The 230,686-nt window shown below is 41.0% G+C and carries 223 protein-coding genes, 3 tRNA genes, 2 pseudogenes and 1 riboswitch (2 of these 229 cut by a window edge); of the genes and pseudogenes, 34 read left to right on the forward strand and 194 right to left on the reverse strand.

Annotation, left to right across the window (positions count from 1 at the left end):
• From ilvD to NQ560_RS08940, 9 genes are all read right to left on the reverse strand, one after another.
• Nucleotides 1-329, reverse strand: the beginning of a protein-coding gene (gene ilvD / locus NQ560_RS08900) for a dihydroxy-acid dehydratase (RefSeq protein ID WP_005331144.1). Its footprint begins 1,345 nt before the window's first position; 329 of the gene's 1,674 nt are visible here — the first part of the coding sequence; it begins with the start codon at nt 327-329; its stop codon lies beyond the left edge, outside the window.
• A 46-nt stretch (nt 330-375) separates the two neighbouring features.
• The gene (gene leuB, locus NQ560_RS08905; protein WP_005331145.1) at nt 376-1,458 is read right to left on the reverse strand and encodes a 3-isopropylmalate dehydrogenase; all 1,083 of its coding nucleotides are present in this window, start codon (nt 1,456-1,458) and stop codon (nt 376-378) included.
• A 147-nt stretch (nt 1,459-1,605) separates the two neighbouring features.
• Complete coding sequence (gene deoD, locus NQ560_RS08910) at nt 1,606-2,304, reverse strand: purine-nucleoside phosphorylase (RefSeq protein WP_005331146.1); 699 nt, start codon at nt 2,302-2,304, stop codon at nt 1,606-1,608.
• Nucleotides 2,305-2,308: 4 nt separating this feature from the next.
• Entirely contained in the window at nt 2,309-3,085 is a 777-nt protein-coding gene (udp, locus tag NQ560_RS08915) for a uridine phosphorylase (RefSeq protein ID WP_040015298.1), read from the reverse strand.
• Between the two features lie 22 nt (nt 3,086-3,107).
• A complete protein-coding gene (locus NQ560_RS08920; RefSeq protein ID WP_005331148.1) occupies nt 3,108-4,928 on the reverse strand; it encodes a DUF6320 domain-containing protein in 1,821 nt (606 codons plus the stop codon).
• A 2-nt stretch (nt 4,929-4,930) separates the two neighbouring features.
• Nucleotides 4,931-5,851, reverse strand: coding sequence for an alpha/beta hydrolase (locus NQ560_RS08925; protein ID WP_005331149.1), 921 nt, complete (start codon nt 5,849-5,851; stop codon nt 4,931-4,933).
• A gap of 51 nt (nt 5,852-5,902) precedes the next feature.
• Nucleotides 5,903-6,208 carry a preprotein translocase subunit YajC gene (gene yajC, locus NQ560_RS08930; protein WP_005331150.1) on the reverse strand — a complete coding sequence of 102 codons (306 nt, stop codon included), beginning with the start codon at nt 6,206-6,208 and terminating at the stop codon, nt 5,903-5,905.
• Nucleotides 6,209-6,393: 185 nt separating this feature from the next.
• On the reverse strand, nt 6,394-7,524 hold the full coding sequence (tgt, locus tag NQ560_RS08935) for a tRNA guanosine(34) transglycosylase Tgt (protein ID WP_005331151.1): 1,131 nt from the start codon (nt 7,522-7,524) through the stop codon (nt 6,394-6,396).
• A gap of 25 nt (nt 7,525-7,549) precedes the next feature.
• Nucleotides 7,550-9,091, reverse strand: coding sequence for a L,D-transpeptidase family protein (locus NQ560_RS08940; RefSeq protein ID WP_040015299.1), 1,542 nt, complete (start codon nt 9,089-9,091; stop codon nt 7,550-7,552).
• A 167-nt stretch (nt 9,092-9,258) separates the two neighbouring features.
• Between NQ560_RS08940 and aroC the strand changes: the two genes are divergently transcribed.
• A complete protein-coding gene (aroC, locus tag NQ560_RS08945; RefSeq protein ID WP_005331165.1) occupies nt 9,259-10,362 on the forward strand; it encodes a chorismate synthase in 1,104 nt (367 codons plus the stop codon).
• Between the two features lie 77 nt (nt 10,363-10,439).
• Here the strand turns inward: aroC and NQ560_RS08950 are convergent, their stop codons facing one another.
• The 5 genes from NQ560_RS08950 to NQ560_RS08970 all read right to left on the reverse strand — a co-directional run bounded on the left by NQ560_RS08950 (nt 10,440) and on the right by NQ560_RS08970 (nt 17,960).
• Nucleotides 10,440-12,746: a xanthine dehydrogenase family protein molybdopterin-binding subunit gene (locus tag NQ560_RS08950; protein WP_005331167.1), complete on the reverse strand. Its 2,307-nt coding sequence runs from the start codon at nt 12,744-12,746 to the stop codon at nt 10,440-10,442.
• Nucleotides 12,734-13,219 (reverse strand): (2Fe-2S)-binding protein, encoded by a 486-nt coding sequence (locus NQ560_RS08955; RefSeq protein WP_005331169.1) that lies wholly within the window; start codon nt 13,217-13,219, stop codon nt 12,734-12,736. Before NQ560_RS08955 ends, NQ560_RS08950 begins: the two co-directional genes overlap by 13 nt.
• Nucleotides 13,209-14,021 carry an FAD binding domain-containing protein gene (locus NQ560_RS08960; RefSeq protein WP_005331170.1) on the reverse strand — a complete coding sequence of 271 codons (813 nt, stop codon included), beginning with the start codon at nt 14,019-14,021 and terminating at the stop codon, nt 13,209-13,211. The genes NQ560_RS08955 and NQ560_RS08960 overlap by 11 nt, the downstream gene beginning before the upstream one ends.
• 115 nt (nt 14,022-14,136) lie before the next feature.
• On the reverse strand, nt 14,137-17,124 hold the full coding sequence (locus tag NQ560_RS08965; RefSeq protein WP_005331171.1) for a response regulator: 2,988 nt from the start codon (nt 17,122-17,124) through the stop codon (nt 14,137-14,139).
• A complete protein-coding gene (locus NQ560_RS08970) occupies nt 17,121-17,960 on the reverse strand; it encodes a substrate-binding periplasmic protein (protein WP_233420455.1) in 840 nt (279 codons plus the stop codon). The genes NQ560_RS08965 and NQ560_RS08970 overlap by 4 nt, the downstream gene beginning before the upstream one ends.
• A gap of 431 nt (nt 17,961-18,391) precedes the next feature.
• On the opposite strand from NQ560_RS08970, the gene NQ560_RS08975 reads away from it, so the two are divergent.
• The 4 genes from NQ560_RS08975 (at nt 18,392) to NQ560_RS08990 (ending at nt 22,804) form a co-directional block, all read left to right on the forward strand.
• Nucleotides 18,392-18,931, forward strand: a complete 540-nt coding sequence (locus NQ560_RS08975) for a helix-turn-helix domain-containing protein (protein ID WP_005331176.1) — start codon at nt 18,392-18,394, stop codon at nt 18,929-18,931.
• 87 nt (nt 18,932-19,018) lie between these two features.
• The gene (locus NQ560_RS08980) at nt 19,019-20,092 is read left to right on the forward strand and encodes an ABC transporter ATP-binding protein (RefSeq protein WP_040015300.1); all 1,074 of its coding nucleotides are present in this window, start codon (nt 19,019-19,021) and stop codon (nt 20,090-20,092) included.
• Nucleotides 20,064-20,909, forward strand: a complete 846-nt coding sequence (locus tag NQ560_RS08985) for an ABC transporter permease (RefSeq protein WP_052302905.1) — start codon at nt 20,064-20,066, stop codon at nt 20,907-20,909. The genes NQ560_RS08980 and NQ560_RS08985 overlap by 29 nt, the downstream gene beginning before the upstream one ends.
• On the forward strand, nt 20,906-22,804 hold the full coding sequence (locus tag NQ560_RS08990) for an extracellular solute-binding protein (RefSeq protein ID WP_040015301.1): 1,899 nt from the start codon (nt 20,906-20,908) through the stop codon (nt 22,802-22,804). Before NQ560_RS08985 ends, NQ560_RS08990 begins: the two co-directional genes overlap by 4 nt.
• Nucleotides 22,805-22,901: 97 nt before the next feature.
• On the opposite strand, the gene NQ560_RS08995 is transcribed toward NQ560_RS08990, so the two are convergent.
• The 8 genes from NQ560_RS08995 to NQ560_RS09030 form a co-directional block, all read right to left on the reverse strand.
• Complete coding sequence (locus NQ560_RS08995) at nt 22,902-24,572, reverse strand: nucleoside kinase (RefSeq protein ID WP_005331186.1); 1,671 nt, start codon at nt 24,570-24,572, stop codon at nt 22,902-22,904.
• A 44-nt stretch (nt 24,573-24,616) separates the two neighbouring features.
• Nucleotides 24,617-25,429: a Nif3-like dinuclear metal center hexameric protein gene (locus tag NQ560_RS09000; RefSeq protein WP_005331188.1), complete on the reverse strand. Its 813-nt coding sequence runs from the start codon at nt 25,427-25,429 to the stop codon at nt 24,617-24,619.
• A gap of 61 nt (nt 25,430-25,490) precedes the next feature.
• On the reverse strand, nt 25,491-26,219 hold the full coding sequence (locus tag NQ560_RS09005; RefSeq protein WP_005331190.1) for a tRNA (adenine(22)-N(1))-methyltransferase: 729 nt from the start codon (nt 26,217-26,219) through the stop codon (nt 25,491-25,493).
• A gap of 13 nt (nt 26,220-26,232) precedes the next feature.
• The gene (gene rpoD, locus NQ560_RS09010) at nt 26,233-27,363 is read right to left on the reverse strand and encodes an RNA polymerase sigma factor RpoD (RefSeq protein ID WP_005336805.1); all 1,131 of its coding nucleotides are present in this window, start codon (nt 27,361-27,363) and stop codon (nt 26,233-26,235) included.
• 38 nt (nt 27,364-27,401) lie between these two features.
• Nucleotides 27,402-29,177, reverse strand: coding sequence for a DNA primase (dnaG, locus tag NQ560_RS09015; protein ID WP_005331194.1), 1,776 nt, complete (start codon nt 29,175-29,177; stop codon nt 27,402-27,404).
• Nucleotides 29,178-29,270: 93 nt separating this feature from the next.
• Nucleotides 29,271-30,275, reverse strand: coding sequence for a deoxyguanosinetriphosphate triphosphohydrolase (locus NQ560_RS09020; RefSeq protein WP_040015302.1), 1,005 nt, complete (start codon nt 30,273-30,275; stop codon nt 29,271-29,273).
• Between the two features lie 125 nt (nt 30,276-30,400).
• Entirely contained in the window at nt 30,401-31,732 is a 1,332-nt protein-coding gene (locus NQ560_RS09025; protein WP_005331209.1) for an MATE family efflux transporter, read from the reverse strand.
• A 96-nt stretch (nt 31,733-31,828) separates the two neighbouring features.
• A complete protein-coding gene (locus NQ560_RS09030) occupies nt 31,829-32,296 on the reverse strand; it encodes a MarR family winged helix-turn-helix transcriptional regulator (RefSeq protein WP_005331210.1) in 468 nt (155 codons plus the stop codon).
• Nucleotides 32,297-32,523: 227 nt separating this feature from the next.
• Between NQ560_RS09030 and NQ560_RS09035 the strand changes: the two genes are divergently transcribed.
• The 3 genes from NQ560_RS09035 to NQ560_RS09045 all read left to right on the forward strand — a co-directional run bounded on the left by NQ560_RS09035 (nt 32,524) and on the right by NQ560_RS09045 (nt 32,880).
• Nucleotides 32,524-32,608: transfer RNA gene (locus NQ560_RS09035), tRNA-Leu, on the forward strand.
• A 49-nt stretch (nt 32,609-32,657) separates the two neighbouring features.
• A tRNA-Leu gene (locus NQ560_RS09040) sits at nt 32,658-32,742 on the forward strand.
• A gap of 53 nt (nt 32,743-32,795) precedes the next feature.
• Nucleotides 32,796-32,880 (forward strand) — tRNA-Leu (locus NQ560_RS09045).
• 103 nt (nt 32,881-32,983) lie between these two features.
• On the opposite strand, the gene NQ560_RS09050 is transcribed toward NQ560_RS09045, so the two are convergent.
• The 5 genes from NQ560_RS09050 to NQ560_RS09070 are packed head-to-tail and all read right to left on the reverse strand — an operon-like array spanning nt 32,984 to nt 38,277.
• Entirely contained in the window at nt 32,984-33,400 is a 417-nt protein-coding gene (locus NQ560_RS09050) for a YolD-like family protein (RefSeq protein WP_040015303.1), read from the reverse strand.
• Nucleotides 33,401-33,434: 34 nt separating this feature from the next.
• Nucleotides 33,435-34,961 (reverse strand): Y-family DNA polymerase, encoded by a 1,527-nt coding sequence (locus tag NQ560_RS09055; protein WP_005331213.1) that lies wholly within the window; start codon nt 34,959-34,961, stop codon nt 33,435-33,437.
• A 32-nt stretch (nt 34,962-34,993) separates the two neighbouring features.
• Nucleotides 34,994-35,536: a DUF5662 family protein gene (locus NQ560_RS09060; RefSeq protein WP_005331219.1), complete on the reverse strand. Its 543-nt coding sequence runs from the start codon at nt 35,534-35,536 to the stop codon at nt 34,994-34,996.
• Nucleotides 35,533-37,248, reverse strand: coding sequence for an alpha-amylase family glycosyl hydrolase (locus NQ560_RS09065; protein ID WP_005331221.1), 1,716 nt, complete (start codon nt 37,246-37,248; stop codon nt 35,533-35,535). The genes NQ560_RS09060 and NQ560_RS09065 overlap by 4 nt, the downstream gene beginning before the upstream one ends.
• A gap of 18 nt (nt 37,249-37,266) precedes the next feature.
• Nucleotides 37,267-38,277 (reverse strand): sugar ABC transporter substrate-binding protein, encoded by a 1,011-nt coding sequence (locus NQ560_RS09070; protein ID WP_040015304.1) that lies wholly within the window; start codon nt 38,275-38,277, stop codon nt 37,267-37,269.
• A gap of 181 nt (nt 38,278-38,458) precedes the next feature.
• Between NQ560_RS09070 and NQ560_RS09075 the strand changes: the two genes are divergently transcribed.
• A complete protein-coding gene (locus NQ560_RS09075; protein ID WP_005331225.1) occupies nt 38,459-38,755 on the forward strand; it encodes a DUF1292 domain-containing protein in 297 nt (98 codons plus the stop codon).
• Here NQ560_RS09075 and NQ560_RS09080 read toward each other — a convergent pair.
• The 24 genes from NQ560_RS09080 to NQ560_RS09195 all read right to left on the reverse strand — a co-directional run bounded on the left by NQ560_RS09080 (nt 38,738) and on the right by NQ560_RS09195 (nt 68,551).
• Nucleotides 38,738-40,582: an ATP-dependent helicase gene (locus tag NQ560_RS09080; RefSeq protein WP_005331226.1), complete on the reverse strand. Its 1,845-nt coding sequence runs from the start codon at nt 40,580-40,582 to the stop codon at nt 38,738-38,740. The genes NQ560_RS09075 and NQ560_RS09080 overlap by 18 nt on opposite strands.
• A gap of 9 nt (nt 40,583-40,591) precedes the next feature.
• Nucleotides 40,592-42,049, reverse strand: coding sequence for a glutamate--tRNA ligase (gene gltX, locus NQ560_RS09085; protein WP_005331227.1), 1,458 nt, complete (start codon nt 42,047-42,049; stop codon nt 40,592-40,594).
• A 4-nt stretch (nt 42,050-42,053) separates the two neighbouring features.
• Nucleotides 42,054-42,797, reverse strand: a complete 744-nt coding sequence (locus NQ560_RS09090; RefSeq protein ID WP_005331228.1) for an SIR2 family NAD-dependent protein deacylase — start codon at nt 42,795-42,797, stop codon at nt 42,054-42,056.
• Nucleotides 42,798-42,835: 38 nt separating this feature from the next.
• A complete protein-coding gene (locus NQ560_RS09095; protein ID WP_005331229.1) occupies nt 42,836-43,318 on the reverse strand; it encodes a threonine/serine exporter family protein in 483 nt (160 codons plus the stop codon).
• A complete protein-coding gene (locus NQ560_RS09100; RefSeq protein WP_005331230.1) occupies nt 43,315-44,547 on the reverse strand; it encodes a GNAT family N-acetyltransferase in 1,233 nt (410 codons plus the stop codon). The genes NQ560_RS09095 and NQ560_RS09100 overlap by 4 nt, the downstream gene beginning before the upstream one ends.
• A 254-nt stretch (nt 44,548-44,801) precedes the next feature.
• On the reverse strand, nt 44,802-45,644 hold the full coding sequence (locus NQ560_RS09105; protein WP_005331231.1) for a hypothetical protein: 843 nt from the start codon (nt 45,642-45,644) through the stop codon (nt 44,802-44,804).
• A gap of 183 nt (nt 45,645-45,827) precedes the next feature.
• Entirely contained in the window at nt 45,828-46,979 is a 1,152-nt protein-coding gene (gene grdD / locus NQ560_RS09110; RefSeq protein ID WP_005331233.1) for a glycine/sarcosine/betaine reductase complex component C subunit alpha, read from the reverse strand.
• A 12-nt stretch (nt 46,980-46,991) separates the two neighbouring features.
• Nucleotides 46,992-48,530: a glycine/sarcosine/betaine reductase complex component C subunit beta gene (gene grdC / locus NQ560_RS09115; RefSeq protein ID WP_005331235.1), complete on the reverse strand. Its 1,539-nt coding sequence runs from the start codon at nt 48,528-48,530 to the stop codon at nt 46,992-46,994.
• 113 nt (nt 48,531-48,643) lie between these two features.
• Complete coding sequence (gene grdA / locus NQ560_RS09120) at nt 48,644-49,117, reverse strand: glycine/sarcosine/betaine reductase complex selenoprotein A (RefSeq protein WP_081445653.1); 474 nt, start codon at nt 49,115-49,117, stop codon at nt 48,644-48,646.
• A 74-nt stretch (nt 49,118-49,191) separates the two neighbouring features.
• Nucleotides 49,192-49,509 carry a thioredoxin TrxA gene (gene trxA / locus NQ560_RS09125; protein ID WP_005331244.1) on the reverse strand — a complete coding sequence of 106 codons (318 nt, stop codon included), beginning with the start codon at nt 49,507-49,509 and terminating at the stop codon, nt 49,192-49,194.
• Nucleotides 49,510-49,557: 48 nt separating this feature from the next.
• A complete protein-coding gene (gene trxB / locus NQ560_RS09130; protein WP_005331246.1) occupies nt 49,558-50,496 on the reverse strand; it encodes a thioredoxin-disulfide reductase in 939 nt (312 codons plus the stop codon).
• Between the two features lie 101 nt (nt 50,497-50,597).
• The gene (gene grdB / locus NQ560_RS09135; protein WP_081445654.1) at nt 50,598-51,908 is read right to left on the reverse strand and encodes a glycine reductase complex selenoprotein B; all 1,311 of its coding nucleotides are present in this window, start codon (nt 51,906-51,908) and stop codon (nt 50,598-50,600) included.
• A gap of 19 nt (nt 51,909-51,927) precedes the next feature.
• Nucleotides 51,928-53,196 carry a glycine/sarcosine/betaine reductase component B subunit gene (locus NQ560_RS09140; RefSeq protein WP_005331252.1) on the reverse strand — a complete coding sequence of 423 codons (1,269 nt, stop codon included), beginning with the start codon at nt 53,194-53,196 and terminating at the stop codon, nt 51,928-51,930.
• Nucleotides 53,197-53,285: 89 nt separating this feature from the next.
• On the reverse strand, nt 53,286-53,678 hold the full coding sequence (locus NQ560_RS09145; RefSeq protein WP_005331254.1) for a GrdX family protein: 393 nt from the start codon (nt 53,676-53,678) through the stop codon (nt 53,286-53,288).
• A gap of 189 nt (nt 53,679-53,867) precedes the next feature.
• A riboswitch (glycine riboswitch) is annotated at nt 53,868-53,982 on the reverse strand.
• Between the two features lie 367 nt (nt 53,983-54,349).
• Complete coding sequence (locus NQ560_RS09150) at nt 54,350-55,720, reverse strand: alanine/glycine:cation symporter family protein (protein ID WP_040015305.1); 1,371 nt, start codon at nt 55,718-55,720, stop codon at nt 54,350-54,352.
• A 312-nt stretch (nt 55,721-56,032) separates the two neighbouring features.
• Nucleotides 56,033-57,397, reverse strand: a complete 1,365-nt coding sequence (locus tag NQ560_RS09155) for an alanine/glycine:cation symporter family protein (RefSeq protein WP_005331256.1) — start codon at nt 57,395-57,397, stop codon at nt 56,033-56,035.
• Nucleotides 57,398-57,618: 221 nt separating this feature from the next.
• The gene (purB, locus tag NQ560_RS09160; RefSeq protein ID WP_005331257.1) at nt 57,619-59,052 is read right to left on the reverse strand and encodes an adenylosuccinate lyase; all 1,434 of its coding nucleotides are present in this window, start codon (nt 59,050-59,052) and stop codon (nt 57,619-57,621) included.
• 121 nt (nt 59,053-59,173) lie between these two features.
• Nucleotides 59,174-60,601, reverse strand: coding sequence for an amidophosphoribosyltransferase (gene purF, locus NQ560_RS09165; RefSeq protein ID WP_005331258.1), 1,428 nt, complete (start codon nt 60,599-60,601; stop codon nt 59,174-59,176).
• A gap of 156 nt (nt 60,602-60,757) precedes the next feature.
• The gene (locus tag NQ560_RS09170) at nt 60,758-61,444 is read right to left on the reverse strand and encodes an amino acid ABC transporter ATP-binding protein (RefSeq protein WP_005331259.1); all 687 of its coding nucleotides are present in this window, start codon (nt 61,442-61,444) and stop codon (nt 60,758-60,760) included.
• Nucleotides 61,445-61,455: 11 nt separating this feature from the next.
• Nucleotides 61,456-62,106, reverse strand: coding sequence for an amino acid ABC transporter permease (locus tag NQ560_RS09175; protein ID WP_005331261.1), 651 nt, complete (start codon nt 62,104-62,106; stop codon nt 61,456-61,458).
• A gap of 97 nt (nt 62,107-62,203) precedes the next feature.
• Nucleotides 62,204-63,031: an amino acid ABC transporter substrate-binding protein gene (locus tag NQ560_RS09180; RefSeq protein WP_005331262.1), complete on the reverse strand. Its 828-nt coding sequence runs from the start codon at nt 63,029-63,031 to the stop codon at nt 62,204-62,206.
• 173 nt (nt 63,032-63,204) lie between these two features.
• Nucleotides 63,205-63,978 carry a hypothetical protein gene (locus NQ560_RS09185; protein WP_040015306.1) on the reverse strand — a complete coding sequence of 258 codons (774 nt, stop codon included), beginning with the start codon at nt 63,976-63,978 and terminating at the stop codon, nt 63,205-63,207.
• A complete protein-coding gene (locus NQ560_RS09190; RefSeq protein WP_040015307.1) occupies nt 63,953-65,230 on the reverse strand; it encodes a DUF5716 family protein in 1,278 nt (425 codons plus the stop codon). Before NQ560_RS09190 ends, NQ560_RS09185 begins: the two co-directional genes overlap by 26 nt.
• Nucleotides 65,231-65,260: 30 nt before the next feature.
• Nucleotides 65,261-68,551 (reverse strand): DUF5717 family protein, encoded by a 3,291-nt coding sequence (locus NQ560_RS09195; RefSeq protein ID WP_005331265.1) that lies wholly within the window; start codon nt 68,549-68,551, stop codon nt 65,261-65,263.
• 109 nt (nt 68,552-68,660) lie between these two features.
• Here NQ560_RS09195 and NQ560_RS09200 point away from each other — a divergent pair, with 109 nt between their 5' ends.
• On the forward strand, nt 68,661-69,767 hold the full coding sequence (locus NQ560_RS09200) for a pyridoxal phosphate-dependent aminotransferase (RefSeq protein WP_040015308.1): 1,107 nt from the start codon (nt 68,661-68,663) through the stop codon (nt 69,765-69,767).
• Nucleotides 69,768-69,954: 187 nt separating this feature from the next.
• On the opposite strand, the gene NQ560_RS09205 is transcribed toward NQ560_RS09200, so the two are convergent.
• From NQ560_RS09205 to NQ560_RS09245, 9 genes are all read right to left on the reverse strand, one after another.
• Nucleotides 69,955-71,286, reverse strand: coding sequence for an IS4 family transposase (locus NQ560_RS09205; RefSeq protein WP_005331271.1), 1,332 nt, complete (start codon nt 71,284-71,286; stop codon nt 69,955-69,957).
• Nucleotides 71,287-71,495: 209 nt separating this feature from the next.
• Complete coding sequence (locus NQ560_RS09210) at nt 71,496-73,490, reverse strand: ABC transporter permease (protein ID WP_005331273.1); 1,995 nt, start codon at nt 73,488-73,490, stop codon at nt 71,496-71,498.
• A complete protein-coding gene (locus NQ560_RS09215; protein WP_005331274.1) occupies nt 73,483-74,250 on the reverse strand; it encodes an ABC transporter ATP-binding protein in 768 nt (255 codons plus the stop codon). The genes NQ560_RS09210 and NQ560_RS09215 overlap by 8 nt, the downstream gene beginning before the upstream one ends.
• Before the next feature lie 173 nt (nt 74,251-74,423).
• A complete protein-coding gene (locus NQ560_RS09220; protein WP_227968878.1) occupies nt 74,424-75,410 on the reverse strand; it encodes a sensor histidine kinase in 987 nt (328 codons plus the stop codon).
• Between the two features lie 20 nt (nt 75,411-75,430).
• A complete protein-coding gene (locus tag NQ560_RS09225) occupies nt 75,431-76,102 on the reverse strand; it encodes a response regulator transcription factor (protein ID WP_005331276.1) in 672 nt (223 codons plus the stop codon).
• A gap of 141 nt (nt 76,103-76,243) precedes the next feature.
• A complete protein-coding gene (aroE, locus tag NQ560_RS09230; protein WP_005331277.1) occupies nt 76,244-77,119 on the reverse strand; it encodes a shikimate dehydrogenase in 876 nt (291 codons plus the stop codon).
• A 458-nt stretch (nt 77,120-77,577) separates the two neighbouring features.
• Entirely contained in the window at nt 77,578-80,811 is a 3,234-nt protein-coding gene (carB, locus tag NQ560_RS09235) for a carbamoyl-phosphate synthase large subunit (RefSeq protein WP_005331285.1), read from the reverse strand.
• A gap of 1 nt (nt 80,812) precedes the next feature.
• Nucleotides 80,813-81,883 (reverse strand): carbamoyl phosphate synthase small subunit, encoded by a 1,071-nt coding sequence (locus NQ560_RS09240; RefSeq protein WP_040015309.1) that lies wholly within the window; start codon nt 81,881-81,883, stop codon nt 80,813-80,815.
• 295 nt (nt 81,884-82,178) lie between these two features.
• Nucleotides 82,179-83,426, reverse strand: a complete 1,248-nt coding sequence (locus NQ560_RS09245; RefSeq protein WP_005331287.1) for a transglutaminase domain-containing protein — start codon at nt 83,424-83,426, stop codon at nt 82,179-82,181.
• A gap of 85 nt (nt 83,427-83,511) precedes the next feature.
• Here NQ560_RS09245 and NQ560_RS09250 point away from each other — a divergent pair, with 85 nt between their 5' ends.
• Nucleotides 83,512-84,771 carry a peptidoglycan-binding domain-containing protein gene (locus NQ560_RS09250; RefSeq protein WP_005331288.1) on the forward strand — a complete coding sequence of 420 codons (1,260 nt, stop codon included), beginning with the start codon at nt 83,512-83,514 and terminating at the stop codon, nt 84,769-84,771.
• Between the two features lie 203 nt (nt 84,772-84,974).
• Here NQ560_RS09250 and NQ560_RS09255 read toward each other — a convergent pair whose 3' ends face one another.
• From NQ560_RS09255 to NQ560_RS09320, 14 genes are all read right to left on the reverse strand, one after another.
• Nucleotides 84,975-86,147: a PP-loop family protein gene (locus NQ560_RS09255; RefSeq protein ID WP_005331290.1), complete on the reverse strand. Its 1,173-nt coding sequence runs from the start codon at nt 86,145-86,147 to the stop codon at nt 84,975-84,977.
• Between the two features lie 16 nt (nt 86,148-86,163).
• Nucleotides 86,164-86,625: a GNAT family N-acetyltransferase gene (locus NQ560_RS09260; RefSeq protein ID WP_005331292.1), complete on the reverse strand. Its 462-nt coding sequence runs from the start codon at nt 86,623-86,625 to the stop codon at nt 86,164-86,166.
• Between the two features lie 91 nt (nt 86,626-86,716).
• Complete coding sequence (gene rseP / locus NQ560_RS09265) at nt 86,717-87,748, reverse strand: RIP metalloprotease RseP (RefSeq protein WP_005331294.1); 1,032 nt, start codon at nt 87,746-87,748, stop codon at nt 86,717-86,719.
• A 9-nt stretch (nt 87,749-87,757) separates the two neighbouring features.
• Entirely contained in the window at nt 87,758-88,900 is a 1,143-nt protein-coding gene (locus NQ560_RS09270) for a 1-deoxy-D-xylulose-5-phosphate reductoisomerase (RefSeq protein WP_005331296.1), read from the reverse strand.
• 34 nt (nt 88,901-88,934) lie between these two features.
• The gene (locus NQ560_RS09275; RefSeq protein ID WP_005331297.1) at nt 88,935-89,741 is read right to left on the reverse strand and encodes a phosphatidate cytidylyltransferase; all 807 of its coding nucleotides are present in this window, start codon (nt 89,739-89,741) and stop codon (nt 88,935-88,937) included.
• Nucleotide 89,742: 1 nt separating this feature from the next.
• On the reverse strand, nt 89,743-90,453 hold the full coding sequence (locus NQ560_RS09280; protein WP_330371150.1) for an isoprenyl transferase: 711 nt from the start codon (nt 90,451-90,453) through the stop codon (nt 89,743-89,745).
• A gap of 190 nt (nt 90,454-90,643) precedes the next feature.
• Nucleotides 90,644-91,195 carry a ribosome recycling factor gene (gene frr / locus NQ560_RS09285; protein WP_005331304.1) on the reverse strand — a complete coding sequence of 184 codons (552 nt, stop codon included), beginning with the start codon at nt 91,193-91,195 and terminating at the stop codon, nt 90,644-90,646.
• Between the two features lie 18 nt (nt 91,196-91,213).
• On the reverse strand, nt 91,214-91,909 hold the full coding sequence (gene pyrH, locus NQ560_RS09290) for a UMP kinase (protein ID WP_005331308.1): 696 nt from the start codon (nt 91,907-91,909) through the stop codon (nt 91,214-91,216).
• Between the two features lie 157 nt (nt 91,910-92,066).
• A complete protein-coding gene (gene yihA, locus NQ560_RS09295; RefSeq protein ID WP_005331324.1) occupies nt 92,067-92,657 on the reverse strand; it encodes a ribosome biogenesis GTP-binding protein YihA/YsxC in 591 nt (196 codons plus the stop codon).
• A 3-nt stretch (nt 92,658-92,660) separates the two neighbouring features.
• On the reverse strand, nt 92,661-95,006 hold the full coding sequence (gene lon, locus NQ560_RS09300) for an endopeptidase La (protein ID WP_005331325.1): 2,346 nt from the start codon (nt 95,004-95,006) through the stop codon (nt 92,661-92,663).
• A gap of 63 nt (nt 95,007-95,069) precedes the next feature.
• Nucleotides 95,070-96,341 (reverse strand): ATP-dependent Clp protease ATP-binding subunit ClpX, encoded by a 1,272-nt coding sequence (gene clpX, locus NQ560_RS09305; protein WP_005331326.1) that lies wholly within the window; start codon nt 96,339-96,341, stop codon nt 95,070-95,072.
• A gap of 26 nt (nt 96,342-96,367) precedes the next feature.
• Nucleotides 96,368-96,949, reverse strand: a complete 582-nt coding sequence (gene clpP, locus NQ560_RS09310) for an ATP-dependent Clp endopeptidase proteolytic subunit ClpP (RefSeq protein WP_005331327.1) — start codon at nt 96,947-96,949, stop codon at nt 96,368-96,370.
• A 33-nt stretch (nt 96,950-96,982) separates the two neighbouring features.
• Nucleotides 96,983-98,269, reverse strand: a complete 1,287-nt coding sequence (tig, locus tag NQ560_RS09315; protein WP_005331329.1) for a trigger factor — start codon at nt 98,267-98,269, stop codon at nt 96,983-96,985.
• 152 nt (nt 98,270-98,421) lie between these two features.
• Nucleotides 98,422-98,985 (reverse strand): DJ-1 family glyoxalase III, encoded by a 564-nt coding sequence (locus NQ560_RS09320; RefSeq protein WP_005331330.1) that lies wholly within the window; start codon nt 98,983-98,985, stop codon nt 98,422-98,424.
• Between the two features lie 106 nt (nt 98,986-99,091).
• Here NQ560_RS09320 and NQ560_RS09325 point away from each other — a divergent pair, with 106 nt between their 5' ends.
• Complete coding sequence (locus tag NQ560_RS09325; RefSeq protein WP_005339758.1) at nt 99,092-99,535, forward strand: CYTH domain-containing protein; 444 nt, start codon at nt 99,092-99,094, stop codon at nt 99,533-99,535.
• Nucleotides 99,536-99,676: 141 nt separating this feature from the next.
• Complete coding sequence (locus NQ560_RS09330) at nt 99,677-100,084, forward strand: helix-turn-helix domain-containing protein (protein WP_040015310.1); 408 nt, start codon at nt 99,677-99,679, stop codon at nt 100,082-100,084.
• Nucleotides 100,085-100,108: 24 nt separating this feature from the next.
• Here NQ560_RS09330 and NQ560_RS09335 read toward each other — a convergent pair whose 3' ends face one another.
• From NQ560_RS09335 to NQ560_RS09380, 10 genes are all read right to left on the reverse strand, one after another.
• Nucleotides 100,109-101,317, reverse strand: a complete 1,209-nt coding sequence (locus tag NQ560_RS09335; protein WP_005331335.1) for an aspartate kinase — start codon at nt 101,315-101,317, stop codon at nt 100,109-100,111.
• 15 nt (nt 101,318-101,332) lie between these two features.
• Nucleotides 101,333-102,553: a homoserine dehydrogenase gene (locus NQ560_RS09340; RefSeq protein ID WP_005331336.1), complete on the reverse strand. Its 1,221-nt coding sequence runs from the start codon at nt 102,551-102,553 to the stop codon at nt 101,333-101,335.
• Nucleotides 102,550-103,675, reverse strand: a protein-coding gene (gene prfB, locus NQ560_RS09345) for a peptide chain release factor 2 (RefSeq protein ID WP_118359504.1) whose coding sequence is annotated in 2 segments (ribosomal slippage) — nt 102,550-103,599 and nt 103,601-103,675 — 1,125 coding nt in all. Because the reading frame shifts where the segments join, the coding sequence is not laid out codon by codon here. Before prfB ends, NQ560_RS09340 begins: the two co-directional genes overlap by 4 nt.
• A gap of 103 nt (nt 103,676-103,778) precedes the next feature.
• Nucleotides 103,779-106,346, reverse strand: a complete 2,568-nt coding sequence (gene secA, locus NQ560_RS09350; protein WP_005331339.1) for a preprotein translocase subunit SecA — start codon at nt 106,344-106,346, stop codon at nt 103,779-103,781.
• A 174-nt stretch (nt 106,347-106,520) separates the two neighbouring features.
• The gene (gene hisA / locus NQ560_RS09355) at nt 106,521-107,288 is read right to left on the reverse strand and encodes a phosphoribosylformimino-5-aminoimidazole carboxamide ribotide isomerase (protein WP_040015311.1); all 768 of its coding nucleotides are present in this window, start codon (nt 107,286-107,288) and stop codon (nt 106,521-106,523) included.
• A 106-nt stretch (nt 107,289-107,394) separates the two neighbouring features.
• Nucleotides 107,395-107,721 carry a hypothetical protein gene (locus NQ560_RS09360; protein ID WP_040015312.1) on the reverse strand — a complete coding sequence of 109 codons (327 nt, stop codon included), beginning with the start codon at nt 107,719-107,721 and terminating at the stop codon, nt 107,395-107,397.
• Nucleotides 107,722-107,830: 109 nt separating this feature from the next.
• Complete coding sequence (locus NQ560_RS09365; protein WP_005331344.1) at nt 107,831-109,783, reverse strand: fructose-bisphosphatase class III; 1,953 nt, start codon at nt 109,781-109,783, stop codon at nt 107,831-107,833.
• Nucleotides 109,784-109,885: 102 nt separating this feature from the next.
• Nucleotides 109,886-110,644: a 4-hydroxy-tetrahydrodipicolinate reductase gene (gene dapB, locus NQ560_RS09370; RefSeq protein ID WP_005331345.1), complete on the reverse strand. Its 759-nt coding sequence runs from the start codon at nt 110,642-110,644 to the stop codon at nt 109,886-109,888.
• Between the two features lie 100 nt (nt 110,645-110,744).
• Nucleotides 110,745-111,641 carry a 4-hydroxy-tetrahydrodipicolinate synthase gene (gene dapA, locus NQ560_RS09375; RefSeq protein WP_005331346.1) on the reverse strand — a complete coding sequence of 299 codons (897 nt, stop codon included), beginning with the start codon at nt 111,639-111,641 and terminating at the stop codon, nt 110,745-110,747.
• A 141-nt stretch (nt 111,642-111,782) separates the two neighbouring features.
• A complete protein-coding gene (locus NQ560_RS09380; protein ID WP_005331347.1) occupies nt 111,783-112,412 on the reverse strand; it encodes a single-stranded DNA-binding protein in 630 nt (209 codons plus the stop codon).
• 188 nt (nt 112,413-112,600) lie between these two features.
• Between NQ560_RS09380 and typA the strand changes: the two genes are divergently transcribed.
• From typA to hpf, 3 genes are all read left to right on the forward strand, one after another.
• The gene (gene typA / locus NQ560_RS09385; protein WP_005331348.1) at nt 112,601-114,427 is read left to right on the forward strand and encodes a translational GTPase TypA; all 1,827 of its coding nucleotides are present in this window, start codon (nt 112,601-112,603) and stop codon (nt 114,425-114,427) included.
• A gap of 198 nt (nt 114,428-114,625) precedes the next feature.
• The gene (locus NQ560_RS09390) at nt 114,626-115,237 is read left to right on the forward strand and encodes a hypothetical protein (RefSeq protein WP_005331349.1); all 612 of its coding nucleotides are present in this window, start codon (nt 114,626-114,628) and stop codon (nt 115,235-115,237) included.
• 102 nt (nt 115,238-115,339) lie between these two features.
• Nucleotides 115,340-115,873, forward strand: a complete 534-nt coding sequence (hpf, locus tag NQ560_RS09395; protein ID WP_005331351.1) for a ribosome hibernation-promoting factor, HPF/YfiA family — start codon at nt 115,340-115,342, stop codon at nt 115,871-115,873.
• A 192-nt stretch (nt 115,874-116,065) separates the two neighbouring features.
• Here the strand turns inward: hpf and NQ560_RS09400 are convergent, their stop codons facing one another.
• The gene (locus tag NQ560_RS09400) at nt 116,066-116,719 is read right to left on the reverse strand and encodes a YigZ family protein (RefSeq protein WP_040015313.1); all 654 of its coding nucleotides are present in this window, start codon (nt 116,717-116,719) and stop codon (nt 116,066-116,068) included.
• Nucleotides 116,720-116,905: 186 nt separating this feature from the next.
• Between NQ560_RS09400 and NQ560_RS09405 the strand changes: the two genes are divergently transcribed.
• The gene (locus NQ560_RS09405; protein WP_005331354.1) at nt 116,906-119,485 is read left to right on the forward strand and encodes a transglycosylase domain-containing protein; all 2,580 of its coding nucleotides are present in this window, start codon (nt 116,906-116,908) and stop codon (nt 119,483-119,485) included.
• Nucleotides 119,486-119,586: 101 nt separating this feature from the next.
• Here the strand turns inward: NQ560_RS09405 and NQ560_RS09410 are convergent, their stop codons facing one another.
• From NQ560_RS09410 to ftsH, 4 genes are all read right to left on the reverse strand, one after another.
• Entirely contained in the window at nt 119,587-120,537 is a 951-nt protein-coding gene (locus NQ560_RS09410) for an ROK family glucokinase (protein WP_005331356.1), read from the reverse strand.
• Between the two features lie 26 nt (nt 120,538-120,563).
• Complete coding sequence (gene hprK, locus NQ560_RS09415; protein ID WP_005331358.1) at nt 120,564-121,496, reverse strand: HPr(Ser) kinase/phosphatase; 933 nt, start codon at nt 121,494-121,496, stop codon at nt 120,564-120,566.
• Between the two features lie 51 nt (nt 121,497-121,547).
• Nucleotides 121,548-123,386: an excinuclease ABC subunit UvrC gene (gene uvrC / locus NQ560_RS09420; RefSeq protein WP_005331360.1), complete on the reverse strand. Its 1,839-nt coding sequence runs from the start codon at nt 123,384-123,386 to the stop codon at nt 121,548-121,550.
• 105 nt (nt 123,387-123,491) lie between these two features.
• Nucleotides 123,492-125,342, reverse strand: a complete 1,851-nt coding sequence (gene ftsH / locus NQ560_RS09425; protein WP_005331362.1) for an ATP-dependent zinc metalloprotease FtsH — start codon at nt 125,340-125,342, stop codon at nt 123,492-123,494.
• Nucleotides 125,343-125,555: 213 nt separating this feature from the next.
• On the opposite strand from ftsH, the gene NQ560_RS09430 reads away from it, so the two are divergent.
• Nucleotides 125,556-127,025, forward strand: coding sequence for a DUF1846 domain-containing protein (locus NQ560_RS09430; protein ID WP_005339724.1), 1,470 nt, complete (start codon nt 125,556-125,558; stop codon nt 127,023-127,025).
• A 108-nt stretch (nt 127,026-127,133) separates the two neighbouring features.
• Complete coding sequence (locus NQ560_RS09435) at nt 127,134-128,747, forward strand: CTP synthase (RefSeq protein WP_005331366.1); 1,614 nt, start codon at nt 127,134-127,136, stop codon at nt 128,745-128,747.
• Nucleotides 128,748-128,861: 114 nt separating this feature from the next.
• Here the strand turns inward: NQ560_RS09435 and NQ560_RS09440 are convergent, their stop codons facing one another.
• Together NQ560_RS09440 and NQ560_RS09445 are read right to left on the reverse strand one after the other, a co-directional pair.
• Complete coding sequence (locus NQ560_RS09440; protein WP_005331377.1) at nt 128,862-130,505, reverse strand: class I adenylate-forming enzyme family protein; 1,644 nt, start codon at nt 130,503-130,505, stop codon at nt 128,862-128,864.
• 211 nt (nt 130,506-130,716) lie between these two features.
• The gene (locus NQ560_RS09445; RefSeq protein WP_005342384.1) at nt 130,717-131,607 is read right to left on the reverse strand and encodes an NAD(P)-dependent oxidoreductase; all 891 of its coding nucleotides are present in this window, start codon (nt 131,605-131,607) and stop codon (nt 130,717-130,719) included.
• Nucleotides 131,608-131,899: 292 nt separating this feature from the next.
• Between NQ560_RS09445 and NQ560_RS09450 the strand changes: the two genes are divergently transcribed.
• Complete coding sequence (locus NQ560_RS09450) at nt 131,900-132,166, forward strand: ABC transporter substrate-binding protein (RefSeq protein WP_005331380.1); 267 nt, start codon at nt 131,900-131,902, stop codon at nt 132,164-132,166.
• 22 nt (nt 132,167-132,188) lie between these two features.
• Here the strand turns inward: NQ560_RS09450 and NQ560_RS09455 are convergent, their stop codons facing one another.
• From NQ560_RS09455 to NQ560_RS09730, 56 genes are all read right to left on the reverse strand, one after another.
• Nucleotides 132,189-132,986 (reverse strand): endolysin-like domain-containing protein, encoded by a 798-nt coding sequence (locus NQ560_RS09455; protein WP_005331381.1) that lies wholly within the window; start codon nt 132,984-132,986, stop codon nt 132,189-132,191.
• 39 nt (nt 132,987-133,025) lie between these two features.
• Nucleotides 133,026-133,289, reverse strand: a complete 264-nt coding sequence (locus tag NQ560_RS09460; RefSeq protein ID WP_005331382.1) for a phage holin family protein — start codon at nt 133,287-133,289, stop codon at nt 133,026-133,028.
• A 5-nt stretch (nt 133,290-133,294) separates the two neighbouring features.
• Entirely contained in the window at nt 133,295-133,573 is a 279-nt protein-coding gene (locus NQ560_RS09465) for a hypothetical protein (RefSeq protein WP_040015314.1), read from the reverse strand.
• A 77-nt stretch (nt 133,574-133,650) separates the two neighbouring features.
• Nucleotides 133,651-133,809 (reverse strand): hypothetical protein, encoded by a 159-nt coding sequence (locus tag NQ560_RS09470; protein ID WP_005331384.1) that lies wholly within the window; start codon nt 133,807-133,809, stop codon nt 133,651-133,653.
• The gene (locus NQ560_RS09475) at nt 133,809-134,075 is read right to left on the reverse strand and encodes a hypothetical protein (RefSeq protein WP_005342159.1); all 267 of its coding nucleotides are present in this window, start codon (nt 134,073-134,075) and stop codon (nt 133,809-133,811) included. Before NQ560_RS09475 ends, NQ560_RS09470 begins: the two co-directional genes overlap by 1 nt.
• The gene (locus NQ560_RS09480; RefSeq protein WP_005331386.1) at nt 134,068-134,394 is read right to left on the reverse strand and encodes a PF13754 domain-containing protein; all 327 of its coding nucleotides are present in this window, start codon (nt 134,392-134,394) and stop codon (nt 134,068-134,070) included. Before NQ560_RS09480 ends, NQ560_RS09475 begins: the two co-directional genes overlap by 8 nt.
• Before the next feature lie 11 nt (nt 134,395-134,405).
• The gene (locus NQ560_RS09485; protein ID WP_005331388.1) at nt 134,406-135,296 is read right to left on the reverse strand and encodes an Ig-like domain-containing protein; all 891 of its coding nucleotides are present in this window, start codon (nt 135,294-135,296) and stop codon (nt 134,406-134,408) included.
• 13 nt (nt 135,297-135,309) lie between these two features.
• Nucleotides 135,310-135,450: a CD1375 family protein gene (locus NQ560_RS09490; RefSeq protein WP_233420457.1), complete on the reverse strand. Its 141-nt coding sequence runs from the start codon at nt 135,448-135,450 to the stop codon at nt 135,310-135,312.
• Between the two features lie 56 nt (nt 135,451-135,506).
• Nucleotides 135,507-135,878, reverse strand: a complete 372-nt coding sequence (locus NQ560_RS09495) for a hypothetical protein (protein ID WP_005331391.1) — start codon at nt 135,876-135,878, stop codon at nt 135,507-135,509.
• 399 nt (nt 135,879-136,277) lie between these two features.
• A complete protein-coding gene (locus NQ560_RS09500; RefSeq protein WP_005332047.1) occupies nt 136,278-136,550 on the reverse strand; it encodes a hypothetical protein in 273 nt (90 codons plus the stop codon).
• Nucleotides 136,551-136,755: 205 nt separating this feature from the next.
• Nucleotides 136,756-137,745, reverse strand: a complete 990-nt coding sequence (locus NQ560_RS09505; RefSeq protein ID WP_005331394.1) for a tyrosine-type recombinase/integrase — start codon at nt 137,743-137,745, stop codon at nt 136,756-136,758.
• Nucleotides 137,746-138,133: 388 nt separating this feature from the next.
• Entirely contained in the window at nt 138,134-138,940 is an 807-nt protein-coding gene (locus NQ560_RS09510) for a hypothetical protein (RefSeq protein ID WP_207635663.1), read from the reverse strand.
• Complete coding sequence (locus NQ560_RS09515; protein ID WP_005331398.1) at nt 138,927-139,928, reverse strand: Gp37-like protein; 1,002 nt, start codon at nt 139,926-139,928, stop codon at nt 138,927-138,929. Before NQ560_RS09515 ends, NQ560_RS09510 begins: the two co-directional genes overlap by 14 nt.
• Nucleotides 139,922-140,707 carry a hypothetical protein gene (locus NQ560_RS09520; RefSeq protein ID WP_005331400.1) on the reverse strand — a complete coding sequence of 262 codons (786 nt, stop codon included), beginning with the start codon at nt 140,705-140,707 and terminating at the stop codon, nt 139,922-139,924. Before NQ560_RS09520 ends, NQ560_RS09515 begins: the two co-directional genes overlap by 7 nt.
• Nucleotides 140,701-143,208, reverse strand: coding sequence for a phage tail protein (locus NQ560_RS09525; RefSeq protein WP_005331402.1), 2,508 nt, complete (start codon nt 143,206-143,208; stop codon nt 140,701-140,703). The genes NQ560_RS09520 and NQ560_RS09525 overlap by 7 nt, the downstream gene beginning before the upstream one ends.
• A 46-nt stretch (nt 143,209-143,254) precedes the next feature.
• Entirely contained in the window at nt 143,255-143,407 is a 153-nt protein-coding gene (locus tag NQ560_RS09530) for a hypothetical protein (RefSeq protein WP_005339844.1), read from the reverse strand.
• On the reverse strand, nt 143,407-143,970 hold the full coding sequence (locus tag NQ560_RS09535; protein WP_005331404.1) for a bacteriophage Gp15 family protein: 564 nt from the start codon (nt 143,968-143,970) through the stop codon (nt 143,407-143,409). Before NQ560_RS09535 ends, NQ560_RS09530 begins: the two co-directional genes overlap by 1 nt.
• 6 nt (nt 143,971-143,976) lie before the next feature.
• Nucleotides 143,977-144,402 carry a DUF6673 family protein gene (locus tag NQ560_RS09540; protein ID WP_005331405.1) on the reverse strand — a complete coding sequence of 142 codons (426 nt, stop codon included), beginning with the start codon at nt 144,400-144,402 and terminating at the stop codon, nt 143,977-143,979.
• Between the two features lie 23 nt (nt 144,403-144,425).
• Nucleotides 144,426-144,935 (reverse strand): hypothetical protein, encoded by a 510-nt coding sequence (locus tag NQ560_RS09545; RefSeq protein WP_005331406.1) that lies wholly within the window; start codon nt 144,933-144,935, stop codon nt 144,426-144,428.
• A 10-nt stretch (nt 144,936-144,945) separates the two neighbouring features.
• The gene (locus NQ560_RS09550; protein WP_005331407.1) at nt 144,946-145,365 is read right to left on the reverse strand and encodes a hypothetical protein; all 420 of its coding nucleotides are present in this window, start codon (nt 145,363-145,365) and stop codon (nt 144,946-144,948) included.
• On the reverse strand, nt 145,352-145,735 hold the full coding sequence (locus NQ560_RS09555) for a minor capsid protein (protein WP_005331408.1): 384 nt from the start codon (nt 145,733-145,735) through the stop codon (nt 145,352-145,354). Before NQ560_RS09555 ends, NQ560_RS09550 begins: the two co-directional genes overlap by 14 nt.
• Before the next feature lie 3 nt (nt 145,736-145,738).
• A complete protein-coding gene (locus tag NQ560_RS09560; protein WP_005331410.1) occupies nt 145,739-146,143 on the reverse strand; it encodes a DUF6751 family protein in 405 nt (134 codons plus the stop codon).
• Complete coding sequence (locus tag NQ560_RS09565; RefSeq protein ID WP_005331411.1) at nt 146,112-146,516, reverse strand: head-tail connector protein; 405 nt, start codon at nt 146,514-146,516, stop codon at nt 146,112-146,114. The genes NQ560_RS09560 and NQ560_RS09565 overlap by 32 nt, the downstream gene beginning before the upstream one ends.
• Nucleotides 146,517-146,522: 6 nt before the next feature.
• On the reverse strand, nt 146,523-147,503 hold the full coding sequence (locus tag NQ560_RS09570) for a phage major capsid protein (protein WP_005331412.1): 981 nt from the start codon (nt 147,501-147,503) through the stop codon (nt 146,523-146,525).
• Nucleotides 147,504-147,515: 12 nt separating this feature from the next.
• A complete protein-coding gene (locus NQ560_RS09575; protein WP_005331414.1) occupies nt 147,516-148,124 on the reverse strand; it encodes a hypothetical protein in 609 nt (202 codons plus the stop codon).
• A gap of 90 nt (nt 148,125-148,214) precedes the next feature.
• Complete coding sequence (locus NQ560_RS09580) at nt 148,215-148,502, reverse strand: ribosomal-processing cysteine protease Prp (RefSeq protein ID WP_005331419.1); 288 nt, start codon at nt 148,500-148,502, stop codon at nt 148,215-148,217.
• A gap of 55 nt (nt 148,503-148,557) precedes the next feature.
• Nucleotides 148,558-148,830, reverse strand: coding sequence for a hypothetical protein (locus tag NQ560_RS09585; protein ID WP_005331420.1), 273 nt, complete (start codon nt 148,828-148,830; stop codon nt 148,558-148,560).
• Nucleotides 148,817-150,493, reverse strand: coding sequence for a phage minor capsid protein (locus tag NQ560_RS09590; protein ID WP_005331421.1), 1,677 nt, complete (start codon nt 150,491-150,493; stop codon nt 148,817-148,819). Before NQ560_RS09590 ends, NQ560_RS09585 begins: the two co-directional genes overlap by 14 nt.
• A gap of 1 nt (nt 150,494) precedes the next feature.
• Complete coding sequence (locus NQ560_RS09595) at nt 150,495-151,904, reverse strand: phage portal protein (protein ID WP_005331422.1); 1,410 nt, start codon at nt 151,902-151,904, stop codon at nt 150,495-150,497.
• Entirely contained in the window at nt 151,891-153,294 is a 1,404-nt protein-coding gene (locus NQ560_RS09600; protein ID WP_233420458.1) for a PBSX family phage terminase large subunit, read from the reverse strand. Before NQ560_RS09600 ends, NQ560_RS09595 begins: the two co-directional genes overlap by 14 nt.
• Nucleotides 153,212-153,973, reverse strand: a complete 762-nt coding sequence (terS, locus tag NQ560_RS09605; protein WP_005331424.1) for a phage terminase small subunit — start codon at nt 153,971-153,973, stop codon at nt 153,212-153,214. Before terS ends, NQ560_RS09600 begins: the two co-directional genes overlap by 83 nt.
• A gap of 85 nt (nt 153,974-154,058) precedes the next feature.
• Nucleotides 154,059-154,616 (reverse strand): hypothetical protein, encoded by a 558-nt coding sequence (locus tag NQ560_RS09610; protein WP_005331426.1) that lies wholly within the window; start codon nt 154,614-154,616, stop codon nt 154,059-154,061.
• Nucleotides 154,617-154,799: 183 nt separating this feature from the next.
• Nucleotides 154,800-155,255: a sigma-70 family RNA polymerase sigma factor gene (locus NQ560_RS09615; protein WP_005331429.1), complete on the reverse strand. Its 456-nt coding sequence runs from the start codon at nt 155,253-155,255 to the stop codon at nt 154,800-154,802.
• Complete coding sequence (locus NQ560_RS09620) at nt 155,197-155,421, reverse strand: hypothetical protein (protein WP_005331431.1); 225 nt, start codon at nt 155,419-155,421, stop codon at nt 155,197-155,199. Before NQ560_RS09620 ends, NQ560_RS09615 begins: the two co-directional genes overlap by 59 nt.
• Nucleotides 155,411-155,641 (reverse strand): hypothetical protein, encoded by a 231-nt coding sequence (locus NQ560_RS09625; RefSeq protein WP_040015316.1) that lies wholly within the window; start codon nt 155,639-155,641, stop codon nt 155,411-155,413. The genes NQ560_RS09620 and NQ560_RS09625 overlap by 11 nt, the downstream gene beginning before the upstream one ends.
• A 57-nt stretch (nt 155,642-155,698) precedes the next feature.
• A complete protein-coding gene (locus NQ560_RS09630; RefSeq protein WP_233420464.1) occupies nt 155,699-156,166 on the reverse strand; it encodes an XF1762 family protein in 468 nt (155 codons plus the stop codon).
• A gap of 24 nt (nt 156,167-156,190) precedes the next feature.
• Nucleotides 156,191-156,370 carry a hypothetical protein gene (locus NQ560_RS09635; protein ID WP_005332011.1) on the reverse strand — a complete coding sequence of 60 codons (180 nt, stop codon included), beginning with the start codon at nt 156,368-156,370 and terminating at the stop codon, nt 156,191-156,193.
• Between the two features lie 36 nt (nt 156,371-156,406).
• Nucleotides 156,407-156,541: a hypothetical protein gene (locus tag NQ560_RS09640; RefSeq protein WP_259816021.1), complete on the reverse strand. Its 135-nt coding sequence runs from the start codon at nt 156,539-156,541 to the stop codon at nt 156,407-156,409.
• The gene (locus tag NQ560_RS09645) at nt 156,534-156,932 is read right to left on the reverse strand and encodes a DUF551 domain-containing protein (protein ID WP_005330114.1); all 399 of its coding nucleotides are present in this window, start codon (nt 156,930-156,932) and stop codon (nt 156,534-156,536) included. Before NQ560_RS09645 ends, NQ560_RS09640 begins: the two co-directional genes overlap by 8 nt.
• A gap of 15 nt (nt 156,933-156,947) precedes the next feature.
• Nucleotides 156,948-157,571 carry a sigma-70 family RNA polymerase sigma factor gene (locus tag NQ560_RS09650; RefSeq protein WP_005330116.1) on the reverse strand — a complete coding sequence of 208 codons (624 nt, stop codon included), beginning with the start codon at nt 157,569-157,571 and terminating at the stop codon, nt 156,948-156,950.
• Nucleotides 157,572-157,754: a hypothetical protein gene (locus NQ560_RS09655; protein WP_005330117.1), complete on the reverse strand. Its 183-nt coding sequence runs from the start codon at nt 157,752-157,754 to the stop codon at nt 157,572-157,574.
• The gene (locus tag NQ560_RS09660) at nt 157,738-158,607 is read right to left on the reverse strand and encodes a DUF4373 domain-containing protein (protein WP_005330119.1); all 870 of its coding nucleotides are present in this window, start codon (nt 158,605-158,607) and stop codon (nt 157,738-157,740) included. The genes NQ560_RS09655 and NQ560_RS09660 overlap by 17 nt, the downstream gene beginning before the upstream one ends.
• Nucleotides 158,608-158,621: 14 nt before the next feature.
• Complete coding sequence (locus NQ560_RS09665) at nt 158,622-159,056, reverse strand: RusA family crossover junction endodeoxyribonuclease (RefSeq protein ID WP_040015194.1); 435 nt, start codon at nt 159,054-159,056, stop codon at nt 158,622-158,624.
• 116 nt (nt 159,057-159,172) lie between these two features.
• Nucleotides 159,173-159,913 (reverse strand): hypothetical protein, encoded by a 741-nt coding sequence (locus tag NQ560_RS09670; protein ID WP_005330123.1) that lies wholly within the window; start codon nt 159,911-159,913, stop codon nt 159,173-159,175.
• A gap of 12 nt (nt 159,914-159,925) precedes the next feature.
• Nucleotides 159,926-160,369 (reverse strand): hypothetical protein, encoded by a 444-nt coding sequence (locus NQ560_RS09675; RefSeq protein WP_005330124.1) that lies wholly within the window; start codon nt 160,367-160,369, stop codon nt 159,926-159,928.
• Between the two features lie 16 nt (nt 160,370-160,385).
• On the reverse strand, nt 160,386-161,945 hold the full coding sequence (locus NQ560_RS09680; protein ID WP_005330125.1) for an ATP-binding protein: 1,560 nt from the start codon (nt 161,943-161,945) through the stop codon (nt 160,386-160,388).
• Nucleotides 161,942-162,685 carry a PD-(D/E)XK nuclease-like domain-containing protein gene (locus NQ560_RS09685; RefSeq protein ID WP_005330126.1) on the reverse strand — a complete coding sequence of 248 codons (744 nt, stop codon included), beginning with the start codon at nt 162,683-162,685 and terminating at the stop codon, nt 161,942-161,944. The genes NQ560_RS09680 and NQ560_RS09685 overlap by 4 nt, the downstream gene beginning before the upstream one ends.
• Nucleotides 162,666-163,541 carry a hypothetical protein gene (locus NQ560_RS09690; protein ID WP_005330127.1) on the reverse strand — a complete coding sequence of 292 codons (876 nt, stop codon included), beginning with the start codon at nt 163,539-163,541 and terminating at the stop codon, nt 162,666-162,668. The genes NQ560_RS09685 and NQ560_RS09690 overlap by 20 nt, the downstream gene beginning before the upstream one ends.
• On the reverse strand, nt 163,542-163,727 hold the full coding sequence (locus NQ560_RS09695; protein ID WP_040015202.1) for a hypothetical protein: 186 nt from the start codon (nt 163,725-163,727) through the stop codon (nt 163,542-163,544).
• An 84-nt stretch (nt 163,728-163,811) separates the two neighbouring features.
• Nucleotides 163,812-164,021 (reverse strand): hypothetical protein, encoded by a 210-nt coding sequence (locus tag NQ560_RS09700; RefSeq protein WP_154104200.1) that lies wholly within the window; start codon nt 164,019-164,021, stop codon nt 163,812-163,814.
• A gap of 88 nt (nt 164,022-164,109) precedes the next feature.
• Nucleotides 164,110-164,313: a hypothetical protein gene (locus NQ560_RS09705; RefSeq protein WP_005330130.1), complete on the reverse strand. Its 204-nt coding sequence runs from the start codon at nt 164,311-164,313 to the stop codon at nt 164,110-164,112.
• A 15-nt stretch (nt 164,314-164,328) separates the two neighbouring features.
• On the reverse strand, nt 164,329-164,526 hold the full coding sequence (locus tag NQ560_RS09710; protein ID WP_040015195.1) for a hypothetical protein: 198 nt from the start codon (nt 164,524-164,526) through the stop codon (nt 164,329-164,331).
• Nucleotides 164,505-164,660, reverse strand: coding sequence for a hypothetical protein (locus NQ560_RS09715; RefSeq protein WP_154104201.1), 156 nt, complete (start codon nt 164,658-164,660; stop codon nt 164,505-164,507). The genes NQ560_RS09710 and NQ560_RS09715 overlap by 22 nt, the downstream gene beginning before the upstream one ends.
• A gap of 253 nt (nt 164,661-164,913) precedes the next feature.
• Nucleotides 164,914-165,126 carry a hypothetical protein gene (locus tag NQ560_RS09720; protein WP_005330134.1) on the reverse strand — a complete coding sequence of 71 codons (213 nt, stop codon included), beginning with the start codon at nt 165,124-165,126 and terminating at the stop codon, nt 164,914-164,916.
• A gap of 16 nt (nt 165,127-165,142) precedes the next feature.
• Nucleotides 165,143-165,313, reverse strand: coding sequence for a hypothetical protein (locus NQ560_RS09725; RefSeq protein ID WP_167532489.1), 171 nt, complete (start codon nt 165,311-165,313; stop codon nt 165,143-165,145).
• Nucleotides 165,314-165,318: 5 nt separating this feature from the next.
• Complete coding sequence (locus tag NQ560_RS09730; RefSeq protein WP_040015196.1) at nt 165,319-165,645, reverse strand: hypothetical protein; 327 nt, start codon at nt 165,643-165,645, stop codon at nt 165,319-165,321.
• A gap of 100 nt (nt 165,646-165,745) precedes the next feature.
• On the opposite strand from NQ560_RS09730, the gene NQ560_RS09735 reads away from it, so the two are divergent.
• Complete coding sequence (locus NQ560_RS09735; RefSeq protein WP_005330141.1) at nt 165,746-166,411, forward strand: hypothetical protein; 666 nt, start codon at nt 165,746-165,748, stop codon at nt 166,409-166,411.
• A 108-nt stretch (nt 166,412-166,519) separates the two neighbouring features.
• Here NQ560_RS09735 and NQ560_RS09740 read toward each other — a convergent pair whose 3' ends face one another.
• Complete coding sequence (locus tag NQ560_RS09740) at nt 166,520-166,735, reverse strand: helix-turn-helix domain-containing protein (RefSeq protein WP_005330143.1); 216 nt, start codon at nt 166,733-166,735, stop codon at nt 166,520-166,522.
• Between the two features lie 386 nt (nt 166,736-167,121).
• Here NQ560_RS09740 and NQ560_RS09745 point away from each other — a divergent pair, with 386 nt between their 5' ends.
• From NQ560_RS09745 to NQ560_RS09780, 8 genes and pseudogenes are all read left to right on the forward strand, one after another.
• Nucleotides 167,122-167,601, forward strand: coding sequence for a helix-turn-helix domain-containing protein (locus tag NQ560_RS09745; RefSeq protein WP_005330148.1), 480 nt, complete (start codon nt 167,122-167,124; stop codon nt 167,599-167,601).
• A 12-nt stretch (nt 167,602-167,613) separates the two neighbouring features.
• Nucleotides 167,614-168,072 (forward strand): ImmA/IrrE family metallo-endopeptidase, encoded by a 459-nt coding sequence (locus NQ560_RS09750; protein ID WP_005330151.1) that lies wholly within the window; start codon nt 167,614-167,616, stop codon nt 168,070-168,072.
• Nucleotides 168,073-168,151: 79 nt separating this feature from the next.
• Nucleotides 168,152-168,628 carry a hypothetical protein gene (locus NQ560_RS09755; protein ID WP_005330154.1) on the forward strand — a complete coding sequence of 159 codons (477 nt, stop codon included), beginning with the start codon at nt 168,152-168,154 and terminating at the stop codon, nt 168,626-168,628.
• A gap of 168 nt (nt 168,629-168,796) precedes the next feature.
• Nucleotides 168,797-169,342 (forward strand): Uma2 family endonuclease, encoded by a 546-nt coding sequence (locus NQ560_RS09760; RefSeq protein ID WP_005330157.1) that lies wholly within the window; start codon nt 168,797-168,799, stop codon nt 169,340-169,342.
• A gap of 229 nt (nt 169,343-169,571) precedes the next feature.
• The gene (dinD, locus tag NQ560_RS09765) at nt 169,572-170,459 is read left to right on the forward strand and encodes a DNA damage-inducible protein D (protein ID WP_005330159.1); all 888 of its coding nucleotides are present in this window, start codon (nt 169,572-169,574) and stop codon (nt 170,457-170,459) included.
• Nucleotides 170,460-170,635: 176 nt separating this feature from the next.
• Nucleotides 170,636-172,021, forward strand: a complete 1,386-nt coding sequence (locus tag NQ560_RS09770; protein WP_040015197.1) for a recombinase family protein — start codon at nt 170,636-170,638, stop codon at nt 172,019-172,021.
• Between the two features lie 28 nt (nt 172,022-172,049).
• Nucleotides 172,050-172,844, forward strand: a pseudogene (locus tag NQ560_RS09775) (ABC transporter substrate-binding protein); the annotation flags it as partial.
• Between the two features lie 221 nt (nt 172,845-173,065).
• Nucleotides 173,066-173,749, forward strand: coding sequence for a TetR/AcrR family transcriptional regulator (locus tag NQ560_RS09780; protein WP_005330167.1), 684 nt, complete (start codon nt 173,066-173,068; stop codon nt 173,747-173,749).
• Between the two features lie 173 nt (nt 173,750-173,922).
• Here NQ560_RS09780 and NQ560_RS09785 read toward each other — a convergent pair whose 3' ends face one another.
• The 13 genes from NQ560_RS09785 to trxB (NQ560_RS09845) form a co-directional block, all read right to left on the reverse strand.
• On the reverse strand, nt 173,923-175,419 hold the full coding sequence (locus tag NQ560_RS09785; RefSeq protein ID WP_005330169.1) for a BCCT family transporter: 1,497 nt from the start codon (nt 175,417-175,419) through the stop codon (nt 173,923-173,925).
• Between the two features lie 90 nt (nt 175,420-175,509).
• The gene (gene grdH, locus NQ560_RS09790) at nt 175,510-176,859 is read right to left on the reverse strand and encodes a betaine reductase selenoprotein B (protein ID WP_479690804.1); all 1,350 of its coding nucleotides are present in this window, start codon (nt 176,857-176,859) and stop codon (nt 175,510-175,512) included.
• On the reverse strand, nt 176,829-178,154 hold the full coding sequence (locus tag NQ560_RS09795; RefSeq protein WP_005342390.1) for a glycine/sarcosine/betaine reductase component B subunit: 1,326 nt from the start codon (nt 178,152-178,154) through the stop codon (nt 176,829-176,831). The genes grdH and NQ560_RS09795 overlap by 31 nt, the downstream gene beginning before the upstream one ends.
• A 284-nt stretch (nt 178,155-178,438) precedes the next feature.
• A complete protein-coding gene (locus NQ560_RS09800) occupies nt 178,439-179,584 on the reverse strand; it encodes a YkvI family membrane protein (RefSeq protein WP_040015199.1) in 1,146 nt (381 codons plus the stop codon).
• Between the two features lie 90 nt (nt 179,585-179,674).
• A complete protein-coding gene (grdF, locus tag NQ560_RS09805) occupies nt 179,675-180,994 on the reverse strand; it encodes a sarcosine reductase complex component B subunit beta (RefSeq protein WP_081445636.1) in 1,320 nt (439 codons plus the stop codon).
• 18 nt (nt 180,995-181,012) lie between these two features.
• Nucleotides 181,013-182,299, reverse strand: a complete 1,287-nt coding sequence (grdG, locus tag NQ560_RS09810) for a sarcosine reductase complex component B subunit alpha (RefSeq protein WP_005330184.1) — start codon at nt 182,297-182,299, stop codon at nt 181,013-181,015.
• Nucleotides 182,300-182,621: 322 nt separating this feature from the next.
• Entirely contained in the window at nt 182,622-183,350 is a 729-nt protein-coding gene (locus NQ560_RS09815) for a TetR/AcrR family transcriptional regulator (RefSeq protein WP_005330190.1), read from the reverse strand.
• A 36-nt stretch (nt 183,351-183,386) separates the two neighbouring features.
• Nucleotides 183,387-183,776: a GrdX family protein gene (locus tag NQ560_RS09820; RefSeq protein ID WP_005342399.1), complete on the reverse strand. Its 390-nt coding sequence runs from the start codon at nt 183,774-183,776 to the stop codon at nt 183,387-183,389.
• A 226-nt stretch (nt 183,777-184,002) separates the two neighbouring features.
• Nucleotides 184,003-185,154, reverse strand: coding sequence for a glycine/sarcosine/betaine reductase complex component C subunit alpha (gene grdD / locus NQ560_RS09825; protein ID WP_259816028.1), 1,152 nt, complete (start codon nt 185,152-185,154; stop codon nt 184,003-184,005).
• A 12-nt stretch (nt 185,155-185,166) separates the two neighbouring features.
• Complete coding sequence (gene grdC / locus NQ560_RS09830; RefSeq protein WP_005331235.1) at nt 185,167-186,705, reverse strand: glycine/sarcosine/betaine reductase complex component C subunit beta; 1,539 nt, start codon at nt 186,703-186,705, stop codon at nt 185,167-185,169.
• A 128-nt stretch (nt 186,706-186,833) separates the two neighbouring features.
• Nucleotides 186,834-187,307 carry a glycine/sarcosine/betaine reductase complex selenoprotein A gene (gene grdA / locus NQ560_RS09835; protein WP_081445653.1) on the reverse strand — a complete coding sequence of 158 codons (474 nt, stop codon included), beginning with the start codon at nt 187,305-187,307 and terminating at the stop codon, nt 186,834-186,836.
• Nucleotides 187,308-187,377: 70 nt separating this feature from the next.
• Nucleotides 187,378-187,695: a thioredoxin TrxA gene (gene trxA, locus NQ560_RS09840; protein ID WP_005343166.1), complete on the reverse strand. Its 318-nt coding sequence runs from the start codon at nt 187,693-187,695 to the stop codon at nt 187,378-187,380.
• 102 nt (nt 187,696-187,797) lie between these two features.
• Nucleotides 187,798-188,736 (reverse strand): thioredoxin-disulfide reductase, encoded by a 939-nt coding sequence (trxB, locus tag NQ560_RS09845; protein ID WP_005333855.1) that lies wholly within the window; start codon nt 188,734-188,736, stop codon nt 187,798-187,800.
• 257 nt (nt 188,737-188,993) lie between these two features.
• Between trxB (NQ560_RS09845) and NQ560_RS09850 the strand changes: the two genes are divergently transcribed.
• Entirely contained in the window at nt 188,994-189,644 is a 651-nt protein-coding gene (locus NQ560_RS09850; RefSeq protein WP_040015548.1) for a TetR/AcrR family transcriptional regulator, read from the forward strand.
• 130 nt (nt 189,645-189,774) lie between these two features.
• On the opposite strand, the gene NQ560_RS09855 is transcribed toward NQ560_RS09850, so the two are convergent.
• The 8 genes from NQ560_RS09855 to ptsP (NQ560_RS09890) form a co-directional block, all read right to left on the reverse strand.
• Nucleotides 189,775-190,506 carry a DUF975 family protein gene (locus NQ560_RS09855; protein ID WP_040015549.1) on the reverse strand — a complete coding sequence of 244 codons (732 nt, stop codon included), beginning with the start codon at nt 190,504-190,506 and terminating at the stop codon, nt 189,775-189,777.
• A gap of 13 nt (nt 190,507-190,519) precedes the next feature.
• Nucleotides 190,520-192,376 (reverse strand): ABC-F family ATP-binding cassette domain-containing protein, encoded by a 1,857-nt coding sequence (locus NQ560_RS09860; RefSeq protein WP_005333858.1) that lies wholly within the window; start codon nt 192,374-192,376, stop codon nt 190,520-190,522.
• A gap of 172 nt (nt 192,377-192,548) precedes the next feature.
• On the reverse strand, nt 192,549-194,171 hold the full coding sequence (gene ptsP / locus NQ560_RS09865) for a phosphoenolpyruvate--protein phosphotransferase (RefSeq protein ID WP_040015664.1): 1,623 nt from the start codon (nt 194,169-194,171) through the stop codon (nt 192,549-192,551).
• Nucleotides 194,172-194,245: 74 nt separating this feature from the next.
• Nucleotides 194,246-194,503 carry an HPr family phosphocarrier protein gene (locus tag NQ560_RS09870; protein ID WP_005333860.1) on the reverse strand — a complete coding sequence of 86 codons (258 nt, stop codon included), beginning with the start codon at nt 194,501-194,503 and terminating at the stop codon, nt 194,246-194,248.
• Nucleotides 194,504-194,572: 69 nt separating this feature from the next.
• A complete protein-coding gene (locus NQ560_RS09875; RefSeq protein ID WP_005333861.1) occupies nt 194,573-196,537 on the reverse strand; it encodes a PTS fructose transporter subunit IIABC in 1,965 nt (654 codons plus the stop codon).
• A gap of 11 nt (nt 196,538-196,548) precedes the next feature.
• Complete coding sequence (gene pfkB, locus NQ560_RS09880) at nt 196,549-197,469, reverse strand: 1-phosphofructokinase (RefSeq protein WP_005333862.1); 921 nt, start codon at nt 197,467-197,469, stop codon at nt 196,549-196,551.
• Nucleotides 197,470-198,216 carry a DeoR/GlpR family DNA-binding transcription regulator gene (locus NQ560_RS09885; RefSeq protein WP_005333863.1) on the reverse strand — a complete coding sequence of 249 codons (747 nt, stop codon included), beginning with the start codon at nt 198,214-198,216 and terminating at the stop codon, nt 197,470-197,472.
• Nucleotides 198,217-198,585: 369 nt separating this feature from the next.
• Nucleotides 198,586-200,211, reverse strand: a complete 1,626-nt coding sequence (gene ptsP / locus NQ560_RS09890; protein ID WP_005333866.1) for a phosphoenolpyruvate--protein phosphotransferase — start codon at nt 200,209-200,211, stop codon at nt 198,586-198,588.
• 245 nt (nt 200,212-200,456) lie between these two features.
• Between ptsP (NQ560_RS09890) and NQ560_RS09895 the strand changes: the two genes are divergently transcribed.
• A complete protein-coding gene (locus NQ560_RS09895; protein WP_005333869.1) occupies nt 200,457-200,654 on the forward strand; it encodes a cold-shock protein in 198 nt (65 codons plus the stop codon).
• Between the two features lie 206 nt (nt 200,655-200,860).
• Here NQ560_RS09895 and NQ560_RS09900 read toward each other — a convergent pair whose 3' ends face one another.
• The 12 genes from NQ560_RS09900 to NQ560_RS09955 form a co-directional block, all read right to left on the reverse strand.
• Nucleotides 200,861-201,778: an AEC family transporter gene (locus tag NQ560_RS09900; RefSeq protein ID WP_005333873.1), complete on the reverse strand. Its 918-nt coding sequence runs from the start codon at nt 201,776-201,778 to the stop codon at nt 200,861-200,863.
• A gap of 167 nt (nt 201,779-201,945) precedes the next feature.
• Nucleotides 201,946-202,389, reverse strand: coding sequence for an ACT domain protein (locus NQ560_RS09905; protein ID WP_022279028.1), 444 nt, complete (start codon nt 202,387-202,389; stop codon nt 201,946-201,948).
• A 16-nt stretch (nt 202,390-202,405) separates the two neighbouring features.
• Entirely contained in the window at nt 202,406-203,737 is a 1,332-nt protein-coding gene (locus NQ560_RS09910; RefSeq protein ID WP_005333877.1) for a phenylacetate--CoA ligase family protein, read from the reverse strand.
• 32 nt (nt 203,738-203,769) lie between these two features.
• Nucleotides 203,770-204,339, reverse strand: coding sequence for an indolepyruvate oxidoreductase subunit beta (locus NQ560_RS09915; protein ID WP_005333879.1), 570 nt, complete (start codon nt 204,337-204,339; stop codon nt 203,770-203,772).
• Nucleotides 204,339-206,093, reverse strand: a complete 1,755-nt coding sequence (iorA, locus tag NQ560_RS09920) for an indolepyruvate ferredoxin oxidoreductase subunit alpha (RefSeq protein ID WP_005333881.1) — start codon at nt 206,091-206,093, stop codon at nt 204,339-204,341. Before iorA ends, NQ560_RS09915 begins: the two co-directional genes overlap by 1 nt.
• Before the next feature lie 116 nt (nt 206,094-206,209).
• On the reverse strand, nt 206,210-207,457 hold the full coding sequence (locus NQ560_RS09925) for a DNA polymerase Y family protein (RefSeq protein WP_005333883.1): 1,248 nt from the start codon (nt 207,455-207,457) through the stop codon (nt 206,210-206,212).
• Nucleotides 207,458-207,460: 3 nt separating this feature from the next.
• Nucleotides 207,461-210,046 (reverse strand): ATP-dependent chaperone ClpB, encoded by a 2,586-nt coding sequence (clpB, locus tag NQ560_RS09930; RefSeq protein ID WP_005333884.1) that lies wholly within the window; start codon nt 210,044-210,046, stop codon nt 207,461-207,463.
• A 437-nt stretch (nt 210,047-210,483) separates the two neighbouring features.
• Nucleotides 210,484-210,708, reverse strand: coding sequence for a site-specific integrase (locus tag NQ560_RS09935; protein WP_005333887.1), 225 nt, complete (start codon nt 210,706-210,708; stop codon nt 210,484-210,486).
• Nucleotides 210,709-210,841: 133 nt separating this feature from the next.
• Nucleotides 210,842-210,976 (reverse strand): hypothetical protein, encoded by a 135-nt coding sequence (locus NQ560_RS09940; RefSeq protein WP_255642446.1) that lies wholly within the window; start codon nt 210,974-210,976, stop codon nt 210,842-210,844.
• A gap of 242 nt (nt 210,977-211,218) precedes the next feature.
• Nucleotides 211,219-211,545, reverse strand: coding sequence for a type II toxin-antitoxin system RelE/ParE family toxin (locus tag NQ560_RS09945; RefSeq protein ID WP_005333891.1), 327 nt, complete (start codon nt 211,543-211,545; stop codon nt 211,219-211,221).
• A complete protein-coding gene (locus tag NQ560_RS09950; RefSeq protein ID WP_028087852.1) occupies nt 211,542-211,850 on the reverse strand; it encodes a type II toxin-antitoxin system RelB/DinJ family antitoxin in 309 nt (102 codons plus the stop codon). The genes NQ560_RS09945 and NQ560_RS09950 overlap by 4 nt, the downstream gene beginning before the upstream one ends.
• A 336-nt stretch (nt 211,851-212,186) precedes the next feature.
• A complete protein-coding gene (locus NQ560_RS09955) occupies nt 212,187-213,845 on the reverse strand; it encodes a glycoside hydrolase family 13 protein (RefSeq protein WP_005333902.1) in 1,659 nt (552 codons plus the stop codon).
• A gap of 114 nt (nt 213,846-213,959) precedes the next feature.
• On the opposite strand from NQ560_RS09955, the pseudogene NQ560_RS09960 reads away from it, so the two are divergent.
• From NQ560_RS09960 to NQ560_RS15775, 3 genes and pseudogenes are all read left to right on the forward strand, one after another.
• Nucleotides 213,960-214,580, forward strand: a pseudogene (locus tag NQ560_RS09960) (IS91 family transposase); the annotation flags it as partial.
• Between the two features lie 59 nt (nt 214,581-214,639).
• Nucleotides 214,640-214,819, forward strand: coding sequence for a hypothetical protein (locus NQ560_RS09965; RefSeq protein WP_005333905.1), 180 nt, complete (start codon nt 214,640-214,642; stop codon nt 214,817-214,819).
• Nucleotides 214,779-215,048, forward strand: coding sequence for a GHKL domain-containing protein (locus NQ560_RS15775; RefSeq protein ID WP_227087245.1), 270 nt, complete (start codon nt 214,779-214,781; stop codon nt 215,046-215,048). The genes NQ560_RS09965 and NQ560_RS15775 overlap by 41 nt, the downstream gene beginning before the upstream one ends.
• Here the strand turns inward: NQ560_RS15775 and NQ560_RS09975 are convergent, their stop codons facing one another.
• The 13 genes from NQ560_RS09975 to NQ560_RS10035 form a co-directional block, all read right to left on the reverse strand.
• Nucleotides 215,049-216,017, reverse strand: coding sequence for a carbohydrate kinase family protein (locus tag NQ560_RS09975; protein ID WP_040015550.1), 969 nt, complete (start codon nt 216,015-216,017; stop codon nt 215,049-215,051). It abuts the gene before it with no gap.
• A gap of 321 nt (nt 216,018-216,338) precedes the next feature.
• The gene (locus tag NQ560_RS09980; RefSeq protein WP_005333911.1) at nt 216,339-218,078 is read right to left on the reverse strand and encodes an ABC transporter ATP-binding protein; all 1,740 of its coding nucleotides are present in this window, start codon (nt 218,076-218,078) and stop codon (nt 216,339-216,341) included.
• A 1-nt stretch (nt 218,079) separates the two neighbouring features.
• Nucleotides 218,080-219,834 (reverse strand): ABC transporter ATP-binding protein, encoded by a 1,755-nt coding sequence (locus tag NQ560_RS09985; RefSeq protein WP_005333912.1) that lies wholly within the window; start codon nt 219,832-219,834, stop codon nt 218,080-218,082.
• 192 nt (nt 219,835-220,026) lie between these two features.
• The gene (locus NQ560_RS09990; RefSeq protein WP_005333914.1) at nt 220,027-220,656 is read right to left on the reverse strand and encodes a TetR/AcrR family transcriptional regulator; all 630 of its coding nucleotides are present in this window, start codon (nt 220,654-220,656) and stop codon (nt 220,027-220,029) included.
• 98 nt (nt 220,657-220,754) lie between these two features.
• A complete protein-coding gene (locus tag NQ560_RS09995) occupies nt 220,755-221,702 on the reverse strand; it encodes an acyl-CoA thioester hydrolase/BAAT C-terminal domain-containing protein (RefSeq protein ID WP_040015551.1) in 948 nt (315 codons plus the stop codon).
• 26 nt (nt 221,703-221,728) lie between these two features.
• The gene (locus tag NQ560_RS10000; protein ID WP_005333917.1) at nt 221,729-222,529 is read right to left on the reverse strand and encodes a class I SAM-dependent methyltransferase; all 801 of its coding nucleotides are present in this window, start codon (nt 222,527-222,529) and stop codon (nt 221,729-221,731) included.
• Nucleotides 222,529-223,308: an alpha/beta fold hydrolase gene (locus tag NQ560_RS10005; protein WP_005333919.1), complete on the reverse strand. Its 780-nt coding sequence runs from the start codon at nt 223,306-223,308 to the stop codon at nt 222,529-222,531. The genes NQ560_RS10000 and NQ560_RS10005 overlap by 1 nt, the downstream gene beginning before the upstream one ends.
• Entirely contained in the window at nt 223,295-224,197 is a 903-nt protein-coding gene (locus NQ560_RS10010; protein ID WP_005333921.1) for a ketopantoate reductase family protein, read from the reverse strand. Before NQ560_RS10010 ends, NQ560_RS10005 begins: the two co-directional genes overlap by 14 nt.
• A 181-nt stretch (nt 224,198-224,378) precedes the next feature.
• A complete protein-coding gene (locus NQ560_RS10015; protein WP_005333922.1) occupies nt 224,379-224,963 on the reverse strand; it encodes a cytidylate kinase-like family protein in 585 nt (194 codons plus the stop codon).
• A 16-nt stretch (nt 224,964-224,979) separates the two neighbouring features.
• Nucleotides 224,980-226,347 (reverse strand): MATE family efflux transporter, encoded by a 1,368-nt coding sequence (locus tag NQ560_RS10020; protein WP_005333924.1) that lies wholly within the window; start codon nt 226,345-226,347, stop codon nt 224,980-224,982.
• A gap of 452 nt (nt 226,348-226,799) precedes the next feature.
• Nucleotides 226,800-227,627, reverse strand: coding sequence for an AAA family ATPase (locus tag NQ560_RS10025; RefSeq protein WP_005333925.1), 828 nt, complete (start codon nt 227,625-227,627; stop codon nt 226,800-226,802).
• Between the two features lie 287 nt (nt 227,628-227,914).
• Nucleotides 227,915-229,675: a class I adenylate-forming enzyme family protein gene (locus NQ560_RS10030; protein ID WP_040015552.1), complete on the reverse strand. Its 1,761-nt coding sequence runs from the start codon at nt 229,673-229,675 to the stop codon at nt 227,915-227,917.
• 20 nt (nt 229,676-229,695) lie between these two features.
• Nucleotides 229,696-230,686, reverse strand: the 3' portion of a protein-coding gene (locus NQ560_RS10035; protein WP_005333931.1) for a 1-acyl-sn-glycerol-3-phosphate acyltransferase. Its footprint extends 149 nt past the window's final position; only the last 991 of its 1,140 coding nucleotides appear in the window; its start codon lies off the right edge, out of view; its stop codon occupies nt 229,696-229,698.

The raw sequence follows: 230,686 nt of genomic DNA on the forward strand, positions 1-230,686 counted from the left end.
AACTGATGCGCCATTGCCATAGCCTCTGTAGAGTCTGCGATCAGATCTCTTGTTACAAGAGAATACTTCATTCCAATATGTCCCATCGCAATTCCATCACAGACTGCGATTGCCGGAAATACAACTGGTGTTCCACCAGCCATTGCAACACCCTGTTTTACTGCATTTACGATCTTATCCAAATTCATATGTCCTGGAACGATTTCATTATAAGAGCTTACGATACCAACTAATGGTCTGTCCATCTCTTCCTGTGTCATTCCCAGTGCATTAAAAAGGGAACGATGTGGTGCCTGCTGTTTTCCTTTTGTTACTGTATCACTTCTCATGTTTTTGTTCTCCTTTTTGTATTATTCTTTCTTACCACACTTTATTCTATATATTTGCTGCGATTTCATCACCCATCCGGGCTGTTCCGATCTGAGTCTTTCCTTCAGACATGATATCAATGGTACGATATCCGTCTTTTAATACTTTTGCCACAGATGCCTCAATTGCGTCTGCTTCTTTGTCAAGGTCAAAACTAAATCTTAACATCATTGCTGCGGAAAGAATTGTTGCAATTGGGTTTGCGATTCCCTGTCCTGCAATATCCGGTGCAGATCCGCCGCTTGGCTCATAAAGGCCAAATTTTGTCTCGTTCAGGCTTGCGCTTGCAAGCATTCCGATGGATCCTGTAATCATACTTGCCTCGTCAGAAAGAATATCTCCGAACATGTTCTCTGTCAGGATAACATCGAACTGTTTCGGGTCTTTTACCAACTGCATTGCACTGTTATCTACAAGCATGTGCTCCAAAGTTACTTCCGGGTAATCCTTTGCAACTTCTTCCACTACTTTTCTCCAGAGTCTGGAAGAATCCAGAACATTTGCTTTATCTACACTTGTAACTTTCTTTCTGCGCTTCATTGCAATGTCAAATGCTCTCTTTGCAATTCTGCGGATTTCATTCTCGTTATATGTAAGACTGTCAAATGCAGTCATCACTCCGTCGACTTCTTCTGTCTTTCTCTCTCCAAAGTAAAGTCCACCGGTAAGCTCTCTCATGATCATCAGATCAAATCCGCCTTCTGTGATCTCTTCTTTTAACGGACATGCTCCTTTCAATTCATCGTAAAGAATTGCCGGTCTTAAGTTTGCAAAAAGATTCAACTCTTTACGGATACGGAGAAGTCCCGCCTCCGGTCTTTTAGATGGCTCTAATTTGTACCATGGTGATGTACTTGTGTTTCCACCGATAGATCCCATCAGAACTGCATCGCAGGATTTTGCCTCTGCTACTGTCTCATCGGTAAGAGGAACACCATGCACATCGATGGAAGCTCCACCCATCAGTAACTGTCTGTACTCTATATTATGACCGTAACGCTTGGCTACTTTATCTAATACTTTCATCGCCTCTGTTACGATTTCCGGGCCAATTCCGTCCCCTTTGATCACGCCAATTTTTAAATTCATATGTATCTTCCTTCCTAGACTAGTGCTGCAAAAAAATCTATGTTTTTTATATTAGCCTATTTTTTAACAGATTTCAATACTTTAATACGCTAAACCTATCAAAAAACTGCTCCGGCACCTGGAAAATAAGCAAATACTCCATCAAAATCACATATCTAATGCAATTTGTATCATATTATCAAATCCCAGTTGTCGCTCCCTGGCAGATAATTTTTCATCTTTGTATAAATGATCGGAAATTGTAAGCATGCAGAGTGCCTTTTTCCCTGCTCTTGCTGCATTCATATAAAGTGCTGCTGCTTCCATTTCCACTGCAAGTACTCCCATCTTGCGCCAACGGTCATTGACTGTCGGATCATCATTATAAAATACATCGGAAGTAAGTACATTTCCGGCACGGACTGTCAGCCCTTTCTCTCTTACCGTGTTTACGGCACTTTCCAGTAATTCATAATCCGCAATCGGTGCAAATGTTCCCGGAAGATTATACTGTGCGGCATAATTCGAATCTGTACAGGCACCTACAGCAATGACCACATCCCGAAGATCCACATCATCCTGAAGGGCTCCTGCCGAGCCGATGCGGATAATTTCTTCCACTTCATATTCATGGTACAGTTCATAAGTATAGATTCCGACCGACGGGACTCCCATACCGCCTCCCATAACAGAAATCTTCTCTCCTTTATAAGTTCCCGTGTATCCGAGCATATTTCTCACAGTATTAAAACATACTGCATCTTCCAAAAAATGTTCCGCAATATATTTTGCACGAAGCGGATCTCCCGGCATCAGAACTCGTTTTGCAATCTCTCCTTTTTCTGCTTCATTGTGTGGTGTTCCCATAGCATTATCTCCTCTCTTTTCTGATCAGTATACGAAGTGCTTCTACTGCTGTACGAATCGGTGCCTCTGTATCATGCACGACTGGATTATCCAGTCCTTTCTTTGCCCGCTCCTGGTTCGCCATTGTAAGAAGAACCGTTCCAATCCGTACTTTCCTGTAACTTGCCACAACGAATAGTGCTGCTGATTCCATCTCTGAGGCCAGGCAGCCACACTGAACCCATGCATTCCATTTATTTAATAGTTCATATCCAACAGGCTTCGTCTGTGGTGCATGCTGCCCATAAAAAGAATCTTTACATTCCACCACACCCACATGATAAGGAAATTTCAGATTTTCTGCTGCCTCTACAAGCGCATTCGTGATATGAAAATCCGACACTGCCGGAAACTCAACTGGCGCATATTCTTTGCTTGTTCCTTCCATGCGGACTGCTCCTGTAGCAATGACAAGATCACCACTTTTTACCTCTAACTGCATACCTCCACTTGTTCCCACCCGGATAAATGTATCGGCTCCTACATTTGCCAGTTCTTCCAGTGCGATTGCCGCAGACGGACCTCCAATCCCGGTCGACGTTACACTGACTTTCTCTCCTTCCAGATAGCCGGTATAAGTTGTAAATTCACGACTGTCTGCTACAGGCAGAGCATCTTCAAAATGTTCTGCAATCTTCTGACAGCGCTTTGGATCTCCGGTCAGGATCACATATCTCCCAACATCCCCTTCTTCCAGTTGTACGTGATACTGTCTGTCTTTGTCTTCTGAATAATTAATCATATGACATACCTCCTTCGCATCATTACACATGAAACTTTTTATACATTTCTTCTTTAAATTCTTTTTTTCTAAATAGAAGTAGTCTTATAAAGAATAAAAAGCTTAAGCCCACACAGATAACTGCAAATGCACGGTACAAAATCACACCTGTCGCCATTAGAATCAGAGGCAGTACCATGCTGTAGACCGATGCCATTACATAATAAATCATATATTCTTTTGGCGGATGTGACTGGATCCTTGCAATCAACTCCATCAATATCTCCACGATCAGGCAGACTAGCGGCAATACCAGATCTACCGACCACCTGTGCCACCCTGTAAAAATATCCCACAAAATACTTCCTATGCTCACAATAAGCAACTGCCACATCGCATTCTTAAGTAAATTATAACGTTTCAGGTATCCAGTTGCAAATGCAAGCCACATACTAAATCCTCCTGCTACCGCAAATATCCACCAGTGTAAATCTGGTGTCAGGATCAGATTTAACATGATACACAGAACAACTGCTGCAATACAGCAGAAATTAAAAATCTGAAATACTTTCTTTCCTTCATAATTGGGTTTAGCCTCTTTCGGGTAATCTGCTTCCACTTTTTTTACGAAGATTCCCTGTTCCTTCAATATGCGATAAAAATTACGCTGAATATTCGTGCTGTCATATCTGGAAGTAAACGCAAATGACAATGTATCTCCAAAAGAGCATACACAAAGCTCTGTACGCATGGTGCTTGTGTAAACTCCGAAACGTTCAATATATTTTGCATATTCCGGCGGCATCTTCACCACACTCATATTGGACAATACTGCTGTCACTTCCCGCTCTGCAAGCTTCGCTCCCATCTTGATACAACGGTTCTTCAGTTCCAGCGGCGCCCATTTTAAAATTTTATGTTTCTCATAGGCAATTAGATTGTTCATACGTTCCGCAATTTTTTCTTTTGACAGATTTTCTTCAAAATACTGCTTTGTTGCTTCCAGCACATCATCAAAAGAATCTTTGCCTTCCCCGAAACGATATCCCGGTTCAATATAACTAAAAAAATTCAGCATAGAATCAGATGGAAAAATTTTTCTCAAATTCACTGGAACCATTAAAATTACAGGCTTCTTTTCCTGAATCTTACTTTGTTCTTCATGAATCGCACAGATCATCGCTGCCGTCAAAAATACAGACATGGATACGCCATGTTTTCTTGATACTTCCAGAAGTTCTTTTACTGAGGCAGTCGTCTCGCCAATCTGAAGTTCTTCATATTCCTTACTCTCCCGGCGAATCTGATAAGCATGATTCTTTTTCTTTCTCGTACCACGCTCATCTGGATTGTAGTAACGGCCAAAACCATCCTCCTCCTGATCTTTTACTGTCAGATCTTGCTCCGTAAGGATCACATTTTCCAGACCATCCTTTTCATGCATCAGATAAAGATAGTTCTTCACAAGCTCTCGCAAAAATTCAGTTGCTCCCGTCCCATCTGTCAGTGCATGAAACACTTCAAAATTAATCCGGTTCTTATAATAGGTGACTTCAAATAATAATTCTTTTTTATCTCTTATATAAAGATGGCTGCACGGTTCCTTGTACTCTTCCCTTACGACCGGCCGCAGATCACTTTTCTCAAGATAATGCCAGAAAAGTCCTTTTCGCATGACTGACAGAAAGACCGGATACTTCTGGATTGTCTGATCCAATGCCATCTTAAGAACACTTCCGTCAATCTTTTCTTTTAATACGCAATAAAAGCGAAATACCCTTGTATCCTTCGGGCTGCTGGCAGCGGAAAACATTTTTGCCGCATTGTCCAGATTCCGCCAATATGCTCTTCTTTGCTGGAACACTTTTATTCCCTCCTACCTAAGAACTGATTGATCAGTTCAAAACTTTCCTGCACATGGAAATACCGGATCCCAAGCGCAAAATATCCGTGAAGCGCATCTTTGATTCGATGAACCTCCACGTAATTACCGGCTTCCTTTAGCCGCTTTCCATATTCTTCCCCTTCATCTCGAAGTGGATCGAACTCTGCTGTCAGAATTAATGTATCCGGTTGATTTCTGTAATCCGTCTCCATCAGTGGTGCAAAATATTTATTCTTCTTATCTTCTTCTCTGGACGCATAAAAATCAATATAATCACGCATCTTTCCCGCTGTCAGAAGATAATCACTTCCACAGTCTTTTACTGACTGGAACCTGGATGTTTCACTGTAGTCATTATTCACTGCCGGATAGATCAAAATCTGTCTTTGAGGCTTAAAAATCCCATCATCTCTTGCTTTCAGTGAAACTGCTGCCGCAAGATTTCCGCCAGCACTGTCACCGATCAATGTAATGCGTTGAGGATTCACATTTAAAATAAACCGATTTGTATAAATGGCTTTGGCCACTGCATAACAGTCCATAAAACCTGTTGGAAATGGATGTTCCGGCGCCAGTCTGTATTCTACCGACACCACAATATGTTCTGTCGCGGATGCCAGTCTTGCACAGATTCTTTCATAATTATCAATACAATCCGTTACCCAGCCGCCACCGTGGAAAAACAAAAAGACCGGAAGATCTTCCGTCACCTTTTCTCTCGGCAGATAAATACGCACCGGCACTTCATAATCTCCGTTATATATCTTGTAATCGATTGTTTTGTGAAAGATTTTCATTGGGTCTATCGCTTTGAGGCTGGCAAGATGTCTGGCTGCCTCCACCTCAATCCCGTCAAACGACAGTGCCTTTAAAATCTTCTTCATAGAATGATTGATCGCCATATAGAAAAAGAAGAACCCCGGTCCCGGGATTCTTCTTCACTCCTCATCTTCCTATTCAGCAGATGCTTTCTCAACCTGTGCGATTGCTGCTTTCTGCATCGGGATTCTACAGTTCTTATTATTACCAAACTCTACGATAAGATCATCATCTGTAATGTCGATGATTACTCCGTAGAAACCGCTTGTTGTAAGTACGGTATCACCGACTTCCATCTCTGCGATCATCTCCTGGATTCTCTTCTGCTCTTTTTTCTGTGGGCGCATGAATAACATATAAAATCCACCGAATATTACTACATATACTAAAATCAGTACTACCCAGTTTGTTCCTGCGCTCTGTGCTGCCAATGCGTACATAATATTTCCTCCTAAATTTCATTAAACACTGTTTCTACTATACAGGAATTTGACATTTTCATCAAGATATTTTCATCATTTCTACGCGATTTTATAAATATTTTCTATTTTTACAATTCTCACCTGAAAATTCTGCCCGTTCCCGTACCAAATATCATCTGCGATTTTTCTGATCTGCCTGTGATCTACTCGCCCTCTGCCATTCTGCGAAGCTTCTCTTCTTTATATTCTTTGTATCTTCCTGCCTCAATTGCCTCGCGGATCTCTTCCATCATCTTATTATAGAAATATAGATTATGAAGTACACAAAATCTCATACCAAGCATCTCCTTTGCTTTCAGAAGATGTCTCACATAAGCTCTGGAATACGTTCTGCATACCGGGCAGTTACAACCTTCCTCAATTGGTCTTGTATCTAACTCATACTTGGCATTGAACAGATTCATCTTTCCATGATTCGTATACACATGTCCATGGCGTCCGTTTCTGCTTGGATATACACAGTCAAAGAAGTCAACACCACGTTCTACAGCTTCCAGAATATTCGCCGGTGTTCCGACTCCCATCAGATACGTCGGTTTATTCTGTGGCAAATACGGCACAACTGCATCCAGAATCCGGTACATCTCCTCATGACTCTCTCCAACTGCAAGTCCGCCAACTGCATAGCCATCCAGATCCAGTTCTGAAATCTCCTGTGCATGGCGCACACGGATATCCTCATACACGCCGCCCTGATTGATGCCGAATAACATCTGATGCTTGTTAATTGTATCTGGAAGACTGTTCAGTCTGTCCATCTCTGCTTTACATCTCTTAAGCCATCTGGTCGTACGGTTCACAGAATTTTCCATATAATCCCGGTCTGCAACACTGGACGGACACTCGTCAAATGCCATCGCAATGGTGGAGGCCAGATTGGACTGGATCTGCATACTCTGCTCCGGTCCCATAAAAATCTTTCTTCCATCGATATGAGAGTTAAAGTATACTCCCTCTTCTTTTATTCTTCTGAGCCCTGCCAGCGAAAACACCTGAAATCCACCGGAATCAGTAAGAATCGGCTTGTCCCACACCATAAACTTATGAAGACCGCCAAGTTTCTTTACGACCTCATCTCCCGGTCTTACATGAAGATGATATGTGTTGGATAATTCAACCTGTGTCCCAATCTCCTGCAGATCTGTTGTTGACACCGCGCCCTTGATTGCCGCAATAGTTCCTACATTCATAAATACAGGGGTCTCAATGACCCCATGTACTGTATGTAATCTTCCTCTTTTGGCAAGACCATCTGTCTTTAATAATTCATACATGATCTTTCCCTCTCTTTTTCTTTTTTTAATAATGACATACTACCGGGCATCCATCCGGAATCAGGTCATAAAGTGCCGCCGCTTTATCTTTCGGCATATTAACACAGCCATGTGAACCGTGACTTAAATATCTGTTGCCTCCAAATGAAGACTGCCATGTTGCATCGTGGAATCCGATACCTCCATTAAATGGCATCCAGTAAGCAACCGGTGTCTCGTACTCGTAAGTTCCATCTGGTTTCTTTGTTCCGCGAAGTGTCTTATTTTTTGACTTGTATGCCAAAGAATAGGTTCCCTGCGGTGTCGCATTTCCCTTGTTCGGATTACCTGTTACAATATCGGTCTCCAGCGCAATCTGTCCGTCTTTAATAAACCACATATGCTGCGTGGTAAGATCGACTTCTGCATATGTATTTCCCATATCCATTGCAGTATGGTTGGCTGCACGACTGGAATATTCCGGCTCTCTTGTTACAGTCTCAGCATTCTGGATATTGGCGATCAATGCATCATACTCTGCATCCTGATTGATTTTCCAGCCATAACCGCCACCTTCAACTGTGACAGTATTGCCTGTTGCAGTTGTAAACTGACGCGGTTTTCCTTTCGTATTATATTTTGTTGCAAGAGCAGCAATATACTCTTTTACTGCTTCCTGATTAAATGTAACGTTCATATCTGCATCCACAATCACCCACTGTGAAATGACAGATGCATCTACCACTTCTGTATTCGGATTAAAGTCATATGTAACATTCGCTCCAAGATAGCTGTTCATGGTATCCTTTGCTGCCACTACTTCCTGGGAATCTGATAAAAATCTCGGTTTGATATAGCAGTTCGTATCTGTCAGATTCAAGGTATCCTGGAATCCTTCTATCGACTCTCTGATATCTTTATTAAATGTCTCTGTATCAATCTGCGTACCAATGACCTCTGGCACGACCACAAACTCTGTATTCTGGAATTCTGGATGCGCATCTACAGAAGCCACCTGATTCTCTTCTTTCAGGCAATTCAAACTCTCAATACGCCTTGCAAGTGCATTCTCATCATACTTCACTCCAATCTTTGCCTCAATCACCGGCTTCTCCCACAGAGATGTAATCCAAAGAAACTTGTTCTGCTTCTTTGCCAACTCTTTAACTTCATCTCCCGGCACATATTCCAAAGAAATCTCGCTTCCTGTAATCTGTTCACTGTCGCCGTCAGATTCCTGAAGTGTCAAAGTATAATCCGCAACCTGTTGTTCCATATATTTTTCCACCTGTGCAACACTCTTCAATGCAAAATTATTACCATTGATCGTTGTGTTGAACATAAAATGACTGTCAAAGTAAAACGCCATGCCAACATAAGCAACTACCAGAACTGCTAAGATCACACCAAACGTGATACCTACCTTCTTGCCAATGCCGCCTCTCTTTGGTTTCTCATCTTCATCTTCGTCCAGAGATACAAAGTCTGTCTCGAAATCTTCATCGTCATTATAATCTACGTCAAACTCGTCTCTGCCTTCTTCTACTACTTCTTCTTCGTACTCGTTTTTCTTCTTTTTTCCAAACATGTTCGTCAAACTCCCCTTTTCTAGTTCACACGCTATCATTATAATATGCACTCTTCTAAAAGTACAGAGCTAATTCACGAAAAATTCTTGAAGAATTTATTAAGATTGTTTTATAATAAAAAGAAATCTATAACAAAACCTATGACATCAAAGGAGAAATTGACATTATGGCTGGATCAACTTATGGAACATTGTTCCGTATCACCACATGGGGAGAATCTCACGGACCTGCAATCGGTGTTGTGATCGACGGGTGTCCTTCAGGACTTTCCTTAAGTGAAGAAGATATACAAAAACAGCTCGACCGAAGAAAACCTGGACAGAGTAAATTTACAACGAAGAGAAATGAAAGCGACACTGTCCAGATTCTCTCCGGTGTTTTCGAGGGTAAGACAACCGGCACACCAATCTCTGTCATTGTCTACAATCAGGACCAGCGTTCCAGAGATTACGGTAAAATTAAAGACTGTTACCGTCCCGGACATGCTGATTATACATTTGATGCAAAATATGGCATCCGCGATTACCGCGGTGGCGGACGTTCTTCTGCCCGTGAAACAATTGGCCGGGTCGCAGCCGGTGCAATTGCAAAAAAAATCCTGGAACAATTAGGAATCGACCTGATTGCCTTTACCCGTTCTATTGGAGATATCTGTATTCCTGAAACGGAATATCGTTATGAAGATATTGCCGAAAATATGTTATATATGCCAAATAATGCTTATGCAAAAAAAGCTTCCGATTATCTGGAATCCTGCATGAAAAATCAGGATTCTTCCGGTGGAATTGTGGAATGCCGCGTAAAAGGCATGCCGGCCGGAATCGGTGAGACAGTCTTTGATAAACTTGACGCTTCTCTCGCAAAAGCTGTCGTTTCCATTGGCGCTGTCAAAGGTGTGGAAATCGGTGACGGATTTGAAGCTTCAAAAAGCCACGGCAGCAGCAACAATGATGCATTTACATGTCAGAATGGTGCCGTTATAAAAAAGACGAACCACGCCGGCGGAATCCTCGGAGGTATGAGTGATGGTTCTGAGCTGATTTTGCGGGCTGCATTTAAACCGACTCCTTCCATCAGCAAGGAACAGCAGACCATCAATACGGCTTTCGAAGATACGACGATTGCCATTACCGGACGTCACGATCCGGTTGTTGTACCAAGGGCTGTTGTTGTTGTAGAATCTATGGCCGCAATCACAATTTTAGACCAGATGATGATAAATATGTCCGCAAAGATGGATGCCTTAGAAGCATTTTACTGTAAAAAATAATAACGTCAAAAAAAGAGAAGTCCTAAGCTTTTACCCTTACGACTTCTCTTTTCAACTCATTTATCTGTACTATAACCCTACTTTTTCCACATCGGATTTTCTTCACACATAGCAATCTGTTCCGGCATGATTGGGAGTTCCCTGAATCGGTGTCCGGTTGCATTATAAATTGCATGAGCAATTGCCGAAAGTGGTGTATTGATCACGACCTCACCGATAGATTTTGCGCCAAATGGACCAGACTTCTCATAGCTGCTCTCAAACTCTACATGAATATGACCGATATCTTCTCTTGTCGGAATCTTATATTGCATGAGAGAATTTTCATAAAGTCTTCCCTTTGCATCATAAGTGATATTCTCCGTCAGTGCCATTCCGATTCCCTGAAGGATTCCGCCCTCAGCCTGAACTCTTGCCAGGTTTGGGTTCACCGGAGTCCCACAGTCAACAGCAGTATAATAATCTATCACTTTTGCCTGTCCGGTCAGAAGATCCACTTCCACATCTGCCACGCCTGCCATAAATGGCGGTGGTGAAGTCGGCTGGCTCATGGTCACAGTCTCTTCCAGAGCAATACTGTTGCCCGCCATAGACGCTGTTGCAATATCAAACAGGGAAACTTCTGTTTTTTTCAGAGTCTTTTCGCCTCTATAGATGACTTTATCACCGTCAAATTCTACTTCTTTCTCATCACATCCAAGCATCTTAGCTCCGACAAGACAAATCTTATCTCTAAGCTTTCTCGCACACAGCTCAGTTGCCTTTCCGGTTACATAAGTCGTACTGGATGCATAAGATCCTGAATCATATGGTGATGCATCCGTATCTGCTCCAAATACAATTACTTTATCAAGCGGACACTCCAATACTTCTGCTGCAATCTGTGCAAGAATCGTATCACAACCTGTTCCCATGTCTGCTGCTGCAATTCGCATAATGTAGAAACCTTCATCATTCAGTTTCAGCGCTGCACTGCCTACATCTAATCCACTGATACAAGATCCCTGCATGGCAAGTCCCATACCAAGAGCACGGACTTTTCCATGTCCTAGTTCGCGAACCGGATAATTCTCATCCCAGTGACTCATCTCTTTCACCTTTGCAATACAACGGTCCAAGGCACAGCTTGTATTTGTCTCACCGTAAAATGCAGGCATGACCTGTCCTTCTTTTACTATGTTCATCTCACGAAGTTTCATCGGATCCATATGGAGTTTTTCTGCCAGTTCATTAACTGCTGTCTCAATGGCAAAAAGTCCCTGTGTTGCACCATATCCACGATAAGCTCCAGAAGACATAACATTCGTATAAACCACGTCGTAAACAAAGCGGAATGCCTCTGCTTTTCCGTAAAGCGGAATAGATTTGTGCCCGGACAGTCCGACTGTTGTCGGTCCATGTTCCCCATAGGCACCTGTGTTAGAAATGGTGTACAGATCAATTCCACGGATAGTTCCATCTTTCATAGCTCCAAGTTTCACATGCATTTCCATCTCATGTCGCGGAGAAGAAGCTGTCATACATTCCTCACGGGTGAAAATAATCTTACTCGGCTTCTTTGTCATCCAGGTCACATATGCCGGATAGACCTCACAGACCGCTGTCTGTTTTGTTCCAAAACCTCCTCCGATACGCGGCTTGCTGACACGTACCTGTGATTTTGGAATATGAAGTGCATTTGCAATGATCCTTCTGCAGTGAAACACAATCTGGGTAGAGCTAAATACATTCAGACGTCCATATGTATCAATGGAACAATATGTACGCATTGTTTCCATCATCGTCTGCTGGCAGGCTTTTGTATGATATACCTGGTCGATGATAATGTCACAGTCTGACAGTACTTGATCAATATCTCCATGTTCACTCGCCTCATGTGCGCACAGATTTCTTTTATTATCTGCTCCTACCGGACAAAGCGCCTCCCAGTTATCTTCCGGGTGCACCAGAATTGGATTATCCAAAGCTTTATGATAATCAAGGATCGGTTCCAACACCTCGTACTGTACCTTGATCATGGAAATGGCTCTGTCCACCGCTTTTTCTGTCTCTCCTGCCACAATCGCAACCGGATCTCCTACAAATCTGACATGACGATCCAGAATCAGACGGTCATATGGACTGGGTTCTGGATAAGTCTGTCCTGCACATGTAAATCTTCGTCCGTTCTGGTCGATATCCTTCCATGTATAGATGGCCTCAATTCCAGGAACTTTCATTGCCTTATCTGTCTGAATCTCCTGCACCACCGCATTTGCATGAGGGGATCTGAGCAGTTTCACGATCAGACAATCTTCCGGGATCATATCATCCATATATACTGGCTGACCGGTCACAAGCTGCATGGCATCTTTTTTTCTGACTGGCTGATTTACAATTTGCATGATACTTCCTCCCCTCTTTTTTCTTTCTTCCAGACAAGGAAATTCTGGATTCCACGAAGCTGTCCCTCATACCCGGAACAACGGCACAGATTCCCTGCCAGATACTCTTTTATCTCTTCCTCATTCGGAAATTCATTTTCACGGAATAATGCCAGTGCATTCATAATCATGCCCGGATTACAGAAACCACACTGCTCTGCTCCCTGGTCTGCAATGAATGCGCCAAACTCTTCCGCTTCTTCCTTAAGCCCTTCAAGCGTTGTGACTTTATGTCCATCTACTCTGGCTGCCAGAATAGAACAGGATAGTACCGGCTTGTCATCTAAAAATACTGTGCAAAGTCCACAACCTGAAGTCTCACATCCACGTTTTACACTTTTACATCCATGCTTTCTTACAAAATCTATAAGAAGCAGGTCCGGTTCGATCTCTTCCTGAATTTTCTTTCCATTAAGTACGATACTAATCTGCATTTCTGTCACCTCCCAGTATACGAAGTGCACGAACGGTCATAACCTCTGCCAGATGGCTTCGATACTCAGCAGTTCCTCGCATATTACTTCCAGTCGGAAGCTTTTCTTTTATCTCTTTGGCAAATGTGTGCATCACTTCTTCTGTAACACTTCCATCTGTCAGCCCCTTCAACAATCCAGCCGCGTCTTCGAACAACATAGCTTTTCCCGGTCTGGCACCGATACTAATACGCATCTTATCAGCAAAGATTGCTGCTGTCAGGTTAAGTGTCGGGAAATCTGTCACTGTATTTCTCACAGACTGATAACAAATATGAACTGGCGTCTTCTTTATTATAATGTGAACCAGAATATCATTGTCTCTTTTAAGTTTCGCAAACTCCTGAATGGACATGATTCCTCCTTTGTAAAGCTCCACATCACAATCTAATGCAAGCAGAAGTGTCAACACATCTGAAAATCCAAATCTGCCGAACAGACTTCCTCCGACTGTTGCAAGATTACGGAACTGTACTCCTACAATATGTCGAAACGCGTCTTTCACTGCGCCTTCTGTATAATGAGACAATCCTTCATGCAATTCCATCTGACGAAGCGTGACCATGCAGCCGATCCTGAACTCCTCTTCTGTCTCTTCAATCTGATCCAACCCAAGTCCAGACAGGTCGATTGCAGTCTGCACATTAGCATCACTCATCTTTACCCAGAGCATACCTCCAATAATCCGGTTCGTGCGCTTCTGGTTCAGCTCCCAGGCTTCTTCCAGGTTTTCTACCTTTTTATAATTCTTGATCTTAATCATAATCTCTCTTCATTCTCCCTGATTTTTCAGAAATTTTAAAATCCATTTTGCATAAATAACCAATTATATTTTACGGAAATATAGGTGATTTGTCAAAACCTGTTTTTTTTCTTCTTTATCCTTCAAAAATCTGATCCAGATTTTCCAGAATTACATCTGCACTGATTGGTTTGGCAATGTGACCATTCATACCAGCCTTGACCGCCTTTTTACGGTCTTCCTCAAAAGCATTTGCAGTCATCGCAATGATTGGGATATTCGCACATTTGTGATTGTTCAGCGTACGTATCTCCCGGGTTGCAGTATAGCCATCCATCTTCGGCATCTGAATATCCATAAAAATCAGATCATATTTCCTGCCTTCTGCTGATGACATGATATTCACAGCATCTGTGCCATCCTCTGCTGTATCCACTTCCAGACCAATTTCTTTCATGATTGCTGTTGCAATCTCGCGATTCAACTCATTATCCTCTACAAGAAGGACTTTTTTACCTGCATAACTCTTTCGGTTTTCCGCCTGAGCCTTCTGTTTTTCATTCTTAAGGAGTTCTCTTTGCGCCTGACTCATCAGAACTTCCCGCAGCTCTGAAAGAAACAACGGTTTCGACACAAATGCAGTTACTCCCGCCTCTCTTGCCTCCTGTTCAACATCTGACCAGTCATAGGCAGTCAGGATAATAATCGGATACTCCTCTCCAACCACCATACGAATCCTGCGTACTGTCTCGATTCCGTTCATATCCGGCATCAGCCAGTCAATGATATACACTTTAAATTCCTGATTCTGTTCATACGCTTCTTTTGCCCGAAGTACCGCTTCTTTTCCCGAAGTTGTCCAGTCTGCCGTCATTTCAATCTCACGCAGCATTCTGCTCACACTCATACAAGTTTGTGCATCATCATCCACCACAAGCGCTCTGGCACCTTTTAGCTCTGGAACAGGTTCCCGTTTCACTGTCTCTCCTGATGTTTCGCATTCAAGCATAATTGTAAATTCTGTTCCTTTTCCGGTTTCACTTTCAACCTGAATTGTACCACCCATCATGTCCACAATGTTTTTGGTGATCGCCATTCCAAGACCGGTTCCTCCAATCCCATTCTCCGTAACAGTATGCTCTCTTGAAAAAGAATCAAACACATGCTTTCGGAACTCCCTAGACATTCCGATTCCATTATCCTTCACACTGAAAACGACCGTTATGTATCCATCTCTTCTGCATGGCTTCTCCGAAACACGAATGTTAATCATACCGCCGACCGGTGTGAATTTTACAGCATTACTGCAAATATTGAGAAGGACCTGTGTCAGACGCAGCTTGTCGGTAATGATATCTTCATGAATTACATCCTGTGTATCAATATAAAGATCCTGCTGTTTGGAATGTACAGATCCCTGAATGATCGTTCTTAAATCATGCAAAATATCCGGCAGGTGTACCGTTGTATATTCAATTCGAACAGAACCGCTCTCGATTCTGCTCATATCCAACACATCATTGATCAGGCTAAGCAAATGCTGACTGGATGTATGAATTTTTTTCAGATAATCCAGAACAAGTTCTGTGTTGCCAATATGCGTTGTCGCAAGTGCTGTAAATCCAATAATCGCATTCATCGGCGTACGGATATCATGGGACATATTATTCAGGAACGCTGTTTTCGCCCTGTTTGCATGTTCCGCAGCTGCGAGTGCATTTCTCAGATTCTTATCCCGCTCTATCTCTCGTTCTTTTTCCTCTGTTACATCACGGTTCGCAACCAAAACTGTACTTAGTTTCCCAGTTTTATCATATCCCTGCGGCACAATGATTATTGTCAGCCACCTTCCTTCTACTGTCTGAGCTGTAAAGCTCAACGTCTCACGTTCTTCCAGACGCTGTGTCACCGTACTCATATTGATAAATTCACGATATTTCTCCTGAAATGGCTCTGTAATAACCTGCTGTATCAGTTCTTCCAGGTGCACTTTGGAAAGAATATCCCCTTTCTGATCCGGCTTCATATTCCTTGAAGATTTTACAATTTCGATTTTCTCTGTTTTTATATTCACAAGAGAAATTGAAGAATATGCATGGCCAAGTGCATTGATCACACGAAGTCTCTTCTGATCTTGAAGGATACTTCTCTTTTCTGTTCTGTTCCTGCTCACCCAATAAAGAGAGAAAAGAAGTAAGGCAAGTAACACATACATCACACATACGATATTTCGTGTGATGTAAACCTGGCTTTCCGGGAAAAAGATATATGCATCATAGTCTTTAATCTTCTCCTTGCGTCCATACCAGTTTCCGTCCTTTGAATGAAGACAGACAATTCCATTCCCCCCTGCCTTAAATTCATTTTTATACAATGACTTTGATTCTTCTACAGAACTCGAAAGAAGCTCCTGTTTATTGGTACTGACAACCTTGTCATCATCACAGATCACTATGCTTCCATTCATTTCAAAAGGGAAATCCGCAAATAACGATTTCATCGTCAGGTCTCCGTTTAACTCACTTACTTCCTCTTTCTGCATATATGTGATCACTATCCCTGCTGCATCCTGTCTTGCCACTGCCGCAAAATCATAGAGCTTTCCTTCATTTCTCAGACGGGTCGTATAAGTCTTTTGGGGGTACTTGGCAATATCACACACATAATCACTTTCAATCAGCTTTTGCCACAATAGCATAGCATCTCCATCTTTTGCAGTCTGTTCTGTCACTTTCTGGTTCTGATCCAACACAAGGATTCCTGTCAGACGCTGTTCGTTTGCATATTCATCCAGCATCTCCTCACTGAGATTGTCTTCCTGTGCTATGACCCGGCTTAATTCTGTTGTTTTGTCCATCAGGCGCACCAGACTCTTCACCTGGTCATTCGTATTATAGTTCTCATACCTTTCAATCCTGGTTTTTGCAAAGTCAAATGTCTCATTCAACGTACTATTCAGTTTTTTATTATCACTCGCTGTCAACAGAAGAAAAATCAGGATTCCGGAAAAAATCAGAACAAACACCAATAAGCATGCATTTTTGTCAAAGTTCTTTCCTTTGCTTTTACTCCTCTTATCTTTTTTCTGCGTCTGCGGCATCTGCGTTCTTACCTGTCTGCTCATTTGCTTTTTCCTCCCGGCAGGATTTCATCCGCATCCAATCCGTACTTTTTGACTATTTCTTCTGTAATGCCCTCATTTCGCATCTCTTCGAGAGTTTCTGTAAGCTCTTGTGCTACTTCTTTGTGGGTTCCTTTTTTAAAAGCAATTCCAAGTTCTGAAGTATAGATACTCTCGTCCAGCATACGGTATGCATCCTCTCCATCTCTCACCAGGCTGCCCAGCATTGCCTCATGACCTGCAATCGCATCTACATAATCTTTTCTAAGTGCAGCATAAAGTTCATTCGTCGTAGAAAAGCAGTTTACCGACTCCATTTGTGGAAGATCTGACGCAATCTTATGAAGGAAAAGATCCTCTGCCTTTGTGGTCGCCTGAACCGCAATCCTCTTTCCTTCCAGATCCTGAATAGTATTGATTTCACTCTCTTTTCTTACAGCCACCATCTGACGACTGTACAGATACGGACCTGCCCACTGATATTTATCTTCTCTTCCATTCATGGAATAACAGCTCCACAGACGGTCGATTGTTCCTTCTGCCAGAAGTTCATCTTTATCTTCCCAGACTATATTCTCGAACTTAGGCTGGTATCCCAGCCTCTGAAATGCTTCCTTGGCAAGTTCCACATCAATACCTTTATATTCACCATTACTCACCTGATAACTGTAAGGTTCAAAATAATCCATTCCAATGACAATCTCCGGCAGTTCGTTGTCTGCCGCTTTCTCTTTCTTTACTCCACACCCTCCCAGCATAAGACTGCCAGCCAGAAGAACTGCCATAATACAAATTCTTTTCCTATAGGTATGGGAATTATTCTTTCGATTTTTTCTCATATCCAGTTCCTTTTCATTCTTATCTTTATGTCCATAAATAATTCAGGAATGCCTCGGCATTCTTGCTGCGAGGTGCGCGTCATGCAATTGCATGACATACCGCTCATCTGACATATTGTCAAACTAAGTTATTATAGCATTCATGATTTATCATGTCCATAAAAAACTGCCTTCATCTGCATTTTTCATCTGCATTTTTGCTCATTTTTTTGCTCATTTTTACATTCTGAAATTTTACATTCATTTTTCAATTATTTTCATTTAAACTGTTGATTTTTAGTATTTTTCCTGTATAATGATTTTCAGGTCGTTTGTTAACAAATACTAAACTTTGAGTTTAATTTTATTTTTGTTGGTGACGGCTTTTATCATGTTTACTTTAAATCAACACAAGGAATCCATAATGATTCTTTCAGAAAGGTGGATTTTTGATGGATATCGGCAAAAAGATTAAGGAACTCCGCGTCGCCAAGGGGCTCACCCAGGAAGAGCTGGCAGACCGCAGTGAACTGTCCAAGGGATTTATTTCCCAGCTGGAACGGGATCTCACCTCCCCGTCCATTGCGACATTGATGGACATTTTGCAGTGCCTGGGCACAACCGTCTCAGAATTTTTTCAGGAAGAGCCGGAAGATCAGATTGTATTTCAAAATGAAGACTATTTTGAGAAAATTGATTCTGAACTTGGCAGCAAGACCGAATGGATCATACCGAACGCTCAGAAAAATATGATGGAACCGATCCGTCTGACTCTAAAGCCTGGCGGATTAACTTACCGGGATCTCCCACACGAAGGTGAAGAATTTGGTTATGTATTAAAAGGAAGTATCAAGATTCATATCGGACATAAAAGTTACACTGCGAAAAAAGGAGAATCTTTTTATTTCACACCTCACTCTGAACATTATATAGAAGCTTTTGGCACATCCGGTGCCGTTATTTTATGGGTCAGCACCCCGCCGAACTTTTAGGCTGAGCAGACTTCTTATCTATCAGGACTTCCTTGATAGCCGGCCTTAAGTTCTAAATTATAATTACATTTTGGGAGGACAATGAACATGTCTAATAAATTAATCGATATTGTAAATATATCCAAAGCATTTGATGAAAATGTCGTACTAGACGAACTGAATCTTTATATCCGGGAAAATGAATTTTTAACTCTTCTGGGACCAAGCGGTTGCGGAAAAACAACACTGCTTCGTATTCTTGGTGGATTCGAGACTCCTGACTCTGGAAAAATCATCTTCGATGGTCAGGATATCACGAACCTGGCTCCAAACAAACGACAGTTAAATACCGTATTCCAGAAATATGCACTTTTTACCCATATGACCATTGCAGAAAATATTGCATTCGGGCTAAAGATTAAAGGAAAATCTCAGAATTACATCAATGATAAGATTCGTTATGCGTTAAAACTTGTTAATCTTGAAGGCTTCGAAAACCGTACTCCTGCTTCCTTAAGCGGCGGACAACAGCAGCGTATCGCTATTGCAAGAGCCATTGTAAATGAACCGAAAGTCCTGCTTCTTGACGAACCTCTTGGTGCTCTTGACTTAAAGCTGCGCCAGGATATGCAGTACGAACTGATCCGCTTAAAAAATGAGCTTGGCATTACATTTATTTACGTCACTCATGATCAGGAGGAAGCCCTGACTATGTCCGATACGATCGTCGTTATGAACCAGGGATATATCCAGCAGGTAGGAACACCGGAAGATATTTATAATGAACCGAAGAATGCGTTCGTTGCAGACTTTATCGGTGACAGTAACATTCTTTCTGCCACGATGGTACATGACCGGCTCGTCAATATTCTCGGCGCCAACTTTCCGTGTGTCGATGAAGGATTCGGTCAGAAGAAGCCTGTTGATGCAGTGATCCGTCCGGAAGATATCGACCTTGTAAAACCAGAAGACGGAATTATCCGAGGCGTTGTTACACATGTTATTTTCAAAGGCGTTCACTATGAGATGGAAGTCATGGCAAATAATTACGAATGGCTCGTGCACAGCACCGATATGTTCCCAGTCGGAGCAGAAGTCGGACTGCGCGTAGACCCATTTGATATTCAGATCATGAAAAAACCAGAATCTGAAGATGAGGAGGCGGTACCAATTGAAGAATAGTAAATTATTAAAACAGATGCTTGCCGGTCCGTATCTTCTCTGGTCAGCAGCATTTATCATCATTCCTCTTATCATGGTCTTCTACTATGGTCTGACGAATAATGACGGTGGATTCACCCTGATGAATCTTGCCAGGATCACAGAACCTGAGAATTTAAAGGCATTGGGACTGGCACTTTTGTTATCCCTTGTCAGTACGATTATCTGCCTGATTCTCGCATACCCTCTGGCTATGATCCTGACTGGACTTGGCGTCAATCAGTCCAGCTTTATCGTACTGATTTTCATCCTGCCAATGTGGATGAATTCTTTGCTTCGGATCATTGCATGGCAGAACCTGTTGGAAAAGAACGGAGTTATCAACAGTCTCCTTCATTTTTTCCATTTACCGGCACTGGAAATCATCAATACTCCATATGCCATCGTACTTGGTATGGTCTATGATTTTCTGCCATTTATGATCTTACCAATTTACAATGTACTGTCCAAAATTGACACAAATGTTATCGAAGCAGCCAGAGATCTTGGTGCAAACAGTGTGCAGACATTTACAAAAATCCTGCTGCCACTGAGCGTTCCAGGGATCATCAGCGGAATTACCATGGTCTTTGTACCGTCACTGACAACTTTTGTCATCTCCGACCTCTTAGGTGGAAGTAAGATTCTCCTGATCGGTAATGTTATTGAGCAGGAATTTAAACAAGGAAGTAACTGGCACTCTGGCAGCGGTATGTCCCTTGTACTGATGATCTTCATTTTGATCAGTATGGCATTGATCGCAAAATACGATAAAGACGGGGAGGGAACTACATTTTGATCAAGAATTTTTTTAAACGGTTTTATCTGGTGCTGATATGCGTCATTTTGTACGCTCCGATCATCACCCTTATGGTATTATCCTTTAACTCCTCAAAATCCCGTTCCAAATGGGGAGGTTTTACAACAAAATGGTATGTGGAATTATTTAAAAATAATTCCATTATGAACGCACTTTATACAACACTGATCATCGCATTGTTATCTGCACTGATTGCTACGATTCTCGGTACTGCTGCCGCTATCGGTATTCAGGCAATGCGAAAGAAAATGCGTACTGTCGTGACTGGTGTAACCAATATTCCTATGTTAAATGCCGATATTGTGACAGGAATCTCTCTTATGCTGTTATTCATCGCATGTAGATTTTCCCTTGGATTTAAGACAATCCTGATTGCACATATTACCTTTAATATTCCCTATGTAATCCTGAGTGTTCTGCCAAAGCTGCGGCAAACGAACGTCAGCACTTATGAGGCCGCCCTGGATCTTGGCGCTTCTCCGTTATACGCTTTTTTCAAAGTCGTATTCCCGGACATTCTGCCAGGTGTGTCCTCCGGTTTCCTACTGGCATTTACTATGTCCTTAGATGACTTTATCATTACGCATTTTACAAAAGGACCTGGTGTCGACACTCTGTCCACCAAGATTTACAGTGAGGTGCGAAAAGGAATCAATCCTTCCATGTATGCACTGTCCACATTGATGTTCCTGGTTGTCATGATTCTTTTGTTATTGATCAACATGAAACCAGATGAAAAAGCTGCCGGTGCAAAAAATGCTAAAATTTCCAAAGTTGCCAGTCAGCATCCAAAGCTTCGCAAATTCCGCAAAGTTATGATGTCGAGAGTGGTTCCGGTCTGTATGGTCGTTCTCATTCTGGCAGGTGGAATTTTCTATGGCATCCGCTCAAAAAGTTCCAGTGACAAACAGGTCATTGTGTACAACTGGGGAGAATATATCGATCCGGAAACTTTAGATATGTTTGAAGAAGAAACCGGCATTGATGTCGTTTACGAAGAATATGAAACAAACGAGATCATGTATCCAAAAATACAGTCAGGCGCCATTGCCTACGATGTCGTATGCCCGTCCGACTACATGATCCAGCGTATGATTGAAAATGATCTGCTGGCTGAACTGAATTTTGACAATATTCCGAACATCAAAAATATTGGAAGCACTTATATGGAGCATTCCAAAGAGTTTGACCCGGAGAATAAATACTCTGTTCCTCACCTTTGGGGAACTGTAGGAATCCTTTACAATAAAACTATGGTCGACGATCCTGTAGATAGTTGGGGAATTCTGTGGAACGAAAAATACAAAGATAGTATCCTCATGCAGGATAGTGTCCGTGATGCATTTGGCATCACATTAAAATACCTTGGCTACTCACTGAACTCAACCGATCTGGATGAACTGACTGAAGCTAAGAATAAACTGATCGAACAAAAGCCACTTGTCCAGGCCTATGTTGTCGATCAGGCCCGTGATAAAATGATTGGAAATGAGGCTGCTCTCGCTGTCATCTACTCCGGAGAAGCTATCACCTGTCAGCTTGAAAATCCGGACCTGGAATATGTCATTCCAAAAGAAGGAAGTAACATGTGGATTGACTCCTGGGTCATCCCGAAAAACGCAAAGAATAAAGAAAACGCAGAAGCTTTTATCAATTTCATGTGCCGTCCGGACATTGCTAAGATGAACTTCGACTATATCACCTATTCCATCCCGAATGAGGAAGGAAGAAAACTCCTCGATCCGGAATACCGTAATAATCCAATTGTATTTCCAGATGATAAAGCACTGGAAAATTGCGAAACATTCAAATTCCTGGGAGATGAAAATGATGCCATATACAATGAATTATGGCGTCAGGTAAAATCCAAATAAATTAATAAATCCAAACGATATCTTGAATCGTTTGGATTTATTTTTATAGAAAAGGAAATTGCATTTCCTTTTCTACGGCATATTCCGGCACCATTTATTAAACCCGGAAGCATCCACCACCGATAAATTCTCGAAGCAATGAGTTCGTCGGTACTTTTTCGCTTCCGATTCCAACAAAGTAATCCAGGAATTTAAGCAGTCTCTTTGCCTCGATATATTCCGGGCACTCTCTTTCAACTCCGAATAACTGAGCTTCTACATATGGTTTCAATACTGCCAGTTCATAGATCAGAGCAGAATTGAACATGACATCTGCTTCCTCCTGGAATGGGAAAATATTCTCTTCCTCGCCTTTCCGTACAGAAGGCCACATCTGAATTGTCTTTTTTGCAGAAGCACCTCTTGTTCTTGCATCTCGCACAATTCTTCGAAGAAGCCGGCCATCTGTGGTTGGAATCCGGTTATGCTCATCAATGTTAAGCTGTGTCAGTGCACTGATATAAATTTTAAACTTATTCTCATCTGCCAATGCTTTTGTCAGCTTTGGATTCAGACAGTGAATGCCTTCAATAACCAGAATATCGTGTTCTCCAAGTTTCAATGGACTTCCTACAAATTCTTTATGTCCCTTCACAAAATCAAAATTTGGAATTATCACTTCTTTTCCATCCAGCAGTTCCTGCATTTGTTTCTCAAACAGATCAATATCCACTGCACAAAGTCCTTCAAAATTATAATTTCCCTTCTCGTCTTTCGGAGTCTCTTCTCTTTCTTTAAAGTAATTATCTACTGCGATCGGATGAGGACGCATTCCATTTGCACGAAGCTGTACAGACAGTCTGTGTGAAAATGTAGTCTTTCCGGAAGACGACGGTCCCGCAATCAATACGAATCTGATTTCCGGTCTGGAAGCAATCATCTGTGCAATTTCTGCAATTCTTCTTTCCTGCATTGCTTCCTGCACAAGCACAGTCTCCTGAACATCTCCACTGGTAATATTGCGATTCAATCCGCCAACCGTCTCAATCTCCTGAATATCTCCCCATTTCACAGATTCTTTCATGACCTGAAAGAACTTTGTTCTCGCCTCAAAATGTGGCACGGTCTCCGGCTTATCAATCTCTGGCATCTGAAGTACAAACCCTTCATCATACCGATATAATTTAAAATATTTCAGATACCCTGTACTGTAAAGCATATATCCATAATAATAATCTTCAAACTCATTGATGCTGTAAAGGTTTACTTTGGATACACGGCGGTAACGGAACAATTCTTCTTTATCATACATTCCATACTGTCCAAAAAGTCCGATTGCCTCATTCGTATGAACCGTTCTTTTCTTGATTGATAGATCTGCCTCCACAAGTTCGTGCATCCTCGACTCGACACGCTCAAGAAAATCATCATCGACTCTTGTTTCGCCGGTAATCGTACAATAATATCCCGGTCCTATTGCAAAATGCATCCGAACCTTGTCAATATTCTTATGTCCTGCCACGTCATAAACTGCTTTTACAAGAAGGAAACTCATGCTTCGTTTGTATGCCTCATGTCCAATGGGATCCGCTGTTGTAACAAAACTGATTTCACAATCTTTTTTCAGACGCTTATGCAGTTCCTGAAGTTTTCCATCTACAAATACCAGAACAATCTCATGCTCATAATCTTTCTGGTATTCTTTTGCAATGTCGTGATATGTGATAGCAGCTTCATATTCTTTCACTTCATTTTTAATTTTTACATGATACATTCTTTTCTCTTCCATCTTCCGGTCCTCCCTATATCATGACTGCTTCTATAAAGCTTTCCCTATATTACTGTAAACGGATGACTCACTGGGGCTTCTATGACCTCGACTCCCAAAAGGTGTGCTCGTAAATAATTCCCCATATCGCCGATAAATATGTGCTCCACCCCATAATGTCCTGCGTCGATGATATTAAGTCCTCTTGCAAGTGCGTCAATCCCTTCATGATGACCGATATCTCCGGTCACATAGACATCAGCCCCTGCTGCAATCGCCTGATCAATATCACTTTTACCAGACCCCGGACAGATTGCTACTCGGTGAACATTTTGCTTCAGATCGCCGAATACTTTCACTGTATCAAGGGCAAATGCTTTCTTGACTTCTTCACAATAATCTGCCAGTGAAATTTCATTTCTCTGTTCATCATTATCAGAAGCAGATGGTATCTCTCCGACACGGCCAATACCTTCCGGTTCTCCCGATTCATTTTCTCCGGTGACATCCAGTATCTGACAATTCTCAAGTTTCAGATAATCTGCTGCCAGATCTGCCATACCTTTGACATCATAATTCGTGTGCATAGCATAATAAGAAATGTCATGCTGAATCAGTTTTACTAATCTTCTGCCGATGAAATTCTGATTATTCACTTGTTTCATACCGCTAAAAATCAAAGGATGATGTGTCACCAGCATATCTGCACCTGCCAAAATTGCCTCATCTACCACTTCATCTGTAGCATCCAGTGCCACATATATATTTGCAACTTCTTTATCATCTCTTCCTGCCAGCAGTCCGACATTATCCCAGGAAAGAGCATATCTTGGTGAATAGTCCTGTTCTATTATTTTGATAATATCTTTACATAGCATGCAATCATTCCTCTCTAATATTCACATAGTATTCAACAATGTTTTTCTTACAATGCTTTTCTTACTCTTCATAGTAAGACATTGCTTTTTTTGCTACTTCCAGTTCATGTTCAATTTCTGTCATACGCTCTTTTATCCGCTCACCATCTTTTCCGGCAAGACCGAGAAGTATATCTTCACGAATACGGATTTCACGCTTCAGATATTCATATAATATCGGATTTTTGTTTTTTAAAAGTAGTGGTCCATAATGGTACTCCCATTCCTCTTTTTTACAATCTTCCTGCCGGTCAGCCGTCTTATGTTCACAATATTCTGGTGGTACCACCCGCATCATAGGATAATATTTCCCGTCTTCCTCTACCATATCTTCTGCTTCGAACCGAAACCCATGTTCCACAAGATATTCCCGTACTTTCTGTATCTCAGACTGAGGCTGTAAGATGCAGCCTTTTAATGTGCTGACGATTTGTTTTCCTTCTTCCAGAATGTGAATCACAAGACCGCCGCCCATTCCGGCAACGATAATCTCCTCCACTTCTTTCGGCTTTACTGCTGCCAGTCCATCCGACAGCCTTGTCTCAATCCGGTCACTCATTCCATAGCCTGCTATGTGAATTCTCGCACGTTCCAGCGGTCCCTTATTGATATCCATCGCTATCACTTTCGGTGATAAGTTCTGTTCTATCAAATGAATCGGTATATATCCGTGATCTGTTCCTATATCTGCGACAGAGGCGCCCTCTGTCACAAGACCTGCTACTGCAGTAAGTCTCTTTGATAGTTCCATAGGCGCCTCTTTCTTAATCCAGATAATCTCTTAGTTTTCTACTGCGGCTCGGATGACGAAGCTTTCTAAGTGCTTTTGCCTCGATCTGACGAATACGCTCACGCGTTACATCAAACTCCTTACCAACCTCTTCCAGTGTACGTGCACGTCCATCATCCATACCAAAACGAAGTCTTAAAACTTTCTGCTCTCTCTCTGTCAGAGTATCTAACACTTCATCTAACTGCTCTTTTAAAAGTGTCTGAGCTGCGGCTTCAGCAGGTACCGGAACATTGTCGTCCTGAATAAAATCTCCCAGGTGACTGTCTTCCTCTTCACCGATTGGTGTCTCCAGTGATACCGGTTCCTGAGAAATCTTTAAGATTTCACGGACACGTTCCACTGGCATATCTAATTCTGCTGCAATTTCCTCCGGCGTAGGTTCACGTCCTAACTCCTGCAGTAATTGTCTGGAAACACGAATCAGTTTATTGATCGTCTCTACCATATGCACCGGAATACGGATAGTTCTGGCCTGATCAGCAATTGCTCTTGTAATTGCCTGGCGGATCCACCATGTTGCATAAGTACTGAATTTGAATCCTTTATGATAGTCAAACTTCTCAACCGCTTTAATTAGACCCAAATTACCTTCCTGAATCAGATCCAGAAACAGCATTCCACGTCCCACATATCTCTTAGCAATACTGACAACAAGACGAAGGTTTGCTTCTGCCAGACGCTTCTTAGCATCCTCATCTCCCTCTGCCATACGCTTTGCAAGCTCTACTTCTTCATCTGCTGAAAGAAGCGGTACCTTTCCAATCTCTTTCAGATACATACGGACCGGATCCTCTATACTGATTCCATCCGGCACAGACAAGTCGATTTTCTCCATATCAACATCGTCTTCATCTGTCAGAACAATATCGGAATCATCAACATCATCTAATTCCTCAATTCCATCCCCATCTCCGCTTACACGAAGCACATCAATATGATTGGCCTCCAGATACTCATAAACTTTCTCCATCTGTTCTGCATCAAGCTCCATATCTGAGAAAAAATCATTGATTTCCTGAAGTTCCAGGATACTCTTATTCTTCTTTCCATGAGCAACCAGTTGTTTTAACTTTTCCCCAAATTTCGCTATGTTTTCTTCCATGTGGTGTCCATCCTCCATTATATGTTTTTATTTTATCCTTAATTAATAGAAATATGCAATTTTTCAAGGTCCTGCAACGCCCGTTTTGCTTCCATCAGCTTCTGCAATCCCTGTATATCGGTCGGATCAAGCTTTGCTGAGTGTTCTTCAATACTATTCTTCTTTACCCGGATAATTGTCTCTTTTAATGCCTTTTCCTGTTCATGTGCTGTTTTAATTTCCCGGATTCTTGTATTAAAAAGCGCTGCCACCTCACGATGTTCCTCTTCATCTGTAAAATGATTCATGATCTGCGCCGGATTGAGCTTTCCCTGTTCGTGCTGCGCATATAAAAGCTCAGCTACAGTCCGATATATCCCTTCCTGAAAATCTTCCGGATGAATATACTTCTGGATCTGTGCAAATACATTCTCATCCGATGCCATCCATGTCAGCAGAATCTTCTGTGACTTTCGTGTACCATCTTCCTTATCCAGGTTCTGACTCCTTGTAGATCTCGGTCTTTCCACCGGCTTTGCAAGTCCGGTCTGAACTGCCATTCGTCCGACCAGTTTTTTCAGATCTTCACTGCCGACATGATAAGTCCCTGCAACTGCATCAATGTAGTTATTGCGCTCTATCTCTTCATCAAACTCTGTAAGCTTTCTCGCAGCTTCCTTCATAAAGTCCGTTCTGCCTTCCGGCGACGTCATATCATAATCCCGTTCCAGAATTTCAAGACTGAACATAAATCCATTCCTTGCCTTCTGGATCCGTTCTTCAAAGGCTTCAGCACCGAGATTTTTAATAAATTCATCTGGATCTTTATACGGTTCCATCCGAATGATTTTTGCCGTAATCCCAACTTCACGCAGAATCGGTCCTGCCCTCAGAGCTGCTTTCGTTCCTGCCTCGTCACTGTCATACGTCAGGTAGACTTCATTGACATACCGTTTGATAAGCGCTGCATGTCCCGGTGTCAGGGCTGTTCCAAGTGACGCTACTGCATTGGTAAATCCCGCCTGATGCAGGGAAATCACATCCATATAGCCCTCACAAAGCAGAAAATAAGGTTTTCTCGACTTTCTTGCTCGATTCAGTCCATACAGGTTCCGGCTTTTGTCAAAAATGATCGTCTCCGGTGAGTTCAGATATTTTGGCTTTGCATCACCCATGACACGGCCGCCAAATCCAATAACACGACTGTTTACATCCATAATCGGAAACATGACCCTGTTCCAGAACTTATCGTGAACTCCGTATTTTTCATCAATACTGATCAGACCTGCCTGTGAGATCATATCGTCTTTGTAGCCTTTTGATTTCAGATACTTGTACAGATCATCACTGTACTTGTTCGAATATCCCAGACCAAATGCTTTGATCGTATCGTCACTTAGCTTTCGATCTTTTAAGTATGTAAGGGCATGTCCCCCTTGCGGCCTTAAAAGCTGTACATAAAAGTACTGTGCTGCTGCCTTATTAATCTCCAGTAATATAGCTTTTGTATCTGCGCGCTTTTTCGCCTCCCCGGAGTACTCCGGTTCCGGAAGCTCCACACCTGCACGATCCGCCAGATATTTCAGTGCCTCTACAAAAGAATAATGTTCATATTCCATCAGAAATGTGAATACATTTCCTCCGGCACCACAGCCAAAGCAATAATACATCTGCTTCTGTCTGCTGACTGAAAATGACGGGGATTTTTCATTATGAAATGGACATAATCCAAAGTAGGAGCTTCCTTTTTTCTGAAGTCTCACATAACTGGAAATTACATCTACGATATCATTTTTTGACCGGATTTCTTCCACTAATTCCTCTGGATAATACATATCTGCGTCCTTTCATTTTTCATCATCTCTTCTTCAAATCCAGAAGAAGAAACGTCCCTATTAATAATATTCGACACAAACTTTATATTTCCTTTAATTTTTCCAAGATTCTGGGATAAAAAATTCCGTAAATTTCTTCACTGCATAAGTATCCGTCATTCCTGCGATATAATCGCACACGACCCGTGACAGCTCTTCTCCCTTTTTTAACATATTCTGTGATTGCTCCGGAAGAAACTCCGGATTCTTTATATAGAATTCATATAGATTGGTAATCATATGGATTGCTTTGCCCTCTTCCTTCTTGGCAACCGGGTTACGGTAAACATTTTCAAACATAAATACACGAAGGCCCTGCATAGCCTCATGAACTTCCTCAGACATCTGAATCACCGGACGATCCACACTGTTGATAATAACATTATGTACAAGTGTGTTCAGGCGTCCTTTCACCGAAGTTCCCAAAACATCCGTATATTTCTTCGGAATATCTTCTTCTCTTAAAATACCGCCACGGATTGCATCATCAATATCATGATTAATATAGGCGATCTTATCTGACAGGCGCACGATCTGTCCTTCCAGTGTTGACGGGCGTCCGCTTGTTTTGTGATTCCTGATCCCGTCAATGACTTCCCATGTAAGATTCAGTCCCCGTCCTTCCTTTTCTATAGATTCCACCACTCGCACACTCTGCTCATTGTGTTTGAAACCTCCCGGGCAAAGTTCATTGAGCGCACGCTCCCCTGCATGCCCGAAAGGTGTATGTCCCAGATCATGCCCCAGGGCAATTGCTTCTACCAGTTCCTCATTAAGCCGGAGTGCTTTCGCAATTGTTCTTGCATTTTGTGACACCTCCAGTGTATGTGTCAGCCTTGTACGGTAATGATCTCCTTTCGGAAGAAGAAACACCTGGGTCTTCTGCTTCAGTCTGCGGAACGCCTTGCAGTGCACGATCCGGTCACGATCACGCTGAAAGACCGGACGAATATCACATTCCTCTTCCTTAATCTTCCGGCCTTTTGAATTCTTACTCAATGTCGCATAAGGACTTAAATACTCCAATTCTCTTTCTTCCATCTGCTCCCGAATCATCATAGAATCACGCTCCATCTTCACACTTGTATAATCATACTTTCATTATACAATACAATTCCGTCTGCTGGTACTGTTTTTCACATTATATTTTCTTACAGATTCAAGAATACCTGATTGATGTATTTTTACATATAATGATATTTCTTTCGCTGTCTGATAAAAAATGCAGCTGTCATAAAAAGTGTACAAAGCTCTGCCACTGTAACGGCACTCCAGATTCCGTTCACTCCAAAGAATACAGGCAGTATCAGAACTGCCGCCATCTGGAATAATAATGTTCGAAGAAATGAAATCGCAGCCGAAATCATTCCATTGTTCAATGCTGTAAAGAATGCTGATCCATAAATATTGAATCCATTGACCAGAAAACTGATAAAATATATCCTGAATCCGTGTCTTGTCAGCTCAAATAATTCTGCGTCATATCCCACAAACAATTTTGCAAGCGGTGTTGTAATCACCTGAGAGAACATGAAAAGTCCAATCCCCCATAGTCCAATCAGCCGCAGGCTCTTTTTAAACATATTTTTCAGCTCACTGTGATTGCCGGCACCATAATGATAGCTGACGATCGGCGCACTTCCAATAGAATATCCGATAAAAATAGCAACAAATATAAAGTTCGCATACATAATAGATCCATAAGCCGCTACTCCATTTTCACCGGCCACTTTCATAAGCTGCAGATTATAAAGAGAATTTACCACTGAACTGGACAGATTCGTCATAAACTCGGATGCACCATTGCTGCATGTCTTTAATAAAATTCTTCTGTCAAAACTTGGTCTTCCAAGTTTCAGAAGACTTGAATTTTTTCGTGCAAAATAAAAAATCGGGAACAATCCGCCGATAAATTCTCCGCATACTGTCGCAACTGCTGCCCCTGCAATTCCAAATCCAAGACGTCCCACAAACAAATAATCCAGAACCATGTTGGTCACACCCGCCACAATGATAACTTTTAGCCCAAGTTTTGGTTTCTGTGCTGCTACAAAAAAGCTCTGAAACACATTCTGCAGCATAAAAGCCGGAAAAGAAATAAATGTGATGCGCCCGTACAACACGCAGTCTGAAAGCAGTTCACCAGCTGCGCCAAGCATCACTGCTACCGGACGAATCAAAATCATTCCAAGAATACTAACTGCTATGCCGCCAATGATCGTAACATAGACTAACATGGAAAAATATTCATTTGCCTTTTCTTTTTTTCCTTCTCCAAGAGTTGTTGCTACAATCGCGCTGCCTCCGGTACCGATCATAAATCCAAGAGCTGAAAGTCCCATCAGAATCGGCATAATTAAATTGATTGCTGCAAATGCAGTCTTTCCGGCAAAATTCGACACAAACAGACCGTCTACAACTCCGTAGATCGATGTAAAGATCATCATCACAATAGACGGTAATACAAATTTTATTAATTTTTTATAAGTAAAATGATCTGATAACTGAATCTCCATAAAAAAAATCTACTCCTCTTTTTCAAGAATACCTCTGCAATCCTGCCGGATGCTATATCAGAAGTGCATTCACTTCTGCTTCTATAAAATCCTCAACTATACTCGAGACATTTGAAGCTTATGGATATTCGCTTTTAATTCCATATTGTATTTTTCGTAAAGTTCCAGCATTTTCTTGCATTCTTCCTTACTCATACCAGAAAATGCCTGATTCTCTGCCTCTATCACTGGATAAATCTTCTCTTCCATAAGTTTCTGTCCCTTTTCCGTCAGATGAATATGCATATCACGGCCTTTTCCTTTTTCCAGTATCAGATATCTATCCTGTTCCAGCTTACGGATCGATGAATTCACTGTCTGCTTTGGAATACAGCACATCTGACTGATATCGCGCTGCAAACATCCATCCCCCATCTCACAAATGGCGTATAGAATATCAAATCCGCTTAATGACAGTCCTACCTTTGTCGCAGCCTCACGGTATACATCATTAAACTCTTTATAAATGTGATTAAACTCTATGAGCTGACGGCTCATGTATAGTGTTTTTTGTTTCGACTCCATTATTTTTTCTCCTCAAGTCCGATTTCGTACTTATTACAGTATAGTCCGATTTCGTACTCGTGTCAAGTGTTTTACTCGATATTGCCAATCCAAATGAAAGAAGGAAAGGACGAAGTCAAAACAATTCGCAAAAGAACAAAAAAGATGAAAAAAAGCAAAAATTGTTGTTGCTTTTTTCCTGAAAGTGTAGTAATATAATCTTCGGGCAATCGAGAAAAGCCTTTTATGCGGAAGTGTCGGAACTGGCAGACGAGCAAGACTAAGGATCTTGTAAGCATTGCGCTTGTGTGGGTTCAAGTCCCATCTTCCGCATTAACTTTTCAACAACATATTGCCTGCGATCATGAAAATGATTCATAATGCGGAAGTGTCGGAACTGGCAGACGAGCAAGACTAAGGATCTTGTAAGCATTGCGCTTGTGTGGGTTCAAGTCCCATCTTCCGCATTAACTTTTCAAATTTTATATTGTTTGTAATCATGTAAATGATTTACATAAATGCGGAAGTGTCGGAACTGGCAGACGAGCAAGACTAAGGATCTTGTAAGCATTGCGCTTGTGTGGGTTCAAGTCCCATCTTCCGCATTAAAAAACTCAGGTAAAAGTACCTGAGTTTTTTTCTTAAGAATCACAGCGTTTCCTGTCTCTAGACTTCAAAATCATTGCCTTGCTTTGGTCTGCTTCTAACTTATTCTATTTCGCTGATATCTTCAAGTGGTATTCTGCATCCATCTTCCAGCACAAGAATTTTTTGATATTCATCGATTTTTTTCACGATTCCTATTTTTGTCTTATAACTGCCACCACTTTTTCTTCCATCCGGAACATAATATACAAGTTGGATTTTCTGCCCCGGCTCTGACACAATTTTTTGAAGCTTCACATTCAATTGTTCTTTCATCTCTTCATCCAATTCCATACGTATATCTGTAACTCTTGCCGCCTCCTCGATTGCTGCCTGGTGTCCGGTCAGTGCTGCAAATGGTGCAAACTGTGCTGCCCGGTCTTCCACCGGCATAGGTTTATGCCTTTTCGAAACAGGATGTGGCAGATTGATAATATCTTCATAATTTAAATTTGTATTGTCCCTATCATATCCAGTCATTTTCCACCTCAATTTATTCGCCATTACTACGTTTCTATGCTTTGTGCCCGCCAATCTGACTATTCCTCTCAACAGCCGTGGCACCTTCTTCCAGATTCATACCTTTGAGGAGAGCATTTTTCCCAAATTTCTTTTTGATATCCAGTGCTGCATGCTGCAATTTCTTTTCCCGTTCCAGCTTCTCTTTGCGTTTCTGCTGTTCCTCTTCCAGGTGACTATAATCGGTAAATAAATCTAACTGTTCAAAAGAAGCCTTCTCTTCCGCCAGCGATTCATCGACAACATGATTTGCCGTAATATATACACGGCGTACGAAAAGGTCAGGATTCACGATTTTGTCATACAATTCCAGAATCATCTCGATCATCTCTATTGAAGAGGAAGTTCGGTTTTTCAGATTTGCTGTTCCATGTGCATGCTTGGGTACTTTTCTTCCATAGCGGTCCACCGTAATTTCCCCTTGATACTGTTTCTTTTTGTTTCCACTTTCCAGATTACCAATATCATAACCAACCGTCAGAACAAGCTGATCTGTCACAAGATGCTTATCCACCAGATCAAGTGCAAGAAGGTCTGTCATTTCCTTAATGATCAGTCTGGTCTGTTGAAAATCATATGGGCAATGCAGTACCTGTCCGGAACCAATGCTGTTACTCTCTGGTTTATAGGCTTTGACCTGAGCAATCGTACAAGGTTCCCACCCCCATGCATGATCAATGAGAAGCTCTGCATTTACCCCAAACAGCCGATACAGCAATTCTTCATTATAATAATCTGTTTCTTTTCCAATGGAACATCTCGCCACATCTCCCATGTTATAAATGCCATGAGACAAAAGTTTTTTTGCGTATCCCTGTCCGACCCTCCAAAAATCCGTAATTGGCTGATGCGTCCAAAGCAAACGTCTGTAACTGATCTCATTGAGTTCTGCAATTCTGACCCCATTATGATCTGGTTCCACATGTTTTGCCAGAATGTCCATGGCAACTTTACAAAGATACAGGTTCGTTCCAATTCCCGCAGTCGCAGTCATTCCCATTGTATCGTAAATGTCCCGGATTATTTTTGATATCAGTTCTTTCGCCGTCATTCCATATGTGTTCAGATAATCCGTTACATCACACATAATCTCATCGATAGAATATACATGGATATCTTCCGGTGCCAGATATTTTAAATAAATCTGATAAACCCGTGTACTATATTCCATGTAATGCGCCATTCTCGGGGTTGCTACAACATAATCTACAGCCAGATGCGAATTCTTTTCCAGTTCTTTCTTATCAAAAGAAGAACCGGAAAAACAATGTTCCGGTATCTGTCTTAATCTCTGATCATTCACTTCTTTTATACGTTGCACAACTTCAAACAATCTGGCTCTTCCAGGAATCCCATAAGTTTTGAGCGATGGTGACACTGCAAGACAAATTGTTTTCTCTGTACGGCTTGCATCTGCCACAACCAGATGCGTACCCAGCGGATCTAAGCCACGCTCTATACACTCCACAGACGCATAAAAAGATTTCAAGTCAATTGCTGCATAGATTCGGTTCTTTTCCACCGGTCACACCTCCTTATCTTATACAATCCATTTTACTTCTTATTCTTCAATACATATTTTCTAATATAAGAACAGGTCTTCTCTTCTCCCTCTTCTGCCAGCATCTTAAGCAATTGATGCAGAAGCTCTGCTGTCTCCGGATGAATCATCTTGCCAAGCCTTGCAGCACCTTTTTCATAGTATTCCAAAGGTGCCTGATTCGTATACTTCTCTTTCATATAATTCTTCGACGCTGCCACACGGTCGATAAACATTTCCACCACATATCTGACCGGCATCTTCATACCGATAATTCCTTCATTCAGATCAGTACTATAATCCAGCCAGTATTCATAGTGATGCCTGTTGCGCCCTTTGTGGTGTAGCCATGCCGCAGAATAACCTTTCACTTCCCGTTCTGCATTGTTAGGGCTTCTTGTTCCCTGATAGAACTTGCAGCCCACTAGAAATTCAGTTGGTGAATACTTGGACAGATCATGCAGAAGGCCCTGTTTATATAATCCAACTTTAAAACAACCTTGGCAGACAAGCCATTTATGGTGATTGATCGTCTTCAAATGTTGCAGTGCCTTCATACAGTTTCTCCTTTCCCAGATACAAGAACAACTATCTCTCGCTCATCCAATTCTATATTTCTCTGATTTTCCAACACAACCAGATCTTTTAAAATGCCTTCTTTCGTTGATGCTGCTCTGTACCATTTACGGCCTTTCTTTAATGCCGGCAACGCAAATTCGTGTTCCAGCCAGTGCATATTATAAGCCACAAAGCAATCTGCTTCTTCCTTATCCTGACTACTGTAATATATGCCGATCTGTCTGCTCGCCACTTCAGTTGACGCTCTCCATGCCATCTCTCCGTGATAGGATACGTCCGGAATTCCACAACCGCTTTGGTCTATTCCAAGCAGCTCTTTCTCCTGATGAAACAGCCTATATTTCTTCCGAAATTTGATCAACTGCTTCACAAACTGATACATCTCCTGTTCTTTTAACAGATTTCTCCAGTTTAACCAGCCAATCGGATTATCCTGGCAATAAACATTATTATTACCTTTCTGGGAATTTGCAAATTCATCCCCGGCAAGAATACACGGAACTCCCTGGGAAAGCAATAGCAAAAACAATGCATTTCTCATCTGGTTCTTCCGAAGCTCCAACACAGCTTTCTTTCTGGTCAGCCCTTCTGCGCCACAGTTCCAGCTATAATTATAATCCGGTCCATCCTGATTGTTTTCTCCATTCGCCTCATTATGCTTGCCATCATAGGACACAAGATCTTTCAATGTAAATCCAGTGTGAGTTGTAATACAATTATAAATACCTTCCAGATCCCATCGTTTTCTTGTCTGATACATCACATCCGTTACAACCCCTTCGTCACCTTTTAAGAAACGACGCATCACATTCTGATATTCTTCTGCGTGTTTTAAAATCCGGACTCCCGTAAGAATTGGATCTTTTAAAATGATATCCATCGGCACATTGTATGGATTCAGTATAAATCCATCCACATGATATTCCATCACATAATTTCTCAGACAGTCTGTCACCATCAGCCCGGAAATACCTTCTGCAAATGGCATCTCAAGCACAACTTCAATACCAGCCTTATGACAATACTTCACAAGATCTTTTAATCCTTTTACTCCATCACCGTCCTTGGCATAAGCACTTTTCGGTGCGAAATAATATCCCGGACCATAGCCCCAGTAATTTACCCGCATTCCTGCTTCTTCAAACTCATAGACAGGCATGCACTGGATCTGGTTAATTCCCAGATCTTTTAGATAAGGAATTTTCTCAATTACCCCTTGAAATGTTCCTTTGTTCTTCACTTTTGAATGAGTATCTTTTGTAAATCCACGGACATGTATTGCATAGGCAATCAGTTCTTCTTCCTTTATCCGTGGCGACTGATCTGCCTCCCAGTCGTAATGATCTTCATAAAATATACCGCGCACATTTTCTTTACTTTTTTCCGATATTTCTATGTTTTTAAACCATACTTCCTTTCCGGAAAGCGCCTTTGCATAAGAGTCCGTCACACGCTCGCCATCTATGTCATAATTATACTCATATGCCTCTTCCTTAAGTCCGTCAACCGCCATATAACACACCGAACCAATCCGGTCAGAAAAAACATAAGAAGCCAGCAAGCTGGCTTCTCCTTTCCGATAGAGCAGAAGCTTACATGTTTTCCCTTCCGGGACCTCCATGGCAAAATTCGCCCTTCCATTTTTATATGTCACACCCAAAGGCAATGGGCTGCCCGAAACTTTCTTCATGCTCTGTCCTTTCCGCTGTTACTGCCAGCCATCTACTCCGTACATGTCAACATTCTCCTGATTGATCATGAACACATTTTCTTTGATTTCCTTTTCATAATCTTTTCCATTTAAAATGTTAAGAACTGTATTTGCAGCATCTTTTCCCATACTGATTGGAGACTGTGCCACTGTTCCGGCAATCTGATTCTCTGTCTTTTTCAGTTCCTTCTTAATATCCGGAGAACCATCTACTCCATAAATGAGGATCTGCCCCTGCTCTGCTACATTCATAGCTGTTTTGGCACCGACTGCCATCTGATCATTTCCACACATAATTGCTACAATATCGGAATTCTCGCTTAAGATCTTCTGGGCTGCTTCCAGGGATTTTTGAAATTCTCCGCTTGTATCCTCTCTAGCCACAATTTCAAAACCATTTTCCGCTTTTGCCAGGGTCTCCTCGAACCCTGTGATTCTCTCATTCACAGAATTCTGTGTCGGGCATTCCAAAATTGCTACTTTACCTCCATCCGGACATCTCTTGATCAGATCTTCGCCACACAATACACCGGCATTATAATTATCAGATCCAATATATGCATCCACATAGTCCATCTCTTTTACCTGAGTATCTACATTGACAATCTTCACATCAGCTTCTTTTAAAGCTTCCAGCGAAGGGGTGATCTTCTCCCAGTCCACCGGACTTAAAATAATTGCATTGATTCCTTCGTCAATCATCTCCTGGATCTGCGAAGCCTGCATATCTGGGTCAGTCTTCGGATCCTTTACGATCAATTCACAATTCTTCCCATCCACTTCTTCTTTGATTGCACTTTCCAGTGTGAGAAAATATGGATTCTCCATATCAATCCCAGAAAATCCTATTTTCCAGCTTTCCTGTTCGTCCTTATCCTTTTCTTCTGTATTTTCATCTTTAGAAGCAGCATTATCTTCCGGTGTTCCTACATTCTTTTTACATGCAGTAAATGTAAGAGCACACAGCAGTATCAATGATAATATCCGCAATGCTCGTTTCTTTTTCATCTCTGTTTTATCCTCCTTGTGCAGCATAATGCTATACTTTGATTATTCATTACAATTCACCAAAGCCTGTGAACTGTAACTATTTTACAACATTTTTATGAATTTGGCTACTATCACTTGCCTTTTACATGCTCCTTTGTTACATTAGATATATACAATTTTAACAAAAAGGAGAATTCATATGTGTGAACATTGTCATGAGGAAGAATATAATGCCGTTATTCTGAATCTGGAAGACCAAGACCTGGAGTGCGGCGTTATCACCATTTTTGAGATGGACGGACAGGATTACATTGCTCTCTTCCCAATGGATGAGAACGGTGAGCCTGCTTCTGATGACGTCTATCTGTACCGCTATCACGATGACGGTGATGAACCGGAAATCGAATACATCGATGATGAAGATGAATTGAATGCCGCATCAGACTGCTTCGATGAATGGCTGGATGAGCAGGAGTTTTTAGACAGTGACGAGTAATTCATCAATAAAACGGGACGGGGTTTTGCTCTTCCCGTTTTTTTCTTTTACATAAGTGATAAAAAGCTTTTTCTTCGCCCGTGTCATAGCCACATAAAAAAGTCTTCGCTCTTCTTCTAATTCTTCTGGTGTCCCTGCTTTTTTATATGGTGTCACTCCTTCATTACTTTCAATCACAAAAACAACTTCATATTCCAGACCCTTTGCTCCATGCATCGTCAGACACGTTACTCCGTCACCGGTGCCATTGCCTCGCTGTTGCCGTTGCATTTGCAAGGTATGCTTATATTCTTCTACATGCGCAAGCCACTCTGGCAAAGTCTGAAATTCCTTCGTCCGCTCCTGAAGTTCATCCATGATTTCTTTTAATTCTGAATACTCCATCTGATGTCCAAGAGCATATTCCTTTAGAAATTCATCATACCCGATACTCTTACGGATATATTGAATTGCAGCATAAGGCGTCTTTGTGCGAATCATCTTCATATCCCACTCTAACTGATCAATTCGATCCTGCATCCACTCTTTATCACAGTAGAAACGTCTCAACGATTCATAAGTAACCGGTGTTTCTTCCATACAGCCACGGCTCAAGTAACGCTTCGGCCGATTAGCGATCTCCAGGAAATCTCCCCGGTCGTAAGTTCCAACTGCCAGCCGGAAATAGCAGTTCATATCCGTACACACAAAATGTTCATACAGATGATGAATCCTCTCCTTCATGGAAAATGGAATCTGATACTGGGTAAATGTCTCTGCCAGCACCCGTGCATCTTCGCCTGTCCGGTACAATACAGCCATCTGCTTAAGATCGACTCCTTTTTTCATATACTTTTGAATCTCTTTTAAAATATATTTACTTTCATCAAGCGGATCCAGTGTCTCCTGCACATGCACAGTCTCCTGCGCTTCCCGAAATGGCTGGATTTTCTTCTCATACCGGTCTTTATTATGCCCGATCACACGAAGCGCACCTTTCACAATATGTGCGTTAGAACGATAATTAATATCCAGCAAAATACGCTTTGCCTCCGGATAATCCTGCATAAAATCTTTCATGATTCCTGGTTTTGCACCGCGGAATCCATAGATAGACTGGTCATCATCCCCAACAATGAACAGATTATTCTCCGGCGCTGCCAGCATACGGATGACATCATACTGCACCTGGTTAATATCCTGGAACTCATCTACCAGCACATAGTGATATTTTTCCTGCCACTTTGCAAGAAGATCCGGTCTTTCAAGGAATAATTTTCGACACCAGATCAACATGTCTTCAAAATCAAGTTTTCGGTATTTTTTCTTTTCTGTCTCATAAATCCGGTAAAGCTCCCGGAATTTATCTTTCGGAAATCTTCTGGATTCATAAAACTCAATATCGACTGCATTATTTCCTACATTTCCAATCTCTTCCGATAGCTCCTGAAGAAAATCTGCTTCCTGGGATTTTTCGGTCTGTTCCCAGTCCATTTGTTTTAATATTTCCTTTAAAAGTTGATTTTTTTCTTCTTCGGACAGAATATTACTCCGATCCAATTTATACGCCCATTTCAAAATTCCGTAAAAAATACCATGAAATGTTCCAAATGTGACGGGAAGCCTTCGCCCTTCCATGACATATTGAAAACGATCTCGCATTTCTCCTGCCGCATATTTCGTAAAGGTAATGACCAGAATTTCTTCTGGTCTTACCTTATATACTTTAATCAGATATTCAATTCTTTTTGCAATCGTAAGAGTTTTTCCCGAACCGGGACCAGCAAGAACCAGACACGGTCCTTCCTTATGAGAAACTGCCTCTTTTTGGGCTTTATTAAGACTCATAGACTCCCCTTATCTTTCCAGTAATTCAATACCTTTCTGAACTCTCTTAAGAGACTCTTCTTTTCCGAGAATCTCCATGATTTCCGTTGCTCCACCCGGTGTACTCTGCTTACCAGACACAGCAGTACGGATTGGCCACATAACATAACCTGTTTTGAAACCTTTTTCGTCTACATAAGATTTCAAGACTTCAAACAAAGCATCATTGCTGAAATCATCCTGTTTCTCAAGAAGTGGATATATCTCTTTTAACACTTCCAAAGCCTTTTCTTCATTTGTCTTCATTTTCTTATGGCAATACATTGCTGTATCATATTCTGGGAGTTCTTCAAAGAAGTCAATCTGCTCTTTGATATCCGGGAAGATTTCAATTCTTGTCTTAACAAGTGCTGCAATCTTCTTAAGATCATAATCTTTTGTAACAACTTCTTTGATATATTTTTCAGCTCTCTCAAAAAACTTATCAAAATCCATAGCTTTCAAATACTCGCCATTCATCCATTTTAATTTCTGAATGTCAAATACTGCCGGTGATTTGCTCATATTATGGTAATCAAACTCTTTTACAAGTTCTTCCAGAGAAAATATCTCCTGGTTTCCTTCCGGACACCATCCAAGAAGTGCAACATAGTTAATAACTGCCTCTGTCACAAACCCCTGCTCGATCAGGTCTTCATAAGATGAATGACCACTTCTCTTACTTAACTTCTTATGATTCTCGTCTGTAATCAGCGGACAGTGTACATAAATCGGTACTTTCCAGCCAAATGCTTCGTAAATCTTATTATACTTTGGTGAAGAGGAAAGATACTCGTTACCACGCACGACATGTGTAATCTCCATCAGATGATCATCTACGACATTTGCAAAATTGTATGTCGGATATCCATCGGATTTGATAAGGATCAAATCTTCCAATTCTTTATTCTCTACAGTAATATCTCCATAAATCTCATCATGAAATGTTGTGGTTCCCTCTGTCGGCATATTGAAGCGGATAACATAAGGTTTTCCTGCTGCAAGATTTGCCTCAACTTCTTCTTTGCTAAGGCCAAGACAGTGTTTATCGTATGCTACAATTTCTGTCCCTTCTTCTGATACTTTGCTCTTTAAGGAATCCAGTCTTTCTTTGTCACAGAAACAATAGTAAGCTGCTCCTTTGTCAATCAGCTGTTTTGCATATTCCAGATATAAGCCGGAAGCATTACGCTCACTCTGAACATATGGACCATGTCCCATATCTTTATCTGGTCCTTCATCGTGAATCAGGCCTGTCTCCTGCATCGTACGATAAATAATATCAACTGCTCCTTCCACATAACGTTCCTGGTCTGTGTCCTCAATACGAAGCATAAAATCCCCGTCTTCATGTTTTGCGATCAGATATGCATACAGTGCTGTACGCAAATTTCCCACATGCATTCTTCCTGTAGGACTTGGTGCAAATCTTGTTCTTACTTTACTCATTTCTCTATACTTCTCCTAATTCTTTTAATATTTTCTCTAATGTAATATCCACCCGCTCTGAAACGAGAATATCTGCATATTTATCTGAAAAATGTGGTTCCGGATTGACCACGATCAGCTTATCTCCTTCATAATAATTGATAAGCTGTGTACACAGATATGTCTTCAGGTTCGTTCCAAGAACAAGCAGAACATCCGCTTTTTGGACTTCATCGGCTGCTTTTGTGATCACTGCGTTGTCTACCTTCTCCCCCATCAGACACACACCTGGACGAATTGGTGCATTACATTCCGTACAAAGAGGAACTCTCTTTGCCTCCCGGATATATTCCACCGGATATTTTTTTCCACAGTGCGGACAGTAATTCTCATAAACACTGCCATGCAGATTAATCACATTCTTACATCCTGCTCTCTCCGGCAGACCAAAAACACGTCTTGTGATAATTGTCTGAAAAAGTCCTTTTTCTTCCAGCTCTGCCATCTCCAGATATCCTTTTCCTGGCGGTATATCAAGGGCGCTTAACAGTTCATTACGATAAAATTCAAAAAACTGTGGTTTTCTGGTCGAATAAAATGCACTGGTGAACATCTCATCTACTGAGTAGCCATACTTTTGTTCAATGTCATAGGATTCTTCTCCATCGCGGATAGCCGGATATCCATTCTCCTGTAACATCTCAAATCCACTGAGTACAGTTGTATATTTACTTTCCTTTAGAATCTTCAAAAGATCTTTTCCAACCATAAAAATACCTCCTATTCTCAAGTCCTTGAACTATTTTATCACATATTCCCATGGTTCTTCAACCTTTTCCGCTTTCTCTTTGCTCTCCAGTAACGAATCTGGAATACATCTCTTGGAATTGATACAACAAAAATAATTCCCAGTACAATGGCAAATGCAATTTTCACTGCCTCTAATCCCTTCACAGCTGCCAGTGACATCTGACCTGTCACAAGGTAATATGCTGTATAATATATTCCGGCTCCCGGAACAAGTGGAATAATTCCGGAAACCAAAAATATCGTAATCGGGCATTTTTTCCGTACCGTCAAAATCCTGGAAATCAATACTACTGCCAATGTTCCTACAAAGGACGCCAATGCCACAGTTGTCACCTGACACATTGCCAGATACAAAAGCCACCCTGCCATACCGGTAATTCCACATGCTGTATAATATTGCTTCGGTACATTGAAAAGAACTGCATATGCCAATGTCGCCAAAAATGATTCTACGATTGCAAGAATTGTTGTTGTAATCATCGTAAAATTCCTCCCATCATCGTATTATAAATACTAAGAGTCACTCCGACTCCAATGGCAATATATACGAATACAAGCAGTGCATCGATCATCCGTACAAGCCCTGACAGAAAGTCTGTATCCGCAATATCACGGATTGCATTGACAAATGCCACTCCCGGGATCATCGGCATAATTGCTCCAACCATCATACCATCCAATTTCAATATCGGCAGAAACGGTATATGCATAAATGCAAGTGCCAGCACCGTCATGATCACGCCTCCGACAATATTTACAATAATTTTTGAAAGGTTGTGCTTTCCGGCAAACAGCACCCACACATATGATAAAAAACCAATTAAAAATGCAGCCACGGCTTCCAGAACACTTGACCCTAACATCAACGCAAATGTTCCACTGGCAAGCCCCGCCGCCATATATTGAAACCACCGTTTCTTCGGTGGAATCTTCTCAATCTTTTCCAGTCTCTCTTCTGCTTCTTCCAGTTTCACACGTCCCGCTGAGATTTCTCTGGAAAGCTCATTGACCTCTGCTACAATTCCCAGATGGGAAGAAGAAAGTGGTACATGATTCACTTTTGTATAAGCTTCGCCATTCTCATTCTCTGCACTTACAAAAATACCATGGCTCATAGAAAAAATATCAACATGATTCACATGAAAACGTCCACATATTCTCTTAATCGTCTCTTCTACACGAAAGATTTCACCTCCGTTTTTCAAAAGTATCCTTCCCGCATGCATAGCCATATCAACGACACGTTTCACATCTAATACCACATCCAGATTCTTTTTTAGATAAATCATATCGGTCAATTGTATTCCATTTTCATAAATCGGTTTCTCATAATGATCTACAAAAAAATTTGCAACGATATGTGAATTAACAAATCCACATTGTTTATAAAAATCAAGCGTATTCGAATTGTTCCCTGTACCGACATACATAACATCACAGGTCACACTGTAATATTCAGAAAGATAATTGACCATATAAGTCCCATATCCCTGTCTTCGATATTCCTGTGCAGTGACCAGATTCTTCAATTCACATCGTTTGTTTTTCATATGTTCCACAACACCGATTGTCAGCACTTCACCGGCATCTTCCAGCACAAACATATCACTTTTATCCAGATACCGCCGGATCATATTCTCCTGCGGATCTGCAATCAGGAGCATTTCAAGATAATTATCTTTATCTTCAGTAATCCGTCTGATCTCCATAGGCCTTCTCTCCTTAATATTCTCTGTAGTTCCTGTTTGTTTTACAAATTCCCAATTATATCTGTCAGAGAATCCGTCAGTTACAACAATCTGCTATAAGTAAACAGCGCCAATATACTCTTCCAAAAATGTTCTGTATACTGACGCTATTATATCACTGGATTAATAAAATAGATAGTTGTTTTTTTCTATATACAATTTTATATCATGTATTTTTTCACGAACAACCTGGCATATAAACATATGCTTTCCGGTTATTTACAAATTCTTGCCTGTGGCATACATGCAAGGCTTCCATCTGCATGATATAAAATACCAAACTCACTATAATATGCCGGATTTCCATTTGCAACTTGTATGAAATCCACATTTTCCAAACAGTCAAAAAGTCCGTCATCCATATGCACAATATTTGCTGGAATATAGACTTCTTCTGTCTCATTCTTCAGGGAACTGTCTGAACGCTCAAATACATCTGAACGGATTCCTTTACATCTTACATCTGTTGGAAATGCTAATACTCCATCTGGTGCACCACTTAAGATTTCTGTCACATACCCTTCTGAGTCGATCTTCATTCCGGAAATTTCTATATAGACCGGTTCTTCTACGACATTCTCATTATCTGTAATCGGATAGACAATTGGCTGTTCTATGATTCCCGATACCAGATCAGAATCATCTCTTTTATCTAGAATCGGAACTGATATATCCGAATAATCCATCATGTTTTCTCTGCTAACTGATTTTCCTGTACATGCTATATTCTTTGTCACAACAGTATGCTTTATTTCTCTGTTTTTCATCCTACATAAATCCGCATAATTTCTTCTTGCACTTAAACTCCCAAGAATATTCTTTTCCATTGTCAACATCGAAATCTTTTGTCTCAATTCACTTGAACACACATTTCCATATGGTAATGCTTTTGTATCCGTATTCACGACTTTTCCCATTCCATTGATTTCCTGAGCAGTGTTAAAATCTGTAACATAAGTCAACGGATTAAGTACTCCAAACACCATCACAACCGCGATTGCAAATGCCAACACAAATCTCTCCGTCCTTCCGGAACTTTTCTTTAGAATATTTTCCATATTCTATTCCTCTCTTTCTCATCCTGTTTCTGATAGAGCTATCCCCAACATGTCTTTGTTTTGTCCATTATAAAACAAATTTATAAATTTGTATACAAAAAGGAAGTGGCAACTCGCCACATTTTACATGTTGACAAATCACCACTTTCTTTTATTTCATATACACCTTAAAATTAACTGTAATTAGTTAATGTATCCGGCTTTCTTAAGCTCTTCATGAGCTTTCTCAAGGTTTGCATCTGATACACGAATGATCGGTCCTGTACAACCCATTCCGCTCTCTGCATAGATATTGATCTTCCATAATGCTTTTACGGCATCCTCAAGATCCATTACTTCGATTCCTGCGATCTGTGCTGTTACGATCTCCTTCGGCGGCTCTTTTACATCCTCCTCTGCTGCAGCCGGTTTTGCTGCTGCTTTTCTTGCATCCAGGATCTCTTTTAAGCCTGCTTTCTTTGCTGCTGCAAATTCTGCTTTTGCTACCTCAAATACTTTGTTTCTTACAAGCTGTGCTGCATAACGGATTGCTCCTGCAATAACAGGTGCTCCGCTGGCTCTTGATACGATCATGACTAACTGCTCATATCCTTCGCCGATTCCTGGTCCGTATCCGTATCCAGTTGCTTCAAAGCTTCCGCCTGTTGCTGCGGATGAAAGCATTTTTACCATGATGTTTCCTGTCAGGGAATCTGTTACCATGATATCCGGTGTTCCCTGAAGTACGTCATTTCCTCTCATGACGCATCCACCGTCTGCTCTTGCAGACTCTGCGAATGTGATATCATATCCGTTCTCCTGAAGCTCTTTGAGAGCTTTCTCTGTCTGACGTGCTCCGTCTACATTCAGGATTCCGACTGTTGGATTAGCAATTCCACATGTTTTTGCTGCAATGATTCCGTAGATTGTGTTCTTGATCATACCTTCGATACGATCTGCACTGGATGTTCCTGTTGTATTTGCTACGAACATCTCTCTTCCCTTTGCCGGTGTCACTACTCGTCCTACTGTAGATACTCCGATTGGGAATGGGAAGTGCATGGTAACTGCTCCGTCTACTTCTCCATTTGCAAGCATCTCTTCCATCTTCTTGTGGCCTTCTTCGTCATCTGCAACTTTTACTGTTGTAACTCCCTCTGCCTCAAGTGATCCGATATAATATACATCAACGCCATCTTTTGCTGCCATCAGGGCTGCTTCCATGGCATTCTCTTCTCCATGTTCGCTTCCCATTCCGGTTAATGCGATCTTTGGTCTCTTTCCATAGCTTCCGCTCTCAAGACCCTGTGCCATCTCCAGGAATGTTTCTGCGATCATCTTTTCTACATTTGCCATCTTTACCACCCCTTACTCTGCTATCAGAGTAGCAGCGAATTCTTTCATTGCCTTAGCGATGAGTCCCTTTACTTCATCCTCAGATACTCCGGCTGCAGCTTCTTCCTGTGCCTTTGTATTTCCATGGATCACGAAAGATACTCCATCGAACAGGTTTGTCATTCTTCCAAGGAACAGACTTCCTTTTCCGATGATCATTGCATTCTTGATCTTTCCTTCCAGAATGTCCTCTCTTGCAACTCCTACATATGGTACTCCTGATGGGATATGTCCCTGTGTCGGTGCCCATCCTGTAAGTCCGTGTTTTGCAGGGAACTCTCCGATCTCTTTACGGTCGAGCTCTCCTCTCTTAACTGCAAGGGCTGCGATCATCTTGTAGTTAGCAAGCGGTACATCTCCAGCTCCTGCCGGTTTTGTGATATCCGGATTCTGCATCTCTGGTGAGTATTTATCGATGTCTGTAATCTTCATTCCTGCTCTGTCAAGCGGATCTGCTACCAGACTTCCGATTACGTTCTGTGGTGCGGAACCTGTTCCTACACTGTGGCGTCCAAGCATGCTAAGGTCGATCTCCGGATTTACTCCATCGTTCTCTGCAAGGATTACACAGAATCCACCAAGGCAGTCCTCAAGGATTGGAAGACCTTTCTTGATGTGGTCTTTTCCGTTCATTCCAAGTTTTGCTGTACAACCTCCGGCTGTTACTGCTACACACTTGTATGCTCCGGATTTTACTAATGCTGCTGCTTCGATCAGTGCATGTGTCGGTGCTGCACAGAATCCTCTTGCGTCTGATCCTGATGCGCTTACAAGTCCTGCAACCTCTGCTGCAGCCTTTGCAAAGTTACCGCCACCTCTCTGGTTCATGTCTCCACATGCTTCCTCTGCACAGTCAATAACATACTCTACATCTGCTTTTTCGATTCCTGCGTTACGTACTGCATAAAGAAGAGCAAGTACACTTGTTGCTTTACTCATTAAGTTCTCGTGCATTACGTGTGCGCTTAAGTTCTGATCGATATCATGTGCACGTTTTACACATCCAACCAGCTCGTGGTTGAAGTAAAGTCCCTCTGCGTGCTCATCATTTACATATCCCTCGATCTCGGAAAGCTCTACACCGTCTTCGATCTGGGATGAAATATCTTCTGTAATGATTGGGTTTGCTGCAAACTGACCTTTGTACTTCTCTACGAAGTTCTTCTCCAGTTTTACAACTTCAAACTGGTCACTGATCTGTACCAGGAATAAGAACTCTTCCTCAGGCATGATCTCACCGTATTTTCCATAACGGCTTGCATTCTCCATCTTCTTGTCATACCATGGAGCCTCTACCTGTGCCAGCTCATCCGGATGTACATTTCCGATGTATGTCTGGTTTGGCCAGTAAGCTACACAATCCTCATATGAACGAAGATGCTCTGGCACCTCTTTTAAGTACTCTGAATCTGGATTTACGATTCTCTCTGTTGTCTGAGTTGTTCCATTATATAAAACCATGTCAGGAGTATGTGCTAAGACATAACTTGCTCCTTTAATTACACTATTCATTACAGTTTTCCACCTTTCCTAAGTTCGCTTCTCTATTTCCCCATAAATAGAAGAATAGAAAAAGAGGGTCTGACCCTTTCGGGCTTACCCGGGGTCTGACCCTCTGACATATCTTACAGATATTTGCAGTATTCGTCACGGATAGCGCTCATCTCGCTAACGATATCGTCAACGTCGAGTACCATCTCCATCATGCTTACCTGCTCATCATAAACAGCTTCGTCAAACTCTGCCTTCATTTCAGGCTCGCAAACGTGATATACTGTGAGTCCAAGCTGGACCCCTGTCAATGGACCTGCGAATGTCGGATCTCCTGCTGTTACAGTCTCAGCTGCAAGACCTGCAGCTTCACCTTCTGCAGCACCAAGAACTACTACTAAGTTCTCTGCGCCGTATTCATCAGCGAAATCCTTTACTCTTTTCTGATTCTCTAAGTCCATTGCGCCTGCGCTCGTTCAGACGAAACACTCCGTAGATGAAAATACTACTTCAGCACCAGCAGTTTTTACGCACTCTGCGATAGCTGGTCCCGGAATTCCATCACGGTCTCCGATAATTATTGCTTTTTTTCCCTCTAAAATAGCCATAATTATGCTTTCTCCTTTCTTTTGGTAAAAAACATGTTTATTTAAATATATATGACAAAGAACTCACCTAATTATTAGATGTATTTCTTGATCATCGCTTCGATTGTCTCCGGTGTACAATCATCTTTTACAAGCTCATCTACTTTTTCTCCATCTTTGTAGATTGCCATAACCGGAAGGCCAAGAATCTTCTGGCCGATTGCCAGACGACGAGCCTTTGTTGTATTCAGAGATGTAAACTTAAGTTTATCTCCGTATGTGTCAGCGAACTCATGTACCTTTGGCATAAGTGCTGCACAAGGAACACATCCGTCACCGAAAAAGTCAACGAATACATATCCTTCAGCTTCCAGAACCTCTGTCTGGAACGTATTCTTATCTACTTCTATCATTGGTCTGATCCTCCTTTTAAGTCTTATTTATGAAATAGAATATATACTCTACGCCATGCTTCTCTCTACCATAACTGCAGCGATCGCTCCGTCAGCTGCAGCAGTAACAACCTGTCTCAGGCTCTTCACGCGTACATCACCAGCAGCGTATACGCCTGGGATATTTGTATGCATGTCCGCATCAGTTGGAATATATCCTCTTTCATCCATCTCAACACTTCCCTTGAAGATGTCAGAATTAGGAATAGTACCGATGAATCCGAATACTCCGAACATTCCGTCGTCTTCGTCAGCTTCAATCTTAGTAACTTCTCCAGTTTTCACATTCTTAACTGTCATCCAGGAAAGGATTCCATCTCCTCCAACTTCCTCAACAACTGTATCCCACATAAAGTGAAGTTTGTCGTTTTTGAAAGCTTTCTCCTGAATGGATTTTGCTGCACGCAGCTCATCACGTCTGTGAATGATTGTAACTTTTCTAGCGAATTTTGTAAGGTACATAGCCTCTTCAACAGCGGAATCTCCACCACCTACTACATATACCTCAAAATCCTCGAAGAAGTTAGCGTCACAAGTAGCGCAGTAAGAAACTCCTCTTCCAAGGAACTCTGCCTCACCCTTGCAGCCGATTGGTCTTGCATGAGCACCTGTAGCAATGATAATATTCTTTGCCTGATACTCACCTTTTTCACCTTTGAGGACTTTTACATCTCCCTCAAGTGAAACTTCTTTGATTGTGTCAGATACACGCTCAGCCCCAAACTTCTTAGCCTGCTCTGTCATACGTGCAATCAGAGACGGACCTGACTCCGGCTGATCTACAATCTGTCCAGGATAGTTTTCAATCTCATCTGTGATTGAAATCTGTCCGCCATCCTGTCCTTTCTCAACGATAAGAACTGATAAGCGACTTCTTCCTGCGTACAGTCCTGCTGCTAATCCAGCAGGACCTGCACCCAGGACAATTACGTCATAAATTTTGCTCATAACGAAATTCTCCTTTTTTCATTTTTATTCTATAACGCTACATACAATATAGCACATAGTTTTCAAAAATGAAATGCATATTTTTTATAAAATGCACAATTTTACTCAAAAATTGTCTGTTTATCAACCTCTGTTGTAAGAGCTTCAAGAGCTTTCTTAACTAAGGATTTACGAAGTGCGTACTCCTCATCTTTATCCAGCTCCGGATTTCCAAGTGGATGTGGAATAGCGATTGTAGGAACGATTCTGTTAGCTCCAACTGTCATAGAAATTGGAGTTACAGTACACATATGAACTACTGGAAGTCCTGCAGCTTCAATAGCTTTTACCATCGTTGCACCGCAACGTGTACAGGTACCTCAAGTGGAGGTCATGATAACTGCATCAACACCATCAGCGATCAGCTTCTGAGCATACTCATCAGCGAATGCTTTAGCTGATAATACGGCTGTTCCGTTACCAACTGTTGTATAGAATTTATTGTGAAGTTTTCCAATAACACCCTCACGCTCGAACTCACGCATAACGTCTACTGGAAGTACACGGTCAGCATCCTCGTTAGCGTATACCGGATCGTATCCACCATGAGCTGTCTCGTATGTCTCCTCTGTCAGATCGTTAACACCTGTAATGTCATACTCACCATATCTTGTAGCATTAGATGACTCGATGTGATCTGGATTACCCTTCGGAACAATACCACCGGATGTACACAGAGCGATTGTAGCTTTGCTAAGATCTTTGATAGCCGGCTGTGGAGCAACCTTGTCGAATGTCGGCATTGGGAACTCTGTTACGAATGGCTTACCAGCAATCTTCTTAAGAAGCATCTCAACAGCACGTTTTGATCCACGTTTCTCCTCGAATAAGTTTACACGGATACCGTTTGGCATGTAGTTGTCTTCGCAAGAAGCACCAATCTTCTCACCTTTAGCAAGTTTCATAGCAAGTGGAGCTAATTTTCCAATTGCATCTCTCATACCAGCTGCACTGTTCTTTGTAGGAACAATGTATACTTTGTCTTTGAACATATCAGCACCTGGATTCTCAACGTACATTCCTGTAACTACCGGGATTCCAAGCTCCTCTTTGATCATATCGCAAACTGTTCCGCAAGCAACTCCGTAACGTCCTGCGTTGAATGCAGGTCCAGCGATGAACAGATCAGCATTCTGTCCTTTAACCATCTCAAGAATCTCAGCTTTAGCTTTTTCAAGATTCTCGTTGAAGTAAGAGTCACCACATACGATTGTAGCAACGATCTCAGCTTCATCTCCAAATTTCTGAGCAAGAGCGAGTCCTGGTCCTACGACCTCTCCTACGCGAAGCTCTGCAGGGTAATCTGCTTTTTCTTCTCCACCGATATTAGCGAAGAACTGGTTGATATAATGTACAACTCTAATTTTACTCATTATGATTCGTCCTCCCTTTCTATCGTGCACTCAGTACGTTGAATCCTGTCTCGTTTGTTGCGCCAGTCATAACCTGAATCTCAACTTCAAGAGATCCGTCCTCCTGAAGAGTCTTGTCGCTGGCACCAGCGATAACATTAACATAGTCTAAAGTTCCGATAACTTTATCAAGTTTTGGAAGGTGAATCAGCTCATTAGCATTTCCGCCTGTTACTACAGCATCTGCAGCCGGATCAGAGTCAGCAAGTGACTGAGATTTTCCATCACGTCCAGCATACTCATCTGTAATGATAACAGTCTTAACGCCTTCAGCCTCAATTTTCTTTGTATTCATGATAAGGTCTGTATCTGGGTTACCGAATCCCTCCTGAGATACGATTACAGCATCCAGGTCTAAGAAACGGCAAAGTTTTGCTGTCCAGTCAGAAGAACGCATCTTGTCTGCAAGGTAAACGTTCTCATTTGTAAGGATGTGGCAAACAAAGTTAATAGTTTTACCATGCTCCTCGAACAAATCGTGAATAACCGGGTTATTCTCGTGAACATATGTTGGGTTTTTATCACAAGCAGATACACAGTTACCGGATACGATAGCTCCGTCCATGATCTCTGTTGGTGTCATCAGAGTAGAAAGTGTCTTCTTAGCATCTACTCCGTATACATATGTGTCATGAAGAAGTCCCTGGCTCTGTAACATCTGTACATAAGCAACTCTCGGAAGATCTGGGAATTTTTCTTTTCCTTCCATAACCCCGTATGTCTCATAAACCTTTGTCTCATCTGGTGTAAGATCACGTGCTAATTCCCCAAGATATACAGCAACTCTGAATCCAGCGAAACGAACAGCTTTCTCATAATCATGCTGTTTGATGTTATCAACTGGCTCACATACCATAACAAGATTTAATGTTTTTGAGAATGGTGTATACTGTGCTCCAACACCTGTCATATCGATGATACCTTCCTGGAATCCAACGATCTTACCAGCTGTAACAACAGCCATTCCTTTTAATGCATAAGTTTTTCCTTCACCAACTGTATCTACTTTGTTGATTACTCCCGGGAAGACTCCTCCTCTTCCTTCAACCTTTACACGTGGCTCGATAACGTCTTTAACCGGTGTGATTCTCACTGACTCACCTGGTCTAGCAATATCAAATGATACGCTCTTAATGTGCTCATCCTCAAGAGCAACAGCCTCTACAGCTTCTTTGTTTACATAAAGAATTCCATCTTCGATCTTAGACTCTGCTGCGAACTGGATATCCTTAATGTAAATGTGTCCCATTTCCAATCTTCTCACTTATGGTTCCCTCCTTCAAGAATTTTGATATTATTGTGTAAGCTAAATGCTTTAACAACCTCTCGCTACTCGACCTACCACACATCTGCGGATGAAATAGCGCTTTGTAACAGGGTCCAGTCAATTAACTGGAAGTCTTTGAATGTTTCTGGCATGAATTCTCTGTACTTTTCTGACTTGAATTCAAACTTTGCACAGGATCTTATGGCTCCTTCTATAATTGACAGTGACCTCTCATCCAGTTTTCCGGCTTTACGTGAGATCATAACCGACTTATATGGTGTTTCATTCGGCTTCACGCTTCCAGATAATGGATGTGATAAAAGCAAATGTCCTTCGTGTATTCTGTCTCTAACTTTCCCCAATACATCCTCATAAGAAATCTCACTATAATCCACTTCATGCTCTTCATCAAGCATCTGTGGAACTAATGGATTGTTCGTTATTATAATGTAATCTTTCTTCATTTTTTATCCGCCTTCCATTTTTGATTTCTTACATAGATGAAATAAGTATTGTGTCATTCTTCCCAGCTATCCGGTAGGATTAAAAAAAGACGATACAACACCAATATTGTGTGTGCATCGCCTTTCTGTCTTTTGTCTTGACCGTCCTTCTTAGATAGCCTTTCTCTTCAACACAAGATTCAGAACGCAGTCCCTTTCTCAGTCCTTTTGCCTGAAAGTTTCACCCCTGATATGTTCACCAACATACCTTGGCTTGCCTCTTCGGCGGTCTTCTTTAGTAAAGACTCTCTCTTAAGAAAGATCATCCCGCTATTCACTTTTATTTTATAGAGACAATGAATATCTCCCATTGCCTGTATCTATAATAACGTATTGTTAATTTATTTGCAACCCTTTTGCCATAACTTTCTTTTTTTAGTCATTATGCACATTTCGCAATGTCCCTTTTTGGTCACAATTGCCATTGCATTTGTTTTGTCTATAAATAATATATTCAGTTTTTCACAATATTCTATTAGTTCACAAACAATTTTGCCTTTTTATTATAAGATGTTCTACTTTTATTTATTAGCACTCCTTAATTTAGTGCTTTATCACAGTAAACTCCAGTTTATTTGCAACTGGAGTTTACTGATTCTACTATCAATTATTCAATTATTTATTGACACCATCTATGAATTATTTTTCTTTTTAAAGTTTTTAAAGTAATCTTCATGCACCTGGCTGATTACTTTACTCAGCGCAAATAATGCAAGAATATTTGGTACTACCATCAAAGAATTGAAACAATCTGCCATATTCCATACAAGATCAACTTCTGCAAGTGATCCAAGGAACACACAAACCGCTGCAGCTGCAGAATAGATTTTCACTGCTTTCGGTCCAAACAAATATTTGATATTAGCCTGACCAAAGAAATACCATCCTATGATAGTAGAAAAAGCGAAGAAGAACATACAGATGGCTACGAAGATGTCTCCGCCTTTTCCATATAATGTAGAGAATGCATACTGGCTAAGTTCTGCTCCTGTCTTTCCGCTCGGGATAGATTTCGTTGTCAGGATAACAAGCGCTGTCAGATTCAGTACAACGAATGTATCAATAAATACACCTGTCATAGCTACAAATCCCTGTTCTACCGGATGATCCACTTTAGCTACTGCATGCGCATGTGGTGTGGATCCCATACCAGCTTCGTTAGAGAACAATCCTCTTGCTACACCTTTTGTAAGTGCAAGCTTCACAGTTGCACCGGCTGCTCCACCGACTACAGAGCTCGGAGAAAATGCGCCGATAAAGATAGATGCAAATGCATAAGGAATATTTTTATAGTTGTAAATAATTACGATTAATGAGCCGATAATATATAATGCTGCCATAAACGGAACAATTGTCTCCGTAACTTTTGCAATTCGTTTCATACCACCCATGAATACGAAAATTGCGATTACTGCTACTACAAGACCCATAATCCACTGTGGAATACCAAACGCTGTATGGAATGATGCCGCAATAGAGTTAGACTGTACTGCATTACCCATAAATCCAAGTGCAAGTGTAATCAGTATTGCAAAAATTCCAGCAAGAACTTTTCCAAACGTCCCCTTGAATGCTGCTCTTATGTAGTAAACCGGTCCTCCTGTGACCTGTCCGTCCGCTCCGACCGTCTTATACTTCTGTGCCATAATCGCTTCTGCATAGATAGTTGCCATTCCAAGGAATGCTGCGATCCACATCCAGAAGATTGCTCCAGGTCCTCCAATTGCAAGTGCTGTTGCCGCTCCGGCAATATTACCGGTTCCTACCTGTGCTGCAATTGCTGTTGCCAACGCCTGGAATGATGACATTCCATCCGCTCCGGCTTCTCCTTTCTTACTGAACAGACCGCCAAAAGTTCTTTTCATTCCTTCGCCAAATCCTCTTACCTGGATAAACCCAAGTCTGAATGAGAACCAAAGGCCCGCACCTAACAGTGCAATAATCAGTACGTAGTTTGACATGTAATTCTGAATCGTCAATACAATGTTATTTAATGTCTCCATAAAACGACCCCCTTTTTTCCTTTTCGAAAGACATTTGTAATAATGTATTCGTGCTTCTCGAGTTTTAGTATAACCGAAATAAATCTTTTTTTCAATAGAATTTTCTGTAAACAATGATTATTTTTTATTTGTTTTAGTTTTTTCTTATATATATTCTTTTATTGTAATACATTAATCACTATTTTCTGAATATATATGCATTATTATTTTAAATTAACCAACCAGTTTTTAACATTAAAGAAGCCCGGCAGTTTTAATTCTGCCGGACTTCTTTTCTTAACACTATCTTAGCTTATGTTTTTATTAATTAGTTTATTTTGCTTTGTTAAAGTTGGTGAAGTAATCTTTATGTACCTGGCTGATTACCTTGCTCAATGCAAACAATGCAAGGATATTCGGGATTACCATCAAGGAGTTGAAGCAATCTGCCATATTCCAAACAAGATCAACTTCTGCAAGTGATCCAAGGAATACGCAGCACGCTGCTAATACAGAGTAAATCTTCACTGCTTTTGGACCAAACAGATATTTTACATTTGCCTGACCAAAGAAGTACCATCCGATAATGGTTGAAAATGCGAAGAAGAACATGCAAATTGCAATGAATACATTTCCACCTTTTCCATATAATGTAGAGAACGCATACTGGCTAAGTTCCGCTCCTGTAAGCCCTGTAGGAATAGACTTTGTTGTCAGGATAACAAGTGCTGTCAGATTCAGTACGATAAATGTATCAATAAATACACCAGCCATAGCCACAAATCCCTGTTCTACCGGGTGATTAACCTTTGCTACTGCATGAGCATGCGGCGTAGATCCCATACCAGCTTCATTAGAGAACAATCCTCTTGCGACACCTTTTGTAAGTGCTAATTTTACAGTTGCACCGGCAGCACCACCGACTACAGACTGTGGAGCAAATGCTCCTACAAAGATAGATGCAAATGCATATGGGATATTCTTGTAGTTGTAAATGATAATGATCAGGGCGCCTACAATGTAAAGAGCTGCCATAAATGGTACGACTGTCTCTGTTACTTTCGCAATACGTTCGATACCACCTGCGAATACGAAAAGCGCAATCACTGCTACGGCCAGACCCATAATCCACTGCGGAATACCGAATGCTGTATGGAATGCTGCTGCGATAGAGTTGGACTGTACGGCATTACCCATGAATCCGAGCGCCAGTGTAATCAATACTGCAAAAATTCCAGCAAGGACTTTTCCAAATGTTCCTTTGAACGCTGCTCTTATGTAGTATACCGGACCTCCTGTAACTTGTCCATCGGCTCCGACCGTCTTATACTTCTGAGCCATGATAGCCTCTGCATAAATGGTTGCCATTCCGAGGAATGCTGCGATCCACATCCAGAAGATTGCTCCAGCTCCACCAATTGCAAGTGCTGTTGCCGCTCCGGCGATATTACCAGTTCCTACCTGTGCTGCAATTGCTGTCGCAAGCGCCTGGAAAGAAGACATTCCGTCTTTTCCTGCTTTTCCTTTCTTACTGAACAGACCGCCAAAAGTTCTTCTCATACTTTCGCCAAATCCCCGAACCTGGATAAAACCAAGTCTGATTGAGAACCAAAGACCTGCTCCAAGAAGTGCAATTACCAAAATGTAGTTTGACATGTAGTTCTGAATTGTCAATACAATGTTATTTAATGTCTCCATATAGTTTCCCCCTTTTCACTTTAGATAGACATCATTAGTTACATTTTGAAGTTTTGCGAAGTTATTTGTAACTTGCTAACTTCTTTTACATAGAATTATAGTTTATTAGCACAAAATTTGCAACCAATTTTAATATAAACAGTGATTAATTTTGACAATTTGCAAAAATGGACTAAAAAAGAAGCGAGTTTCCTCGCTTCTTAATACATTTTTCTGTATATTTATACATTAATTTCTGCTGTCATGCCAAGCACATCTTTATTAGCTTCCAGAACTGGATCCACAACTTTTTTCAGGAAATTTTCCACCTGAAGCGGCGCGCGTCCAACATATTTTGCCGGATCCATCGTCTTCTTTAACTCTTCCTCATTCAGACCAAATGCCGGATCTGCTGCAATCAGGTCAAGCAAGTTGTTATCCAGACCTTTTTCCTTCACATTACGTCCGGCCTCCATAGAAAGCTCACGGATTCTCTCATGGAGTTCCTGTCTGTCTCCGCCTGCTTTTACTGCATCCATCATAATATTCTCAGTTGCCATGAACGGAAGTTCAGACATTAGCCGTTTCTCAATCACCTTCGGATATACAACCAGTCCATCTACAACATTCAGACAAAGATCCAGGATACCATCAATTGCAAGGAATCCTTCTGGAACGCTGAGTCTCTTATTTGCAGAATCATCAAGTGTTCTCTCGAACCACTGTGTTGCAGATGTGATCGCAGGATTAAGTGCATCAATCATCACATATCTGGAAAGAGATGCAATACGCTCACTTCTCATCGGATTTCTCTTGTATGCCATAGCAGATGATCCTATCTGCGTCTTCTCAAACGGTTCCTCTACTTCTTTCAAATGCTGGAGCAGGCGAATGTCATTGGAGAATTTGTGTGCACTGGCTGCAATTCCTGCCAGTACATTCAGTACTCTTGTATCAACTTTTCTGGAATAAGTCTGTCCTGATACCGGATAACATGCTTCGAACCCAAGCTTCTTTGCGATCATCGGATCAATCTGATCGATTTTTTCCTGATCTCCATCAAAAAGTTCCAAAAAGCTTGCCTGAGTTCCGGTCGTTCCCTTAGAGCCAAGAAGCTTTAATGTACTTTTTACATATTCCAGATCCTGAAGATCCATCAGAAATTCCTGCATCCAAAGTGTTGCACGCTTTCCAACCGTCGTCGGCTGTGCCGGCTGAAAATGTGTAAAGGCAAGTGTCGGCTGATTTTTATAATTATCCGCAAATTTTGCAAGTTCTGCAATAACATTTATCAGTTTTTTTCTTACAATTTCAAGTGCCTCAGACATTACAATAATATCTGTATTATCTCCTACATAGCATGAAGTTGCTCCCAGATGAATAATTCCTTTCGCCTTCGGACACTGCTGTCCATATGCATACACATGAGACATTACATCGTGGCGCACAACTTTCTCACGTTCTTTTGCCACCTCATAATTGATATCTTCTGCGTGAGCTTTCAGTTCATCGATCTGCTCCTGTGTAATGGACAGTCCCAGTTCTTTTTCTGTCTCTGCCAGAGCGATCCAGAGCCTTCTCCACGTCTTAAACTTTTTATCCGGTGAAAATACATACTGCATCTCCTTACTTGCGTAGCGCTCTGAAAGCGGGCTTACATATCTATCGTAGCTCATTTTTCTTCCTCCCTGATATACCACATTTAAGTGATTTCTTCACATATTATTTCTACATTATCATTATACAGGATACCTTCTCCTGCTATCAACACATTTAATAAAAAATCACATTTCACAATTAATCAAATGCATGAGAAATGTCCTCTGTCGGAACTTTCATCGGATAATTTCCAGTAAAGCATGCATCACAATACGCCAGTTCTCCGACCATATCTTTCAACTTATCGATTTTCATATACCCCAGTGAGTCAGCACCGATCATCTCGCGAATTTCATCCGTCGTATGAGAATGTGCAATAAGCTGATCATTGGACGGTACATCCGTTCCAAAATAACAAGGATGTAAAAACGGTGGAGAACTAATTCTTACATGAACTTCTGTTGCTCCTGCCTTTTTCAGCATTTTTATAATATTCGCACAGGTTGTACCACGTACGATAGAATCATCGACCATGACAATTCTCTTTCCTTTTACTACTTCCTCGATAACATTTAGTTTAATCTTAACACTGCTCTCCCTCTGGCTCTGCTTTGGTTTGATAAATGTTCTTCCCACATAACTATTCTTATGAAAAGCCATACCATAAGGAATTCCTGACTCTTCTGAATATCCTTTTGCAGCTACCAGACCGGAATCCGGCACACCAACTACAAGATCTGCCTCCACCGGATAGGACTGTGCCAATGCTTTTCCTGCCGTAATTCTAGAATGATAAACATTAACTTTATCAATTGTACTGTCCGTTCTAGCGAAATAAATATACTCAAAAATACATCTCGCCTGCTTCTTAGGAGAGATTGCCATAGATTTATCTGATGTAATGCCATTCTTTGTAAAGCTTACAATCTCACCTGGTTCTACATCTCTTACAAATTCGCCGCCTACTGCTGCGATCGCACAGCTCTCTGATGCAAGAAAATATGTATTGTCTCTTTTTCCGATACAAAGCGGACGTAGTCCGAACGGATCTCTCGCTCCAATCATTTTTCTTGGAGAAATCACAACCAGTGCGTAAGCACCTTCTATCTTTTGCATGGCATTACGGACAGCTTCCTCTGCTTTTGCCGTCTTCAGTCGTTCTCTTGCAATATGATACGCGATTACTTCTGAGTCAATGGTCGTCTGGAAAATCGCTCCTGTATATTCCAGTTCATGACGAAGCTCCACAGCATTTGTCAGATTACCATTATGGGCAATTGCCAAAGTACCTTTCACATAGTTCAGAACAAGTGGCATAGCATTTTCTACCTTCGTTGCCCCTGCAGTTGAATAACGGACATGTCCGACACCAAGATTACCTTTCAACCCTTCTAAGGCTTCCTCATCAAACACTTCGTTTACAAGGCCAAGCCCCTTCTTCGAATGAACTTTGCGCTCTCCGTATGTGTCTGTCACTGCAATTCCACAGCTTTCCTGTCCTCTGTGCTGCAAAGCAAATAAACCATAATATACAGATGGTGCTACATCTCCTCCATCCATATCATATGCTCCGAATACACCACATTCTTCACCCATACCTGTTGTTATCTTCTCATAGTTGCTCATGAATGTAACTCCTTCTTCCTATCAGTCATCAGATGTTTTTAAGTATAATACAAGGCAGATGGAAATGCAATTGCCCCACCTGCCCTTAAGTCTTACTTAGTCATTATTTTTATTTTGGTTTATTTATTAGTATTATTAATATTAAGACCCCATTTATTAGTTTTCTCTAAATTTCCCAAGGAATTCTTTCATTCTTTCGTTAGAAGAACCAAATACTTCCTCCGGCGTTCCTTCCACAGCAATATAACCGTTATCCATGAAAATTACATGATCTGAAACATTTTTTGCAAAATTCATTTCATGTGTAACGATCACCATTGTCATGTGCTCTGCAGCCAGATCTTTGATGACTTTCAGAATCTCGCCGGTAAGCTCCGGATCCAGTGCTGAGGTCGGTTCATCAAAAAACAGAATATCCGGATTCATAGCAAGTGCACGGGCGATCGATACTCTCTGCTGCTGCCCACCCGAAAGCTGATACGGATAAGCGTTTTCCTTATCAGAAAGTCCCATCTTCGCAAGCAGCTCTCTCGCCTCTTTGTACACTTCCTCTTTTTTTCTCTTTTGCACACGAAGCGGTGCATCTGTGATATTCTTCATAACCGAATAATGTGGAAACAAATTGAAATTCTGAAACACAAGTCCAAATGTTCCATCATAATTGATTTCTCCATCATCCGGTGTCTCAAGTCCTGTTGCACAACGAAGAAGTGTAGATTTTCCGGAACCGGATGGCCCGATAATTCCAAGCACTTCTCCTTTATCTACTTTTAGAGAAATGTCTTTTAATACTTCCACTCCTCCAAAATTTTTCTTCACATTTTTTATTTCCAGAAGACTCATGACTTTTCCTCCTACCGATAATAATTCATTTTCTTCTCAATCCGTTCCATAATAAATGCAACCACAAGATTCAGTATGTAATAGAATAGAGCCGCAAATGCATATGGGAGCATGGATACCTGGCCGGAAGCAAGTGCTTTTGCCATCGTAAACATCTCTGTCACACCGATTGTAAATGCAAGAGATGTATCCTTTACAAGTGTAATGGTCTCATTTGTAATTGCCGGAAGGATTCGTTTAATGACCTGCGGAAGAATAATTCTTATGAACGTCTGAGCCTTTGTGTATCCAAGTATCTTGGCAGCTTCATACTGTCCTTGCGGCATAGACTCAATTCCCCCGCGATAAATTTCTGCAAAATATGCTGCATAGTTCAGTACAAATCCAATTGCCACAGCCATATTCTTCCAGGACTGGGAAATCTGTACACCCAAAATATAAAACGGTCCAAAATAGATCACCATAAGCTGAAGCATCAGCGGAGTTCCTCTCATCACTGATATATAAAGTTTAAAAATCGTACTGATAATCTTATTCTTTGACATTCTGCCAAAAGAGATCAAAAGTCCTAACGGCAGAGAAAATATCAATGTCGCTGCAAATATCCACAGTGACGTAACCATTCCTTCTCCTAATTTTTGTAACATGACTGATGTTGCCATACCAAAATTCCTCCTCGCGAATCATTGTCATCGCTTTTCAAGAAAAACGGGCCACCCGTTTTCAGGACGACCCGGTCTTTCCAGTTAGTCTGTTTATTTATTTTCCAATTGTTGTGATATCTTCACCAAACCATTTTGTAGAAATCTTTGCAAGTGTTCCGTCTGCCGCCATCTCTTCCAGCGTCTTCTGAACCTGATCTTTTACAGCATCATTTCCTTTTGCAAATCCAACTCCGTACTGCTCAGAAGCAATTTCATAATCGAGAATCTTAAATTCCGCAGAACGTGATTCAATCTGATACTTTGCTACTACAATATCCATTGCGACAGCATCAACAGCTCCTGATTCCAGATTCATAAATCCTGTATTGTAATCTGGAATGATCTCTGTTGAAAATGTAGAGCTAAGTTCTGTATTATCTTTTAATGCTGCCTCTGCGGAAGAATCTGTCTGTACATCAACAGTCTTTCCTGCAAGATCCTTTTCGGAATTGATTCCAGAATCTGCTCTTACGACAAATACCTGCTGATTATCAAGATAAGGCTCTGACCATGTATATTCATCTTCTCTTCCATTCATGGTAAATCCGTTCCAGATACAGTCAATCTCTCCGGATTTCAAAAGTGCATCTTTAGAATCCCAGGCAATCGGTTCCGGATTGAATTCCCAGCCATTGCGGTCACATACTTCCTTGGCCAGCTCTAAATCAAATCCTGTATACTCACCGTCGTCTCCTACAAATCCCATCGGCGGAAAATCCTGATCGAATCCTACCGTAAATGTATCTCCTTCTTTTTTTTCTTCAAATGTAGCTGCAGAGTCTTTTGAATCTGCCGATTTACTACTGTCCTTTCCACCACAGCCGGCAAGAACCGTAACAACTGCCAGTGAAAGTGCAACTAAAAGTGCAGCTCTCTTTTTCATCTTTATTATCCTCCTGAACTCAAAGCTTTTTTCGCAAATCCCGATTCGAATTCAACCTCGAGAAATACCTTTTTCTTTCGAATCTCCTATTGCTTTTCGATGCGGTGTAATCTTTTATCAATTTACCAATTGATTACTTTACCACGCTAAATCGCTTTGTTATAGTAACATATTCAGGACTTCTTGTCAATCCTGCGGTTCTCGCTTTTCCACGTAATCAGCTTCTCATCAGAAAAATCCAGATCATTTTCCTTCTTTGCTTCCTCCATCTCTGCTTTAATCTTTGCAGACATTGAAAGAAACATCGAATTCCCGGATAACATTTTTACATAATCTTTTTCCGGAAGTCCCCGATAGCAGCAATAAATATATGCTTTCAGCATATCTTCTTCCTCACAGATGCTGTAAGCCTCCTTAAACATCAGTGCTGCTTCTTTATAAAGAAACAGGTATCCATAAGCGCTACCGAGACAGCCGTATATTTTTCCATAGAATTTTTTATTCACGGACTCATCCCAGTCCTGACTTAAAATGGATTGATATACCAAAATCGCAGACTCATATTCTCCTGATTTCATTAAACTGTCCGCCTTATACTTCGCACGTTCTACATCTCTTTGGTTTTTCAGCTGTTCCAAAAGATTCTGAATCTTCACGATCTCTGATGGTGCATAAATCACAGATCCTTTCAATATTGTAAGTACGAACTCTTCTAATGTCGCATTCTGATCCAGATCACGGCGCAGATCCTCTGCCATTTTTGCAAGACCAAGTTCGTCTTCCAACCAGTCACACAGTCTACGGTTCATAATTGTATAATCAATTAAATACAAATTATTACACAGATAATAACATAATTCTTCAATTGTATAAATTCGCATATGCACCCGGGAAATCTCGTACGGGCGCTTTGCACGTTTACTATGACATAGAATTAAACTGCCCATTGATTCCTCCTAACTGAATTGTCTTCTCCACCCGGAAATCTGTCGGGGTGAAGAATTCGCCAAATCCCACATCGCGAAATGTCAATTTACAGGTACGTTCATCTAAAAACATAACCTCTACTTGAAGTCTTAAAGAATAATCTGTTCTCTTCGGAAGACCTTCCAGCGATACTTTCTCCACCTGTACTTCTTCGTCTACCAGACTTTCCACTAAAATTTCAATATCAGAAGCGTCCTCCAGGAGCACTTCCCACTGTCCATCTGCTTCATACCAATGCGTTCCCCATGTCACAAGCGGATACCACCCCTCCTGACCATCCACACGCATACGCAGACAAATCCTCTCTGTCAGTTTTGTCTCATCTAAATAAATCGGTCCGTCATCATTTGGCTCACATTTCCGGATAGATTTATAGCAGGCTCCCTTGCTGTAAAGATTATTTCCCATAAAGGCACGTCTGCCGTTACAAAGCACCCGGAGAGAATTCGGGTACCAGTTCTTCTCAAATCCTTCTCCCGTTAAATATACCGAAGAAATAACCTTTTTTTCGAACACATTTTCAATCATAGACTTGAAACTTTCGTCCGGGCTCTTTTCCTTATTCATAATCGGATAAAGCGCTTCCAGTTCCTTTCTCTGGGCATTTGCCACTTCATCGACTGTCACAAATGAATTCATGCCGTGGCTTGCATCCACTCGGAGCCTTCGAAGCATATATGCCTTGATCCGCTCTTCATCACAATAGAACAGAGCAGATTCATATTGCCATAATTCTTTTGGCTGAAAAATCATATACTGGCAAAAGCTTTCTTTATAATCCTGAACATTGATGATTTCCTTGTCTACGCCAATATGTTGACCGATCCCTTTGAGCATCTTCGCCATATCCACGTCCGTCTCCGGAGTTGTAAATGTCAGATACTGAATATTTTCAAAATCCTGAAGTGTCAGACTGATGTATTTTGCAAGGAGCCACACTGCATCATAAGTCTTGCCGGCAAGGCTTACTTTCTCGCGGCGCTTTGCCTTTCCATAAAGGTCCGTCTCCGTGCAGTCTTCTCCTACGACCGCCAGTCTTTTTGCCTCTTTCCCAAATACCCAGCGGTCTTTAAAATATCCCAATACAAGAGGAATCAGGTAATTATTGGACGAAGCCATCATTGTATCCGGCTCTTCCATAGAGTCGTCATAATAGCTGATCTGGCAGCCCTTCTCATTGATGTCATAGCCAATCACACAACCTCTTTTCATTACCATTCCTCCTTTCTCTTTTTGTTGTATTTATTCATAAAGTTTGAACATTTTTTTTGCAAGTATATCCTCTTCTTCATACTCCATCATAGCCTTGTTACGGTTTGCCGGCGTCATCTGGACCATGGCGTTGATTCTTCCGAAACGCCCAGCTAAAATTGCATGATCATTTCTGATAATCTGCTTTTCTGTATTTGTACTCTCTTTTCCATCAGACTCCTGGATATAATAATCCAGTTCCTCATCTGCATAGAGTACAAACTGTTTCACATACAGATTCTCAAATACCGGAACAAGCATCTCTGAATGATAACCAAGTGTTTTCTTACCGGAACCCTTGATTTTATAGAACAATTTTACTTTACTTCCTTCTTTTGCCTGATAAGAAACTATAGTCTTATCATAAAGCTGCACTTCACGAAGCCACTCTTCCTTGTATTTCATGTACGCTGGAAAAATAATCTGTTTTTCACACATTTCCCGCAAGAGCTGATGCAGAACGGCTTCTATGTCTGCCGGGTAATCACTGCCCGCATAATAACATAAAAGTGCCACTTTGCAGACATCCGGAAGTTCTTCTTTCTGGTCACATTCTCTGGCAATAATATGAAATACACATGTTTCAAGTTCTCTTTCATAGAGAATATACTCTCTGGAAACAAATGCAAGATATGCCTGTTTCAGCCGGAAATATGCTGTGTCAGACAGATAATAATCTTCGAAAATTTTCTCTTCATCAAAAATATTTTCCGAGAACAGCATCTGCGTAATAATACGCTCTGCTACTTTATAGGACGGAATCTCATATTCCCGCATAACTTCCCAAAGACGTTTCATATCTCTTGTTGCACCACAGAAATATTCACCCAGATATGTCAGCGTCGCCTTATCATATTGCTGTTTCTTGAACATTTCAAATGTCAGATAAAGGAGAAATGCATCTTCTCCCGGATCTTCCTCGCGGATTTTTTCGCTGCAAAGACGAAAGACCTTTCTCTCATCTGCACCGGTCAGTCCACTTTCCCGTAACGTGTCAAAAGTCACTTCCACGACCTCGCCAGTCTTCTTCCACATACCGGCCTCGTCCTCATATTTCTTACACATTTCCATGAATCTCGGTTCGTAAAATAACCGTTTCGTCTCGTAAGCAATAGAATCTGTGTAATATCTGCCATCCATGGACTCCCACACAATTCGGGATTCTTTATCGTAGAGCTGAATGATTGCACCGGTCTCTTCGTCATACGGGATACGTTGCCTGACGGCACCATCTTTTTCAATGACAAGAACGCAGCGCATATGTGGAACTTTCGTGGAAACCTCATAAGAATAGCAAATATCTCTCATAGCTTTCATTCGTTTCTCGTCCATTTCCTCTGGCAGGCAGAAACGTTTATAAAGAATCTTCAATGCCTCTGTAATATGGCGTTTCATGAGCTGCTCCCATGTAAATGCCACAATCTGCTCACGGTAATTTAAGAACATTGCCTGATCATCACTGTAAGTCAGAAGATTTGCATATAAAAATGCTTCTTTCCGGTAATCCAGTGTATTACCATGCATAAAATACAAATAAATTTTCCGTGGAAGCGGTCCGCGCATACGTGTCTCGTCCATGGCAATCATATAATACTCATAAAGTCTGGCAATCCGAAAATCTTCCTCCACTGCTTTCTGATACCATGGAAAATATTCCGATGATGTCTTATTTCCTTTGATCAGAAGAGTGCAGATTGTATTCAGAATCATCGGCTCTTCGTACATATTATAGAGGCGCTTTAAAATCCGATAAACCCGCTCATTAAATGTCTTCTGCTGGCTGGCAAAATTCGCTACATAAAGGGCCAGTTCCTTCGTCATAAGACGGTATTTTGATGCAAATGTCAGTACCAGAAGTTCAAATTCTCCAAGTTTTCGAAGAAGAATCGGCTTCTCCTTGTAGCACAGATATGCCTCCAGATAAAATAACACGTCCTCTGTCCCATACTCATACTGCTGTTCCAGAACTTCCAGCTTCTTATATGGATTCTTGTACTTTGGATCCATCTGGATGATCATATAGAGCAGAAGCCATGAATCCTGATGCCGGATATACGTCTTCTCCAATTCATCCAGCACACGGTCTGTATGCGCTTTATTATCCCGGATCTGAGCTGTCAGAAAGAGATAATAACAATTCGTGATCGGGTCTTTACCAATGGCAAAACGATTATAATTGTAATTTTCAAGAATCCATTTTGCGTCTTCGATACGGTCACCCAGCATGTAAATATGTGCCTGCACAAGTTGATATAATTCGCTCTGCGTCTCAATCCTTCGAACCGCAGTCATTTTTTCCACTGCGCTGTCCACCCATGTCTTCAAGTCAATCCGTCCGGCCACAAATCCGATATATTCTTTCAATATCTGAGCAATCAAAAGCTCCGGCACATGGTGATTCTCATCATATTCCTGATTCTGCAGCACTTCTACTTCATAGCTTAACGTCTCATATGGAGTCTGGAAACGGATTACGCCGTAATTACGCCCTACATGAAGGAATTCCGGGCGTACAAAGTATTCAACTTCATAGTTGTTACCTACAAAGTCTTCTGTAGAAATCTCCTGTCTGGACACCTTTAAGAAACGTCCCTCCGTCTCAATGTGGATTGGCACATAACCCCATGTATTTTTCATCAGAGTCACAACACCTTTTGTAGACTCCAAAATATCCTCAAAGAGCATTCCTTCTCCCGGAAGTGTCAGGAAAATACATTCCTTCTGCTTAATTCCTACAAGAAATTCTTCCATTGCCTGCTCTTCCAGTGACCATTTGCGCATATTATCATAGAGATAAAAGATACGTTCATTCTCATATTTTAAAATGGCATAAAAATCTCTGGAGCGGAATAGTCTTGCCGCCTCAGAATAATCTTTTACTGCCAGCTTTCTGAAATCATCTGTACTCTGTACCTTGCCATAGGTGGTCATCACGTAAGGTTTCTCTATGATTGCCGTAAATGACAGTTCATATTCTCCACCGGTACATACAACTGTGAATTTACCTTCTTCTACGTGTCCTGGTTTTAAACCACGCCCGTCATATGTGAATTCCACTCTTGCCGGATTTCCTTCAAATCCGGAATCCTTGAGCTTAACACGAAAAGAAGACGGGTAAACTAAGCCCCGTATCACATGTTCATTCTCACTTTTAATTATGAAACTCCCCCGGTATACTTCCCCTTCACCGATTATCAGAACCAGATTCGTTTCTTCAAATATAACTTCTGGACGACCGGTCCTGAAGTTCCCTTTCGAAAATTTCTGGATTTTGTTTTTCAAGTCCTACACCTGCTTCTTTCGTTGCATTTTTCTGAAAACATACTATAATGAATTATAGCATTGTTTTGTCCTGAATGGCAATACCATGAAAGGAGTATTTAGAGTATTTATGGATAAAAAGAATCAAAGACCTGAATTTCACGGCAGTGATCTGGAAAAAATCGCTGCATATTACCACATTCCGGCATCCGAAATTCCAGGCATCATTAAATTCGGTGCCAACGTGAACCCTCTTGGACTGTCCGAATCTGTAAAAAATGATCTGGCAGGGCATCTGGATATTATTTCCTCCTACCCGGACCGGAACTACACTTCACTTAAGAAAACTATCGGAGAATACTGTCACATTTCCCCTAAACATATTGTTGTAGGAAATGGATCAACAGAATTAATTTCTCTGCTCATCAGTCAGAGACAGGCAAAAAAAGCACTTGTTGTAGGACCAACTTATTCTGAGTATGAACGCGAGCTTGCCCTCACCGGTGGAACGATCACTGAATATAACCTGAAAGAAGATTTAAATTTCCAGTTAGATATGCAAGACTTCTTTGCCTCTATGGCAGATGATGTCGACCTGCTGATTCTGTGCAATCCGAATAACCCGACATCATCAGCGATTAAAAATCACGATGTGAAACAGATTTTAACCTTCTGTAAAGAACGTAATATCTTCGTCATGATAGACGAAACTTATGTAGAATTTGCTCCGGACGTAGCCGAAATTACTGCCATTCCACTGACTGATGAATTCGATAATGTAATGGTCATCCGCGGTGTATCCAAATTCTACGCAGCACCGGGACTACGCTTCGGCTACGGTATCACAAGCAATCATGAATTTTTAGAAGCACTGCTTATTCACCAGAACCCGTGGAGCTTAAACAGCGTCGCAGCCTATGCCGGTGAGCGCATGTTCAAAGACAACACCTACCAACAAACAACAAGACAGCTTATCTGCTCCGAACGCGACCGCATGTACATGGCTATACAAAACATGCCGGCCTTCAAAGCATACAAGCCTTATGCCAACTTCATACTTGTACGCATCTTAAAAGAAAGCTTAACTTCATTTGATATTTTCGAGGCAGCCATAAAAGAAAGAATGATGATCCGTGACTGCTCATCATTCAAAAGTTTAGATGGCGAATATATCCGGTTCTGCATAATGAATCCAGAAGATAATACACATCTATTAAAATTGTTGGAACAATTCTAATACAATTCAATTGGGGACGGGGTTTTTTTGAAAACAATGTCATTAAGTTAAGGATAAAATTGTAATTATTGAGGCTTTGACACTTCTTTTTTATGGATTGTCAAGGCTTCTTGTTTTTCAAGGATACTACAAGTAAGCAGCGAAAAATCCCTGCTTTCTCATGGTTCCTATTTTCATTTTTACAATCTTATGCTATCCTACTATTGAATGCTATTGCTGACTTTTTAACCGTATCTCGTGGAAAAGTCCGGTTATCCCTTATGGGGACAAGATAGTTCAGCAACATTTTTTCAACCTCTGGTGCTGCTAAAGTCTGGGAGCACCAGAATTCTCTACAAATACACATTGCCATTTTTATATTCAATTTATATTCATATTTCCAGTATTCCTGCTGTTTTACCGCAATTCCACCAACTATAGTTTTACAAAAATTGAACATAATTAGCTTTCCATACAATTCTTGTATGATTAATTCTGAGTTCTTAGAATGAACAGATGCAGCGCCAAGCGCATATTTTAACTGGTCAAATGCAGTTTCAATTCCCCAGCGCATATGATATAACCGTTTTAAATCATCTGCCGAAAATTTCTCTTTAGAAAGATTTGTAAACAGTACTTCAGTTGTGGTTTCAGAGAGTTTTATTTTTACAATTCTAAGATTTAATCGATATTCCTCACAATCGTCTGTGAAAAAATCAAATGTTGCATCACTGCGAATTCGTTTATATTTTCGTGGGTTTGTTTTTACTTTTTTGCTATGTTTTTTACAGATATAAAGTTCTTTTTCGATATCGTATTCTTCTGTATCAGGAAGATTCAGACCAGAACAGATACCTGTACCTGATTCTCTTCCCCGAACCACGTATTTATCCCCTTTTTGTTCTATATGGGCGAAAGTATTATAACTTTCGTATCCCCGATCAGCCATAAAAATAGCAGGAAACGCAGAAGACCGGCGGTCTACCATTTGAGCCAGGGCTTTATGCTCATTACATTCACAGATTGGCTGAAAAACGACATCTTCAAAAATACCACTCTGAAGATGGTACATAGCATTTAAATGTATCACATTTCTTCCCTTTGAGATATTGGGTATCTTACGCCAGCATAGTGGTTCTTTTAGATTTTCCGGGACAGAAAACTGGGAACCATCTATTGCCAGAAGTTGGTAACCCTGGAAAAGCGCACCTTTTTTACAAGTCTCTGTAAACGAATGGAACAAGGCCGGCATTGCAGAATCTGAAAGTTTTTGCCGAGCCTGAATCATAGCGGAACTATGCGGAATACCCGAATAGTCTGTTGAAAAGAAGAGTGGTTTCTTTGAAAAGTGACGGAATAATTCCTGATCCATACATTGTCCTTGCAGAGGGAGAAGGAATCGAATCACCTCTTCAAATGGAAGTTTACGATTCCTAGAAAAGTCTTTTCCCGGACGCTTTACGTGTGATGAAAAATCTCTGCATAATATTTTTATAGCAGACTCCAGTTTTTGCTTTACAATAAAAGAAATATTTGCCATTTGAACCTCCTAAAAAAGAATATATTCAAATGGCTTCGCCACACTTTTGTGAAGTTTTGTCAAGCTTTTAGGCAAAAAAAGTAGTGCAAAAAGTAAAAAACTACTTTTCACACTACTAAAATCCTTAACTTAATGACATTGTTTTTGAAAAAACCCCGTCCCCAATTGAACTTTAACCTGTCCCTTTTTGAATTGTTTCTTTTTCTAAACTATTTTACTATTCTATAATATTCTCGTTCTGTCACCATAAATACAATACAATAAATCACTGCAAAGACTATAATTGTTGCTATTGTGCATTCAATAAATAATGTGATGTTTGTCATGGAAAACATTGCCAGTAGTTTTGTAATGACTTTGAAGGCTGCTGCCACATGAATGATTGCCATAATAAGCGGCAGGAAGAAGATCATTAGCACCTGGCTTCGAATAGATTTTTTTACTTCTTGTTTATCCATGCCAACTTGCTGCATAATCTTGTAACGGCCTTTGTCGTCGTAACCTTCGGAAATCTGTTTGTAGTAAATAATGAGTACTGTTACCATGAGGAACATGAAGCCGAGATACATGCCCATGAAGAAGAGGCTGCCATACAATTCGTAAAAGGAGTCTTTGTTAATTTGTCTTCCGCTACAGGAGCAGAAAGTTTCTGGAACTTGCTCACTCAGTGCTGTTCTGATCTGTTGTTCTACGTTCTTTTTTAATTCGCTGGAACCTTTCATATCGAAAGCCTCATAATAAGTCATTGCCATCAGGCTTGCTTTTGTTTCATCATTCTGTGTACTTTTTTCATAAGTCTGTTTTAAAATATTCAGAATCTGTTCTTCGTCTTTCATAATCATGTAAGTAATTGGAATATCTTTATCGTTATTTTTCTCGTCTAATTGAGATTTGTCCAATTCTTTTTTTATATTAAATTTTGTATCATCTAAATAAATTTCATTCTGTCCGTAACTTTTTGTCTGAGTAGAAAAAAGAAGTACTTCTCCATCATTTAATGTCTCATTTTTTTCTTCCAGACGGTTATAGTCTGCAAGTGGAATCAGCACAACTGAACTGGACGTTTTGTCTGAATAATATTTATCAGGATCCAGAATCATCTTATTTCCATCCAGATAACCGGTCAGTTCTCCCAAATGATAAATACGTTCATTTTCCGCCTTCGTATTATTTTTTCTTATAATTTCCTCAATGATTGTATGCACTTTTTCTTCTGTCTGTGCATTTGTTCTGTAAATGCTCACCTCGCACTCTCGTGGATATCTGACGCTGATAATGTCATTCATACCCACATAAAGGCAAACGGTAGTGGATACCATAATCAGTACCATCGTACTTAAGATGCAAATGTTTGCGAGCCCCACTGCGTTTTGTTTCATGCGGTAAACCATGCCGGATACTGCCGTAAAATGTTTTGCCTGGTAATAATATTTTTTGTTTTTCTTTAACATTTTCAGGACTGCGATACTTCCTGCAATAAACAGACCATAAGTTCCGAGCACAACACAGACAACTGCGAAGAAAAATTTTGTCATCGCATCCAGTGGATTTCCGGTCGTTTGTGCAATGTAATATCCGGTTCCAAGCAAAATCGCTCCCACAATCGCCAGAAGCCACTTTGTCTTTGGCTCACGCTCTCCTTGATTGCTCCCATGCAGAAGCTCTACCGGACTGACTATGCGGATCTGAAGCAAATTATAAAGAAGAATCAGTACGAAAATTGCCATAAAAAATACAAATGTCTTCTCCAGCACCGGAATCTCTACCGTAACTTTCACACTGATATCATAATGTAAAAGTTTTCCAAGTACAAGATACATCAGCTTTCCAAATACAATACCTAAGAGTATACCACCGAAAATACTGATAAATGCAGTAATCACCGCCTCAATCGCAAGCATTTTTGCAATATGTCCTTTTCCCATACCAAGAATATTGTAAATCCCGATTTCCCGCTTTCTTCGCTTAATCAGGAAACTGTTCGTATAGAATAGAAAAATTACAGAAAAGATCATCAGCAGTCCATTCATATAGCCCATAATCAATTTCACATTTTTACTTAGCCCGTTATTTCCCTGTGCCATACCACCAACAATGTAGTACATCATAACAGAAAGTACTGCCATTAAAATGTATGGAACATACGTCTTACGATTGTTTTTCAGATTGGTGATTGCAAGTTTTCCATAGATTTTGCTACTCAACGCGCTCACCTCCTGCTTCGAGAACAGTCAGTGTGTCGGAAATTTTCTGATACATCTGTTCATCAGTCAGATTGCCACGGTACAACTGATGGAATACCTCACCATCTTTAATGAACATCACGCGATTTGCACTACTGGCAGCTTTCACACTGTGAGTGACCATGAGAATTGTCTGTCCATCATGGTTCACAGAAGAAAACAAGCGAAGAAGTTCCTGCGCTGCCTTGGAATCCAGTGCTCCGGTCGGCTCATCTGCCAGAACGATCTGCGGCTTGATAATCAGCGCTCTTGCCACTGCCACACGTTGCTTCTGTCCACCAGACACTTCGTACGGGTACTTTTCCAGAATTTTTTCAATACCAAGATGCCTCGCGATCGGCGCAAGGCGCTGTTCCATTTCTTCATATCTTCTTCCGGACAGAACCAGTGGCAGAAAAATGTTATCTTTCAGTGTAAATGTATCTAACAAATGAAAATCCTGAAATACAAATCCAAGATTCTGACGACGAAATGCAGACATTTCCTTTTCCTTAATCGTACTTAAATCTCTTCCCTTTAAAATGACCTTGCCACTTGTCGGGCAGTCAAGCTGTGCCAGAATATTTAACAGGGTACTTTTACCAGAACCAGACTCTCCCATGATTGCCACATATTCTCCCGGCTCTACTGAAAAATTCACATCACGAAGTGCCTCTACTTTATTGCCCCCAAAACGAGTCGTATATATTTTCTTTACATTTTTCACTTCCAATAACGCCATATCAATTTCTCCTTCTTTTTCATTGTATAAAAACTGCTTTCAAAATCCTGCGGACATGTCTTTCACACGATTTTTTTAACTTCTTTACACAATCAATTATAAAAAAAGAAGAAATGCATTTCCATTGATTTTGGTTACATTTCCCCCTGCTAATCTTACAATCTTGTCACTATTTACTCTACCTGTAAATTTTCTTTCATCAGATACAATAACACCCGTGTTCCTTTTCCCAGCTTAGATTCTACTCGGATCTGGCAACGGAGCTTCTCTATAATCTGCTTACATAAATAAAGACCGATGCCTGTAGATTTCTTATCACTTCTTCCATTATACCCGGTGAATCCCTTTTCGAAAATACGCGGCAAGTCTTCTGAGCATATACCGATGCCTGTGTCCTCAATTACAAGCCAATCATCTTCCATATAAATAGAAATGCTTCCTTCGACTGTGTATTTCAATGCATTGGACAAAATCTGCTCCAGTACAAAAACGAGCCATTTTTCATCTGTCGTAACGGTTACCCGAAGTGCTTCATAATGTAATGCCAATTTCTGCATGGCAAACATACGGGAATACTTCTTAAGTGCCTGCTTTACCAGATTGTCCAAAGCATATTCCTTCAGCATAAGATCTCCCGACATATCCTCCATACGCACATAAGTCAGAACCATTTCCACATACTGTTCTGTCTTAAAAAGTTCTGTCTGCATATCCTGCAAAAGCTCATAAGTTCTGGCATCTTCCGTGTCGCCGGCTGCCTGCGCAAGCACTTTCATGGCAGCAATCGGTGTCTTGATCTGATGCGCCCACATACTGTAATAATCTTTCATTTCCTGGCGCCCAATCCGCTCCGCTGATTGCAGATCAGACATTTTCTTATACATATTTTGAATAATTGCCTGATACTCTAACTCGATATATGACCTTGTCGCCGGAAGATTTTCCGTCACCTCTTCCAAACGCTGCTTTGCCTCAATGACTGCCACACCCTTCTTATAATATTGGTTAAATTTGAAAATTCCATATCCAAGCAGCCAGATTGCGGAAAGAAAAAATGCATAGTTCACCGCATCAACTGGCAAGTTGCTCAGGCTGAAAATGACATAAAACACACCAATGAATCCAATATACAGGCAGATATCGCCTCTTTTTTCTTTCAAAAAACTCCCCAGCAGCTTTATCATTCCACAATATACCCAATTCCTTTCTTCGTCTGAATCCAATTTTCTGCTCCGATTTCTTCCAATTTCTTTCTAAGCCTCGCCACATTCACTGTCAATGTATTATCGTCAATGAACTCATCACTCTCCCACAACCTCGTAATCAGATTTTCCCTTGAAACAATCCGTCCTGAATTCTCCATCAGAAGCTTCAGAATCCGGAATTCATTTTTCGTAAGCTCCACCGACTGACTCCCACAGGTCACTGTCGCATCATTAACATTTAGCATCACTCCTGCATGCTCAAGTACGTCCATCGTCCCACGGAATGCATAAGCTCGCCGAAGCACCGCCTGCACCTTCGCCGTCACTACGCTAAGGTCAAATGGTTTCTCCACAAATTCATCTCCGCCCATATTCATGGCCATAACAATATTCATATTATCATTTGCCGATGATAAGAAGATAATCGGTACTTTTGAAATCTTGCGGATCTCCTGGCACCAATGGAACCCATTAAACAATGGCAATACAATATCCAGGAGCACAAGCTGCGGCTCATACTCCCGGAAATCTTCCATCACATTCTTAAAATTCGTCACACAATGCACCTCATAATCCCATGTTCTTAAATGCTCCGCCAGCACATTTGCAATCGTCCGGTCGTCTTCTATAATTAAGATTCTATACATACATCCTCCTAAGTCACCCGTTTGGCAATAGTGTAACTGATTTTTTTCGATTTGTGTATAGTTCTCCTCAAATCTTACAAAAATTTAAGGTTCCGTGTTAAGTCCGAATCTCCCAGCTGATATAAATCTTTCTTTTATTCTCTACTCCGCAAAGAATTTTGCTTTCACGTCTTCCACCGGCATTTCCTGGCCTGTAAACAAATGAAACGCCTCTGCCCCTTGCCACAGGAGCATACCTTTTCCACCGACCACACATTTCACACCGGCTTCTTTCGCCTCGCGCATCATACGTGTCTCCTTCGGATTATAAATAATCTCCGCAACGACCAAATCTTCCCTATATACAGAAGTGTCCTGGATCATCGTCCCTTTCTCATTCGGTTTCATGCCCACATTTGTTGCATTTACAAGAATATCACTCTCTCCAATACTCTTATACAATGCTTTTTTATCTGCCATATCACAGACCTGTATCTTGCACTCTGGTGCAAATTCTAATATTTTCTTCGCAATCTTCTCAAGCTTTTCGAAGTTTGCTCCCTTTCGGTTAAACACATGAATCTCGGAAGCTCCGTCCAGTGCAAGCTGTACAAAAATTGCAGTTCCGGCTCCACCACCGCCCATAAGTGTAATTGTCTTATCTTTTACAGAGACGCCGTGTTCTGCAAGATTTTTCACAAATCCGACTCCGTCTGTATTGTGCCCAATTAGTTTTCCATTTTCATTCACTACCGTATTGGAAGCGCCCATGATCTGCGCTGCCGGAGACAACTCATCGACCTGTCTTGCAACTTCCATCTTACATGGCATCGTCACATTAAAACCGCGGATTTTAAGAAGTCTCGCCGCATCCAGAAATTCTCCTACCTGGTCTTCTTTTATCTCAAATGCCATGTAGGCATAGTCAAGTCCTAATTTTTCAAAGCTGTAATTGTGCATTGCCGGAGAACCGGAATGTCCCACCGGAGAACCAATCAGTGCTAATAATGTCGTTGTTCCGCTAATTCTTTTTTCCATGTCATGTACCTCTTCCAGTCATTATATAATATTATCAATTATGTTCTAAAACAACTGATTTTCTGATTCCAATTATAACACACCGCTAAACTGACCGCACTCTTTAATTATCTTACATTCTCAGAGATTGTTTTCACTTTCAAGAATGCCTCGGCATTCTTGCTGCGAGGTGCGCGTCATGCAATTGCATGACATACTTCTACTGCGCACCTCTGCAAGTCTACACTCCGTTTCGGTCGGCGCAAAACCATTGTCCACCGGACAATGTGCGCCCTACCGGAGGCTATATCAGCTGGGGGATTGACTCCCACCACTGATACCAGCTTGTTTCTCACCACCTATAGGTGGGAGTCATCTTCCAGCTGATATAAAAAGACAGCCACGACACATTTTGTGCGCCATGGCTGCCTTTTTCAATACCACCCTCATCTCATGATATTTTCTACTTTCAAGAATGCCTATACTGCCTGAATCTTTGCAATGTCCACCAGTGTCAGTTTCTGAATATCTGTATTCTCCAGACTGGTGATCAGTGCTTTTGCTGTATCGATAGCTGTCAGGACATTGACACCCGTCTCAATTGCACTTCTTCGAATTACGAAACCGTCTTTGGAGTGTTCTGCTCCCTGTGGCGGAGTATCAATAACAAGATCTATCTTATGTCCAAGGATCAGATCCATGAGGTTCGGTGTGCTCTGTTCAATCTTGTTGACTGCAATTGCTTTCACACCTGCTTCTGTAAGTGCTTCTGCTGTTCCTTTTGTCGCAAAAATCTTGTATCCGATCTTTTCAAAACGTTTACCGATTTCTACAGCCTCATCCTTATCCTCATCACGGACAGTCATAATCATATTGCTAAATTTCGGAAGTTTGATTCCTGCACCTAAGAATGCTTTATATAGCGCCTCGTCAAATGTCTTGGCAATTCCAAGGCACTCTCCTGTAGACTTCATTTCTGGTCCAAGGCTGATATCTGCATCACGGATCTTCTCGAAAGAGAATACCGGCATTTTAACTGCATAGTAATCTGCCTCCGGCTGAAGTCCCGGTGTATATCCAAGTTCTTTGATCTTGTGACCGATAATCACTTTTGTTGCCAGTGGAACAATTGGAATTCCAGTTACTTTACTAATGTATGGTACCGTACGGCTGGATCTTGGGTTTACCTCGATAACATAAACCTCTTCACCACACACAATGAACTGAATATTAATCAGTCCGATGACATGCAGGGATTTTGCAAGTCGTCTTGTATATTCTTCAATAGTACGTTTTGTCTTATCAGAAATACTCTTTGCAGGATATACAGAGATACTATCTCCGGAATGGATACCCGCACGCTCAATATGCTCCATGATACCTGGAATCAGGATATCTTCTCCGTCACATACGGCATCGACCTCAATCTCTTTTCCCTGTAAATATTTGTCTACCAGAATCGGGTGATCCTGCGCAATCTGATTGATGATTCCGATAAATTCCTCGATATCATTATCGTTAATAGCAATCTGCATACCTTGTCCGCCAAGCACATAGGACGGTCTTACCAGTACCGGATAGCCGAGTCTGTTCGCAACAGTCTTTGCCTCCTCAGCTGTAAATACAGTTCCACCAGTCGGTCTTGGAATCTGGCATTTTTCCAGAATTTCATCAAATAATTCGCGATCTTCGGCTGCATCTACATCTTCTGCTTTTGTACCAAGAATTGGCACTCCCATTTTCATCAATGCTTCTGTCAATTTAATTGCTGTCTGACCACCGAACTGAACAACTGCTCCGTCCGGCCTCTCCAGGTCTACAATGCTCTCTACATCTTCCGGTGTCAGCGGCTCAAAATAAAGCTTATCGGCAATATCGAAGTCCGTGCTGACTGTCTCCGGGTTATTATTGATGATAATTGTCTCGTATCCCTCTTTTGCAAATGCCCATGTACAGTGTACGGAACAGAAATCGAACTCGATTCCCTGTCCGATACGGATTGGACCAGAACCAAGGACAAGAACCTTTTTCTTACCGGAAGTCTCTTCTACTTCATTTTCACTTCCAAATACAGAGTAATAATACGGTGTTTCTGCCGCGAACTCAGCGGCACAGGTATCTACCATTTTGTAAGATGCGGTAATACCGTATACCATTCTAAGATCATGCACCTGTCTTTCTGTAAGACCTGTCAGTCTTGCGATAACCTCGTCCGGGAACTCCAGGCGTTTTGCTTCTTTTAATAATTCCTTTCCAATTCCGCCACGTCCAGACGCTACTCTTGGCGCGCATGCACGCAGAGACTGCTCCATCTCTACCAGGTTTGCAATCTTATCGATAAACCAAATATCAATCTTTGTAATCTTATGTATTTCTGTATAAGGAATTCCTCTTCTAACTGCCTCTGCAATCTTCCAGATTCTCTGATCGTCTACTACGTCCAATGCGTTCATCAGTTCTTCTCTGGAAAGATGACTGAAATCATAGGACATAAGACTGTCCACATGCTGTTCCAAAGATCGGATTGCTTTCATAAGCGCTCCCTCAAAATTATCACAAATACTCATGACCTCTCCGGTCGCCTTCATCTGTGTAGTCAGTGTACGTTTTGCACTGATAAATTTATCAAATGGAAGTCTCGGAATCTTAACAACACAATAATCAAGCATCGGTTCAAAACTTGCATATGTCTTCTTTGTAACTGCATTTTTAATCTCGTCAAGTGTATATCCAAGCGCAATCTTTGCTGCTACCTTTGCGATTGGATAACCCGTAGCTTTCGATGCAAGCGCAGAAGAACGGCTGACACGTGGATTTACTTCAATAACACAATATTCAAATGATTCCGGATTCAGGGCATACTGTACGTTGCAGCCTCCTGTAATATTAAGCTCACTAATGATATTGAGGGCTGATGTACGGAGCATCTGATATTCTTTATCGCCCAGCGTCTGAGACGGTGCTACAACAATACTGTCTCCGGTATGTACACCAACCGGATCAATATTTTCCATATTACAAACCGTGATACAATTTCCTGCTGCATCACGCATTACCTCATATTCAATCTCTTTCCATCCTGCGATACAACGTTCAACAAGTACCTGACCCACACGGGAAAGACGAAGTCCATTTTCAAGAATCTCTACAAGCTGACGTCTGTCATGTGCAATTCCACCACCGCTTCCGCCAAGAGTGTATGCCGGACGAAGAACGACCGGATATCCAATCTTTTCTGCAAATTCGATTCCGTCCTCTACGCTTTCAACTACAAGTGATGCTGCACATGGTTCGCCAATTTTTTCCATTGTTGATTTAAATTCCAGACGATCCTCTGCCTTCTTAATTGTCTGAGCTGTTGTTCCGATCAAGCGGACATTATGTTCTTTGAAAAACCCCCGCTCTTCCAATTCCATAGCAAGATTCAGCGCTGCCTGTCCTCCCAGAGTCGGCAGGACACTGTCTGGCTTCTCTTTCATAATAAGCTGTTCAACAACTTCTACCGTCAATGGCTCTATGTATACTTTATCAGCAATATCCTTGTCCGTCATAATAGTCGCAGGATTTGAATTCAACAGCACAACTTCCAGTCCTTCTTCTTTCAAAGAACGACATGCCTGTGTACCCGCATAGTCAAACTCTGCTGCCTGACCAATGACAATAGGGCCAGATCCAATTACAAGTACTTTCTTAATTTCTTTATTTCTTGGCATCTTATTTGTCCCCCTTCATCATCTCAATAAATCTGTCAAACAGGAATGTAGAATCCTGTGGTCCCGGGCATGCTTCCGGGTGGAACTGTACAGTGTATATCTTCTTGCCTATGTAATTCAATCCTTCGTTTGTTCCATCATTGACATTGATAAATGCTTCTTCTGCAACATTCTTATCCATAGTATTATAATCAACCGCATATCCGTGATTCTGCGAGGAAATGTAAACGCGTCCCGTAGACAGATCTTTTACAGGGTGATTGCCACCTCTGTGACCATATTTTAATTTATATGTCTTTGCACCATATGCAAGAGCCATCAACTGATGTCCCAGACAAATTGCAAATATTGGAATGTCTGTCTCTGATAATTTTCGGATCTCTTCTATAATAGAAACACAAGTTTCCGGATCTCCAGGACCATTGGATAACATGATTCCGTCCGGATTAGATTTTATGATTTCTTCTGCTTTTGTGTCTGCCGGATAGACAGTCACTTCACAGCCTCTTTGAATTAAAGATTTTGAAATATTATTCTTTGCTCCAAAATCCATAAGTGCCACTTTAAATTTTTCTCCTGGAAGAACATGTTTCTCGTCGCAGGTCACCTTTGATACAACATCTCCAACGGTGTACGCCTTAAGTTTTGGAATGATTTCATCTAAATTATAATTCTCATTTGTAGTAATCATACCATTCATGGTTCCCTTTTCCCTGAGAATCTTCGTCAATGCTCTTGTATCCACGCCTTCAATTCCTGGAATGTCCTGTGCAACAAGGAAATCCTGAATTGTACCGTTGCATCTGAAATTACTTGGCATTCTGGATAATTCTCTTACAATATATCCGTCCGGCCATGCTTTCTTTGACTCCATATCTGGTGTGATTCCATAGTTTCCTATCAGTGGATAAGTCATCACAACGGCCTGTCCGGCATATGAAGGGTCTGTCAGCACCTCCAGATATCCGGTCATTGACGTATTAAAAACAATCTCACTGATCATATCCCTCGTCGTCCCGATACTTTTTCCCTCAAAGACTGTCCCGTCTTCTAGAATTAGAAATGCTTTCATATATTCACCCTTATCCTTTCTGTTACTTCTAGTCTGCTCTAAAGCTTCCCAAATTGTTAAAAGTATACTATACTTATTATCCTTTTTCAACCCAAAAAAAGTATTTTTTAGCAGTTTTTTATCTACTTTCGACAAAAACCATTAAAATAGTCTCTAATTTTAATGGTTTTTATTTTACGTTAAAAAATTGTTTTTTTCGTCAATATGCCTGTTATATTGGTTTTATCCATACTTTTTCGTTTAAAATCCGGTTGATATTTTAGCATTTAGGATGGGATATATTTCAATTCTTTTTTTAAGAATATTTCCAGAAAATTGTAATTTTATTCATTTTTTTGTCATCTATGTAACTGTAGGAGACTTCTGTCAAATGATACCACTGCGCCAGATTCTGTGCAGCACGCTTCACCTCGTTATTTAAAATGTCTTCTTTTGCAGTTTTATAAACTGATTCATCGGAATATTTCAGTACAACTTTCGTCTCTCTCGCCGAAATCACCTGGTTCATTACTTTAAGCGCCGTCTGACCATCATATTCTGTATAATACATTCCATTAACTACATAATAATTCAAATCCATCTTCGTACAATCTGGAAGTTCTACTTCCAAATCCGGCGTATGAGTCCGAAACAACTCATCATCATCACAAAGCATATAATCGTAGCTGATATTGTCACGAATTTCGTCATCCATTACATTTTCAGCCTCCTCTTCCGACTCCTGGAAAATTGGATCTCCCCACGTCACATCCACATAATAATAATCGCCGTCACATTTCACCAAATTCCATGCATGAGGAATCTTATGACCATCACCATCACTGAAAGATTCTGTCACCTCCCCAGTAACATAAGTGCAGAACAGCCCCTGCTTCTCCATGAGATACTGCATTGCTTTAGAATAACCGGCACACACTGACTTTTTTCCAATAAATACACTGCAAATATTTTGGTTATCTTCTGCTGCATCATCATAATCCACCTGATTCACAATATACTCATAATCATAAAGAATCTTCTCATAATCCGAAGCATTTTCACTGATACCGGACAGACACTCCGACACCTCCATGTCAATCTGTGTCTTCTTTTTCTCACATTCTTCTTTCGTATACAAATATCCCGGCATCACAGACGTATAATTCTGAAGTCCAGAATAGGCTGTGGAAGAAGCTGTCCCATCGCTCCAGAAAATCTCTGGATAATCATTCAACACATAAACAAGAAGTTCATTAACACGTTCCGGCTTCTGGCTGTGCACATGAATTTGCTCTACATGTTCCAAAAGCCCCTGCAAAAGCTCCTGATACACTGTCTGCTCTTCTTCACTTAGTTGCTGATAATAAAATTTACCGTCCATTTCTACGATTTCTTCTGAAACATGCTGATATATCACCGGATCCTGACCAATTAATTTCAGCATGACATCTTTTATATTGCCATATTCCCTGTATTGATATACTCCACAGACAATCAAAACTCCCATTACTAAAATCAGGAATCCCAAACCTCTATGGCGTCTTCTTTTCTTCTTTTTTTCCATCTATAATCCTTTCTTCACATCTCACACATTTTCTTTCTCTATCATACAATAAAAGTAATCTAGTTTCTATGAGGTATTTTTTATTATGAGCATTTTTCATATAACCGACACGCCGGATTGGGGGCAGTTGAAAATAAATCTGACTTCCAGGATTCATGCACATCCTATTGAAAATGCACGTATTTCGATTTCATACACTGGAGTCCCTGATGAGACATTGGAAGAGTTGACTACAGATTCTTCCGGTCAGACCGACACCATTAATCTTCCTGCACCTCCAATTGAATACAGCTTAGATGAAACAAACGAATTGCAGCCCTATTCTGAATATACAATTTCTGTGGAAGCAGCAGGCTATGAATCTATCCAGATTGCAGGTGCTGAGATTCTATCCACAGTCACAGCTATCCAGAATATTTCCATGCGTCCGCTCATTCCTGACACAAATCAAAATTCTATTTATGTGATACCTGCACATACATTATATGGAAATTACCCGGCGAAAATACCGGAGGAAGAAATCAAACCATTAACCGAAAGCGGTGAAATTGTCTTAAGCCGGGTCGTTATTCCCGAATACATCGTTGTTCATGATGGAAGTCCGAGAGACTCCACCGCTAAAAATTATTATGTCCGTTACAAAGATTACATCAAAAATGTGGCATCCAGTGAAATCTATGCAACCTGGCCCACCAATACGATTCGCGCAAATGTACTGGCAATTATGTCCTTTACATTAAATCGGGTCTATACAGAATGGTACCGGAACCAGGGCTATGATTTTACTATTACATCTTCCACTGCATTTGACCACAAATGGATTCCTGAACGGAATATTTACGATTCTATTTCAATCATCGTAGATGAATTATTTGCCGACTATCTTGCAAGACCAAATGTAAGACAGCCGATACTTACACAGTATTGCGATGGAAGACAGGTTCAATGTCCAAATTGGATGACACAGTGGGGCTCAAAGACCTTAGGTGATCAAGGGTATACTCCCATCCAAATTCTACGTTACTACTACGGTGATGACATGTATATTAACACTGCCAGTGCAATTTCCGGTATTCCATCGTCCTGGCCGGGTTACGACTTAAGTATCGGTTCCACCGGTGACAAGGTACGCCAGATGCAGGAGCAACTCCTTGTTATATCTGATGCCTATCCAGCAATTCCTAAGATTGATGCAGATGGAATCTTCGGTCCTGCCACTGAAGCTGCTGTACGAAAATTTCAGTTAATCTTCGGTCTTCCAGTGACTGGAATTGTTGATTATAAAACATGGTATAAAATCTCAGAAATATATGTTGGAGTATCTAGAATTGCAGAATTAAATTAGCTTAGATGGTTAAATACATCACCAAAGAATAAAATATATTGAAATAACTTAGGATTGCGGAGGTGCGCAGTAGAAGTATGTCATGCAATTGCATGACGCGCACCTCGCAGCAAGAATGCCGAGGCATTCTTGAATATCTAAATTTTTGTGTGATACAGGTATGTTTTCCTGTATCACATAAAACCCTCAAACTGACAGAATAATTACATTTTTTCATGTTTCTTTTTTCCACGTTCATCGTAGTCATCAAGGAAATTGTAAATATCATCATCTTTGTGATATCCAATGATTGTTCTTAAATTTACATTATGAACACTTCGGAAAATATTCTTTTCAATCAGATTGCTTTCTTCTCTGAACTGCGCGATTAGTTCTTTCATTTCATCACGTTTGGAACCACGTCCTCCGCCACAGGTTGCACAATTTTCTGTAAACCTGCATGCACACTGGATAAAATTTAATTGATTATAATCTCGCCATCCAATAATATCCGCCTCTTTAATCAGATACATTGGTCGGATCAACTCCATACCTTCAAAGTTCGTACTATGAAGTTTAGGCATCATTGTCTCAATCTTTCCACTGTATAGCATTCCCATCAGAATCGTCTCAATCACATCATCATAATGGTGTCCTAATGCAATCTTATTACATCCAAGCTCCTTCGCATGTGAATAAAGATAACCTCTGCGCATTCTTGCACAGAGATAACACGGATTTTTGTCAATGTCTGCTACAGTATCAAAAATATTGCTTTCAAATACTGTTAACGGAATTCCAAGGACCTTTGCATTATCCTGAATAATCTTCCAGTTATCTGCATTATATCCTGGATTCATCACAAGAAAGACTAGCTCAAAATTTGCTTTTCCATGCTTTCTAAGCTCTTGAAAAAGTTTCGCCATAAGCATAGAATCTTTTCCACCAGAAATACAGACAGCAATCTTGTCTCCGTCTTTTACAAGTTCATACTCCCGAATTGCCTTCGTAAATTTGCACCAGACAGATTTACGGAACTTTTTAATAATACTTTTTTCAATATCCTTCTGTTTTTCAGCCATGACTGTCTCATTTTCCACAAAACGTCCAAGCATCATACGTAGAAAAGAACGATATCCACCTTCAATATTGTACGCTTCATATCCTGCTTCTTCCAGCATATTTACTGTATAAGCACTCCACTCCCCGGTGTGGCAAAGTACATATACTGGTTTATCTCTCGGAATCTCATCTCTTCGATTGTCCACTTCCTGCATCGGAATATTGATTGCACCTTCAACGGTTCCTCTACAGTAAGCATCCTCCGGACGGATATCCAAAATTGTGACCTGATTTATATCTTTCTTCTCTACATCTTCTATCGTAATCGTCTTCATTTTCCCTTATGTCCTCTTATCTACGCAATATTTTCTCCATCACAGGATACACAAGCACTGCCCCATTTCTCACAGTCCACTTTTCATGGCGAATTGTACGGTACCCTCTCTTTTCAAACATAATTACTGCAGGCAACGTAGCCTCCAGACGTACCGACTCATATTCTCTGGCAATCACATCTTCCAACCGCTGCATGATCAGACTGCCAACGCCATGTCTCTGATAATCTTTCCTCACAAAGACCCGAGTAATATGGTTGCCCTCAAAACTGCCGGCACCAATCACACACTCCCCATCCTGAAGGATATAAATGCGTTCCTCTTCAAGATCACGTTCCAAATTCTCCCAGCAATGCTGCTGGCTAAAGAACCTTACCACTTCCTCCGGATAGTACTTTGGATAAACTTCTTGAATCGTATTTTGAACAAGATCATAGAATTCTTCCATATCATCAATTGTCGCTTTTGTATACTCCAATTCAACACCTCATACACAATTTCAATTTGGGACAAGTTACTTTTCAGTTGGGGACGGGGGTTTTTCAAAAAAACCCCGTCCCCAACTACAATTAAAAGAAAATTCTGGCAATATCGTTATACATCACTACTACCATCAAAATCATTAGAAGTGCCATGCCTGCCAGATGCACGTAACCTTCTTTCTCCGGTGGAATCCGTTTTCTACGGATTGCCTCTATGAGTAAAAATACAAGTCGTCCTCCGTCCAATGCCGGTAAGGGTAATAAATTCATGACCCCTAAGTTTGCCGATAGCAGAATTCCAATATTAAGGAATTGTGCTATTACAATAAATACACCATATGACTTGCTTTCATTATAAGTTGTATCTACCATATTTACGATTCCCACTGGACCGGATAATTGTTTGACGCCTACGTTTCCTGTCACCAGTTGTTTTAGACTTTCAAATGTAGTACATACCCAGAATTTAACTTCGTACGCACCATATTGAACAGATGTCCATGCATTTGCTTTTGTATTTCCACCTCCACTGATTCCGATACGATAATATCCAAGTTCGTCATCCATCTTCGGTACTAATGTCGCTGTATGTTTTTCTCCGTCATGAAGATATGTTACTTTTACTGTCTCTCCTTGATGGAATTGGTTATAATAAGTGATCTCACGGAAAACATTAATCTTCTTTCCACCCATCCGAACAATGGTGTCTCCCTCTTGTATGCCGGCCTCTGCCGCAGAATATCCTTCTTCTACACTCGAGATAACTGGTTTATCATATCCGACCATTGCTGTCAAAATTACAGCGAGAACAAATGCCATAATAAAGTTAAAAATCGGTCCCGCTGCAATGACTGAAATTCTTGCCCATACAGATTTTTTATTGAAGTTTCCAGGTGACTCTGTCTCTTCATCGTCTTCGCCCATTGCACAAAATCCACCGATTGGCAACAAATGTACAGCGTAAACTGTCCCTTTGTATTCTTTTGAAAATAATGTCGGACCCATGCCAATAGCAAATTCCTGTACATCAATGCCGTTTAACTTTGCAAGTGTAAAATGTCCAAGTTCATGAAAGAACACAATAAAACTAAAAATTAAGATTGCAAATATAATACCCAAATCTAACGATTACCTCCTGCTTTTGATTCGTGCGTAAGTTTCAGCTTCTGTCTCCAGAATCTGGTCAAGTGTCGGGTTCTCAATATTCTTATGTGCTCTCATACAATCCTCTATAATCTCTATAATCTCCAGATATTTAATCTCCCTGTTCAAAAATTGTCCGACTGCCATTTCATTTGCCGCATTGAATACAGTTGGAAGCGATCCACCTGTTCTTCCCGCTTCATAAGCCAGTGCCAGTCCGTAAAATGTATCCATATCCGGCTTTTCAAAATCCAGTTTTCCCATGCGCCAGAAATCCAGCCTGTCTCCCGGCAAATACCTGCGCTTAGGATAATAAAGTGCATATTGAATTGGAAGTTTCATATCTGGTGTACCAAGTTGTGCAATAATTGCGCCATCTTCATATTCTACCATAGAATGAATGACACTCTGCGGTTGTACAACGACTTGTACTTTATCCACCTCCACTCCAAAAAGCCATTTTGCTTCAATGACTTCCAGACCTTTATTGACCATAGTTGAAGAATCAATCGTAATTTTCCGTCCCATTGCCCAATTCGGATGCTTTAACGCATCTTCTACCTGAATATTCAAAAGGTCTTCCTGTTTTTTCCCGCGGAACGGTCCACCCGAAGCTGTCAATAAAATCTTATGGATTGAATTCATCTTATTGCCTTGAAGTGACTGGAAAATGGCACTGTGCTCACTATCCACCGGAAGAATGGAAACCCCCATTTCTTTTGCCAGGGGCATAATGATATGTCCCGCAGTTACCAATGTCTCTTTATTTGCGAGAGCGATATCTTTTCCTGCTTTAATTGCCTCAACCGTCGGGCGGATTCCAATCATACCAACAACAGCTGTCAACAGTATCTCCACTTCTTCCATAACTGATACTTCAATCAGTCCGTCCATACCAGTTACGATTTTTACATCCAGATCCTGTACTTTTATTTTTAATTCTGCCGCTTTTTTCTCATCCCAGACAGCTACAAGTTTTGGCTGAAATTCCCTTATCTGCTCTTCCAGAAGCGAAATATTGCTTCCTGCTGCCAGACCAAGTACCTCGATATCTCCATTTTCTCTTACGACTTCCAGTGTCTGTGTTCCAATGGAACCTGTAGAACCCAGAATTGCTATTTTCTTCATATTACCACCTTTTAATATATCATATGATTTCTCGTTACAAATTCCCCGCCAGCGCCATGGTCAGATAATAAATAATCGGAGCTGTAAATATTACACTGTCGAACCGGTCCAGAATTCCACCATGTCCCGGGATCAATTTCCCGTAATCCTTAATCTCATGATTTCTTTTGATTGCAGAAGCAGCCAGATCTCCAACCTGTGAAATCATTCCACCGACTCCGCAAATGATTGCGTATTCCAGAACTCCTGCCTGTGCTCCTGCCCACTGATTCACAGCTAATGCAAATAACACTCCTAGAAGCGCAGCCCCCAGTACGCCACCAATACCACCTTCTACAGATTTCTTTGGGCTGAGTTTTGGTGCCATCTTGTGCTTTCCAAGAAGCATACCGGCACAATATGCACAAGTATCACAGCCCCAGGAACTTAAGAAAATCAACCATACAACTATGCCCCCATCTTCCAGCATGCGTGTCTGATAAATGTAGGACAACATTACTGCTACATAAAACACTCCAAAAAATACAGTCATCACCTGTTCAGATCTGTAATTTGGAAATGTAAATACATATACCGCCATAACTAATACTAAAAACACAATCGTAAAAAGTGTCATATACTGAAGATTCCCAGTATAGAGCAGTACATAATAGGCCACTGTTGCCAGATATCCTGCAAATCCTAAAAGTTTATTCTGAACTTCTATCACTTTATATAATTCTGTCAATCCAATCAGGCTGACAACCGCAAGCAGACCAAAAAGAACATTTCCTCCAGTTCCGACTGTCGCAATCAGCACAATCACCAGTATAATTCCACTTATGAGCCTTGTCTTAAACATCTTATTCCTCCTTCACGCCGCCATAGCGTCTGTCCCTGCGATTATACTGTTCAATTGCCTTCTCCAATTCCTGCTTGGAAAAATCCGGCCATGGAACATCGGTAAAATAAAACTCTGTATAAGCAAGCTGCCACAAAAGATAATTGGACAATCTCTGCTCTCCACTTGTGCGAATCAGAAGGTCAGGATCTGGAATATCGTGTGTATCCAGATACCTTTCTATACATGCCTCATTCACTTCTTCCGGCATAAGTTTTCCTTCTTTTACATCTTCAGCCAACGTGCGTACCGCTCTTGTGATTTCATCACGGCTTCCATAATTGATTGCAATTTGAAAATTCAATCCGCCATTATTTTTCGTTGCCTCTTCAAGCTCCAGAATTCTCTTCTGAATATCTTCATCCAATTTTGTAATATCTCCGATTACACGGACTTTCATATCATTTTTCGCTGCTGTCTTAAGACAGGTTTTCATGTAATTGCGAAGCAGCTTCATCAGAGCATTTACTTCTTCTTTTGGACGATTCCAGTTCTCAGTAGAAAAAGCATATACGGTCAGATATTTTATTCCCATGCACCATGCTTCTTCACAAATCTTCTCTACATTCTTACTTCCCTGTGCATGCCCATAATTACGCGACATTCCTTTTGCCTTTGCCCAGCGTCCGTTACCATCTAGAATAATCGCAACATGCTGTGGTATATTCATAATATTATCCTCCTGCTGACTAAAATTATCTCACACATTTCAAATCTGACACAAATATATTTCAACATTCAAGAATGTCTCGGCATTCTTCTGTGAAAATTTTTTCTTATCAACATTAAATCTTATCAACATTAAATGAGGACAGACCCCTCCTGCATATCTGCCGGGGCTGCCCTCTTCTTTTCATTCCAGACTATACAGTCATAACTTCTTTTGATTTTACTTCAACAGCACTGTCAATCTCTTTAACATACTTATCCGTCATCTTCTGAAGTTCATCTTCCAGATTCTTGATCTCATCTTCAGAAACATCAGAACCTTTCAGCTTCTTAAATGCATCATTTCCATCACGACGGATGTTACGAATTGCAACTTTCGCCGCCTCGCCTTTTTTCTTAACATCTTTTACAAGCTCTTTACGTCGTTCTTCTGTAAGTTCCGGAAAGATCAGTCTTACAGCAGTTCCATCATTTGTCGGATTGATACCCAGATCAGAAACCATGATCGCTTTCTCGATAACTTTGAGCATGCTCTTCTCCCATGGCTGAATCTGAATCATTCTCGGTTCCGGAACAGATACGTTCGCTACCTGTTGGATTGGTGTTGGTGTTCCATAATAATCTACCATAATTCTGTTCAGCACATTCGGATTGGCACGTCCTGCACGAATCGTTCCCATCTCACTGTCCAGACTATCCATTGTCTTCTGCATCTTTGTATCATATACTTTTAATTTCTCATTCATATTGCTATATCCTCCTTATTATACCGTCACTTTTGTTCCTGTAAATGTTCCACTCATTGTCTCTACAATGCTGTTCGGCTCATTCAGTCCGAATACAAGCATCGGCATCTTATTCTCAAGGCACATAATAGAAGCCGTCAGATCTACCGCCATCAGCTTTTTGTCAATAATCTCCTGAATACTAATTTCGTTATATTTCTTTGCCTGTGGATTTACCTTTGGATCACTGTCATAGATTCCATCGATTGCCTTTGCCAAAAGCATTGCATCTGCTTCAATCTCAATAGCACGAAGTACAGCACCTGTATCTGTAGAAAAATACGGGTGTCCGGTTCCTCCTGCAAAGAAAACAACCTTTCCCTGATTCAATGCTTCCACAGCTTTATCTTTTGAAAATAATGTAGTAAATGCACCGCATACGAACGGGGTAAATACTTCTGTCTCCATTCCTGCAAAACGGAAAATATCAGATACGTAAATACAGTTCATAACTGTTGCAAGCATTCCAATCTGATCTGCCTTTACACGGTCAATTGTCTCGCTGGTTCTTCCTCTCCAGAAATTACCTCCACCTGTTACAATTGCTACCTGAACACCGTCATCAACAAGCTGTTTTACCTGCTTTGCGACTCCAATACATGTTGCCTCGTCAAATCCTGTCTTTTTCTCCCCGGCGAGAGCTTCCCCGCTGAGCTTTAACAATACTCTTTTCATAGTTCATTACTCCTTGCGCTACATTTCATACAGTTCATTTTTTTAATATCTGTATGATCTGTTTCGATCATTTCTGTCATCTGGCACTTTACTTACAGACAGACAACATCTCTGTATATTATATCATAAGCATCTGTAAAAAGGAATATCCTAGTGATTATTGATTGAGAAATTGATTTTCTACCATATCCCAGATTTCATCTCTTCCTTGCTTTGTCTGAGAAGAAAATGGAATAATCGTTGTCCCTGGAATCAGTTTCAGTCCTTCTCTTAACACTTTCATCTGCTTCTGTACCTGACTTCTTTTAATCTTGTCAAGTTTCGTTGCTATAATGATTGGATGAAATCCCTGTTCAACAATCCACTGATACATTATTCTGTCATTTTCAGATGGTGCATGCCTGATATCAATCAACAGGAATACTGCTTTCAATTGTGCGGAACTATGAAGATAACGTTCAATCAACTGTCCCCATTTAATTTTTTCCTGTTCAGACACTTTTGCATATCCGTAACCCGGAAGGTCAACAAGATACATTTCATCATTAATACTATAATAATTAATCGTCTGTGTCTTACCCGGAGTCGCTGAAATTCTTGCATAAGATTTCCGGTTCATCAACGCATTGATCAGCGATGATTTTCCTACATTTGATTTTCCCGCAAATGCGATCTCCGGTTTTGTATTCTTTGGCAAAACACTTGTAATTCCACATACTGTTTCAAGATTTACATTTTTAATGACCATCTTCTATCCCTCCTGCTCTTTCAAAAATGCATAATCAAGCACTTCATCCATATGAGATACACTGACTATCTTAAGACCCTTTGTAATCTCTGAAGACATTTCTTCAATATCCCTCTCATTTTCTTTTGGAATCAGAACCATCCGGATCCCGGCATTTTTTGCAGCCAAAAGTTTTTCTTTTAATCCACCGATTGGAAGCACCCTTCCTCTTAGTGTAATCTCACCGGTCATAGCCACATCTGCACGTACCTTTCTTCCTGTCGCAGCTGAAAATATCGCCGTTGCCATTGTAATACCCGCAGATGGTCCATCTTTTGGTACTGCTCCTTCCGGAATATGGATATGTATATCATGTTCTTTGAAGAATTTCTCATCGATTCCATGTTCTTTGCTGACAGAACGTATATAACTGATCCCGGCTCTTGCAGATTCTTTCATTACATCACCAAGCTGACCGGTCAGAAGAATCTCGCCCTCTCCCGGCATCACATTAACCTCAATCTGAAGTGTATCCCCTCCGACACTGGTCCATGCAAGTCCTCGGACAATTCCGACTTCATCCTGCTCATTTACCTTCTGGAACTGGTAAATCTCTTTGCCTAGATAGTGTTCCAGATTACGTTCTGTAATTTTGATACATTTCTTATTATCTTCCAAAATCTCTCTGGCTGACTTTCTGCAGATGCCTCCAATTTTCCTTTCCAATTGACGAACTCCCGCTTCCCTTGTATACACGGTCGCAATTTTTTGAAGTGCTTTCTTACTGATTGAAAGTTGTTCCTCTGAAAGTCCATGACTTTTTAACTGCTTTGGAATCAGATGTCTCTGGGCAATATGAATTTTCTCATTTTCTGTATAACTGTTGATCTCGATTACTTCCATACGGTCAAGAAGTGGCCTTGGAATTGTTTGTAATGTATTAGCTGTCGTAACAAACAGTACTTCCGACAAATCGATTGGAACTTCCAGATAATGATCACGGAACTTGTCATTCTGTTCACTGTCCAGTACTTCCAGAAGTGCAGAAAATGTATCTCCTTTATAGTCATTACTAACTTTATCAATTTCGTCTAAAAGCATCAGTGGATTCTTTACTTTTGCATTTCGAAGTGCTGTCGCAATTCTTCCAGGCATTGCGCCTACGTAAGTCTTGCGATGTCCCCGGATCTCAGCCTCATCACGCACACCACCAAGAGAAATGCGGACATAAGGTCTTCCAAGCGCTTCTGCAAGTGATCTTGCAATAGAGGTCTTACCGGTTCCCGGGGGGCCTGCAAGGCAAAGAATCGGAGTCTGTCCTTTACTTGTGAGGATTCGAACTGCCAGAAATTCCAGTATACGATCTTTTACCTTTTCCAGACCATAATGTTCTTCATCAAGCTTTTCTTTCGCAGCTTTGATATCAAGATTCTCCTCACATCTCTTATTCCACGGCATCTCAAGCATCGTTTCAATATAAGTTCTTACAACACCAGACTCTGCCGGACTTGCCATCTGATTTTTAAATCTTTTAATTTCTTTTGCTAATTTTTCTTTCACTTCACAAGATGCATCTAAATCTTTCACTGCCTGTTCGAATTCCTCCGCATCTGTCTGAAGTGTATCTTCCCCTAGTTCCTCACGAATCAGTTTCATCTCTTCTCTTAAGATATATTCTCTCTGATTCTTATCTACACGCTCTTTTACCTTTTTCTGAAGTTCCTCTTTCACACTGAGTACGCGCATCTCATTGACCACACGAAGAGAAATGTCTTCATACCTCTGAAGAATATCCTGCTCTTCCAGAACTTTTTGGGTATCTTCATAATCCATTGGAAGATTGGCAGCAATTGTATCGACCATGACGCGCAGCGATTTTATCTCTTCGATCATCATAGCAAGTTCTTTTGCAAGCTTTGGATTTTTTGACATATAATCCCTGAACAGTTCACGAAGTCCACGTACCATTCCTTCTTCATTGATTGGATTTTCCAACAGTTCCCTGTCTTCCGGTTTGCAGAAATCCGGCAATATTTTTACCGCGGCCTGAAAATAAGGTTCTTCAGATTCAATCCAGGAAAGACCTGCACGCTGCTCTCCCGATACTAGAACACGTTTCATATTTCCCGGAAGCTTTACAATCTGTTTTACAGTTGCAATACAGCCAATTCTGTAAAGATCTGACTCCTTTGGCTCTTCCACTTCAACTTCCTTCTGCATTACAAGAAATATTTTCTGATCTTTTTTCATGGCCTGTGTGATTGCCTGCACAGATTTTTCACGGCTCACATCAAAATGTGTCACCTGCTCTGGCAGCACTGCAAGTCCACGAAGTGCCACCATTGGCAGACTCATCAACTCATTTTCCATACTGTTTACTCCTATAATTCAAAAATGAGACGGGAACAATTTTACTCGTACCCGCCTCTTTCATTATGCGCTTTGTGTATTCACAGAAGTGTGTTCACACTCTGGTTTTGCTTTTCCTGTCACCACGTCACCGGTGATCCGGCACGTTTTCAGTGTCTCATCGGACGGTGCGCGATACATAATATCCATCATTGTATTTTCCATGATTGCCCGAAGTCCTCTGGCTCCGGTCTTTCTTTTCAATGATATATCTGCAATCTCGTTTAATGCAGAATCGTCAAATACTAATTTCACTCCATCTAGTTCCAAAAGTTTTTGATACTGCTTTACGATTGCATTCTTTGGCTCTGTCAAGATACGGATCAAAGCATCATGATCCAGCATCTCAAGAGATACTGTAACTGGTACACGCCCTACCAGTTCCGGAATCAATCCAAATTTCACAAGATCCTGTGGCAGCACCTGAGCTAACAATTTATCTACATCATCTTCATGCTTCTCTGCAATTTCTGCATTAAATCCGATAGATTTCTGATCAATACGTTTCTCAATAATCTTATCAATTCCTTCAAATGCACCGCCACAGATAAATAAAATATTCGTTGTATCTATCTGTATCAATTCCTGATGTGGATGCTTTCTTCCACCCTGTGGAGGAACATTTGCAACCGTGCCTTCTACAATTTTAAGAAGTGCCTGCTGAACACCTTCTCCAGATACATCTCTTGTAATTGACGGGTTCTCAGATTTTCTTGTAATCTTATCGATCTCATCAAGATAGATAATACCATACTCTGCACGTTCAATATCATAATCTGCAGCCTGAATCAGTTTTAGAAGAATATTTTCCACATCTTCTCCTACATATCCTGCCTCAGTAAGAGCTGTTGCATCAGCTATTGCAAATGGAACATTCAGAATTTTTGCAAGTGACTGGGCAAGAAGTGTCTTACCACACCCTGTCGGACCCAGCATCAGTATATTACTCTTATTCAATTCGACGCCGAGATCTCTCTGTGCCATAATACGCTTGTAGTGATTATATACAGCAACAGAAAGAACCTTTTTTGCCTCATCCTGTCCAATCACATAATCATCAAGAAATTCCTTGATCTCTTCCGGTTTCAAAAGATTGATATCTGAAAACGGAGTCCAGGAATCATTCTCATCATATGCCATCTCTTCTTCTATAATCTCAGAGCATACTTCCACACATTCATCACAGATATAAGTATCATTCGGTCCTGCAATCAATTTTTTCACCTGAGCCTGTGACTTATTACAAAATGAACACCTTATCTGATCATCATTTCTTCCCAATATTCTACACCTCATTAAAGAATAGGGAACATATCTGTTCCCTATCGTCTTGTAATTACTTCATCGATTAATCCAAATGCTTTGGCTTCCTCAGCGGACATAAAATTATCTCTGTCAGTCTCTCTGCTAATGACCTCCAGCGGCTGTCCTGTATTCTCTGCAAGAATCCGGTTCAATCTCTCACGAGTCTTCAGGATATGCTCTGCTGCAATCTGAATTTCAGTTGCCTGACCCTGAGCTCCTCCAGATGGCTGATGAATCATAATCTCGGAATTTGGAAGGGCAAGTCTCTTTCCTTTTGTACCTCCGGCCAGAAGGAATGATCCCATGCTTGCTGCCATACCGATACAGATTGTCTCAATATCACATTTGATATACTGCATAGTATCATAAATTGCCAGACCTGCAGATACAGATCCGCCCGGACTGTTAATGTACAGATGAATATCCTTTTCCGGATCCTCTGCTTCCAGGAAAAGAAGCTGCGCAATTGCTACACTCGCTGATGCATCTGTAACTTCTTCTCCAAAAAATATAATTCTGTCCTTTAATAATCTTGAATAGATATCATAGGAACGCTCTCCTCTGCTTGTCTGTTCAATGACATAAGGTACTAAACTCATACATATGCCTCCCTATTATATTTCAGTGACTTATTATTTCTCTACAGCGTTCTCAACAAGGAAATCAATTGCTTCCTGAACAGCCATATCGTCTTTCATCTGCTGTTTCTCAGCCTCTCCTACAAGCTCTTTAAGTTTTTCAACTTCCATATCGTAAGACTTAGCCATCTCAGCTAACTTCTCATCGATCTTCTCGTCAGAAATCTCAATATTCTCAGCTTTTGCAATTGCCTCGAGAACAAGACGTGTCTTAATGTTCTTCTCTGCTGATGGAAGCATCTGCTCCATCATCTTGTCTGCTGTCATTCCTGTGAACTGTGCATACTGCTCCATTGTCAGTCCCTGTGACATCAGATTCTGAGCAAAATTATCCATCTGCTGGCGCGCCTGTGTCTTGATCATAAGTTCAGGAATCTCCATTGTTGCATTCTCGATAGCTTTTGCGATTACCTGATCTTCTTTTTTTGCTTTTCCTTCTTTAGCTTTTTCTTCTTTAATCTTAGCTTTTACATCAGCCTTGTACTCATCTAATGTATCAAACTTAGATACTTCTGCTGCGAATTCATCATCAATCTCTGGAAGCTCTTTCTCTTTGATCTCATGTACTGTACATTTGAATACAGCATCTTTTCCCTGAAGGTTCTCTGCGTGATACTCCTCCGGGAATGTAACTTTAACTTCTACTTCTTTCTCTGCCTCTACTCCGATAAGCTGATCCTCGAATCCTGGAATAAATGTTCCGGAACCAATTGTAAGAGAATAGTTCTCTCCTTTTCCGCCCTCGAATGCTTCTCCGTCAACAAATCCTTCAAAATCAAGAACAACTTCATCTCCGTCTTTAACCGGACGTCCTTCTACTGTAACTGTTCTTGCGTTCTTTCCTGCCTCTTCCTGGATCTTAGCGTCAACTTCTTTCTGTGTTACGCGTGTAGATACTTTATCTACCTCAAGTCCTTTGTACTCTCCAAGAGTAACCTCCGGTCTTGTAGCAACAAGTGCTGTGAAGATGAACGGTTTTCCTTTCTCGATCTGTGTAATATCAATCTCCGGCTGAGATACGATCTGAAGATCACACTCATCATAAGCCTCTGAGTAAGCCTGTGGAATCAGAGCATTCGCTGCATCTTCATAGAATACATCTGCTCCATACATCTTCTCAACCATCTGACGCGGAACTTTTCCTTTACGGAATCCTGGCATACTGATTTTATTTTTCTGTTTCTTGTATGCGTTCTGAAGTGCTTTTTCTAATTCATCAGCAGAAACTTCGATTGTGAGTTTCGCCATATTTTTTTCTAATTTTTCTACCTGTAAACTCATTTACCCTTTTCCTCCTATTTCTATCCCCCTTGCATGGGCAATCCGCAAAAGGGCATATTACATTGCATTCACTCAAGAAGTATATCACAAACATTTCCAAATATCCAGTTCGATTTTACGGATATTGCGTTTTTTTATAAGGTTTTCATAAATTATCTCTGATATACAATAGAATCTGCAATTTCTACTGCTTTTTCCTCGCTGATAAGCACTTCGATCAGTTTCAGTGCAAAATCAATTGCAGTTCCAACTCCCTGACTTGTAATGATATTTTCGTCAGTTGCTACTGGTGCTCCGGTCAGATATGCATCTTCAATCTCACTTTCCATGTCTGGATAGCAAGTCGCTCTCTTTCCTTTTAAAAGTCCCATATCTGCGAGAATTGTCGGTGCCGCACAAATTGCTGCCACATATCTTCCGTCGTCATATGCTTCTTGAACTGCCTTTCTGACATTCTCATCTTCTTTCAGATTCGTTGTTCCCGGCATTCCACCCGGAAGCACGATCATATCGGATTCTTTAAAATCAATCTCTGTGATCAGATCCTCTGTCTGCACAGGTATTCCATGTGCTCCGCGCACTGTATAATCATCTGTAATTGATACTGTATCCACATACACTTTTGCTCTTCGAAGCAGATCTACTACCGTCAGAGCCTCAATCTCTTCAAATCCATCTGCTAATAATACAGTTACTTTTTTCATACTAAATTTCATAACGGATCTCTCCTTTTCTTATTTTTCTTGACTCATTTTCTTAATAGTAACACTGTTTACTTTTTGTGTAAACTGAATTATGATTATGCCATGGAGGTATTATAATATGGAAATAGAACGCAAATATCTTATTGATACTCTTCCGGAAGATTATCAGGATTATCCCTGTCGTCACATCGAACAGGCTTATCTGAACACGGATCCGGTTATTCGTATCCGGAAGGACAATAATAAACATGAACTCACTTATAAATCAAAAGGTCTCATGGCAAGAGAAGAATATAATCTGCCACTTGATGAAGCTTCATATCAGCATCTGCTCACAAAGATTGACGGACGTCTCATCAGAAAAAAACGTTATATGATTCCACTCAATGATTCTCTAACTATTGAATTAGATGTCTTTGAAGACGATCTGGCTCCACTGCTTCTGGCTGAAGTAGAATTTCCAGATGAAGCTTCGGCACTCTCTTTCACACCACCAGAATGGTTTGGAACAGATGTTACATTCTCCAGCGAATATCACAACAGTACTCTTAGTTTAAAATAGTCTGATTATATTGTTAATTTTATTTAAAAGCAACACATTGTTGCTTTTTCTTATTTTGCGACATTTTGGCGCATATTCTTTTATTTATTGAACAAATTGTTATGATGTAAACATATTTTTGATTCAATGGAGGAAACATCAATGGCCAATATCCAATTGACCGAGAATCTTCGTATTCTGCGTGAGCGAAGTAATCTTAAGCAGGATGAATTTAGCAGATATCTGAATATTTCTCGTCAGACATATTCCAATTACGAGCGTGGCACACGCACCCCTGATCTGGAATTACTCAAATCAATTGCTGACTTTTATCATATTACCATTGATGAACTTTTATTCTGTAACGGCTACAAGATTCCTCTGTATTCCATGCAGCCCGATAGAATTTCCGAGGGCGAAATTCCGTATATTAAATGCAAAAAATCCGATAATATCATCTATCTCACCGATGAAGAGCTAAAGCTTTTACTTCTTTTTCGTGCTGCTTCTGACGAAGTGAGACAGATTATTACCGGCTTTCTTGCAAATTCAAATAATCAGGAAGAATAACAGATTGGGAAGAAATCCCATCTGTTATTCTTCCATGATAAATTCATCATGTACTGCATTCATAGCTTTGTCAATATCTTTCTCAGCTACGAGTACTGTAATCCGAATTTCTGATGTTGAAATCATGTTGATATTGACTCTGGAATTGTACAGCGCCTCGAACATTCTGGATGCAACTCCCGGATTGCTCATCATTCCTGCTCCTACAACAGATAATTTTGCCACATCTTTGTTGTATGTAATATCCTTAATCGTAAGTCTTTCTTTATTCTTATCCAGAACTTCTAACGCATGTTCAAGATCATCCGAAGCAACAGTAAAGGAAATATCTTTTGTCCCCTCGCGTCCTACAGACTGTAAAATAATATCTACATTAATGTTATTGGCTGCCAGTGTATCAAATACACTAAAAGCTGTCCCTGGTTTGTCTTCTACTCCGATTACAGAGATTCTTGCTGTATTTTTATCTGCTGCAACTCCTGTTACTAACAGTTTTTCCATTCCTGTTCCCTCCCCTACTACGGTTCCTTCTGTCTGATTGAGACTAGATCTGACTACCAGCTCTACATTGTATTTTTTTGCCATCTCGACTGAACGGTTGTGAAGTACTTTCGCTCCAAGGCTCGCCAGCTCCAGCATCTCATCATAAGTAATAAAATCTAATTTTTTTGCATTCTTTACAATTCTCGGATCAGCTGTAAAGACTCCATCAACATCTGTATAAATCTCACATTTGTCTGCATGAAGTACCGCAGCAAGCGCAACTGCAGTTGTGTCTGAACCACCTCGTCCAAGTGTTGTAATATCGTCATACTTATTCACACCCTGGAATCCTGTTACGATCACAATCTTTCTGGAATCCAGTTCATGTCTGATACGCTTAGTATCTACACGTTTAAATCTTGCATTTCCATAACGTGATGTTGCATGCATCGCAACCTGGAATGCATTTAGAGATACCGCTGGCACATCCAGTGCCTGCATAGCCATAGCCATCAATGATACTGACACTTGTTCTCCTGTTGTCAAAAGCATATCCAACTCACGCTTCTTTGCATCTGGGTTGATGGAATTTGCAAGTTCAATCAGCTCATCTGTTGTATCTCCCATCGCAGAAAGCACGACTACCACATCATGCCCTGCTTTATAGTCTTCAATGCAGCGTCTTGCCACATTAAATATTCGTTCTTTATTGGCAACAGAAGTCCCGCCAAATTTTTTAACGATCAGCATAGTTTCTCCCTTTCCCTAATCTTCAATACGAATCATATGAAGAATCTGGTCTTCATAACTCTTCGCTCTTGTATCATAATCACCTTCCATCATGATTGGAGTCACAAATCCAAACTCTCCGTCCAGACCGTCAACCTTCACGATTTCAACATCCCCAAAGGAATAACGGATATCTTCAATCTTCTCCTCCACGTTCCCTTTCATACGGATAAAGAATCGTCTCTTCATGGAAGATTTATCTTCCAGACGGAGTTTCTCTTCTTTCCACATAGTCATCACATTGCGGTTCAGGTTCTTAGCCGCTTCCACAACATCGGATACAACAGCACTTGCTGTTGGAAGTTTTCCTGCCCCGCTTCCATAGAACATCGCATCTCCCAAGACATTTCCATGAACGAAAATTGCATTGAAAACACCATTTACATTGTAAAGCGGGTGATCCGGATAAAGCATGCAAGGTGCGACCATCGCGCCAAGTCTTCCGGCATGTGTCTTGCTGGAAGCCAAAAGCTTGATTGTAGTTCCCATAGCCTTTGCATATCTCATATCTTCTACTGTAATCTTTGTAATTCCTTCACAGTAAATATCTTCAAAATCTACCTGCTGACCGGAAATCAGAGATGACAAAATTGCAATCTTTCTGCAGGCATCGTATCCTTCTACATCTGCCTCCGGATTTCGCTCTGCATATCCGTTATCCTGTGCTTCCTTTAATACAGAAGCATAATCTGCTCCTTCATAGAACATCTTCGTCAACATATAATTCGTCGTGCCATTGAGGATTCCGGTAATTTCTTCAATCTCATCTGCTGTCAGTGAAGAATTAAGCGGACGGATAATCGGAATACCACCGCCTACACTCGCCTCAAACAGAAAATTTATGTTCTTTTCTTTTGCAATAGAAAGCAATTCTGCACCGTGCTTTGCCACAAGTGCCTTATTGGAAGTTACGACACATTTTCCGGCAAGAAGGCTTCTTTTCACAAAGGTATACGCTGGTTCGATTCCTCCCATGACTTCCACAACGATCTGGATCTCATCATCAGAGATAATTGTCTCAAAATCATGAATTACTTTTTCCTGTATCGGATCTTCTGGAAAATTCCTGATGTCCAACACATATTTTACATTCAGTGCATCCCCGATTCTCTGGGCAATGCGCTCACCATTGGTATCAATAACTTCCACGACACCTGAACCAACTGTACCATACCCCATCACTGCTATATTTATCATACCGTTCCTCCCTTTTCACCGCCTGATACATATTTTAAATAGGCGTTTATAAACATATCAAGATCTCCGTCAAGAACCGCCGTAACATTGCCATTTTCCACATTCGTTCTGTGGTCTTTTACCAACGTGTATGGCTGCATAACATAGGACCTTATCTGATTACCGAATCCGATGTCTTTTACTTCTCCCCGGATATCTGATACTTTTTCTGCCTGTTCCTGCTCCTGCAGCAGCTTTAATTTTGCCTTCAACATCTGCATAGCTTTTTCTTTATTATGATGCTGTGACCTTTCATTCTGGCATTGAACTACAATTCCTGTCGGCAAATGCGTGATTCGGATTGCAGAAGATGTCTTATTGACATGTTGTCCGCCAGCCCCGCTTGCACGATAGGTATCAATTTTCAGATCATCCTCTAAAATATCAATATCAATGTCTTCTTCAATATCCGGCACCACATCGCAGGAAGCAAAAGAAGTCTGTCTCTTTCCCGCTGAATTAAATGGCGAAATTCTCACAAGCCGATGTACACCTTTTTCTGATTTCAGATAGCCATAGGCATTGTCTCCAACTACTTCAAATGTAATATTTTTTATTCCGGTAATATCTCCATCCAGATAGTCCAGTACCTGAACCGAAAATCCTTTTGTCTGAAACCACCTGGTATACATACGGTACAGCATGTTCACCCAGTCACATGCCTCCGTTCCGCCTGTTCCGGCATGTAATGTCATAATCGCATTGCAGGAATCATATTCTCCTGATAACAATGTCTCAATTCTGAGTTTTTCAAAATCTTCCTCAAAATGAGCAATATCCTTTTCAATTTCCTTCACCATCGAGCGGTCTTCCTCTTCATCAACCATCTCAATCAGTGTACAGATATCATCATACTCCGAATATAATGCATGGATCACTTTCAAATGTTCCTGAAGATCTTTTAATTCTTTCATGATTTTTTGTGATTCTTCCGGCGCATCCCAGAATCCCGGTTCTTCTATCTTACGTTCCAGTTCCTCAACCCTGTTCTCTTTGCCGGAAATGTCAAAGTGAATCCCTCATTTCGGCAAGAGGTTCTTCATAGGAGTTCATAATTCCCTTATACTGTTCTAATTCAATCACACTGCCTCACCTCTTTCTTTTTTATATTTTTAACTTACTGCATAACGACATCTCTCCCGTCACTTTTCGCAACGGGAGATTCATCCCTTTTTAGATTTGTCTGTTATTTATTTCTTCCACAGCACTGTTTGTACTTCTTACCACTTCCACATGGGCAAGGGTCATTTGGATAGACCTTCTTGTTTTCCCGCTTCTTCGGCTCACGAAGAGCTGTGTCATCTTTATTGGTTCCAGTTACTTTTGCGACCTGCTCACGCTCAGCTTTCTGCTCGATTCTTACATGCATCAAAGTTCTGACTGTTGTCTCTGTAATTGCCTGAGTCATCTCGCCGAACATATCATATCCAAGCATCTTATACTCAACCTTCGGGTCACGGTTACCGTAAGCCTGAAGACCGATTCCCTGACGGAGCTGATCCATATCGTCAATATGATCCATCCATTTTGCATCAATAACTTTCAAAAGCACGACACGTTCCAGCTCACGGATATGCTCCGGCTCCGGGAACTCTGCTTCTTTTGCTTCATACGCTTTTGCTGCGCGCTCTTTTAACAGATGCTTCAGCTCTTTCTGTCCCATACCTTTGACATCATCCGGTGTTACCGGTGCCATCGGAATGACCGCTCCTATTACACGGTTCAGTTCAATCAGATCCCAGTCCTCATAGTCCTGATCTACTGAAACTTCAGCATCTACAGTATTCTCAATGTAATCGTTAATCATATGGAAGATGGAATCACGCATATTCTCGCCATCCAGCACACGTCTTCTCTCTTCGTAGATGATTTCTCTCTGCTCATTCATAACCTGGTCGTACTCTAACAGATTCTTACGAATTGCAAAGTTATTGCTCTCAATCTTCTGCTGAGCTTTCTCAATCGCACTGGAAAGCATCTTATGCTCGATCTGCTCGCCTTCTTCTACTCCAAGCGTCTCAAACACCTGCATCAGTCTCTCAGAACCGAACAGTCTCATCAGGTCATCTTCCAAAGAAATGTAGAATCTAGATTCTCCCGGATCCCCCTGACGGCCGGAACGGCCACGTAACTGGTTATCAATACGTCTGGATTCGTGACGCTCAGTACCGATGATCTTTAATCCACCGGCTTCTCTTGACTCATCATCCAGCTTGATATCTGTACCACGGCCGGCCATATTCGTTGCGATTGTGACCGCATCGTGAATACCTGCCTGCGCCACGATCTCAGCCTCCAGCTCATGATACTTAGCATTCAATACATTATGCTTAATTCCTCTTCGTTTGAGCATACTGCTTAAAAGTTCAGAAGTCTCAATTGTAATTGTACCAACAAGCACTGGCTGATGATTTGCATGCGCTTTTTCAATTTCATCACATACTGCATTGAATTTTTCTTTCTTTGTCTTATATACGGCATCTTCCAAGTCTTTTCTCGCAACCGGACGATTAGTCGGAATCTCAATTACATCCATTCCATAAATCTCACGGAACTCCTTCTCCTCAGTAAGGGCTGTACCTGTCATACCGGCTTTCTTCTCAAATTTGTTAAACAAGTTCTGGAAAGTAATGGTTGCCAATGTCTTACTTTCTCTCTTAACCTTCACATGCTCTTTTGCTTCGATTGCCTGATGAAGTCCGTCTGAATAACGGCGTCCCGGCATAATACGTCCGGTAAACTCGTCAACGATGAGTACTTCATCGTCTTTTACAACATAATCCTGGTCACGGAACATCAGATTATGTGCACGCAGCGCAAGGATAATATTATGCTGGATTTCCAGGTTTTCCGGATCAGCCAGGTTCTCAATATGAAAGAACTTTTCAACTTTCTTTACACCATCTTCTGTCAGGTTGATATTCTTCTCTTTTTCATTGACGATAAAATCACCAGTCTCTTCAATATCCTCGCCCATAATGGCATTCATCTTACTGAATTCACCACTCGCCTCGCCTTTTTCCAACTGACGCGCAAGAATATCGCATGCTTCATATAGCTTGGTAGATTTATCACTCTGACCGGAAATGATCAGTGGTGTTCTCGCCTCATCAATCAATACGGAATCGACCTCATCGATGATAGCATATTTCAGTCCACGCTGAACGAGCTGCTCTTTATAAATAACCATGTTATCTCTCAGATAATCAAATCCGAGTTCGTTGTTCGTTACATAAGTAATATCGCAATTGTATGCAGCACGTCTCTCATCATTATCCATGCTATTCAATACAACTCCGACAGTCAGTCCCAGGAACTCATGAACCTGTCCCATCCACTCAGCATCACGCTTTGCCAGATAGTCGTTGACTGTTACAATATGCACCCCCTCACCGGTCAATGCATTCAAATAAGCCGGAAGTGTAGAAACCAGTGTCTTACCTTCACCAGTCTTCATCTCAGAAATACGTCCCTGATGAAGAATAATTCCTCCGATCAACTGTACTCTGTAATGCTTCATGCCAAGTGTACGTCCTGCCGCCTCACGCACAACTGCAAACGCCTCCGGCAGAATATCATCCAGTGTCTCTGTGCCTTTCAGACGGCTCTTAAATTCCTGTGTCTTATTCTTAAGCTCCTCGTCGGAAAGCTGCTCCATCTGCGGCCCCAACGCTTCAATCTCATCTACAATGGGATAGATACGCTTTAACTCATTTTCACTATGTGTTCCAAAAATTTTTTGCAATAAGCCCATATCTATACATTACTCCTTGTCCGTAAATTTACTCAGTATCCATTCTATCACTATCAAGAATGCAATTCAACCAATTTACAAAGTGTTTTCAAACTGTTCACACTTGAAATATTTTCTCATCATTCAAGAATTCTCTCGCATTCTTGTTGCGAACTAAGCTGCATAAATTCTATACTAATATTTTTTAATCTGCTCATATGGAAGATGTCCTCCAAAAAGATCCAGCGCACTTCCTATTGTAAAATCCACTTTTCCACCCGTCTTTTTTCTAAAATGTTCAATGTCCTCAAGACTTGCGATTCCTCCTGCATAAGTCACTGGTATCATATCGAACTCTCCAAGAATTTTTGCCAGCTCTTCATCAATTCCTGCTGATTTTCCTTCTACATCCACACCATGCACCAGATATTCATCGCAATATCCGGCAATTTCCCTTAAAACTTCCTGTGTCAGTTTTACATCCGTAAACTTCTGCCAGCGGTCTGTCACTATATAATAACCGTCTTCTTTTTTCCTGCAGCTCAAATCAATGACAACATTTTCTTTCCCCACTGCATGTTTAAGTTTTTCCATATTTTCCCAATTTATCTTCCCGTCGCGGAACACATAAGATGTTACGATCACATGGCTTGCCCCCGCCTCCAGAAACTCTTCTGCATTTTCGGCATGGATTCCACCGCCCACCTGAAGTCCTTTTGGATATGCGCCAAGTGCCAGTATTGCCTGTGCTTTCGTTTCTCTATAATATTCTGAAGATACCGGATTTAAAAGTATCACATGTCCCCCTATAAGTCCGTCTTTCTGATACATTTTTGCATAATAATCCGCATTTTCAGAGGCCGTGAAATTTTCCTTTGCCTGATTGCCCTGATCAGTAAGACTACCGCCTACAATTTGTTTGACTTTTCCATTATGTATGTCTATACAAGGTCTGAAATGCATGAAAAAACTCCTTTCCTTATCCAAAAGAAAAGCCACACTCTCACAGGGACAAATCCATTTATCCCCGAAAAAATGTGACCTTGTCTTCTTATCTTACGTTCTTTTCTTATCTGTCGTTTACATTGTCATTACCAGTCGTCGCATCATTCACTGTGTTATTGTTTGTGTTTTTCCGGTTATCCGACCGTCCATCACCATCCAGATCATCGACTACTTCGCCTACGCCTTTTCCGACATCGTCAATTCCATCTTCCAGGCCGTCACCGATTTTGTCCATGGCACTATCACCAGTCTGTGTGTCATTCGCGCCATTGTCATTCACCACATCATTCTGCCCTGCTCCATTATCATTTGAATTTCCTGCACAGGCAGTAACTGAAACCAGAATACCAACACACATCATAATCAACAATAACTTTTTTAACCGTTTCATAATTTTCGTCTCCTTTTCCGTATAGAATGCTACATGCAAATACTTCACTTGCTGATAGTAATATCTGCATTTTACAGTTTTCTATACCTTTTTAGAGATTGACATTATTTTACAGTCGTTCTGCAATGCGGCCGCTTCTGTATGCCTCCAGGAGAAATTCCAGATCATGGATCTGTTCTACCAGTTCTTTTCCCACATCCGTGTCTAAAACAGACTGGCGCTTTGATACAATTTCTGTCACAATGGTATCAGAATGAATATCTGTTTCATTTTCAATTGCTGATTCTTTCGATTCAAACGGCTCATGGGCACTTAAAATCATACCATAAGAATTATAGATCAGCGTATAACCTGCAATTCCGGTCTGTTTCTGATATGCTCTTGAAAATCCTCCATCGATAACAAATACTTTGCCTCCACATTTCATCGGATTTTCTCCGTTTTTGGATTTTACCGGCATATGACCATTGATGATATGACTAAAGGAATGCTCTAGTCCGAATTCTTTCAAAATACGGTCGACCACCTTATCATTTTCCAAAAAATCATAATAAGGATTCTTTTTCTCCTTGTGTGTCTCTTTTTCTGCCAGGAAATATCGCTCAAACGTTGCCATCTTGTCCTTACCGAACAGCGGTGAATTCTCACTGAGCCAGATATACCACATCATATCCTTCCCACGCTTTCGTTCTTTCTCGTCAATGGCATAAAATCCCTTTCTCACATAGCTTTCCAGCACCTCATAAAGTGCCTTTCCTTTGTAAGAACGCCCGTATATTTTTACTGACTTAAAACTTCCATCTTCATTCAGCGGAATACAACCGTGATACAACAAGTTGTTATTGTATACTTTGTATAATCCACCTTTACTTAAAAGGAAATGCATATGGCTCTGTAATTTTTCGCAGTTGACAAATGCCTGTGTCAGACGATCCAGCACCTCTTCTTCGGCTTCTGTCAATGCATATGGCCGTTTTGGATCGATCGTCGGGAAATTTTTATCCAGAAGTTCATATGTTTTTCCATCCAACTCGATCAAACCATTTTCATAATCAATCAGATGCAAAAGATTTCGGTGTTCCAGCTTAAATCCAGGATTTTTTTTGATAATCTGCCCTTCTATTTTAAACTGGATAATAGAAATCGCCTTATGCATCTTCATGTTCAGCATTGTTTCGCTGGGATCATAGTCCGGATCATCCTTCAGTTCAAAGCAGCTGCATGGATCATCCCGATATGTGTTCAGTGCAAATGTAGCAAGCGGCAGGAGGTTAATTCCATAGCCATCCTCCAAAATCTCCAGATTTGCATATCTTGCACAGATGCGGACAACATTTGCAACACAGCCCTGTTGTCCTGCTGCCGCCCCCATCCAGAGCACGTCATGATTTCCCCATTGGATATCCATAGAATGATAACCCATCAGCTTGTCCATAATAATATGTGGTCCCGGCCCACGATCATAAATATCTCCTACAATATGCAAATGATCTACAGTAAGTCTCTGGATCAATTCACTCAAAGCCACAATAAACTCTTCGGAACGTTTGATCCGGATGATCGTATCTACAATAGAATTATAATAGGACTCCTTATCCATAACATCTGCTTTCTCTGTAATCAATTCCTCAATGACATAAGCAAATTCCGGAGGCAGAGCTTTTCTGACTTTAGATCTGGAATACTTACTTGAAGTCCGCTTGCAGATTTCAATCAGACGATACAACGTAATCTTATACCAGTCCTCCATATTTTCTTCTTTTTTCTTAATGAGCTCCATCTTCTCTCTTGGATAATAAATAAGAGTAGCAAGGGTCTTCTTATCCTTACTACTCATAGTATTTCCGAAGACTTCGTCAATTTTTCTACGAACTGCTCCCGATCCATTCTTAAGAACATGGGAAAATGCTTCATATTCCCCATGGATATCCGTAAGAAAATGTTCCGTCCCTTTTGGCAAATTTAAAATTGCCTGTAAGTTAATAATCTCTGTTGATGCCTTAGCAATGGTCGGATACAGTTGAGAAAGTCTCTCCAAATAACGTGCTTCTAAATCTTTCATAACCTCTCCTTTATATAATATGGTTGTTTTTTCCAACTATAATATTTACGGATTGCTTTGTGCTTTGCATTCCTGCAATCTGCCCCAAGATTCCTCGTAATATTATTTTAATATTACGTCTGACATATCGTATTTTCCTGCCTCTTTTCCGGCGAGGAATTTTGCAGCCTCTACAGCACCTTTTCCAAATACAGTTCTGGAGTATGCTGTATGTTTGAACTCAATCACTTCATCTATTCCTGCAAAGAGTACTTCGTGTTCCCCAACAATTGTACCTCCGCGCACGGCTGATATTCCAAGTTCTTTTTTATCACGTTTCTTTCTGACCTGACTTCTGTCATAGACATACTCGTACTGTCCATCTGCCGCCTCATTGATAGAATCTGCAAGAGCGATTGCAGTTCCACTTGGGGCATCCAATTTCTGGTTGTGATGCTTCTCAACAATTTCAATATCATAACCTGCCGGAGACAATACTTTTGTCGCCTCTTTCAAAAGCTGCATCAAAAGATTGATTCCAAGTGACATATTAGCAGAACGAAGAACTGCTACCTTCTTGGATGCTTCTTCTACCTCCTGAAGCTGTTCCTCTGAAAGTCCTGTTGTGCAAAGAACAACAGGAATCTGTTTTTCTACGCAATAATCCAAAAGTCCGTCTACTGCCTTTGCATTTGAAAAGTCAATCACAACATCTGCTTCTACATCACACTTTTCGATACTATCGAACACTGGATATTCATTTGCAACTTCCGTATATGCATCCACTCCTGCCACAATCTCTACCTCTGCATCTTCTTTTGCAAGTGTAGTGATCGCACGTCCCATCTTGCCATTGCAGCCATGCATAATCGCACGTACCATAATATTTTTCCTCCTTGTCTTTTTACATGACAGAAAAGGATATCACCCGGGATATCCTTTTATCTGTAATTATCATTCCTACTGCCATTCTTAAAAATCTCTATGCCAGCTCAATTCCAAAACCCTTCATGGCCTGTGCAAGTGCTTTTGTGTGTTCTGGTGAAAGTTCAGTTAATGGCATGCGAAGCGGTCCGCAGTCTTTTCCCATAAGTTCCATTGCTTTCTTAACAGGAATCGGATTTACTTCACAGAAAAGCTTCTCAATAAGCGGAATTGCTTTTAACTGAAGATCCAGACTTCCTTTCACATCTCCCTCAAAAAACTTCGCACAGATATCATGCGTCTCCTTTGGAGCTACATTAGAAAGAACCGAAATCACTCCCTTTGCTCCCAGAGAAAGTAATGGTACGATTTGATCATCATTTCCCGAGTACAGATCAATGTTACCATCTGTCAGAGACATGATCTTTGCAACCTGGGAAATATTTCCAGATGCCTCTTTTACACCTACAATATTGTCAACATTCTTTACAAGTTCTGCCACAGTTGCCGGCTCAATATTACAGCCTGTTCTACTTGCAACACTATACATAATAATTGGTGCCTTCGCTTCTTTTGCTACAGCTTCATAATGTGCGATCAGTCCTGCCTGTGTGGCCTTATTATAATAAGGTGTAACAAGAAGTAATCCGTCTGCACCATAATCTGCTGCCTCCTTAGACATATCAATTGCTGTACGTGTACAATTAGAACCTGTACCTGCAATAACTGGAATTCTGCCTTTCACTCTGTCAATTGCAAACTTTACGCACTGCATATGTTCTTCTTCTGTCATTGTTGCAGACTCGCCAGTTGTTCCACAGATTACAATACAATCTGTTCCATTATTACAGTGGTAATCAAGCAGTGCATCTAACTTATCATAATTAATACTTCTTTCTTCATCATCATTAAATGGTGTGACAATTGCCACTCCAGCTCCAGTAAATATAGCCATCGTACTCCTCCTGACTTTTCATGTGCTTTAAATTATCTGTCATGATTCATTATTAATTGAAATTTTAGCATCATTATCAAGGGATGTCAATGAAAGACTATACTTCTAAACAAGTTGCGAACATTCTGACCTACCCATTTTTTATATTTCCACACATTCCAGTTTACTTACAGATACCTCATACGCGGTTCTCTCTTCCGTCAGCGTATCCGATAACTTCTTTATATAAGTACGACTCTGTATTCTGCCTATGATCTGAACATGCTCTCCTACTTCAAATGCAGAAGCATATCTTGCATTTCTTCCCCAGCAGATACATGGTATGTAATCTGATTTTCCATATGGTCTGTTCACCGCCAGCAAAAGGTCAGCGATTTCTCTCCCAAGTGGAGTTTTCCGATAGACCGGAAGTTTACAGATATAGCCGTCCAGGAAAATGCTATTCGTCTTCGCTCCATCCAGTTCTTCATCAATAAACTCCAACTCTCTTACAAATACAGATAATACAAGCCGATTTTTTTGCTCTTCATGTCTGTTATAAGACCGGAACTGACCATTCACCATAATATACTCACCTGTATAATCTCTTGTCACATCAATCAGACGCTCCGAAATCATCAGTGGAATCCGGTCTTCCGAGTTGCTCAGACGCTTCACCTTTACCTCTACCATATAAAATCCTTCCCCGAATACCTCATGGCTGAAAGTAAAATCTGAAACAATCTCTCCCATAATCGTCACCTGGTTATTTTCAATAATCTTATCTGACATAATTTTAAGTTCTCCTTCCTCTAAAACGTATTTCCTATGGTCTTTAATAACCTATGCTTAAAGTACAGAATTTAGAACAACTTTTTTAAACTCTTGTAAAATTTCAAAAATGTGGTAGACTAATAAAGTTGTATATATTAAATTAGAAGTGTTTACAAGTGAAGATTCAAAGAAAAGGATGTTATAAAATGAAGACAAAACGCGAAGATGTAAGAAATATCGCAATTATCGCCCATGTTGACCACGGTAAAACGACACTGGTAGATGAATTATTAAAGCAAAGCGGCGTATTCCGTGAAAATCAGGCCGTTGAGGAACGTGTCATGGATTCCAATGATATTGAAAGAGAACGTGGAATCACTATTCTTTCTAAAAATACTGCCGTTACTTATAATGGGGTAAAGATTAATATCATTGACACACCTGGACATGCTGATTTCGGCGGCGAAGTAGAACGTGTCCTTAAAATGGTAAACGGAGTTATCCTCGTAGTTGATGCATTTGAAGGTGCTATGCCACAGACAAAGTTCGTTCTCAGAAAAGCAATGGAATTAAAACTTCCTGTTATTGTATGCATCAACAAAATCGATCGGCCAGAAGCAAGAGCTGAGTCTGTTATCGATGAAGTTCTGGAACTTCTCATTGATCTTGGTGCATCGGATGAGCAGCTTGACTGTCCGTTCGTATATGCTTCTGCAAAAGCTGGTGTTGCTGCTTTAGAGCTGACAGATGACATGAAAGATATGAAACCACTGTTTGATACAATCTTAGACTACATTCCTGCACCGGAAGGCGACCCGGAAGCTCCGACTCAGGTTCTTATCAGTACAATTGATTACAATGAGTATGTAGGACGTATCGGTGTTGGTAAAGTAGATAACGGTACGATTGCAGTGAACCAGGATATGGTTGTTGTCAACCATCATGATCCGGACAAACAGCAGAAAGTTAAAATCAGTAAGCTCTACGAATTCGATGGTCTGAAAAAAGTAGAAGTAAAAGAAGCAACCATCGGTTCCATTGTAGCAATTTCCGGTATTTCCGACATTTCCATCGGAGATACACTCTGCTCTCCTGAAAATCCGGTAGCCATTCCGTTCCAGAAGATTTCAGAGCCTACGATTTCCATGGACTTCATGGTAAATGACAGCCCATTTGCCGGACAGGAAGGAAAATTTGTGACTTCCCGTCACCTGCGTGACCGTCTGATGCGTGAGCTGAATACAGATGTCAGCCTTCGTGTCGAAGATACAGAGAACATGGATTCTTTCAAAGTTTCTGGTCGTGGCGAACTTCACCTTTCTGTTCTTATTGAGAATATGAGACGTGAAGGATACGAATTTGCTGTCAGCAAGGCAGAAGTTCTTTATAAGAAAGATGAAAATGGTAAGCTCTTAGAGCCTATGGAGATTGCATACATCGATGTACCAGACGAATTTACTGGTGTTGTCATCGAGAAACTGAGCCAGAGAAAAGGCGAACTTCAGACGATGGGTGCCGGAAATGGCGGATATACCCGTCTTGAGTTCCGTATTCCTTCCCGTGGACTCATTGGATACCGTGGAGATTTCATGACTGATACAAAGGGAAATGGAATCATGAACACAGCATTTGACGGCTACGCACCATACAAAGGTGATATTCAGTATCGAAAACAGGGATCTCTGATCGCATTTGAGACTGGAGAATCTGTAACTTACGGACTTTATATTGCCCAGGAGCGTGGACAGTTATTCATTGGAGCAGGTGAAAAAGTTTACTCCGGTATGGTCATCGGACAGAATGCAAAGACAGATGATATCGAGATTAATGTCTGCAAGACAAAACATCTTACAAACACTCGTTCTTCCAGTGCAGATGAGGCTCTCCGCCTGACACCTCCGCGAGTATTAAGTCTGGAGCAGGCAATCGATTTTATCGACACTGACGAGCTTCTGGAAGTTACACCAGACAATTTGAGAATCCGCAAGAAAATTCTGGATCCTAAGATGAGAAAAAGAAGCAACCTGAAATAATAAAATACTATTCAAGACTTGAAGCTGTCCGTATACATTTTTGTTGCGGACAGTTTTTTGAATCTTTTGACCGTGTTCTTCATATTTTCTACATCCTTTCCAAATTCTATATTGGCAAGACTACTCCGATACTTTATACTCTATATTGTAGATTTTTACTACTTACTTATTACTAATTCCCAAGGAGACAAAAAACATATGAAAGAATCTATATCTGTATTTTTAAAACGGCTGTCTGATATTTTGGAATTTGTTATTTCATTTATATTGACCGCCGGTATTATCTTATTGTGTCTGCGTGTAGCCGGTGCGATTTACAAAATTCCAGATTTAAATGTCTGGCCTAACTACGAAGATCTTCTGGAAACTTGCTTCAATCTGATCATCGGTGTCGAGCTTATTAAAATGATGTACTCTCACTCCCCACAGACAGTTTTCGAAGTTCTCTTATTTGCAATTGCAAGACAAATCATCATCGATCATTCTTCCATCTGGAGCAGTCTTGTCGGTGTCTGCGCAATCGCTGTATTATTTGCCACACGTAAATTCTTATTCTGTAATTTTGATGATGCTGACAAATACATCTTCCACGCATCTGCAAAAGCAAAAAATATTGCCAGGCTTCTTTCCATTGACCTTCCGTATTCAGGAAACGATACACTGGAAGAGGTGATGCTTGATCAGTTAAAAAAAGAAAATATAAATAACGAGATCGGAGCCTGTGTTTTCTTCAAAAGCTTCGGTCTACGCATCGCAAAAAAATCTGATGGAAAAATTTCAAGAATTGAAGTAATACGTGCTATACATTAACAACAAAACGTGCTATACTATATCTATCAGATAGATTACCGTTCTGGCCACCAACTGTCAGATATTAACGTCTGAAAAAACGTAGCAAAGGAGTTGGACAATATGAAATTCATTATTATTGGAAAGAACATTGACGTAACACCAGGATTAAAAGATGCTGTAGAGAGCAAATTAGGAAAATTACAGCGTTACTTCACACCTGACACAGAGATTCATGTAACACTCAGCGTTCAGAAAGAACATCAGAAGATTGAGGTTACAATCCCTGTAAAAGGCAACATCATTCGTTCCGAGCAGGAAAGCGACGATATGTATGTATCCATCGACCTAGTAGAAGAAGTCATCGAGCGTCAGCTCAGAAAATATAAAAACAAACTGGTAGCAAAGAATCAGGAAGGTAACAACTTCAGCAAGACTCTTTTTGAGACAGAAGAGTCAATTGAAGACGATGAAGTAAAAATTGTCCGCACAAAAAGATTCGGAATCAAACCAATGTATCCAGAAGACGCATGCGTACAGATGGAATTACTTGGACATAACTTCTTTGTATTCTTCAATGCTGAGAATGAAGAAGTTAACGTAGTATATAAGAGAAAAGATGGATCTTTCGGATTAATCGAACCAGAATTCTCATAAAGCAACAAGCAAGACATGGAAATAACAAGAACGACCGGAGAGTGTTTACATTCTCCGGTCGTTCTTGTTATTTTTATGTATGGCGACTGCCATGGCCGAGAGGCTGCGTCGCGGCATCGAGGCTCTTGCTTGTTGCTTTTTTCTGTATGGCGACTGCCATGGCCGAGAGGCAGCATCGCAGAAGCTTTGCTCTTACGCCACTATCTGCGGCTCCCCATCAATCTGTGCGAACCAGCACTCATCGCCTTCTTCCATTTTTACTCTTCCATTAGTTCCTTCTGTAATCTCTGCTTCCACAGTCTTTACCTCTCCCAAAGGCAATAAAACACTTAATTCTACATTTTCCGTATAAATACTGTCAATCAGCTTGATTCCACGTTGTCCCAAAATATACTGCACTTTTCCAAGACCATTATAATCTGTCTTAATATTCAGTTTAAGCCCCCGGATTCTGGTTATAATTACAGATGCACGGATTCCCGCCTGTGTAGAAGAAGAATAAGCTCTTACAAGCCCTCCGGTTCCAAGAAGTGTTCCTCCAAAGTAGCGGGTCACAACAACTACTATATTACGGATTTCTTCCCCAAGAAGAACATCCAGCATAGGTTTTCCGGCAGTGCCGCCAGGTTCTCCGTCATCACTGCATCTTGCAAGCTGTCCTCTCTCTCCGATGACATACGCAAAACAGTTATGTCTCGCATCCCAATATTTTTTCTTCATTGCTTCTATAAAAGCAAGTGCTTCTTCTTCGCTTTCTACCGGAGCAACTGTCGCAATAAATCTGGACTTTTTTTCTATAATTTCATCCTGTCCACCTTTATACACAACTTTATATTTATCCAACATATTTACATAACTCCCTTGATTTTCCATTCATACATATTACGCTTAAGAAGTCTTTTTTTACTTCCTACCACATTACTATATCAAACTTCTTAAGATTTTCCATAGAAAATATGAAGTTTTCATTTTTTTCTTTATTTCAAATAGCTAATTTGCTATAATAACCTGGTATAAAGGAGGCATATACGCATGAATTATGGTAAGAAAAAAGCCGCAAAGCGCCAGAAGCAGATTACGTCAAAGTCTGCTATGCAGGCAAAGCGTGTAGGAGTCCGATTATTTAAGGCACTCCTTCTTTGCATCATCGTGGTTGCAATCGCCGGTGTTGCCGGTGGCGGACTATTTGTGAAAAAGATTATTGACAATTCTCCGGATATTACACCTGATGATGTAAAACCACAGGGATTTACAACTTTAGTGTACGCTGACGACGGAACAACTGAAATTGAACGTTTTGTTGCCGCAGGTTCTAACCGTGTATATAAAACAATCGATGAGATTCCGGCAGATCTTCAGCATGCATTTGTTGCTATCGAGGATGAACGTTTTTATGAGCATAACGGAATTGATATCAAAGGTATTGTCCGTGCCGGTGTTTCTCTTATTTCCGGGGGATCCCAGGGAGCCAGTACACTGACACAGCAGCTCATAAAAAATAATGTCTTTCCGAACTTTGTAAATGAAAAGACATTCTACGATAAGCTACAGCGAAAACTCCAGGAACAGTTCCTTGCCGTTTCCATCGAAAAGCAGATGAGTAAAGATGAGATTATGGAAGCTTATCTGAACACCATCAACTTAGGACAGAACTGTCTCGGTGTTCAATCTGCTGCGAAAAGATATTTCAACAAAGATGTTTCAGAACTGACTCTTTCTGAAAGTGCTGTTATTGCAGGTATTACACAGAGTCCTGGTAACCTGAATCCAATCACGAACCCTCAAAAGAACCAGAAGCGTCGTGATAAGGTTCTTAAGAATATGCTGAAACAGGGATATATCGACCAGGCTGCTTATGATGAAGCAATGGCAGATGATGTATATGCAAGAATCCAGTCTGTTAACGAAACCCAGACAGATTCTTCCAACGCATATAGTTATTTTGTAGATGCACTTGCAGATCAAGTCATGAATGACCTACAGGATCAATGTGGTTTTTCAGAAACACAGGCTTACAATGCTGTTTACAGTGGAGGTCTTAGCATTTACTCCACTCAGAATCAGTCTCTTCAGCAGATTTGTGACGAAGAAGCCAACGATGATTCCAATTATCCATCGAATATCGAATATGGTCTCGACTATGCACTGACTGTCACACGGGCAGATGGAAGTACTGAGAATTACTCTTCCGGCCACATCAAAAAATATGTAAAAGAAACTTATAACAAAGATCAAGGACTTTTATATAAAAGTGAAGATGCCGCCCGTGCCATGGTAGAAGAATGGAAATCTACTATCGCTCAGGAAGGTGATACTTACAATGAAGTTATAAACATCTCACCACAGCCACAAGCTTCCATTACTTTGATGGATCAGTATACCGGTCAGATCAAAGCCATGGTCGGTGGTCGCGGTGCCAAATCAACCAGTCTAGGACTGAATCGTGCATACAAAGGTTCCAAGAGACAACCTGGATCTACTTTTAAAATCCTGGCTGCTTATGCACCGGCTCTGGATCTGGACGAGATGACACTTGCTTCTGTCATTGATGATAAAAATTATGATGTCGGCGGTGGAAAAACTATTAAAGGAAGCAAAGGTGACGTATCCATGCGTACCGCTATCGCACTTTCTCTCAACTCCTGTGCTGTGCAGACCAGTGATCTTGTTACTCAAGATGTAGGTATGGAATATTGTGAGAAACTTGGCATCAGCACACTGGTAACTAACAAAGTAGTAAATGGAAAAACTTATTCTGATAACACAAAAACCCTTGCCCTTGGTGGTCTGACAGATGGTGTTTATAATTACGAACTCTGTAGTGCCTATGCTGCAATTGCCAACAACGGCGTTTACAATAAACCAACTCTTTACACGAAAGTTTTAGATCATGATGGCAATGTTCTTCTTGACGGAACTGGCGAAAGTCACCAGGCAATCAAAGACAGTACAGCCGGACTTCTTACGAGTGCTCTTCAGACCGTAGTAGAGGAAGGTACCGGTAAAGCCTGCCAGTTAGATAATATGCCGGTTGCCGGTAAAACAGGTACAACAACATCCAACAAGGACTTATGGTTTGTCGGATATACACCATATTACACATGTGCTGTATGGGGCGGTTATGATGATAACAAAGAATGTAATTCCGATACAAAATTCCGTTTCCGCATCTGGAAAGGAATCATGAGCAGAGTACATGAGAATCTTGAAACAAAAGATTTTGTAATGCCAAGTTCTGTAGAGCAAAAATCCGTCTGCACAATTAGCGGATATCTGGCAAATTCCAGTTGTCCAAGTGTAACAGAATACTTTGCAACAGACAGCCTTCCAGATCAGAGTTGTCCGGGACATAAAAACCATTCTGAAGACTATGATTCTGAAGAAAATGACAGTAAGTCCCATGACACAAATAGCGATAATACTGGTAACAATACCGGTACTAATACCGGAGATAATACTGGCGGCACCACTGGCGGCAATACCGGCGGCAATACCGGCGGCGGTGATGCTGGTGGGGGTAACACTGGTGGTGGTGATACCGGCGGCAATACCGGTGGTGGTGATACCGGTGGCAATACCGGTGGCGGTGATGCTGGTGGTAACACACAATAATCATTTTGGCTTACCCCAGTATTGATAATTTAAAAAGCAAAAACAGGAGAGTGGATATCCACTCTCCTTTCCTATATTCCTATATTCGAAACATCTGCCTTCTACACTTGACTATCCAGGATCAATTTTGCAGCTCCACAGATTCCTGCATCATTTCCAAGGCTTGCAATAGCAAACTGAGTATCTTTATTTGCAAAAAAGGCTCGCTTGCGATAATATTTTTCTATATATGTAAGGAGAATTTCTCCTGCTTTTGACACTCCTCCTCCAATTACAAAAAGGCTTGGATCTACTACGACTGCTACGTCTGCTAATCCTTTCGCCAGGTATTCTCCGAATTCTTCTACAACATCTACTGCAAGCTGGTCACCTTCTTTTAAGGCATCAAATACGATTTTTGCATCTATCTTATCTAAATCATAAGTTTGCAATATTGAATCTTTCGTATCAGCTGCGAGATGTTCTCTGGCAATTCTTGCAATTCCTGTTGCAGACGCATACTGTTCAAGACAGCCTTTCTTTCCACAGCCACAACACTTTTCTTCAAAGTAATTTACACAGATATGTCCGATTTCTCCGCCAGCTCCATTGGCACCGATCAAAGGCCTTCCTCCCATGATCACTCCTCCGCCAACTCCAGTTCCAAGTGTGACCATGACCATATTCTTCTCACCATGTCCAGCACCTTTCCACATCTCACCGAGTGCCGCTACATTGGCATCATTGCCAACAACAACCTGCCAACCTGTCAGATTCTCTAATTCTTTCTTAACCTCTTTATATCCCCATCCAAGATTCGCTGTCTTTCTCACAATACCTTCCGAATTTACCGGTGCCGGAATTCCCATTCCAATTCCTATCACTTCTTCTGCCGGAATTGCTTTTTCCTGAATCTTTTCCTTTAAAGCCGTTGCTATATCTTGAAGAATGGATTCACCTTCATTTTCAGTTCTTGTAATAATCTCCCATTTATCAAGAATTTCTCCATCCACTGTAAACAATCCCAGTTTTATAGTGGTTCCCCCAACATCTGCTCCAAAACAGTATTTCATAGTTATTTTCTCCTCGTGTATATATTTTAATCTTTTTTTGTAAGATTACGCTGTACTCTCTGATATAGCTCCTGTGCAGCATTATAACCCATAGACTTCTGTCTGTGATTAATAGCAGCCGTCTCTACAATAATAGCCAGATTACGTCCTGGACGGATTGGAAGATTGTGGCAGACTACCTTATTCCCAAGAAATTCTGTATACTGATCTTCCAGTCCCAGGCGATCATACTCACGCTCTTTATTCCACTCCTCCAGTGTAATAACAAGGTCAATATTCTTTGTCTCTCTGACGCTTTGAACACCGAATAAAGTCTTAACGTCCACAATTCCAATACCTCTGAGCTCAATAAAATGCCTTGTAATATCCGGTGCTGTTCCTACCAGTGTCTCATCACTGACCTTGCGGATCTCCACAACATCGTCACTGACAAGCCGGTGCCCTCTCTTAATCAGTTCCAGAGCCGCCTCACTTTTTCCAATACCACTCTCTCCCATAATCAGCACACCGACACCGTAGACATCTACCAGTACTCCATGGATGGAAATACATGGTGCTAACTGAACATTTAACCACCGAATGATTTCTGCCATAAATGCAGATGTATGTGAATCTGTTGAAAATACCGGAATATTCGCTTCTGTTGCCTTTTGCAAGAGCATATCATCTGGTTTTAAAGCACGGCAAAATACCAGGCATGGAATCTTGTAAGAAAGAAGCGTGTCATAAATTTCCTCTTTTTTCTTTTCTTCCAATGTTGTCAGGTAGCTATATTCTACATAACCGATGACCTGCACCCGTTCCGAATCAAATCTTTCAAAAAATCCTGTCAATTGTAATGCAGGACGGTTAATATCCGGAACCTCCACAGCCTTATCCGACAACTCTACATCCGGTGTCAGATTTTTCAGATTCATCTTCTCGACAATCTGCTTCATTTGAACTACATTTTTTCGCATATATGTCTCTCCTTCCAGGCATCCTATTACTAATATTAAAATTATAGCATATCAGTGAAAAAAATCATACACATCCTTAGCGGATTTTTCATTCATAGAAGGAAGACTCTTTAGTTCCTCTACAGTGGCATTCTTGATTGCCTCAATGTTGGCAAAATGCTTCATTAAATCTTTTCTTCTTGCTGGTCCAACACCTGGAATATCATCCAAAATCGAATGAACTTGTCCTTGACTGCGAAGCTGCCTGTGAAATGTAATTGCAAACCGGTGAGCTTCATCCTGAATGCGCGTGATCAGTCTGAATGCTTCCGAATTCCGGTCAATAGGAATCTCTTCATTGTGATAATAAAGCCCTCTGGTTCTGTGGTGATCATCCTTTACCATACCGCAGACTGGAATATCCAGATTCAACTTATCCAGCACTTCCAGTGCAATATTTACCTGCCCTTTACCACCGTCCATCAGAATCAGATCTGGAAATACCGTAAAACTACCAAGTTCTCGACCTTCTTCCTTTTCTCTTAAGCCGTGCCCGAACCGCCTTGTAAGCACTTCATTCATACTGGCATAATCGTTCGCCCCTTTTACCCCTTTAATCTTGAATTTACGGTAGTCATTTCTCTTCGGTTTTCCTTTTTCATAGACAACCATAGAGCCAACTGATTCAAATCCATTTGTATTGGAAATATCATACGCCTCCATACGATGCAGTCCGGTTAAGCCCAAAAGATTTTGAAGTTCTTTGACTGCACCAATCGTTCTTCCCTCTTCTCTCTTAATCCGCTCTTTATCCTTCGTCAGAACCATTCGGGCATTTTTTTCTGCCAGCTCTACCAGTTTTTCCTTTGTTCCTTTTTTCGGAATGACCAGATGTACTTTATGCTCTTTTTTCCTTGTCAGCCATTCCTCAATAATCTCATGATCTGGTATTTCCTCTGGCAACATAATCTGTCCCGGAATATATGGTGTCCCTGCATAAAATTGCTTGATAAAACTGGAAAGTATCTCTGCCTTTGTCTCCTTATCCACTAGCTTCAGATAAAAATGATCCCGCCCGATCAATCTTCCATTTCGAATAAAAAACACTTGCACAACCGCATCTTCCAAATCTTTTGATACTGCCACAATATCCCTGTCATCTCCCGCAGTGTCTGTAATTTTCTGCTTCTGTGCAATTTTCTGTACACTGTTTATCAACTCCCGATATTCAATTGCCCGCTCAAACTCCAATGACTCTGACGCTTCTTCCATCTGTGCCTTCAACTTTTCCAGAATTGGATCATAATTGCCATTCAGAAAATGTAAGACTTCCTCTACAGACTTGCGGTATTCCTCCTTCGAAATGTATCCCTGACACGGAGCTTTGCACTGATGAATATGATAGTTCAGACATGGCCGCTCTTTTCCAATATCCTTTGGCAGTCTCCGGTTACAGCTTCGGATAAAATATAACTTTCGAATCAGTTCTATTGTGGCTTTCACTGCCCCGGCACTCGTATAGGGGCCAAAATACTTTGCCTTATCTTTCTGCACTCTTCTTGCCAACATCACTCTTGGAAATGGCTCCTGCACAGTAACTTTTATAAATGGATAAGCCTTGTCGTCCATCAACATTGTGTTATATTTGGGTCTGTGCTCTTTGATGAGATTACACTCCAGCACCAGCGCTTCCAGTTCCGAATCTGTTACGATATACTCGAACCTGGAAATGTGAGTCACCATCTGTTCTATCTTAGCCCCTTTGTTACGACTGCTCTGAAAATACTGTCGTACACGGTTTTTCAGACTGATTGCTTTTCCCACATAGATGATTTTATCTGTCTCATCATGCATCAGATAAACTCCCGGCTTGCCCGGCAGCTTTTTTAATTCTTCCTGAATATCAAACATAATTTACTCCCTGTTTTTTCAACTCAATGTAACAGAAAATACCGCCTCCCTGACAAAAATCTGATTTGCCCGGGAAACGGTATTCAAATACATTAACTTTCTGTATTACTCTTCTGCAATTCCTTCTACTTCATGGAAAATCTTCATGAATTCTTTTCCTGTGATTGTCTCTTTCTCAATCAGAAATGCTGCAATCTTATCCAGTGATTCTCTGTGTTCTGAAAGAAGTTTCTTTGCTTCCTCATAAGCTTCTTTCAGCATCTTCATAACTTCATGATCAATCTCAGAAGCTGTCTCCTGACCACAGTTCATAACCGGACGTCCGTCCAAATATCTGTTCTGGACCGATTCCAGCCCGATCAGCCCGAACTTCTCACTCATACCATATTGGGTAATCATAGCTCTTGCCACACTGGTTGCTTTCTCAATATCATTAGAAGCCCCTGTTGTCACTGTATCAAATACAATCTCTTCTGCAGCACGTCCTCCGAGCATTCCAACTAACATAGCCTGCAGTTCTTTCTTTGTATTCAGGAACTTTTCTTCTTCCGGAGTCTGCATAACATATCCAAGTGCTCCCATCGTACGCGGTACGATCGTAATCTTCTGAACTGGCTCAGAATCCTTCTGCAACGCACTGACAAGCGCATGTCCGACTTCATGGTAAGACACAATCTTGCGCTCTTCCTGATTCATCACACGGTCTTTCTTTTCTTTACCTACCAGCACAACTTCCACTGCTTCAAAAAGATCCGCCTGTGATACGGCATTTCTTCCATTCTTAACCGCGTTGATTGCGGCTTCATTGATCATATTTGCAAGATCTGAGCCAACTGCTCCGGAAGTTGCAAGTGCGATTGCTTCCAGATCAACCGTCTCATCCATCTTCACGTCTTTAGAGTGCACTTTCAGTACTTCCACACGTCCTTTAAGATCCGGTCGTTCCACAATAATACGACGGTCAAAACGTCCCGGTCTTAACAGTGCCGGATCCAGAATCTCCGGACGGTTCGTGGCTGCCAGAAGAACAAGACCTTTGTTACTTTCAAATCCATCCATCTCAGCCAGAAGCTGGTTCAATGTCTGCTCACGCTCATCGTTACCGCCCATCTGTGTATCACGGCTCTTACCAATTGCATCAATCTCGTCAATGAAAATAATACAAGGTGCCATCTGCTGTGCCTGCTTAAACAAGTCTCGGACTCTGGATGCTCCGACGCCGACATACATCTCTACAAATGCAGATCCACTCAATGAAAAAAACGGTACTTTTGCCTCTCCTGCAACTGCTTTTGCCAAAAGTGTCTTACCTGTTCCCGGAGGTCCTACAAGCAGTGCTCCTTTTGGAAGCTTTGCTCCTACGCTTGTATATTTTCCCGGATTGTGCAGGAAATCTACAACTTCCTGCAAAGATTCCTTCGCCTCATCCTGCCCTGCTACATCCTTAAATGTGACACCGGTCTGTTTTTCCACATACATCTTGGCATTACTCTTGCCAATTCCCATCATGCCTCCGCCTTTCGACATCTTACGGGTCATCCATACGATCAGTGCAATAAATATGACAAGCGGAATGATATTCATAGCATACTGGGCAACAATTGCAGAAGTTGTATCCGGTACCTCCTGATTGAAATCAATCTTTGCTTTTTCCAGTTTCTCCACCAATTGGTCATCATTCATCCGGCCTGTGTAATATTCCTTGTTGACCTTATCTCCACTTTCTTTCTTTGCCGTGATCAGAATCCTGTCACTCTTAATTTCAACTTTCTCGACCTTCTTCTCATCAATCATCTTCAGGAACTTGTTATAAGTAATTTCCTGGTCACTGTCCACTCCCTGAAACTGATACATGGCAAATACTAGAAGTGCCGTCAGCATCGTAATCAGTATGACAAAAGAAAAGCCTTGTTTGTTATTTTTATTATTATCCTTGTTTCCGTTCTGGTTGTCCATTTTTCTCCTCCTGTGTCACTCTCCATTATACGGACAGCCTTGTTAGAAATCAATAAAAACATTATGAAAAGATTGTAAACTAACCATAATATGTAGTATACTTTTTCTGTGGTTTTTCATGCCTGAATTTTTCTGTATATTTCAGAACAGTTCCGGCATATGAACGATAGAACTCATAATATAATACAGAGGACAAGAGAGGATTTATTCATTATGAAAATTGGTTTTGACAATGACAAGTATCTGCAGATGCAGTCTGCCCACATTAAAGAGCGAATCAGTCAGTTTGACAATAAGCTCTATCTGGAATTTGGAGGCAAATTATTTGACGATTATCACGCTTCCCGTGTACTGCCTGGATTTCAACCTGACAGTAAGCTCCGTATGCTGGACAAGCTTTCCGATCAGGCAGAAATTATCATCGTGATCAGCGCCGAAGACATCGAGCGCAACAAAATCCGTGGAGATCTTGGAATCACTTATGATTCTGATGTTCTCCGCCTGATGAACATTTACCGTGATCGCGGACTCTATGTCGGCAGTGTTGTTATTACAAAATACAGTAACCAGGAAAGTGCTTCCTTATTTAAAGCCCGCCTGGAGAAAATGGGCATCCGTGTATACTGCCACTACTTGATTGCAGGATATCCGACCAACATTCCGGTCATTGTAAGTGAGAACGGTTATGGAAAAAATGATTACATTGAAACTTCCAGACCACTGGTCGTTGTGACTGCTCCCGGACCCGGAAGTGGAAAAATGGCTGTCTGCCTCTCCCAGCTCTATCACGAACTGGAACGCGGAATCCGTGCCGGTTATGCCAAGTTTGAGACATTTCCTATCTGGAATATCCCGCTGAAGCATCCGGTCAACTTAGCTTATGAAGCAGCCACTGCAGATCTGAACGATGTAAATATGATCGATCCATTCCATCTTGAAGCTTATGGCGAGACAACCGTTAACTATAACCGTGATGTAGAGATTTTTCCTGTATTAAATGCAATTTTCCAACGCATTTACGGAGAAAGCCCTTACAAATCACCAACAGACATGGGAGTGAACATGGCCGGAAACTGTATCTGTGATGATGAAGCATGCCGCGAAGCTTCCAAACAGGAAATTCTACGCAGATATTACGAATCCCTGCGCCGTCTTCTTCTTGGTCAGTGCTCCGACAATGAAGTCTATACCATCGAAATGTTGATGAACCAGGCTGGTGTTACTATCCATGACCGCAAAGTTGTTGACGCTGCCCTTGAATACGAGAAAATAACTAATGGTCCTGCTGCTGCTATCGAACTTCATGACGGACGCATTATAAAAGGAAAGACTTCCAAATTGCTCGGAGCAACTGCTGCCATGCTGCTTAATGCCCTGAAAGATCTGGCTGGCATCGAACATTCCTGCCATGTCATTTCACCGGAAGCCATCGAACCAATCCAAACATTAAAGACAAAGTATCTCGGAAACAAGAATCCACGCCTTCATACTGATGAAGTTCTCATTGCTCTTTCTGTAAGCGCAGCTTCTAATCCACTTGCAAAGAAAGCACTAGAACAGCTTCCGAATCTTGCAGGATGCCAGGCACATACTTCCGTCATGGTAAGCTCTGTAGACATTAAACAGTTAAAGCGCCTTTCTATTCAGGCAACTTATGAAGCAAAATATGAAAAAAGAGACTAAAATCTCTGTATTTTTTAATAAAAAAGGTGTATACTTTTAAAGTATTTTTTGAGATATGTTTTTTGGGGGACATGCTTGAACATATTTTTTCATTCTAAGGAGGACATTATGGCAGTAAAATATGTATTTGTTACAGGTGGTGTCGTATCAGGACTTGGAAAAGGAATCACTGCTGCATCTTTAGGTCGTCTTCTGAAAGCTCGTGGTTATACCGTGACTATGCAGAAATTTGACCCTTATATCAACATTGATCCAGGTACTATGAACCCGGTACAACATGGCGAAGTATTTGTAACTGATGACGGAACTGAGACAGATCTTGATCTTGGTCATTATGAGCGTTTTATTGATGAAAGTCTCGGTAAAAATTCCAACGTTACGACTGGTAAAGTCTACTGGTCCGTACTTCAAAAAGAAAGACGCGGAGATTTCGGTGGAGGAACTGTACAGGTTATTCCTCATATTACTAACGAAATAAAATCTCGCTTTTATCGCAATCCTGCTGCTGAGAATACAGAAGTAGCAATCATTGAAGTCGGAGGAACTGTAGGCGATATCGAAAGTCAGCCATTTTTGGAAGCCATCCGTCAGTTCCAGCATGAAAAAGGACATGACAATGTAATTCTCATTCATGTTACATTAATTCCATACCTGAAAGCATCTCAAGAGATGAAAACTAAACCAACACAAGCTAGTGTGAAAGAACTGCAGGGCATGGGAATTCAGCCAGATATCCTTGTATGTCGTTCTGAATATCCACTTGGAACAGGAATTAAAGATAAACTTGCTCTGTTTTGTAATGTTCCTGCAAATCACGTATTGCAGAATCTGGACGTTGAATATTTATATGAAGCTCCACTTGCAATGGAAGAAGAACATCTGGCTCAGGTAGTATGCGAATGCTTGCACTTAAATTGTCCGGAACCAGATTTAAAAGACTGGAAAGAAATGGTGAACTATCTGCGAAATCCAAACACAGAAGTAACCGTCGCACTTGTCGGAAAATACACACAGCTTCATGATGCTTATATCAGTGTTGTAGAAGCACTCAAACATGGTGGAATTTTCAGCCGCGCTACTGTCAATATCAAGTGGGTAGATTCTGAACTGGTAACTGCAGATAATGTTGATGAAATTCTTGGCGATGTCAGTGGTATTCTTGTTCCAGGTGGTTTTGGCAATCGTGGAATTGACGGTATGCTTGAAGCGATCAAATATGCTCGCACACACAATATTCCATTCCTGGGGCTCTGCCTTGGAATGCAGTTATCCATCGTTGAATTTGCAAGAGACGTCATTGGATACAATGATGCTCACAGCGCTGAATTAGATCCAGATACTACACATCCGGTCATTCATATCATGCCAGAACAAATTGATGTAGAAAATATCGGTGGAACATTAAGACTTGGCTCTTACCCATGTGTTTTAAATAAAGACTCCAAAGCATATAAGCTGTACGGATCTGAAGAAATTCAGGAACGCCACCGTCATCGTTATGAGGTAAATAATGATTACCGCGATGCACTGACTCAAAATGGTATGCTATTATCCGGACTTTCTCCGGATGGACGTATTGTAGAGATGGTAGAGATTCCAGATCATCCTTGGTTCATCGCGACCCAGGCTCATCCAGAATTAAAATCCCGTCCAAACAGACCACACCCATTGTTCCGTGGATTTATTGAAGCATCTCTGGAATATCAAAAAGAACATAAATAAATCACTTGCAGTATATAACTGCCGGAAAATAGACAATTCCAAAATAGGGAGGGTTTGACTTGTACCGAGTCAAACCCTCCCTGAACTTTTATATTTCTAGTAAATCACTCTTTATTATTTAATCTCTACCTGATTCTGCGCTGCGACCAGATGTGCTGCACCATACTTCTCACGAAGCTTTGGCTTTTCAATCTTTCCAGTAGGATTTCTAGGAACCTTTGCAAAAATCAGCTTACGAGGTCTCTTGTATCTTGGAAGTTTCTTGCAGAATTCATCAATTTCCTCCTCTGTGCACTCTACACCAGGTTTTAACTCAATAATTGCTGCTGAAATTTCTCCCAGTCTATGATCTGGAAGTCCGATAACTGCCACATCCAGAATTTTATTATTGGTACGAAGAAAATCTTCAATCTGTACCGGATAAATATTCTCTCCGCCACTGATAATGACGTCTTTCTTACGGTCAACCAGATAGATAAATCCATCTTCATCTTCCATTGCCATATCTCCAGTATACAACCAGCCATCATGAAGTACTTCAGCCGTTGCTTTTTCATCTTTATAATAGCAAGTCATGACTCCCGGACCTTTGACTGCCAGCTCTCCAGTTTCGCCCTGTGCAACCAGATTTCCATTCTCATCGATAATCTTTGTCTCCCAGCCAAATCCTGCTTTACCGATCGCACCGACTTTATCAATATGATCCAATCCGAGATGCACACATCCAGGTCCAATAGATTCACTCAATCCATAGTTTGTATCATATTTATGATTTGGGAAATATTCCTTCCAGTGACGAATCAGACTTGGCGGTACCGGCTGCGCACCGATATGCATAAGTCTCCACTGCTCCAGATCATAATCCTTCAAATCTACATCTTTGTTATCAATTGCAAGAAGTAAATCCTGTGCCCACGGTACGAGCAGCCATACGATAGTACATTTTTCCTCTGAAACTGCACGAAGAATTGTCTTCGGATTCGTTCCTTTCAAAAGGACTGCCTTTCCACCTGTCAAAAGACTTCCAAACCAATGCATCTTAGCCCCTGTATGGTAAAGTGGCGGAATACATAAAAACACATCGTCCTTTGTCTGTCCATGATGATTCTGCTCTACTCGTGCAGCATGCATCAGAGATTCATGATTATGTAAAATTGCTTTTGGAAATCCTGTTGTTCCAGAAGAAAAATAAATTGCTGCATCATCTTCATCTACAATGTCAATCTTTGGTGACTGACTGGAACAGTTTGCTGTATGCGAAGTATAATCTTCTGCAAATCCCGGACAGCCATCGCCTACAAAATACAGAAGTCTTCCTCTTCCGATATCGTCCGCAATCTCCTCCACACGTCCGATAAATTCCGGTCCGAACACTAAAATATCTACATCCGCCAGTTCTACACAATATTTAATCTCATCGGCTGAATAACGGAAGTTCAGCGGTACTGCCAAAGCTCCCGTTTTCAGAATACCAAAATAAATCGGCAGCCACTCCAGACAATTCATCAAAAGGATTCCGACCTTGTCCCCTTTTTGGACTCCGCGTTCCAGAAGCAGATTTGCAAATCGATTTGCTTTCTCATTGAATACATTCCATGTAATTTCGCGTCTGTAATATGGTGCACGGGATGGTTCAATCAAATCATACTCCTTCCACGTGCTCCTTTTTGTCTCTGGCATCTCTGGATTAATCTCTACCAGACAGACGTCATCGCCGTACAGGCGACAATTTTTCTCCAAAATATCCGTAATAGGCATTGCTAATTATTCCCCTTTCTGGCACAAAGCTTCAAATGATTTCAATTATCCTCTTTCCATACTGAAATTTCAAAATCCTTTATAGCTTTGACGCTTTAGCGCTTTTACCCGATAAAGTATATGATATCGGATTTCAAGGAAAATGTCAACGTTTCCACAGAATCTTTCCATCTTAGTTTCCACATTCTAATTTCTGTTGAATCTTTCCATCCTAGTCTTCAATGATTTCTTCATTGTAACCTTCTTCATAATATTTGATCAACGCTTGTGTTCCAAGATCACCATACCCTTCTGCTTCCAAAACTTCATAATTTGCAAGTGTCTGACTAAGCACATCCAAATCCAGCTCACACTGATTTGCCTCAATCAAAGCAATCTTCATATCCTTAATAAAATGTTTCATAAAAAATCCAGGAGTATAATCTCCGTGTAGTATCTTCTCTCCAAAGAAATCTAGCTGCTTACTTCCGGCTGCTCCTGTCGCAACAGATTTTAATACAGTCTCACAATCCAAATCTTTTGCTTTTGCATAGCTAAGTGCCTCACAAAGTCCTGACATGGTTCCGGCAATCATGATCTGATTCACCATCTTGGCATGCTGTCCACATCCAGCTTCTCCCTGATAATTGATATTCGTTCCCATAGCTTCAAATAACGGCATACAAGCCTCATAATCTTCCTTGTTGCCACCGACCAGAATAGAAAGTGTTCCTGCCTTTGCTCCTGTATCACCTCCGGTCACCGGCGCATCTACAACATGAACTCCTTTCTTTTTACCTTCTTCATATATTTTCTTGGAAATCATCGGACTGGTCGTTGTCATATCAATCAGATACATTCCTTTCTCTGCCTGATCCATAATATTTCCTTCATCAAAATAAACTTCTTCCACATCCTGAGGAAATCCTACCATTGTAATCACAGCTTCACTTGCTCTTACACATTCTCCAATCGTCTCATGAAAGATAGCACCTTCCTCTATCACATCATTCACTTTACTCTTTGTTCTTGCATATATATGTAGTTCAAATCCCGCTTTCATAAGATTTTTGACCATGGACTTCCCCATGATTCCAACACCGATAAATCCGATTTTCTTCATAGTCTTTCTCCTGTTTCTTCTATTATATGTATTCAAGAATGCTTTCAAAGTTCTTTCTATGCCTCTGAATTGTATTCTGTGGGGGAGCATACAAATACTCCCCATTTCATTCAGAATACGCCATATGTTTTATAATGTCAATTATATGTTTCTCTATTATGCCCCACCATTTGCCAAACAAACTACTGTTTAAGATTCTGTTACAATTTATAAATACACTTCATTAAAGCAGCACCTGTTTTACAACACTGAATATACTATATAACATAAAAAATTATTAACGGAGGACTGTATGATAAAACGTATTTCTGTACTTCTTTTACTTCTTGCATTGTCAATGACAGCTCTCTTTGGCTGTTCCCAGACAAAAGAGACAAAACATGCTTCAGCCATTATAAACACTGATAAAACAAACAAAGAAGAAAACCTTACGCCAGTAACACTTAATGAAGTAGCTCATTCTATCTTTTATGCACCTATGTATGTTGCTATTGAAAAAGGTTATTTTGAAGAAGAAGGTATTAATCTCAACCTGGTCACAGGATTTGGAGTCATATAGTTAGTGCAAAACCTTTACACCGCTATCCTACATACTTCTTTCCACCATAATATGCAGCAATCCAGCCGCTTGGAATCTTGATCCAGATGTCACTACCGTTCTTGCGGACGTCCTTGCAGGTTACGCGAGTGCCTTTCTTGAGTCTCCCGTTATCGTGCGCGTGTTGCTGTGCATTACTGGATAACTCCGCATAAGATTTTTCCGGATTATTGGTTCCCGGACCGGTTCGGACGCTCAGGTCGTCCACCTGTGTTGTATAGACTTGTCCGACGACATAAGCTCTGGTACTCTTTGAAGCGGAAGTCACTCCAGATCCATTGTCCAGGACTACAACTGTATGTCCCTTTGTGCGTGTAACAAGAATATCCCCTCGTTTCAGATATGTACTTTCCTTGCAGCGCTTATCATCTTTCAGGATTTCGAACGCTCCTATCTTTCGCAAGGTTTCCAGCTCTGACGCTGTGTTGAAATCTCCAACCTGTATTCCGGCATATAAGCAACATACTCTGACCAGTGCAGAGCAATCTACCTCCACATCAACATTGACCTTGCTGAGATTATAGTTATACTTAACCGCAATCTTTCTAAGGCTGTCTCTGTGTGCCTGGCAATAACCGATGTGATTATTGTTGCACGCTGCTTCCATTGCCTGTGCAATCTTCTCTGCTACAGTTGGATCTTTCGGTCTTGCTACGTACCAACCTTTTCTGTGCAGATAGTAATTCTGTATAGACACTTCTCCACCGGTCTGATCTCCGGCTTTTCCTCCGGTGGTGGTGCCCTTCTCATTAATACGTGCGCTTCCAATTCTTACTGCCATAATATCACTCCTATCAATAAGAGGACGATTACTCGCCCTCTACTTACACTGCTGTTTATACAACTGATTTACTCCGGTCGCTGCCAACCCACTCGCCATTCCGACCGCAATTGCATTAATCACATCTCCGGCCGGAAAGTCCGGCATCGTGTAGAGTCCGGCAACGCCCAGAGCTCCGCCACATACAGCCATGATGACCGGAATCCATTTGTCCGGAATTTTCTCATAAGCCTTACAGCCAAGTCCAATCACATAGCAGATTGCTACGATTCCAACTACTGTTCCTAATGTTGTAATATCCATATCATCTAATCCTCCTGATCATGCGCTTGCTTATTTATATGCTTCTCAATCTTGTCTATTGCCTCAGTTACTGGACCATTACACCCCTGCTCCTTAAGTCCTTTCAAGCAAGCGAGAATTCCATAAGTCAGCAAGCATTGTTCTGACTTTACTCTTTCAATTTCTACGTCCTGCTGATTCTGCTTTAAGTACCACTTGTACACCGCAAAAACAGCAGAAAAAATAACCACTACGGCTGTCAACAGACTTCCGGCCATAATGATTGTGTTTACGTCTACATACACTCTATGTACCTCGATTCTTAAATTTTGCGTAAAATAAAAAGACCTCTAGGGTCTTGCTCTAATTTCCATGTGTTCACCTACTTTTTAGGCTCTGCTTTTCTTGTACATGATACAGGAAAGTCATAAGGATAGTCGTAAGGGTAATCTATTATCTCATTAATATCTACGGAAATTACATACTTTTCCCCAGTATTCACCGTGTTCTTGCTTAACTTCACATTTGTAATTTCAAGCATCAGATTACCTCCACTTCTATCCTTGCCTTTCTCGTCGAATCACCAACCACGTATGTGATTTCCAGCACATAGCATGCCTTGTTCTGTGGCGAGATTTTCACGTCAAGATAATGACCATCTATCTCACACTCTCCGCTCGCTTCCGCTTCCCCGTACCTGAGAAGACTGTAATGGGCGCTTAATATCGTGAATGGTTCATCGTTGGGACTTCTGATCAGAAGTTTTACGTGCTTATCTTCTCCTAGAATAAATTTTACCTTATTCACAGCAACACCCCCTTCCATGATGACACGGATACACTGCCTCTACTTGAAAATCATCATTTTGCATGATGGCATCATATTCTTCCGGAACGACTTCGGCAAAATAATCAAACGCGACAAGCTGCGCGCATAGCGTAGTTGGATCCACAATCAACAGTATCTTTGTACAAAACGCTACGTTTTCCGCATCGTCATAAGCTGTAACTTCAACCACATACATTCCATCTAAATCAAGAGGGACTGTGGTGTTCCACAAGTCCCCCTCTGCACGCTCAAAGACAACTTCTTTTCCATCGACCTTACCGATTACTTTCGTAACCATACGGTACCTCCTTAGTCTACCACCTTAACAGAGATAACGAATGTCTTACCGCAATCAACTGGGTTAGGAGTAAGAGTAACTTTCTCAAATACCGGTGCGCCAGTATCAAGAGTAACCTTACGTGTTACAGTTGTAGTCTTGCCAGCCTTATCCGTTGCAACAACAGTAATTGTATTAGAACCATTAACAAGAGTGATTTCCTTGCTGAATGAACCATCAGAATTAACTGCAACGGATGCACCGTTTACTGTAACTGTGACAGGTTTAGATGTAACATCGTCTGTTTTACCAGATACAACCAGAGCTGCATCATTTGTGATAAGTTCATCTGCTGGATTTGTAAGAGTAAGTGTCGGTGGAATTGTATCAATCGTAAATGTGACCGTCTTAGCTGTTGCAGCGTTTCCATCAAAATCAGATGCTTCAATTGAAATAGTATGCGCGCCATCTGCCAGTGCTGTTCCCGGCGTGTAGGAGCATTCGTAACCACCTGTGACTGCTGTTTTTGTGAATGCAGTTGTAACTTTTGCGCCATCAACTTTGATAACGATTGTATCTGGATTAACCCCAGAGTCATCATCTGTCACCTTGAATTTAATAACCGGTGTTGCATTGGTAATGTAGGCGCCAGCTGTCGGGTAAGTGAAGACAAGTGTCGGTGCAACTTTTTCAAGGACGCGAAGTAACAGATTTGCTCCGAAAGTAGCATCACTTTGAGTTATTGTAGTTGAGTTTCCGGCATCATCTGTAGCTATTACAGAGCCCCCATATTTATGACCATCTTGTGAGTAACTGGATTTGCTAGGCGCCGGGACTGCTGCTTTATACTCTCCTGTAGATGCATCAAACGTCAGATCATATGTCTGACCATTAAATACATACTGTACTGTTTTTACTGCCATCTACGTTGCCCTCCTACTCTGTCGCTTCTGTAACAAGTTCACCCATTCCAGAATCTTCCAGAATCTCTTTTACCTTATCCTTTAAAAGTCTCGGTACCTGCTTATAAGTTTTCTTTCCTAACATAATCTGCTGTGCCCATAACATTGCCATCATTTCTTTACCTCCATTGTTTTGTAATAATATGAATAAGTTTGTTAATAGAGTTACCATTATTGATATACCAACTCTGACATTTCAAGAATGCATTCCTGGAGCATATCAACAGTCTTTTTCAGTCCAGCATTCTCTGATGCTAAAGCCTCTATTTTTTCTGCTGGTGTCTCTCCAACTTTGTAGAGAATCACACCGGTAATTCCAGCCGTATACTTCACGATAGCGTCCATATTGGTGTAATTCTCATACTCCCCCAATGTGGACTCCCGTTCTGTCACGGTCATCTTCTTGGTTTTTGTCTGATCCTGGAACATGTTTTTCAAATTCGCTTCTGTATCAGAAATCGTTTTGATTAGTAGTCCTCCGTCTCCGCGAATTGTTGCAGACTGGACAACCAGTTCCGTTGCGTCATTGAAAATAATCTTCAATTGTTACTCCTTTCCAGGAGGAATACTTAATAAAATAGCAAAACAATACACATCATAGAAAATGATAATGAATATCAGATATGTAGCCTGTGTGACGGGAAAATAAAAATTGTATCTGGCAGTATTATCAAAGAAGTTCAAGGCACAGATTATACACGCTTATTTGACAAAGATAAGCTAAGAGAAATTTTTGGTAATTCATATTATTTAACCCGACTCAGCATAAATACATATAACGGTGATAACGAAGCTACGAATACACGCTTTTTAGGGGTAGAAAATTGGCAAGGGCACTTATATCAGTATTTTTCACAAAAGCTAAGCTGTAGTGTTCGTATTAATTACAGAATGGTTTACATATATCCATAAGCATTTTAGTCAGAAGCAGCGATAGGCAAACTATTTCCATGTTCCAAAGCAACGCCAAAAAATCGTTATTATTTCGCTTGCAGATTTGCTTGAAGAATATATCCATGCTTGAAATAACTTTGTTCCAAACCCATTTAATGGAATTGAAATCCAAGGAGCACATGATCCGGCTGCTGTTGCTATAACTGAAACCCAGGTTTTGGATTCCATTGGGAGGGGAACATTAACTTTTCCACCAGAATAATAATTCCAATTATCTGGAGTTTGCATATTTATATCCTCAAAACGTTTACTTCCCCACATTTCAAGTGTGCCATCAGCGTATTTGCGATAATATCCATTATCATTATGACCAGATTCAATTATGCTATTGCTATTTTATTAAGTACTCCTCCTTTCTTGCATTAATAAAGTTACATATATAAAAGCGCATAACAAAAGCACCCGACCATTGCCGAGTGTGAGTGTGAATTGTGGTAAGAGAAAAGCTACTACTTTTTTATTTATGCTATGCGCTTAAATATTTCTTGTGGTGATACTTCACCGATTCCTGATCAACGCTGCAGTAGAGCATTGTCGTCTCAGTTTTGGCGTGCCCGGCCATGATAGAAGCTTCCTGTAACGGCATGCCTCTGTTAATGGCATTAGTAATGGACGTACCTCGAAATCTGTGTGGATGAGCCTTTTCGACTCCTGCACGTTCTCCGGTACGTCTTATCATATCTTCTATTCCAGCCTTCGATAGCCGATTGTGTGGACTCTTAAGTCCTACAAATAATGCCGGATTATTATCGGTTCTGCTCTGCAGGTATTCCTGCAGATACATGTTCGTGCGTTCATTCAGGTACACCGTCCTTTCTTTTCCACCCTTACCGTATACAATTAAATCCTTACTGCTCCAACGAATATCATCTCTATTAAGGCTTGCAAGCTCCGACACTCTGACCGCCGTGGAATATAAGAATTCCATCATAGCCTTGTCCCGGATAGTTGCACAGCTTCTAAGCAACTGCTCACGTTCCGCATCTGTGAATGGACGCTTGATGCGTTTCTCCACCTTGATTGATTCCACCAGTACCATCGGATTTCGCCTTACCCGATCTCTGTCTCTGAGCCACACGAAAAAGCTACTGTATACTGCACGTACTCCCTTTAGCGTACTATTTTTCACTGCCCTGATATTCTTGTAGGCTCTCAAGTAACTTGATATATCCCCGTCTGTTATGTCTGCCACTGCCTTATTGATGTATGATAACAATCTTGTCAGCTCATATCGATACCGATTAACCGTATCAACACTCTTGCCCTCCAATGCCTTAGACATTAAGTAATCTTCCAGGTCAATCCTCCAGGAATCATCCACGCATTGTACCTCTGTCTTTTGTGCAACGTCGCACCCAGCGAATACCATATGCAGCACATTCTTAAGCTCCCGGAGTTCCTCGTCCTCCAAGACTGGTTGCATTCTACTTAACACTTCCATAATCCGTTGTTCCATATCGATCTCCTTTTTGCTTTATGGTAGCATGTAGGAAATTCATATGATGCAACAATTCGTTGCTTAATAAAATAGCAAAATAGTATCACTCGCTGAGTAGAAACAATCCTTCCTTGGGAAGTGTGTTTACAGATTACAGTTCGGAAATTCCAATAACGGGATTATACAAACAAATCAACTATCAATTCCTTGGAGACCAGAAGAGGTTACCGTAGAATTGTTTGGACTCAATATACAAGGCGCTGGAGCTGTGCCAATCGATTACAAAGTAGCTTGTCTTTCTGAACAAGGTGGACTATATGTATATTGCTCAACACCTGGCGCATCTGGTGTAAATTTACTTCCTTGGCAAGTTGTTGATGCAACTATTTTGATACAGCGCAAATAGTTATAATGGGTACGAAACCGTAAAACCAGCTTCTACGAACGAATCGCCAGCCACAAGACATATCTGTCCGTTTGGCTTGATCTCAATGGAAGCACCATGACGTTGCGAGCTTCCATTTGCTGTCCAAGCTTGAGACTTAATTGTATTTTTCGGATATATTGAACTAGGAAGCTTTGCAACTAAAAAGGATATACCCGGTGCTCCACCACTTACAACGCAATGATAATCAATATGTATAATGCCAGATTTCTTTGTAATATGATATGTGGGATTCGTCCAAGATAAAGAATCGAAGTTATAACTTGTTTTGCTATTTAATTCAGTAAGATTCGGTGCTACAGATAGTATTTTTTTTACCTCTGTCACATTAATCCCATCATAATGGACCTCGAATACCGGGCAGTCATCTACAAGGTCGCCCTCCTGTAAATTTCCAACTGTATACGTTGGCGCTACAGGATTTGACGAAACAGGTGTTCCCATAATCACAACCCAATTGCAGCTTTCAACTTCTGTTTCAGCATTTCTGGTGTACCGGCACACAACAAGGTCGATACGCTTCATTCCCTGGCTGCCATTGCTAAGGTTCACCGCGTCATATGTTCCAATCTTCACGCTGGAAATGTTTCCATGATGTGCTAACATTCCGCTACGTATTTTCAAGGAATTATTAGATGCAAGCTCTGGTTCTAAATTTTCTCCAGATGCCAATATGCAGCTCTCTTGTCCCACGGTCCCCTCTATGAGTTGGCGAAACTGTTGACTCGTCACATGAGGTTTTCCGGTTCTTCCGCTAACTATTTCCATTATCATTTTCTCCTTCCAATTCATATTCTTTTGACACAACTCCGGCCGTAATACTGCAAATGATATTTTCAACTGGCTTTGCTCCGTACATACCGGTCAGATAATCACGGCCACCTACTACATCTCCAATATGCACATCAATTCCAAGTTTCTCAACACCCATACTAAATTTCTTTTTGCTCATAATCTCCTGCAATTTCTTAACTGATTGTTCTTCCAGTTGATCTGTCTCAGTTGATGTATTTTCGTACACTTGAGATATCTCGTCCAGCCCTTTATAATATTGCATCTTCTTGATAGTTCCATCTGGCCAGACATACAAGTGGAAGACATTTCTGTCTTGCAATTCTCCCTTGCCGGTTACAATCAAATGATTCACTCCATCCCGGATGTCTTCCATTGTGTAATTCAACCCACAATCCTTGGACAGTTCGATTTGATCAGAATAATCTTCAATTGGAACTGCTCTGATCAGCACATATCCTGGAACGCCTTGTTCTCTCCTGTGTTGGATATCAAGCCTGCAACCTTTACTTTTCAGCATCTTTGTGACACCATCTAGCAGAGTACAGTATCTGTCGAATTGATAACTATTGACCGATATTCCCGTATCCTTGCCTGACACAATAAAAAGTCCGTCATATTCCGGTTCAATAAGCGACTTAAGCACTGCATTTAATTCTCCAGACACAATCTTGTAATCACTTCCAGCTGGCGGAGATATGATCTTTTGCTCCAATCTTCCCCGCCACGTATACCCTTTCAGTTCTACATAATCCAATGTCGTGCTGGTAAGAACCTTTCCAATAATTCCACCAAACTCTGTATCTGGAATATATACCATATTCCCGAATGTCATTTCATCTGTCCAATAACACCTGGCAATCTTTACCGAAAATATCTTATTTCCATTCACATCAAAGGAACAATTTGCTTTTTTCAGCGGTGCTGTCCCGAGCTCCCGCTCTTTGGTAGCCAGTATTACCATGCTGCCTCCTTCCGCTTCAGAAAAACATATAGATCTATTCCAAAGTCTCCGCTCCAGTTCACATTTATAAGCCCCGGTGGAATCTTTTCAAAAACTGAATAATCATATCCTCTTACGTTAAACAGGTTATCTGTCGTGCCATTAGACAGATACTTCGTAATCGTCTGTTCTGCGGTATTAAGAATCAGATATTCATTACCTTCTAACGTGGTTAAGATTTCATACGGATATCCATTAATAAGCACCTTCGGATTGATGCATGGACCGTAAACAATCATCTCAAAATCCGACGGAATAATATGATTGATTTCAAATGAACTGGATCCGCGTTTCTCATTTGTAAAATCAAATGGAATGTCTGCTGAAAAATCCAACCCACTGTCTGGCGCTGGCTTAATCTGTGGATAAAATCTTTTATCCAGGATTGTGATCCAGGACAATTCCGGAGCAAGGAAGGTAAGCTCTACTTCGGTATACACATACCCTTTCCATCCTGTTTTCTTGGTTGTATAAATCTGACACGGAAGAAATGTATCATTGACATACAAACGTCCGTAATTGCCCGTTTCAGCATCAACAGAAATGATTTTATACAGTGTTTCCATGTTCTGTATGAACTCTTCTCTCTTTCCAAATACATCCAGTGTCACAGTTTTCTCATATCCGCTGTCGCTCTCTTTCCACGTACTGTCAAACCAGTCTGCATCGATTGTACGAAAAGGCGCCCTGGTCAACCAAAGCACCTCTCCTTTACTATTTTTATAATACGCTTTTACCATACAGGTACCGCTCCTTCCGGTAATGGTGTGTCTATCCGTTTCGTATCAAGAAATATCGGACGTTTTGCAAGCTTATCCGCTGCTTTCATTTGGATTTTTTCCAGTCTGTCATAATCAATATCATTATTATCGAATCCCGGCATATTCTTCACGCCTCCTACAGTTTTATCAGAAGTTCTTGCAGACAGTGCAATGTCTACGGATTTTTGTAATCCAGCTACAGCCCTCTGAACTCCGGTACTCATGGACTTGACTGGAATATTCCGCTCAAATCCGATTCCCATTCCAAGAGCCATCATCTTTCCAACCTGATCACGGAATACACGTGACGGGGAATGGATACCAAGGAAATTCTTGGCCGCATTCAGTGCGCTTTCTGCTGCGCTCTTTGCCGCATCTACAATTGCTCCTGCGGCACCCTTGAGGCCGTTCGCAATTCCTTTAATGATGTTCATTCCGACGCTGCCCCAATCAACACTTGTAAAAGCGTTCTTTACTTGGCTGATAATCGATGGAATCTTACTAATAAGCTGTGGCACTGCCTGGATAAGTCCGGTTCCTAGAATTGTTATGATCTTAATCCCGGCAAGCAAAATCTTCGGCAGATTAGAAATAATTGCTGTTGCTAACTGCCCGATAATCGTCGGTGCCTTATTAATTAGCTGTGGAAGTGCATTCACAACTCCCTGAGCCAGTCCCACCAATAGGTTAATGCCTGCGTCTACCAATTGTCCAACGTTAGACAGTAAGGAACTGACCAACGTCAAAATCATCATGAGCGCTGTTGGAATCAATGTAGGTAACTGCTGCGCAATGCCTGTAATCAGAGTAGATACAATTGCAATACCACCTTGAATAATTGCCGGTAGATTTGCTGTAATCGCAAGCATGAGGTTATTCAGCATCGTAGCGCCTTGCGCAATCAAATTCGGTAATGCTGCTACAATTCCATTACAGAAATTGGTGATAACCTCCGGTCCCTTAGTCTGCATCATAAGCAGGATCTGGTCTATCTGTGTACCGAACTGGCTGTATAATAAGCCAAGCCCCACGGCTACAACTCCGAGTACAGCCCCAAATCCCATAAGATTTGCAAATGCGGGCATGAATCCGGCTACTTTCCCAAGAACTCCTTGGAATGCCGTTCCTATCTGCCCTCCCCAGGCTCCGATGTACCCACCAAAATCTTGAAATGCGGATGTAATTTTAGGAAATTTTCCGGCTACTGCAGGACCAATCTTTCCAACGTATCCGGAAATCTTAGTCGGTAAAAAAGAGAACGTCTTTCCGATAACACTGTTAAGCTTCGGCGTTAATACTTGAAATGGTCCAACAATTGAACTGCCTAAATTCTTTAGACTTCCACCAAATCCAGTAATTGCACCTTTGGCATTTTTTAATCCGCCTGGAAACTTACCGATTGCAGTAATCGCTCCTCCTGTGACATCTCCAAGTCCACCAAGAATATCAGAAAATGTTCCGGCACTCTTGCCAATCAGTGAAAATGCTGGGACAGCTCCAATCAGAACTGCGGACATCTTACCAAGGTTTGCAAGTTGTCCGGTATCCATACTGCCGAGCTTATCAGTAATGTTTCCAACTGCATCAGCAAAACCTTTCGCCGCTGGAACGGAATTGCCAATTTTATCAGCAATTGCCCCAACAACTTCAAGTCCGGTTTTTCCCAATCTTGGGACTATCTCACCAAGATTCTTGAGAATATTCTGAGTTGCTGTTCCAAATGTTTCTACAAGCTCTTGACTTGTTATTACTCCGCCTTGGAAATTCTCCCATGCTGCCTTAGCAGAATTAACAGATCCTCCAATTGTTTCTCCGGCCTCTTCCGCTGAAGTGCCTGTAATTCCAAGATTCTGCTGAATTACATGAATTGCCTGGATCATCTGGTCAAATGTGACATTGTCCAGATCACTTATCTTTTCATTTAGGATTCCAGAATCATTAATCAATCGAATCATTTCCGATTGAGTACCGCCATAACCTAGCTTTAGGTTGTCGAGCATCGTATAATTCTGCTTAGCGAAGCCTTGATAGGCGTTCTGGATATCTTGCATGTTGGTACCCATCTTATTAGCATTATCTGCCATATCGATGAGCGCCATATCTGCAATCTCTGCTGCTTTAGCTGTATCCCCGCCAAGTCCCTGCAACAAAGATGCAGAAAAGCTCGTGACTGTAGACATATAATCATTTGCAGATATCTGCGCTGTTTTATATGCACGGTTAGCATTCTTGATTACAGTGTCCGCACTATCCTTAAACAGTGTCTCTACACCGCCTACCTGTTGCTCCATATTCGCAACAACACCAAGTGAAGACTTAATGATTACGCCGGCAGCGGTTCCTACAGCTGCCACAGCTCCAGTCATTGCCTTAGACACTATGGATAGTCCGCTTTTTCCGAGACTGCTTAGTTTGCTAACGCCCTCATTAAAACCTTTTTCATTTATCTTGGTATCAAAATTCAAATATCCGTCTGCCATACTACCATCCTTTCTGATAGCACGGCTCAACGGCTCACATGTGCTTTTAAATCTTAATATTTATTTCTCTTTTACATTCCCGGCAGTTCAGATACACTCCGCTACATTTGGCTGTATCCTCGTAAATCAATAACTTCTTACCGCAATAAGGACATCTGTACCATTTTCGTTCTGTCGGGATCTTAATCATATGCTTCATCACGCGAACATATCTCCAATCTCATAATCTGTCATTTTTCTGCGCTTCTTTTTCTTGAGAGCAACTGCCTCTTGAATCTTTTTCACTCTCTTGCGCTCGTCCTTATCTTTAATATCCCGGAGGTCTGTGTTCCGGTACAAAATGCGCTGTTTGATTTCTGTGTTGTCCGGAAGTCCGATGAACAGCGTCTGAAACTCCCACCAGTGCATATATGGCACAGACTGCAGGTCGATTCCGTATGCTTCGCGGAATGCGCTGTAAATCCAAACCATATCCTCATCGAAAGAATACACTTGTTTTGGTGGAAGCATTGGCTCATCGGATTCTTCGCCATCCTGCCTCATTGTAAGAAAATCCCCTAGAGCCTCAATCGCCTCTTCCAAATCATCCGGAATTTCATCTGTATACCACTGCAATAATAGCCGACACTTAATCTGCCACGGGACGTCCTCGTCTTCCACTAACTTCGTGAATCGTATCCATTCCCGGAAATCTGTCTCGACCTCATAATCTTGTCCGTTTACACACACCGTATCGGGGAACTTATCAATCAGAATGTTCATAGCATGCTACCTATTACCATTAGGATAATAACTAACATTTCCTTTATTGTGCTTCTTTCCCTGTTGCTTATTATAATTGCGCTTTTGCTGTCTGTTTCCGTGCTGCTGAACAGTATATTTGTCATACTTTTTGTTCAACTTGTCAACCTCCTCTTCCTCGAACTTAGCAATCATATCTGATGCATCTATGCACATGTTGAGGCTGGTTCTACCCTGGAACATCTCTTCGTGTGTTCCCTCTCCAAGAATATAGTCAAAAAAATTGAAGAAACACTGACACTGTGCGCGAACAATATCTGCTGCTTTTCCAGTCTTAGGGATTCCCTTCATGTCTTCTTCCAAATTCTGCTTCGCTTCATCAATGCGGTCCAGGAAATCCGCATCGGTAAAATCAATCTCTGCTTCGAGATTTCCGTATTTAAAAAGGCTCATCGGCTCACTCTCCTATCTTTTTATTAATCCGCTGCAAACGTACATGTCTGCCAATTGTCTGTTGTTGTGGCGGTACCCTTGATTTTCTCACCATTGGCTTTCAGGCTACCTTTGTAGATCAATGCATCAGTTCCATCTCCTGAATTGTCTGGAACAACGCTCCAATCACGCTTTCTAGCAACACATGTATTCGGTGTATCTGTCTTAATATCAAAAAGATCTACCACAACGATGCTTACCTGTGCATCAGAGCCAAGTAATTCATCATCTGTGATTTCTGAAATTTTCTGCTGTACCAGATCATTGGTATAGCGGTCAAATTCATAATCGTTTGATGGGGCATATCCCACAACATCTGTTCTCTCACTTTCTTCATCCACATAATGGCGACTGTACTCGGAAGCGTTCTTACTCTCAGACATGGACGTGAATCCTGTCATTCTGGTATATGTCTTTCCATCACCGGCAACGTCCATAAATGCCACTCTCTTGTGTCTTCCGACTAATTTCTTTTTTGTATCTGCTCCTGACATTTTGTACCTCCTACTTATAAATCAATCTGCAAATCATCTGATACCGCCCCAGATCTTCCTCTGTGCTAAATAAATAGCCGGACTGCAACACGTCTACCCGTATAGCATCGTGACCCTCCAACTCCGGGAGGATATCGTCTAAATTGTTCTGTTCTGTCCATTCCGCAAAATCCTGATAAAAACCACTGTTGGCAATGCCTGTTCTGGCGTCACCATCATAAGCTTCTTTCGAAGTGAATGCGAACTGGAATTGTTTCAGGCAGCTCCCATCTACATATCTTTTATAAATAGGATCTGCCCCAATTGGGTCTATAGAATATTCCATTCCATTGCCAAGATAATCAATATTAATTTTCCGGTCATCAATATCCGGGTACGTCATAACATAATCCCGGATACTCTGGATAATCGGCTTCTTACCGTCCTGCAATCTGCTCTGCTCCTTTCAGAATAGCCTCCTTGTTGCTTGCCTTCATCTTTTCGAACCATCTCGCTTTAGACTTATGCTCGTAATACTGCCGGCGGGCGTAAGGTGTCAGGTACTCAATGGATCCGGAACCTATCACAGTTCCAAGTGTTGCTGACTTAATCATCATACCTGTTCTCCTTGGCGTGAGCGGATTCATATATCTCAGGCATTCGGAATCGACAAACTCTTGAGCTTTTGAAAAATTCTCTGCTTTTGTCCGGGCAAATGACGGATTCCATTCAAGCCTCGCTTGGACAGAACCGTTCGCCGTTACCTCTGTGAATACGCTTCCTCTTGGAGTCGTAATGCTGAAATTTTTCTTTGATGCCATTTCTTAAGCACCTCCAATTCTCCAATGCGGGAGACCTCTGAAGCGGTTGTCTGACCAGGATAACACTTTACAGTGTCTCAGTTGTACACCTGCGAGATCTGCTGGCTTTTCAATCTCCTTGTCACATTCTCCCAGAACAATATGATCATCAATCTGAATCGTCCAGCAATCTCCCAGATTATCTTTCTTCACAAATTCCTCTGGTGGAAGATACTGATCTGCATTCTCCACATCTGTAGGGATACGAATCTTGTACACTTCTGCGCTGTTAAGTCCGGAATCTCCAACAGATGCCTTGTGATCCACGTACACATGCACATCTCTAATCACTGTTCTGTGCCAGGTGTCAAATGTGTTCTTTTTTCCGGGAATTCGGTTATAGATTGTAATCGTCGCATTCGTCAGCATGACAACACCCTACCTTTCTTGATAACCACCCAGTCGGGAGCAAATATGTAGATGCAGCTTCATACGCTTTCTTTCTGATCAGCTCTTCCATTGTCTGACCATCAGCCTGTTCTACCGCATATGATACACTATAGCCATCGTTACTCTCAGACTTGACCGTACCTGCTTCCTGCTTCTTTTTACAGGAATAATACACGTCAGCCACAGCGCACACTGCATCTTTTACTGCAGTATTTTCAACTGCAAAAATATTTCCTCTGACATAAGTCAGTTTCCTGATATAAGCTTCAGCCCTGCGCTCAGCAGATGGATATTCCCTTTCAGGAATATCCCCGCCATAGTGATCCGCATAATATGGATAATCTGCGTACATTTACTCCTACTCCCCTGCTTTCAGAATTGAGAACGGACATCTTTTGGTTTTATCTTTTGCAAGTGCATTGATTGGGTTTGGAATCTCCCAGCCAAGACGCATTACTGCACGAAGTGCAACCATGTCATTCTGCATCAGGTTGTATGCAATAGATCCATCTGTGTTCTGAACAACACCCTCAGTAAACAGCTTAAATGTAATATCCTGTCTGATGGAATATACAAGCTGTGAGAAATCTCCAGAAATCATCAGCGCCTTAGTCTTATCGAATGAACCATTGTTTGGGAAGTTCATTGGAGAACCGTCCAATGCATACTGTGTAGAACCCTGCATATCTGTTTTGAACAACGGATCACCGTTGGTATTTTTCAGCCCGCGAAGCTTCGCTCTCATGGAAATATCAGCCATGTGACCATTGACCATGTATCCGCAATTCTCAACTTTGGCAATCACACCGTCTTCTGCCATGATTTTGTCATACAGCGGATCCGCTGAGCTAAGTGTTACCACGGATCCAGCTTTTGTGGCTGTCGCAACAACATCGTCTCTCCAAGTAGACGGTTTATCGGTACCAAACAGTACAGCTCCATCAATCTTATTTCCAAATGCCTCTGTGACCCTTGGTTTTACTTCGCCCCAAATATCATAGTCTGAATCATCTAATACAGATTCTGGAATCGGTACAATTACCGCAATTTCCTCTGCAATGATAAATTTCTTATCCCATGCCTGCTTTGTTGTCTTTTTCTGTCCAGAATCGCCATTTACGAAATAGGCAATCGGCAGCATATCAAGAACTGGCATCTTGTATTGCTTGCTTGTCATATTTGCCAGCTTACGTCCCCTTGACAGTACTGCAGACTGCGCAATTGTACCCTGAATAATTTCTTTTGTTTCCTGGGTTGGAATCAGGGACTCTGCTCCGGTACGGTCGATAATATTCACATCGTCCTGGAACATTCTTAAATTCATTCTGTTTTTATTCATTTTATACCTCCATTATCTTCTTGCTGCAGCACGGATACGATCATTGATGGAAGCGTTCATATCTCCACCAGAACCCTCAGAAGTGTTCCCTGCAGATGTTGAAATACGATAACTGTTCGTACCACCTGCAAATCTTGGATTCTCCTTCAGGAATCTTTCTGCAGCTTTCTCAAATGTTGTCTTATCGTCTACAAGTTTCGATACCTTGAACATGACATAATCAAGATCTTCTGATTTCACACCTTTCCCAGATAAGAATTTTTCATTCTTCATCTGCTGCACCTCATTCAAAGCATCGTCACGCTCCTTCTGGAGCTTTGCAGCGTCTGGCTGATTGGCAGCACGTTCTGCTTTGAAATTATTGATTGCCTGTGTGACCTCAGTTTCTGTCATTCCCTGCGTCCGAAAGAAATTTGCAAGTGCTGTTCTCTCTGAACGCTCTACCCTTGCACTCGCGATCTCTTCCAGCTGTTCATAGGTATATGTTCCGGTATTATGCGCTCCGGATGCGCTCCCAGCGGATCCCTGACCGCCGTTTCCAGCCCCGGCATTTCCACCCTGTCCACCAGAGCCAGCTCCTGTGCCGTTTTCAAAGAGCTGTAAATTCATTCTGTATTTCATGCTTTTTACCTCCGTTTTGCCTCGACAGGCTCCCGAGCTTTTCTTGTCTTCACGTTTTGGACATAATAAAAACACCCTCTCGGGTGCTTGTTACTGAAATTCTATACAATTGTATTCCCGGTTGATATCTGTAAGTCCCAGGAACCATGAATCTATCAGAAGTTTTCCACCATCTGAAAGATTCTCCCATTCAATTACCATCATGCCGCTGCCTGTATCTGCCTGGATTCTATCGCCGGTCAAATCCCTTAATGAATTGATTAGACTGCATGTCAGAGCTGATACTGCAGCACATACCCGGTCGATACCACTGGAATCTTTCCGGCAGGCATGGCCAGACATGCTAATTTTTTTATTTTTTACCGTTACAGTTATCATGATACCTCCTAAAAATGCGTACAAAAATACCACCGGTCATATCGACTGGTGGTAACTACACAACTGCTTTTAACGCTTTGTTGTATTCAATTTCCAACTCACGTTTAAATTTTTCAATCTCTTCTGGTTTCATTCCCGGTTCTGCTGATGCACAAATGTCTGGGGTTTCTTCTGCCAATATTTCAGTTGCTCTCGGCTGTTCCGCATGCATTGCATCGTACTCATCAACTAATGCATCTTCAAGGATAATAGAAAACTCATATATATCTTCCGGAGTATTTTCAAGAAAATCCTTTATATAATTCATATATTTTTTAAAGACCTGCATCCGTCCATTCCTCCTTTTTATTTTTCCTTCGAACAATACTAACTATATCGCCGGAGTTTTTATTTTTTATAACTACAAGCTGTTTGCTTGGGCTGAACCAAATCATTTTCTCTTCTCCTTCAGAATAATTCGGCATAGTTTTTATTAGATCGAGCACATCTTCTTCGTGAATCACTTCATATCCTGGCTTATTTAATCTTGGTAATCGACTCAAAGCATGAACTGATAATTCTTCTCCTTGCTCTCTGAATCTATCATACGCCTGTTTAGACGTGTTCTTAAATTCTTCCGACCAATCTTTCTTGTTGATTTCAACATATGTAGAAAACCTATTCTGAAGCTTTTCCCACTGTTCACTATCATTATATTTCAACTGCCCGAACTTAGCAAGAGAACCAACAGGATCTCCAAGAACTTCTTTATATCTTTTATACTGAGCTACGTCTTTCGATGCGTTCTTAACCATTTCTGGGTGGAACATGGAATTCTGGCTCTTGTTGTTCGTAGCAACTTTTCCACGCATATCCAGATAAATACGCTCACGTTCCTCTGTGAGGCTCATCTTCCTGCAGAACCTGGAATACTCGTTGAGCTGTCCTTGATATTTTGCCTTGTGCAGAATGATTTCGTCCTGATCAGCGCCACCATACTGCAGTAATCGCACTTTCTCGCGTTGCGCTCTCATAGCTGTTTCCATCTGTCGTTGCCTCTGTTTAGCTTCATACAAGGTATATTCTTTGCCGTCAAATGACTTAGGTTCTGCCTCTTTCCGGTTCTGCTCCTCCAGCCAATCATCAGACCAGTTGCGCTGTGAAATGCCAGGGAAGAACGGATAATAAGTATGATAACAGTGGACTCCCAGAAGTCCAGTCACAGTACCCAGTCCACAGACTGAATACAATTGCTCTTTCGACCAGACACGCCCCTGCCACACTGCATGAGTCGGACGTGCTCCCGCATGCCACTCCACTTCAAAATACTCTGTTCCAAGCTTCTGTGCGTTGTACTCAGATATCTTTCCGGTAATTTGACTGACTGCAGTCATGACCGCTCTTCTTGCAGCCACATCAACCCGGTTAGCTCTCCCGGAAGAATAATCAATCTGCCGGAGTCCGCTGTTGGTGAGCTGTGTCACAACTCTACGCAACACACTGTTGTAATCGAATGCACCAGTTACAATATCGTAACATGCTGCATCAAGGTATTTGGTATACACTTGAGAAAGTGGCGTCAATACCTTCTTACCATTGCCGTAGTCCAGGTAGAAGCCAAGGGAGTTGGTCACATTCTCCAAATCATCAAAACTCTGATCAATGATTGCTTCTGTAATCTGCTTGAGCTGTCCGTTCTCTTCGAATGGTATGTACTCAGCGTTAATCTGCTCATATATATCCTTATTCCGGACATATTCCCAGTTGATCACCTTGTCGTATAACTCAAACATTTCCGGATAAGAAGCATTGAGCGTCTTCTTTATCTCCTGTTCAATATCCTCCGAAGAATATCCTAAAATCCGTAACCGGTTGATCTGCCAGTCTGCGGTGCTGGTTATCTCACCAGCTTTCACAATCCTCCGGACAATATCCTGCATGATACGCTCTTCCAAATCCTGATACCTGGCAACGATCTTACTTGCAAGCTTATTCTTGTAATCATCTTTCATATTACTCCATCACCTGATTTTGCTCTGGGAGATTCTTAGCAGCATCTTCTTCTGATTCTCCATACCATTTAGCACGGTACTCTGCCAGACTCATGACTCCCATACTGACATCTTGTCGGTCTCTGCTCCGCTCTGTCTCTTTGTCCTCAATAATTGAATCATCAAAGTCAATGGTGATTTCGCATTCAGGATTCAGTGTATTCCCCAGTATCATTCCCAGACGGATTATAATTTGAATCAACTGCCTCAGAGCATCTTCCAAAAGTATTTCATGCTTTTTAATCATTCGATACATATCTGAGTTTTCCGAAATAATCTCTGTGGCTGTCTTAGCTCCAGTCGCCCCGAACTGATATCGGTCTGTACCAAACCCACATTTTAGCGACAGATAATTCAGATCATCATTGATTGCCTTGCTGTGCTGCTCTGCCCGGAGAGACATATCAATTTCTTTCAGAAGGCCTTCTCCATTTGCATCATCCTCTGGCAGTGCATAAAATACGCTGTCGTCCGGATCAAATGCTGGTGTACCATCTGCATTAGTCAACATCTCCGGGCGTACAAAAATACGCTTTCTGCCAAGCTCGAATTCATTGCAATATGAATCATACTCAATATCCAACTTCTTGAGCGTATCAATTGCATTTGCGAAGATTGCAACACCCATCGGATTGTTTTCATCAGCATTGTTCGTAATGTTCAGCCTGTCAATCACGAACTGCGCCTCGCTGGATCCCGTTCTTACTTCTTTTGCAAGCTCCTTGAATGGTTTTAACTGTTTCCACTCTTTCTCAGGTAACTCCGTACCCTCCTGGCTTCCAGAATCACACCGTAACACTGTGTTTTTAATTACATATTCACCATTCTCTAAGAGATGCGACTGCAACTGGACATATTTCTTTCTCGCTATTGTGTGTGGAAAAACGAAAATGCACTCCGTTACCTTGCCGTTGTTCCAACTGACTGGGAAAATGTTTGGTGCGTCCACATAATTGATGCTAATCTTTCCGGAAATCACTGTACCTTCCTCCGTGATTTCAGCGTTGTCCAAATACGGGATATATGCGACCGTCCCGGTGAATGCTTTCCGTTCCTGGTAATCGTTCCCCATAACAAGAAAACGGTTATTATCAAGGATCTGATGCGCAAAATTATGCGTAGCCTCATCGTCCAGAGTAATTGTAACCCTTTCATTGAGCAGGAGATCAGCAATATCTTCACTCAGTTTCTTTGCCATCCCCATGCTTTTTCTCCGGCAGCGCTTATATGTTCCACGTCCGCCATACACCTTGTAAAAAGAGAAATTTCTGACATTTCCTTCATACCAAGATACCCACTCTGCTATCTTCCGGTAAAATGATGCATCTACCGTATCGATTCCAGCTTTTTTGAAATAATTAAAGATATTCATCGTCCTCTACCTCCTTCCTGCTAATATCGCATACATCTATTTCTTCCGTTTCGTCTTTTGGCAGCCAGTATTTTAATCTCTTCCAAGCTCCCATAACACAATATCGGATTGCGTCCATGCAGTGATCATCTTCTTTTACAGGTACTTCCTTGCCTTTTTCAATGGATTTCTTGTCGTACTCGTAGGTACCGAACTCACTTACCGCATATTCCTGTTTTGGGGATACGCTCATAATGTCAAAACTCAGCACTTTCTGCACACGGCTGATTCCAAGTGCCACATCATTTTCAGCATCTCTTAGAAATACCTGATAATCCAGGCTCACTGCTCTGGTCGCCCGTCTAATTTCCTCCGCAAGCCCTTTTGCAGATGGATCAAGGAAAATATAAAAGACCCGGTTGTCATACTGCTCATGCAATTCATTCATGAACTCAACCAAGTCTTGTGCATATTCTGACGGACTCTTCTGTTTTCCTGTCTCACGGCCACTATGGTAATACTCTCCCAGTCCTGGAATTTTCTTTCGATACGTATCAAGTCCAAATGCTTCAAATGTCGTCGCATTCTGTTGACCATAATCACCGCCAATATAAATTCTGTCATATCTTCTGTTCGGATCAGGCTTCTGTCTGTGCCGGTCTCCAAACATGTAATAGATAAGCTCATCTACACCGACTGCCTGTCCAAGCCATACCCAGCGGTACATCTTTTCATCTGCCCGCTTCATAGCTTCTGCAGAATCAACCAGCGCCTGTCCAAGCCAGCTGACCGGAACATCTCTGTAATCCGTGTGGATATGGATGCAGTCCTCACGTTTCTCCATCTTCTTGCACCACTGATTGATTGGTGCATTTGGATTCTTCGGAGGATTATACAAATAAATCATTTGGAATCCGCTACTGTTACCTCGGACAAATGTCGCTTCGATATTGCTCAGCTCATCCTCGCCTTCGCCATCGTCAAAGAACTCCGTCAGCTCATCTAACACTACAAGCTTGATTGGTTTATCCTCATCGATAATACCCTTGGTATCGTCAATGCCGTCTGAACCTGAAAAATAAATGGTGGTGCCATACTTTTTGTACGTAATCTCCATTGGAGACTTTGTAATCGCAAATTTTTTCTTGGAAATACCGAGGCGGTTGATTCCTCGAATCATTTCTTTGTACACAGTCTTCCGTAGCTTATTGTGGTGTTTACGAAGAACAACTGCAGAACCATGCGGATCTGATACAATCTGATAATCTGTCCGAATGGCTGCGTAACTGGATTTCGTGCCGGCACGTCCGGAAGTCAGGATGATGTGCTTAACTTTCCTGTTGTTGAATATTGCCAGATACTTCGGTATCACAATGTCCGATATCTTCACCTGTTGGCGCGTCGTTGACAATCACCACACCGTCCTCTCCATCATCATTTCCACCAGATTTTAACCTGTCTGTATTAGCCTTAATCTGCTCAATTCTAGCTCTTTGTTCTTCTGTAGCAAAGTCCCAGTTCTTATGCAACAAATCCTCATACCGGTTAATCATTCCCTCAAGAGTCTTCTGAGCTCTCGCTTGAGCCGCTAAGAAGTTCGCCTGTTTATCCCAGGCTTGCTGTACATCATATCCGGTAGCTTCACTTCCATCCAAGGTCATTTCCTTAGTTTTGTCATTCTGATCACGGACATACATGATCTTCTGCGCCCGGATAATAGCAGCATAAGCAATCTGTATCTGATCCCACAGGACATCTAACGGATCTTCCGGCATCTCCCGAATAATGGATAATGTTTCCTCCGGAAGGTGCTTGGAAAAGAACCCGAACTTCTCAGCATGTTTATTTCCCGGTGGACCTGTTGCATTCTTGTTCCCTGGCTGTCCTCCCTGTTTTCTTTTTACGGGTACAACAGAGGGTGCACCCTCAACCTTAGAAGGTGCACCCCGTTCTTTCTTGAGCTTTGACCAGCCGTAACGCTTGATCCAGCTCTTTATTGTATTCAGACTGGTGTCGTACTTCTCAGACAATTTCTTCGGAGAGACACCGGATAAGTAATCATTTTTAATTTGTTCTTTTACATCTGACACGTCACCACCTCTCTCTTTCCTGTTTTATTGCATTATAAAAGCACCCTGTTAAGAGTGCTTAAAATTCCATCTTCACATTAATATCCTAGATTTTAAAATCTTCATTCAGATCTAGTTCGTCTACAATCTTATTATTTTCTTTAATCATTTCATCACGCATTTTATCATAATCATTTATTTTGAGCTTAAACCAAAGTTCTGGACTGTTTACAATATTAGTCACATCAAACTTAATTTGCGTAACAAGCAACGAATAGAAAGATAGTATCCTATACATGTTAACATTATTCTTCTGATTTTTATAATTTTCACTCTGCATGACAGAAGCAATTTTTATTGCATCTTTCGACCCATACGCACAAACAGTGTTCATAATTTTTCTAAAGTCATCTAAAACTTCCTCAGATTCGGGCTTCTTTATCATTTTATCCATTAAGATCAATATAGCATATGGCATTTCTGACATTTTCTGAATATGTAACGTCGTCTTTTCTTTCTTTAATTCATTTTTCAAATTTTTACTCATATTCTTATTCGTTAAAATAAATCCGATTATAGAAACTATGGACGTAAAAACAGCTGTTATTATTGCACCTTTCAAATCATCACTCATTCTTCCAAATATTTCAATTGCATCCTGCATCCTCGTTTCCTCCCGTACCTAAAACCTACCCTCATAATATCTCAAAATACGACATTATGCAACAAAAGAACGGCCTGTTGCCAAGCCGTCCCTTCTAGGTTTTGTATGTACTTCTTGAGGAAATTGAAAAATTGGAAATCGTCTTTCCGTTCGTCTTTCGACGATATCATAATATCACATGTACTACTGAACTTCTATGAACTCTTTTTCCGGAAGCTCCAAATGCGCCAATGCTTTTCCATGAATCTTCAACACCCATCTTTCAGAATAGTGCATCTGTTCTGCAATCTCATACCACTCCATACCCTTGATATACCGGTAGAACAATACATCATCCTCATTCCTTGATCTAAGCTTCTTGATTCTCCTTGCAATGTCCTGATACGTCATAATCCTCAGTCCACGTTCTCTCTTGAGTTCATCAATCAATCCCTGGATACGTGCCACCTCTCCGGATAGATCTCCCTGCCCTCCGGATCCATGAGGCATGCCGTCATAATTAATCGCCTTCGTGGACATCATCATTTCACGTAGCTCCTTGATTTCTTCCGAGATCCGGTTGACCCTTCTCACATGATCCTTATAGCTCCGGAGGTATTCCTTCTTCTGTTCGTTCTCTGTTTTCACTTCCTGCTCCACGTCCTATCTCCTCCCCTGTATCGATATTCTTGTGCCTCAGATATCTCAGCACTCCATAATACGCTGGCCGCTTCATAAACCTCTTCGCGTGCTCACAAGGTTCACGGTCTGCCATCTGGTCACGGTCTGATATGGCATCGAGGCGCTGGCATTTGCTATCGCTCATCGTCCTCAACTCCTTCGTCGTTTTGTGATTCTCCTCTCAAAATATCTGTGACATCTACTAATGCCTGACTATATCCGTTTAATTCCCATGTTTTCTTAAGCTCGTAATCTGCAAGCTCTCGCTTTTGTTTCTCCTCAAATGCTTTTACATCAACATCTCTTTTTTTAACCATTGAGCGTTCCAGTTCCACCAAACGCTCTATAAGCTCTGTATTATTCATCTTCGCCCTCCTTATACGTTTCCGGCAATCTCTCAATTGTCAAGGTGCTGTTATTTGTTACTTCAATTGCTTACTCCATCTTTGTTTCTTTTCATTAATCGGATATTTTTGTTTTTCTGGGAATAAACTCATTTGATTCGTTACCATCTCTCTTGGTCTGCTTGGCGTATTCCAATTAGATCCACCAACTCCGTCAGCTTCACAAGTCCACCCAGACGCTTTAAGGCTTGCGCCATTTTCGGATTCAAGAATATATGTTATAATTTTTGAATATCCCATTTCTTTTGCGATTCGTGCGGCTCTGCTATATAGAAAACTACATATATCCTTTTCTCCAGTTGTACATAATCTAAGCACTTCTAATGTATTGCCATCGTCCAATACTCTCGATACAGGTCTGCCAACTTGAACCACTCCAACAACTTTTCCATCTATTGTGGCTGCAATTCTAAATTTATCTCTATGAGCTGCTTTGTGATGTCGATGATATGTATTTATATAATCTTGTGCTTCTTTCAGCTCCATAGGTCTTGCTTCTATAGGCATTCGTTATTCCTTTCTGTATTTCTCCAAAATCTTCATCATTGCTTTCATGTGTTCCGCTACTTCCGACAAATCTTCATCGCTCATCTGACCGGGAAGTTGTCCTTCCTCCTCTTCGGATTCCGGATCCGGTGTTCGAATCTCTCTGATTTCCCGAACTGTCCTTTCTGGCTTTACTTCCTCCAACTCAAATGATACCAGTATGTAGCCTTCATCCTCCGGCTACCTCTCGCTGCATGGAATCCACTGAGTTTCTTTCAGTGCATGTATCCCCATTTCAATAGCATCTACTGTTTTCTCAGACCAGCCCCATTCAAGATGTTTCACCAATCTATCTATTGCTTGTTGATTATTCATCTTCTCCCTCCTTATACGGTTCCGGCAATGGCATCCATGCAACAATTGCTTTTGTCGTATGTTTATAGATTCCTTGAAAGATTTTATTTCCCAAATATCTCATTTCTGTAATTTCTCCGTTGTGAAAGCATATAATTGCATCCGTGTTATCCTCTGGCAACCGCTCACTGCATGGAATCCACTTGCCGAAATCATCATTCTCTCGCTGTGTCCCATTATCATAATCGTCCCATACCATTCTCTGAGAAATCATAAACCCCATCACGAAATCATCACTGATATTGTCAATAAAATCTTCGTCGCTTTTATGTTTTCTCATATACTTCTGAACATTACGCTTTGCTTCTTTTATCTGATCCGTTGTGCAAATTACTTGCAATCTACCCATCATTTAACACTATTCCTCCTATTTCTTCGTCAATCTTTCTCCTACCACTGCCTTATCACATACTTCCACATCACACACTCTCTCTTTTCCGGTGTGGATGCAATAATCACAACCACCTGCATCACTGTGGCGATACTGGCAAGTCCTGCATTTATGACGGTCAGAATTATTTCCAGACTTAATTATTTCTGCCTGTACCGGATTCTTTAACTCTTTCCGGATAGCTCCTGACAGACTATTAACTGTCCCGATTGGAATTCCTGTACGCTCGGCAATCTCTTTATTTTTCAGACCTTTCTTGATCAACGGACGAATGATCTTACTTTTTTCTTCCCTGCTCATCTTACCCGGAGCTGCTACCGTTTCTTTTTCCAGTTTCTTCTCCGGTTGGTCTGGGGGGAGCTGTTCGTCCCCTTCAGTATCGTTCTCATTCTGATCAGGCTCAACCATATCCTGTACAGCCTGTTCAAACTCCGGATTTGGTACTGCAGGAACATCTACCAAATACTTAGCTTCTTTCGGCAAACAATCTTCTATCCTTTCTGCCGATATACTCTTGTCATCATATTCATTCAGCACAAGGACCTTTCGCCCTTTCATGAAATACTTAAGTGCTTCTTTTAAGCTCATTTCTGTAAGCATCTATTCTTCTCCTTTCTCCCAATACTCCACGATATATTCTTTCTTGCCCTTTGTATTACCTGGAATCACACGATATCCAATCTTAACGGAATACCCTGCCTTAATTAACAGCCTGGCAATTGTAAGCCGTTCTTCTTCATTCAGACCGGCTGTACCGCCTCTGATACTACGAATTACCGCCATGTTCTCCTCCTTCCGAAATACCCAGAAGACTACGTTCGAGATTATTCATCTCATAATCACGACCACTGGTATAGTTATTAAATCCAGTCTTCTGCTTCTGAGTTTTTTTCTTCTCTTGCTTCCTGTTCGGGTAAAAACTCTTCCAGCCACTGGCAGTTGCTTTCTTCACAATAGCCAGTTGTTCCTCCGGGTTATCACTCAGCTTCAGCAGATCTTCACGAAGAGCCTGTACCTGCTCCGAAGGAATCTCTCCGAAATTACTCTTACGGACGACCAGATACAGTTGAAATGCTCTCTCCAGTTCCGGTGGCTGGAATATATTATTATTTATATTATTTTCTTTACTTTTATTTAGGGATTTTTCCACGGAATTACACTCGTTTTTCCCGGAAAAACCACCTATATTTCCGGGATTTTCTTCAAAAAGAGTGCACTTAATAAAAGGTTCTGTCTCCTGCTTATTTAAAAGCCAGTACCTTCCTACTTCTAACGATTCCTTACTCTTGCGCATTCTGTCTTTTATAGCAAGCTGAAACCGTCTCTGTATCCCGGCAGAGGTCAAGACCTTGTCCGAACTAAAGAGTGTGTTATTAAACAGTGACTTCTTTAGCAGGAAGTTCAAGACCTGCTTCACCTTGTTCAGATCTATTCCCAATTCACTGGAAACGATATACCAGAAATCATCATCTGTTGTTATGTAATATCCCTCCCGATAGATCTGTGTTAATAAATACAGGTAAATGATTACCCCGTCAGACTTATATCTCGCTCTGACGATTCGGATACTATTATCCTCGAAAAAATCTATATCTAATGGAAAGTAAAGAAGGCCTTTCAATTTGGGTCTGGCCATACTGCACCTTCTCTCTATCCAACATATTCCTCTACTGTAATATCCAGCCCTTCCATGGCCGAATATGTCTTTGCCGCGATCACCATGGCAATCTGTGTATCGTCATGATAAGCAACGCCATTCAGAGCATCTGCGACTACCTTTACAATGTTGTCAATATCTGGCTTCTTAAGTGGAAGTTCCCTTCCCTCCAACATATCCAGCTGTCGTTTCTTAGATACGCTCTTCGGTGGAAGGAATCTCGCTATGATCCGGAGCATCACCGGCTTTCCTCTTTCCAGATAGAATCCATTTGCACGATTCTGGAACTGAGCCTTGATATAATTCTCATACAACATATCTTTCTCCGGAGTATAGGAATGAATATTGCCAGTAGACTTATTCCTTACAGTCTTCGCCCTGGCTTTCCCCTGTGGTTTTCCAGGGACCTGAAATGTAACTGACTGCATGCCTGCTCTCCTTTCTCCCCTGCAATACCTCATCCATAGCACTGCAGGGGAACGACTTGTTAATTGTTACATGTGTGATACAATACAGACCTTAAAAGGTCGGTGCTTTTTGTTACCTATGCAATCACTGTAATGTGATGCTCCTTTAATTCTTCTGCAAGTTCGAACTCCAGATATTCCTTGATTTTCTTCATGGTCGCATTCTTCCACAGTCCGCCGTCAGCTTCGACCAATTTGAAATGCGGTCCTCTCTCACTGTCCTTGATACGGAACACATAAGAACTCTCTGGCTGCTCAATTTCTGCAAATGTGCGGTATGGTCTGAGCTTGACCGGATTCGGCACAATCACATCTGCCAGTTCCACACCTGATTTGATGGTTGTCTTCTGAGATACGCCATCATCGGAATAATTAGCCGTTGTTCCGGATTTGATATTACCGGCGACCTGCATGATCGTAGTCAGGTCTTCTGTCTCCACAAAGTTCGCCTGCAGCTCAATCAGGAAACGTTCCTGGTCATAATAATCATCAAACCGGAATTCATTCACAATTGCGCCTGCTGCCATCAATGACTCTCCGTTCCTCTCGTCAATAAGTCCTGAGAACAGAAAGACCTTTGTTGGACTCACTACATGAAGAATGGAAGATTCTCTCAATTCTTCCGGCTTTCCTTTGATATAATCCACCAGTGCTGTTAATGTATTTACAGAAAGATAACTTGCCATCGGGAATCTGTGATATCTGGTGAGATCCTTAGTACAATACGTCTCACCATTAATCTCCAATAACTTCGGCTCCATGCTCTCTGCTTTCAGACCCGTAATATACTGTAATGCTTCTTTTAATCCTTCCATCATCTTAAGTCCTCCTTATGCTTCTTTTCTTCTAAGATCTACTACTTTGTTACCATTGCCCTGCTGAGCTACAATCTCACCAGTCTCTGTATCTACTGTTTTACCTTCTACTTCTACAGTAGCTCCAGGCGTCACTCCCGGAATATCTGCTACAGACATCTGACCAGGAATCTGATTACCGATTTCCACAGCATCGACTTCTCCGGTCTGAAGATTCTTACCCATGCTGAATGCAGTGACTGCTCCAAGTGCCGGTGCCAGCGTTGTTTTCGTCTGTACTCCGGTCGCAACAAAGTTCCGCTCTGCATTTGGTTTGAATCCGATTGTTACGACAATCTTTCTTGCTGCAGTCGCATCTGTATTCGGATTCTGAATGTTCTCTGTTACTTCTTCAATGGCTCTGTTCACCTGTGCAGTAAAAGAACCATTTGCAAATGTTTCAAGATCAATGTGTTTCATAGTTACATACCTCCTTTTAAATGCTTACATATTCCCGAATCCCCTCTGTCAGATTCATTTCTGCCTTCTTGTTCCATTTATCCCAGAACTCAATTGTCTTGGACTGTGGACGTTCTTTTGCAAGAGTTACCTGTATCTTAAGTGGAATCGGTACCGCATCACCTATGATTAGGACCTCTCCCGGATTAAATGTTGTCGTAGTGCTCACAACACTTTCACTTCCGTCCGGAAGCATTCCCTTGATCATGCTCTTATCATTTTCATTGTTCAGCTTAGATACAATGAAATTGGCACATTGTGCCATAATCGTTTTATTAAGTTCCGAAGGTCTCTGACTCGCAACGAACAGCGAGATTCCGAACTTTCTTCCCTCTTTCGCTATTTCTTCAAAAGTCTCTGTCATTCTTCTCTCAGATGCAGAAAGCTGAATCCCGTTTGGTATATATACATGTGCTTCATCACATACCAATGTAACAGGCGTGATATCTGATATCTGGAAGCTTCTCTGTATTCCATAAATCAGTGTCGTGATGACTCCAATCAACGGGATTGCTACATCATGCGGAATGTCTGACAGGTCAATATTCTTGACCGGCTTATCATTGTCCATAATGTCATGGATGACTTGAATCAGGTATTCCTGCGGTCTTTCTTCAAATAGGAAAGAATATCTCCGGTCATGCTTCTTATCGTTCATGCTGTTTATTACTCCGGTCAGTTTCCCGTAGAATTCCCCTTTTACAGTCTTAGGCGTTCCCGCCTTGTCCCCGGTCTTGTAGATTTCTCCAGTCAATATTTCTTCTGTATTCATCTGGATCAGCTCCTTAAGCATCAGGTCATAATCAAAATATACCGGGCGGTCTTCTCTTCCTCCTGGACATATTTTATAATAAGCTTTCCGGATTGCCGACATCACTACTATGGATGTCTCACCTTTAATCTTCAAGATATTACTTGTCATCCCCGACAGTCCAAACAGCCATACTGGAAAAGTAAAACCCTTTCCTATCTTGATGTTCCGTGCATATGACAGCTGCGCATATTCACCATGAATATCAAATACTACAATGTTTCCTGCCTTAAGCTTGCTGACATTCTCTAATATCTTGGCTACTGTCTCTGATTTTCCGGAACCGGTGTTTCCAACAATACAGGCATGCCTCTGAAAGAACCGATTACCATTGACCCACGCTGGACAGTTATATGCAGCATATTTTCCAATTTGAAACCCTTTGCCATTCGCATATGCAATCATCTTCTTAAATTCTTCTGCCGTAATCTCTTCTACCTTTACGTTCGTAACCGGGTACTTGTCAATCGCATTGCTGAATTTTCCGTCATGAACACTTCCTATAATAGAACACTCAATAACCTTCATATCGACTCCGCCGAGCAGGGGTTCGTCATCATCCGCAAATCCCGCTTCACTTTCTGACTCTGTGACTGAGGTCACCATTGTGACCAACTCCACAGTATCATCAGAAATAGATACCAGGTCATTAATTCTGATATTCTCAAATTCTCCCTGAGTGGTGCGGATCTGTATCCGGTCACTCAATATCTTGATTAATTTCACCTTATTCCCTCCAATAATTCGCTGTAGTCTCTGATTTTCGCTCCTTTGATTCCTTTGCAGTAATCACATTTTCCACAACAAGACGGATCTTCCAATCCTTCTTTCACCCGCATAAAATGCTGAATATTTATTTCTACTTCCCGGAGAGCGATATCCAGCACCGGCTGTGTGATCTGGAAGATATCAAGGTCCGTTACCCGCTCTTTGGTCGCCACCGCAAGATAGAATGGCAGCTGCTCCCCGGTATTCAGCCGGACGCCCTCCTGATACACTGCTCCCTGCAGGTCATATCTCCAAAGCGGCAGCGACCTGAAATTCACTACCACTTTAAGGTCTGTAATACAGATGCCTGGCAGATAACTGTCCATTTTCATCTTCCAGGGAACTCCGAACATTTCAAAAGTCATGATCCGCTGTTTCTCTCCGGACATGAACTGCGCGAACAGCTTGTCCTCTGTCACCCTCTGGATGATTTCATTTGCTTTCCGGTATTCGCTCCGAAGTTCCTTCTTTCTCGTAAATACTTCCGGGTGCTCTTTCATGAAGCTGTCTAATGTTCCTTCAAAATAAGTGTCCACAAAAGAGCCCGTCAGCATGGCCTTGGTCATTGCTGGCCGATACTCGCCCCGTATCTTAGCAAGCGCCATAGCCTCACATTTCATGAAGTCCTTGTACTGTGATACAGAAAAGAACTGCTGATTAGCTTCCACAGAATAATAATTATCTTGATTCAGCTTCATCCTTCTTTGCTCCCTTTCCTGTCAGCTTAGGTTTCTCTTCTTTTCCTTCGAACGGATTCTTTACATTTCCTTCTGTTCCTCCTGCCGGCTCTGCGATTGAAAGTTCAAAATAATCCTCTCTCTTTGCCATTCCATCATGTAGGGAACTGTAGATTCTTCTAAGTCTGACCAAATCCCTCATAGAAAATGCTTCCGACTTGCAGCCGATATATTTCTCAATTGCCTCCAGCGGGACTCCAAACTCTTTCTGAAATATATTGGACATCTCACGAACCAAATCGATCAACGGCTTTTCTTCTCCGTTAATCAGTGTCTCTTCGCACTTCTTTACTGCAGCTTCTACCACATCCCCTGGAATGATCCCAAGGATACATGCCCTCAAACGTCTGGCGCCCTGATTTGCGACCATTTCATAGATGTCTCTAGGGTCTGTAAGAGGTATATTTCCTTTCTTTGTTCCTCTAATATGGGGAACTGTGAAGATTTTGGTCTGTCTCGTATTCGTCTCCAGATCCCATGCGTATGCCATGACCTGTGATTCTCCATTCGACTGCTCCAGCTCCGTGATTCCAAAATCAATGTTGCCCCAATTCTGAGCCATTGCCTCTGCCAGACGGATAGAAGGACCTGTTACTTTTGCCCCGCCCCTCGGATATTCGTAAGTTGCTGTCTCGGCCAGTGATTTTCTCTGGCATGATCTCAGGATCCGGTTGAAGCTATCCACTTCATTTCTCGGAAATCTCTTTGCAATGACCATGGCTGCCTGTACTTCCTGAGCCTGTCTGTTCACCATCATTTCTGTCTGCGAATTTCTTACCGCCATTCCTCTCTCTTCATTTACCATAACTTCATTCATCTATGCTTCCTCCAGTTCTTTTTCTAACCAATTTCCGGAATAAAACCATTCCACCAACATTTCTCTAAACTCCTGTTTATCTCGCGGTGTTCCGAAGAGACATCTTTTCAGCGCATAATCGTACGCTTCTTCCTCCTCTATCTCCTCTCCGGTTTCCGGTCCGATTCCTATATATACTTTTGCCAAAAGTCTTGCTCCTCTCTTCCTGGCAGTCACATGATTCTCCAGGATCTAAATTTGCTCCACAGAATGGACACTCTTTGTAATACATTATTTCTCCTCCGCCTGTTTAATTGCTTCTGTCGTAATCTTCTTCAGAACTTCTTTTGCCATTTCTGTCGGCATATGCTGACAAAGCGAACCGTGCATTGACACCACAATTCCTCTATATTCCTTTAATAATTCTCCTCCTGTTCCATTCATCTCAACCTGACAACCTGTTGTTCCTTTGCAAATGGAACTTGATATTGCTTTAATCATTTGACTAATTTCCTTTCTTCTTTTATAATTAAATTGACTAATTTCCAGAGTGCTTCTCACCTTGCCAGGCTTATGAGAGCGCTCTTTTTTATATGATCTGCCCGATCACGTCTCTGATCAGTGCTGTTCCGGAATCACATGCCACATTAGCAATCTTCTGATTCCCGCTTGCAAACTTCGCATACACCAGCTCTCGGTCTTCCCGGTACTCCAGTTCTACCAGATCAGATAGATTACGAGTCGCCTGAAGAGCAGGTAACAAAAGGTCCAGAATCTTCTGTTTATCTTCCATATCCTCACCACCTTCCTATACATATCCGTAAGCCCGTCTCCATTCCTGGTACTCATCCTCCAGGTCAGCTTCCTCAATAACCTCATGGAGCATCTTGAACTTTTCATATTCAAACCGATGTCCGACTGCCTCAAATGGAATGGCTTCACACACCTTGCACTGCTCCGCACTATTCCGGAATAAGATTTCTTTTAAGCTTGCTGTATCAGCCATGTGATCACCTCCTGCATTTTCAGAATCTTGATGGAGATCATCACGAACATTATCATTGTTGCAATGTCTCCCAGGATTACCAACACGAATAACGCATCCACAATCCTCTTCATTGTCCACTTTCTTTTCTTCATACCTAATACCCTATGAACAGCCAATGAAGAAACATAGCTATTGGCAGTCCGATCATCATCATTCCTACCGCTATCCAGTCTCTAACTCTCATGGGCTTGTCCTCCTTTCTACCGCCTAAGCGGTTTTATCCTCTTCTTTCTCAATTGTGTATGTAATCTCCACATGCTCCTGCTCTTCCAGCAGGGATATAAGTACCTGTATAACTCTTTCCATATCCGGTTTGTTTGACATATACATCACCTCTTCTATAAGTTATGTGGTACGGTTTGTACTTGTTGCATCTAATCCGTTCTCTTCTCCAATGCGAATTGCACAATCATTTATTTTAATTACCGTCGTTACCGGCACACCTCCTACATACTGCGAAGTCTGCTCCACAATATCTCTCATACACTTTCCACACACAGGACAGTAATTTGCCTCTTCCGGAAGTTCTGTAAAACATGCTGGACATAATCGTTGCATTCTACTCACCTCGCTTCTATGCTCCAAATTGTGAACGGATAGTCTTTTCCACACGCTCCACATCGGTGAGTTCGAGTTTCCTCTTGGATTCACCGATTAACCGGTTAAATTCATTGTCCATACCTTCCCGTAACTTAATCCATTCAAAATAGGAAATTCCCTTTAATGCTTCGATGTATTTCTCCACTTTACTCACCTCCCTGTTTCTTTGTTATTAGAATATTGTTCATACTTATTTTTGTGACTCCGTTTCACTCGAACCTTTTTCTTTCTTAAAGCTTTACCCTTTGTCTTTCCAGTAAAATGATTGAAGTTATATCCCGGCATTGCTTTTTCCTCCTTGGTCGCTTCCTGCACATATAGTTCATCTCTTGTGATAAGAAGCGACCATTTTCCATTATTAAATTCCAAATCAATACGGCTTACCATCGGTACTTCCTCGCCATTCAATAAATAGATTCCTTTTTCTGTATCAATATGAATTGATTTAAATGGTTTTCTTTCTACTGTTTCAGCCACCTTACTCACCTCCCACATCACTGATTAGTTCGTCAATAATTGAAAATATTTTCATGTTGTGATAAAATTCTTTCATAAAATTACGAAAGAAGGTTCATCTATGACACAAAACTCCCTGTCTAAAGCCTATTTATCCAATCCAAAACTCAATGAATCTTTCCAATCTGCTGTATCTGCAGCTGCTGATGCCTTAGAACTTCTCTGCAGCGCACACAATGACAACCTCTCTGAAGTAGTTAATCTTGCTACAAATCTCATTAATGAAATTGGGAATCGTTATATTCATACTGCTTTAGATTTCTATGTAGATGAATTCATTTCTACTCTCGGTAATTCCATAGCTCAATCCGCTATTTCCACAAGTAACAAATTTATAAAAGAGGTACTGAAAGATTTCCCAACCTCTTCTAGTTTCGTTTCAGATGAAGACTGCGTTACTGTAGATGAAGCAGTTATAAAGGAATATGAGCTGCCTGAAACCATCGCAATCCCAATAGGTCATAACCGAGTAAAAATAAAATTTGATACTTTGATAGCAATCATTGGCGTCATCATTTCTTTATTTGCACTTTTTAAACCTTCTGCATCTGAACAAGAACAGCTTGCTTTACAGCGCACAGAAGTTCAAATACTTTCAGAAATCTTAGAGAGCACAAAAGCTTCTAACGCTACAACATCTGAACAACTCGATACATTAAAGGAATCAGTTGATACAATCCAGAAAGAGATTGCTGAATCCAAAAACAACGAATCAGAAAACCAATAGTTGTCACAATAAAACAAATGCTTAAGATCAGATAATGTAATCGCAATGACTTTATCTGGTCTTTCATTTTTTCCATTTCCTTCTTCATCTCTTCCAAAATATCCCCTCCTACTCACTTTGCTTGCTCACTTTTTTATCTGGTGCAAATGTTTCTGCTGGCAATCCAAGTATTTCGCAAATCATAAAATACTCTTCTGCGCTCATTTTTCTTTTTCCATTTAGCGTCGGACTAAGAATATTCATTGGCATCCCTGCTCTCTCTGATAAATAAGAGTACTTAATACCATTTTCATCTAGGTATTCTTTTATCTTAAGTCCTACCATTTTTACTTCTCCTTTCTGTTATAATATTGTTGCGGACTGCAAATCGCCCCTATGGGAGGAGGTGATATTATAAAGCGAATGCTTCATTCTAAGGCATTAGCCGATAAGTGGATAAAACTTGGATATAAGATAGTCGCTCTGTCTTATACTGGTTGCTTCGGGGAAACTCCGTTAACATTCCACCTCGAAAAGGAGCTTTAATGCTTCTGTAACTATCAACCCAGCTCCAATGCAGTCCGCATATTCATAACTTCATATTCCGTGAAGTTATTTTTATATTATGTCATGTTTTATGAATTGTCAATATCTTTTTCACGTTTTGTGAAGTTTTTTTCTTGTATTCATGAAAAAGTTGTGGTAATATCCTATTAAAAGGAGGAGGCAGAATGAGTGATAATATAAAAGAAACAGTTGCAAAAAATTTACTTTACTATAGAAAGAAAAATAAAATAACTCAAAAAGAACTTGCCGAAAAACTTGGAGTTAAACATAATGCTATTTCTTCATGGGAAAATGGAGTTAATTCCATTGACATAGATACTCTTTTCCAAATTTGCAAAATATTCGGAATTTCTGTCAATGATATGTATGCATCACCTTTTCACCAATTAAGTAGTTTAAAAAATATAGATGTATCGAAATTTGATACCGCAAAAGTCGTATCAATAGAAAACTTGTTTTCCACACTAAAAGAGCTATCTATTGAAAATTTAAATAAAGTAAACATTTATGTAGAAAATCTTCTCACCAATCAGCAGATGGAAGAAGCCCTTACCGTCCAAGCAGCTCACGGACGTACAGATATAAAAGTAACTGACGAAATGAACCAGCACGATGATGATATTATGGATGATAAAAATTTCTAGGGAGGTGTTAGGTTGAATCCTTACGAAATACTTTTAGACAATGCCTACAATGATGGAATGCTGGTAAAGGAAAAGCCCCTCCAAGGAAGTGACGGAAGAATTAAGGGAAACAAGATTGCCATCCGAGAAGACATGACCATTCTGGAAAAGACCTGTGCCCTTGCCGAAGAGCTTGGACATCATGAAACGTCTGTCGGAAATATTCTTGATATGGATTCCGTACAGAACCGTAAACAAGAACGTCAAGCAAGATTTCACGGATATAATCGCTTGATTGGTCTTACTGGTCTGATTAGAGCCTATGAGCATGGCTGTACGAACAGATATGAGACTGCCGAATATCTGGAAGTAACTGAGGAATTCTTAGAAGAATGTATCTCATGTTATCGTGAGAAGTATGGAGTATATAAGATTGTAGATAATTATATTATCTATTTCATTCCGAACTTGGCAGTATTTAAACAGATATAACCGCGAAAGCGTTTATATATAAAACTTACTTAGATTTGCTTATTCTCAAATTACAAATGAAGAAAGAAAGGAACAATTTATGAAGAAAAGAATTGTAGCGTTATTGATTGCCGGAACAATGGCATTGTCATTGTCTGCTTGTGGAGGTGGAAGCTCATCTGATAAATCTGATTCCAAACAAAACGGAACTACACAGGAAACAAAAAAAGAAGAGGAAAAAGCACCTGTTGATTTAGCTGGGACATGGAAATCAGAAGATAATGACGGTTCCTGGATGGAGGCTGTTATTGCCGACGATACAATTACTGTCAATTGGGTATCTGATAACGGTGACACAACTTCTATCTACTGGGTAGGAACCTATACAGCTCCAACAGAGTACTCAGCTGACTACACTTGGACATCTGATAGAAATAAAGAGCAGACTGATAATGCTATGCTTGCATCAACTGATGATACAAAAGACTTCTCATACTCTGATGCAGATAGAGAACTTTCCTATCAAGTCTCTATGGCCGGTACAACTACGAAAGTAAAATTGACAAAAGCTGAATAAAAAAAGAAATCGCCACCCCGTTGGCATACGTATTGTCCAAGGATAGAAAGGCAGCTATCACACCCTTGTGGTCTTAAAGAAATGCCGGAGTTGTCGCCCGGCTGGACAAATTTCCAATCAAATTGGTTATACTTTAACCATACACTATTATGAAAGGACGTGAATCTTATGCCATTGCCAAAATCAAACACATATACGATTGATGACATCTATGCTCTCCCGGAGGGACAGCGCGCGGAATTAATTGACGGACAGATCTATGATATGGCTCCACCAAGTCCGATGCATCAGGAACTTGTAATGGAACTTTCTGCTACTCTCAGAGATTACATCAAAAAGAATGGTGGACCATGCAAAGTCTACCCTGCTCCGTTTGCTGTATTTTTAAATGAAGACGACCGCAATTATGTGGAACCGGATATCTCTGTTATTTGTGATTCTTCCAAGGTTGATAACAGAGGATACCAGGGAGCTCCGGACTTCATCATTGAAATTGTTTCTCCGAGCAGTCAGCGCATGGATTATCTGACAAAACTTTTTAAGTATCGTACTGCAGGTGTTCGTGAATATTGGATTGTCAATCCATTGCAACGCACTGTACAGGTATATTCATTTGAAGGTACCGAGGATTCCACCCAATACTCCTTTGATGATGAAATTACAGTTACGATCTATGGTGACCTTAAGATTTGTGTTGCAAATCTGCTGAAGTAAATACCATTCCGGCAAAATCACCGAAATGGTCAAGTGATTCTAAACTATAAAAAATAAGCAAGCTACCTTGTCTCTTGGCCGGAGTAAGTAACTTGCCTATTACATATAATTTATAACTATTCCCAGTTGTCTAGTTAGATATATTGTACGTCACCTATACAAATATGTCAATTTTCAACTTGTAAGGGGTACTTACAAGTTCACAATACACACAGAGAAAGGAAGAAATATGGACGATTTTGAAAGTAAGTTAACTGAATTACATGATCGAGTTATCGGAAATGCATTATCTGATGAAGAACGTGCAAATTATAGTGAATCACTTTTTGACTCTATCAAACACGAAAATGAATCAGGTGAAGAATTTTGGTATGCGCGCGAGTTACAAGTCGCTTTAGAGTATACGGAATGGCGTAATTTTTCTAAAGTAATCGAACGTGCAAAAAGTTCTTGTCAAAACAGTGGAAATCCTATATCTGACCATTTTGTTGAGGTCAACAAAATCGTGAAAGCCGGCGCAACTACAAAAGATATTGGTGATATCGAATTATCCCGATACGCTTGTTATTTAATTGTACAAAATGGTGATTCTCGTAAAAAGGTAATTGCTCTTGGCCAGACTTATTTTGCAGTTAAAACCAGACAGCAAGAGTTAATTGAAAACTTTGATAATCTTACTGAAGAGAAAAAGAGATTAGCAATCCGTGGTGAAATGATTTCACATAATAAATCTCTTGCTGAAGCTGCAAAAATGGCTGGTATCAGCGACCCAAGAGACTATGCTATTTTTCAAAACAAAGGATACAAGGGATTATATGGCGGATTAGGTGTAAAAGAAATACATGCTCGAAAAGGATTAAAGAAAAACCAGAAGATTTTGGATCACATGGGGAGCACCGAATTAGCAGCCAATCTTTTCCGTGCAACACAGACCGATGAAAAGCTTCGACGTGATCATATTATTGGGAAAGAAGAGGCTAATCAAACCCATTTTGATGTTGGTCAAAAGGTTCGCCAAACAATCAAAGATCTGGGAGGCACTATGCCTGAAGATCTACCAACTCCAAAGAAAAGTATTAAACAAATTGAAAGAGAACAACAAAATTTAAAAGAATAAATAAAAACCGCTCCTGCGCCAACAGGAACGGCTTAATGAATACTATACAGTGCCGAGGCACGTACAATACTCCCTGAACAAGAATATTGTATCACATTTCCTTGGCACCTGTACAGGTGTATTTTTTATACGCAAATTTGTGCGACGTCGCACATATACTTAAGGAAGGTGATCACATGAAATTAGAACGCTGTGCTATCTATATCCGAGTATCTACTGCAGAGCAGATGATGCACGGAAAATCCCTGGAAGCACAAAGAGAATATTTGGAAGCTTATTCCAGGGAACATAACATGGTTGTTGCAGGAGTCTATGCTGATGAAGGTAAGACTGCCCGGAAAGAATTGAAAAAGAGAAAAGCTATCCATGCATTATTGGAGGATGTGAAAGCAGGGAAAATAGATGTTATTCTCTTTTGGAGGCTTGACCGGTGGTTCCGTAATCTGTCTGACTTCTACAAAGTCCAGGATATCTTGGACGAATATCACGTTCGCTGGATCTCTACCAGTGAGCCAGGCATCAACATGGAGACCAGAGATGGAAGACTGCAGCTTAACGTCGTTCTGTCCATTGGCCAGAATGAAGTTGATACTACCAGTGAACGTATCAAGTTCGTCAACGAAGCCTCTATCCGGCAAGGTAAGTTAATCTTCGGTGATGCCAATATGGGATACGGCTATAAGTCCGGTACTGTCGATGGAGTCAAATGTATGATTAAGGATCCTGAACGTGAAGAGGCTGTAAACGCATTCTATCAATACTTTTTCAAGCACCAGAGCAAGACCGGAGCATTGAAATATATCCAGGAAAATTATGATCCGGATTTCAGTTACAGTAGTATGAGGACGCTTCTGTCCAGCGAATTCTACAAAGGTACTTACCGCGGAGCTCCATACTGCCCTGCTTACTTGTCAACTGAGGACTGGGATAGACTACAAAAGATTTCCGACAAAAACATTAAAGTCAACCGTTCCAATAGAGTATACCTGTTTTCCGGACTGATTTACTGCCCAAATTGTAACAATCTCCTGTCCGGTTGCGGTTGCTCTTCTATTATTAACCGGAAGACCGGTGCCAAACGCACGTACTGCTATTACCGGTGCAACAAAGCTTACATGGATAATCACTGCAATTACCGGCACAGGCTCAGTCAGAATCTTGTGGAGTCTTATCTTTTGGAGCATTTGGAAGATGAATATCAGAGATACCACGTCCGTTCCGGACAGATACGTGAAAAGCAGAAGAAAGAAAAGAAAATAAAGACACCGGAGAAGCTCCGATCAGAATTGGAACGATTAAATCTCCTGTTTCAAAAAGGTCGTGTGGAATGGGAATATTATAACAAAGAATACTCTCGAATTGAATACGAATTAAAAGAAGCGTTGGCTATCCAGCCAGAAATAGAACGAGACGTCTCTTATGTAAATGAAATCATACAGTCAGACTTCCGCTCTATGTATGCAAAGCTCTCTTTGGAGAACCGCAGAGCATTCTGGCGGTCCATTGTATCAGATATACATGTGGCGAAAGACTCCACTGTGAAAGAAGTGAATTTTTTATAATAAGTCTTGCACTAACCAATGAGTTCCATTTGGGGCTGATAAGACCATGACCGCAGTCATATCCGGAACCGCCGATATTGGATTTATGGGGTCTGAAGCTTCAATTTATGCTTACAATGAAGGAGCCAATGATTATGTCGTGAACTTTGCACAACTTACACAACGTGCAGGAAATTTTCTAGTAGCAAGAGAAGAAATCCCCGACTTTCATTGGACTGATTTGAAAGATAAAAAAGTACTTGGTGGACGAAAAGGTGGCATGCCAGAAATGGTATTTGAGTATATTTTAAGGCAAAATGGGATTGATCCTTCGAAAGATCTGATTATAGATCAGAGCATTGATTTTGGCTCTACAGCAGCAGCATTTGCAGAAGGAAATGCTGATTTTACAGTTGAGTTCGAACCAGGAGCCACAAATTTGGAAAAAGAGGAAAAGGGATATGTAGTTGCTTCTCTCGGTACAGACAGCGGCTATGTACCTTATACTGCATTTTCAGCAAAGAAAAGTTATATCGAGAAGAATGCAGATGTAATTCAAGGATTTACAGATGCATTGCAAAAAGGTATGGATTATGTACAGAAACATACACCAAAGGAAATTGCAGAAGCAATTGCACCTCAGTTTAAAGAAACAAATCTTAATACAATAGAAACAATTGTGAGCCGTTATTATGAACAGGACACATGGAAAGATAACCTCATATTTGAGAAAAAAAGTTTTGAACTTTTACAGGACATTCTGGAAAGCGCAGAAGAACTTGACACACGTGCACCGTACGATAAACTGGTAACGACTACATTTGCCGAAAAAGCAGCCAAATAATTTCAATATTATCTGAATCACTATTACTCTTTAATTAAGCAAAGGAAACGGCAAACCATGGCAGAGTTCGTCGTTTTCTTTGTTAACATATCTACTATATCTCATCTACTATTTTCCACTAATTCAAACAATTTTACTCGCTTTTTTCGTGTATTTCATATATAATAAATACCATGACTAGGGCAGGCTTGTCTTAGTACTTTTTATTGGGGGATTTTTTCATGCAACAAAAAGATCGTAAACAAATGTACAGACAGCAAACTATGAGCTACTTCATCAATGCTGCATTGGAGATCATTGAAGAAGAAGGCATCGACAGCTTGTCTATTCGTAAAACTGCAGAAAAAGCCGGCTATAACAGTGCGACTCTTTATCATTATTTTTCAGATTTTGAAGAACTGAGAATTTTTTCAGCTATGAAATATCTGGATCAATATGCTAAGGATCTGCCAGCCTACTTAGAACCGGTTACAAGGCCACTTGAAAGATATCTGAAAATTTGGGAATGCTTCTGTCTCCACTCCTTCTCACATCCAGACATTTTCTGGCTGCTATTTTTTAAGCATGCAGATACGAACTGGGATTTTTCCTACTATTTTCACGCTTATTATGATATTTTTCCTGAAAGTTGGAGTGAAGATGCTGCAAATTACAAAAATATGCTTTCATCTGCTAATTTCTCAGAACGTGAATTTTTATCATTGACTGATTCTTTGAATAAAGAGAATATTTTTCTCCCGGAATCAGACATTCACAATCTGGCAACAATGAATATTATGCTTTATCGTGGTATGTTAGAGACATTACGGGAAGACTCTGAATATTTGACAATTGAAGAAGCGACTGCGACAACTGTTTCGTTTATCCGCAGAGCGCTTACATCCTATAATATTGATTTAGATTAAAAACACTTATTAAAACCCATATACAAACATTGTCGTTTTACAGAATTGTTTAATCAAAAGAGCTGAAGGATTCGAATTCTTCAGCTCTTTTTCTCACCTGATATATCCAAGAATGCTCCACACATTCCTTCTTCAGCTTTTTGTATTTAATTATTTTGAAAAAAACATTTTCACTATGCCTTTTCTTCCTTCAACACTTTAATAAATGCTGCAATCGTTCCAAACATTACAAAAATAAATAAGAACGCTGCTACAAGTGAGATTGTCTGAAGCGGTTTCAATCCACCAGCCATCAGAAGTCCGATCGCCATAACTGACTGGATAACTCCCCAGAGAATCTTTCTGCCATTTGGAGGATTGATTGCACCGTCCGTTGACAGCATAGACAATACATAAACTCCTGAATTTGCAGATGTTACAAAGAATGCACACAAGGATACCAAGGCTACCAGTGATAAAATAAATCCAAGCGGATATTGTCCAAGCACTACGAAAAGTCCAACCTCCGGTGTTGCTACCGCTTCCTGGAGCTTTTCAATCGCCATTAGACCTTTTTCTCCAAGGTTGATACCAAGGTTACCAAATACTGCACCCCAAATACAGGAAGCAATTGTCGGTACAAGTACTACACCAAGTACAAATTCTCGAATAGTCCGTCCTTTAGAGATACGTGCTACAAATACTCCAACGAACGGTGCCCATGCAATGAACCATGCCCAGTAGAACAATCTCCAGCTTCCGAACCAACTATTGTCACTATAAGAATTAATCTTAAGTGCAGTTGGAATAAAATTACCGATATACTGACCCATACCATTTACAAATGCATTCAAAGTCTCTACTTTTGGTCCCACTATAAAGCATACTGCCAAAAGTCCGATTGCAACATAAAGGTTTGTATCAGAAATAATCTTAATTCCTTTATCCAGCCCGGATACTGCGGATCCAATATAAAGAAATGATACAATTATAATAATAATAATTTCTACTACTAAATTGATTGGGACACCAAATAAATAATTAAATCCGGCATTAATCTGCAATGTTCCAAGTCCAAGAGATGTTACAACTCCTGCAACTGTCGCAAATACACCAAGAATATCAACAACCTTGCCAAGCCATCCATTTGCAAGCTTCTCACCAATTAACGGCTCAAGCATAACACTTAACAAACCTTTTTTGTTCTTACGGAACATAAAGTATGCAAGTGCAAGACCGATAACTGCATAGTTTGCCCATGGAAGAATTCCCCAGTGCATAAAGAAATTCTCAAATGCAAAGTTTGCAGATGCCTGAGATGCTGCCTCAATTCCATCTGTCGGATTCAGATAATAAGTAAGCGGCTCAGCTACTCCCCAGAATACAAGACCAACTCCCATTCCACATCCAAATAGAAGTCCAAACCATGTTATATTACTGTATTCCGGTCTGGAATCATCGCTTCCTAAACGAATTTTTCCATATTTTCCAAATGCAAAATATACAATAAAGCCAAAGAATATAATCATAGAAATCAGATATAACCATCCAAAATCTGTGGTCAAAACTTTAAATGCCGCATTAGCTACTACCGTAAAACTATCATTAAATGCAACTGACCAGACTGCTATAATGCCGACGATAATCAGTGATACATAAAAAACTGTATTCTTACCTTTCTTTTCTCCCATATTCAATTCTCCTTCATCAAACTAAGCCAGATATAGTAGTGGGCAGATGTATAACCATCTGCCCGTTCACTCTAAATCATCGAACAGTTATCATACTTTAAATACTGTCTGCTCTTTAATATCCGTTGCCAGAGCCTCCAGAGCAACCTTTGTTCTGTGATAACGCAGTTTCCACTGCTCTTCCTTCGGAGTATCTGGATCTCCAAGTGGATAAGGAATAGAAATTGTAGGTACGATTCTATTAGATCCTACTGTCTTAGCTACAGGCACCAGATTACACATCTGTACGATTGGGAATCCAGCCTTCTCAACCTCTTTTACCATCGTTGCACCGCAACGTGTACAGGTACCTCAAGTACTAACCATGATAACACCATCAACATGATCTTCCTGAAGATATGGAATGATTTCTTTTGCCATTCTGGCAGCCTCTGCCTCAGTTGTTCCTGTTCCTACTGTTGTATAGAAATATGGATGGAGGCTTCCATAAACTCCCTCTTTTTCTAATACCTTCAATGCATCAATCGGAGTAATAACGTTTGGATCTGCGTCTGCTGCTGCAGGGTCAAATCCAGCATGAATTGTCTTGAACTCTCCACCTTTTAACCGTTCCATATTTGACACATCATAACGTCCCCAACGTGTTGCAGATGCTGACTGAATATGATCCGGATTATCTACAGGTACAATACCACCGGTATTCAGAAGTGCGATTCTTGCTTTTGACAAATCCTTGATAGCAGGAGCGATCGGTACTCGATCAAGCTTCGGAATCGGAAGCTCTGTCTCAAATGGCTGTCCATTTAATTTCTTAACAAGCATATCTACCATACGCTCATATGCCGGTTTTCCATCTGAAAGCCATACCTGATGACGGATTCCTCTCGGGAAATATCCTTCTTCATCCGCGGAGCCAACCGACTCACCTGCAAGAAGCTTGTTGGCAACTTTTGCCATTGCTTTTACATCCTGTCTCATCTTTGAAGCAATATTACCGCCTTTTAAGATATACATATCTTTTTTAAACATATCTACACCTGGCGTCTCCTCGTTCATAGATGTTACAACAGGTACACCAAATTTTTCTTTTACTGCCTTGCAGATTGTTCCACATGCAACGGTATAACGTCCTGCCTGAAATGCTGGTCCTGCAAGGAAAATATCAAACTCTTTACCTTCAAGCATTCCGAGAATTGTTGCAACTGCAGCGTCAGTATTGGTACCAATATAGTTGTCACCACAGATAATTGTATGGGTAACTTCTGCATTTAACTCTTTTTCAAGCTGTATTGCTGGTCCAATCTGACCTTCGTGGATTTCTGGTTCAATACCAGCTTTTTCTTCTCCACCAATCTGACCAAAAAACTGATTAATATATAAGATTGCTTTTTTCATCGCTATTGCCCTCCTTAGAATTCTTTCATTGTCTTCGGGGACCATCCAACTACCTGATCACCACAGAACATTGAGTTATTCTCCATAATAACGGATCCATCTTCTCTTACTGAAGGTCCTAAGATCTCATCTCCAGCCCAGCCACCGGACAGACCGTCTCTTGCTAACGACTGAAGTTCTCCAAGTACTGTTTCCATTGGAGGCAATTCAATTAATTCAGATACATTTCCACAGGATACAATTGCATCACACTTCTCATCCAGTGTTACAAGTGGCTGAGATGTACCATTACGTCCTGTACATTCATTGGTAACTCCAATTGTCTTAACACCGGCATCCTCAAGCGCAACAAGACATCCTACAAAGTCGGCATCCGGGTTGCCATAACCTTCTTCTGCGACGACCGCACCATCTGCTCCGAGTGTCTTTGCAATCTGTGCTACATAAAGTGCAGCACGTTCTTTCTGATCCAAAGCTACATTCAGGTTTGACATAATTACTCCGAGGAAATTAATTGTCTTACCATGCTCTCTGTAAAGAGCCTTGATATTCGGTGTGTTCTGGAAGTCGTATGTTGACCATTTTGATGATACAGGCATGAAACTTCCAGATACGATAGCGCCATCCAGTACCTCATTTGGATGCATTACTGTTGGAAGCATACGGTTCATATCCCAGCCATATGCCAGATCATTGTATCCCAGATTTTCCATCTGAGACTGTGGCTGCATAACATATACAACAGATGGAAGCTTTTCAATCTCCGGACTACGTTTGATCATCGCCTCAAGATCATAAACTTCTGTGTCTTCCGGTGTCAGTTCTTTTACACACTGTCCGATGAACTCTGCAAGTTTATGTCCTGCTCTTCTAAGTGCATCATTCTTCTTCTGTTGCTCATGCTTCTCAAAATCCTCATTCGTATCTGCTACGAGTACAATATTGTTCAAATAACCGAAGTATGTATATTTCTGTCCTTCACCACTCATGTCGATCAATCCATCCTGGAAACCTCCCCAGTGTTTTCCGACTACGAGTACGCTGCAGTTCTTTAATGCATGTAAAACTCCATCTCCTGCCTTTGCAAGTTCACTTGTATATCCAGGGAAAAGTCCTCTTCCATCCAATCTTACTCTAGGCTCGATTGCTTCCTTTACCGGACACATACGGATCTTATCTCCAGGTTTTGCAATATAAAGATCTGCCTCCGTGATTCTCTCATCTTCACGGATAAAATCAAGTGCTTTTTCTTTATTAATTGTAAGCACTCCGTCATCAAAGGATAACTTGTCGCCAAACTTGATATCCTTAACATAGAAATTGCCAATCTCCAGTCTCATGTGATTGTCCTCCTTTTCTGATTCATAGATAGGCTCTATGAACGACATTGATACATTTTTTAATAAGCGCGCTTATTTATTGTTTATGTCAAGATTATAACAGTAAGCGCGCTTATTGTCAATCGTTTTGTTAGATTTTTTCAATAATTCACAGTTAATTATCGATTTATTCTATTCATTTTCTCCAAATATTCTTTAATCTCTCTGTGGTCAATCACTTTTTAATTCCAGGCAACAAAGGGGGCGCTGATTTCTCAGCGCCCCTATTATCGGCAATTCCTATATTAATTTGCTTTCTTTTTATTCATCAGATCTTTGATGTTCTTGTAAATCATAAAGAGAATTAAAACTGCTCCAACATATCCATTTAATACATAGATAATATTAACCAATACTCTGAATGGAAGGAATAATCCTACAATTAAACCGAGAACTCCAAGAACAATAGTGAGAATCTTGAACTGTGATGTTCCCTCTTTTGCAAATCTAGAAGCTGGATTATAAAGGAGTGGAACCGCTGTTGTATAAATACCTGCAAATACAATAATTGCAAAGATAGCGGAGAATGGCTTCCAGATCTTAGCTGCAAGAATCAGATTTGGGATATCTGCATTCCATACAAATGTATCACTACTTCCAATCATCGGAGTATTAATGTTTGAAATCTGTGCGAACATTACTACTGCAATTGCCACACAAACTGCAACTGTTCCACCGATAATACCATAATTTAATTCTTTTTTCTTATTATTAGAACCAAGTGCTGCTGTAAAGCTTGCGAACCACAGGAGCACGAAACCGGCATATGATAAACCAGAAACAAGCCAGTTGGATCCTGCACTCTTAATTGTTTCCCCATTCGCTGCGCCTTCGTAAGCTGCATTTTTAATAATATCCAATCCAGCTCCAACATCACCGCCATCACGAATTAATGTAATAACTCCAATGGCAATACAAAGCACTACGATTACCGGTCCTACAGCACCGATGGCATCAACCATGGAGTTCAGTCCACCTACAACTGTAATCACTGCCAGTGCTGTCAGAACGACTCCTCCTACCCATGCCGGAAGTCCATATTCCTGATGAAGTGTAGAGGATGCTCCTCCTACCATAACGAAGAAGGACATGTAACAGAATAATGTGGAGTAATAATCACAGAAAGTTCCTACATACTTTCCACAAAAATGTTTGTATACATCATTTCCTTTTTCAAACTTCTGCTCTGCACCTGCTTTTGCAAAGTTAAAATTGTAATAAAGAAAAGCTACCAGGAATACCAAAATTACAAGTAATCCTTTTACTCCATATGCTGTATAATATTGAATGATTTCCTGACCTGTTGCAAAACCGGATCCAATTGTAAATGCAATGATTGCTCCCGCAAGTATCAGTACTCGTTTCCAACTCACCTTTTCCGCACTACCCATAATGTGCCCCCTTTTCATTCATTTCTTTTCTTATGAGCAATTACCGGCATATAAGCCGGTAATTGCTCAATGTATACTTATGTCAATGACTTACCACTCATCTTTTTCAAAAACAGTCTGCTCTGTTATCGGAGTCTGAAGAGCCTTGAATGCTCTTCTTACAAGTTTCTCACGAATCTTGTAGGACTCTTCTTCACCCTCAGTTGGATCTCCAAGTGGATAAGGAATACCAACAGCAGGGATAATTCTATTCGCACCGATTGTTCTGGAAATCGGAACAACTGTACACAGATGAACTACTGGGATACCGTATTTTTCAATACCTTTAACCATCGTTGCACCGCAACGTGTACAGGTACCTCAAGTGCTGACAAGAAGAACTGCATCTACATGCTCTTCAACTAATTTTTTACCAATCTCATCACCGAATTTGGCTGCTGAATTTGTAGCTGTTCCAGTTCCGGTTGTACTTGCAAAATAAGGATATAATTCTCCAAATACGCCTTCCTTCTGTAATTTACGAAGTGCATCAAGTGGGATTACAAGGTTCGGATTTTCCAGTACGAACTGTCTGTCATATCCACCATGGATTGTCATATAGTCATCTTTAGACATTCTGTCCATGCCTTCCATTGTATACCATCCAAACTTCGTCGCATTAGAGGACTCGATATGATCCGGATTACCAACTGGTACAATACCACCAGATGTAACGATTGCAATCTTTGCTTTGCTAAGATCTTCAATTGCTTTTCCTGGCTCTACACGGTCGAATTTCGGCATAGGAAGATCTGTCTCAAATGGCTCTCCTGCTATCTTTTTAAGCAGCATCTTAAGACCACGAGTTGCTCCTCTTTCTTCTGCGAAATAGTTCACACGGATACCACGCTCAAGATATCCTTCGATTGATGGTCCAAGAATCTCCTCGCCTGTAGCCAGTTTCTTAATCAATGTTACAAACTGTGGAACTGCTTTTTTCATAGTTGCAGCAGAGTTACCTGTCTTTACAAGGATTACATCCTGTTTAAACATATCAGCTCCAGGGTTCTCTTCATACATACCAGAGAGTACCGGAATACCGAGTCGCTCTTCAACCGCTTTACAAATTGTACCGCAAGCAACACCATAACGTCCAGCATTAAATGCAGGTCCTGCAACAAAGATATCAGGCTCGTATTTCTTTACCATCTCAACGATTGTATCTGTTGCTTTATCAAGATTTTCTCCAAAATAGTTGTCACCACAGATAACTGTTGCAACAATCTCATAATCATCGCCCAGTCCGTCATTCAGTGCCATACCAGGTCCTATAATTTCTTCTCTTACTTCCGGCTGGAAGTCTGCTTTATCTTCTCCACCAATTCCACCGAAGAACTGATTAAGATAATGAACGATTTTATATTTTGCCATAACTCTGAATCCCCCTTCTTAGTATCCTCTTGCAGCCAGTTTGTTAAATCCATTTGCGATTGTAGATGCGATGATAATCTGAAGCTCTGCCTCGAAAGATCCGTCTTCGTTGATACATCCAGCCCATCCACCAATCTGGCTTTCAATAAATTCCTGAGTTCCAATTACTCTATCCATAGCTGGGAACATCAGTGTTGCATTTCCCTGTCCACATGATGCAAGTGCTGTTGCCTCTTCACATGTATCTGCCAGAGATGCTGATTTACCATCTTTTCCTGGGAACTCATCTGTGATCAGGCAAACCTTTGTACCTACTCTCTCAACCTTTTTACAGTTCATCATGAGGTCTGTATCCGGGTTACCATAACCTTCCTCTGTAATCAGAACTCCGTCTAACTGCAGCCATTCACAGAATTTTGCAACCATATCGGAATGTCTCTCTTTATCAGCAAGGAATACATTCTCATTTGTAAGGATAACTCCCATAAAGTTAATGTCTTTTCCATGATGTTTGTAGCATTCATCAATAACCGGATTGTGGAAATGATGATATGTTGTAACTTTATCACATGGAGCCACACAGTTACCAGATACGATTGCTCCATCCATAATCTCTGTTGGATACATGAATGTCGGAACGATCTGTTTTGCATCTACACCATAATAATATGTGTCATGCAGAAGTCCCTGTGACTGAAGCATATGTATATATCCTATCTTTGGCAGATCAGGATACTGTGCTGCCTGCTCAAATACTGGTTTTGTCTCATATGTCTCAATTACATCTGGCTCAAGATTTCTTACAAGCTCCCCAAGATATGTAGCTACTTTCAATCCTGCCATACGTCCTGCTTTCTCATATACATGAGTTTCTAATCCATCCTTTGGTTCAATGACTACGCACAGATTATATGTTTTTGAAAATGGGCAATATTCTGCAGCCGGTCCGCTCATATCAATAACACCTTCCTGGAATCCAACGATTCTTCCGACTGTAACTACGCAGCAGCCATCTAAAGCATGTGTTCTTCCAGATCCAACCTGTGGTGATACCTTTCCGATAATTCCTGGGAAAATCTCTCCGCCGCTCACTTTCACACGTGGTTCAATGACATCCTTAACAGGTGTGATTCTTGTTGCCTCACCAGGTTTTGCAATTTCCAAATGGCATCCGATCAGCTTGTCGTCCTCCAATACAAGTGCTTCCACCTCTTCTTTGTTTACATACAATACGTGATTTTCCACATATGATTTGTCTGCAAACTGGATGTCCTTGATCTCAAATTTGCCGAGTTCTAGTTTCATACAAATTCCCTCCTTATGATTTGTAATCGCGATAACTTAACACTTAAAATATAATCACGTTTTTCATTTCCGAAAGCTGGCAATTTTTCTTTTACAAATTCCTCAAGCGCGCGGAATGTAATCATGATAACATATAAGTAAAAAAATATCTTTTTTTGCTTTTTATGTTTACTTTCAAAAAATGTAATCGTGATAACTTTTTTCCATGTAAGTAATTGCTTTTGATAGTTCTAATTATACACACATTTTTTAAATGCGCAACCCCCTTTTATAAATATCGTCAATAATACAAAATATCTATAGATGTTTTTGTGCAGATTGCCTATTTTTTATCATTCTTTTCACGTTTTTGTTTAAAATATCCGTCATATCCCTGCAATTCTGACGCAAGTGCCTTAACGATTATATCGAGATCATCTATAAATGAATGAACTCTTTCTTCGATTTCATCTTCTTCAATCCCGTCATCCATCACTCCTTTAAAATATCCTTTATACAAAATACAGGACATGCGATTTAAAATAAGCGCATTCTCCTCAGAAATTGCCCCTGCTTTCATGCATTTTTTACACATTTCAAAATCACGTCCCCAGAAATCTGCTGTTCCAAGCATCTCTGAAAAGAATTTGTTTGCCTCATTAATATTTTGTGGAAACATCTGATAGAATTCCTTCATAGCTCCACCCAAATATTCATTCGTATGTTCAAAAAACAGTCTATTATAATCTTTTGGATGTCGGAAAGCCTCCTGGCTGTAACAATACCACACACCCACATAGATATCCCATACTCCTCTCCAGGTTTTTTCCGCCTGATTCAGACGGATAATATATCCCTCCAGCGTATTCAGGCTGACATAATACATCAGTTCCGACTTGCTGTTAAAATAACGGTATAATGCAGCTGACGAACAGCCCAGCTCCTTCGCGATTCTACGAATAGAAAGATCTTCAGCCCCATCTTTCTCCATAATTTTACATACTCTTTCAATATAATCTTTTCTCGTTAAACCTTTGAAGTAATTCTGTGTTGTTTCTTTATTATCCAGCATTGCTCCACCGCCTATTCTTTTTCTTACCTGCTTTTTCTAACTAATTCTTGGAATAATATTGTCAATCACCGATAAATCGATTGTCTTAAAATCATTCGCCACCTTTTCCTGATAACTCTTTGGACTTGGTGCGATATCCTGCCACTCTTGATAAACCTGAATGCATTTGTCGATCAGCATGATATCTTTTATATTATCCTCTTCGCCCTTCGGATATACAACTACCGATCGATATGGTGTCTGATTCGGTTTCAGGCTGGATGCCTGCGGATGTGTCAGAAGCACATGCTTATCATAGACAAGATCTCTCACCTTAATCAGAACGTCTTCATACCCATCAAGAAGAATCACTTTCATCTGATCCTTATACTTCTCATACACTCTGTCGTTATTCGTTACCAATATTGCTTTTTCCAGCTCCCACATGATTGCCGTCTCCCTTCTTAACATCTCATTTCACTCAGATGCGTTTTAATATAGTATGTTTTACTATAGTTTATCATATTTTATCTTTTTTCGCAAATATTCTGTCATTAATTCATTTTGTAAATACGATTCAGTTACTATCTTTATAGTAGAGAAAAAGCTCGGATTTCTCCAAGCTTTCTCCCTGTTTTTAAGTTGTTGCCAACTATATGACCTCTCACTATAATTAATTAATGTATCCGGCTTTCTTAAGCTCTTCATGAGCTTTCTCAAGGTTTGCATCTGATACACGAATGATCGGTCCTGTACAACCCATTCCGCTCTCTGCATAAATATTGATCTTCCATAATGCTTTTACGGCATCCTCAAGATCCATTACTTCGATTCCTGCGATCTGTGCTGTTACAATCTCCTTCGGCGGCTCTTTTACATCCTCCTCTGCTGCAGCCGGTTTTGCTGCTGCTTTTCTTGCATCCAGGATCTTTTTTAAGCCTGCTTTTTTTGCTGCTGCAAATTCTGCTTTTGCTACCTCAAATACTTTATTTCTTACAAGCTGTGCCGCATAACGGATTGCTCCTGCAATAACAGGTGCTCCGCTGGCTCTTGATACGATCATGACTAACTGCTCATATCCTTCGCCAATTCCTGGTCCATATCCGTATCCAGTTGCTTCAAAGCTTCCACCTGTTGCTGCGGATGAAAGCATTTTTACCAGGATGTTTCCTGTCAGGGAATCTGTTACCATGATATCCGGTGTTCCCTGAAGTACGTCATTTCCTCTCATGACACATCCACCGTCTGCTCTTGCAGACTCTGCGAATGTGATATCATATCCGTTCTCCTGAAGCTCTTTGAGAGCTTTCTCTGTCTGACGTGCTCCGTCTACATTCAGGATTCCGACTGTTGGATTAGCAATTCCACATGTTTTTGCTGCAATGATTCCGTAGATTGTGTTCTTGATCATACCTTCGATACGATCTGCACTGGATGTTCCTGTTGTATTTGCTACAAACATCTCTCTTCCCTTTGCCGGTGTCACTACTCGTCCTACTGTAGATACTCCGATTGGGAATGGAAAGTGCATGGTAACTGCTCCGTCTACTTCTCCATTTGCAAGCATCTCTTCCATCTTCTTGTGGCCTTCTTCGTCATCTGCAACTTTTACTGTTGTAACTCCCTCTGCCTCAAGTGATCCGATATAATATACATCAACGCCATCTTTTGCTGCCATCAGGGCTGCTTTCATGGCATTCTCTTCTCCATGTTCGCTTCCCATTCCGGTTAATGCGATCTTTGGTCTCTTTCCATAGCTTCCGCTCTCAAGACCCTGTGCCATCTCCAGGAATGTTTCTGCGATCATCTTTTCTACATTTGCCATCTTTACCACCCCTTACTCTGCTATCAGAGTAGCAGCGAATTCTTTCATTGCCTTAGCGATGAGTCCCTTTACTTCATCCTCAGATACTCCGGCTGCAGCTTCTTCCTGTGCCTTTGTATTTCCATGGATCACGAAAGATACTCCATCGAACAGGTTTGTCATTCTTCCAAGGAACAGACTTCCTTTTCCGATGATCATTGCATTCTTGATCTTTCCTTCCAGAATGTCCTCTCTTGCAACTCCTACATATGGTACTCCTGATGGGATATGTCCCTGTGTCGGTGCCCATCCTGTAAGTCCGTGTTTTGCAGGGAACTCTCCGATCTCTTTACGGTCGAGCTCTCCTCTCTTAACTGCAAGGGCTGCGATCATCTTGTAGTTAGCAAGCGGTACATCTCCAGCTCCTGCCGGTTTTGTGATATCCGGATTCTGCATCTCTGGTGAGTATTTATCGATGTCTGTAATCTTCATTCCTGCTCTGTCAAGCGGATCTGCTACCAGACTTCCGATTACGTTCTGTGGTGCGGAACCTGTTCCTACACTGTGGCGTCCAAGCATGCTAAGGTCGATCTCCGGATTTACTCCATCGTTCTCTGCAAGGATTACACAGAATCCACCAAGGCAGTCCTCAAGGATTGGAAGACCTTTCTTGATGTGGTCTTTTCCGTTCATTCCAAGTTTTGCTGTACAACCTCCGGCTGTTACTGCTACACACTTGTATGCTCCGGATTTTACTAATGCTGCTGCTTCGATCAGTGCATGTGTCGGTGCTGCACAGAATCCTCTTGCGTCTGATCCTGATGCGCTTACAAGTCCTGCAACCTCTGCTGCAGCCTTTGCAAAGTTACCGCCACCTCTCTGGTTCATGTCTCCACATGCTTCCTCTGCACAGTCAATAACATACTCTACATCTGCTTTTTCGATTCCTGCGTTACGTACTGCATAAAGAAGAGCAAGTACACTTGTTGCTTTACTCATTAAGTTCTCGTGCATTACGTGTGCGCTTAAGTTCTGATCGATATCATGTGCACGTTTTACACATCCAACCAGCTCGTGGTTGAAGTAAAGTCCCTCTGCGTGCTCATCATTTACATATCCCTCGATCTCGGAAAGCTCTACACCGTCTTCGATCTGGGATGAAATATCTTCTGTAATGATTGGGTTTGCTGCAAACTGACCTTTGTACTTCTCTACGAAGTTCTTCTCCAGTTTTACAACTTCAAACTGGTCACTGATCTGTACCAGGAATAAGAACTCTTCCTCAGGCATGATCTCACCGTATTTTCCATAACGGCTTGCATTCTCCATCTTCTTGTCATACCATGGAGCCTCTACCTGTGCCAGCTCATCCGGATGTACATTTCCGATGTATGTCTGGTTTGGCCAGTAAGCTACACAATCCTCATATGAACGAAGATGCTCTGGTACCTCTTTTAAGTACTCTGAATCTGGATTTACGATTCTCTCTGTTGTCTGAGTTGTTCCATTATATAAAACCATGTCAGGAGTATGTGCTAAGACATAACTTGCTCCTTTAATTACACTATTCATTGTTTTCCACCTTCACCTTTCTTTAACAAAAGGGCGGAGGGGTGAACTCCGCCCTTTACGACAACATATTTTCACATAATATGCGTCTTGTCAAATTATTTAATATTTAATACTTACGATCAATAATCTTACAGATATTTACAGTATTCGTCACGGATAGCGCTCATCTCGCTAACGATATCGTCAACGTCGAGTACCATCTCCATCATGCTAACCTGCTCATCGTAAACTGCCTCATCGAACTCTGCCTTCATTTCAGGCTCGCAAACGTGATATACTGTGAGTCCAAGCTGGACCCCTGTCAATGGACCTGCGAATGTCGGATCTCCTGCTGTTACAGTCTCAGCTGCAAGACCTGCAGCTTCACCTTCTGCAGCACCAAGAACTACTACTAAGTTCTCTGCGCCGTATTCATCAGCGAAATCCTTTACTCTTTTCTGATTCTCTAAGTCCATTGCGCCTGCGCTCGTTCAGACGAAACACTCCGTAGATGAAAATACTACTTCAGCACCAGCAGTTTTTACGCACTCTGCGATAGCTGGTCCCGGAATTCCATCACGGTCTCCGATAATTATTGCTTTTTTCCCTTCAAGAATAGCCATAATTATTCTTCTCCTTTCTCTTTATTAAATATTATTAAGGTGTATATGATAAAGAATTACCTCTAAAATCTTAGATGTATTTCTTGATCATCGCTTCGATTGTCTCCGGTGTACAATCATCCTTCACAAGCTCATCTACTTTCTCTCCATCTTTGTAGATAGCCATAACCGGAAGGCCAAGAATCTTCTGACCAATTGCCAGACGACGTGCTTTTGTTGTGTTAAGAGATGTAAATTTTAATTTGTCACCATATGTATCAGCGAACTCGTGTACCTTTGGCATAAGTGCTGCACACGGAACACATCCATCTCCAAAAAAGTCTACAAATACATAACCATCTGCCTCCAGAACCTCTGTCTGGAATGTATTCTTATCTACTTCTAACATTTTAAAAATCCTCCTGAATCGAACCATACTTTGCTTTGAACATTCTTCTATGGTTCTTTTATTACAAATAATTTCATTCAAGTAAGCCAACGGAATGCCTGATTAAGCCATGCTTCTTTCTACCTGAACTGCTGCGATTGCTCCGTCAGCGGCTGCTGTAACAACCTGTCTTAAGCTCTTCACACGCACATCACCGGCTGCGTATACACCCGGGATATTGGTGTGCATATCTGCATCTGTTGGGATGTATCCTCTCTCATCCATCTCGACGCTGCCTTTGAAGATGTCTGAATTAGGAATTGTGCCGATAAATCCGAATACTCCGAACATTCCATCGTCTTCATCTGCTTCAATCTTAGTAACTTCACCGGTTTTTACGTTCTTAACTGTCATCCAGGAAAGGATTCCATCTCCTCCAACTTCCTCAACAACTGTATCCCACATAAAGTGAAGTTTGTCGTTCTTGAAAGCTTTCTCCTGAATGGATTTCGCTGCACGTAACTCATCACGTCTGTGAATAATTGTAACTTTTCTTGCAAATTTTGTAAGATACATAGCTTCCTCAACCGCGGAATCTCCACCGCCAACTACATATACTTCAAAATCTTCAAAGAAGTTCGCGTCACAAGTTGCACAGTAAGAAACTCCTCTTCCAAGGAACTCTGCCTCGCCTTTGCAACCGATCGGTCTTGCATGAGCACCTGTAGCAATGATGATATTCTTTGCCTGGTACTCACCTTTCTCACCTTTGAGCACCTTTACCTCTCCCTCAAGTGATACTTCTTTAATTGTGTCAGATACTCGCTCAGCTCCGAACTTCTTAGCCTGCTCTGTCATACGTGCGATCAGAGACGGACCAGATTCTGGCTGATCCACAACCTGTCCTGGATAATTCTCAATCTCGTCTGTGATTGAGATCTGTCCACCGTCCTGTCCTTTCTCAACAATCAAAACAGACAGGCGGCTTCTGCCTGCATAGAGACCTGCTGCTAATCCTGCAGGACCTGCACCCAGAACAATTACGTCATAAATCTTGCTCATCTTTTTTATTCCTCTTTTCTCTTTTTACATGGTTCCCCTATAATAAGCGCGCTTGTACTTATTGCCATGCATTTATAGTAACAACACATTTTTCGCTTGTCAATATCTTTCAAATATTTTTCAATATGAATTTTTATTGGAAATTTTATTTATACAATTTTTTATATATTTCAATTTTTATTTTTCACTTATCATCAAAATATGCTATGATAGAGACATCGTTTAAAAAGATTTTTCAGGAAAAGGATTATATAATTATGGGCGGAAATAATAAAGAAGCATTACAGCGTGAGAATACGATTCGTTTCATCGAGGCCGCAGAAGAACTTATTGATGAACATGGCATTGATAACGTATCTGTTCGTAAGATTGCCGAGAAAGCCGGCTTTCATAATTCCACTATTTATCTCTATTTTAAAGATGTAAACGAATTGATTCTTCTCGCTTCCATGAAGCATTTTAATGAATATAGCAAAGCGCTTGCAAGGCTGAGCAGTAAGAACTGGGATTCAACTGAGAATTTTTACTTTGTATGGAGATTCTTCGTAGAATCTATGTTAAAGAATCCGAAGATTTATTATAATTTTTTCTTCGGGAAACATGGACAGGATTTTGGCAGTCTGTTTAAGCGGTATTATGAATTATTTCCGGAGGAAGCTGACAAACTCTCACCGGACCTCATGGACATGTATTATGGAAAGAATATCCAGGAACGCTGCATGAAGCTTCTTCTCACGATCAAAGATAAGGATAACCAACTTACATCTAAGAATATCAATATGATCAACACTATCATTGTAGCCAGTGTCAAATATATACTGGAACAAAAATGTATGGAACCCGAGCTGGATTCCGATATGCTGACCCGTGATCTGATGAATATAATCGAATATACAATTTCCAAATAGTCACATCGGAAATACAATTTTCTATTATAAGAAAAAGCTGCTGTAAATTCATGACCTATGATATGCCATGAATTTACAGCAGCTTTTATTTTGTCTTCATTTTCACTGCGGATTCTTTTTCTGACCGCTGCTATCGAATGTATCCTTCATTATACGCCTGAACTTTATTAAATGCATATAACTCTGTATTTGTTGCATTTACATATGGTGTCACATAGAATACACCTGCAATTCCACACGTAATACCTGCCACGAGCGCCCAGCCAATAAATGAAAGGTCCAATATAAATGTCTCCATCTTCTGTCCATTCATCATTCGCTTGCTGATTTCAAATACCTGTTTAGAATCCATACCCGGATTTTCAGCCAGTATATATGGAACCATCCGATATTCATAGGATTTGATAATTCCAGGCACCACCAATAACAATGACCACAATGCTATATACAAATCATAAAAAAACATGGTCTTTACAACATTTCCGTAATGTCCGGACTTGAATCCATCTAATAGATTTCCAAATGTTCCTGTCATGGTACGATTTTTAATAAAGAAACTGCATCCGCCAATTTTAAATACATTTCCTGCAAAAATCGTAAATGCAACAGCTGCAAGTATTACGATCAGCGTAACTGCCACCACGACCATAGAAATCATAAAACCTCTGGCAGAATCTCCATAATAATAATCACTTCCATAATGATGATAAGAAACACTGGTGTTGTTTCCTCCGATTCTTCCGATAACAGAACTGCCGCCTCCGGTCAGCGCCGCAAGTACAAGTGACACACCAACACAAGTCCAGTAATTTCTTTTAAATATTTCTTTTGCATTACGTTTCAATAGTTCCCTTGTCCACATATCTGTTCCTCCTTTATTCACCATTCAAGATTCGTTCATTCAGATCATTCAGATAAACCCATCGGTCCATCTTCTCTTCCAACGCTTTTTCTGTCTCGTCTTTCTTCACCATAAGCTCACCAAGTTTCACAGAATTCGTTGCACTTTTCATCATCTCGCTATCTAGATCTGCAATCTTTTGTTCCAGTACTTCAATTTCTTCATCAATTGTATCAAACTCGCGCTGTTCTTTAAAGGAAAACTTCAGCTTTTTCTCTCTACGTTTCCATGCGTCCTGCGAATTTGCAGAATTATTTTCATTTTCATCTGATTCTGAATTATCTTTTCCACTTGAAGCGTTCTGTGCTTTCAGACTGGCAGAAGCATTCCCGCTTTCCGGACTTTCCAGTTCTTTGCGGATCAGGTAATCTGAATATCCTCCTTCAAACTGACGGATCACTCCATTTCCTTCGAAAGAAAAAATGCGGTTCACAGTACGATCCAGGAAATAACGGTCATGGGATACGATGATAATGATTCCATCAAATCGATCCAGATAATCTTCCAGAATGGTCAGTGTCTGAATATCCAGGTCATTGGTCGGCTCATCCAGGATCAAAACATTCGGCGAACTCATCAACACACGCAGAAGAAACAGTCTTCTCCGCTCACCACCAGATAATTTTTCAATAGGTGACCACTGCATTGCCCCATCAAACAAGAAATTTTCAAGCATCTGGGAAGCTGTGATCCTGCCATCTGAAGTCTGGATATACTCTCCTACTTCCTTAACATAATCGATGACACGCATCTTACCATCCATCTCTTCATTTTCCTGCGAGAAATACCCCATGCGGATCGTCTGGCCAATTTCTATCGTGCCGACATCCGGTTTCACATTTCCATAAATCATCTTCAAAAGTGTGGACTTTCCACAACCATTCGGTCCGATAATTCCAATCCTGTCATTTTTCAGGAAAATATACTCATAATTATCAATCAGTTTTTTATCCCCATAGGATTTGCACAGTCCGGACACTTCAATCGTCTTATTTCCCATTCGGGATGCCACCGAATCCATAGCAACACGGCGTTCTTCCTGGATATCTTTCATCTCCTGCATGGCTTTGATCCTGTCAATGTGCGCTTTCTGCTTTGTACTTCTCGCTCTCGCACCGCGGCTCAGCCACTCAAGCTCTGTACGCAACAGACTCTTTCGTTTTCTCTGAGTAGCAAGTGCCATATTCTGGCGTTCCTCTTTGAGTTTTACAAACTCCGAATAACTTCCCGGGTAATTATAAAGATTTCCATGATCTACCTCCACGATCCGATTTGCAACGCGGTCCAGAAAATAACGGTCATGCGTCACCATGAGAATTGCTCCCCTAAACCTGATCAGATACTCCTCCAGCCACTCAGACATCGCGTTGTCCAAATGGTTCGTCGGCTCGTCCAGTACCAAAATATCTGCCGGTGTCAAAAGAGCGTTCACAAGTGCCACTCTTTTCTTCTGTCCTCCGGACATATGCGACATCTTTTCTTCATAGTCTGAAAACCCAAGCTGATTCAGCATAGATTTTGCCTCTGCTTCCATCGTCCACTGATCTGTATCACTGATGATTCCACGCACTGCTGCCTGAAGTACCGTCTCTTCCTCTCCAAACACCGGTGTCTGTGGCAGATAACATATCTTTACCGTATTTCCCATACTGAGCTTTCCGGAATCGTATTCCTCCACACCAGCCACAATTTTCAAAAGTGTAGATTTTCCCATACCATTGATTCCGATGACTCCGATTTTTTCATTCTCATTTATTCCAAAAGCCACATCATCTAAAAGCACACGGTCTGTATATGCTTTTGTGACGTGTTCCATCGTCAGTAAATTCATATTGTTTCATACTCCTTCGCTTTCTTCGCGTTTTATCATTATACTACAGAAATATAAAAGATACCAGTAGCAAAAGGCAGAAGTACACTGCATAAAAAGGCGAAAAAAAGACTACTATTTTACGAATTGGGGGTTCGTAAAATAGCAGTCTTTCATTTTACATATCCTATTTCTACTCTGCTTCCCGGATTTTCTGTCTGACTTTCAAAACCATTCCCGGAGCTACTGATAATTCATCAATACCCATTTTCAAAAATGTCTCTGTCAGAGTCACATCTGCTCCGAGTTCTCCGCAGATACCGATCCATTTTCCTTCTGCATGAGCGCTCTCTGCTGCCATACGGATCATAGCAAGTACTGCCGGGTGATGAGAATCATAAAAATCCTCCAGCTTCTGATTCTGCCTGTCAATAGCCAGTGTATACTGTGTCAGATCATTTGTTCCGACACTGAAGAAATCAACTTCTTTCGCCAGTTCACGGCTTACCATAACTGCTGCCGGTGTCTCAATCATAATTCCAAGTTCTACATCTTCCCGAAAAGCTGCTCCTTCTGTGCGAAGTTCTGCTTTGACTTCCTCGACGATTTCTTTGATTTTCTTTACTTCTGCTACCGAAATAATCATCGGGAACATAATAGATATCTGTCCATAAGCGGATGCACGATAGAGCGCACGAAGCTGTGTTTTAAAAATCTCAGGTCTTGTCAGGCAAATTCGGATTGCACGATATCCAAGTGCCGGATTATCCTCTTTATCAAGTTTAAAATAATCTACCTGCTTGTCAGCTCCGATATCTAAAGTACGGATAATGACCTTTTTCCCGGCCATCGTTTCAGCAACCTTTTTGTATACTGCAAACTGCTGCTCTTCTGTCGGATAAGTATCACTTTCCAAATATAAAAATTCACTTCGGAATAATCCGATACCGCCGGCATCATTCTTAAGGACTGCTCCTACATCTGCCAGGTTTCCAATATTGGCGTAGACATTCACTTTCTGGCCACTCTTTGTCACATTCTCTTTGCCTTTGAGCTGATTCAGAAGTTCTTTCTGTTCCTGATCTTTCTTCTGCTTTTTCTGCATGGAAGCCATAGTCTCTTCATCCGGATCAATATAGACTTTTCCATCTACTCCATCTACAATTGCGACCTTACCATCATATTCTTCTTTCAATGCTTCACCAAGACCGATCACTGCCGGAATATTCATGGTTCTTGCAAGAATCGCCGTATGAGAATTAGCAGAGCCATACATGGTCACGAAGGACAACACCTTCTCTTTGTCAAGCTGAACAGTTTCACTTGGCACCAGATCATCTGCTGCAATGATCACAGGTTCATCCATCACCATAACAGTTTCATTCTGACTGGATAATGCCTGAAGGAGCCGCTCTGAGACATCTCTGACATCTGCTGCTCTTCCCTGCATATAAGCATCGTCCATAGCTTCAAAAATTGCTGCAAAGTTGTCCGCTGTCGCACCGATTGCATATTCTGCATTCACATCCTGGGTGCGAATAATATTTTCAATTGACTCTACATAGTCCGGATCCTCCAGCATTAACTGATGCGCCTCAAAAATCATGGCATTTGCCTCTCCCACATCTTCCAATGCTTTCTCATATAATCCTTTTAACAGTTCTAACGTCTTTGCTTTTGCATTCCGAAAGCGTTCTACTTCCGCCTCCACATCTTCCACACGGGTTCTCTTTATCGTAATCTCATTTCTCTTATAGAACTGGATTTTGCCAATTGCAACCCCGCCAAATACACTTTTACCTTCTAAAGTAATCATCATGATCCGACTCTCCTGTTTTCAAGATTCTCTTAATAATCCATTCCTCTGTGCTTTCCAAAAAGAAATGCTTCTTACAGGTTCTCTTTTAAAAATGTTTCAAGCTCTGCTGCTGCGATTTCTTCATCTTCACCATCTACAGTTACTGTAATCTCTGCTCCCTTTTTAGCGCCGAGTCCCATAACACCAAGAACTCCTTTTGCATTCACTTTTTTTCCTTCTGCCTCAATGTTAATATCGGACTTAAATCCTGCCGCTTTCTTTACTAACATAGTTGCTGGTCTTGCATGGATTCCTTCTGCGTCTGTAATTACATATTTAAATTCTTTCATCGTTTTAATCTCCTTTTCTCATTTTTGACTCAATTATACTTAATACCTTTTTTACTAACAACAATTCATTTATTTTTCTGTATTTAATGGTTTTTTCAGAAGTACGATTCCTGCCATTGTGATGACTGCTCCGATAACAAGTGCCACAAGGAACATCGGTGCATTTTCAATAATACCGATTACAAACAGTCCACCGTGAGGTGCTCTGGATCCACAACCAAATGCCATGGATAATGCTCCTGCTACTGCTGAGCCAACGACACAAGGTGGAATGATGCGGAGTGGATCAGATGCCGCAAACGGAATCGCTCCCTCTGTAATAAATGACATTCCCATAATGAAGTTCGTGACCGTTGTCTGCTGTTCGCTCTTTGTAAAACGATTCTTAAAAAACAGTGTTGAAAGTGCAATTCCGATTGGAGGTGTCATACCGCCGATCATAACTGCTGCCATAATATCTATCTGTCCGCTGGCGATTGCCGCTGTACCAAATACATAAGCTGCTTTGTTAAATGGACCTCCGAAGTCGATAGACATCATACCTCCAAGTACTGCACCAAGAAGAATTTTACTGGACTCTCCCATACTTGCAAGGCAGTTATTCAGCCATGTGTTAAATGCTCCGATTGGTGGATTTACGAGGAAGATCATAATCACACCCATCAGTAAAATTCCAAAGAATGGATATAACAGTACCGGTTTTGTTCCTTCTAATGATTTTGGAAGTTTCTCAAGCAACTTCTTTAACAGTAACATCAGATATCCAGCTACAAATCCGGCAATCAGTGCTCCAAAGAATCCTGATGAAACCCACTGTTCTTCCGGAAGGAAAATGGAAGTTCCTGCTTTTGCAAGAAGTCCACCGACGATACCAGGCATGAGTGCCGGTCTGTCTCCGATCGCCATGGCAATGTATCCTGCCAGAATCGGGAACATCATACCAAATGCTGTATTCCCTACTTTGTTAAAGAATGCTGCCAATGGTGTTCCACTACCAAAGCTTGAAGTTCCTGCATTCGCTCCATCTACAAGGAAGGATAATGCAATCAAAATTCCTCCACCAATGACAAATGGAAGCATGTGGGATACTCCGTTCATCAGACTCTTATAAATCTTACGGCCCAGGCTCTCATCTGCTACTTGGCCCTCTTCATCTTCACCGCCTGCGTGGTGGTATATCTTTACATTTCCACTGGTGGCTTCATTAAGAAGTTCCTCAGCCTTGCTGATTCCATTTGCCACCTTTGTCATGATGACTGGTTTGCCATCGAATCTTGCCATCTTTACATCTTTATCTGCTGCAATAATAATACAATCACAAGCTTCTATTTCCTGAGCTGTCAGCACATTTTTCGCACCACCGGAACCATTGGTCTCAACTTTAATCGTGATGCCCATTTCTTTCGCTTTATTTTCCAGACTTTCTGCCGCCATGTAAGTATGTGCGATTCCAGTCGGACATGCGGTAACTGCCAGCACCCGATATCCTGACTTTTCCGGCACTGTATGCATTACCTGCGTTTCATCTGATGTATTTTCTGAGCTTTTTTCTTCCGTCTCATACTCTTCCGGGAATCTCTTTCTCTCTGTCTCATCAATACATTTGAAAAATGCGTCTACATTTTCCGCTTCCATAAGTCCGGTTCTGAAATCCGGATCCATAAGAAGCATGGACAGACGGCTTAACACTTCCAGATGCACATTGTCTTCTGTATCCGGTGCCGCAATCAGGAAAATGAGCTTCGCCGGCTCTCCATCCAGTGAATCATAATCTACCCCGTCTTTTACGACCATAGCTGCAAGTCCCGGTGCTTTTACTGCCGCTGTCTTGGCATGTGGAATCGCAATTCCTTCTCCGATTCCTGTTGTACTTTCCTCTTCTCTTGCAAATACGCCTTTCTTATAGGCTTCCACGTCTGCCAGGTTCCCTCCGGCAGCCATAAGTGCGACCATCTTCTCGATCGCCTCCGGCTTTGATGTAACTTTGCCGTTCAGTTCTACACTTTCCCGCTTTAACAGATCTACAATCTTCATTCTTTTTCCTCCTACAATCCGTATAATTCAGGTTCCTTCTCCAACAGTTTCACTACATCTTCTTTTTCTGCCAGCCAATACTCAAATGCGCTGGCACTTCCAGTTGCAATTCCAAGTTCAAATGCTTTCTCGTAATCTCCGGTATTGAGATAACCGGTGACAAATCCTGCTACCATGGAATCTCCCGCTCCGACGGAATTAAGAACCTCTCCCTTCGGTGGTCTACCCTGGTAAACTTTTCCATGTTCATCTAAAAGAATGGCTCCATCGCCTGCCATGGAAATCAATACATTTCTTGCACCCATTTCTTTTAATTTTCCTGCATATTCGATGATTTCTTCATCTGTTTCAAGCTGAACCCCGAACATATCTCCCAACTCATGGTTGTTCGGCTTAATAAGAAATGGATGGTATTTCAGGACATTCATCAAGAGATCTTTTGTTGCGTCTACCACGATCCTGATCCCACGTCCATCAAGTCTTGCCATGATGCGTTCGTAAATGTCTTCCGGCAAGGTATTCGGAATACTTCCCGCAAGAACAAGTACATCTCCTTTGGTCAGTGCATCCAGTTTTTCGTAAAGCTTTCCGATGGCCTCTTCACTGATCCTTGGTCCCTGACCGTTGATTTCCGTCTCTTCACCGGCGTTGATTTTTACATTGATTCTGGTAAATCCGTTATCCAACTGGATAAAATCGGTATAACAGCCAAAATCGTCCAACATCTTCTCCAATGCCTCTCCGGTAAATCCTGATACAAATCCGAGTGCTTTACTCTTATGTCCCAGATTTGAAAGTACCACGGAAACATTATTCCCCTTACCTCCGGGGTAAATGTTTTCTCTCGTTGTCCGGTTGATTTTTCCAGGTTCCAATTTTTCCGCCCCGATGACATAATCCAGAGACGGGTTAAATGTCACTGTGTAAATCATCTACTTAACCTCCACGATATTTTTATATTTTTTATAAGAAGAATCTTTAAGCTCTGTTGTAAGAATCTCAGATTCTTTCATATCAGAAAATGTAATTGATGTTACCTGACCGATTTTGCTTGAATCTGCCAGTACAAAGCACTGTGCACACCGCTCCATCGCTTTTTTCTTGACCAGCGCTTCCTCACTGTCTGGTGTGGTAAGCCCCCTCTGTGGGTGAACTCCATTCGTTCCAAAAAATCCTTTTGTGAAATTGTACCGGTTCAGACTCTCCAATGCTTCCGCACCGACGATTGCCTCCGTCACACCTTTTAATTTTCCACCGATCAAAAGAACTTCATACCCCTTTTTCAAAAGCTTCTGCGCATGCCCGATCGCATTCGTCACAAAAACAGCTGACTCTTCATTCAATTCGTCAATCAGAAGATCTACACTACTTCCAGCGTCCAGATATACAAAATCATCTGCCTCTATCAGTTCAGCTGCATATGCTGCGATTTTATGTTTTTCTTCTGTATTCCGGTCTCGTCTGACCGACAATTCTTCATCTCTTGTCCTCACGGAAGTGCCAACAGTTGTCGCTCCACCGTGAACCTTGATAAGAGTTCCACGCTTGTGAAGTTCTGTCAGATCTCTCCGCACCGTAGATTCTGACGTATTCAAAAGATCTGTCAGCTCTTGTACTGTCACAGTACCATGGCTTTCCACATATTTCTGAATTTCCCGGAATCTTTCTTCCGCCAGCATCAAATCACCTCTCAGTCATTTTCAATCAACTTCGTTCATCTTTAATCACATAATATAATCATTTTCGGTCAGAGTCAATCATTTTCAGTCAAAATAATAGCCAAAAAATCATGTAGATTTTTTTGCAGATTGCACAATTAGGGATTAGTAGGATTGTCATAATATACCCGCTCTCTGCCTTACATTCCATAGCGGTTTATGATGATAACGCAAAATTCCTGCAGTGATGTGACTGACACACGACGGAAGTGAGCCGCTTATCATCGTGGAAGCCTATGCTGAACACGATGATAGTTTTTGTGGCTCACTGTAGTGTTCCGTGTGTGGAACATCAATGCAGGAATTTTGCGTATATTATTATAAATCTAACTACTGTATCTCTCGGATCTTCTTTCTAAGTCCAAGTACCTGGTGTGGCGCTACGGACAGTTCGTCAATTCCAATCTGTACGAAGAATTCTGTCATGCTCAGATCTGCTGCCAAATCTCCACAGATGCTGATTCTTTTTCCTTCCAGATGTACATTGTTGGCTACGATTCGGATCATCTTCATCAAAGCCGGGTGGTATGGGTTATAATACTTGTCCAGTTTTGGATTTTCACGATCCATGCCAAGTGTAAGCTGCAACAGATCATTCGTTCCGATACTGAAGAAATCTACTTCTCTTGCCAGTTCTCCACTGATCATGACTGCTGCCGGAGTCTCGATCATGACTCCAATTTCAATATTCTCATTATAAGCAGTCTTTTCATCTTTCAATTGCTTCTTTGCCTTTTCAAGCAGGGCTTTTGCCGCTGCCACTTCCTCCATGGATGTAACCATCGGAAACATAATAGATACATTTCCAAGTGCAGAAGCTCTGAGAATCGCGCGAAACTGTGGAAGGAACAATTCTTCTTTTTCCATCATAATACGTATTCCACGCAACCCAATCGCCGGATTTGCCTGTTCTCCAAGATCTACACTTTCTACCATCTTGTCACCGCCAAAATCTGCGATTCGGACAACAACACGGTTGGCTCCCATAGACTCTGCTGCCAGTTTATAAACTTGAAAGAGCTGCTCTTCGGAAGGCAGTTTGCTTCCCATTTCCATATACAGAAATTCGCTCCGGAATAATCCAATTCCACCGGCATCACTTCTTAAAACATTTTCAATATCTTCTCTTGTGCCTACATTGGCACAGATATCAATTCTCTGACCACTCTGGGTAATGTTCTCCTTACCTTTCAGACGTTCCAGATTCCTGACATGTCTCAGATTCGCATCCTTGCGTTCCCGCATCTTCGTTAGAGTTGCATAGTCAGGCTCAATATAAATCTTTCCTTCATAACCATCTATAATAATTGTCTTTCCGTCATATTCTTCTTTCAGAGATTCTCCAAGACCGATGACCGCCGGAATTCCTTTCGTTCTGGCCAGAACGGCAGTATGTGAATTAATTGTTCCGTACATAGTCACAAACCCCAGTACCTTTGCCTTATCGAACTGAAGCGCTTCACTTGGATATATATCTCTCGCAGCCATGACAAACGGCTCATCTGTCAGCATACGATCCTTCCAGCTTCGGGACAAGATGCGGATCACACGAATTGCCACGTCTCTGACATCTTCTTCTTTTCCCTGAATTGGATTATTCTGCTGATGACTACTGATACGGATCAACTGTTCTACAGATGTCTGAACAATATACTCTGCATTGAGTTTTTCTTCCAGGATCCGCTTCATGATAAAATCTGTATATTCCTGATTCTCCAGGAGTTCCTTTTGCATCTCAAAGATTGCTGCATTTGCCTCACCGACTTCGCGCACAGAAAGATCATAGACAAGTTCCAATTCAGCAATTGCTTTTTCTCTTGCTTTCTTATAGCGCTGAATCTCCTTCTCTACATCTTTTACATAGATTCTTTTAATCTCTTTGATATCTCTTTTATAAAATGTTAATTTCCCGATTGCAATGCCTTCGGATATCTTTTTTCCTGTCAGTGTAATCATTCTTCTACAAAACCCCTGCTCATTATTATAAAGTAAAAATCATTTTAATACTCTATTCTACTTTACACGTCCGTGAACCATTCGTCAAGCAAATGGTTTCCGTATCTGACGAATTCCTTACATTTTTATGTTCTTTTTTGGTAAAAACATTACAAATATTCCATATTTTATTGACTTTTTTATTGATACATGCTAATGTGATAAAGCATTCTTAGTTATTTTTAATTTTTAGGGAGGTACTATCAATGAAAGGTACAGTTAAATGGTTTAACAACCAAAAAGGTTACGGTTTTATTTCTGATGAGTCCGGAAACGATGTTTTCGTACACTACTCAGGACTGAACATGGAAGGATTCAAGTCTCTTGAGGAAGGACAGGAAGTAGAATTCGACGTTACTGAGGGAGCTAAAGGACCTCAGGCTGTTAACGTAACTAAGCTTTAATCATGAATGATTTAATCATATTTTAGATGATGTACCTTTTATAATATATAAAAAGCAACTTTTATAGCATTTTGATATTTAAAAGACATACACATGAAATGAGATTAAGACAGCAATGACGAGAAAAATACCAGGCCTTAGGCCTGGTATTTTTATTAAACCATAAAACATATATCTAAAAAATCTGGTATATATGTCTGTCCTACCTATACAGCAATATGAAATACGATTTCAGATACAATTGGCATCGTTACAACGGACAAGATTGTAGTCAGCGCCACGCCTTTTGCTGCCAGTTCATAATCCCCTCCATACTGCTGAGACAGCATTGCACACATGCTCGCTGCCGGTGTTGCCATCATGACCAGAAATACTTCGCAGATCAACCGATTATCTATTACCTGACATACAAGAAGCATTGCAGCAACAGGGACAGCCAGTAATTTAATTAATGCAAATTTCAACAGTTTTACATCTGTGAACAAATCTTTCAATTCCATTGCAGCGATAGAAATACCAATCACCAGCATACTAAGCGGACCTGTCAGATTACTGAGTCCTGCTGAGAGAGAACAGATCATTTTCGGAACCGGGATCTGCATAAAAAACAAAACAATCGAAATAATCCCACTTATGGTTCCTATATTTATAATTCTTTTCCAATTTCCCTTTTCACCACCCCCACAGAGCGTCTGGATTCCCCATGTATAGCAGAGAATATTGAACATGATAGAAAACGGAACTGCATAGATCAGTGCTCCATTTCCATATGCTGCAGCAATCACCGGAAAGCCCATAAATCCAATATTATTAAAGGTAGTCATCATTTTATATACACCAATGTCTGACTTTTGTACACCAATCAGTCTTGGCAGGATCTGCGCAAGAATTAAAAAAAACGCATAAAAACATATTGCAAGCAATACAGTTACATAAAAATCTTTTTTCGCGATCTGTTCCTCATTGTTCACCACTGCTGATATTGCCAACATTGGATTCGCAACATTTACTACAAGCCAGGATAATTTCTTTCCAAATTCCTGATCAAAATATTCCTTTTTACATGCTACATACCCAATCATCATATAGACGAACAAAATCCCCATCTGCTGTAATAATACCATCTTTCATTCCTTTCTATTTTCCTCGTCCTCTTTTCAAATCTAAGATCTATTATATCATGAGAAAAAAACACCTCTGCACTTTTTACGATGCAGAGGCGTCACTTAAAAGGCTCCTTTGAACCTTAGACCGCATGCTTAATACTTAAAAGCATCCACGAACATATACATTAGCGATTTGCCTGGTATGCCTCATCGGCTGTGTATACGTCAAATCCGCTTCCTTTTAAGATATCAATCACTCTCGCAGGATCATCACTCTTTAAAACGGCTGCAGCGTCTGCACCATTTGCAAATGCGTACATATATTCCACGTTGATCTCACCTTCCACGATCTGATGCATCGCTTTGCTCAGTGAACCGGTCGCATGAGGTACGCGAAGAGCCACGACATCTGTCAGCATAGCTGTGATCCCAGCGTCCTTAAGTGCAGCTTTTCCCTTGTGTGGGTCTGATACGATCATACGGAGCATTCCATAATCAGAAGTATCTGCCAGGCTTAATGCCACGATATTTACATCATTTTCAGCCAGTATCTTAAGCACAGTGTCCAAACGTCCCTCTCTGTTTTCCAAAAATACAGATAACTGCTGAATTGTATTACTGATTCCCATAATCCAATCCTCCTTCCTACATGTCACGATTGTCGATGACACGTTTTGCTTTACCTTCACTTCTTTGAATTGTTTTAGGCTCTACCAGTTTTACATTAACTGCTACACCAAGTGCCTGCTTCAAAGTTGCTGCTACACGGTTACGAAGTCCGTCCAGCTTACGGATCTCATCTGAGAAGTACTTCTCATCAACCTCTACCTCTACAGTCAATACGTCCAGATTGTTCTCACGGTCAACGATCATCATATAGTGTGGTGCAACTCCGCCACCCATTGACAGAAGTGCAGTCTCGACCTGAGTTGGGAATACATTCACACCACGGATGACTTTCATATCATCAGTACGTCCTGTAAATTTATGGATTCTCGGAAGTGTTCTTCCACACTCACATTTTGAATGATCAATACTTGTCAGGTCTTTTGTTCTGTAACGCAAAAGCGGCATACCTTCTTTTACAAGCGTTGTAAATACAAGCTCACCCGTCTCTCCATCTTTACATGGTGTATGATCTGTAGGATTTAAGACTTCCGGATAGAAATAATCCTCTTGCACATGCATACCTTTGTGATGAATGCAGTCAAGTGCAACACCCGGTCCTGTAATCTCACAAAGTCCATAAATATCAAAACTGTTGACATTAAGAAGTTCCTCAATCTTACGGCGCATCTCATCTGTCCAAGGCTCTGCTCCATTGATACCAACCTTTAACTGCAGACGATCAACCACTCCTGCCTCTTTTGCAGCCTCACCAAGATAAAGGGCATAAGATGGCGTACATGCAAATGCTGTGGCTCCAAAATCTTCCATACACATGAGCTGTCTCTTTGTATTACCTGCAGACATCGGGATTGCCATTGCGCCAAGCTTTCTGGCTCCGAAGTCAAGCCCGAGTCCACCTGTGAAAAGTCCATATCCGTAACAGATATGGATACGGTCTGCTGCATTAAGTCCTGCCATTGTAAGTCCTCTGGCAACACACTCTCCCCATACATCTACATCTTTTTCTGTATAAGAGGCCAGTGTCAGTTTCCCGGTCGTTCCTGATGTTCCCTGTACACGGACGATTTTCTCCTGCGGAACTGCCAGAAGTCCGAATGGATAATTGGCTCTTAAGTCTTCTTTTGTTGTAAATGGAAGCTTACCGATATCTTCGATTCCTTTGATATCTCCCGGCTCCACTCCCATATCATCCATTTTCTTGCGGTAAAATGCTACATTTTCATAAACATTCTTTACCTGGCGTACCAGACGCTCACTCTGAAGGGCAGTCATCTCATCGCGGCTCATACACTCAATCTTCGGGTCACGGATCTGTTCCTGCCAATCTTCCAATGCTACTCTTGCCATTGCTTTCTTGCCTCTCTTTTCTGATAGTATTATTATAATTGATATCCTACATCAAATGCTTTTTTATTGATGTCGATCGTCTTTGGAGGTACTGTTTTTTCAATTACTTCATACCACTGCTCTTTTGTAAAATCCATATGCTGTGCTGCGATTCCAAGCACGATTAAGTTAAATACCCTGGAATTTCCAAGCTTTTTCGCTTCTTCCGTTGCATTTACCGTATAGACTTTGTGATCTTTTTTCAGATTCTCCAAAATATTCTCCGGATATTCAGCCGCTCCGATCACAACCGGCATCGGGTCGATTCTCCAATCATTGACGATCAATGCACCGTCTTTTTTGAGAAAATGTGCATATCTTAAGGCTTCCAGCTTCTCAAATGCGATGATAACGTCTGCCTGTCCTTCCTCTACGATTGGCTCTGCTACCTTTTCACCGTAACGCACATATGTAACAACGCTTCCACCTCTCTGAGCCATTCCGTGCACCTCAGAAAGCTTAACATCATATCCTCCAGCAAGTGCCAGTCCTCCGAGAATACGGCTTGTAAGGAGTGTTCCCTGGCCGCCGACACCTACGATCATAATATTCTTAGTAGCCATTATTTGTCACCCTCCCTTACTAATTTGATAGCGTCAAATTTACACAGACTCTTGCAAAGTCCGCATCCGGTACACATGGTATCATCAATATGGATCGTCTTATCTTTATTTCTTGTCATAGCCGGACAGCCCGGTTTCATACACATACCACATTTCTTACATTTATCTGGTTCTTCTGCGTAAAGCGGTTTTTTCTTTTTACTCAAAAGTACACATGGTGTTTTTGTAATAATGACAGAAACTTCATCTTTTGCCACTTCTTCTTTGATGACTTTCTCCAGACGCTCAATGTCAAATGCGTTGACCTCGATGACATTTTTCACACCGATTGCGCGGCATAATGCCGGAATGTCAATGGCATAAGTCGGATCTCCCTGCAGTGTCTTACCAGTTGCAGCGTGATCCTGATGTCCTGTCATACCTGTCGTAGAGTTATCAAGTATCATCACTGTTCCGGTTGCCTTATTGTACATCATATTCATAAGAGAGTTCACACCTGTATGAAGGAATGTGGAATCTCCGATTACTGCTACCCAGTTCTTAATATATTCTTTGCCTTTTGCTTTCTCCATTCCATGAAGACTGGAAATACTTGCACCCATACAGATCGTTGTATCGACAACACTAAGTGGTGCCACTGCACCAAGTGTATAACAGCCGATGTCTCCTGCCGCATGCATTTTTAACTTATTCAGTACATAATACACGCTTCTGTGTGGACAGCCTGGACATAAGATTGGAGGTCTTCCAGGTGCGGCTGCCGGTGCATCAAGCTTTAATTCCTCCCCAAGAATTGCTTCTCTTAGCATATTCGCACTGTACTCGCCCTGAACCGTGAAGATTTCTTTTCCAGTTGCCTTGATTCCCCAGGATTTCACCTGTTCTTCAATAACCGGATCCAATTCTTCTACAATATAAAGCTTCTCTACTTTAGAAGCAAAATCTTCAATCAATTTTCTTGGAAGCGGATTCACCATTCCAAGCTTCAGTACGGAAGCATTCGGGAGTGCCTCTTTTACATACTGATATGGAATACCACTTGTGATCACACCAATCTTTGTATCGTTCATCTCTACACGGTTGATTGGGAGTGTATTGGCTGCCTCCGCAAGCTCCAGGTTGCGTTTCTCAATCTCCACATGGCGGAGTTTTGCATTTCCCGGCATCATAACTGTCTTGCGGATATTTTTTTCATATGGCTTATCCGGAATCTCTTCACGGTCACATAACTCTACCAGTCCCTGTGAATGTGCCAGTCTTGTCGTTGTGCGAAATACAAATGGACGATCAAACTTTTCACTCAGATCAAATGCAATCTTCATAAATTCTTTTGCCTCAGAACTGTCGGAAGGTTCCAGTACCGGAAGCTGTGCAGCTCTTGCGACCATTCTTGTATCCTGCTCATTCTGAGAGCTGTAAAGTCCCGGATCGTCTGCTACGACAATGACAAGTCCTCCATTGACTCCCATATAAGATACGGTATAAGCCGGGTCTGCTGCCACGTTAAATCCTACATGTTTCATACAGGACATAGCCCGGACACCTGCGACAGATGCTCCAATCGCAACTTCTGTTGCGACCTTCTCATTCGGAGACCATTCACAGTAAAGATCGTCTTTGTATTTGACCAGATTCTCGCTGATCTCAGTACTCGGTGTTCCAGGATATGCGGCAGATACTTTCACGCCCGCCTCATATGCTCCTCGGGCAATCGCCTCGTTACCGAGCATAATCACTTTTTTTGCTTCTGACATTTTCCTTATTCCTCCTTCGAATATCGGGGCACTTTTAGAGTGCGCTCTATAAACGTAATCTTGTTTACTATTCTAGCGTTTTTATATAGGAATGTCAATTTTACTAATCAGCTTTTTCACATCTTTTCCCCTTTTTCCGGCTTTTTCAAAAAGCTGGCACGCACAACTGCATCTTTGCCGAATTTTTTACGGATTTCATCCAGTGCCTGATCTAATTTTTCATGTTTCTGGCTATTTTCAAAGCTTTTGACTTCTTCAGAAATGTTTTCTCTGCTATGGAAATTCAGATCAAAGAGACTCAATTGTTGTGGTTCCCCCTCCTGCGACAGCTTGGAAGTCCGGATTCCGAGCAGGCGGATTGGTTTTCCATTCCACATTTCACAAAATAATTCCACTGCAGTCTGATAAATGACCTGATCACTTGCCGTCATTCTTTCAAGCTGTTTTTGATGTGAATTCACGGTAAAATCTGCATACTTGATTTCCACATTGACCACACCTGCATGATATCCGTGTTTTCTCAGACGTCCTCCCACACTTTGGGCTAGAGAAAGTAAGACTTTCTGCGCGTCTTCTTTTGTTGACACATCTTTGGATAAAGTAGTCGAATTTCCGACTCCTTTTACCTCAGCTTTTTCCGGTTCTACAATAGAGTCATCCATTCCATTGGCAAACTCCCACAGACGCCTTCCATGGCTTTTCAAATGCAATTCTATCAGCTTTGGATCAGCCTTTGCCAGATCACCAATCGTCTGAATCTCCAATTTTCTCAATGTCTCCACACTGGAATGCCCTGCCATAAAAAGATCTGAAATTGGAAGCGGCCACATTTTTTCCTGAATTTCTTTCCTGAAAAGTGTATGAACACGATCCGGCTTTTCAAAGTCCGATGCCATCTTCGCCAACACTTTCACGTCTGAGAGTCCGATATTAACTGTGAATCCAAACCGTTTTTTTACTTCGTCTTTGATCTCAAATGCAGCTTCCACAGGTGACGCAAATCGTCCTGAAATTCCCGTAAAATCCATGTAACATTCATCGACACTGACCTGCTCGATATCCGGAGTATAAGAACGCAAAAAAGCCATAAGCTCCCTGCTGTGCTTATGGTACATTTCATGATCCGGTGCTTCCATGTGAAGATTCGGACACTTACGAAAGGCATTCGCAACCGGTTCCCCGGTACGAATGCCATACTTCTTCGCCGGGACAGATTTTGCCAGCACAATACCGTGGCGGGATTTTTGATCCCCGCCAATAATGGCCGGTATTGTACGGATATCTGTCCTGGCTCCATTCTTTAGTTGTTCTACTGCTGTCCAGCTAAGATAAGCTGAATTTACATCTATATGAAAGATTATCACCGTTTATGACCTGCTCCTTGCGACCAGCTTGCCATTCTCCACATCAATCACAATTGTATCTCCGGTGCCGATATCTCCCTGAAGCATCAGTTTTGCAGCTAATGTCTCTACATTTTTCTGCAGATAACGTTTCAAAGGTCTTGCACCATAATTCGGATCATATCCTCCATCCACAATCATTTTCTTTGCTTCTTCTGTAAGCTTGATCTGAATTTCCCGATCAGCCAGACGTTTATTCACATCTGCTACCAGTAAATCAATAATGTCATAAATATTGTCTTTCGTCAATGGTTTGAACATAATCGTCTCGTCCAGACGGTTCAGGAACTCTGGGCGGAAATGTGCACGAAGATCATTCATAACCATAGTCTGGCTCTCCTCACTGATGTTGCCATGGTCATCCATGCCATCAAGCAGATACTGAGAACCAATATTGGAAGTCATAATAAGAATCGTGTTCTTAAAGTCTACCGTACGTCCCTGTGAATCCGTGATACGTCCATCATCCAATACTTGTAACAGGACATTGAACACATCCGGGTGGGCTTTCTCAATCTCATCAAAAAGTACAACGGAGTAAGGTTTTCTTCTGACTGCCTCAGTAAGCTGACCACCTTCATCATATCCTACATATCCCGGAGGAGCTCCGATCAGTCTGGATACGGAGTATTTCTCCATGTACTCACTCATATCAATACGCACCATATTATTCTCATCATCAAACAGACTTGCTGCCAGTGCTTTTGCAAGCTCGGTCTTACCAACTCCGGTAGGTCCAAGGAAAAGGAATGAACCAATCGGTTTTGTCGGATCTTTGATTCCGGCTTTAGAACGAATGATTGCCTCTGTCACAAGTTCAACACCTTCATCCTGACCAATGACTCTCTTGTGAAGTTCATCTGCCAGATGCAATGTCTTATTACGTTCGCTCTCATTCAGCTTTGCAACCGGAATTCCAGTCCACCGTGACACAATACGGGCAATCTCCTCATCTGTAACACTTTCATGTACCAGTGAAAGATCTTCATCTTTGACTTTTTCTTCCTCCTGCTCTAACTGCTTCTGCAATTGTGGCAATTTACCATATTGCAATTCAGCTGCTTTATCAAGATCATAAGAATGCTGTGCTTTTTCAATGTCTTTATTTACCTGCTCAATCTCTTCACGAAGTCTCTGAACTCTCTCAACTCCTACTTTTTCATTATCCCACTGAGCTTTCTTGCCTGCAAATTCTGCACGCAGTTCTGCCAGTTCTTGTTGCAGATGCTCCAAACGTTCTTTACTAAGTCGGTCTTCTTCTTTCTTTAAAGCAGTCTCTTCAATCTCTAACTGCATAATCTTACGGTTCAACTCATCCAGCTCCGTCGGCATAGAGTCCAGCTCTGTCTTAATCAGTGCACATGCCTCGTCAACCAGATCGATTGCTTTATCCGGAAGGAAACGGTCGGAAATGTAACGGTCTGACAACGTTGCTGCCGCTACCAATGCGCCGTCTGTAATCTTAACACCATGGAATACTTCATACCGCTCTTTCAGTCCACGAAGGATAGAAATTGCATCTTCTACAGTTGGTTCTTCTACCATAACCGGCTGGAAACGACGTTCCAGTGCCGCATCTTTTTCAATGTACTGTCGATACTCATCCAGTGTTGTTGCACCGATACAGTGAAGTTCTCCTCTTGCAAGCATGGGCTTTAACATATTGCCTGCATCCATAGCACCATCTGTCTTACCGGCGCCGACAATCGTATGCAACTCATCAATAAAGAGGATAATCTTACCGTCACTGTTCTTCACTTCCTCAAGCACTGCTTTCAGACGTTCCTCAAATTCACCACGATACTTGGCTCCTGCTACCAGTGCTCCCATATCCAGTGAAAATATCGTCTTATCTTTCAGTCCTTCCGGCACATCACCACGCACAATACGCTGTGCAAGTCCTTCTACAACTGCTGTCTTACCAACACCAGGTTCACCGATCAGAACCGGATTGTTCTTCGTCTTACGGGACAAGATACGGATAACATTCCGAATTTCAGAATCACGACCAATGACTGGATCCAGTTTCTGCTCTCTTGCACGCTCCACAAGATCTGATCCATATTTGTTCAAGGTATCATAAGTAGCTTCCGGATTATCACTGGTCACTCGCTGATTACCCCTGACACTGGAAAGTGCCTGTAAAAATCCATCTCGACTGATTCCAAGCTCCCTTAGGATACTCTTCATCTCTTTACCAGCATACTTTATCATAGCAAGAAACAGATGCTCTACTGATACATACTCATCGCCCATCTGCCTTGCTTCATCTTCCGCATGTACAAGAACATTGTTCAGTGCCTGTCCGACATACTGCTGACCTCCCTGCACTTTCGGAAGTTTTCTTAAGGACTCTTCCACACGGTTAATGACCATGTTCTTATCCAGTCCCATCTTTTCCATTAACTTTGCGATCAGGCTGTCATCCTGTGTAAGAAGTGCATATAGCAAATGTTCCTGCGCAAGCTCCTGATTACCATAATCCATAGCGATCTTCTCACAATTCTGAACTGCCTGTAATGAATTCTGTGTAAACTTATTTATGTTCATAGAGACAACCTCCTTTGTTTATCTGTTCTATTTACGATATAACAATATCACAGGTTGTTAGCACAGTCAAGAGGTGAGTGCTAATTTTCCATAAAAAATTTGTGAACGCTGCGAGCCATGCAAAATGGTGAAAATAAACGCCCTGCAAGTTTACTTGCAAAGGCGTCTATTTTCGCTATTTTATAGGGCGACAACCCGACAGCGAGGGAATTCTTTCCCGAGCTGTGCATAGCGTAACATTCTCTTTCGCACTCGATTTTCTTGATTTGACCACATTTTTACGACAAATCTTTTGGAAAATATATTCGTCTGATTTTCTTACCACATTTTACGACAACGGCTTCTGTTTTATATCACAGCAGGTACGGTTTCTGGCAGGTTCATTTTAGACATCTCGTTCTCCACATGAGACTTCTCTGCAATATGATTGTAGACATTCATTGTGATCTGTGCATCTGAATGTTCTTCGCTCTGCTACGGTCGGTGCTAAACGGATCTCCACCGGACATCCAACGCTCCATCACATACTGCATAACTTTGGGATTGACATTGTTCTCACCCAGTCTGGTACATCCCGTATGACGAAGGGTATGCGGTGAACTAGGAGGCATCAGGTTCAGCTCTCTCTGTTTACGGAACGCAGCATATACCATCCGTGTCATAGGAATGTCTCTGATTCCTGCATCATTGGAAGATGAGGCTTATACACATTACTCTGCTCCACAAACTTCAGAAGTTTTTCCTGCTGTTCCAGCGTCAGTGCTTCTTTCTCCTTTGCCGGAGTCCCATAATCTCCTAGTGTGCCAGTCCTTCATCTGACAATGTGGAAAAGAACATCCTTACGTGAGATGTCTTAAAATCCACAACATGAATGTTTCCCAAAGTATTTCGTATCCGGTAGTCCCACATACGGATATAATTCTTTTTCATTTCTCTTTCCTTTTCAAACCAGCCCTGCCTTGTGGCAGAAGCTCCGACTCGTAACAACTAAATTGACACAATCAGCTTAATCTGCGAATCAGTTTCAGGATTCTGTCTGCACAAAGACGGATTTTGTCGTTTCAATCAATACGCTACATTCTTCCATCGTAATTCAGTCCTTTCTTTTTAATTTTGAATATGAAAAAAGCAGTCGATCATAAATGAAAGACTGCTTTAAATCATATTCTTTATTACTTTGTATGGAGATTTAACTGATTGTCTATGTCCCGTCCGGCATACATTACTCTAAGTATTGTTACAACTTTTTTATCGTTGTCTGGAATATAAAGTACCACATAATTATCTACTGGCAATACACGAAGCCCACGGCTTTTCCACGGTTCTTTTTCATATTTTCGATAACGCTCTGGCATCGTATCCAAACTTAATATCTGTTCTTCCAGACGGTCAAGCTGTCCGATTGCATTTTCCGGCGATTGTAATTCAAAAGCAATATATTCAAAAATCCCTCTCAAATCACTGTCAGCCTGTTCGGATACTTCTACTTCATATATCATAAGCCATAATCCTTGCGAATGTCAGCAAAGGCTTTCTTCGCATTTTTTGTCCGTCCAGCCTGCATATCCGCATATCCTTTCTCCAATTCTTCATTGAACTCTGCTTCTGATAATGTGCTGATATCAACAGGTCTGGCAGATGGTATTTTTACTTCAAACGGAAGTCCTCTCTGTAAGATAATCTGTTTATAAAACATATTGATAGCACTGGAAGCAGGGATACCAAGTGTAGACAGGATACTTTCTGCTTTTTCTTTGACATCTGGTTCAATCCTTGCATATAAATTTGCTGATTTTGTAGCCATATAAAACATCTCCTTTCGTGAGTAGTGTTTCCATCTATCTTTATTATATGCAAATGTCCGCACAATAGCAATACTAATTTTGCGCTCCAATAATCTTATTGAATAACTGTAACAATACGTCTTTTACACCGGACGCATTGAATACAAGACCAACGGCTACCTTTCTTAACTCCAGTCACATTTGTTTTCCTGACAGCATTGGAAAAGAGCCCTAGCCTTTGCAGGAAGATTGTCTGCATTGTAGTATCCGTCATAATAATTCCATCAAATGAGTGAAAGTCCCTGCTCTTTGGCAAAGTATTCGATAACACGGCTATATTTTTTCTGAAGCCGTTGCTATTTGTAGAGAATCACTCTTGTCTCGTATGGCTGCAAAATTCCTTCTACATGGTTTTTGTAGTTTGTGATCAGCTCTTCGCCTTTGTTTTCTTCGAACAGTTCGCATGGAACTTCCTTATTTGTAAAGTTGCATGCTACCACCAGTTTTTCGTTTCCAAGCGTTCTCTCATATGCATAGATATCATCATTATCTTCCAGCAGTCCGTGGAATACTCCTTCCACGATCACTTCATACTGGTGACGCAGCCGGATCAGTTTCTGATAGTAGTAGAATACACTATCCTTGTCTTCCAGTGCTGCTTTTGCATTAATCTGTGTATAATTTTTATTTACACTGATCCAGGGGGTTCCCGTAGTAAATCCTGCATTTGCGCTGTCATCCCACTGCATTGGTGTTCTGGCATTGTCACGGCTGATCATCTTCAGGCAGTTCAACATTTCTTCTTCTGTCATCAGCCCGCTTTCTGTATACTCTTTGTATGCATTGATCGATTCGATGTCTCTGTAATCACTGATCGATTTGAAATATGCATTTGTCATACCTATTTCTTCTCCCTGATAAATATATGGAGATCCTTTTAACATATGCAGACAAGTTGCAATCATCTTTGCAGATATGTCCCGGTACATCGGACTGTCATCACCAAATCGGGATACCGCACGGGGCTGATCGTGATTATCCCAATACAGACTGTTCCATGCTTTTCCTTCCAGTTTGGTCTGCCATTTGTTCATGACAGCACGCACTTTTTTCATCTCCGGTTTTCTGGTTGTCCATTTACCATATTTGCCGTCTGTGGTTCCCATATGTTCAAACTGAAACACCATGTTCAGTTCGCTTCCATCCAGATTCGCATATTTCTTTGCTTCTTCCGTTGTAACACCCGGCGTTTCACCAACAGTGATCAGATCAAATCTGGAAAGTACACGTTTGTTCATTTCCTGCAGATATTCATGTACATGGGGACCGTTACATACATATGGAGACATATCACCATGCAGACCATCCCTGATTTCTCCGTCCGGATATGCAGGGTCTTTGGAAATCATACTGATAACATCCATGCGGAATCCGTCTACTCCCTTTTCACACCACCAGGTCATCATGTGAAATACTTCGTCACGTACTGCCGGGTTCTCCCAATTAAGATCCGGCTGTTTTTTGGAGAAACAATGCAGATAATACATGCCGGTTGTCTCATCAAACTGCCATGCGGAACCACCAAAACATGCTCCCCAGTTTGTTGGCTCTTTGCCGTCTTTCGGATCTTTCCAGATATAATAATCGCGGTATGGATTATCTTTCGATTTTTTACTTTCCAGGAACCATCTGTGCTCATCGGAACTGTGATTTACTACCAGATCCATCACCAGTTTGATACCACGTTTATGCATCTCTGTGATCATTCGGTCAAAATCTTCCATTGTTCCGAAATCAGTCATGATATCCTGATAATCAGAAATATCATATCCATTATCATCGTTCGGTGATTTATAAATCGGGGACAGCCAGATTACATCCACACCCAGTTCCTTCAGATAATCCAGATGTTCCGTAATACCGTTTAGATCACCGATACCGTCTCCGTTACTATCCGCAAAACTTCTTGGATAGATTTGATAAATCACACTGCTTTTCCACCATGCCTTACTCATCTTAGTTCCTTCCTCTCTTATGCTCAATTTTCTTGTTGCCTTATAATTTCTGCTAATATCGACAGCAGCTTATCAACCTGGATCGGCTTTGCGATATGCCCATTCATTCCGACATTCAACTATACCTTTCTTCGTAATGCATTTCGTACCGCACTTCTTGATCTTATGGAAAAGGAACTTGGTGTTTCCTTCAAGAAAGTGAAAGCGCGTTGTTACCAGGAACACAAACATGGCTTCTATGTCTATGCCAAACCCAACAAATGCAACCCTAAAATCGTCACCAAATACATTGGTCGTTATCTTGGTCGTCCAGTCATCGCAACCTCACGTATCGATCATTACGATGGTGAAACTGTCACCTTTCACTATAACCGGCACGAAGACAACCGGCTTATTACCGAATCTGTTCCTGTTATGCAATTCATTCAGCGGTTGATCCAACACATCCCTGAAAAACATTTCAAGCAGATCCGATACTATGGTCTATATGCTGGAAATCATAAAAATGATTCCAAACTAAATCTTGCCATTGCAAAAGAAAAACGAAAGATATTTCTTTCCTTCAACCGCTGGCGCGACTGTATTTTACATTCCTTCGGATATGATCCTCTTAAATGTCCATGCTGCGGTGAGACCATGACTTTTCTTGACCGTTATTATAATCATCAGCATATTTCTCTGAATGAAATGTACGAAAGGACAATGCACAGATTTCATGCACACTCATCTGCCTGACCACTGTTCATGTTTCTCCGTCTGTGATAGAATAATTTAAAGATCGGAGGCACAAAACTATGTCAAAACATTCAGATGAAATCAGAAATAAATATATAAAAAATCCACCAGAAGGCATGACCGCTGATGACATCCGTCACATGAGTGAGGATGATTTGCTTGATATGGATTACTTTTTAAACGAAGACGATGTGTTTGATGAAGATTTTCCCGGTACTGAAGGTTTTTATATCTTCTAAAAACTTATCGTTTATTTGCTATGCCCGCCTCTGTGCGGGCTACTTTTATATCAAGAGTTCTCCAAAGGAGAACTTTCCTAAAGAAAACAATATTTTCCAATCCTCCAAACGCTCCGGAAACGGCATAGGAATCGAATCTGTCCGCCACATTACCGCCAAAAACGGCGGTGCCTGTGACTTTACCTATGAAGATGGTATTTTTTCTGCCAAAATAATGCTCCGGGTATAATCAGTAACTGATTATACCCAGCAGATTCTGAATTTCATCTCTGGTTGGCATTACACGCAGTGCCCCTTTTCTTGTTGTGATCACAGATGCTGCCGCATTTGCAAAAGTCAGCATTTCCTTCAGATTTTCTTCCTCTAAACCTTCCATTCCGTGTTCGCAGATATAATGTAATACACAACCACAGAATGTATCTCCTGCTCCTGTCGTCTCAATTGTATTTTTCTGAAGGAATGGTTTTGCTTCTACCATCATTCCGTTATAGTATGCACGACTTCCTTCTTTACCCATAGATACAAGAATCAGCGGAATCTGATATCTTTCTCTGATCCAGTTTACCCCCGCAGTATAGTCTTCTTCTCCTGTCAACCACTGAATTTCGTTATCTGAGATTTTCAGGATATGACAATGCTTAAGGCCATATAATACCTGTTCCTTCGCCTCATCCAAAGAATTCCAAAGTGGTGGTCGTAAATTCGGATCGAAAGAAATAACTGCACCGGATTCTTCTGCAATACGGATTGCTTCTTTTGTTGCTTCGCGCACTTCTTCATGAGTCATAGACAATGTTCCGAAATGGAAGATTTTCGTTTCTTTAATAATGTCTTCACAAATTTCTTCTTTGTTCAGCATCATATCCGCTCCCGGGTTACGATAAAACGAAAAATCTCTGTCTCCATCCGGATAAGTATGTACCATAGCAAGTGTCGTATGGATTTCCTTATCTGTACATAATCCATCTGCATCAATCCCTACTTCTGTTATCGCATCTCTCAGCTGTTCTCCGAAAAAATCTTCCCCTACTTTTCCGATAAATGCCGTCTTATGTCCGAGTTTCGTCAGCATTGCAAGTACATTGCATGGCGCTCCTCCCGGATTTGCCTCAAAAAGCGGATTTCCCTGATTACTTTTTCTGTTTTCTGTAAAATCAATCAATAATTCTCCAAGTGCCACTACATCATATTTTTTCATTTTCTTCTCCATTCTGCTGCCAAAGCGGCAACATTTTTTCTATTCTCAACAGATTTCTATTTTTTCACGCACCATCTGTACTGATAAGGATTCATCCATACCGAATTCATTTCCAGTTTTTCTCCTGTAAATACTTCTACTGCGCACCTCTGCAAGTCTACACTCCGTTTCGGTCGGCGCAAAACCATTGTCCACCGGACAATGTGCGCCCTGCCGGAGGCTATATCAGCTGATATTTCACTGAACATTACTTTTAAATTTGCCCCTGTGCTATAAATATCCGAATTATATGCAAATCAGGACTGTCGTACTAAATAAAAATTAGTGCGACAGTTTCCAGCTTACCGCCTGCTGCCTTGCATCCACAAATCTCTTATAAATACCTTCCTGCTTCATTAGCTGCTCATGTGTTCCCTGCTGTACAATTCTTCCTTTGTCAACAACCACAATCTGGTCTGCATGTCTGACTGTTTTTAATCTATGGGCAATCATAATAATCGTTTTTTCCTTTGTAAGTGCATCTACTGCATTCATCAGATCCTTTTCATTCTCCGGATCAACATTGGCCGTTGCCTCATCTAATATAACGATTGGCGCATCCTTCATGATTGCTCTGGCTATCGAGATCCGCTGTTTCTCACCGCCGGAAAGTGTGGCTCCGCCTTCTCCGATTACTGTGTCATATCCATTCGGAAGTTTGCTGATGAAATCGTGACAGCACGCTTTCTTTGCCGCTTCCACCACTTCCTCATGGCTTGCATCCTGACGTCCGAATTTAATATTATTCTCAATGGTATCTGCAAACAAATACACCGACTGAAATACAAATGAAAAATTACTCATTAAACTATTCATGCTATAGTCTTTTACATTCACGCCTCCAAGCATCACTTCTCCGGAATCCACATCCCAAAATCTGGCAATCAGATTGCAAAGTGTTGATTTTCCTCCACCAGATGGTCCAACGATTGCTGTCGTCGTTTTCTGCGGAATAGAGAGCGATATATCATCAATGATCTTCCGTTTGTCATAAGAAAACGAAACATTAGAAAGTCTGATATCGTAATTTTCCGGCTGTATTTCTTTACCGTCGATATCCATGGTATCCAGCTCCAATATTGCATTTGCTTTATCTACACATACGCTTACCACATGTAAAAGAGATGAATAATTTCCTGCACATTCCAGACTGGCATAAAGCATAAATGCTGAAATTGTCATACCAATCGCATAGACCGCACTCATAGTTCCATTAATATAAAAATATGCACTGCAAGCCACGATCACAGCACCTGTAATTTTGGTTATCACACTTTGCAGAAAATGATAGGGCACAAACAGCATTTCCATCTTTGTATTGATCTTTTCACATGCTTCATTTGCATCATTTAATCTTTTCGCCTGTTTCCCAAGCAAGTTATATGATTTAACTTCTGATATTCCCTGCAGATACTCCATGATCTGGTTTACAAGCTCCGTATCGCATACTACTTTTTGCTCTGAATCTTTTTTACCCGCATTCTGCATCACAGAATTGACCCCAAAGAAAATAAGTACTCCTGCTGCAGCGATCAGTCCGATTCTCCAGTCAAAAATAAACAGCATAAGAATGATCATTGATGTTTCCAGAATTCCCTGCATTGTCAGCATAACCACTCTCGCAGCCACATCGCCAAGTATTTCCATTGTATTGGTTGTAATGGAAGAAATTTCCCCGATACTATTGGAATTGAAATACCCCATCGGCAGATATCGCAGATGTTCTGCAATCTTGATTCTCATAAAAGCACTTGCATTATATCCTCCCTCTGTCTGAAGCACTGTAGAGTATCTCTTGCAGATTACGTCGACTACAATTGCAAGAACCATAATCGCAACGGAGCCTCCAATATATTTTCCTGTCGGTTTCCCACTCAGCAGACCAATCAGTATGTACATAATAGCCGGAATCTTCATTGCTGAGGCAAGAGCCTCTATGAGTCCGATCACTATCGACAGTTTAAATTTATTGCCATTTTCCCTGCCTGAAAAATGGAAGAATTTTGCCAGAATCCCAAACATATCATTCTCCCTCCTTCACCGTATCTTTTACAGAAATATGGGCATTCCACATTTCCTTATAAAGCGGGCATGACACCAGAAGTTCCTCATGTGTGCCATGTGCTGTTACATTTCCATCATTTACAACAAAGATCTGGTCACTGTCTTTAACAGTAGAAAGTCTGTGTGCTATTACGATCAGGGTCTTCCCTGCTACCAGTTTTGCGATAGAATTCTGCAGAATTGCCTCATTTTCCGGATCTGTGTAGGCAGTTGCCTCATCAAGGATCACGATCGGAGCATCCTTTAACATTGCTCTTGCAATGGAGATACGCTGCCTCTCGCCACCTGACAGATGGCCTCCTGCACCTCCTACAACCGTATCAAATCCATTCTCCAACTGCATGATAAATTCATAGCATCCACTTTTCTTTGTCACCTCGATGATCTGTTCATCTGTAGCATCCGGATTTCCCTGTCTGATATTTTCACGGACTGTTTCATTAAACAGATAATTGTCCTGTGCAACATATGCAATTTTCCGATTAAAATCTGCAAATGCCAGTTCTTTGACATCAACTCCACCGATTTTGATGCTTCCGGAATCCACATCCCACAGGGACGCAATCAGCTTTGCGATGGTCGACTTGCCGCTTCCGGAAGGTCCTACGATTGCATTTACCGTTCCTGCTTTCAACTCCATAGTTACGCCATGCAAAATCTCTTTGTCGTGATAACCAAATCTGACATCTTCAAGAGTAACGGAATTATCTTTTGGAACTCTTTCACTTTTCTCCGGACGTTCAAGCTCCGGCTGTTCCAGAATTCCTGCTACTTCTCCAACGATCACCCCAATCTTGCCAAGATCATCTGTATAGGAACCCACTGTGATCAACGGTCCAACGATTCCAAGTGATAAAATAATGCAGATGACAAAATCAGAAACCGCAAGTGTTCCATTCGCTACATAATGTGCCCCAAACGGCAATACCGTAAGAAGCGTATAAGGTGTGACCACCATCATCAGTGCATGAAAGATCGAGCACCGTTTCATCCAGGAAATAAAGGAATCCGCATATTCAAAAGCCGCCTTTGTAAATTTGGCATAAGAACTTTCAGTCTTTCCAAATGCCTTGATCACTTCGATTCCGTCAATATATTCCACTGCCGCATCATTCAGATCTTTTGTTGTCTGAACCGTTCTCTCGAAGCTTGGTTTATAATCCAGCATCATTCCAAAATAGGAAAGAAATCCCACTATAACCGGCACCAATGACCAGAGTGCCAGTCTCCAGTCTGTCAGGAAGAAATAAATCAAAATCACAATCGGTGCTAGCAGATTGGACGTGAATTCCGGGACAATATGCGCCAGTGTTGTCTCGATACTGTCGATTCTTTCCACCATGATATTTTTAAATGTACCGGAAGGTGTGTCTTTCACATAGCCAAGAGGTACCCGCGCCAGCTTGTCACAGCAGGATTTTCTTATATTTGCAAGTACTGCAAACGTTGCTTTATGTGACAATGCTGTCGAAAGTGAATGAAGCAGTTCTGCAATGATAAACGATAATGCAATCAGAACCGCTTTTGCAAGATATATTTCAAACTCCTTTTCACCATTTAAAAACAGCTTTACTACATCTGCAATAATAAAATACGGCAAAATCTTAAAAATCACATTTCCTATTGCAAGTAACACACTCCACACATAGGCAATTCTTTTTTGTCCGGCCCACGTCAGGATCCAGCTGACTGCCGACTTCTTTTTTTCTTTCACATCTGTTCACTCCTTACGTTCGTTTTATTGTTTCGTTTTATTGTTTTACCTTCTGTTAGCCCGTGCTAACCAGCATATAATAAAATAGGTGGTTTACTGGCATCAACCACCTGATATTATTATCCTGTCTGAACTTTATTCAGAAATCCAGAACCTGCAACACACATAACCTATTCAGAATTCCTGCATCAGTTATACTGGAAATTCAATATTCCACAATCGTTCCCAGCCACCTGTATTGAATTCTTTCAGCTGATGCACATTTTTCTTTGCGGTCTCCCTGTCTATATCATGCTCAATGATCTGAAATACTGATGAAAAAAATCCTGTATAGATCATGTGCATAAGGCTTTCCTCTACAACAGGTATTTTTACACCAGCCTCCTTCATTTTTTCCATATATTTTAGGCTGGACTTCATTTCCCGCTTCACCATATTGTGTATGAATAATTCAAATTTTCCACTGTCTCCACATTTCAACAATAATCTGAAATTATCATAATGATCATAGATATAATCAACCATCTGCTCCATCCCATCACTGGATGTATCCGACATATTCCTTGTCTGATCACTGGCAGAAAGCTTTTCAAACTCCTCAACGATCTGGTCATAAATCTGATAAATATGTTCCATATAGGGATCCGTCAGTGCATCAAAAAGTGCCTCTTTCGTCGGATAATATTTGTAAAATGCGCCAGTAGTAAGTCCGGCATCTTTTACAATGTTTCTTAATGATGCTCCGGTCAAACCATCTTTCAGGAAATGTTTTTTGGCTGTATCTAATATATTTTTTTGTGTATCTTCTGCTTTCGTCGACATGCTTTTTGTATCCTCAAAATTTTCTTTTCACAAATATAACAGTGTTATATAGCACTGTTATATTTTAACTCATTACAGGAATTTGTCAAGTCTGCTGCTTAGATTTTTTCTGTTTCTTTTCTATTCTTCCATTCAGCAACAGCATTTCTCACCCGCTGGTCAATATCCAGTCGTGCTCTGCGACATTCTTTCGGATGTTTTCTTGCTGCCTGAAATGCCAGTTTCACAAAGAGTCCGGATCCAACCGGGAGCATTGTCTTTAGTATACTCTCTGGAAAAACGAAATGGGTTCCATGCTCATAAATGACATAATCCAATCTGCATGTGTGTGAATGTTCTTTCATACGCTGCTTCATACGGCGGATATATTTTGCAGTATCCCACAACACATCATCTTCAGCACCAATTAACAATACTGTTCCATGGATTTTTTCAATCTTGATCATCTCGTCTTCTGTGATTTGGTGAGCCTTTTCAGAATCATCAAATAGTTTTCTTGAATTGATCATATCACCGGTCCGTTTTGTTTCTTTCTTAATCACATGCCAGTAATCTGGATGTTTATAGCAAAAAGGCATATACGGAAGGGGTTCTCCTTTGTAAGAAAAAAGAGATTCTCCATCAATCGGCCATTCCTTACAACCATCTTTTTTGCCCTGCATAAATCCCTGCCAGATAAAATCACTCGGTGTCAGACCAATTGTTAATGTGATATCTTTAAAATAAGAAGCAGCAGTCAATGCAAGTGTTCCTGTAGTAGATGCCCCGACAATTCCTATCTTCTGATTACTATTCATTTTTAACCAATTGATTGCTTTCTCTATACGTTCCAATGGATAATTATGATGTCCATAATCTTTTTTTCCAGGTGACATCGTCATCACATTCACACCGAGTTTATGTAACCATTTCACAGATGTGCGCGCCAGATAATCCTCTGGATCATCCCCGATCATGGCAATCATTGCACAGTCTGATTCTGTTTTGCATTTCCAGTATGCGCCATAAAATCCATCTGTTTCCACATCAAAATGTCTTTTCTTCATCTGTATCATCTCCTGCTCGTATAATATCAGCCATGTTTCTCCATAACTATTATTTTGTTTGAGATATTCCGAACGATTGGAATCTTTCCTATCACATGATATACAGGCATAAGTTCTTTCATTCCTTCGACCAGGCTGACTTCCTGCTGAACAGAAAATCCCGGCACAATTCTTTGCAGTTCTGTTCCGTTCTTAACTCCCCATGTGAATTTTGCATTGCTTCCCTCTATGGATTTTTCTTTCACATGGTTTACAACAAAAGGTGACATGGTTTCGACCATTACGGTTACTTCCTGAAATGATTTTTCAATAATAAAAAACATCTTTCTGATATCTTTTTCACACAAATACATTGTAAGCCCTTCGATTATTACCAGAACATTCTCACAGTGGTAATCGATATCATCTACATAGGAATCATCCATTGCAGACTTTGCAATCTGATACACCGGATCAGTTTCGGTAAGGAACTGGCTCCTTATTTTCATTGTTTCCGGAAGGTCTACATTATACCAGCGCAGATATTTTCCTTTCATTCGATAACATCTGGTATCCAGTCCGCATGCAATATTTACGACAACTGTATTTTCATGCTTCTTCAAATATTGCTCAACCATCCGGTCTAATACAATTGTTCTTGCAATCACACCATAGTTCATAGCGTTATCTTTATCTGCTTTAGAAAAGTCATAGTCCAGCTTTTCCACAAGTTCTACTGCAATCTCATCTTTGATCTTTGCATTTTGTTTTTTTGTTTCTTTTGCTCTTGCATACAGGGTCTGTACCATCGTTTCCGGCACACCTGTCACATTCACTTTTTCTTTCATTATCTGTCGCCTTCCACTGATTTTTTTACTTCTTTTACCCACTCTGCACTATGACAGCAAAACAGTTCTTCATGCTGCATGTTGTGTCTCCGAATATCCGGATTTTTGAAATAAGTCCAATATCTCTTTTCATATTTTTTACCCATCTTTGTAGCGTAAAACACATGGATAGTTGTTCCCGGCACATCAATTCCATGCTGGACTTTCGTAATCAGATCCGAATAGAACTGATTATAAATACTCTGTTTTGTAATCCACGGATTTCCTCCTTTACCGATTCCAAACATATTCAAAAATCCATTATATAATTCTTTTTTAACCTCATCTGTCTTATTCAGTTTTTTCTGCATAAATTTCGGAAGAGCACCTGTATGTATCATTTTATACATGAAAGGGACTACCATGGATGACTTGATTTTTGCCACAAGATGACCTGCTTCGTCCATATCACTGCTCCCAATAATGCCATGATCTATATGAATTCTTTTTCGCTGAATCAAAAGGGATACAAAACTTCCACCAAGGGAACACCCATACGCTGCTTTAATTCTTCCATCATACTTTTTCTTGATTTCCTGCTCAATCTTTTCGCATTCATCTTCCATTGAATAAAATTCTGTTTTCTCATTTAGATCAAATCCATCATAAGAAACTGTTACCGTGTAAAAATAAGAATGTAATCTATCCAGTATATGATCAAAGCTACTATACAGGCAACAGGTACCAGGAAATAAAAATATCACTGGTTTACTACTGTCTCCACTTTCATAAAATTTCATATCTGGCCTCCTTTAGTTTTTTCATATAAGCATAAAATTGCTTATGCAGCTTCCTCATTTCATCTGGTGCCTTCCTGGCATGTTGATACATAAATTTATCTCCAAAGCTACTTTCGAATGTAACAGCAAGCATAATCGTCATAATTGGCAGTGGTAAAAAACGAAAAATATTCATTTTACAAGGTGACAGCCTACCTGCCTGTTTTCGCAAAAAGCTAAAATTTCTTTTCAATTTTTTTGCTGTTTTCTTCATAATCTTCCAGTCTTTTCCCGCTCTTTCCGGGCATTCTGCTTCGTAATATGCATCTGCAATCGGCACCACCATGGCAAGATGACATAATTGCCACATATGCATATCCACTACTTTCTGATATGGTATATGAGCATGCCTCAATATCTTTGAAAACTGCTTTGTCTTTTCGGATTTATTTCCTGATATTCCTGCAAATGTTGTCGGCTGAATCATTCTTGGAGTGAGTGCTGCATCAAGGATGCCATCATCATTTATACTTCCGCCTGCTCCCGGAAAAGCCGGCAATATTCTTCCTGTTCCAACAATATCTTCCCATTTTTTATAACCGTCCAGTGAATTTACCATTGTAACAATCGTACTGCTTTTATTATTTTTCAATTCCGTAAGTGCTTCATACAACTGGTTTTCCCGGACAGTCAGCAAGACAAAATCATAAATATCATTATCTGGCACTTCTCCAAGAATCGTGGTTTCTGCCCGTTTTATGTTCTGTTTTTTCTTATAAAGCAATCCATTTTTCTTTAAAAACTCAAGTCTTTTACCTCTGGCATAGATACTTATATCATAACCCGCTTCTGCGAATAAAGCCGCATACAAGGACCCAATCACACCTGCACCATAAATCAATATTCTCATAGAAATCTGCCCTCTTTTACATTATCCAATAAATTGCCATTGTGCATATTAGTTATGTCTAACTCCTATTTCCTAAAAAACCGTGTGAAAACAAAACTGTAATTCCACACGGTTTCTTTCCTTATGCATTCAGTATATCACTTTTATTTGGTTTATCAACCAGATTTTGTCATTATATTCCTCAAATACACTCCATAATAATCTTCTCACATCTGTTATATCCAAGCTGCGAGCTGTTCAGACTCAACGTATAGTTGCTGGCTTTTCCCCATTTCTGCTCTGTATAAAAATTATAATTTGTCATACGCCTTTTATCTGTATCTGCCATCATTTTGACAGCCTCCTTCTCTCCTACATTATATAAGTTCATAATACGCTGTGTTTTTTCCGGCATATCCCCATGGATAAATACGTTCAATACATCATCCCGATCCTTCAGGATATAATCTGCATTTCTTCCGATAATTACACAAGATTCCCTATCAGCCAGTTCTAAAATAACCTTTCTCTGTGTCTCATACACTATATCTTCTATGGATTTTCCTGTGATATCACGTCCGGCAAATGCATATGCAAATAATCCTTTCTTCGGAGATAATTCTGCACTTTCCTGGACATATTCCGGAGATAAACCAGACTTCTCTGCAATCTCATTAATGATATTTTTATCATAATAAGCAATCCCAAGTTTCTTCGCTGCTTCTTCTCCGATAAAACGTCCGCCACTTCCAAATTCTCTGCTGATTGTAATAATTCTTTTTTTCATCTCTGATCCCTCCTGCTTAATTCAAAACATCAACTTTATTTTTACTGATTCTCTTCAAGAACACATATCCTACAAAGCATGAAATAATTTCAGTAATCGGAAATGCCCACCAGATCAGCGAAACTGTCATCTGACCATTTCTGGCAAACACGGAAAAAATTCCAGCCAGCGGCAGAATAATAATAAGCTGTCTCAGAAGCGAAATAACCAGTGATTCCACACCACCATTCAATGCCTGATAAATGCCTTGATAAGCAATATTGATTCCGGCAAACAAGAAGCTTACTGAGATTATCCTCATTGCTCCGATAAAATATTCTCTGGACGGCCCTGCATTAAACAGCGTTGCAAATCCCCCTGGAAAAATCTCTGTAATTACAATTCCCAGAATCATTAATATAACCGTATAGATCAGACCATATTTGATTCCATCCTGAATTCTCTTTTTGCTTCTCATTCCATAAGCAAATGCAATGATCGGAGTGATCGCATCTCGCAGACCGAAAGCAAGAAACAGTACAAACTGCTGAACTTTATAAAATAATCCATAAGCTGTCTGTGCTGACGGATTGAATTTCAGAATCAGATTCATGACATAAACCATAATGGACATCAGTGCCTGTGCAATGATTGCCGGAAGTCCGATTGTATAGATCTCCTTGATAATTCCGCCATCCGGCTTCATGTATTTCGCCCCATGCTCGAATTCCTTATTTAATTTGATATGAAAAATGAGCAGTAATACCGCGGATGCTACCTGACCAATTACAGTTGCATAAGCCGCTCCTTTCACTCCCATTTCCGGGCAGGGGCCAATACCGTAGATCATGATCGGATCAAGGATGATATTTACAACTGCGCCAACCACCTGTCCAATCGTGGAATAAAGAGAACGTCCTGTTGCCTGTAATAACTTTTCAAATAAAGAAAAGAAAATAATACCAAAAGAGATTACGCAGCATATCCTCAGATAGCTGACTCCCATCTCCAATACTTCTGCATCTACTGTCTGCGATGAAATATATGCTTTCACCCCAAAGATACCAAACAATAAGCAGACCACATAAATAATCACTCCCAGAAACAGACTGTTTCCTGCTACCTTTGCAGCTTTTTTACTATTTCCCTGTCCAAGTGTCCTTGCAAGAAGTGCATTGGTTCCTACACCGGTTCCAATCCCCACTGCCACCATAAGCATCTGCACCGGAAATACCAGTGTCAAAGCATTTAATGCTGCTTCACTTCCCTCTCTCATATTTCCCACAAATGCACTGTCTACTATGTTATAGACTGCCTGCAATGCCATGGATAAAATCATCGGGATTCCCATCTGGACCATCAGCTTATTCACCGGCATCTCCTTCATCTTGTTGCTTTCCGCCATTTCGTTTTAACTCCTTTCTTTTTGACACAAAAAAAGTGCGTACCCTGTCATATAAGCTGGACTTACGCTTACACGCTACACACTTTTTCATGGCGATATTTACTTTTTGCAAAACAAAAACGAGTAGCCGGTAAACTGGATTTACGCTTACTTGCTACTCGTTTCTTGTAATTATATTGCCTCTTTTTCAAAAAGTCAAACAAAATTTTTCTTGCATTGACACATCAAACAGTTTTCAGTATTTCCCCCAAAAGATATTTCGGTTAATAAATACCTAAATATCTTATAGCCATTTTAGCATTTTCATATCATATAAATACAAAAAGGCAGACAGTCTATTATATGACCACCTGCTTGTTACCTACTCTAATATTGTTTTTTGTATATCATTAGTCCGTCAAACTTGAAGTGGTTGTTCTACCAAGTGGTATCTGCCCATACGAATATTCTTTTTATAGATGATTTTCTTTAAATTCATCCTCATGTTTTTTGAAGAAATTATAAAAGTATCGCACATTATCCAAATCACTCCATTTTGCAATATCATACTCTTCCGTATCAAGATTGTATATTTGGGCATTTAATGTTCCAAGCATAAATGGCGAATGCGTTGCAATAATAAACTGGCATCCTAACAACCTTGCCATTTTATTAATTTCCTCTGCTAGCATAACCTGATTCGCAGGTGAAAGCGATACTTCTGGTTCATCTAATAAATATAATGCATCCGGTTGTAAATATTCCTCAAAATATTGCATTGATGTCTCTCCGTTAGAATATTTTTCCTGTGCAAATTTTATATATTCTTCCTGCTTTCTCCCTTCTTTGGATGTTAAAAATGTCTTTGCTTCAAGTAAAGACATGCCTCTCTTAACATAATCATACTCCATGCCATCTGATAATATCTGCTTTTGTTGTATCTTTTTAATCTCATACAATATATCTTCACTTTTAATATACCGGCTGTTTCCCGGTATTTTTTTTATTGTATTTCCATAGTCATCTTCCCCAAAAGTATACAAGCATTCGCTGGAAAACGAATCACAGTAATCGACACTTCCAAATGAATTACTTGTTGCGTATTCTTTTCCTTTTAGTTGTAAGCAATTGGCTATAATATTTAAGAGTGTTGATTTACCTGAGCCATTATTCCCATAAAAAACAGTGATAGGTATAAAAACAAATGGTTCAATATACTTATCCCGGAATACATTGTAGGGATAAATGTTAGGATTGTTTACTTTTCTTTCACTTAACTTAAAACTACTTAAATATATCATAACTTTTCTTTATCCCTTTCCCGATAAAAGAGCTCCAGATAATACGGTAGAAACAGCTTCATACTTTCAAACTTGATATTCTTCTTTTTCATATAACCAATCAATCTATTTGTCAATTCTTCTCCATCCACTTCATATTCCGGCACAATATAACCATTCAGAATGTCGCTCTTTTCGGTAAATTATCTGTTGAACTTTCTCTTAAGGCACTTCTACTAACTATTCTAAACTATTTCATAAGTAAATGAAAGACTACTTTATATCAAGAAAATTCTTGCTATATTAAATTAAAAAGAATCTGAGTTTTTCGCCCACTTCTCCAGTGTCCGGAAGTCAATCTTTCCTGCTCCTGTTGTCGGCAGTTTCTCTACAAAGTGATATTCAAAAGGCCAGGAGTTTTCTTTCAGCTCCTGTCTACAGAGCTGTCTTAATTCTTTTTCCACATTGTCTCCGGTATCTTTGGATTTCAATGTCACATAGGCAATCACAAGATAACCTTTTTCACCATTGATTCTTCCTACTACCGCACATTTATCCACAGCAGAATGCCTGCTCAATACATTTTCAATCTCCATCGGATAAACTCTTGACGGTGTCTTATCTGCTCCGATCGACCACAAGATTCTCTTCAGTCTTCCGGTCAGTCGGAAATATCCTTCTTTTGTCACATGTCCCAAATCTCCGGTTCGAAGCCATCTTGTTCCGTTCTCTTCGAAAATGATTTCTCTTGTAGCTTCCGGATTCTTATAGTATTCCATCATCATACTCGGACCGCTGACACAGATCTCACCTTCCTGATCATATCCAAGTTCCTCGCCCGTATCAATGTCTAATATCTTAATATTGTTACAGAAAAATGGAAGCATGACAGGGAATTTATGATTGCTTGTACATACAGGTCCTGCCATTTCCGTCATTCCATAACCTTTCATCAGTCCATACGAAGCCTGATGACTTTTCAAGAACTTTGACATCTCATCTTCCCATTCTTGATTCATCCCGTCACCACCGTAAGCAACCGTCTTGGCAAAAGAAAGATTCATTTTTTGTATCTTTCTATCTTTTGTCATTGCCTCCATATGCAATGGACCTCCGCTTAGATGATTTGGTCTATATTTTGTAAAAAGTTTCGGCAATCGTTCTGGTGCCGGATCTGGGCAAAGAACATCCTCAAGACATGTACATAGTGCCATATGTACCCCAAAAAATAAACCATAGGCTAAGAAAGGCGGAATGATATCTAAAAAACGTTCTCCATTTTGAAAGTCCAGCACTTTATCTGCATATTTGTATTGAAATGCTATCGCATTCGCTGCACGGTTTGACAACAGTACACCTTTTGCCTTGCCGGTTGTCCCTCCTGTATATGCAATCACTGCAGGTGCATCTCCTTTTATTTCCTGACAATCTATCTTCTTTCCTTGACCTGCCTTTAGAAATTCTGAAAATAAAATGCAATTTTCCTTCTTTACTTTTGATTTCCACTTATAAAGCGTACCGATTACACATGGCATAGATTCTGCCAGTGAAACACCTATGATGTGTTTTACAGATGTTTCCTTTGATGCCTGTACAATCTTTTCCAATGCCAGATCAACCGTAATCACAACTTTACTCTTCGTTACGGCTAACTTCTCATGAATCTCCGCTTCCGTTGCATTCATCACAAGCATATTAGCGATTGCTCCGATTTTATTGATTGCATAAAGCAGATACACAGCCTCTAGCATTGCCAGAGCACAAAGACTTACTGCATCACCAGCGCGAACTCCATACGCTAGTAATGCTCTCGCACATGCATCAATCTTCTCCTGCATTTGCCGGTGCGTAACCTTTTTTCCAAAGTAATTTAAAGCAGCCTCATCCATCCGGTCTGCATTGCAGGAAGTCAGATAATCATACATCGAACCTTCCGGCAATAGACGATGCAGAACCTCTTCTCCATAATATTTCAGCCACGGTTTATCGATAGACGGATACCCCGTCAGCTCATGCTCTGTCTGTCTGTCTGTCTGTCTGTCTGTCTGTCTGTCTGTCTGCGAAATCATATTTCTCTCATTCTCCTTTGTCAAACTACTTTTTCATAAAAATATCGTCTCAAATTCTCTGCTACATTTTTCTTGTCGAAATCCAATTCCTTCTGGATATATTCCCTGCTGTTCAAGTTGGTTTCCTTCAGGACATTTTTCTTTAGTCGTAAACCACTCAGTGTTCTTACGACTGCTTCATATTCCCGCTCTTCGTCCGTTTTCTTGGTCAGATATTCTGCTTCAAATACATCGTGTTTCCAATTCAGCTTACGATATGTATCCATCACATAAAAATCCACAAAATAGTGTCCCATATCTCCATATTCATTTCTTTTCATCGGGACAAGATGACGTTCCATCATATGGTAAACTGCTGTTGCCATATGATCCCGTACATAGCTGCTCATGGATTTTATCCGATATTTTTCACTCTCTTCTTTTCCCGGATAATAATCCTGTATGTTCAAATCAAGATTTCTTACATCTATCGGATTCCCGACATCCAGATATGCCACGTTATTCTCATAATCTTTTACCAGGGCAACCGGAACAATCTTTTTTCCGGTCTTTAATGCCAGATTCACCGGACCGTCATAGAGTGGTTTAATCAATCTGTTTAAATCATAATTGTGCGAACCCTCTGGGAATATCAGAATGCTTTGTTTCTGTAATACCCTCTCCATTTTTGCCGGAAGCGCACTTCTTTCCTCTGGATTAAGAATGTCAAATACAATCATGCCATTTAACCAGGACAAGTACGCCTCAGGATTGTATCTTAAAGTTTCTACCGAGCCTAATATCAGATATGCATTTCTGTCAATAACATTCAACATAGTTTCAATGTCTTCCGGGCAGACATGACTTCCTACGAAAATATAGCTTTCCTCTTTATCCAGCTTGGGATATCGCTCGACAACAATATTGTTGGCATTCTTTTTCGTTGACAGTGGGTAATACGATAAAGGTATTCTGTCTGGTTTCAGATTTCCGTAATACTCTTCATCACTGGCGTAATCCGGTGTATCTTCC

The organism is Dorea formicigenerans (assembly GCF_025150245.1).
In the GTDB taxonomy this organism is placed as follows: domain Bacteria; phylum Bacillota; class Clostridia; order Lachnospirales; family Lachnospiraceae; genus Dorea; species Dorea formicigenerans.

Excerpts from the sequence above, each read along its gene's own strand:
- leuB (WP_005331145.1), bottom strand. The coding sequence starts at position 1,458 with ATGAATTTAAAAATTGGCGTGATCAAAGGGGACGGAATTGGCCCGGAA.
- deoD (WP_005331146.1), bottom strand. The coding sequence starts at position 2,304 with ATGGGAACACCACACAATGAAGCAGAAAAAGGAGAGATTGCAAAACGA.
- udp (WP_040015298.1), bottom strand. The coding sequence starts at position 3,085 with ATGATTAATTATTCAGAAGACAAAGACAGACAGTATCACGTACAACTG.
- NQ560_RS08925 (WP_005331149.1), bottom strand. The coding sequence starts at position 5,851 with ATGGCGATCAATCATTCTATGAAGAAGATTTTAAAGGCACTGTCGTTT.
- yajC (WP_005331150.1), bottom strand. The coding sequence starts at position 6,208 with ATGTACGCATTGGCAGCACAGAGCGCAGGAACAAACTGGGTAGTACTG.
- tgt (WP_005331151.1), bottom strand. The coding sequence starts at position 7,524 with ATGTATGAATTATTAAAGACAGATGGTCTTGCCAAAAGAGGAAGATTA.
- NQ560_RS08940 (WP_040015299.1), bottom strand. The coding sequence starts at position 9,091 with ATGTTTGGAAAAAAGAAGAAAAACGAGTACGAAGAAGAAGTAGTAGAA.
- aroC (WP_005331165.1), top strand. The coding sequence starts at position 9,259 with ATGGCTGGATCAACTTATGGAACATTGTTCCGTATCACCACATGGGGA.
- NQ560_RS08950 (WP_005331167.1), bottom strand. The coding sequence starts at position 12,746 with ATGCAAATTGTAAATCAGCCAGTCAGAAAAAAAGATGCCATGCAGCTT.
- NQ560_RS08955 (WP_005331169.1), bottom strand. The coding sequence starts at position 13,219 with ATGCAGATTAGTATCGTACTTAATGGAAAGAAAATTCAGGAAGAGATC.
- NQ560_RS08960 (WP_005331170.1), bottom strand. The coding sequence starts at position 14,021 with ATGATTAAGATCAAGAATTATAAAAAGGTAGAAAACCTGGAAGAAGCC.
- NQ560_RS08965 (WP_005331171.1), bottom strand. The coding sequence starts at position 17,124 with ATGAGCAGACAGGTAAGAACGCAGATGCCGCAGACGCAGAAAAAAGAT.
- NQ560_RS08970 (WP_233420455.1), bottom strand. The coding sequence starts at position 17,960 with ATGAGAAAAAATCGAAAGAATAATTCCCATACCTATAGGAAAAGAATT.
- NQ560_RS08975 (WP_005331176.1), top strand. The coding sequence starts at position 18,392 with ATGGATATCGGCAAAAAGATTAAGGAACTCCGCGTCGCCAAGGGGCTC.
- NQ560_RS08980 (WP_040015300.1), top strand. The coding sequence starts at position 19,019 with ATGTCTAATAAATTAATCGATATTGTAAATATATCCAAAGCATTTGAT.
- NQ560_RS08985 (WP_052302905.1), top strand. The coding sequence starts at position 20,064 with ATGAGGAGGCGGTACCAATTGAAGAATAGTAAATTATTAAAACAGATG.
- NQ560_RS08995 (WP_005331186.1), bottom strand. The coding sequence starts at position 24,572 with ATGGAAGAGAAAAGAATGTATCATGTAAAAATTAAAAATGAAGTGAAA.
- NQ560_RS09000 (WP_005331188.1), bottom strand. The coding sequence starts at position 25,429 with ATGCTATGTAAAGATATTATCAAAATAATAGAACAGGACTATTCACCA.
- NQ560_RS09005 (WP_005331190.1), bottom strand. The coding sequence starts at position 26,219 with ATGGAACTATCAAAGAGACTTACTGCAGTAGCAGGTCTTGTGACAGAG.
- rpoD (WP_005336805.1), bottom strand. The coding sequence starts at position 27,363 with ATGGAAGAAAACATAGCGAAATTTGGGGAAAAGTTAAAACAACTGGTT.
- dnaG (WP_005331194.1), bottom strand. The coding sequence starts at position 29,177 with ATGTATTATCCAGAGGAATTAGTGGAAGAAATCCGGTCAAAAAATGAT.
- NQ560_RS09020 (WP_040015302.1), bottom strand. The coding sequence starts at position 30,275 with ATGATGATTCGGGAGCAGATGGAAGAAAGAGAATTGGAGTATTTAAGT.
- NQ560_RS09025 (WP_005331209.1), bottom strand. The coding sequence starts at position 31,732 with ATGGAGATTCAGTTATCAGATCATTTTACTTATAAAAAATTAATAAAA.
- NQ560_RS09030 (WP_005331210.1), bottom strand. The coding sequence starts at position 32,296 with ATGGAGTCGAAACAAAAAACACTATACATGAGCCGTCAGCTCATAGAG.
- NQ560_RS09050 (WP_040015303.1), bottom strand. The coding sequence starts at position 33,400 with ATGACTGGATATGATAGGGACAATACAAATTTAAATTATGAAGATATT.
- NQ560_RS09060 (WP_005331219.1), bottom strand. The coding sequence starts at position 35,536 with ATGAAGGCACTGCAACATTTGAAGACGATCAATCACCATAAATGGCTT.
- NQ560_RS09065 (WP_005331221.1), bottom strand. The coding sequence starts at position 37,248 with ATGAAGAAAGTTTCGGGCAGCCCATTGCCTTTGGGTGTGACATATAAA.
- NQ560_RS09070 (WP_040015304.1), bottom strand. The coding sequence starts at position 38,277 with ATGAAAAAGAAACGAGCATTGCGGATATTATCATTGATACTGCTGTGT.
- NQ560_RS09075 (WP_005331225.1), top strand. The coding sequence starts at position 38,459 with ATGTGTGAACATTGTCATGAGGAAGAATATAATGCCGTTATTCTGAAT.
- NQ560_RS09080 (WP_005331226.1), bottom strand. The coding sequence starts at position 40,582 with ATGAGTCTTAATAAAGCCCAAAAAGAGGCAGTTTCTCATAAGGAAGGA.
- gltX (WP_005331227.1), bottom strand. The coding sequence starts at position 42,049 with ATGAGTAAAGTAAGAACAAGATTTGCACCAAGTCCTACAGGAAGAATG.
- NQ560_RS09090 (WP_005331228.1), bottom strand. The coding sequence starts at position 42,797 with ATGGTTGGAAAAGATCTTTTGAAGATTCTAAAGGAAAGTAAATATACA.
- NQ560_RS09095 (WP_005331229.1), bottom strand. The coding sequence starts at position 43,318 with ATGATTACAACAACAATTCTTGCAATCGTAGAATCATTTTTGGCGACA.
- NQ560_RS09100 (WP_005331230.1), bottom strand. The coding sequence starts at position 44,547 with ATGGAGATCAGACGGATTACTGAAGATAAAGATAATTATCTTGAAATG.
- NQ560_RS09105 (WP_005331231.1), bottom strand. The coding sequence starts at position 45,644 with ATGGAAAATATTCTAAAGAAAAGTTCCGGAAGGACGGAGAGATTTGTG.
- grdD (WP_005331233.1), bottom strand. The coding sequence starts at position 46,979 with ATGGCAAATGTAGAAAAGATGATCGCAGAAACATTCCTGGAGATGGCA.
- grdC (WP_005331235.1), bottom strand. The coding sequence starts at position 48,530 with ATGAATAGTGTAATTAAAGGAGCAAGTTATGTCTTAGCACATACTCCT.
- trxA (WP_005331244.1), bottom strand. The coding sequence starts at position 49,509 with ATGATAGAAGTAGATAAGAATACGTTCCAGACAGAGGTTCTGGAAGCT.
- trxB (WP_005331246.1), bottom strand. The coding sequence starts at position 50,496 with ATGAGCAAAATTTATGACGTAATTGTCCTGGGTGCAGGTCCTGCTGGA.
- NQ560_RS09140 (WP_005331252.1), bottom strand. The coding sequence starts at position 53,196 with ATGGGACACATTTACATTAAGGATATCCAGTTCGCAGCAGAGTCTAAG.
- NQ560_RS09145 (WP_005331254.1), bottom strand. The coding sequence starts at position 53,678 with ATGAAGAAAGATTACATTATAATAACGAACAATCCATTAGTTCCACAG.
- NQ560_RS09150 (WP_040015305.1), bottom strand. The coding sequence starts at position 55,720 with ATGGAGACATTAAATAACATTGTATTGACGATTCAGAATTACATGTCA.
- NQ560_RS09155 (WP_005331256.1), bottom strand. The coding sequence starts at position 57,397 with ATGGAGACATTAAATAACATTGTATTGACAATTCAGAACTACATGTCA.
- purB (WP_005331257.1), bottom strand. The coding sequence starts at position 59,052 with ATGAGCTACGATAGATATGTAAGCCCGCTTTCAGAGCGCTACGCAAGT.
- purF (WP_005331258.1), bottom strand. The coding sequence starts at position 60,601 with ATGAGCAACTATGAGAAGATAACAACAGGTATGGGTGAAGAATGTGGT.
- NQ560_RS09170 (WP_005331259.1), bottom strand. The coding sequence starts at position 61,444 with ATGAGTCTTCTGGAAATAAAAAATGTGAAGAAAAATTTTGGAGGAGTG.
- NQ560_RS09175 (WP_005331261.1), bottom strand. The coding sequence starts at position 62,106 with ATGGCAACATCAGTCATGTTACAAAAATTAGGAGAAGGAATGGTTACG.
- NQ560_RS09180 (WP_005331262.1), bottom strand. The coding sequence starts at position 63,031 with ATGAAAAAGAGAGCTGCACTTTTAGTTGCACTTTCACTGGCAGTTGTT.
- NQ560_RS09185 (WP_040015306.1), bottom strand. The coding sequence starts at position 63,978 with ATGGGCAGTTTAATTCTATGTCATAGTAAACGTGCAAAGCGCCCGTAC.
- NQ560_RS09190 (WP_040015307.1), bottom strand. The coding sequence starts at position 65,230 with ATGAAAAGAGGTTGTGTGATTGGCTATGACATCAATGAGAAGGGCTGC.
- NQ560_RS09200 (WP_040015308.1), top strand. The coding sequence starts at position 68,661 with ATGGATAAAAAGAATCAAAGACCTGAATTTCACGGCAGTGATCTGGAA.
- NQ560_RS09205 (WP_005331271.1), bottom strand. The coding sequence starts at position 71,286 with ATGGCAAATATTTCTTTTATTGTAAAGCAAAAACTGGAGTCTGCTATA.
- NQ560_RS09215 (WP_005331274.1), bottom strand. The coding sequence starts at position 74,250 with ATGGCGTTATTGGAAGTGAAAAATGTAAAGAAAATATATACGACTCGT.
- NQ560_RS09225 (WP_005331276.1), bottom strand. The coding sequence starts at position 76,102 with ATGTATAGAATCTTAATTATAGAAGACGACCGGACGATTGCAAATGTG.
- aroE (WP_005331277.1), bottom strand. The coding sequence starts at position 77,119 with ATGGAAAAAAGAATTAGCGGAACAACGACATTATTAGCACTGATTGGT.
- carB (WP_005331285.1), bottom strand. The coding sequence starts at position 80,811 with ATGCCAAGAAATAAAGAAATTAAGAAAGTACTTGTAATTGGATCTGGC.
- NQ560_RS09240 (WP_040015309.1), bottom strand. The coding sequence starts at position 81,883 with ATGAAAGCATTTCTAATTCTAGAAGACGGGACAGTCTTTGAGGGAAAA.
- NQ560_RS09245 (WP_005331287.1), bottom strand. The coding sequence starts at position 83,426 with ATGGAAAAAAAGAAGAAAAGAAGACGCCATAGAGGTTTGGGATTCCTG.
- NQ560_RS09250 (WP_005331288.1), top strand. The coding sequence starts at position 83,512 with ATGAGCATTTTTCATATAACCGACACGCCGGATTGGGGGCAGTTGAAA.
- NQ560_RS09255 (WP_005331290.1), bottom strand. The coding sequence starts at position 86,147 with ATGAAGACGATTACGATAGAAGATGTAGAGAAGAAAGATATAAATCAG.
- NQ560_RS09270 (WP_005331296.1), bottom strand. The coding sequence starts at position 88,900 with ATGAAGAAAATAGCAATTCTGGGTTCTACAGGTTCCATTGGAACACAG.
- NQ560_RS09275 (WP_005331297.1), bottom strand. The coding sequence starts at position 89,741 with ATGTTTAAGACAAGGCTCATAAGTGGAATTATACTGGTGATTGTGCTG.
- frr (WP_005331304.1), bottom strand. The coding sequence starts at position 91,195 with ATGAATGAGAAATTAAAAGTATATGATACAAAGATGCAGAAGACAATG.
- pyrH (WP_005331308.1), bottom strand. The coding sequence starts at position 91,909 with ATGAAAAGAGTATTGTTAAAGCTCAGCGGGGAAGCTCTCGCCGGGGAG.
- yihA (WP_005331324.1), bottom strand. The coding sequence starts at position 92,657 with ATGGTCATTAAAAATGTAAATCTTGAAACAGTATGTGGAATTACAAGT.
- lon (WP_005331325.1), bottom strand. The coding sequence starts at position 95,006 with ATGGAAAATGAGTTGATGAGTCTGCCAATGGTGGCACTTCGTGGACTT.
- clpX (WP_005331326.1), bottom strand. The coding sequence starts at position 96,341 with ATGAGGTGTAGAATATTGGGAAGAAATGATGATCAGATAAGGTGTTCA.
- clpP (WP_005331327.1), bottom strand. The coding sequence starts at position 96,949 with ATGAGTTTAGTACCTTATGTCATTGAACAGACAAGCAGAGGAGAGCGT.
- tig (WP_005331329.1), bottom strand. The coding sequence starts at position 98,269 with ATGAGTTTACAGGTAGAAAAATTAGAAAAAAATATGGCGAAACTCACA.
- NQ560_RS09320 (WP_005331330.1), bottom strand. The coding sequence starts at position 98,985 with ATGAAATTTAGTATGAAAAAAGTAACTGTATTATTAGCAGATGGATTT.
- NQ560_RS09325 (WP_005339758.1), top strand. The coding sequence starts at position 99,092 with ATGGAAATAGAACGCAAATATCTTATTGATACTCTTCCGGAAGATTAT.
- NQ560_RS09330 (WP_040015310.1), top strand. The coding sequence starts at position 99,677 with ATGGCCAATATCCAATTGACCGAGAATCTTCGTATTCTGCGTGAGCGA.
- NQ560_RS09335 (WP_005331335.1), bottom strand. The coding sequence starts at position 101,317 with ATGCTGATCGTTAAAAAATTTGGCGGGACTTCTGTTGCCAATAAAGAA.
- NQ560_RS09340 (WP_005331336.1), bottom strand. The coding sequence starts at position 102,553 with ATGATAAATATAGCAGTGATGGGGTATGGTACAGTTGGTTCAGGTGTC.
- secA (WP_005331339.1), bottom strand. The coding sequence starts at position 106,346 with ATGGGCTTATTGCAAAAAATTTTTGGAACACATAGTGAAAATGAGTTA.
- hisA (WP_040015311.1), bottom strand. The coding sequence starts at position 107,288 with ATGCATTTCAGACCTTGTATAGACATACATAATGGAAAAGTCAAACAA.
- NQ560_RS09360 (WP_040015312.1), bottom strand. The coding sequence starts at position 107,721 with ATGAAACGGTTAAAAAAGTTATTGTTGATTATGATGTGTGTTGGTATT.
- NQ560_RS09365 (WP_005331344.1), bottom strand. The coding sequence starts at position 109,783 with ATGAAAGATTTAGAAGCACGTTATTTGGAGAGACTTTCTCAACTGTAT.
- dapB (WP_005331345.1), bottom strand. The coding sequence starts at position 110,644 with ATGGTACGTGCGATTATGCATGGCTGCAATGGCAAGATGGGACGTGCG.
- dapA (WP_005331346.1), bottom strand. The coding sequence starts at position 111,641 with ATGGCTATATTTACTGGAGCTGGAGTGGCAATTGTCACACCATTTAAT.
- NQ560_RS09380 (WP_005331347.1), bottom strand. The coding sequence starts at position 112,412 with ATGTCAGATAAGATTATTGAAAATAACCAGGTGACGATTATGGGAGAG.
- typA (WP_005331348.1), top strand. The coding sequence starts at position 112,601 with ATGAAGACAAAACGCGAAGATGTAAGAAATATCGCAATTATCGCCCAT.
- NQ560_RS09390 (WP_005331349.1), top strand. The coding sequence starts at position 114,626 with ATGAAAGAATCTATATCTGTATTTTTAAAACGGCTGTCTGATATTTTG.
- hpf (WP_005331351.1), top strand. The coding sequence starts at position 115,340 with ATGAAATTCATTATTATTGGAAAGAACATTGACGTAACACCAGGATTA.
- NQ560_RS09400 (WP_040015313.1), bottom strand. The coding sequence starts at position 116,719 with ATGTTGGATAAATATAAAGTTGTGTATAAAGGTGGACAGGATGAAATT.
- NQ560_RS09405 (WP_005331354.1), top strand. The coding sequence starts at position 116,906 with ATGAATTATGGTAAGAAAAAAGCCGCAAAGCGCCAGAAGCAGATTACG.
- NQ560_RS09410 (WP_005331356.1), bottom strand. The coding sequence starts at position 120,537 with ATGAAATACTGTTTTGGAGCAGATGTTGGGGGAACCACTATAAAACTG.
- hprK (WP_005331358.1), bottom strand. The coding sequence starts at position 121,496 with ATGCGAAAAAATGTAGTTCAAATGAAGCAGATTGTCGAGAAGATGAAT.
- uvrC (WP_005331360.1), bottom strand. The coding sequence starts at position 123,386 with ATGTTTGATATTCAGGAAGAATTAAAAAAGCTGCCGGGCAAGCCGGGA.
- ftsH (WP_005331362.1), bottom strand. The coding sequence starts at position 125,342 with ATGGACAACCAGAACGGAAACAAGGATAATAATAAAAATAACAAACAA.
- NQ560_RS09430 (WP_005339724.1), top strand. The coding sequence starts at position 125,556 with ATGAAAATTGGTTTTGACAATGACAAGTATCTGCAGATGCAGTCTGCC.
- NQ560_RS09435 (WP_005331366.1), top strand. The coding sequence starts at position 127,134 with ATGGCAGTAAAATATGTATTTGTTACAGGTGGTGTCGTATCAGGACTT.
- NQ560_RS09440 (WP_005331377.1), bottom strand. The coding sequence starts at position 130,505 with ATGCCTATTACGGATATTTTGGAGAAAAATTGTCGCCTGTACGGCGAT.
- NQ560_RS09445 (WP_005342384.1), bottom strand. The coding sequence starts at position 131,607 with ATGAAGAAAATCGGATTTATCGGTGTTGGAATCATGGGGAAGTCCATG.
- NQ560_RS09450 (WP_005331380.1), top strand. The coding sequence starts at position 131,900 with ATGATAAAACGTATTTCTGTACTTCTTTTACTTCTTGCATTGTCAATG.
- NQ560_RS09455 (WP_005331381.1), bottom strand. The coding sequence starts at position 132,986 with ATGGCAGTAAGAATTGGAAGCGCACGTATTAATGAGAAGGGCACCACC.
- NQ560_RS09460 (WP_005331382.1), bottom strand. The coding sequence starts at position 133,289 with ATGGATATTACAACATTAGGAACAGTAGTTGGAATCGTAGCAATCTGC.
- NQ560_RS09470 (WP_005331384.1), bottom strand. The coding sequence starts at position 133,809 with ATGCTTGAAATTACAAATGTGAAGTTAAGCAAGAACACGGTGAATACT.
- NQ560_RS09480 (WP_005331386.1), bottom strand. The coding sequence starts at position 134,394 with ATGGTTACGAAAGTAATCGGTAAGGTCGATGGAAAAGAAGTTGTCTTT.
- NQ560_RS09485 (WP_005331388.1), bottom strand. The coding sequence starts at position 135,296 with ATGGCAGTAAAAACAGTACAGTATGTATTTAATGGTCAGACATATGAT.
- NQ560_RS09490 (WP_233420457.1), bottom strand. The coding sequence starts at position 135,450 with ATGATGGCAATGTTATGGGCACAGCAGATTATGTTAGGAAAGAAAACT.
- NQ560_RS09500 (WP_005332047.1), bottom strand. The coding sequence starts at position 136,550 with ATGTGGGGAAGTAAACGTTTTGAGGATATAAATATGCAAACTCCAGAT.
- NQ560_RS09505 (WP_005331394.1), bottom strand. The coding sequence starts at position 137,745 with ATGGAACAACGGATTATGGAAGTGTTAAGTAGAATGCAACCAGTCTTG.
- NQ560_RS09510 (WP_207635663.1), bottom strand. The coding sequence starts at position 138,940 with ATGGAAATAGTTAGCGGAAGAACCGGAAAACCTCATGTGACGAGTCAA.
- NQ560_RS09515 (WP_005331398.1), bottom strand. The coding sequence starts at position 139,928 with ATGGTAATACTGGCTACCAAAGAGCGGGAGCTCGGGACAGCACCGCTG.
- NQ560_RS09520 (WP_005331400.1), bottom strand. The coding sequence starts at position 140,707 with ATGGTAAAAGCGTATTATAAAAATAGTAAAGGAGAGGTGCTTTGGTTG.
- NQ560_RS09525 (WP_005331402.1), bottom strand. The coding sequence starts at position 143,208 with ATGGCAGACGGATATTTGAATTTTGATACCAAGATAAATGAAAAAGGT.
- NQ560_RS09530 (WP_005339844.1), bottom strand. The coding sequence starts at position 143,407 with ATGAAGCATATGATTAAGATCCCGACAGAACGAAAATGGTACAGATGT.
- NQ560_RS09535 (WP_005331404.1), bottom strand. The coding sequence starts at position 143,970 with ATGAACATTCTGATTGATAAGTTCCCCGATACGGTGTGTGTAAACGGA.
- NQ560_RS09540 (WP_005331405.1), bottom strand. The coding sequence starts at position 144,402 with ATGAGCCTTTTTAAATACGGAAATCTCGAAGCAGAGATTGATTTTACC.
- NQ560_RS09545 (WP_005331406.1), bottom strand. The coding sequence starts at position 144,935 with ATGTCAGGAGCAGATACAAAAAAGAAATTAGTCGGAAGACACAAGAGA.
- NQ560_RS09555 (WP_005331408.1), bottom strand. The coding sequence starts at position 145,735 with ATGGCATCAAAGAAAAATTTCAGCATTACGACTCCAAGAGGAAGCGTA.
- NQ560_RS09560 (WP_005331410.1), bottom strand. The coding sequence starts at position 146,143 with ATGCTGACGAATGCGACGATTACAATCTATAACCGAATTCCCGGAAAA.
- NQ560_RS09565 (WP_005331411.1), bottom strand. The coding sequence starts at position 146,516 with ATGTACGCAGATTATCCATATTATGCGGATCACTATGGCGGGGATATT.
- NQ560_RS09570 (WP_005331412.1), bottom strand. The coding sequence starts at position 147,503 with ATGAATAAAAACAGAATGAATTTAAGAATGTTCCAGGACGATGTGAAT.
- NQ560_RS09575 (WP_005331414.1), bottom strand. The coding sequence starts at position 148,124 with ATGAAATACAGAATGAATTTACAGCTCTTTGAAAACGGCACAGGAGCT.
- NQ560_RS09580 (WP_005331419.1), bottom strand. The coding sequence starts at position 148,502 with ATGATAACTGTAACGGTAAAAAATAAAAAAATTAGCATGTCTGGCCAT.
- NQ560_RS09585 (WP_005331420.1), bottom strand. The coding sequence starts at position 148,830 with ATGCAGGTCTTTAAAAAATATATGAATTATATAAAGGATTTTCTTGAA.
- NQ560_RS09590 (WP_005331421.1), bottom strand. The coding sequence starts at position 150,493 with ATGAAAGATGATTACAAGAATAAGCTTGCAAGTAAGATCGTTGCCAGG.
- NQ560_RS09595 (WP_005331422.1), bottom strand. The coding sequence starts at position 151,904 with ATGAATATCTTTAATTATTTCAAAAAAGCTGGAATCGATACGGTAGAT.
- NQ560_RS09610 (WP_005331426.1), bottom strand. The coding sequence starts at position 154,616 with ATGCAGGATGCAATTGAAATATTTGGAAGAATGAGTGATGATTTGAAA.
- NQ560_RS09620 (WP_005331431.1), bottom strand. The coding sequence starts at position 155,421 with ATGAGCGATAGCAAATGCCAGCGCCTCGATGCCATATCAGACCGTGAC.
- NQ560_RS09625 (WP_040015316.1), bottom strand. The coding sequence starts at position 155,641 with ATGAATAATACAGAGCTTATAGAGCGTTTGGTGGAACTGGAACGCTCA.
- NQ560_RS09630 (WP_233420464.1), bottom strand. The coding sequence starts at position 156,166 with ATGGAGCTGAAAGAAGCACAAGATTATATAAATACATATCATCGACAT.
- NQ560_RS09640 (WP_259816021.1), bottom strand. The coding sequence starts at position 156,541 with ATGAATAATCAACAAGCAATAGATAGATTGGTGAAACATCTTGAATGG.
- NQ560_RS09645 (WP_005330114.1), bottom strand. The coding sequence starts at position 156,932 with ATGATGGGTAGATTGCAAGTAATTTGCACAACGGATCAGATAAAAGAA.
- NQ560_RS09650 (WP_005330116.1), bottom strand. The coding sequence starts at position 157,571 with ATGCTTACAGAAATGAGCTTAAAAGAAGCACTTAAGTATTTCATGAAA.
- NQ560_RS09655 (WP_005330117.1), bottom strand. The coding sequence starts at position 157,754 with ATGGCGGTAATTCGTAGTATCAGAGGCGGTACAGCCGGTCTGAATGAA.
- NQ560_RS09660 (WP_005330119.1), bottom strand. The coding sequence starts at position 158,607 with ATGGCCAGACCCAAATTGAAAGGCCTTCTTTACTTTCCATTAGATATA.
- NQ560_RS09665 (WP_040015194.1), bottom strand. The coding sequence starts at position 159,056 with ATGCAGTCAGTTACATTTCAGGTCCCTGGAAAACCACAGGGGAAAGCC.
- NQ560_RS09670 (WP_005330123.1), bottom strand. The coding sequence starts at position 159,913 with ATGATGGAAGGATTAAAAGAAGCATTACAGTATATTACGGGTCTGAAA.
- NQ560_RS09675 (WP_005330124.1), bottom strand. The coding sequence starts at position 160,369 with ATGAAACACATTGATCTTGAAACATTTGCAAATGGTTCTTTTACTGCA.
- NQ560_RS09685 (WP_005330126.1), bottom strand. The coding sequence starts at position 162,685 with ATGAAGCTGAATCAAGATAATTATTATTCTGTGGAAGCTAATCAGCAG.
- NQ560_RS09690 (WP_005330127.1), bottom strand. The coding sequence starts at position 163,541 with ATGAATGAAGTTATGGTAAATGAAGAGAGAGGAATGGCGGTAAGAAAT.
- NQ560_RS09700 (WP_154104200.1), bottom strand. The coding sequence starts at position 164,021 with ATGATTAAAGCAATATCAAGTTCCATTTGCAAAGGAACAACAGGTTGT.
- NQ560_RS09705 (WP_005330130.1), bottom strand. The coding sequence starts at position 164,313 with ATGGAAGATAAACAGAAGATTCTGGACCTTTTGTTACCTGCTCTTCAG.
- NQ560_RS09710 (WP_040015195.1), bottom strand. The coding sequence starts at position 164,526 with ATGGCTGATACAGCAAGCTTAAAAGAAATCTTATTCCGGAATAGTGCG.
- NQ560_RS09715 (WP_154104201.1), bottom strand. The coding sequence starts at position 164,660 with ATGAAGAAAAGAAAGTGGACAATGAAGAGGATTGTGGATGCGTTATTC.
- NQ560_RS09720 (WP_005330134.1), bottom strand. The coding sequence starts at position 165,126 with ATGCAACGATTATGTCCAGCATGTTTTACAGAACTTCCGGAAGAGGCA.
- NQ560_RS09735 (WP_005330141.1), top strand. The coding sequence starts at position 165,746 with ATGACACAAAACTCCCTGTCTAAAGCCTATTTATCCAATCCAAAACTC.
- NQ560_RS09740 (WP_005330143.1), bottom strand. The coding sequence starts at position 166,735 with ATGGTAGGACTTAAGATAAAAGAATACCTAGATGAAAATGGTATTAAG.
- NQ560_RS09745 (WP_005330148.1), top strand. The coding sequence starts at position 167,122 with ATGAGTGATAATATAAAAGAAACAGTTGCAAAAAATTTACTTTACTAT.
- NQ560_RS09755 (WP_005330154.1), top strand. The coding sequence starts at position 168,152 with ATGAAGAAAAGAATTGTAGCGTTATTGATTGCCGGAACAATGGCATTG.
- NQ560_RS09760 (WP_005330157.1), top strand. The coding sequence starts at position 168,797 with ATGCCATTGCCAAAATCAAACACATATACGATTGATGACATCTATGCT.
- dinD (WP_005330159.1), top strand. The coding sequence starts at position 169,572 with ATGGACGATTTTGAAAGTAAGTTAACTGAATTACATGATCGAGTTATC.
- NQ560_RS09770 (WP_040015197.1), top strand. The coding sequence starts at position 170,636 with ATGAAATTAGAACGCTGTGCTATCTATATCCGAGTATCTACTGCAGAG.
- NQ560_RS09780 (WP_005330167.1), top strand. The coding sequence starts at position 173,066 with ATGCAACAAAAAGATCGTAAACAAATGTACAGACAGCAAACTATGAGC.
- NQ560_RS09785 (WP_005330169.1), bottom strand. The coding sequence starts at position 175,419 with ATGGGAGAAAAGAAAGGTAAGAATACAGTTTTTTATGTATCACTGATT.
- NQ560_RS09795 (WP_005342390.1), bottom strand. The coding sequence starts at position 178,154 with ATGAGACTGGAGATTGGCAATTTCTATGTTAAGGATATCAAGTTTGGC.
- NQ560_RS09800 (WP_040015199.1), bottom strand. The coding sequence starts at position 179,584 with ATGGGTAGTGCGGAAAAGGTGAGTTGGAAACGAGTACTGATACTTGCG.
- grdG (WP_005330184.1), bottom strand. The coding sequence starts at position 182,299 with ATGAAACTAGAACTCGGCAAATTTGAGATCAAGGACATCCAGTTTGCA.
- NQ560_RS09815 (WP_005330190.1), bottom strand. The coding sequence starts at position 183,350 with ATGCTGGATAATAAAGAAACAACACAGAATTACTTCAAAGGTTTAACG.
- NQ560_RS09820 (WP_005342399.1), bottom strand. The coding sequence starts at position 183,776 with ATGTGGGAGCTGGAAAAAGCAATATTGGTAACGAATAACGACAGAGTG.
- grdD (WP_259816028.1), bottom strand. The coding sequence starts at position 185,154 with ATGGCAAATGTAGAAAAGATGATCGCAGAAACATTCCTGGAGATGGCA.
- grdC (WP_005331235.1), bottom strand. The coding sequence starts at position 186,705 with ATGAATAGTGTAATTAAAGGAGCAAGTTATGTCTTAGCACATACTCCT.
- trxA (WP_005343166.1), bottom strand. The coding sequence starts at position 187,695 with ATGTTAGAAGTAGATAAGAATACATTCCAGACAGAGGTTCTGGAGGCA.
- trxB (WP_005333855.1), bottom strand. The coding sequence starts at position 188,736 with ATGAGCAAGATTTATGACGTAATTGTTCTGGGTGCAGGTCCTGCAGGA.
- NQ560_RS09850 (WP_040015548.1), top strand. The coding sequence starts at position 188,994 with ATGGGCGGAAATAATAAAGAAGCATTACAGCGTGAGAATACGATTCGT.
- NQ560_RS09855 (WP_040015549.1), bottom strand. The coding sequence starts at position 190,506 with ATGTGGACAAGGGAACTATTGAAACGTAATGCAAAAGAAATATTTAAA.
- NQ560_RS09860 (WP_005333858.1), bottom strand. The coding sequence starts at position 192,376 with ATGAATTTACTGACGATGGAACACGTCACAAAAGCATATACAGACCGT.
- ptsP (WP_040015664.1), bottom strand. The coding sequence starts at position 194,171 with ATGATTACTTTAGAAGGTAAAAGTGTATTTGGCGGGGTTGCAATTGGC.
- NQ560_RS09870 (WP_005333860.1), bottom strand. The coding sequence starts at position 194,503 with ATGAAAGAATTTAAATATGTAATTACAGACGCAGAAGGAATCCATGCA.
- NQ560_RS09875 (WP_005333861.1), bottom strand. The coding sequence starts at position 196,537 with ATGAAGATTGTAGATCTGTTAAAGCGGGAAAGTGTAGAACTGAACGGC.
- pfkB (WP_005333862.1), bottom strand. The coding sequence starts at position 197,469 with ATGATTTACACAGTGACATTTAACCCGTCTCTGGATTATGTCATCGGG.
- NQ560_RS09885 (WP_005333863.1), bottom strand. The coding sequence starts at position 198,216 with ATGCTGGCGGAAGAAAGATTCCGGGAAATTCAGAAATATGTGGAAAGC.
- ptsP (WP_005333866.1), bottom strand. The coding sequence starts at position 200,211 with ATGATTACACTGACAGGAAAAAAGATATCCGAAGGCATTGCAATCGGG.
- NQ560_RS09895 (WP_005333869.1), top strand. The coding sequence starts at position 200,457 with ATGAAAGGTACAGTTAAATGGTTTAACAACCAAAAAGGTTACGGTTTT.
- NQ560_RS09900 (WP_005333873.1), bottom strand. The coding sequence starts at position 201,778 with ATGGTATTATTACAGCAGATGGGGATTTTGTTCGTCTATATGATGATT.
- NQ560_RS09905 (WP_022279028.1), bottom strand. The coding sequence starts at position 202,389 with ATGGGAATCAGTAATACAATTCAGCAGTTATCTGTATTTTTGGAAAAC.
- NQ560_RS09910 (WP_005333877.1), bottom strand. The coding sequence starts at position 203,737 with ATGGCAAGAGTAGCATTGGAAGATTGGCAGGAACAGATCCGTGACCCG.
- NQ560_RS09915 (WP_005333879.1), bottom strand. The coding sequence starts at position 204,339 with ATGGCTACTAAGAATATTATGATCGTAGGTGTCGGCGGCCAGGGAACA.
- iorA (WP_005333881.1), bottom strand. The coding sequence starts at position 206,093 with ATGTCAGAAGCAAAAAAAGTGATTATGCTCGGTAACGAGGCGATTGCC.
- clpB (WP_005333884.1), bottom strand. The coding sequence starts at position 210,046 with ATGAACATAAATAAGTTTACACAGAATTCATTACAGGCAGTTCAGAAT.
- NQ560_RS09935 (WP_005333887.1), bottom strand. The coding sequence starts at position 210,708 with ATGACACGGATGGTATATGCTGCGTTCCGTAAACAGAGAGAGCTGAAC.
- NQ560_RS09940 (WP_255642446.1), bottom strand. The coding sequence starts at position 210,976 with ATGAAAAAGAATTATATCCGTATGTGGGACTACCGGATACGAAATACT.
- NQ560_RS09945 (WP_005333891.1), bottom strand. The coding sequence starts at position 211,545 with ATGATATATGAAGTAGAAGTATCCGAACAGGCTGACAGTGATTTGAGA.
- NQ560_RS09950 (WP_028087852.1), bottom strand. The coding sequence starts at position 211,850 with ATGGCTACAAAATCAGCAAATTTATATGCAAGGATTGAACCAGATGTC.
- NQ560_RS09955 (WP_005333902.1), bottom strand. The coding sequence starts at position 213,845 with ATGAGTAAGGCATGGTGGAAAAGCAGTGTGATTTATCAAATCTATCCA.
- NQ560_RS09965 (WP_005333905.1), top strand. The coding sequence starts at position 214,640 with ATGTCAAAACATTCAGATGAAATCAGAAATAAATATATAAAAAATCCA.
- NQ560_RS15775 (WP_227087245.1), top strand. The coding sequence starts at position 214,779 with ATGAAGATTTTCCCGGTACTGAAGGTTTTTATATCTTCTAAAAACTTA.
- NQ560_RS09975 (WP_040015550.1), bottom strand. The coding sequence starts at position 216,017 with ATGAAAAAATATGATGTAGTGGCACTTGGAGAATTATTGATTGATTTT.
- NQ560_RS09980 (WP_005333911.1), bottom strand. The coding sequence starts at position 218,078 with ATGTTTGGGATTCTGGCAAAATTCTTCCATTTTTCAGGCAGGGAAAAT.
- NQ560_RS09990 (WP_005333914.1), bottom strand. The coding sequence starts at position 220,656 with ATGTCGACGAAAGCAGAAGATACACAAAAAAATATATTAGATACAGCC.
- NQ560_RS09995 (WP_040015551.1), bottom strand. The coding sequence starts at position 221,702 with ATGAAGAAAAGACATTTTGATGTGGAAACAGATGGATTTTATGGCGCA.
- NQ560_RS10000 (WP_005333917.1), bottom strand. The coding sequence starts at position 222,529 with ATGAAAGAAAAAGTGAATGTGACAGGTGTGCCGGAAACGATGGTACAG.
- NQ560_RS10005 (WP_005333919.1), bottom strand. The coding sequence starts at position 223,308 with ATGAAATTTTATGAAAGTGGAGACAGTAGTAAACCAGTGATATTTTTA.
- NQ560_RS10010 (WP_005333921.1), bottom strand. The coding sequence starts at position 224,197 with ATGAGAATATTGATTTATGGTGCAGGTGTGATTGGGTCCTTGTATGCG.
- NQ560_RS10015 (WP_005333922.1), bottom strand. The coding sequence starts at position 224,963 with ATGAAAAAAAGAATTATTACAATCAGCAGAGAATTTGGAAGTGGCGGA.
- NQ560_RS10020 (WP_005333924.1), bottom strand. The coding sequence starts at position 226,347 with ATGGCGGAAAGCAACAAGATGAAGGAGATGCCGGTGAATAAGCTGATG.
- NQ560_RS10025 (WP_005333925.1), bottom strand. The coding sequence starts at position 227,627 with ATGATATATTTAAGTAGTTTTAAGTTAAGTGAAAGAAAAGTAAACAAT.
- NQ560_RS10030 (WP_040015552.1), bottom strand. The coding sequence starts at position 229,675 with ATGATTTCGCAGACAGACAGACAGACAGACAGACAGACAGACAGACAG.